General features: G+C 48.4%; 178 protein-coding genes. 86 read left to right on the top strand and 92 right to left on the bottom strand.

What is annotated here, in order from left to right:
- Positions 1–136: 136 nt before the first annotated feature.
- Positions 137–466 carry a hypothetical protein gene (locus ACJJIM_RS17780; RefSeq protein ID WP_444911623.1) on the bottom strand — a complete coding sequence of 110 codons (330 nt, stop codon included), beginning with the start codon at positions 464–466 and terminating at the stop codon, positions 137–139.
- A gap of 249 nt (positions 467–715) precedes the next feature.
- On the opposite strand from ACJJIM_RS17780, the gene ACJJIM_RS17775 reads away from it, so the two are divergent.
- Positions 716–874: an ADP-ribosylglycohydrolase family protein gene (locus ACJJIM_RS17775; RefSeq protein ID WP_444907129.1), complete on the top strand. Its 159-nt coding sequence runs from the start codon at positions 716–718 to the stop codon at positions 872–874.
- 898 nt (positions 875–1,772) lie between these two features.
- On the top strand, positions 1,773–4,325 hold the full coding sequence (locus ACJJIM_RS17770) for an alpha amylase C-terminal domain-containing protein (RefSeq protein ID WP_444911622.1): 2,553 nt from the start codon (positions 1,773–1,775) through the stop codon (positions 4,323–4,325).
- A gap of 47 nt (positions 4,326–4,372) precedes the next feature.
- Here the strand turns inward: ACJJIM_RS17770 and ACJJIM_RS17765 are convergent, their stop codons facing one another.
- The 3 genes from ACJJIM_RS17765 to ACJJIM_RS17755 form a co-directional block, all read right to left on the bottom strand.
- On the bottom strand, positions 4,373–5,011 hold the full coding sequence (locus ACJJIM_RS17765; protein ID WP_444911621.1) for a hypothetical protein: 639 nt from the start codon (positions 5,009–5,011) through the stop codon (positions 4,373–4,375).
- A gap of 215 nt (positions 5,012–5,226) precedes the next feature.
- The gene (locus ACJJIM_RS17760; RefSeq protein ID WP_444911620.1) at positions 5,227–7,140 is read right to left on the bottom strand and encodes an alpha-amylase family glycosyl hydrolase; all 1,914 of its coding nucleotides are present in this window, start codon (positions 7,138–7,140) and stop codon (positions 5,227–5,229) included.
- 51 nt (positions 7,141–7,191) lie between these two features.
- Complete coding sequence (locus ACJJIM_RS17755) at positions 7,192–9,633, bottom strand: TIM-barrel domain-containing protein (protein ID WP_444911619.1); 2,442 nt, start codon at positions 9,631–9,633, stop codon at positions 7,192–7,194.
- 186 nt (positions 9,634–9,819) lie between these two features.
- Here ACJJIM_RS17755 and ACJJIM_RS17750 point away from each other — a divergent pair, with 186 nt between their 5' ends.
- Together ACJJIM_RS17750 and ACJJIM_RS17745 are read left to right on the top strand one after the other, a co-directional pair.
- Entirely contained in the window at positions 9,820–11,337 is a 1,518-nt protein-coding gene (locus ACJJIM_RS17750; RefSeq protein WP_413663498.1) for an MFS transporter, read from the top strand.
- A gap of 177 nt (positions 11,338–11,514) precedes the next feature.
- Positions 11,515–12,918 carry an alanine/glycine:cation symporter family protein gene (locus ACJJIM_RS17745; RefSeq protein ID WP_413663497.1) on the top strand — a complete coding sequence of 468 codons (1,404 nt, stop codon included), beginning with the start codon at positions 11,515–11,517 and terminating at the stop codon, positions 12,916–12,918.
- A gap of 67 nt (positions 12,919–12,985) precedes the next feature.
- Here ACJJIM_RS17745 and ACJJIM_RS17740 read toward each other — a convergent pair whose 3' ends face one another.
- Complete coding sequence (locus ACJJIM_RS17740) at positions 12,986–13,432, bottom strand: L,D-transpeptidase family protein (protein ID WP_413663496.1); 447 nt, start codon at positions 13,430–13,432, stop codon at positions 12,986–12,988.
- A complete protein-coding gene (locus tag ACJJIM_RS17735; protein ID WP_413663495.1) occupies positions 13,390–13,662 on the bottom strand; it encodes a hypothetical protein in 273 nt (90 codons plus the stop codon). The genes ACJJIM_RS17740 and ACJJIM_RS17735 overlap by 43 nt, the downstream gene beginning before the upstream one ends.
- A gap of 861 nt (positions 13,663–14,523) precedes the next feature.
- On the opposite strand from ACJJIM_RS17735, the gene ACJJIM_RS17730 reads away from it, so the two are divergent.
- Positions 14,524–15,993, top strand: coding sequence for an aryl-sulfate sulfotransferase (locus ACJJIM_RS17730; protein ID WP_444911618.1), 1,470 nt, complete (start codon positions 14,524–14,526; stop codon positions 15,991–15,993).
- An 80-nt stretch (positions 15,994–16,073) separates the two neighbouring features.
- Here ACJJIM_RS17730 and ACJJIM_RS17725 read toward each other — a convergent pair whose 3' ends face one another.
- Positions 16,074–17,132, bottom strand: coding sequence for a hypothetical protein (locus tag ACJJIM_RS17725; RefSeq protein WP_444911617.1), 1,059 nt, complete (start codon positions 17,130–17,132; stop codon positions 16,074–16,076).
- Between the two features lie 298 nt (positions 17,133–17,430).
- On the opposite strand from ACJJIM_RS17725, the gene ACJJIM_RS17720 reads away from it, so the two are divergent.
- Complete coding sequence (locus tag ACJJIM_RS17720) at positions 17,431–17,745, top strand: cupin domain-containing protein (RefSeq protein ID WP_413663492.1); 315 nt, start codon at positions 17,431–17,433, stop codon at positions 17,743–17,745.
- Between the two features lie 806 nt (positions 17,746–18,551).
- Here the strand turns inward: ACJJIM_RS17720 and ACJJIM_RS17715 are convergent.
- The 9 genes from ACJJIM_RS17715 to ACJJIM_RS17675 all read right to left on the bottom strand — a co-directional run bounded on the left by ACJJIM_RS17715 (position 18,552) and on the right by ACJJIM_RS17675 (position 27,254).
- Complete coding sequence (locus tag ACJJIM_RS17715) at positions 18,552–19,382, bottom strand: polyphosphate kinase 2 family protein (RefSeq protein WP_444911616.1); 831 nt, start codon at positions 19,380–19,382, stop codon at positions 18,552–18,554.
- 39 nt (positions 19,383–19,421) lie between these two features.
- Positions 19,422–21,947: a plasma-membrane proton-efflux P-type ATPase gene (locus ACJJIM_RS17710; protein WP_444911615.1), complete on the bottom strand. Its 2,526-nt coding sequence runs from the start codon at positions 21,945–21,947 to the stop codon at positions 19,422–19,424.
- 1,324 nt (positions 21,948–23,271) lie between these two features.
- Positions 23,272–23,919: an outer membrane beta-barrel protein gene (locus ACJJIM_RS17705; RefSeq protein ID WP_444911614.1), complete on the bottom strand. Its 648-nt coding sequence runs from the start codon at positions 23,917–23,919 to the stop codon at positions 23,272–23,274.
- 640 nt (positions 23,920–24,559) lie between these two features.
- Entirely contained in the window at positions 24,560–24,922 is a 363-nt protein-coding gene (locus tag ACJJIM_RS17700; RefSeq protein ID WP_444911613.1) for a hypothetical protein, read from the bottom strand.
- 240 nt (positions 24,923–25,162) lie between these two features.
- Entirely contained in the window at positions 25,163–25,381 is a 219-nt protein-coding gene (locus ACJJIM_RS17695) for a hypothetical protein (protein WP_413663487.1), read from the bottom strand.
- A gap of 81 nt (positions 25,382–25,462) precedes the next feature.
- Complete coding sequence (locus ACJJIM_RS17690; protein ID WP_413663486.1) at positions 25,463–25,747, bottom strand: hypothetical protein; 285 nt, start codon at positions 25,745–25,747, stop codon at positions 25,463–25,465.
- A 75-nt stretch (positions 25,748–25,822) separates the two neighbouring features.
- Positions 25,823–26,308 carry a hypothetical protein gene (locus ACJJIM_RS17685; protein ID WP_413663485.1) on the bottom strand — a complete coding sequence of 162 codons (486 nt, stop codon included), beginning with the start codon at positions 26,306–26,308 and terminating at the stop codon, positions 25,823–25,825.
- Positions 26,309–26,384: 76 nt separating this feature from the next.
- Positions 26,385–26,768, bottom strand: coding sequence for a hypothetical protein (locus ACJJIM_RS17680; protein WP_413663484.1), 384 nt, complete (start codon positions 26,766–26,768; stop codon positions 26,385–26,387).
- Between the two features lie 84 nt (positions 26,769–26,852).
- On the bottom strand, positions 26,853–27,254 hold the full coding sequence (locus ACJJIM_RS17675) for a hypothetical protein (protein WP_444911612.1): 402 nt from the start codon (positions 27,252–27,254) through the stop codon (positions 26,853–26,855).
- 663 nt (positions 27,255–27,917) lie between these two features.
- Here ACJJIM_RS17675 and ltrA point away from each other — a divergent pair.
- A complete protein-coding gene (gene ltrA / locus ACJJIM_RS17670) occupies positions 27,918–29,189 on the top strand; it encodes a group II intron reverse transcriptase/maturase (protein WP_444911611.1) in 1,272 nt (423 codons plus the stop codon).
- 56 nt (positions 29,190–29,245) lie between these two features.
- Here the strand turns inward: ltrA and ACJJIM_RS17665 are convergent, their stop codons facing one another.
- From ACJJIM_RS17665 to malT, 5 genes are all read right to left on the bottom strand, one after another.
- On the bottom strand, positions 29,246–29,584 hold the full coding sequence (locus ACJJIM_RS17665) for a hypothetical protein (protein ID WP_444911610.1): 339 nt from the start codon (positions 29,582–29,584) through the stop codon (positions 29,246–29,248).
- 129 nt (positions 29,585–29,713) lie between these two features.
- Complete coding sequence (locus ACJJIM_RS17660) at positions 29,714–30,022, bottom strand: immunity protein TriTu family protein (protein ID WP_444911335.1); 309 nt, start codon at positions 30,020–30,022, stop codon at positions 29,714–29,716.
- Between the two features lie 120 nt (positions 30,023–30,142).
- Positions 30,143–30,481: a hypothetical protein gene (locus ACJJIM_RS17655; protein WP_444911325.1), complete on the bottom strand. Its 339-nt coding sequence runs from the start codon at positions 30,479–30,481 to the stop codon at positions 30,143–30,145.
- Positions 30,482–31,457: 976 nt separating this feature from the next.
- The gene (locus ACJJIM_RS17650; RefSeq protein WP_444911609.1) at positions 31,458–33,101 is read right to left on the bottom strand and encodes an alpha-amylase family glycosyl hydrolase; all 1,644 of its coding nucleotides are present in this window, start codon (positions 33,099–33,101) and stop codon (positions 31,458–31,460) included.
- Positions 33,102–33,311: 210 nt separating this feature from the next.
- A complete protein-coding gene (gene malT, locus ACJJIM_RS17645) occupies positions 33,312–36,026 on the bottom strand; it encodes an HTH-type transcriptional regulator MalT (protein WP_444911608.1) in 2,715 nt (904 codons plus the stop codon).
- A gap of 433 nt (positions 36,027–36,459) precedes the next feature.
- Here malT and ACJJIM_RS17640 point away from each other — a divergent pair, with 433 nt between their 5' ends.
- The 9 genes from ACJJIM_RS17640 to ACJJIM_RS17600 all read left to right on the top strand — a co-directional run bounded on the left by ACJJIM_RS17640 (position 36,460) and on the right by ACJJIM_RS17600 (position 43,195).
- The gene (locus ACJJIM_RS17640; RefSeq protein WP_444911607.1) at positions 36,460–37,353 is read left to right on the top strand and encodes a hypothetical protein; all 894 of its coding nucleotides are present in this window, start codon (positions 36,460–36,462) and stop codon (positions 37,351–37,353) included.
- Positions 37,354–37,403: 50 nt separating this feature from the next.
- Positions 37,404–38,054 carry an MBL fold metallo-hydrolase gene (locus ACJJIM_RS17635; protein ID WP_413663462.1) on the top strand — a complete coding sequence of 217 codons (651 nt, stop codon included), beginning with the start codon at positions 37,404–37,406 and terminating at the stop codon, positions 38,052–38,054.
- Positions 38,055–38,109: 55 nt separating this feature from the next.
- Positions 38,110–38,724: a DUF2799 domain-containing protein gene (locus ACJJIM_RS17630; protein WP_108734663.1), complete on the top strand. Its 615-nt coding sequence runs from the start codon at positions 38,110–38,112 to the stop codon at positions 38,722–38,724.
- 83 nt (positions 38,725–38,807) lie between these two features.
- A complete protein-coding gene (locus ACJJIM_RS17625; RefSeq protein WP_444892114.1) occupies positions 38,808–39,236 on the top strand; it encodes a hotdog fold thioesterase in 429 nt (142 codons plus the stop codon).
- Positions 39,237–39,269: 33 nt separating this feature from the next.
- Entirely contained in the window at positions 39,270–39,977 is a 708-nt protein-coding gene (locus ACJJIM_RS17620; protein ID WP_413663460.1) for a M48 family metallopeptidase, read from the top strand.
- Between the two features lie 43 nt (positions 39,978–40,020).
- Positions 40,021–41,382 (top strand): 23S rRNA (uracil(1939)-C(5))-methyltransferase RlmD, encoded by a 1,362-nt coding sequence (gene rlmD, locus ACJJIM_RS17615; RefSeq protein WP_413663459.1) that lies wholly within the window; start codon positions 40,021–40,023, stop codon positions 41,380–41,382.
- Positions 41,383–41,443: 61 nt separating this feature from the next.
- A complete protein-coding gene (locus ACJJIM_RS17610) occupies positions 41,444–41,812 on the top strand; it encodes a DUF2750 domain-containing protein (protein ID WP_413663458.1) in 369 nt (122 codons plus the stop codon).
- Positions 41,813–41,867: 55 nt separating this feature from the next.
- Positions 41,868–42,242 carry a VOC family protein gene (locus ACJJIM_RS17605; RefSeq protein WP_108734658.1) on the top strand — a complete coding sequence of 125 codons (375 nt, stop codon included), beginning with the start codon at positions 41,868–41,870 and terminating at the stop codon, positions 42,240–42,242.
- Between the two features lie 23 nt (positions 42,243–42,265).
- On the top strand, positions 42,266–43,195 hold the full coding sequence (locus ACJJIM_RS17600) for an SDR family oxidoreductase (protein WP_413663457.1): 930 nt from the start codon (positions 42,266–42,268) through the stop codon (positions 43,193–43,195).
- Positions 43,196–43,201: 6 nt separating this feature from the next.
- On the opposite strand, the gene mnmH is transcribed toward ACJJIM_RS17600, so the two are convergent.
- Positions 43,202–44,305: a tRNA 2-selenouridine(34) synthase MnmH gene (gene mnmH / locus ACJJIM_RS17595; RefSeq protein WP_413663456.1), complete on the bottom strand. Its 1,104-nt coding sequence runs from the start codon at positions 44,303–44,305 to the stop codon at positions 43,202–43,204.
- Between the two features lie 351 nt (positions 44,306–44,656).
- On the opposite strand from mnmH, the gene ACJJIM_RS17590 reads away from it, so the two are divergent.
- Together ACJJIM_RS17590 and ACJJIM_RS17585 are read left to right on the top strand one after the other, a co-directional pair.
- Complete coding sequence (locus ACJJIM_RS17590) at positions 44,657–45,247, top strand: hypothetical protein (RefSeq protein ID WP_413663455.1); 591 nt, start codon at positions 44,657–44,659, stop codon at positions 45,245–45,247.
- 128 nt (positions 45,248–45,375) lie between these two features.
- Complete coding sequence (locus tag ACJJIM_RS17585) at positions 45,376–47,217, top strand: SLC13 family permease (protein ID WP_444911606.1); 1,842 nt, start codon at positions 45,376–45,378, stop codon at positions 47,215–47,217.
- 11 nt (positions 47,218–47,228) lie between these two features.
- Here the strand turns inward: ACJJIM_RS17585 and ACJJIM_RS17580 are convergent, their stop codons facing one another.
- Positions 47,229–47,675: a CBS domain-containing protein gene (locus tag ACJJIM_RS17580; RefSeq protein ID WP_444911605.1), complete on the bottom strand. Its 447-nt coding sequence runs from the start codon at positions 47,673–47,675 to the stop codon at positions 47,229–47,231.
- Positions 47,676–48,225: 550 nt separating this feature from the next.
- Here ACJJIM_RS17580 and ACJJIM_RS17575 point away from each other — a divergent pair.
- Both ACJJIM_RS17575 and ACJJIM_RS17570 read left to right on the top strand, forming a co-directional pair.
- Positions 48,226–48,702, top strand: a complete 477-nt coding sequence (locus ACJJIM_RS17575; RefSeq protein WP_282931121.1) for a DNA binding protein — start codon at positions 48,226–48,228, stop codon at positions 48,700–48,702.
- Positions 48,703–48,871: 169 nt separating this feature from the next.
- The gene (locus ACJJIM_RS17570) at positions 48,872–49,435 is read left to right on the top strand and encodes a SixA phosphatase family protein (protein WP_444911604.1); all 564 of its coding nucleotides are present in this window, start codon (positions 48,872–48,874) and stop codon (positions 49,433–49,435) included.
- Here the strand turns inward: ACJJIM_RS17570 and cobB are convergent.
- From cobB to selD, 3 genes are all read right to left on the bottom strand, one after another.
- Entirely contained in the window at positions 49,432–50,142 is a 711-nt protein-coding gene (gene cobB, locus ACJJIM_RS17565) for a Sir2 family NAD+-dependent deacetylase (protein WP_444911603.1), read from the bottom strand. The genes ACJJIM_RS17570 and cobB overlap by 4 nt on opposite strands.
- A gap of 196 nt (positions 50,143–50,338) precedes the next feature.
- The gene (locus ACJJIM_RS17560; protein WP_444911602.1) at positions 50,339–51,646 is read right to left on the bottom strand and encodes an NAD(P)/FAD-dependent oxidoreductase; all 1,308 of its coding nucleotides are present in this window, start codon (positions 51,644–51,646) and stop codon (positions 50,339–50,341) included.
- 207 nt (positions 51,647–51,853) lie between these two features.
- Positions 51,854–54,136 carry a selenide, water dikinase SelD gene (gene selD / locus ACJJIM_RS17555; RefSeq protein WP_444911601.1) on the bottom strand — a complete coding sequence of 761 codons (2,283 nt, stop codon included), beginning with the start codon at positions 54,134–54,136 and terminating at the stop codon, positions 51,854–51,856.
- A 258-nt stretch (positions 54,137–54,394) separates the two neighbouring features.
- Between selD and ACJJIM_RS17550 the strand changes: the two genes are divergently transcribed.
- From ACJJIM_RS17550 to ACJJIM_RS17540, 3 genes are all read left to right on the top strand, one after another.
- Positions 54,395–59,593 (top strand): DUF748 domain-containing protein, encoded by a 5,199-nt coding sequence (locus ACJJIM_RS17550; RefSeq protein WP_444911600.1) that lies wholly within the window; start codon positions 54,395–54,397, stop codon positions 59,591–59,593.
- Between the two features lie 390 nt (positions 59,594–59,983).
- Positions 59,984–60,391: a GFA family protein gene (locus tag ACJJIM_RS17545; protein WP_444911599.1), complete on the top strand. Its 408-nt coding sequence runs from the start codon at positions 59,984–59,986 to the stop codon at positions 60,389–60,391.
- Positions 60,392–60,683: 292 nt separating this feature from the next.
- Positions 60,684–60,989: a hypothetical protein gene (locus ACJJIM_RS17540; protein WP_282931129.1), complete on the top strand. Its 306-nt coding sequence runs from the start codon at positions 60,684–60,686 to the stop codon at positions 60,987–60,989.
- Positions 60,990–61,059: 70 nt separating this feature from the next.
- Here the strand turns inward: ACJJIM_RS17540 and ACJJIM_RS17535 are convergent, their stop codons facing one another.
- Positions 61,060–61,860: an ABC transporter permease gene (locus ACJJIM_RS17535; RefSeq protein WP_444911598.1), complete on the bottom strand. Its 801-nt coding sequence runs from the start codon at positions 61,858–61,860 to the stop codon at positions 61,060–61,062.
- Positions 61,857–62,462, bottom strand: coding sequence for an ABC transporter ATP-binding protein (locus ACJJIM_RS17530; RefSeq protein WP_444911597.1), 606 nt, complete (start codon positions 62,460–62,462; stop codon positions 61,857–61,859). The genes ACJJIM_RS17535 and ACJJIM_RS17530 overlap by 4 nt, the downstream gene beginning before the upstream one ends.
- 696 nt (positions 62,463–63,158) lie before the next feature.
- Between ACJJIM_RS17530 and ACJJIM_RS17525 the strand changes: the two genes are divergently transcribed.
- From ACJJIM_RS17525 to ACJJIM_RS17505, 5 genes are all read left to right on the top strand, one after another.
- Positions 63,159–66,206 (top strand): hypothetical protein, encoded by a 3,048-nt coding sequence (locus tag ACJJIM_RS17525; RefSeq protein ID WP_444911596.1) that lies wholly within the window; start codon positions 63,159–63,161, stop codon positions 66,204–66,206.
- A gap of 122 nt (positions 66,207–66,328) precedes the next feature.
- The gene (locus ACJJIM_RS17520; protein ID WP_444896001.1) at positions 66,329–66,865 is read left to right on the top strand and encodes a hypothetical protein; all 537 of its coding nucleotides are present in this window, start codon (positions 66,329–66,331) and stop codon (positions 66,863–66,865) included.
- Between the two features lie 376 nt (positions 66,866–67,241).
- Positions 67,242–69,491 carry a DNA topoisomerase IV subunit A gene (parC, locus tag ACJJIM_RS17515; RefSeq protein ID WP_444911595.1) on the top strand — a complete coding sequence of 750 codons (2,250 nt, stop codon included), beginning with the start codon at positions 67,242–67,244 and terminating at the stop codon, positions 69,489–69,491.
- A gap of 137 nt (positions 69,492–69,628) precedes the next feature.
- The gene (locus tag ACJJIM_RS17510) at positions 69,629–70,078 is read left to right on the top strand and encodes a MarR family winged helix-turn-helix transcriptional regulator (RefSeq protein WP_444911594.1); all 450 of its coding nucleotides are present in this window, start codon (positions 69,629–69,631) and stop codon (positions 70,076–70,078) included.
- Positions 70,071–71,150, top strand: coding sequence for an HlyD family secretion protein (locus ACJJIM_RS17505; RefSeq protein WP_282931136.1), 1,080 nt, complete (start codon positions 70,071–70,073; stop codon positions 71,148–71,150). The genes ACJJIM_RS17510 and ACJJIM_RS17505 overlap by 8 nt, the downstream gene beginning before the upstream one ends.
- A gap of 62 nt (positions 71,151–71,212) precedes the next feature.
- Here the strand turns inward: ACJJIM_RS17505 and ACJJIM_RS17500 are convergent, their stop codons facing one another.
- The 3 genes from ACJJIM_RS17500 to ACJJIM_RS17490 all read right to left on the bottom strand — a co-directional run bounded on the left by ACJJIM_RS17500 (position 71,213) and on the right by ACJJIM_RS17490 (position 74,827).
- On the bottom strand, positions 71,213–71,632 hold the full coding sequence (locus ACJJIM_RS17500) for a DUF2147 domain-containing protein (protein ID WP_108734638.1): 420 nt from the start codon (positions 71,630–71,632) through the stop codon (positions 71,213–71,215).
- A 183-nt stretch (positions 71,633–71,815) separates the two neighbouring features.
- Positions 71,816–73,339, bottom strand: coding sequence for a protein adenylyltransferase SelO (locus ACJJIM_RS17495; RefSeq protein WP_444911593.1), 1,524 nt, complete (start codon positions 73,337–73,339; stop codon positions 71,816–71,818).
- A 15-nt stretch (positions 73,340–73,354) separates the two neighbouring features.
- Positions 73,355–74,827 carry a Ppx/GppA phosphatase family protein gene (locus ACJJIM_RS17490; protein WP_444911592.1) on the bottom strand — a complete coding sequence of 491 codons (1,473 nt, stop codon included), beginning with the start codon at positions 74,825–74,827 and terminating at the stop codon, positions 73,355–73,357.
- 385 nt (positions 74,828–75,212) lie between these two features.
- On the opposite strand from ACJJIM_RS17490, the gene ppk1 (ACJJIM_RS17485) reads away from it, so the two are divergent.
- Together ppk1 (ACJJIM_RS17485) and ppk1 (ACJJIM_RS17480) are read left to right on the top strand one after the other, a co-directional pair.
- Positions 75,213–77,261 carry a polyphosphate kinase 1 gene (ppk1, locus tag ACJJIM_RS17485; RefSeq protein WP_444911591.1) on the top strand — a complete coding sequence of 683 codons (2,049 nt, stop codon included), beginning with the start codon at positions 75,213–75,215 and terminating at the stop codon, positions 77,259–77,261.
- Between the two features lie 359 nt (positions 77,262–77,620).
- The gene (ppk1, locus tag ACJJIM_RS17480; RefSeq protein ID WP_444911590.1) at positions 77,621–79,672 is read left to right on the top strand and encodes a polyphosphate kinase 1; all 2,052 of its coding nucleotides are present in this window, start codon (positions 77,621–77,623) and stop codon (positions 79,670–79,672) included.
- A gap of 89 nt (positions 79,673–79,761) precedes the next feature.
- On the opposite strand, the gene ACJJIM_RS17475 is transcribed toward ppk1 (ACJJIM_RS17480), so the two are convergent.
- Positions 79,762–80,271, bottom strand: a complete 510-nt coding sequence (locus tag ACJJIM_RS17475) for a hypothetical protein (RefSeq protein WP_444907179.1) — start codon at positions 80,269–80,271, stop codon at positions 79,762–79,764.
- Positions 80,272–80,327: 56 nt separating this feature from the next.
- Positions 80,328–82,082, bottom strand: a complete 1,755-nt coding sequence (gene aceK / locus ACJJIM_RS17470; RefSeq protein WP_444911589.1) for a bifunctional isocitrate dehydrogenase kinase/phosphatase — start codon at positions 82,080–82,082, stop codon at positions 80,328–80,330.
- A gap of 156 nt (positions 82,083–82,238) precedes the next feature.
- Here aceK and ACJJIM_RS17465 point away from each other — a divergent pair, with 156 nt between their 5' ends.
- Positions 82,239–82,847 (top strand): MarC family protein, encoded by a 609-nt coding sequence (locus ACJJIM_RS17465; protein ID WP_413663436.1) that lies wholly within the window; start codon positions 82,239–82,241, stop codon positions 82,845–82,847.
- Positions 82,848–82,996: 149 nt separating this feature from the next.
- On the top strand, positions 82,997–83,731 hold the full coding sequence (locus ACJJIM_RS17460) for a sulfite exporter TauE/SafE family protein (RefSeq protein WP_444911588.1): 735 nt from the start codon (positions 82,997–82,999) through the stop codon (positions 83,729–83,731).
- A gap of 394 nt (positions 83,732–84,125) precedes the next feature.
- Here the strand turns inward: ACJJIM_RS17460 and ACJJIM_RS17455 are convergent, their stop codons facing one another.
- Entirely contained in the window at positions 84,126–84,485 is a 360-nt protein-coding gene (locus ACJJIM_RS17455; protein WP_444911587.1) for a putative quinol monooxygenase, read from the bottom strand.
- Between the two features lie 928 nt (positions 84,486–85,413).
- Between ACJJIM_RS17455 and ACJJIM_RS17450 the strand changes: the two genes are divergently transcribed.
- The gene (locus tag ACJJIM_RS17450) at positions 85,414–87,276 is read left to right on the top strand and encodes a sensor domain-containing diguanylate cyclase (protein WP_444911586.1); all 1,863 of its coding nucleotides are present in this window, start codon (positions 85,414–85,416) and stop codon (positions 87,274–87,276) included.
- 1 nt (position 87,277) lies between these two features.
- Here ACJJIM_RS17450 and pstS read toward each other — a convergent pair whose 3' ends face one another.
- Entirely contained in the window at positions 87,278–88,360 is a 1,083-nt protein-coding gene (gene pstS / locus ACJJIM_RS17445; protein ID WP_444911585.1) for a phosphate ABC transporter substrate-binding protein PstS, read from the bottom strand.
- Between the two features lie 111 nt (positions 88,361–88,471).
- Positions 88,472–90,394: a PhoX family protein gene (locus tag ACJJIM_RS17440; protein ID WP_444911584.1), complete on the bottom strand. Its 1,923-nt coding sequence runs from the start codon at positions 90,392–90,394 to the stop codon at positions 88,472–88,474.
- Between the two features lie 229 nt (positions 90,395–90,623).
- On the opposite strand from ACJJIM_RS17440, the gene ACJJIM_RS17435 reads away from it, so the two are divergent.
- Both ACJJIM_RS17435 and ACJJIM_RS17430 read left to right on the top strand, forming a co-directional pair.
- The gene (locus tag ACJJIM_RS17435) at positions 90,624–93,227 is read left to right on the top strand and encodes a TonB-dependent receptor (protein ID WP_444911583.1); all 2,604 of its coding nucleotides are present in this window, start codon (positions 90,624–90,626) and stop codon (positions 93,225–93,227) included.
- A gap of 131 nt (positions 93,228–93,358) precedes the next feature.
- Positions 93,359–95,239: a phytase gene (locus ACJJIM_RS17430; RefSeq protein ID WP_444911582.1), complete on the top strand. Its 1,881-nt coding sequence runs from the start codon at positions 93,359–93,361 to the stop codon at positions 95,237–95,239.
- On the opposite strand, the gene ACJJIM_RS17425 is transcribed toward ACJJIM_RS17430, so the two are convergent.
- From ACJJIM_RS17425 to ACJJIM_RS17405, 5 genes are all read right to left on the bottom strand, one after another.
- Positions 95,217–95,654 (bottom strand): VanZ family protein, encoded by a 438-nt coding sequence (locus ACJJIM_RS17425; RefSeq protein ID WP_444911581.1) that lies wholly within the window; start codon positions 95,652–95,654, stop codon positions 95,217–95,219. The two genes, ACJJIM_RS17430 and ACJJIM_RS17425, sit on opposite strands and share 23 nt — an antisense overlap.
- Positions 95,655–96,245: 591 nt before the next feature.
- A complete protein-coding gene (locus ACJJIM_RS17420) occupies positions 96,246–96,956 on the bottom strand; it encodes an outer membrane beta-barrel protein (protein WP_444911580.1) in 711 nt (236 codons plus the stop codon).
- A gap of 219 nt (positions 96,957–97,175) precedes the next feature.
- On the bottom strand, positions 97,176–97,886 hold the full coding sequence (locus ACJJIM_RS17415; RefSeq protein ID WP_444911579.1) for an outer membrane beta-barrel protein: 711 nt from the start codon (positions 97,884–97,886) through the stop codon (positions 97,176–97,178).
- A gap of 142 nt (positions 97,887–98,028) precedes the next feature.
- Entirely contained in the window at positions 98,029–98,694 is a 666-nt protein-coding gene (locus ACJJIM_RS17410) for a replication protein P (protein WP_444911578.1), read from the bottom strand.
- On the bottom strand, positions 98,606–99,913 hold the full coding sequence (locus ACJJIM_RS17405) for a DnaT-like ssDNA-binding domain-containing protein (protein WP_444911577.1): 1,308 nt from the start codon (positions 99,911–99,913) through the stop codon (positions 98,606–98,608). The genes ACJJIM_RS17410 and ACJJIM_RS17405 overlap by 89 nt, the downstream gene beginning before the upstream one ends.
- 200 nt (positions 99,914–100,113) lie before the next feature.
- Between ACJJIM_RS17405 and ACJJIM_RS17400 the strand changes: the two genes are divergently transcribed.
- From ACJJIM_RS17400 to gbpA, 4 genes are all read left to right on the top strand, one after another.
- Entirely contained in the window at positions 100,114–102,357 is a 2,244-nt protein-coding gene (locus tag ACJJIM_RS17400; protein WP_444911576.1) for a heavy metal translocating P-type ATPase, read from the top strand.
- The gene (locus tag ACJJIM_RS17395; RefSeq protein ID WP_413663423.1) at positions 102,358–102,726 is read left to right on the top strand and encodes a cupredoxin domain-containing protein; all 369 of its coding nucleotides are present in this window, start codon (positions 102,358–102,360) and stop codon (positions 102,724–102,726) included.
- Positions 102,727–102,881: 155 nt separating this feature from the next.
- On the top strand, positions 102,882–103,709 hold the full coding sequence (locus ACJJIM_RS17390) for a DUF417 family protein (RefSeq protein WP_413663422.1): 828 nt from the start codon (positions 102,882–102,884) through the stop codon (positions 103,707–103,709).
- Positions 103,710–104,494: 785 nt separating this feature from the next.
- The gene (gene gbpA, locus ACJJIM_RS17385) at positions 104,495–106,147 is read left to right on the top strand and encodes an N-acetylglucosamine-binding protein GbpA (protein WP_413663421.1); all 1,653 of its coding nucleotides are present in this window, start codon (positions 104,495–104,497) and stop codon (positions 106,145–106,147) included.
- Positions 106,148–106,236: 89 nt separating this feature from the next.
- Here the strand turns inward: gbpA and ACJJIM_RS17380 are convergent, their stop codons facing one another.
- Positions 106,237–106,848: a TetR/AcrR family transcriptional regulator gene (locus tag ACJJIM_RS17380; protein ID WP_413663420.1), complete on the bottom strand. Its 612-nt coding sequence runs from the start codon at positions 106,846–106,848 to the stop codon at positions 106,237–106,239.
- Positions 106,849–106,982: 134 nt separating this feature from the next.
- Between ACJJIM_RS17380 and ACJJIM_RS17375 the strand changes: the two genes are divergently transcribed.
- Positions 106,983–108,053 carry an MBL fold metallo-hydrolase gene (locus ACJJIM_RS17375; RefSeq protein WP_413663419.1) on the top strand — a complete coding sequence of 357 codons (1,071 nt, stop codon included), beginning with the start codon at positions 106,983–106,985 and terminating at the stop codon, positions 108,051–108,053.
- Positions 108,054–108,167: 114 nt separating this feature from the next.
- Here ACJJIM_RS17375 and ACJJIM_RS17370 read toward each other — a convergent pair whose 3' ends face one another.
- The 8 genes from ACJJIM_RS17370 to ACJJIM_RS17335 all read right to left on the bottom strand — a co-directional run bounded on the left by ACJJIM_RS17370 (position 108,168) and on the right by ACJJIM_RS17335 (position 114,967).
- Entirely contained in the window at positions 108,168–108,677 is a 510-nt protein-coding gene (locus tag ACJJIM_RS17370; protein ID WP_413663418.1) for a DinB family protein, read from the bottom strand.
- Between the two features lie 49 nt (positions 108,678–108,726).
- A complete protein-coding gene (locus tag ACJJIM_RS17365) occupies positions 108,727–109,998 on the bottom strand; it encodes an alpha/beta hydrolase-fold protein (RefSeq protein WP_413663417.1) in 1,272 nt (423 codons plus the stop codon).
- Between the two features lie 146 nt (positions 109,999–110,144).
- On the bottom strand, positions 110,145–110,891 hold the full coding sequence (locus ACJJIM_RS17360) for a copper resistance protein B (RefSeq protein WP_413663416.1): 747 nt from the start codon (positions 110,889–110,891) through the stop codon (positions 110,145–110,147).
- Complete coding sequence (locus ACJJIM_RS17355; RefSeq protein ID WP_444911575.1) at positions 110,884–112,674, bottom strand: copper resistance system multicopper oxidase; 1,791 nt, start codon at positions 112,672–112,674, stop codon at positions 110,884–110,886. The genes ACJJIM_RS17360 and ACJJIM_RS17355 overlap by 8 nt, the downstream gene beginning before the upstream one ends.
- Before the next feature lie 11 nt (positions 112,675–112,685).
- A complete protein-coding gene (locus ACJJIM_RS17350) occupies positions 112,686–113,174 on the bottom strand; it encodes a DUF411 domain-containing protein (RefSeq protein WP_444896027.1) in 489 nt (162 codons plus the stop codon).
- A 108-nt stretch (positions 113,175–113,282) separates the two neighbouring features.
- Complete coding sequence (locus ACJJIM_RS17345) at positions 113,283–113,630, bottom strand: hypothetical protein (RefSeq protein ID WP_444911574.1); 348 nt, start codon at positions 113,628–113,630, stop codon at positions 113,283–113,285.
- A gap of 82 nt (positions 113,631–113,712) precedes the next feature.
- Positions 113,713–114,510, bottom strand: coding sequence for an MBL fold metallo-hydrolase (locus tag ACJJIM_RS17340; RefSeq protein ID WP_444911573.1), 798 nt, complete (start codon positions 114,508–114,510; stop codon positions 113,713–113,715).
- 13 nt (positions 114,511–114,523) lie between these two features.
- Positions 114,524–114,967, bottom strand: coding sequence for a pseudoazurin (locus ACJJIM_RS17335; protein ID WP_413663411.1), 444 nt, complete (start codon positions 114,965–114,967; stop codon positions 114,524–114,526).
- A gap of 261 nt (positions 114,968–115,228) precedes the next feature.
- Here ACJJIM_RS17335 and radA point away from each other — a divergent pair, with 261 nt between their 5' ends.
- Positions 115,229–116,623, top strand: a complete 1,395-nt coding sequence (radA, locus tag ACJJIM_RS17330; protein WP_444896030.1) for a DNA repair protein RadA — start codon at positions 115,229–115,231, stop codon at positions 116,621–116,623.
- 83 nt (positions 116,624–116,706) lie between these two features.
- On the opposite strand, the gene ACJJIM_RS17325 is transcribed toward radA, so the two are convergent.
- The 4 genes from ACJJIM_RS17325 to ACJJIM_RS17310 form a co-directional block, all read right to left on the bottom strand.
- Positions 116,707–117,813, bottom strand: coding sequence for a YHYH protein (locus tag ACJJIM_RS17325; protein WP_444911572.1), 1,107 nt, complete (start codon positions 117,811–117,813; stop codon positions 116,707–116,709).
- 52 nt (positions 117,814–117,865) lie between these two features.
- Positions 117,866–118,120, bottom strand: coding sequence for a hypothetical protein (locus tag ACJJIM_RS17320; RefSeq protein ID WP_413663408.1), 255 nt, complete (start codon positions 118,118–118,120; stop codon positions 117,866–117,868).
- Between the two features lie 396 nt (positions 118,121–118,516).
- The gene (locus tag ACJJIM_RS17315; RefSeq protein ID WP_413663407.1) at positions 118,517–119,575 is read right to left on the bottom strand and encodes an AraC family transcriptional regulator; all 1,059 of its coding nucleotides are present in this window, start codon (positions 119,573–119,575) and stop codon (positions 118,517–118,519) included.
- A gap of 736 nt (positions 119,576–120,311) precedes the next feature.
- Entirely contained in the window at positions 120,312–121,913 is a 1,602-nt protein-coding gene (locus tag ACJJIM_RS17310; protein WP_444911571.1) for an AbgT family transporter, read from the bottom strand.
- Between the two features lie 315 nt (positions 121,914–122,228).
- Between ACJJIM_RS17310 and ACJJIM_RS17305 the strand changes: the two genes are divergently transcribed.
- Positions 122,229–122,930 (top strand): glutamine amidotransferase-related protein, encoded by a 702-nt coding sequence (locus ACJJIM_RS17305; RefSeq protein ID WP_444911570.1) that lies wholly within the window; start codon positions 122,229–122,231, stop codon positions 122,928–122,930.
- A gap of 572 nt (positions 122,931–123,502) precedes the next feature.
- A complete protein-coding gene (locus ACJJIM_RS17300) occupies positions 123,503–126,490 on the top strand; it encodes a TonB-dependent receptor (protein WP_444911569.1) in 2,988 nt (995 codons plus the stop codon).
- A gap of 90 nt (positions 126,491–126,580) precedes the next feature.
- Here the strand turns inward: ACJJIM_RS17300 and ACJJIM_RS17295 are convergent, their stop codons facing one another.
- Together ACJJIM_RS17295 and ACJJIM_RS17290 are read right to left on the bottom strand one after the other, a co-directional pair.
- Complete coding sequence (locus tag ACJJIM_RS17295; protein ID WP_413663403.1) at positions 126,581–126,898, bottom strand: hypothetical protein; 318 nt, start codon at positions 126,896–126,898, stop codon at positions 126,581–126,583.
- Complete coding sequence (locus ACJJIM_RS17290; protein WP_444911568.1) at positions 126,885–127,244, bottom strand: hypothetical protein; 360 nt, start codon at positions 127,242–127,244, stop codon at positions 126,885–126,887. The genes ACJJIM_RS17295 and ACJJIM_RS17290 overlap by 14 nt, the downstream gene beginning before the upstream one ends.
- Before the next feature lie 1,330 nt (positions 127,245–128,574).
- Between ACJJIM_RS17290 and ACJJIM_RS17285 the strand changes: the two genes are divergently transcribed.
- Genes ACJJIM_RS17285 through ACJJIM_RS17275 form a run of 3 tightly spaced genes read left to right on the top strand, consistent with a single transcriptional unit; the run spans position 128,575 to position 134,460 of the window.
- Entirely contained in the window at positions 128,575–129,618 is a 1,044-nt protein-coding gene (locus ACJJIM_RS17285; protein WP_413663402.1) for an HlyD family secretion protein, read from the top strand.
- 2 nt (positions 129,619–129,620) lie between these two features.
- Positions 129,621–132,353 (top strand): ATP-binding cassette domain-containing protein, encoded by a 2,733-nt coding sequence (locus tag ACJJIM_RS17280; protein ID WP_444911567.1) that lies wholly within the window; start codon positions 129,621–129,623, stop codon positions 132,351–132,353.
- Positions 132,343–134,460 carry an ATP-binding cassette domain-containing protein gene (locus ACJJIM_RS17275; RefSeq protein WP_444911566.1) on the top strand — a complete coding sequence of 706 codons (2,118 nt, stop codon included), beginning with the start codon at positions 132,343–132,345 and terminating at the stop codon, positions 134,458–134,460. The genes ACJJIM_RS17280 and ACJJIM_RS17275 overlap by 11 nt, the downstream gene beginning before the upstream one ends.
- Positions 134,461–137,811: 3,351 nt before the next feature.
- Here the strand turns inward: ACJJIM_RS17275 and ettA are convergent.
- Entirely contained in the window at positions 137,812–139,476 is a 1,665-nt protein-coding gene (gene ettA, locus ACJJIM_RS17270) for an energy-dependent translational throttle protein EttA (protein ID WP_444911565.1), read from the bottom strand.
- Positions 139,477–139,656: 180 nt separating this feature from the next.
- Between ettA and ACJJIM_RS17265 the strand changes: the two genes are divergently transcribed.
- The 5 genes from ACJJIM_RS17265 to fnr (ACJJIM_RS17245) all read left to right on the top strand — a co-directional run bounded on the left by ACJJIM_RS17265 (position 139,657) and on the right by fnr (ACJJIM_RS17245) (position 145,142).
- Entirely contained in the window at positions 139,657–140,763 is a 1,107-nt protein-coding gene (locus tag ACJJIM_RS17265) for an enoyl-CoA hydratase/isomerase family protein (protein ID WP_444911564.1), read from the top strand.
- Positions 140,764–140,835: 72 nt separating this feature from the next.
- Positions 140,836–141,741: a 3-hydroxyisobutyrate dehydrogenase gene (mmsB, locus tag ACJJIM_RS17260; protein WP_444911563.1), complete on the top strand. Its 906-nt coding sequence runs from the start codon at positions 140,836–140,838 to the stop codon at positions 141,739–141,741.
- 397 nt (positions 141,742–142,138) lie between these two features.
- Positions 142,139–142,837 carry an OmpW/AlkL family protein gene (locus ACJJIM_RS17255; RefSeq protein ID WP_444907211.1) on the top strand — a complete coding sequence of 233 codons (699 nt, stop codon included), beginning with the start codon at positions 142,139–142,141 and terminating at the stop codon, positions 142,835–142,837.
- 123 nt (positions 142,838–142,960) lie between these two features.
- On the top strand, positions 142,961–144,343 hold the full coding sequence (gene hemN, locus ACJJIM_RS17250; protein WP_444911562.1) for an oxygen-independent coproporphyrinogen III oxidase: 1,383 nt from the start codon (positions 142,961–142,963) through the stop codon (positions 144,341–144,343).
- Between the two features lie 70 nt (positions 144,344–144,413).
- Positions 144,414–145,142 (top strand): fumarate/nitrate reduction transcriptional regulator Fnr, encoded by a 729-nt coding sequence (gene fnr, locus ACJJIM_RS17245; protein ID WP_108734587.1) that lies wholly within the window; start codon positions 144,414–144,416, stop codon positions 145,140–145,142.
- Positions 145,143–145,194: 52 nt separating this feature from the next.
- Here the strand turns inward: fnr (ACJJIM_RS17245) and ACJJIM_RS17240 are convergent, their stop codons facing one another.
- Positions 145,195–146,217, bottom strand: a complete 1,023-nt coding sequence (locus ACJJIM_RS17240) for an adenosine deaminase (protein WP_444911561.1) — start codon at positions 146,215–146,217, stop codon at positions 145,195–145,197.
- A gap of 302 nt (positions 146,218–146,519) precedes the next feature.
- On the opposite strand from ACJJIM_RS17240, the gene ACJJIM_RS17235 reads away from it, so the two are divergent.
- The 4 genes from ACJJIM_RS17235 (at position 146,520) to ACJJIM_RS17220 (ending at position 150,460) form a co-directional block, all read left to right on the top strand.
- The gene (locus ACJJIM_RS17235) at positions 146,520–147,386 is read left to right on the top strand and encodes an SDR family oxidoreductase (protein WP_444911560.1); all 867 of its coding nucleotides are present in this window, start codon (positions 146,520–146,522) and stop codon (positions 147,384–147,386) included.
- A gap of 217 nt (positions 147,387–147,603) precedes the next feature.
- The gene (fnr, locus tag ACJJIM_RS17230) at positions 147,604–148,326 is read left to right on the top strand and encodes a fumarate/nitrate reduction transcriptional regulator Fnr (RefSeq protein WP_444911559.1); all 723 of its coding nucleotides are present in this window, start codon (positions 147,604–147,606) and stop codon (positions 148,324–148,326) included.
- A gap of 400 nt (positions 148,327–148,726) precedes the next feature.
- Positions 148,727–149,389, top strand: coding sequence for a putative adhesin (locus ACJJIM_RS17225; protein WP_444907215.1), 663 nt, complete (start codon positions 148,727–148,729; stop codon positions 149,387–149,389).
- A gap of 369 nt (positions 149,390–149,758) precedes the next feature.
- Positions 149,759–150,460, top strand: a complete 702-nt coding sequence (locus tag ACJJIM_RS17220) for a putative adhesin (protein WP_444911558.1) — start codon at positions 149,759–149,761, stop codon at positions 150,458–150,460.
- Between the two features lie 70 nt (positions 150,461–150,530).
- Here ACJJIM_RS17220 and ACJJIM_RS17215 read toward each other — a convergent pair whose 3' ends face one another.
- Entirely contained in the window at positions 150,531–150,974 is a 444-nt protein-coding gene (locus tag ACJJIM_RS17215; protein ID WP_282931190.1) for a SpoIIAA family protein, read from the bottom strand.
- Between the two features lie 29 nt (positions 150,975–151,003).
- Complete coding sequence (locus ACJJIM_RS17210) at positions 151,004–151,579, bottom strand: hemerythrin domain-containing protein (RefSeq protein WP_444896049.1); 576 nt, start codon at positions 151,577–151,579, stop codon at positions 151,004–151,006.
- Positions 151,580–152,059: 480 nt separating this feature from the next.
- Between ACJJIM_RS17210 and ACJJIM_RS17205 the strand changes: the two genes are divergently transcribed.
- The 13 genes from ACJJIM_RS17205 to ribA all read left to right on the top strand — a co-directional run bounded on the left by ACJJIM_RS17205 (position 152,060) and on the right by ribA (position 162,141).
- On the top strand, positions 152,060–152,548 hold the full coding sequence (locus tag ACJJIM_RS17205; RefSeq protein WP_444911557.1) for an outer membrane beta-barrel protein: 489 nt from the start codon (positions 152,060–152,062) through the stop codon (positions 152,546–152,548).
- Between the two features lie 152 nt (positions 152,549–152,700).
- Positions 152,701–153,195 carry a porin family protein gene (locus ACJJIM_RS17200; protein WP_444911556.1) on the top strand — a complete coding sequence of 165 codons (495 nt, stop codon included), beginning with the start codon at positions 152,701–152,703 and terminating at the stop codon, positions 153,193–153,195.
- A gap of 219 nt (positions 153,196–153,414) precedes the next feature.
- On the top strand, positions 153,415–154,683 hold the full coding sequence (glyA, locus tag ACJJIM_RS17195) for a serine hydroxymethyltransferase (RefSeq protein WP_108734578.1): 1,269 nt from the start codon (positions 153,415–153,417) through the stop codon (positions 154,681–154,683).
- 153 nt (positions 154,684–154,836) lie between these two features.
- Positions 154,837–155,304, top strand: a complete 468-nt coding sequence (gene nrdR, locus ACJJIM_RS17190; RefSeq protein WP_108734577.1) for a transcriptional regulator NrdR — start codon at positions 154,837–154,839, stop codon at positions 155,302–155,304.
- Positions 155,301–156,446 (top strand): bifunctional diaminohydroxyphosphoribosylaminopyrimidine deaminase/5-amino-6-(5-phosphoribosylamino)uracil reductase RibD, encoded by a 1,146-nt coding sequence (gene ribD, locus ACJJIM_RS17185; RefSeq protein WP_444892065.1) that lies wholly within the window; start codon positions 155,301–155,303, stop codon positions 156,444–156,446. Before nrdR ends, ribD begins: the two co-directional genes overlap by 4 nt.
- Positions 156,446–157,108, top strand: a complete 663-nt coding sequence (locus ACJJIM_RS17180) for a riboflavin synthase (protein ID WP_108734575.1) — start codon at positions 156,446–156,448, stop codon at positions 157,106–157,108. The genes ribD and ACJJIM_RS17180 overlap by 1 nt, the downstream gene beginning before the upstream one ends.
- A gap of 78 nt (positions 157,109–157,186) precedes the next feature.
- Positions 157,187–158,308 (top strand): bifunctional 3,4-dihydroxy-2-butanone-4-phosphate synthase/GTP cyclohydrolase II, encoded by a 1,122-nt coding sequence (ribBA, locus tag ACJJIM_RS17175; protein WP_413663385.1) that lies wholly within the window; start codon positions 157,187–157,189, stop codon positions 158,306–158,308.
- A 77-nt stretch (positions 158,309–158,385) separates the two neighbouring features.
- A complete protein-coding gene (gene ribH, locus ACJJIM_RS17170) occupies positions 158,386–158,856 on the top strand; it encodes a 6,7-dimethyl-8-ribityllumazine synthase (RefSeq protein ID WP_108735355.1) in 471 nt (156 codons plus the stop codon).
- A gap of 69 nt (positions 158,857–158,925) precedes the next feature.
- Complete coding sequence (gene nusB / locus ACJJIM_RS17165) at positions 158,926–159,369, top strand: transcription antitermination factor NusB (RefSeq protein ID WP_282931196.1); 444 nt, start codon at positions 158,926–158,928, stop codon at positions 159,367–159,369.
- A gap of 10 nt (positions 159,370–159,379) precedes the next feature.
- Positions 159,380–160,321 carry a thiamine-phosphate kinase gene (gene thiL, locus ACJJIM_RS17160; protein ID WP_413663384.1) on the top strand — a complete coding sequence of 314 codons (942 nt, stop codon included), beginning with the start codon at positions 159,380–159,382 and terminating at the stop codon, positions 160,319–160,321.
- Positions 160,322–160,363: 42 nt separating this feature from the next.
- Complete coding sequence (locus ACJJIM_RS17155) at positions 160,364–160,852, top strand: phosphatidylglycerophosphatase A family protein (RefSeq protein WP_413663383.1); 489 nt, start codon at positions 160,364–160,366, stop codon at positions 160,850–160,852.
- A gap of 18 nt (positions 160,853–160,870) precedes the next feature.
- Positions 160,871–161,506, top strand: a complete 636-nt coding sequence (locus ACJJIM_RS17150) for a retropepsin-like aspartic protease family protein (RefSeq protein WP_413663382.1) — start codon at positions 160,871–160,873, stop codon at positions 161,504–161,506.
- 17 nt (positions 161,507–161,523) lie between these two features.
- Positions 161,524–162,141: a GTP cyclohydrolase II gene (gene ribA, locus ACJJIM_RS17145; RefSeq protein ID WP_108734569.1), complete on the top strand. Its 618-nt coding sequence runs from the start codon at positions 161,524–161,526 to the stop codon at positions 162,139–162,141.
- Positions 162,142–162,266: 125 nt separating this feature from the next.
- Here the strand turns inward: ribA and ACJJIM_RS17140 are convergent, their stop codons facing one another.
- Together ACJJIM_RS17140 and pulA are read right to left on the bottom strand one after the other, a co-directional pair.
- Entirely contained in the window at positions 162,267–163,541 is a 1,275-nt protein-coding gene (locus ACJJIM_RS17140; protein WP_413663381.1) for an amidohydrolase family protein, read from the bottom strand.
- 152 nt (positions 163,542–163,693) lie between these two features.
- Positions 163,694–167,020: a pullulanase-type alpha-1,6-glucosidase gene (gene pulA / locus ACJJIM_RS17135; RefSeq protein ID WP_444911555.1), complete on the bottom strand. Its 3,327-nt coding sequence runs from the start codon at positions 167,018–167,020 to the stop codon at positions 163,694–163,696.
- Between the two features lie 589 nt (positions 167,021–167,609).
- Here pulA and rsgA point away from each other — a divergent pair.
- Positions 167,610–168,728: a ribosome small subunit-dependent GTPase A gene (rsgA, locus tag ACJJIM_RS17130; RefSeq protein WP_413663379.1), complete on the top strand. Its 1,119-nt coding sequence runs from the start codon at positions 167,610–167,612 to the stop codon at positions 168,726–168,728.
- A gap of 39 nt (positions 168,729–168,767) precedes the next feature.
- Here rsgA and ACJJIM_RS17125 read toward each other — a convergent pair whose 3' ends face one another.
- The gene (locus ACJJIM_RS17125; protein ID WP_108734565.1) at positions 168,768–169,085 is read right to left on the bottom strand and encodes a DMT family transporter; all 318 of its coding nucleotides are present in this window, start codon (positions 169,083–169,085) and stop codon (positions 168,768–168,770) included.
- A 475-nt stretch (positions 169,086–169,560) separates the two neighbouring features.
- Between ACJJIM_RS17125 and ACJJIM_RS17120 the strand changes: the two genes are divergently transcribed.
- Together ACJJIM_RS17120 and ACJJIM_RS17115 are read left to right on the top strand one after the other, a co-directional pair.
- Entirely contained in the window at positions 169,561–170,595 is a 1,035-nt protein-coding gene (locus ACJJIM_RS17120) for an agmatine deiminase family protein (protein ID WP_413663378.1), read from the top strand.
- A 58-nt stretch (positions 170,596–170,653) separates the two neighbouring features.
- On the top strand, positions 170,654–171,541 hold the full coding sequence (locus ACJJIM_RS17115) for a carbon-nitrogen hydrolase (protein WP_413663377.1): 888 nt from the start codon (positions 170,654–170,656) through the stop codon (positions 171,539–171,541).
- Between the two features lie 53 nt (positions 171,542–171,594).
- On the opposite strand, the gene ACJJIM_RS17110 is transcribed toward ACJJIM_RS17115, so the two are convergent.
- The 6 genes from ACJJIM_RS17110 to ACJJIM_RS17085 all read right to left on the bottom strand — a co-directional run bounded on the left by ACJJIM_RS17110 (position 171,595) and on the right by ACJJIM_RS17085 (position 180,406).
- Positions 171,595–172,443 (bottom strand): sugar phosphate isomerase/epimerase family protein, encoded by an 849-nt coding sequence (locus tag ACJJIM_RS17110; RefSeq protein ID WP_444911554.1) that lies wholly within the window; start codon positions 172,441–172,443, stop codon positions 171,595–171,597.
- A complete protein-coding gene (locus ACJJIM_RS17105; RefSeq protein ID WP_413663375.1) occupies positions 172,440–173,816 on the bottom strand; it encodes a DUF6005 family protein in 1,377 nt (458 codons plus the stop codon). The genes ACJJIM_RS17110 and ACJJIM_RS17105 overlap by 4 nt, the downstream gene beginning before the upstream one ends.
- Positions 173,817–173,859: 43 nt before the next feature.
- Positions 173,860–175,167 (bottom strand): AMP-binding protein, encoded by a 1,308-nt coding sequence (locus ACJJIM_RS17100; RefSeq protein ID WP_444911553.1) that lies wholly within the window; start codon positions 175,165–175,167, stop codon positions 173,860–173,862.
- Complete coding sequence (locus tag ACJJIM_RS17095; RefSeq protein ID WP_444911552.1) at positions 175,151–177,070, bottom strand: IucA/IucC family protein; 1,920 nt, start codon at positions 177,068–177,070, stop codon at positions 175,151–175,153. Before ACJJIM_RS17095 ends, ACJJIM_RS17100 begins: the two co-directional genes overlap by 17 nt.
- Positions 177,057–178,898 carry an IucA/IucC family protein gene (locus tag ACJJIM_RS17090; RefSeq protein ID WP_444911551.1) on the bottom strand — a complete coding sequence of 614 codons (1,842 nt, stop codon included), beginning with the start codon at positions 178,896–178,898 and terminating at the stop codon, positions 177,057–177,059. The genes ACJJIM_RS17095 and ACJJIM_RS17090 overlap by 14 nt, the downstream gene beginning before the upstream one ends.
- 125 nt (positions 178,899–179,023) lie before the next feature.
- Positions 179,024–180,406 carry an MATE family efflux transporter gene (locus ACJJIM_RS17085; RefSeq protein WP_444911550.1) on the bottom strand — a complete coding sequence of 461 codons (1,383 nt, stop codon included), beginning with the start codon at positions 180,404–180,406 and terminating at the stop codon, positions 179,024–179,026.
- Between the two features lie 476 nt (positions 180,407–180,882).
- On the opposite strand from ACJJIM_RS17085, the gene ACJJIM_RS17080 reads away from it, so the two are divergent.
- From ACJJIM_RS17080 to ACJJIM_RS17065, 4 genes are all read left to right on the top strand, one after another.
- The gene (locus ACJJIM_RS17080; protein WP_413663370.1) at positions 180,883–181,566 is read left to right on the top strand and encodes a response regulator transcription factor; all 684 of its coding nucleotides are present in this window, start codon (positions 180,883–180,885) and stop codon (positions 181,564–181,566) included.
- 331 nt (positions 181,567–181,897) lie between these two features.
- The gene (locus ACJJIM_RS17075) at positions 181,898–182,227 is read left to right on the top strand and encodes a DUF2218 domain-containing protein (protein ID WP_413663369.1); all 330 of its coding nucleotides are present in this window, start codon (positions 181,898–181,900) and stop codon (positions 182,225–182,227) included.
- Between the two features lie 10 nt (positions 182,228–182,237).
- On the top strand, positions 182,238–184,172 hold the full coding sequence (gene speA, locus ACJJIM_RS17070) for a biosynthetic arginine decarboxylase (protein ID WP_444911549.1): 1,935 nt from the start codon (positions 182,238–182,240) through the stop codon (positions 184,170–184,172).
- A gap of 584 nt (positions 184,173–184,756) precedes the next feature.
- Positions 184,757–186,835, top strand: coding sequence for a TonB-dependent receptor (locus tag ACJJIM_RS17065; RefSeq protein ID WP_444911548.1), 2,079 nt, complete (start codon positions 184,757–184,759; stop codon positions 186,833–186,835).
- A gap of 18 nt (positions 186,836–186,853) precedes the next feature.
- Here ACJJIM_RS17065 and tcuB read toward each other — a convergent pair whose 3' ends face one another.
- From tcuB to ACJJIM_RS17030, 7 genes are all read right to left on the bottom strand, one after another.
- Positions 186,854–187,921 carry a tricarballylate utilization 4Fe-4S protein TcuB gene (gene tcuB / locus ACJJIM_RS17060; RefSeq protein ID WP_444911547.1) on the bottom strand — a complete coding sequence of 356 codons (1,068 nt, stop codon included), beginning with the start codon at positions 187,919–187,921 and terminating at the stop codon, positions 186,854–186,856.
- Complete coding sequence (tcuA, locus tag ACJJIM_RS17055; RefSeq protein WP_444911546.1) at positions 187,908–189,296, bottom strand: FAD-dependent tricarballylate dehydrogenase TcuA; 1,389 nt, start codon at positions 189,294–189,296, stop codon at positions 187,908–187,910. The genes tcuB and tcuA overlap by 14 nt, the downstream gene beginning before the upstream one ends.
- Positions 189,297–189,396: 100 nt before the next feature.
- Complete coding sequence (locus ACJJIM_RS17050) at positions 189,397–191,247, bottom strand: DUF885 domain-containing protein (protein WP_444911545.1); 1,851 nt, start codon at positions 191,245–191,247, stop codon at positions 189,397–189,399.
- A gap of 140 nt (positions 191,248–191,387) precedes the next feature.
- Positions 191,388–193,304, bottom strand: coding sequence for a 1-deoxy-D-xylulose-5-phosphate synthase (dxs, locus tag ACJJIM_RS17045; RefSeq protein WP_444911544.1), 1,917 nt, complete (start codon positions 193,302–193,304; stop codon positions 191,388–191,390).
- A 95-nt stretch (positions 193,305–193,399) separates the two neighbouring features.
- Complete coding sequence (locus ACJJIM_RS17040) at positions 193,400–194,293, bottom strand: polyprenyl synthetase family protein (protein ID WP_444913400.1); 894 nt, start codon at positions 194,291–194,293, stop codon at positions 193,400–193,402.
- 15 nt (positions 194,294–194,308) lie between these two features.
- A complete protein-coding gene (locus ACJJIM_RS17035) occupies positions 194,309–194,623 on the bottom strand; it encodes an exodeoxyribonuclease VII small subunit (protein ID WP_413663362.1) in 315 nt (104 codons plus the stop codon).
- 50 nt (positions 194,624–194,673) lie between these two features.
- Positions 194,674–196,161, bottom strand: coding sequence for a PQQ-dependent sugar dehydrogenase (locus ACJJIM_RS17030; protein ID WP_444911543.1), 1,488 nt, complete (start codon positions 196,159–196,161; stop codon positions 194,674–194,676).
- Between the two features lie 796 nt (positions 196,162–196,957).
- Between ACJJIM_RS17030 and ACJJIM_RS17025 the strand changes: the two genes are divergently transcribed.
- On the top strand, positions 196,958–197,527 hold the full coding sequence (locus ACJJIM_RS17025) for an HNH endonuclease (protein ID WP_282931208.1): 570 nt from the start codon (positions 196,958–196,960) through the stop codon (positions 197,525–197,527).
- 52 nt (positions 197,528–197,579) lie between these two features.
- Here the strand turns inward: ACJJIM_RS17025 and ACJJIM_RS17020 are convergent, their stop codons facing one another.
- The 6 genes from ACJJIM_RS17020 to ACJJIM_RS16995 all read right to left on the bottom strand — a co-directional run bounded on the left by ACJJIM_RS17020 (position 197,580) and on the right by ACJJIM_RS16995 (position 204,904).
- Positions 197,580–198,590 (bottom strand): D-alanine--D-alanine ligase, encoded by a 1,011-nt coding sequence (locus ACJJIM_RS17020; RefSeq protein WP_444911542.1) that lies wholly within the window; start codon positions 198,588–198,590, stop codon positions 197,580–197,582.
- Positions 198,591–198,594: 4 nt separating this feature from the next.
- The gene (gene mepA / locus ACJJIM_RS17015; protein ID WP_444911541.1) at positions 198,595–199,536 is read right to left on the bottom strand and encodes a penicillin-insensitive murein endopeptidase; all 942 of its coding nucleotides are present in this window, start codon (positions 199,534–199,536) and stop codon (positions 198,595–198,597) included.
- Positions 199,537–199,612: 76 nt separating this feature from the next.
- Positions 199,613–200,686: a histidinol-phosphate transaminase gene (gene hisC, locus ACJJIM_RS17010; protein WP_444911540.1), complete on the bottom strand. Its 1,074-nt coding sequence runs from the start codon at positions 200,684–200,686 to the stop codon at positions 199,613–199,615.
- Positions 200,683–201,723, bottom strand: coding sequence for an FHA domain-containing protein (locus tag ACJJIM_RS17005; RefSeq protein WP_444907242.1), 1,041 nt, complete (start codon positions 201,721–201,723; stop codon positions 200,683–200,685). Before ACJJIM_RS17005 ends, hisC begins: the two co-directional genes overlap by 4 nt.
- Positions 201,714–203,012, bottom strand: coding sequence for a S1C family serine protease (locus tag ACJJIM_RS17000; protein WP_413663356.1), 1,299 nt, complete (start codon positions 203,010–203,012; stop codon positions 201,714–201,716). The genes ACJJIM_RS17005 and ACJJIM_RS17000 overlap by 10 nt, the downstream gene beginning before the upstream one ends.
- Before the next feature lie 110 nt (positions 203,013–203,122).
- Positions 203,123–204,904, bottom strand: a complete 1,782-nt coding sequence (locus ACJJIM_RS16995) for a trans-sulfuration enzyme family protein (RefSeq protein WP_444907244.1) — start codon at positions 204,902–204,904, stop codon at positions 203,123–203,125.
- A 1,227-nt stretch (positions 204,905–206,131) separates the two neighbouring features.
- Between ACJJIM_RS16995 and ACJJIM_RS16990 the strand changes: the two genes are divergently transcribed.
- Positions 206,132–206,671: a hypothetical protein gene (locus ACJJIM_RS16990; protein ID WP_444911539.1), complete on the top strand. Its 540-nt coding sequence runs from the start codon at positions 206,132–206,134 to the stop codon at positions 206,669–206,671.
- Here the strand turns inward: ACJJIM_RS16990 and ACJJIM_RS16985 are convergent.
- From ACJJIM_RS16985 to ACJJIM_RS16975, 3 genes are all read right to left on the bottom strand, one after another.
- Positions 206,668–209,229: a protein kinase domain-containing protein gene (locus tag ACJJIM_RS16985; protein WP_444911538.1), complete on the bottom strand. Its 2,562-nt coding sequence runs from the start codon at positions 209,227–209,229 to the stop codon at positions 206,668–206,670. The genes ACJJIM_RS16990 and ACJJIM_RS16985 overlap by 4 nt on opposite strands.
- Before the next feature lie 126 nt (positions 209,230–209,355).
- Positions 209,356–211,938, bottom strand: a complete 2,583-nt coding sequence (locus ACJJIM_RS16980; protein ID WP_444911537.1) for a protein kinase domain-containing protein — start codon at positions 211,936–211,938, stop codon at positions 209,356–209,358.
- A 107-nt stretch (positions 211,939–212,045) separates the two neighbouring features.
- Complete coding sequence (locus ACJJIM_RS16975) at positions 212,046–213,020, bottom strand: FHA domain-containing protein (RefSeq protein WP_444911536.1); 975 nt, start codon at positions 213,018–213,020, stop codon at positions 212,046–212,048.
- 715 nt (positions 213,021–213,735) lie between these two features.
- On the opposite strand from ACJJIM_RS16975, the gene ACJJIM_RS16970 reads away from it, so the two are divergent.
- Positions 213,736–215,130 carry a cytosine permease gene (locus ACJJIM_RS16970; RefSeq protein ID WP_444911535.1) on the top strand — a complete coding sequence of 465 codons (1,395 nt, stop codon included), beginning with the start codon at positions 213,736–213,738 and terminating at the stop codon, positions 215,128–215,130.
- A gap of 49 nt (positions 215,131–215,179) precedes the next feature.
- Here ACJJIM_RS16970 and ACJJIM_RS16965 read toward each other — a convergent pair whose 3' ends face one another.
- From ACJJIM_RS16965 to ACJJIM_RS16955, 3 genes are all read right to left on the bottom strand, one after another.
- Positions 215,180–215,743, bottom strand: a complete 564-nt coding sequence (locus ACJJIM_RS16965; RefSeq protein ID WP_108734532.1) for a YceI family protein — start codon at positions 215,741–215,743, stop codon at positions 215,180–215,182.
- A 12-nt stretch (positions 215,744–215,755) separates the two neighbouring features.
- Entirely contained in the window at positions 215,756–216,361 is a 606-nt protein-coding gene (locus ACJJIM_RS16960; RefSeq protein WP_413663349.1) for a cytochrome b, read from the bottom strand.
- Between the two features lie 134 nt (positions 216,362–216,495).
- On the bottom strand, positions 216,496–217,164 hold the full coding sequence (locus ACJJIM_RS16955; RefSeq protein WP_413663348.1) for a hypothetical protein: 669 nt from the start codon (positions 217,162–217,164) through the stop codon (positions 216,496–216,498).
- Between the two features lie 570 nt (positions 217,165–217,734).
- Here ACJJIM_RS16955 and ACJJIM_RS16950 point away from each other — a divergent pair.
- Complete coding sequence (locus tag ACJJIM_RS16950) at positions 217,735–218,637, top strand: acyltransferase (RefSeq protein ID WP_413663347.1); 903 nt, start codon at positions 217,735–217,737, stop codon at positions 218,635–218,637.
- A 52-nt stretch (positions 218,638–218,689) separates the two neighbouring features.
- On the opposite strand, the gene ACJJIM_RS16945 is transcribed toward ACJJIM_RS16950, so the two are convergent.
- On the bottom strand, positions 218,690–219,127 hold the full coding sequence (locus ACJJIM_RS16945; RefSeq protein ID WP_413663346.1) for a host attachment protein: 438 nt from the start codon (positions 219,125–219,127) through the stop codon (positions 218,690–218,692).
- A gap of 316 nt (positions 219,128–219,443) precedes the next feature.
- Between ACJJIM_RS16945 and ACJJIM_RS16940 the strand changes: the two genes are divergently transcribed.
- The 3 genes from ACJJIM_RS16940 (at position 219,444) to ACJJIM_RS16930 (ending at position 221,211) form a co-directional block, all read left to right on the top strand.
- Positions 219,444–219,872: an Hsp20/alpha crystallin family protein gene (locus tag ACJJIM_RS16940; protein ID WP_282931225.1), complete on the top strand. Its 429-nt coding sequence runs from the start codon at positions 219,444–219,446 to the stop codon at positions 219,870–219,872.
- 74 nt (positions 219,873–219,946) lie between these two features.
- On the top strand, positions 219,947–220,363 hold the full coding sequence (locus ACJJIM_RS16935; protein WP_108734525.1) for a CBS domain-containing protein: 417 nt from the start codon (positions 219,947–219,949) through the stop codon (positions 220,361–220,363).
- A gap of 272 nt (positions 220,364–220,635) precedes the next feature.
- Complete coding sequence (locus ACJJIM_RS16930) at positions 220,636–221,211, top strand: PhnA domain-containing protein (RefSeq protein WP_444911534.1); 576 nt, start codon at positions 220,636–220,638, stop codon at positions 221,209–221,211.
- A gap of 145 nt (positions 221,212–221,356) precedes the next feature.
- On the opposite strand, the gene ACJJIM_RS16925 is transcribed toward ACJJIM_RS16930, so the two are convergent.
- Positions 221,357–221,599 carry a DUF6868 family protein gene (locus ACJJIM_RS16925; RefSeq protein WP_444911533.1) on the bottom strand — a complete coding sequence of 81 codons (243 nt, stop codon included), beginning with the start codon at positions 221,597–221,599 and terminating at the stop codon, positions 221,357–221,359.
- A gap of 233 nt (positions 221,600–221,832) precedes the next feature.
- On the opposite strand from ACJJIM_RS16925, the gene ACJJIM_RS16920 reads away from it, so the two are divergent.
- The 3 genes from ACJJIM_RS16920 to fghA all read left to right on the top strand — a co-directional run bounded on the left by ACJJIM_RS16920 (position 221,833) and on the right by fghA (position 225,026).
- Complete coding sequence (locus ACJJIM_RS16920) at positions 221,833–222,846, top strand: AraC family transcriptional regulator (RefSeq protein WP_413663343.1); 1,014 nt, start codon at positions 221,833–221,835, stop codon at positions 222,844–222,846.
- A 174-nt stretch (positions 222,847–223,020) separates the two neighbouring features.
- Entirely contained in the window at positions 223,021–224,154 is a 1,134-nt protein-coding gene (locus ACJJIM_RS16915; protein ID WP_413663342.1) for an S-(hydroxymethyl)glutathione dehydrogenase/class III alcohol dehydrogenase, read from the top strand.
- 14 nt (positions 224,155–224,168) lie between these two features.
- The gene (fghA, locus tag ACJJIM_RS16910; protein ID WP_413663341.1) at positions 224,169–225,026 is read left to right on the top strand and encodes an S-formylglutathione hydrolase; all 858 of its coding nucleotides are present in this window, start codon (positions 224,169–224,171) and stop codon (positions 225,024–225,026) included.
- Positions 225,027–225,163: 137 nt separating this feature from the next.
- Here fghA and ACJJIM_RS16905 read toward each other — a convergent pair whose 3' ends face one another.
- Complete coding sequence (locus ACJJIM_RS16905) at positions 225,164–225,595, bottom strand: hypothetical protein (RefSeq protein WP_444911532.1); 432 nt, start codon at positions 225,593–225,595, stop codon at positions 225,164–225,166.
- Between the two features lie 412 nt (positions 225,596–226,007).
- Between ACJJIM_RS16905 and ACJJIM_RS16900 the strand changes: the two genes are divergently transcribed.
- Positions 226,008–228,215: a DPP IV N-terminal domain-containing protein gene (locus ACJJIM_RS16900; RefSeq protein WP_444911531.1), complete on the top strand. Its 2,208-nt coding sequence runs from the start codon at positions 226,008–226,010 to the stop codon at positions 228,213–228,215.
- Positions 228,216–228,286: 71 nt separating this feature from the next.
- Here the strand turns inward: ACJJIM_RS16900 and katG are convergent, their stop codons facing one another.
- A complete protein-coding gene (katG, locus tag ACJJIM_RS16895; RefSeq protein WP_444911530.1) occupies positions 228,287–230,560 on the bottom strand; it encodes a catalase/peroxidase HPI in 2,274 nt (757 codons plus the stop codon).
- Positions 230,561–230,686: the final 126 nt, after the last annotated feature.

The following is a 230,686-nucleotide window of genomic DNA, read 5'->3' as shown; positions in this document are numbered from 1 at the left end:
AGTTATATGCTATTTATCAATTAGCAATTTCTTTATTCATTCTACTTGGCTCATAACGCGCTATAAAAGGTTTAAGCGTTACAGAGAAACTGCGAAGTGAAGCTCCAGCCCTGTCGGAGTGACTTTCATTAATTTATTATGAATTTTCGATATTCCAGTTGTCTACGACATTTGAGTAGATTAATTCTCTAATGCTAATTATTAACGTCGATATACCCAGGGCTAGCGCACCTATACCCAGTTTGAAAGTGTAGTCGCATAGCGAACTAGATAACTCGGCTAGCCGGAAGCAGTTTAACTTTTCGCTTAGCACCATTTCATCTTGTGCAACAGTAAATACGCCTTTGCAAAAATCTTTAATATCAAAATGAGCACAAGAAGATGCAGCACCGAGTGCGTACCATGCAACAAATCCAGATAATAAGGCAAGTGAAAGAAAAGTTACTTGCCGCTTGCTAAATTTCAATTACTGCCTCCATTTACACTTTTCGAACAGTCGAGTAATTTCTTGTAAGCCCAGCGCACATAATGCAGGATTATGTCGATTTTCTCGATATCCTGGATGCAATATTACTCTAGACTACGGTAAATAAGGCATTACTACAGCTATAACGGAGCTGTGTAAACATCCAAGTCATATGGAGACGCTATAGCTATAGAGTTGGCTGAAGAGCTTGCTCGTGGAGATAGACCTTGAGGTCGGGCGATTGAACAGGTGGGGGAAGGTTGGGTGGCTGAAGAGGCTCTTGTTATTTCAGTTTACTGTGCCCTTAAAGCTCCAAGCTTCAAAGAAGCGTTGCTGATGGCTGTTAATCACGATGGCGATTTAGATTCTACAGGCTCTATTAGCGGAATCCTGATTGGTGCCAATTAGGGTGTGGGTGCAATTCTTGCAAACTGGTTGGCTCAACTTGAGCTATCTGATGAGATATCAGAAATAGGTCAGGATCTACTGGAGTTTCGAGATTGGCCTGTAAGTGAGTTTGATGAACACTGCGATTATGCTCATGGAATAACTAAGAAATATCTGGGGTATTAATTTCTATCTATCTAGAGTCATCGCTAAGAAGTGCTCACATACCGTCATTACTTCAAGCATTTAAAGCTAGAGTTGTGAGTGATTCTGTTTTCCCGTCTGTTTAAATTTTGGTCTTAAAAGCCAAATTATCTTCGCTATTTAGACCTGTAGCACAAATATCTACTACGCCCCCTATAGGGAGGATGTGCTCTCAAGCACTGATTATTAGCCTTCCAAATGCCCGAATAGTTGTAATTTCGGGTTTGCAGTAGCACAGGAGGTGCATATTACCGCTGCTGTTCGGTATCTATTCACACACTACCGGCTTATTGATGCCTTTGGTGGTCTGTGGATATCTCAGGATGAGTGATCAATTGGCCGGGTATTGAAATCCAGCAGTTTAGATACTGCATAGTTGGGGTTTCCAAATATCTGGCTTGAATTGCAAAAAATAATAAATGGTCACCTGTGATGATAAGCCTGAACTTTTCTTCGCCGCTTTCGGTGCTTCCCACAAATTCTTTTCTTGAGCGAATGCCTATTGGTTGTGTCGCCTGAGGAGAATATTTCTAGCTCCTACTGTGGGGCGAATGCAATCCAAGTATTTGCAAGTGCCTGGGAAAAGGCGTGCTTATAGGTTGACCCTATTTATGTAGAAATGGAGAGCCATTAATCATTGGTGGGCAACTGCTCCTGGGGTTCTCCTTATACAAAAAAGATAACGACTAAAGATGAGAGAAAAAGGAAAGCTAAAATGAAAAAACAATTTCCACTAAAAGGGCTTCTGGGAGGCGCGAGTATCGTACTCGGAGCCATGTCCAGTACCCATGCCAGCGCAGGCACGGCCTTTGTACACCTGTTCGAATGGAGCTGGAATGATATCGCCAGTGAATGTGAGGAGTTCCTAGGGCCGAAAGGTTTTGACGCGGTACAGATCTCCCCGCCCCATGAACATATCAGCCACTCCACCTGGTGGGCGCGCTACCAGCCGGTTTCCTACACTAACCTGACCAGCCGCAGCGGTACCGAGGCTGAGTTACAGAGCATGATCAGCCGCTGTAATGCGGTGGGTGTAAAAGTCTACGCAGATGTAGTCATCAACCATACGGCGGCCTGGAATGGTGGAGGCACGGGTTGGGGCGGTACTGAGTGGACACTGTTGAATCACCCCGGTGAGTTTTCCTCTTGGGATTATCACTCCGATTGCACTATTGATAACTATAGCGATGCGAATAATGTCTGGAATTGCCGCTTGAGTGGACTTCCAGATTTGGATACTGGTTCCAGTTATGTTCAGCAGACCCTGGCCGATTACCTAAATAAATTACAGGGTATGGGCGTTGATGGTTTCCGTGTAGATGCGGTTAAGCATATGTCTCCCAGCGATATGTACAGCATCATGAGTAAAGCTGGTAATCCCTGGATCTTTTCTGAAGTTATCGGCGCAGCTGGCGAAGCCTCTGAAATCCAGCCATCAAATTATACATTCCTGGGCCGTGTGACTGAATTCAAGTACGGCACTGATGTAGCGAGTAATTTTAACGGACAAATTAAAAACCTCGCCAGTATTGGCGAGAGTTGGGGACTTTTATCTTCCAGCGATGCAGTTCACTTTATTGACAACCACGATCGTGAACGTGGCCACGGTGGCGGCGGTAACCTGACCTATCACGATGGCTACAAGTACAACCTGGCCAACGTTTTTATGCTGGCACACCCCTATGGCTACCCGAAGGTAATGTCGGGTTATGACTTTACCGATACGGATATAGGTCCCCCCAGCACTGGACCGGAAAGCTGTGAAAACAATGAATGGGTATGTCAGCACCGATGGGGCAATATTGCCAATATGGTGGGTTTCCGTAACTACACCGATGGCACCAGTATGGAAAATTGGTGGGATAACGGAGATAACCAGATTGCCTTTGGACGCGGTGATAAAGGCTATGTCGTTATCAATAACGAGGGTAATTCTTTCAGCCAGACACTGTATACAGGCCTTCCTGAAGGGGACTACTGCAATGTCCTGGCGGGAGATGATGAGTGCAGTGGCGATGTTATTTCCGTAGGCAGCAATGGCTATGCCACTTTCAATGTTGCAGCTTATTCCGCTGCTGCCATTCACGGTGGGCAGCTATCTGGTGCCTGTGGTGATGAATGTTCTGGTGCAGGTTTCCCTAGCCTTTATTTCCGTGGCACAGCAAATAATTGGGAAGCAACGGCTTTTGAATTGGTAGCAGATAATACCTGGCAATTGGTGGTCAATTTTGATGGCCAGGCAGACCAACGCTTTAAGTTGGATGTCTACGGTGACTGGGCCGAAAACTACGGTGACGATGGTGCTGATGGCACGCTGGATCAAACCGGAGAAGATATTTATACCTCTGTAACCGGTAACTACTTGATTGAAGTAAATGATGAGACTCTGGCCTATTCGATCACCGAGGTCTCTTCCCAGCAGGTACCCACTGCAAGTGTGACTCCAGTATCCAGCACAGTAGAGGTCAATCAGAGTGTCACCCTGGATGCCAGCAGCTCTACTGATAGCGACGGTAGTGTGATTTCCTATAGCTGGAGCAGTGGCGGTAGTTCTTCCTCGACGACTTTGAGCTTCGCCAGTGCGGGCACTTATACCGAGACAGTCACTGTTACTGACAACGATGGCTTAACCGATAGTGCTACGGCAACCATTACCGTGACTGATCCCAATGCTGGTTATGCTCAAAACTTTACGGCATTAAATTTCCGCGGTACGCCCAATAGCTGGGGCACTCAGGCGATGACCCTGGTTGCAGATAATACCTGGCGTGCCACTGTGGTGTTTGATGGCAGCAGTAACCAGCGCTTTAAGTTTGATGTCAGCAGTGACTGGGCTGAAAACTACGGGGATAACAATGCGGACGGCTCTCTGGAGCAGGGTGGGGATGATATCTACACCGATGTATCAGGGACTTATATTGTTGAGGTTAATGATGAAAACCTGAGCTACAGCCTAACCTGTGCAGACTGTGGTAGTTACGCATCCAACTTTTCCTCACTTTATTTCCGTGGCACACCAAATAGTTGGGGTGCTGACGCTATGGAATTAGTAGCCGACAATACCTGGGAAATCCAGGTAAATTTTGATGGTCAATCGCAGCAGCGTTTCAAGTTCGATGTTAATGCTGACTGGACTGAAAACTACGGTGATAGCGACTCCGATGGTGACTTGGAGCAGGGTGGGTCTGATATCTACACTTCTGTAAGCGGAAGCTACAAGGTGCAGGTGAATGATCAAACCATGATTTATAGTGTGGTTGCACTGTAATTGATAAGAGCCTGCAGGCCAGGAAGTTGGTCTGCAGGCTTCTTTAGTTATTTATTTTCTTTTTCTTTAGCCAGCAGAGCTTGTTGTAGCGCCTGCAATTTTGCAATCTCTTCTTGATTTAACTTTGGGTTCGATTCACAACGAGGATCGGTTTTTTGCAGCAAGGCCAGTATTTCTTTTGTTAATGGTATGGGTTCACAGCCGTGTCCGGTCTCGCAAATTAAATCCCACTGCGGTTTGGCCTGGACATGACAGGCAAAGCAGTTACCTCCAAAACGGTTAACTACATCAACAAAACCTCGCTTACGGATTTTGCTGCCCTCCTCAGAAACATCCAGTTCAAAAAACTCCCAATCTTTAGTGGCGGGGTTAAAGCCTTTTTGGTGTTTGATCATCACTTCCCCGGGTACTAACTGGACCACTGATCCAGGAGGATAAACACCTCCAGTGCTGGAGTTTGCGACCTCTAGAGTCCCATCCAGATCTCCCAGTAAATTATCCACATAAAACCCCCGCACCTTGGTCATATCTCGGATGCAGTTAAAAGTCTCGTCTGTTACCTGGATAGGTGCTTCGCTCTGTTCAGCCTTGTTAGTTTCAGCCATTGTAGGAAGTGCTACTGATGCTAAAAGTGCAGCCAAAATTAGGTTTAGTGGTGAAAAATAGCGGCTATGTTGTCGGTTCATAATGTCCCCTTGCATATCAATTTCGGCTTTTATTTAAATTGTGTGCAATATAATTGTGAGCAATATACATGGAGTAGTGTTTATGTCAAGCGAGTTACCTGATGAGTATGGTTAGGGATTGTCGGGAATATGTTGTGAGAAAGGGGATAAGGTGGGTATAAATTGCTGTGCTTAAGCGTTCTTGGAGGGGAGTAGTCCCCTCCAGGGCTGAGTGGCTATTTCTGGGGAACAGCGGATATTGCAAAGATATGGCTTTCGTAGGGTGCCAACTGGATCTTTGTGGAGGCTTGGTCTTTTTCCAAGATAAGGTTTGCCACCTTATTGGATATCTGGCTTTCAGCCAGGTAGCTGCCCGGTTGTAGTTTCCAGGCCTCTAGAAGTGCTGTAGGCAACTGAAAATTAAACTCCACTGCCCTGTTATCGAAGTTGGCGATTACCAACAATTTTTCATGTTCGCTCCAGCGGGCAAAGGAAAATTGTTTTTCACCATAGCCAGAGTTTTGCTTGCGGTTGTAGCTGTGCAAGTCCAGGTAATCGCCAAGTAAGGCCGGGCTCTGTTTGGAGAAATTAAGCAGGCGCTGGTAGAAGCTGCGCAGCTCTTTTTCTTCTTTTGTCAGCAGTGCAGTGTCAAAAGCGCCCTCATTGTTCCAGCGGCGCACACTGGGTACTGACCAGTAGTCGAAAATGGTGGTGCGGCTGGCTTTGCCGAAGCCGGTTTCTTTGTTGGCGGGTTCTCCTAACTCCTGGCCAAAGTAAACCAAGGTAGGGGCTGGAGAGAGCGTGGCAGACACCAGCATTGCAGGTTTGCCTGCCTCTGGGTTGCCAGAAAATTGTGCGCTGGCAATACGCTGCTCGTCGTGGTTCTCCATAAAGCGCAACATATGAGAGGAAATATCTACCAGGCTTGCCTGTACCTCTGCGATTTTATCTGCGCTGCCCTTGTTCTCCATGACCGCACGAATAGCGTCGTAAGTACCGACTTTATCGTAGAGATAATCCATTTTGCCCAGATGCAGATAATCCCGATAGCGCTCTGGAGTATAGATTTCGGCAAGTAGCAGTGTGTTGGGGTTGCGCATTTTGATGGAGGAATTCAGGTAGCTCCAGAATTCTACCGGCACCATACCGGCCATATCATAGCGGAATCCGTCCACGCCAAAGTCCAGCCAGTAGTGGGCGATATCGCGGAATTTTTTCCAGGTATCCGGGACTTTCTTGTCTGCCCAAAACTGGGCGTGGGCCCGGTAGTCGCGCTCGGCATACTCCTGGGGTAGCTCAGAAAAGTTCTTGCTGTTATCGGGGCGAACGCCAAAATTAATTTTGACGGTTTCATACCAGTCGTGCATGGCAGGTTGTGCACTGCGCGCGCCATTACCGGTCCATTTAGCTGGACTCTCTACAAACTGCCCATCGACAAGATCATTGGCTTCGCCATTGAGTGGCTGATAACTGTCTTCTGCAACGGGCACGCGGAAGTCTTCGCCCACCACATAGTAGAAATTGTTGTTGCGGGCGTAGGTGACCTGGGTGTTGTCGCCAGCTCCAAAATCCTGCACGCCTTGGGGTTTATCGAGAGAATGATAGGCGCGGGCTACATGGTTAGGCACTATATCGATAATTACTTTCAGGCCGGCCGCGTGGCTGCGTTCCACCAGTGCGCGGAATTCCTGTAATCGCTCTGCTGGGTTATTGGCCAGGTCTGGGTTTACGCTGTAGTAATCCTTGATGGCATAGGGAGAGCCGGCGCGGCCTTTGACCACATCTGGATCATCGTTACTGATACCGTATTCCGTATAGTCGCCAACGAGTGCGTGGTGCAGGGCGCCGGTGTACCAGATATGGGTGGCGCCCAGCGCGTGGATTTCATTCAGTGCTTTTGGGGTAAAGTCAGCGAACTTACCCACACCATTCTCTTCGAGTGTGCCCCAGGGTTTGTTGGTACTGTTAGTGTTGCCAAATAAGCGCGGTAGCACTTGGTAGATAACGGCTTTTTTCTCCGCAACTTTTTCAGCGGGCTGTATTTCTTCCGGGCTGCTCTCCTGGCTGCAGCCGGCGGTGCCGAATAGAGCAGCGCCCAGTAGGGAAGCCGAAAGGAGTTTGGCAATAAACAGGGAATGTAACTTCTTCATTGTTTCCTGATGACTTTAAATTTTTTTGTCAGTGAACAGCGGTTTGCTGAATTATTGATTTTTGAGCACTAAATCCAGCGGTTCTTTGTGCCAGTCAAATTTAACCAGCAGTTGCTGCTTGCGCTTGTTGTACCAGGCCCCACGGGGTGCCTGAGCAAAGTCTTTTTCACTGTCGAAAATAGGCAGGGATTCGCCGGTAACATCGAGCTGCGCAGGCACTTGTTGCCAGTTGTGGATCTTTAAATTGACCTTGCGGGATTCCGGCATACCGGTATAACCGTCTCCTTCACGCTTAAAGGCGAAGGTTAAACCCTGCTGTTTGTTTTCCGCTGAGAAATGCAGCTTCTCGTATTTGCCTTTTTCAAAAGCCTGCGCGGTAGCGCCATCATCTTCATAAACATAGCGCTCGGACTTTGCTGCTGATGGGTGCGCGTAGTAGTCCAGGATCAGGTTTTTACTGGAGTAATCGCGGCTGCTGTGAATATCGTCAATGGTGGGAATAATGGCGCCGGCCCGCACCAGTACAGGAATCGTTTTCAGGTTCACCTCTACCAGGGCCTGATCGCCAGAATATTGTTCATCAGTCCAGTAATCGAACCAGGTGCCGCCGGGCAGTTTTACCGCGACCTCATCCACATCTTCTTCCACGACCGGGGCAACGAGGAAGTCCTGGCCCCACAGGTAGGCATCCTTGTAGTCCAGGAAAGATAGGTCACTTTCGTTTTCGAAAAACAGCGGGCGCATCAGTGGCATGCCGGTCTGGCTGTTTTCGAAGGCGAGGGTGTAGTTGTAGGGCAGCAGGCGATAGCGCAGTTTTACATATTCGCGCAGGATATCGCGGGTGCGGCGATCGTGGAAAACCGGTTCGGAAGCAATATGCTCCTGGGCGTGCGGGCGGTAAACCGGCTGGAATACGCCGTACTGTAACCAGCGGATATAGAGTTCGCGGTCAAATTTCTCACCGCCGGCAAAGCCACCCAGGTCTGAATGGGTGTAGCCAAAGCCCAGCAAGCCCATACTCAGAGCCAATTCCACCTGGGGCTGTAAGCCACCCCATTCCCGAGCGACGTCGCCGGTCCAGGGAATCATGCCGTAGCGCTGGGAGCCGGCAAAACCGGCGCGCATCATAATAAAGGGGCGGCGCTCAGGGTGTTTTGCAGTTTGGCGTTCATGCAGTAATTGCGCCCAGGCGTGGCCGAAGGCGTTGTGGATTTCATCGGCCATACCGATTGCGTGAACGGTATCGGAGGGGTGAACTTCCGGTTCACCCAGGTCGCCCCACCAGCCGGCTACGCCCTGTTCCAATAACCCATCGTAAATATTCCAGAACCAGTCGCGGCCATCTTTAGCGAAGACATCGATCAGGCCGGTATTGCCGAAATAGAAATTAAAACGCTTAGGCTCTCCGGCCAGGTTTTTGGCCAGGGCATTATTCGCCACGGCTTCCTGCCAGCGCTCGGAGGTGGAGAGGACAAAAGGCTCGGTCACCAGGATGGTATTGATGCCGCGTTTTTTAAGGTCGGCCATCATCTTTTCTGGTTCGGGAAAGGCTTCTTTGTCCCAGGCAAGATTGCCCATATGACCTTTTATATCCGGGCCAAACCAGTAGAGGTCCAACACCAGGGCGTCCAGGGGGAAATCTTCTTCGGCAAACTTATCCACGGTTGCGCGGACTTCAGCTTCGCTGTGATAGCCAAAGCGGGAGGCGAAGTTACCCAGGGCCCAACGGGGGGGCAGGGGCTGTTTGCCGGTGGTGGATACATAATTTTCCAGCAACTGTGGATAAGTCTCACCGGCAACCACGATGTAAGCGGTGCGCCCGGCTACAGCTTCAAATTGCAGGATATCTTCTTCGTTTGCGCCCAGATCCAGGGTGCCGGTGGCAGAGTTGTCGAACAGCAGAATGTATTTGTTGCTGGACAGTACCGCTGGCAGGGAAAAATACATCTGGTTGGATTCGGTGGTGTATCCGTAATGGGCACGGTTATATAGAGGCAGGCGTTGACCGCGACGGTCCATCCCCATAACCCGCTCTCCGCCACCCAGCAGTTTTTCCTCTGGCGACAGTGCGAAACGGAATCCGCGCATCGTCTCGGTGGCAAAGAAACCACTCTCTTCACTCAGGATTTGTTCGCTACCGCGCAAGTACTCGATTCGGAAGGGAGACTTGTGGATGACTGCAGTAAGCGAGCCAGTGCGGTAAACGAGCTTGTCCCCTTGTTGCTCCAGCATCGCCTCGGGTCGGCCAGCAGAATTGGTGGCCAACGCAAATGAGGGCAACTGCTTCAGGCCTTCGCGGCGATAGTGCACCGATAGCGCTGACGGACCAACCGGGGTAAGGGTGACCTCGCCCTCACTCGTCTGTACAGTTAGTGAGTCTTCGCTCATGGTGTGATCGCGGTAGTTGCGCTGTTCAGCGGCCAGGGATTGAGCGCTCAGGCAGAGTGTAGCTGCGAGACACACCAGGCGCAGGAGTGGGAGTTTTAGGATCATCGCGCGGGACTTCAGTTGCTTGATTAGGATTCACAGTTTCGTGTTGGCCCGGCGTATACGCATGGGCCTGAGTTTATCCTAAAGCGAAGGATCTGGCCCGCATCCTCCCCTATGGGGGAGGATGGATGCTCCGGGAGTGCGTGTGAGAATGGCAGAATAAGCATAACTAGTGATGCGGTGACCTCTATGACCCAATCAGCAAGCAGCGCCGTTGCGCCGCAAGCCCAGCAACCGCGCTTGCCCTTTTGGCAAGTGTGGAATGTCAGTCTCGGTTTTCTCGGGGTGCAATTTGGCTTTTCTCTGCAAAATGCCAATGCCAGTAGAATCTTGTCTGATCTGGGGGCGGACCTTCATTCTCTATCCCTGTTCTGGATAGTAGCGCCGCTCATGGGACTTATCGTACAGCCGATCGTGGGTTCGGCCTCGGACCGGACCTGGAGTCGCTTCGGTCGCCGCAACCCCTTTATCCTTTTTGGTGCCATCGCCGCAGCCCTGGGGATGGCGTTTATGCCCAATGCCGGGATTGTGGTGGCGATAGTGGCCCCAATTATTTTCGGCGGCGTTATGTTGGCCCTGATGGACGCGGCCTTTAACGTGACCATGCAGCCTTTCCGCGCCCTGGTGTCCGACATGGTGCCATCAGAGCAGCGCACCCTGGGGTACTCGATACAGTCTTTGCTGATTAACATTGGTGCCATCTTCGGCTCCATGTTGCCATTTATTCTGACTAATGTGATTGGTCTGGAGAATACCGCTCGTGCGGGAGAGGTAGCGCCCTCCGTTATATGGGCTTTCTATATCGGCGCCACAGTGCTGCTGGGCAGTGTGTTGTGGACTGTGCTGCGCACCAAGGAGTATCCGCCGGAGCAGTACAATGCCTATAAAGGTCTCGACTCCGCGCAACTGGAGCAGGAGCGACAGCAAAAAGCTCCACTGGCAAAGCGCTTGATTGGTTTTTTCCAACTGCTAATTAAAATGCCGCGCACCATGCGCCAGCTGGCCCTGGTGCAATTCTTCTCCTGGTTTGCCCTGTTTATTATGTGGGTTTACACCACGCCCGCGATCACTCAGCACGTTTGGGGAGTGGAAGCCAAGTGGTTTGATCCCGCCTATCTGGAAAGCGTCAAAGAAATTCCCGCACATATCGCTGCCGCTAAGGGTGCTGCCGGTGACTGGGTAGGAATTATTTTTGCTGCTTACTCCCTGTTCGCAGCGATCTTCTCTATTGTCCTGGCCCGTTTGTCTCAGGTGCTGGGGCGTAAGCTCACTTATTCCCTATCGCTGGCACTGGGCGGTTTGGGATACATCAGCTTCCTGTTCTTCCAGGGGGGCGATCCCACACAGGTGAATCTGTTGATTACAGAAGTTTCCGTACCCAGTGGCGCCCTGGGATTATTGCTACCGATGGTGGGTGTGGGCATTGCCTGGGCCGCTATTCTGGCTATGCCCTATGCGATCCTCTCCGACTCGCTGCCGGCGGATAAGACTGGTGTTTATATGGGGATTTTTAATTTCACTATCGCAGCCCCGCAGATTGTTTCCGCCCTGGTAGCTGGCTTGATATTGAAAACAGTTTTCGAAAACCAGGCAATTTACATCATTGTTTTGGCGGGGGTGTGTATGTTGCTTGGCGCTATATCGGTGGCGCTTGTGAGGGAGAGTTCTGAACCCGAGCCCGCATTAAAGGCAACTACTACAGCTTGATAAAAAGTTGTAAAAGATTGTTAGAAAAGCCCCTGTTAGGGGCTTTTTTATTGCCGGGATTCCAGGTTTTCCCAAAGTTTTCGCATTTATGGGGCTACGGAGTTTTATGGTGGCATTTTGACAGTCTGGTGTGAGCGTACCTAGACTGGGCGGATCTCACCGGAAATGAATTAAATTATGTCGATATTCCCTGCAATTGATCAGGCATTAGAGGCTTTTGCCAGTTTTGTCTGGGGTCCCCCCTTATTAGTGCTACTCGTTGGTGGCGGCCTCGCGCTATTAATCTATTCTCGTGGCCGTCCCTACCGTCATCTTGGGCACAGTATTGGGCTTTTAAGTGGCCGATATGATGACCCCAATGACCCTGGTCAAGTGAATCATAGCCAAGCGCTTTCCACAGCGCTGTCGGGAACCCTGGGGCTTGGCAATATTTCCGGGGTTGCTATCGCAATTACGATTGGTGGGCCTGGGGCGATTTTCTGGATGTGGGTAACCGCCCTGGTGGGGGTGGCTACCAAGTTTTATACAGCGACGCTGGCGGTGATGTTTCGCGGTCGTGATACCTCCGGGGAACTGCAAGGTGGCCCCATGTATGTTATTCGCGAGGGGTTGGGCCGACGCTGGATGCCGCTCGCGGTACTGTTTGCCGTGGCGGGACTCTGCGGTATGTTGCCGGTGTTTCAGTCCAATCAAACCACGCAGCTACTGCGCGAGTCTTTTGCTGAGCCCTTGGGTTGGGTTGCGCCCGGAGGCTCACTCACTTTTGATTTTGTTATTGGCTTATTAATTGCTGTTGCATCGGCTTACGTTATAGCCGGTCGTATCCAGCGTATCGGTAAATTCTCCGCAAGAGTAGTGCCGGGCATGGTGCTGTTTTATCTGGGCATGACCCTTGTGGTAATTGCCAGCTTCTGGGAGCAGGTACCGGCAGCATTTGCGTTAATTTTCTCGGATGCTTTCAGCGGTCAAGCTATTGCTGGAGGTACTCTGGGTTCGGTCATCACAGTAGGGGTGAGCCGGGGCGCATTTTCTAATGAGGCGGGTATAGGTACAGAGTCTTTGGCCCATGGTGCAGCTAAAACCCGTGAGCCCGTTCGAGAAGGCGTGGTTGCCATGCTGGGCCCCATTGTAGACACACTGGTTATCTGCACTTGTACTGCCCTGGTGATACTACTGACTGGCGCTTGGCAGCAGGAAGGGGATATTGCTGGCGTCACCCTGACTGCACAGGCATTTTCTCAGGTGTTTGGGCAGTTCGGCCCAATTTTGCTACTGCTAATGGTCCTTCCGCTGGCTTTCAGCACTATCGTTACCTGCTGGTATTACGGTATGAAGTGCTATGTTTTTCTTTTCGGTGGCCGCTGGCAGAGTCTTTATACCGGACTCTACATGGTGCTGATTATATTGGGTGCGGTGGCTTCTTTAAGTGCGGTAAACAGCATCATCATCGGGATGTATGCGGTAATGGCGATTCCAACAATGGTGTCTACTTTATTGCTGGCAAGGCATGTTAATCGAGCGGCTCACGATTATTTTACCCGTATGGATTTAACAAAGAGAAAAGAGGCCGAGGCTTCCTAATTAAAAAAGGCGGACTAAATAGTCCGCCTTTTTTATGCTTGGTAAAAATTTACCTGTTACTTCCAACTTAAGGCACCACGGACACCTTGGTACCAACCTTGGCGTGGGCATAAAAAATCTTAGCCATATGCCAGGGGATACGAATACAGCCATGAGAGGCGGGATATCCCGGGACGTGGCCGGCATGCATGGTAACGGGGCCATTGATACGCATCATGTAATCCATAGATGCCCCGCGGAATCGAGAACCCGCAGGTTTGCGGTGGCGGCGCACATCCACATTGCTGCGCATTACATAGCCCCGTGGGCTGATGTAGTGACCGTACAGATTTGATCGATGGCTGTATTTCTTCTGTGAAATACGGAAGTTACCGGTAGGTGTGCGGTGTCCGGCTTTGCCGGTAGATACCGGGGACATACCGGCCAGGCGCCCACCCTTATAGAAGTATGCCATCTGATCACTGAGGTCGATCACAATACGCGGTGTTCCCTGGATATTGGATTTAAACCACATATGGCGGCTATGCCGTGGATTCGCCGCGTATCTGGAATGTGTTCCGTATCTGGAGTGAGCCCGATAATTCCTGTTGTATCGGGAATGCGCCCTGTAATTTCTGTTGTATCGGGGGTGTGCTCTGTAGTCCCGGTTGTGCCTTGAGTGCGATCTGTAATTCCTGCTATGCCGTGAATTTGCTCGGTAGTCCCTGCTATACCTGGAGTGTGCTCCGTAGTTTCCATGTCCATGTTGAGCGCTGTATCTCGAGTTATAGCGGGAATTGGAATAATCCACGGCATAGGTCAGTGGGGCAAGAATTGCAGATCCCACAATCACTACGGCAGCGGCGAATGATGATTTTTTGCGTAGAGATCCCTTCTGTTTCGTGGAAATGGATTGATGATTTTGCAGCGAAGATCGGCTATGCATTACACACCTCTCTACTACCAGTGGGCCGTGTAAACAACCGTGGATTTTGAATCCAGCTACAGTTTGTCTAAGGGCAAGTATTTCTGCCCTTCTACAGGGACAAGTCCATAGCTGGTGATTTCCCCAAAGCAGATAACCGTATACTCGGCCTCGGCTGCGGGTTGGTACTGCGGCGGTATGAACCACTACAAGTCCAAGGGATGGTAAGGTGGGTCTTAAGGGCTGGTGACAACAAAAAGGAATATACTGAGGTTCTCTTAGAGGATGCTCTTCTAGTTGTTGGTGATTTTTAGGAATTTTGTCTTAGTTGCTAAGGTTTTATGAGTTATCTACCGTAACTTACGAGTCAATTAACAGCGTTCTTGAATCACACTAGAATAATAGAAATAGCTTTCAAAAGTTATTGTTATTTATTTCATCTTAGTAAGTGTCGCAACTATACCGTTATCCACATTTATCCCATTTCTCATATTTGTTGTGCAGGCCTTTGCGCATTAGAAAATTTAATAAAGAAATTTTCTTTTCGGGATCGCCCAAAATATTTCTTTCTGGTTTGAAAGCCAGGTAAACGAATCCACCCTTTTTGCGTTATGTGATAGCTGATTATTGGAAGCTCCCCTGAAAATGAAATACCAGGGTAGGGATGATTACTTTTAATATTTATTAAATAGGATTTGGCTATGACTGGAAGATCGACGTTACCCATATTTTTTCTAGTATTTATTGTAATGCTTTACAGCAATCCGGGCGTGAGTGTTGAGGTAGAGCAAGCGAATGAAACTCTGCTTATTTTGGAAGACGAAGTAGAATTAACCCTTTCGATGCATCCACTAAATAGTTTAATGGTTAATGCACAAGTATCGACTAGCAGTGAGTCGCGAGTGGCGATCAGGATCAATTCGGCGGTAACCGACCGTCGGCGAACAAATTATACCGATTGGGGCACAGAGCATGATATGACCCTAGTAGGTTTAAGAGCCGATACCACTTACCGTTTTACTGCACTGGCAATGCTGGAAAGTGGAGACGTTGTGCAGAGCTCGACTATTTCTTTCAAGACTGGTTCGTTACCTGAAGGCGCTCCCCCAGTTGAGGTAACTACATTTACAGAGCAAAGCGAAGGAGGTGTAACTATTTTTTCACCTTCAGGTGACAGGGATAATACCTTTTGGGGATTCGATGAAGAGGGTGAGGTTGTTTGGTACCTCCACGGAGACACTCCTCTCACCGGAGCACCGGTAGTGCGCAATTTACAGGATGGCAATTTAATGTTGCTGTTGGATCAGGAAGCAAGAATTATCTCCTTTGCTGGTGAAACGCTGCAATCATTTGAGCTGCCAGCCTATCACCACGATGCAATTCTTCTTGAAAATGGAAACTTACTGGTATTAACAAACGCCTATGAAACAATTGATGGTCAATTGATAAAAGGAGATGCGATTTTTGAAGTGGATGGGCAGGGCAATACTGTATGGGAATGGTCTGCATTCGATCATCTCGATACTCAGCGTTTCCCCGGTGAGTTAGCCCGTCGGGAATCGAGCAATGGTGCGCTGGATTGGACTCACTCTAACTCATTACACTATATTTCTGAGGATAATTCGATTTTACTGTCAAGTCGCTCTCAAAGCTGGGTGGTCAATATTGATCATAATAGTGGCGAAGTAAACTGGATTATGGGTAGGGATTTGGATACTTCCGAGGGATTTCTTGAGAAATTATTTTCATTGCAAGCTGGCACCTGGATGGCTTCTCAGCATGCAGCTATGCTTGCTTCAGACGGAGATATTCTGATTTACGATAATAGGAATGAGTCCGAATACAGTGGTGAGATCTATAATAGCCGCGCAGTGAAATTCTCTTTGAACACAGAGGAAATGGTGGCAGTGCAGACTTGGGAGTACGTTGCACCAAAGTACACGAATTCTTTAGGGGATGTAGATGAACTTTCCGGAGGGAATATTCTACTTTGCGCGGGCGGCCCATCCAGTGCTAGTACCGGCAACAATAGAGATGCATATATTGTTGAAGTCGCCGGCGATCAGACTGCAGAGACGGTTTGGGAGATGGTAGTCAATGATACGAGTGTATATCGTGCTGAGCGTTTTTCTTGGAATGATATATCAGCGGTAAGTGATTTATCACTTTAGATCCTCTAAATAGTTAGGCGCCAGCAGCATACTTTGTTGCTGGCGATTCTTTTTAAAGGACTTCTAACCAGATTTGGCAATCAGTGCTCTATAGCATTGATTATGTTTCTAAAGCGGTATTCCCCCAGTAACTGTTTAATATCACTAGATAGGGCTTGAAGTGTTTTAATTAAATATGGCTGTAGTGTGATAATGTTAGCCTTTTTTTGGGGAGATGTATGGTTTGACGGAAAAAGCTCTTTACCTCCATTGAGGAATTCATCGTTTATTTTTTTGTTTTCCTGTGAATATCGATCTAAAAAATTAGCTCTATCTTCATCAGAGTTCCATAGGTGTGATGATCTTGGTAGTGTTCGCTTGATTATGTTTTGCGTACTGCCAGATTTTATCCATTTTAATAGTTTTATATTTTCAGCTTTTGAGTGTATTTGCTGGTTCAATATTTGCTTTAAAACGGCCTCTTCATTGGAGAGACTCTCCCTTATGATCTTGTTAGAGTTTGGTAAGCCGGAAACCCCTAGCGAGCGGAAAAAATTAACTGGTAGGTCGCCATTACATAGCTGCTCGTAAATGAGTATTTGTATATTGGGGAAGAATTTTTTGAATGCTGCTATATTTTTATAAAAGTTCAGGGTTCTCCCTTCTATCTTTGATAGGAACTCCTTAAATGACAGTTTCGCTAGTGGAGATACTCCTTTCATAATATGTTCTTTGTAGAGAGACTGGGCAAAATTATCTTGTCTGCGCAAGGTTAAGATGATTTTGGTTTGCTCTGGGGGTATTGTATTGGAGAGTTGTTTTAAATAATGGTGCCGAGCCTCAATCCAGGAGCAATCTTTTGTTTTGTAAGTATGTCGACAAATAGGCTCTGCACTAATTAATAGATCAAGGTTATTTTTCTGCGATTTTGACTTCCAATCATATGCTAGCAACTTTCCTATGGATATAGGCGGGCTCTCAGGGTGATCGGAAAATGAGTGTGCAAAAAGATGGTGACCCTTATCTATGCTAATTAAATTTCGATGAATAATGGGATATAAAATACCTTTACTTCTTAATAGCTTTCTATATTTATAGGCGTAGCATTGTATTGCTGTGGTGCCTGTTTTATGTAGCCCTGAATGTAAATATATAGTCATTATATGTTCTTTGTGTTTTATAGGTCGTGATCTGGTATCTGCTGCTTTTTAATAGGTGCTCATATCTATTTCGAATGATCTATTTTATATTTTATGTGAGTGTTGTGTTTTTGGGGGCGTCAAAGAGCCAATATTGAAGGTTTAGTAAAAGATATTCTATTTTCTGGTCTCGGGCTCATTTTGATTTCGGTTGGCGTATGTTTTTCTATCTTAATCCCATTTGTAGAGTCTATTGATTTTAGTATAGTTGTATTTTTGTAAATTGTTTTTTCATGCCGATTTAATGTTAGGGGAGACTATGGGTAATTTTTTCACTCAACTACCAGGTGATCACTCTAAGGAGCATTTTGAGAATTTACTAGAGGGGAAAAGCTGCAGGATTGAGCGGATTATATCTTACGGGCAGTCCTCGCCGGAAACAGGGTGGTATGATCAAGATGAGCATGAGTGGGTGTTAGTACTTTCCGGTTATGGTGTTATAGAAATGGAAAATGGTGAGAGGCACCACCTTGGGAAGGGGGATAACTTGTTGATTAGGGCAAATCAAAGGCACCGGGTGGTGGAGACAGCTGCAGATGAGGCAACTATATGGTTAGCAGTTTTCTTTCAGTGAAGCAGTTATCTTTTAAGATATAAATCTTATGAGCTCTTATCGAGAGTTCTTTATCTATTAATGTAAATCGGATCTAAAGTCCACTGACGAGTTAATATCGTTATTATTAAAAGTAGAGAGACCGCTGACTAGCAGGTCAGCCTGTGCATATCTCCATATACCGTAGAGGTCTGTTAAAATTTTCGGCGCTTTGGTTAAATTGAACGGCTTTAATTTGGTCTGATCGTTTGATACCAAGTCAAATCCTTCTCTGCCAGGTAGTGTATGCTACCTGGTTTTTTATTTTCGCCTTACGTCAAGCAGTGATATCTGCATAGATTTTATAAAATTTTTATTTTTGGTTATCTATAATCAGACCAACGGCTGGATTATCTAGCGGTTATACCCTATGTATGTCTATTCGAGAGGTCTTTTTTATGGGCTAGGCCTTGGGGTGAATTTTTTATAGAAAACTATGTTGCAGTATATTTAGTACTAGGACGAAAAGCTTCAATAGTTATGGGTGGATAGATTCTGCGATAGAAGATAATTTCATTATCCCTGATTATGAATTTGGGTGAACGATATACAGTTATTTGCTACTGATAACAATTGAGTGCTTATTTGGGATCAGTAGCCAGAGGAAAATGATACTTCAGCTGATTTCGTATTGAGGCAGAGTGACTTTGTATAATTTATTGAGAATGACGGCGAGCTGCCCAGCGCATTCACTTTAATTCTTCTGATAGAAATCTATGATTAAAAGATAACTTATTTATTAAATGTTTAAGGAATAATAGAACCCTAATTTTTTAGCTTTTAATTTGTTAAGAATTCTTAAGTTGATGATATTTGGTTTTTATCTCTTCCAGGTTGACAGTGGGGGCAGGGAACTGGGGATTTAATTTTTTTAATGCTTCAGAAATAATCGAGGCTACGGCCAAGTCCCGGAACCATTTGTGGTTTGAGGGGATAACAAACCAGGGCGCGTATTCGGTGCTGCATTGATTTAGCATATCTTCAAAAGCACATATATACTCATCCCAATATTTTGCCTCAGTATAATCACTTTCGCTGATTTTCCACTGTTTGGCGGGATCATCAATACGTTGCTTGAATCTCTCCAACTGCTCATCCTGACTGATATATAGGAAAAATTTCAGTATTATTGTGTTACTTTCAGAGAGTAATTTCTCAAAGTTATTAATTTGATCATAGCGTTCACTCCAAATGTCCATTGGGACCAGGCTATGCACTCGTTCAATCAGTACGCCCTCATACTGAGAGCGGTTGAAGATTGATATATGCCCTCGGGCAGGGGTTACTTTGTGATATCGCCATAAGAAATCATGCTCGCTCTCTTCTTTTGAAGGTTCCTTAAAGGAAATCGCTCTACACATTTGTGGATTTGTTGCGCCTAATACGTGCTTGATGGTGCCATCTTTCCCCGAGGCATCTATTCCCTGCAAGCAGATAAGTAGAGATGTTTTACGCTCAGCGTAAAGCTTGTAAGTGAATGAACGTATCTGCTCATCTATACGCTGGGTATCTGGGAGTGCCTCTTCACGACTTTCGTAACAATGTTTGAAACCCGGATCTATATCGGAGAGCTTTATCTTGCTGTCAGGCTTTACCCTGAAATCTTCGAAACAATTCATAGTTCGACTGCCTACCTTTTTTAGGCTTTTGTAGATGACTCAGATATCACTTAATCTTCGATAAAGAAGTTTCTTGACCAAGTCTAGGAAAAACATCCAGATAATCATGTATAGCCATACCAGACCGATTATAGTCCAGGGTATTGCCGGCACCAGCCAGCCGAATCCACACATCAGTACGGTAAATGCTTGGGTGCCAACAATTGCGATAAACAGAGGGAAAGCGGGTAGTGGTTTGGAAAAGAAAGCTGTACGAGAGCGCACAACGAATAACAGTAGATGTCCACCCGCTACGATCTGTAAAAATACGATAGTTTGAATTTGCTCTCTATTTAATGCGATCCAGGATTGCCAGTTGGTGTTATTGAGCCATTCCATTCCAATAAAGAGAATACCCATTGTTTGAGCAATAGAAAAAAGGCCGATAATGCTGGAGCCCAGTAATAGGTCTCGCATTTGCCAATGCACAGGTTCCTTGGGAAGCAGAGTATTATCGTAGGCAATGGTCATAATGGGGATGTCATCAAGAAGAGCCACTAGTACGATCATAACCGGGGTTAGGGGCGAGAAGCCGAACATTATGGTAGCAAAGACAACCACCACCATAATATCTAGAGTCATGGATACCCGGAAAAGTACGTAGTTAATAATGCGTTCAAATATTTTTCGGGCTTCATCGATGGCATCGACGATGGTAGATAGTCCGGGAGAGGTCAGGATAATGGCTGCAGCCGCGCGTGCGGCGTCGGTTGCTCCGCTAACGGCGATACCGCAGTCAGCTTGCTTAAGGGCCGGCGCATCGTTCACACCATCGCCAGTCATGGCAACTTGGTGACCTCTGCCTTGCAATGCTTTCACAATGGCATATTTATGTTCGGGAAAAACCCGCCCAAACCCATCTGCACGTTCAACGGTGTCGACGATAGTAGATGGCAGGTGGTCCATATCCTGGGACTTTGTAAACACACTACTGGCAGCGAAAATATTTGTTCCAATACCGACTTGGGTGGCGATTTCCTTGCCGATAGCCACATCGTCACCCGTAATCATTTTTACTTGAAGCCCGTGTTCCCGTGCGCGCTGAATAGTGTCTTTGGAGTCATCCCGAGGTGGGTCTTCAAGAGACAGAATACCCAGGAATTGCCACGGTGAGCCGTTTGCCTTCTGCGCAACGCCCAGGGAGCGCAGTCCCCTGGAGGCCTGTTGTTGCACACAAGCAGCGGCTTTGTCGGCCTTCGCACCACTCAAGTTACATAAGTCGACAATAGCCTGGGGGGCCCCTTTGCTGAAATATAGGGTTTGCCCATCCTGATTCTGAACCTTGACTTCAGTGCGTTTGCTCACCGGATCAAAGGGAGTGAATTCCTCAACCTTATATTTCTTCAGTTCTTCCTTATTTTTCAGGCCGGCAAAAACTGCTTGATCAATTGGATCACTGGCGCCTGCTTCAGATGCGATAGCGGCGGCAAGAATTAACTGGTCGTTGTTTTCCGCGCTGAATAAGGTAGGTTCTTCGAGGCACAATTGGTTCTTGGTGAGGGTGCCGGTTTTGTCTGAGCAGAGGATATCAACACCAGCCAACTCTTCGATGGACTCCAGCCGCGAGACGATCGCTTTTTTACGGGATAGCGCCAGGGCACCGAGAGCATTGGTCACTGTGATGACCGAAGGCATGGCAACGGGAATCGATGCGATCAGCAACACCAGTACAGTGCGAAGAATATTGATGATATCTGACCAGTGCCATGTTTCGGCGACCACGATATCGCGGTATAACTCTGTGCCCACCAGAATAACGGCCAGCACCAAACACAGCACTATGAGGAAGTCACCGATATGGGTGACGGCTTTCTGCGAATGTGAGGCACTTTGCCCTGCGCCGGCAACAAGTTGGGCGGTGCGCCCAAAGAATGTATTGTGCCCGGTACCAATGACCACAGCGGTCATCTCCCCGCGTTTGGCGATACTGCTGGAATAGCCAATATCACCGATGCCCTTACTGACCGGTAGGGATTCCCCGGTAAGGGCAGCCTGATCAATACTGATGGATTTCCCTTCGGTAAAGCGCACATCAGCAGGCACGACTTGCCCTAGCTTGATTCGCACTATATCGCCTGGGACCACCATCGCCGCATCGATAGATTGATACTCCCCATCTCTTAATACATTGGCTTTGGGGGCCATGCTGGCCTTCAGTGCTGCCAGCGCATTGGCAGCTTTGTGTTCCTGCCAAAACCCGGCAATCGCGTTGTACAACAGCAGGGCCATAATGATGGCGAAATCGGGCCAGTGGCCAATTAATGCAGAGAGCAATGCGGCCGCTTCAATCATCCAGGGAATGGGGCCCCAGAAAAATCGCAAAAACTTAGCGAGTGCGCTTTGCTCCTTCTCCTGAATGGCATTGGGACCATATTTTTGCAGGCGGGTGCTGGCTTCATTTTTGGTGAGGCCGGCGGGTGATGTGTTTAGTTCAGTGTAAACTGCATCAATATCAGCGTTCTGCAAATCCAGCGATTGCTGATCGCTGTTGTTTTGATTATTTGGCGATGATTCTTGACCTTGCACTTTGGGTTTCCCAATGACAAAGGTTTACCTGTGGAGTCTGTTCCAGCACTAGATAACTCAATCTAGCAGTTTGCGCCATTCGCTATGTGGACATTGGTGACGGTGGTAAGAGAAATTTGAAGGTGTAGAGTTAAAGATAAAATAGCCGGCATTAAGCTGGCGTGAAAAACCATTATTCCTGCGGGCTATTGAAAGGGATATATCCGTGACAACTGATTAAGCCGCAGGGGCAGCCTATCTTGATAACGTCGCGGTTTTTCTACGGGGTTTCGAATAGCAATCCGTACTGTAGCCCTTGGCCAACAGGCCTAAGGTATAGACTACATGAGGGTGCTTTCCGGATATTCCTTAGTTCTCGTTAGCTTATAGTGGATTTTATAACTATATAGGGTACCTACTAAACGTGGATAGGTCTTGGGTATAACGCCCGCGGTATGGACTAAATTGAAGCGCAACGGAAATTTAGTCCTGCGTACCTGCGTTTGTTAAAAAGATCCATCGAGATATGACTGAAACCAGAAATGGGACAACAAGTATAGCTATCATGGTAGATATTTGATTTAGCGCAAGAATCCAAACCTTCACGATAGGTAGATAATAAAAAGTTACTACGAAGACAATAGCGAGCGAATAAATAAGAGATAGACACCAGTTCCTCATATTCATTTTGCAGTTAAGTGTATATGTCAACAATGAAGCAATTAAAACGCAACTTAAAAAGGTAGTTAAGTCAAGAATCTTGCTCCATTCTGAGAAATTTAAACCCATAGGGAATTGATGATTCATTAAGATCTCTAGGTGCCTGGGAACACGTGGATCATACAACTTTCCATCGATTATTAACGAATTAAATAAGTCGATGTAGGAAGAGAGTCCAAGAAGTAATGAAAGAATCGCTGGGTAAATAAATCCGACCCCTATAGAGAATATAAGTTGGGAATGAAAGTCTTTGAATTTACCGATTTTCATGATTAATAATATTTTTTATGACCTGATCTGCGAAGTAGTGACGGCCCGATGAAACCCTAGTGCTGAGATGAATAGCATTAATTTGCTAAATACCTACCTCTTAAGAGAAACATTAAACCAATGATACCACGCACCAATCTCTGCTGCTTGAGCCATTGCTGTTAAGTGAGGACTCATAGCGATGGCGGTGAACACTTAGATTGTCATGTAGCGCCTAATTTTTCTAGAGTTGTTATCATACCACTTGGTCTATCCGTGAGAATTGATCTAGATAGAGATGTATCAAGGGTCTGATACTATTTTAATAACAGCGCGGCCCTCCATGAGGCCGCTTTTGAATCTGCAAACCGATGATTCAGAAATTATAGCTAAGGGCTAATGCAGCGAAAGAAGGGGTTTCGTTATCCATCTTATAGATTGTGTGTTCCAGGCTTATTGCCCAATTCTGATAATTCCAACCTGCTGATATCCCATAGTACCAATCGTAACCATCGTTACGCCATTTGCTTGATTCTGAGTACTCAACAGGTCCCCCAGTACCTGGAGCACCAATAACAGTTGGGGCCGCAAGGTACTCCAAATACTCCCCTTTGAATTTATATTTAACATCCCAGCGCTGATATCCAAATCGAAGCCCTGTATATAATGCTTTTTTCGTATCAGTAGAAATAGATAAGCCTAGTGTCTTTAACTTAATCTCTGAGCTGAGGTTTTCTGTAATGCTAAAGTTAGTATCTGTACTTGAGTAGTGGTACATTCCACTAGATTTTCCTAAATCGCTAAATCCACCTTCTAAAGCGAGAAACCTATTGATCCGGTAACCGGCTGAAAAGCTCCAGCCTTCTGAATCTGACAGTGAATAATCATAACTATCTATAACTTCTTGGGCTTCAATATCTGTGTCAACGCTGCCATAAGATATTCTTAAGTAGTAATTGTCTTCCTGAGCGATGGTATTACTTGTGGCAAATAGAGCGAATAAAAAAAAGGTTGTTTTTTTCAAGAGTTTCTCCGTAAGTAACGCTTCGCACAAAGACAGTCAAATAGCGTAGCGTTTTGACTGTCTTTGAGATCAAAGAGAGCGATTGCTGCGACTTGTATGGTTGTTCTTAATCGATTCTGATGTTGAAAATCCTTTTCGCTAACGGGTAAATTGAGATCCACCTTCTGCGGCCACCGAAGGCCTTGTTTGTCACAGTTCGTTGCTGCGCCGGTTTATAAAACAAGTAGGAACGTGACAGACACTCACTAGGCATAACTTGAATAGTCATGTGGGCCTCTAGCCCGGATAGCAAGGCGGAGATAGCTTATCTTATGGAACCTCAAGAGATCAATGTCAGTATCGATACCGGTAGCAAACAACTGGATATTTATGTGAGACCTACTGATTAATTCTTTAGTTTTACCAGTGATAAAAATGGTATTAAGGATACCATTAAACAACTACAAACTCTTCGCCATACAATATGACCCCATACTAAAGCCGATGTATAAGCGATTAGTCGACTCTGGCAAACCTAAAAAGGTGGCTCTGATTTTCTGCATGAGAAAGCAGATTACGACCCTGAATATGATGGTAAAAAACAACACCTATTGGAATGAAAGTATGGCTTAAAAGCTTGATGAGCGACCATAGTCACTTATTATGAGCTACTGTACTCTCGGCTAAAATCTATACCTCCGCGTAATTTGTAATTCAAAGCTTTCCTACTCTGTAAAATTGGTGCTGTACGAACGTACATTTTGAAACCAGTAGCGCTTATTTTAAATTTCCCTTCCTGGTAGTCAAAACGAAAATCATGCTCATCGAAGCGACCATTCTTTGTTTTTCTCTCATTCACCATATGCAGATCGGCGACTTCTAGCTCACCTTGCCTGGATTCAATGTCAAGTAAAATATCGTAAGCATTTTCAAATACCATCGTAACGGGAGCAACCCAGAACTTAAAATATGCTTCCCCTTTTCTTGGATGAATCCATTGAAAAATGTAATCGAGATCTATCATAAACTCGAAATTCTCCGTATCAGCCAGGAAACCCCATATTTTGGAGTCGTGCCCCCCATTAGGGAGAAGTCTTTCTCAGACCAAATGTTCTTTTCAAGTTCGTAGGTATACACTCTTATGTCTCATAACGCCCGCAGTATGCGAGGCTTTAAAATCAAGGCAAGGCCGAAATGGAAAAGCTGTCGATGTGCCTATCTCTCCATCAGCTTATAACCTTGGTAAGATTTCGAGTTGTCATCACTAACTATTGTCTAAAGTTCTCGATTTACCATAAACCATCCCCAAGTAAGCTACCGGCCAAACGAGGGGGCCAACAATGTATCCCTTCAAAATGAGCGAGTAGTTGGTTTTTTCCCTTATCCAATCACCAAATAGGGCAAAGAACATCGCAATCGCCATAACACTTAAAAAATACATCAGGAAAGCTTTTACTACTGGATGTACCAATTTAATCTGCATCGAAAGACCCTAGAACATAACATTCCAAAAAATGGCGGAGGTCCAGCAAATATGTAGTATTTGCGATCATGCCTGCGCTTGTCATATTTGATTACGATTAGCTTTAACTTCATTCATGACAACATGAATAAAGCCTCGTGCGAATACTACGATAGCAAAGACCAAAATTGAAATACCTAAAGCAGCACTATCGCCAACTATACCTACACCATAAATCGGATCACTTTCACGCTCCGTTTGCAAGAAAAAGATAAGCCACAATAAAAACCATACGGCAGTACAATAAATCAGTAGTTTTTCACCCCAAGGCAATACTAATGGGGAAAATACTGTCACCGAAAGAATGCCCAATATGAAAAGTGTCATAAAGTCCCTTTACACATGACGCAAAGTGAAGGAGGGAGAGCGTAGCTCTGTGTCCCGCTTGCATGGATTGTTAGCTCATTCGCAAGCATCGGCTTTAGGCCGCGTTAATCCAAGGGGTGACGTAACTGTTATTTGCTCCACCTCAAGGATGATTGAACCACTTATGCTATCGGAGTGATACTCCAATCGGTAGCTAGGGCCATCCATTATAATGATCTCTGACTCAGCCGGCTTTTTAATGCCAACAAATATCTCTGTTGTTTCAAATATGGCACGTTTAATTTCTTTGATGCCAATTTCTATTTGAGGACAGTCTGAAACTTTGATAATGCGCTTGTCGAGGCCAACTTCCGGAGTATAAGCAATATAGAGCACACCATCATTTATGTGGTAACCGTACTCAGATCCAGGTGCATACCAAGGCCCTGTTAGGAAGGTGATGCCACCAAAGTAATCAAGGTCATCCCCGTATGCGGACTGCAATACATCCTCTTTATTCTCTTGTGACGTACAAGAAGACAAGATCATCGGTATCAGAAATGTAAATACTCGAATCTTCATAGAGAGCTAACGTTACCAGCTGGGGCCGAAAAACCAGAGCGAAGCGGCGGTTTTTGGCCGCCTCTGGCGGACTTAGTTATGTTTGTACTTGTTTATATGCATAATACTTGAACAGCATTGCTTGAATTAACGCAAAAGAACCATAAATTATTGCCGTCTCTGCTACACCTGAGAAAATATATATAACGACAGTAAAAACCACTGCCGCGCCGAAATATAGAAAATAACTTCCATTGCCGTACCTGCAAATTAACCAATGAACAGGAAAACCAAATAATAGCCAGCCAACGATTGAGAATAGTAAGTAAACCCCCAGAAAAATTAATGAGAACAACCCAAAGCCCGCCCAACTATATAGATCTTGAGGAAGTCCAATTTCATACAATGTATAGATGAGAACAAGGAACGCGGGGAAAAACACGCTCTTTAAAATTGCTGAATCCCACCTTCCTAAGTTCATCGGATGCACCCAAAAATAAAACGTCTTGCCTACAGGCTGACCGTCAGGGCGGTCCAGCCCGGAGGGCGACTGTGCGGCAACTGGTTATGTTTTGATTGTAGTATAGTCATCTATGCTTTGGACTTTAAAAACTTTGTTATTTGAGAACTTAAACTCTATTTGCGCACCACCAGTTATGCGGTTTGCTGAAACTGATTTTATAACTGTACCTTCAATACCTAACGTTTTGCCCCAATCTATTAACGGGTAGCCAAAATCTGTTTCTCTACTGGCTTTAGGGTCTTCTAGGCCATTGTTACCTGAGCGCCAAAATAAAATTTCATAATCAAAGTAAACTCTGATCCAATCACCTGAAACTTTTATATAAAGGATATTGGCTTGATCTTCTCTTTTATTCTTACACCAAAATTCTTGAGCGATCAGCTTCTCAAGTTCTTTGTTTTCTATTTCTGGCCAATCGCCATTAATTGAAATTTTATCCATCACTTATAGAGCATAAGCCGTGCTAAACGGCGCGCGCCTTTCGCGCGTCCAGTGGAGGCCGTTTTTCGGTCGGAACGGTGTTTGAGTACCTTGGTACGCCCAGCATGGGCGTGAATTAATGGGGTGAAAGTCCCCTGTAGGAGGATCACCGTTTAATGGATTGCATTAAATGCTAACTACTAGCGAATGGCAACTGCAATACCGCGAGGTCTTGTGGGGAGGAAGCCGCTAGCAAAGCTACGAGCTGACGGACAGAAACATCATATAAGGCTTAGCCTGGAGGCGAGGTGGCCAAGGACACCGAAGCCATGTGGTCTAACGGGTAGAGTAAATGATGCAGTTGTGTAGTGAAAGTTCACGTTCTTATCTGGGGAGATCTGTTCAACCTGCTGCTGTAAAGCTGTCAGCTTGGCCGCTGACTCATAAGTAGGCTCAGCCCGCTAGCCACCATCGCGGGAGTAAACAAAATTGGTGGAACACAGCAGCGCCTCGGTCAGTAATGGCCAAGGTGATTGAACAGAAGTCAGCCGACGGCATAGTAGCCTAGTGCCAAGATTAACACCTTGGATACGGTGAAGGCCTGAACCCAAAATCCACGAGTTAAAAGACAGGGCTAGCCTACTGATATGTTGCCAGCCGGATATAAAATTGACGTAGCGCACTGCCATGACACTCAACTCAAATGAAAATCTGCTTGAAGCCATCCTCAGCAAAGAAAATCTTAATGCTGCATGGAAACACGTGCGAAGCAACAAAGGTGCCGCAGGCATTGACGGGATTACTGTCGATAATTTTGTGCAGCACTTCAAGGCAGTTGGCGACGACCTCATCGAGACCATTCGACAGGGTCATTACCAGCCGCTTCCCGTCAGGCGCGTCTACATTCGCAAGCCAGATGGTGGCCAGCGTGGTCTCGGGATACCTACGGTCTTTGATCGTGTTATTCAGCAGGCTATCGCCCAAATCATCGGTCCCAGTTTCGATAAAACCTTTTCGAAGTTCAGCTATGGGTTCCGCCCAAAGCGATCGCAGCATCATGCGGTGAAAAAGCTGCGAAAGTATATCGAGGGAGGGAAACGAATAGCCGTAGATGTCGATTTATCTAAATTCTTCGATCGGGTAAATCATAATTTCCTCATGAGTTTACTTGGCCAAAGAATCAGCGATAAGCGTTTACTCAAGTTGATCGCAAGTTACTTGCGTGCAGGAAGTGTAGAAGATGGATGCTGGAAAGCCTGTCATGAGGGGGTTCCACAAGGGGGCCCTTTATCGCCGCTGCTCTCCAACATTGTACTCGACCTGCTCGATAAAGAGCTGGAAAAACGCCGACATGATTTTGTTCGCTATGCGGATGATTTTGTGATTGTTGTTGCTTCCAAGCGCGCGGGTGAACGGGTAATGGCGAGTATTAAACGCTTTGTTGAGCGCAAGCTTAAGCTCAAAGTTAACGATACTAAAAGCCAAGTAGTCCCCGTTAGTCGTTGTAAGTTTCTGGGTTTTTCTTTCCGTGGAGCAAAGCTTGTCTGGCATGATAAGTCACTGCGCCAATTTAAATACCGCGTCCGCCAGATTACAGGGCGATCTCGTGGTATCTCTATGGAAAAGAAACTGAAAGAACTTACCGTATACCTCCGTGGTTGGATCAACTACTTTGGGATAGCGCAAGGCTATCAAAAATGTATAGATCTTGACTGCTGGATACGGCGGCGATTAAGAATGAGCTATTGGAAGAATTGGCGCAGAGTGAGAACGAAAGTTCGAAATTTACTGCGTATGGGTGTGAGAGGGTCGCTGGCAGTTACCTGCGGCTCGTCCGGTAAAAGTTACTGGCGAAGCGCAAAAACTGAGGGTATTCATATTGCGCTCAATAATGAGTTCTTCGAAGAGATGGGTTTGATTTCATTGCGAGATCGTTGGGTAGAGATTCATTACGGATAGGGAACCGCCCATTGCGGACCCGCACGATGGGTGGTGTGGGGGCCGGTAGCTAGAAACTACCGGCTACCCGATTTAGTGTGCTTAATTCCAAGCCCCACCCAAAACTCTGGAGGGTACTGAAGTTCAGGCTTTCCGACCCACCCATTAGTAACGGATAAAGTATAACCGCCTTTAACTCTGCCATACTTTACCGACTGCAAAGCAATTTGATCCCAGTCTCCAATGAACTGGATATCGTTTAATGTTTCTGGATACGAACCAGTACGTATATTATGAAGCTCGATTAAAGAAATCGCTGTTTTAAAGTGTTGATCTCCAAATTTTTGGTTTGCTTCTTTTTGGATTTCACAACCCGTAAACATGACTATACAAAAAGCTATTATTAATCTATTCATTTTAAAACCATAATTAACATTCTGTGCTGCACACTAACGCCGCCAACACGGGCCGAAATGGAGCTGCGAAGCAGCGGAATGTAGGTCCAGCCAGCTTTGCTGGCGGCCGTGCTTGGCTTTGTTATGTTTTTAAGCTTCATACGTAACCACCTCACTTAGCCACCAATTTAGTTTGTCATCTAGCTGCCATTGCTCAGGTGTTTCAAATGACTTTTGAAAAACTTGGTTCTCTGACTCAATATCGATTGCCTCAACTACCAAGCTACCACTTTTCCAAAGTGTTGCTCTTGCTAGAAGGCCGTTTCCATCGATTTCGATGTATCGAAATTTGACCGTATTCCCCAATTCCTCGGTGATAGAGACGGCATAGTCCCCAGCCTCAAATATTTTTAATTTGGAGGTTTTCCATTGCTCTAAATATGCTAACAACTCATTCATGGTGAAACATAACGCTCAGCGCAGGCGCAGCCAGCGCGGAGCGCAATTTGTGTTAATGTTTGAGCGCCAGCGAGTAACACAAAAGGTGCGTAGCGTTGGCTGTCGCTCTGCCGCTGCTTGTTATGTGTTGACTGAGTTATCATTTAAATACGCTTCTACTTCTAGGCTGATTAGCCCCGGACATCCAGCTTTTAACCAATTCTCGAACTCTTGGTAGCGTGGTGCGTATATTTTACCATTATCATTTACCACGCTTTGTACGAAACCATAGCTGATGACGAATCGCAAATGATCGATAGCACATCCACGCAACTCTTTTTCTTCTAACGTCAGCCTTGTTTCATCACCATCATAATCCCTCAAAGGAATCGTGTATTGGGATTCCTCTAGCAATAGATCAAGAAGGTCCTGTCTTCTTTCACTTTCGTACAAGGCTTTAATTTGGTTCGAATCGATCATGGGTGACCTTACACATAACAGTTAATTCAAAAGAAGCGTCTTTATATCACCCTTCTATATATTTCTGCTGCAGTCATCCAAGATTAACCAAAAAATATAACAATATCAGTAGGTTAGAGGCTCTGACGCAGTCCTCAACAGGTAGATATATAACAGCGACTATATATCTACCTGCTTTTCTTGCTCGTGACAATAGTGTCACCCCCTTTAAAGTCAATGACTTAGCTCGCTCTATCCAGAAATAGGAGAAGCTTCTCTTTAATTCTGATATTGAAAGTAGAACAAGATATGAAATGCTGTATATAAGACAGTTTGAATAGCAATGTTATGGAAGATATTCGCGGTTGAGTACCAAGTAAGACTGAATGCTTCACGGGAGTCTCCTGGTAGCATATTTGAAATTAAGTACGATTGTTTTAGAAAGAAGAGGTAAACTTATACTCACTGGGAGAAGCAATTCATATATTTTGTTAAGGAAACCAGTCTCACTGATAGGGTGGGAAGGTTGCGAGAAACCTCTCTCACCTTGTACTTCAAGGAAGGACTTTCCCATTTCGAAGTAGCTAAAACATAAGTCCTATTATCGGTTTTATATAAATGTTTTGAATTTCTCAATTTTTAATTTGAAAAATCATATGACGTGACTCTCCAGTGGTAGTGCTTTAAATTGAGATTGAAGGATTCTTAACTCGATGAGTTGGTATTTTTCATTAGTTGATGATTTTGGCCTTGCATTTTGTTATTTCCAATAGCGAAGACTTACCTTGAGAGGGGAGCCACACCGGATATCTTTATCTGTTTTTTTTATTTTGCAGGATATAGATGATGAAGTGCTGGAGTTAAACAGAAAAAAGCCGGCATTGTGCCGGCGGGAAAGCAGACGTCGAAAGGAAGAGACGTTGCAGAGAGACTGTAATTCATACTCGATGCCCAGGCTCGAATATGAGCTGGGCATCTTTTAAATTTTGCTAATCAATCAGGCTTTTTTACGCAGTAACACACAGGCATCTGCGGCAGCGAGCTTTAAGCTACTTCCTTCCGCATTGCCAGCAAACAATGCCGGGGTAATATTGTGCGCACCGGAGAATACTGCAGGTAATTCCAGGGTGCCATTGGTTTGCCCAAGGTTGAGAACAACCAGCATTTCTTCGCTGTCGCTGCGCCTTACAAAAGCAAATAAATCACTGCCGGTGTCGATCACTTCCTGCTCTGCTGTCGCCAACGACTGTGGTAGTTCCCGGTGCCAATCGATCAGTGCGCGGAAACGGTTGAGCATGGAGCGCTGGGCGTCCTGCTGAACCTCTACCGCCCGTTGCTGGTGCTCCCCAGAAACGGGTAGCCAGGATTTTGCTGTGGAAAAGCCCGCGTTGTCGTCACTGGTATTGGTCCAGGGCATCGGTGTGCGGCAGCCGTCGCGGCCTTTGAATTCCGGCCACAGATTAATGCCGTAGGGGTCTACCAGGTCTTCATAGGCAATTTCCGCTTCCGGCAGGCCCAGTTCTTCCCCTTGGTAGAGGCAGACACTGCCGCGTAGTGCCAATTGCATCAGCAGGAATAATGGGGCCCTGGCATCGGCTTGGTCGTCGCTAAAGCCTTTGTTCCAGCGGGTTATTGAGCGGGGTACATCGTGATTGCTGATCGACCAGCAGGGCCAGCCCTTCTCGATTACGTCGCGGTTTTTTTCCAGGGTTTCGCGCAGGAAGTCGGCACTGCAATCCTCGGTTAATAGATCGAAGGAATAGGCCATGTGAAGGCGTTTTTCCGTGGTGTACTCGGCCATGATTTTATGGGTATTGTCGTCGCCAACTTCACCTACAGTCACAGTGCCGGGATATTGATCCATTAACTGTCTTACCCGCTGGAGAAACACCAGGTTTTCCGGCTGGGATTTATCATTCTGGTGCCACTGGTAGTCGTAGTGATTGACTGGCGGCAGGCCTTTCTCGTCGAGCTTGAGCGGGCGCGCCGGGTTATTGGCCAGGGCCTGCTGATGGAAAATAAAGTTGACCGCATCTAGTCGGAAACCATCTACACCCCGATCGAGCCAGAACTTCATATCGGCGAGCAACTGCTCCTGGACTTCCGGGTTGTGCACATTCAGGTCCGGCTGCTCTTTGAGGAAGTTGGCCAAATAGTACTGGCGGCGGCGGGTACACCAGCGCCAGGAGCCTCCTCCGAATACGGAGACCCAATTGTTGGGAGGGGTGCCATCTTCTTGAGGATCAACCCAGACATACCAGTCCGCTTTGGGGTTGTCGCGGTTGGCGCGGCTCTCCTGGAACCAGGGGTGCTGGTCTGAGGTGTGGCTGAGGATTTGGTCGATAATCACTTTCAGGCCGCGCTCGTGGGCCGCTTCGATCATCCGGTCGAAATCTTCCAGGTTGCCAAAAATAGGGTCTACATCGCGGTAGTCGGCAACGTCATAGCCAAAATCCACCATCGGCGATTTAAAAAAGGGTGAGATCCAGATGGCGTCTACGCCGAGGGATTTTACATAATCCAATTTTTGCGTAATTCCGGGAATATCACCGATGCCATCTCCGTTGGCGTCGCAGAAGCTGCGTGGGTAAATCTGATAAATAACGCTATTGCGCCACCACTCATAGCTGTTGCCGCTCATGGATTACTGCCTTGTTTCATTATTTGAAATGTGGAGATAGTCCACCTTTAAAGGATAGGGTGAGTATGGAGCAGTCATTGGCGGGCTTCCTCCTCCCCGGCGAGGGGGGAGAGGGGGGTAAAGGGTGACCGGCCTGGGGTGGCTTGGTATCGGCGGGCGGGGGATGAGGAGCATAGTGGGCACGTCCCTGTGCCGCTGGAGCAGGACTGTTTAAGGCTTGTCCTGGACCGAGCGAAGCATTTGCTCGGCCAGGGCGATGGCCTCCTGGCGATCCTTGACGTCCAGCTTTTGGTAGAGGCTGCGAATATGGGTCTTGATGGTGCTCGGTGCCACCTTAAAGTGACGGGCGATTTTCTCGTTCGACAGCCCCGAGTGAATTGCATTCAGTACCTGCCATTCCCTTGGGGTGAGTGGGGAGTGGCGCAGGAAGTCCGGCACCGCATCGCTGGCCAGTATCTCGCGGATAATGGTGTCATCCAGCTCGATGCGAATACCACCGTCCAGCTCTGGCTGCTGCTGTGCCGCTTTGATCAGTTGTTGGGCTTTGCTGGACTCCGCATCTCCCAGGCCATTTTCCAGGGCGGCTTTCAGGATAACGATTAAAGGTTTGCCGATCTGCAGGAAGCTGGCGCGAAAATCTCGTTCGTGGGAGAGAAGCAGGGCTTCACTAATAGCCTCTACAGATTGGGGGTATTGCTCCCTCAGCCACAGCAGGTGGGATTCCAGCACCCGGTTACGCAGGCGATCTGTTTCCAGGCCGCACTCGTTGGCGACTTGTTTCAGGCGGCTCAATAGGCGATTGGCATCGGACCAGTGGTGCAGCTCAATCATCGCGCGCACATGGTTGCGCCCGTGGCACTGCTCAAAGTGATTGCTGGGCCTGTCAGCGACGGGAGTAGCCTGTTCCAACCAGCTGGCGATGGCCTGCTGATTGCCCAGGGCGCGCCAGGTGCGGATGCGGGTGGCATCGGCGTTGGCGATCCAGTCCCGGTGGTAGCGCCCGTCTGCGAGCAGCCGCTCGATACGCTCAAGCCACTCCAGGGAATCTTCTTTCTCTCCTCGGGCCTGGGCGATTTTTAACAGCAGGGTGTACTCCGGCAGCAACCAGTGCTCGCCGACCCGGCGGTTGATTTGCATACCTCGGCGAGCGGATTGCTCGGCACCTTCCAGATCGCCGGACTCCCATTGCAGCTGGCCGCGCAGCCGGCACACAAATTCCGAGATGGGTAGTGTGGACAGGTGATTTTTCTGCACCAGGGTCTGCACCTTCTCCTGCAGCGTGGACGCTTTTTTCAGCAGGCCCTGGGCAAAGGCGATTTCTGTCTGTTGGCAGATGGCCCAGGCGGCGCTGGGGATATCCCGTTCGGCGATCGCCAGGGCTTCAACTTCCTGCATATAGCGGTTGGCCTCTTGCAAGGCACCCAGGCAGAAGCTGGTCTCACCGGTGACCAGCAGAGCAGAGATTCTCTCGCCCAGCTGGTCTGCGCGGAGTAGGGCCAAAGCTTCTTCGGCATACTCCTTGGCTTGCAGTGTCTGCCCTCGGGCAATGGCCACCTGGGCGCGCATGGTGGCAAAGGCGCCCTCAAAGTCGCGCCACTGTGCCGGGTCCTCCCGCTGCAGCCAGCTTTCGGAGGCCGCCAGGTTTTTCTCGCACAGGTCGTATTCAAAATTCTCCCGCGCCATTTTGGCGGACAGGAGGGTAAAGCGGGCGCTGTGTTGCAGGGCTTCGTCACCGAGCCAGTCGAGGCAGTCCCGCAGCAGGCGCGACTGCCCCGCGCGCAGAAGCTGTTCCCCCCGATCGTTGAGCAGTTGCTTTAACCGCTCGCGGTCGCCGCCGGCCAGGGCGTGGCGCAGGGCCTCCACTGGCTGGTCTAATTCTTGCCAGGTATCACAGGCAGTGCTGTGCAGTTGCAGCAAGTGTTCGCGGTCATTAATTTGCCGCTGCAGGAAGCGGGCGAAGACCGGGTGGAAGCGGAACCACTGGCGGCTTGAATCCTGCGCCTGCAGGAATAACCCGCGGCGCGCGGCCTCTTCCAGCAACTGCTGACCATCTTGCCGACCGGTAAGGCGCTCCGCCAGTTGGGCATTCACCCGGGTGAGGATGGATGTGCAGGAAAGGAGCTGGCGCAGTTGGGGTTCCAGCCGTTCCAGCACTTCCTCAGCCAGGTAATCGAGAATATGACTGTGGCCCTGCTCCAGCTCTGCCAGATAGCGATCCACTTCGTTGCTGTCGCGCACCGATAAAGTGAATAGCTGTACGGCGGGAGGCCAGCCCTCACTGAGGTGATGCAGTTGGGCTGCGCGGTCGCCGTCGAGATTAAACGGCAGGCGCTGCTTGAGCAGGGTGGCGATTTCCTCAATGTTGAGGGCCAGCTCATTACTGCCCAATTCCAGTAATCGCCCTTGAACCCGTAGGGTGGCCAGGCCCAAAGGCGGTTGGCTGCGACTGGTGAGAACAATACCGACACCGGCGGGGGCGTGGCGCAACAAAAAGCGGGTAGTGTCGTGCACCTGCTGGTTGTCGATCTGATGGTAGTCATCCAGCACGATGCGCAGTTCGCTGGGCAGGCCCCGCAGTTCCGACAGCAGGTGGCTCACCAGAGTTGAGGGGTCCGGGCGCTGGGGCGCGGACAATAACTGGTGAGTCTGGGGGATACCATTGCCGGTCGCCCTGTGCACACTTTCCACCAGGTAGCGGCAGAATTGGCTCGGTTCATTATCACTGGCATCCAGCGTATACCAGGCGACCGGGTTGCCCTGCTGTGAGGCCCAGGAGGTAACCAGCGTGGTCTTGCCGTATCCCGCAGGAGCCGTCACCAACAGCAGTTGATCGCTGTGGCATTGGTTCAAAACCGACAGCAGGCGCGGGCGCGATAGGGCGTGCTCGGGGCAATCCGGCAGGCTGTATTTGGAAGTTAAAAGCATCGCTGCGGGAGGGATTGTTATAAATGTTTGATTTTTGTACAGCCACTATTATGCACCAGGACCCGGGTATTGTTACAGCACTGTAATAGGCCAGCTTTCTGGTGATTCCGCCTCTTGGGTGGCAAATTGGAGTGGCGCCGGTTTAGCTTTGGGCAGTATATTACTATTCGGGTTAAATCGGTCATCTCAACCCGTCGCAATGCAGTTTCTGCGGCTCATTAGTGGGTACGTTAGTTCATATTTACTGTGATGTATCCACACCGGCTCGTAAAGGGATGCATTATTGTGCAGCTTCCCCTCGCGCCACTTTCAGTATTTTTCGATTTTTATTTGGCAGTGAGAATGCCCGTCGTGCGGGTTTTCATCAATGTTCATTCATTTAAAAAAGCCGAGCGCTGCGAAGGCGCCGATAGAATAATAAGAAGAGGAAGCCATGGCGGATATCGTAATCCTTGCTGCTGCGGGTATGGGGGCTGTGGATAACACGTTTGCAAAGCCACTGTTTGCGGCATTGGAAGCCGAATTTGGGGAGGAGTGGTCGCGTCTCTACTGCGCTGAATTACCCGGCCTGGAGCACTTCCAGAGCAACATCGAACGCACCTTTGAGAGTATGCAGAAACGCGAACTGGACTTCCTGCGTGCACGAAAATATTTACTCCTGGGGATGTCGCAGACAGCGGCACAGTCTGGCAATGTGGATCGCCGGGATAGCAACTACGAAAAGACCCAGCGCGAGATCTATGCGGCGCTGGCCAAGGCCGCTGATCAGGTTGATGAGCGGGCTCCGGTGATATTGATCAGCCATTCGGTGGGTTGTATCAACCTGTCTAATTACCTCTGGGATGCCCAGCGCCCCAATGTCAGTTGCGGTGTTTGGCGTGATGGTGGTCCCGCAGGCGTTCACAAAGGGTCGGCGCGTGAGAGGTTTTTGCGCCTCAAGACCCTGAGCCATTGGTACACCCTGGGGCCGACAATGCCCCTCTGGTGCGCCGATCGACCCCGGGAGCAAATTCAGGCGGTCACCTCCAATTCCCGGGGATACAATTTTCGCTGGAAGAATTTTTATCACCCCAATGACCTGTTTGGCTGGCCCCTCAAACCCCTGAGCCCCTCCTATAACCAGGCGGTGTGCCGTGATTATGAGACTTGTTCATTCAGCGACCACGGCGCCTTGAGTTCAGTGGCTTTTCCCTCACCCCCTGAGGATTACTGGCGGAATCCGATAGTTGTTGAGCAGCTGATAGAGGATGTGCGCTCCCTGCTCAAGACAGTGAATAAGCCCGCTCATCGGCATCCACAACCCTCTCAGCAGGCTCTCGCGGTATAATCCCCAATTACCTCAACAGTCTCCTGTAAAAGATGAAGGGCCGCTTTCTTATGTCGCTGCAATATCACCTGATTCCGGTTACTCCTTTCCAGCAAAACTGCTCGTTGCTGTGGTGTGAAGACAGTAAGCGCGCGGCTGTTGTCGACCCCGGTGGCGATCTCGATAAGATTCTGGCGGCGGTGGAGGAGCGCGGTCTCAAGCTGGAGAAAATCCTGCTGACCCACGGCCACCTGGACCATGTAGGCGGCACTGCGGCGTTGTCCAAGCAGCTCCAGCTGCCGATAGAAGGGCCGCATAAAGGCGATGATTTCTGGATTCAGCAGTTGCCCATGCAGGCGCAGATGTTTGGTTTCCCCGCTGTCGAAGTATTTACTCCAGACCGCTGGTTGGAGCAGGGAGATACGGTTACTGTAGGGGATCAGGAACTGGAGGTGCACCACTGCCCGGGCCATACCCCCGGCCATGTGATTTTCTTCCACCGCCCCAGCCAGTTGGCTCTGGTGGGAGATGTTTTGTTTGCCGGTTCGATCGGGCGCACAGATTTCCCCCAGGGAGACCACGATACCCTGATTCGCTCTATCAAAGAGCGCCTATGGCCGCTGGGTGATGAGGTTCAATTTGTACCGGGGCATGGCCCCATGTCCACTTTTGGCCAGGAGCGCCAAACCAATCCTTTTGTCGCCGACAAGCGCTTTGGTTAAGTGATACCTGGATTCCAATAACAGGCGGGAAGTACAGCGCCGGGAGTCCCATTTTATGTTTGCAGGAAAAATACGTCTTTTTCTCGTTTTGCTGGTGCTGGGGTTAAGCGGCTGCGCAGTAATTTCCGAAGAGGAGTGCCGCGCGGGGCTCTGGTATGAGCGGGGCCTGCAAGACGGCGCTCGCGGTCGCTCACAGTCGCTGGTGTACGATATTGCCCAAGAGTGTGACAGCTACGACATGCATGTGGATAGCGATGCATGGCTGCAGGGCCATGAAGAGGGTATAGAGACTTACTGCACTGCGGAAAATGGCTATCACCAGGGGCGTAGGGGACGTAATTACCAAGGAGTTTGCACTGGCCCTACTGCTGATTTGTTTTTACAGAATTACGAGCGCGGTCTCGCCGAATACCGCATAGAGCAGCATTACCAGCGCCTTTTGTGGCGCCGGGATAATTTAGAGCGCGAGTTGCTCTCCCTGCATTACGCCTATCGGAACACTGATAGTGAAGCCCAGGCCCAGGCATTGTACTTGCAGCGCAGCCGCCTTCGCTGGGAGCTGCGGATGTTGGATATGGAGTTGTTTCGTTATGGCTTGTTTGGCCCCACGCATTTAACGCCCGGCTATTATCCCCCCGGATTTTTTTCTGCCAGATTATTTTATTGGTAAGTAGAAAAATTTATTGGTCCTGAATGTAAGTAAAGAAGTCCGGGTTAATGCTCCGGTATCACACGCACAAGAGATTTATTGTAATGGCAATTTGGCATTTAGATCCTTCACTGGAAGAACTGAACCAGGGAATATCCCAATGCATGCCCGGCTACCTGGGAATGGAAATTACGGAAATTGGCGATGATTATCTGGAAGGGACCCTACCCGTAGACCATCGCACTCGCCAGCCCTTCGGTATTTTGCATGGTGGTGCTAATGTCGTATTGTCGGAGACGCTGGGTTCCATAGGTGCCAACCTATTAGTGGATACCGATAAATTTTATTGTGTCGGTCAGGAAGTTAATGCTAATCATCTGCGCCCTGTCCCCGAGGGGGAGGTTCGCGGCCGTGCAAAACCCGTGCATATTGGGCGCAGCAGCCAGGTGTGGGAAATTCTGATCTATGCACCCAATGGGAAACTCAGTTGTATTTCTCGCATTACCATGGCTGTTGTAGCTCATGGTGCCTAGTATTATCTCTTGGGTTGCGTGTGGAGATCCCGCTTGAAACAGGCCCAGGATTTTATTTTTGAAGATATTCCCTATCGCTTGGTACGTTCGAGCCGGCGAAAGCGTCTGGGGCTGGTACTGTCTTCCGGTGGTGTGGAAGTGCGAATTCCACAGCGTTGCGCAGCCCGCTACGGGCATGAATTCCTGCAGGAAAATATCCAGTGGGTGAGAGCGCAGTTACTCGCAGCCGACCGGCGCGCTGCGCAGGTGCCGCAATATCGGTACGCTTTTGGTGAGAGTTTTCCCTGGCTGGGACAGCAGCTTCCCTTACAGCGTGCGACAAGCAGTAAAAGTGCCGGTATTGGCGATGGTGCTATCGGGCTTTATACCCGCTATCGCGAGCCTGATGACACGCAGCTGCAAACTGCTTTACAACGCCTTTACCAGCGGGAAGCATTGGCATTGTTAACGCAAAAATCCCATGTGTTGGCCGAGCAGCTGGGGTTAAGTATTTCATCAGTAAAAGTCCGTCGTACCAAAAGCAAGTGGGGTCACTGTAGTATTCGCGGTGAGCTGCAGTTTAACTGGCTTGTTTGTCTCGCTCCTGAACCTATAGTGGATTACCTGGTGGCTCACGAAGTCTGCCATTTGCAACACCATAACCACAGCCGCGCTTTCTGGGATTTGGTCCAAAGTGTGTGCCCCAGATTTAAAGAGTTGCGCCGCTGGTTGCGCGATAACGGCCACCGCCTGACCCTGTAACTTTTTTCTATTCTTTAGTTGTACTGAATTCTCCCAATTAATTATGAGTAAGAAGCCCCGTTTTATTACTGGCCGCAAGCCGGTTAAAAAAAACTTGCCGAGCCGCGCTGAAGCGACAATAGAAAAATTTAGTCACGATATGCGTGGTATTGCCCGGGTAGGTGGCAAAACGGTGTTTATTGATAGTGCCTTACCGGGAGAGCAGGTTAAATTCCGCTATACCGCACGGCGCGGCCGTTTTGATGAGGGAATTGTTGAGGACGTCATATCGGCTTCAGCGGATCGGTGCGCGCCGCAGTGTGCCTATGTAGATTCATGTGGAGGCTGTTCGGTTCAACACCTGCAGCCATCGGCACAAATTATTGAAAAGCAAAAAGTTCTTTTGGATCAGTTGTTGCGTTTTGGCGGTATTGAACCCGAAGAAATACTGCCGCCGTTAACTGCTGATGCCTATGGTTATCGGCGCAAGGCCCGTATCGGCATTCGCAAATTAAAAAAGTCCCAGGGTGGCGAGCTGCTTTTTGGTTTTCGAAAAAAGCACAGCAATGATTTGGTAGATGTTGATGAGTGCCCGGTACTACATACAAAAATTGCCGAACATTTAGGGTCGCTAAAAAAACTTGTTGGCGAAAGTGAAGGCCGGGCAAACTTTTCTCATCTGGAAGTGGCGGTTGGAGATGATGTGACAGCTCTGGTGCTCCGCCATTTAAAGCCCCTGTCAGATAAGGACTTGGCGCTCTGGTTAGCATTTGCTAAAAGCACTGGTATACACCTGTATATACAAGGTGGCAGTGATGCTTCCCTGGAGAGAATCTGGCCGACAGAAGGAGCCGCTTATCTAAGTTATCAGTTGCCGGAATTTGACCTGACGCTGAGGTTTAAACCGCAGGATTTTGTGCAGGTTAATTTTGCGATGAATCGGCAGATGGTGAGTCGAGCCGTTGAGTTACTCGATCCGCAACCCTCCGAGCGCGTATTGGATTTATTTTGTGGATTGGGGAATTTTACCCTGCCATTGGCGCGTCGTGCAGCGGAAGTGATCGGGGTCGAAGGTGTCGGTGCTTTAACTCAACGGGGTGTGGACAATGCCGCTTTGAACCAATTACAAAATGTGCACTTCTATTCTGCCGACCTGAACGAAAAAATGGCAGGTGCGCCTTGGGCTGAAGCAGGTTTCGATAAAATCCTGTTGGACCCACCGAGGGATGGCGCTCTGGAGGCTGTGCGCGGGTTGGCGCGATTTTCTGCCAGTAGGATCGTCTACGTCTCCTGTAACCCGGCCACCCTGGCCCGGGATGCCGGTGAATTGGTGAAGTTGGGGTACCGGTTGAGTAAGGTGGGTGTCATGGATATGTTTCCCCATACCGATCATGTTGAGTCGATGGCAGTATTCGACAGAATTTAGGGCCTATTGAGGCCGGGAAAACTAACGTAAACTGCGGTAAAACCGTTTAAGCGAAGTTGTTATGCAAAGCGAAACCCTAACCGATAATTTTGAAGATAATTGCGCGCGCTTTTTGCCTGAAGCTGTAGGCCAGGGCTGCGTCTGGGCCCTGCAGGGTGAGGAGGGCTTTGCACTTTGTGAGTCTGAAAAGCGGGCCGATACCGACGTTATGCCCTTTTGGTCGCAAAGAGAATTTGCACAAGACCACTGCGAAGGAGACTGGGCTGACTATGAGGCAGTGGCAATTGACCTGGAAGAATTTATGGATGACTGGCTTACCGGCATGCATGAAGATGTCTTATTGGTGGGGATAAACTGGAACGCCGAACTGGAAGGGGTTGAGATGGAACCCCTGGACCTACTGGAGCAGTTGGAGCAAGAGCTGCAATAAACTGCGCCATAGTGCCCCACCCAGTGGATAAAAATTACTCAACGGGGTGTCTCAAATGGGGCAGATTCTTGGCTTGCGCAAAACAGTCTACGGAGTTGCCAACATTACCGAGGCTGTGGCCTGGTATACGCAGGTACTCGAACAGAAACCCAGCTATGAAAGCGATAGCTATGCGGCATTTAGTATTGGTGATTGCGAGCTCGGATTAAATGCCGATGCGCGCAGTGCGATCAGCCGGGCCGATGGTGTAGTTGCTTACTGGCAGGTTTTGGATTTGGCCGCGCAGATTGAGCGACTCGGTACTATGGGGGTGCGGCAGCACACGGATATAGAGGAAGTTTCTGGACGTGTGCTGATGGCGAGCTTTCTCGACCCCTATGGCAATGTTTTTGGATTGATTGAGTACCTGCAAACGCCCATTGAGAGATAGGACCATTAAACGGAGCAGTTCCTGTGGATAAGCCGCCCATTTCCAGATTTCGTTCCCCCAATCGAAGTTTTGCTGCGGAAAGCCTTGCGCAAATTGGGCGGGGTTATGTGGTTCCGGATCGAGTGGCTTTAATTACCGGCTGCTCAAGCGGTATTGGGCGGGAGCTGGCTTTGGCGCTACATCGCCGGGGAACCATAGTGATTGCCACAGCGCGCCGCCCAGAAAGTTTACAAGAGCTGGCGGACCTGGGAATTGCCACAGAGGCCTTGGATGTGAATTCCCAGGCGGATATCAATCGAGTGGTTCACGCAGTAAAAGCGGCATACGGGCGGCTCGATATTTTGGTCAATAACGCCGGTTACGGTCAGATGGGGCCGCTGCTGGAACTGGACACGCGAGCACTGGAAAAGCAGTTCCGAACCAATGTATTTGCCCCTCTCGCTTTGATTAGAGCCTGTGTACCTTTAATGCGTTCGGAGCAGGGCGGAATTGTGTGTAATATCGGCTCGGTTTCCGGGGTAATGCCCACACCTTTCTCTGGTGCCTATTGTGCTTCTAAAGCGGCCCTACACTCCATTTCTGATGTTTTGCGACTTGAACTAAAACCCTTTGGCATTCGGGTAATGACGGTGCAACCCGGCGCGATCGCATCGGAATTTGGTCGCCACGCTGAGACATCCCTGCGCGGTCTTTTGCCGCCGGACTCCCTGTATAAACGGCAGGAAGAGGCGGTTAGGGCCCGTGCCCAGGAGTCCCAACAGAATGCTACATTGGCAAGCACACTGGCTAAAAAATTGGTGCGTGAGCTGCTGCGAAAACGCGCTCGTCCTTTGGTGCGTATTGGCAACCGCAGCAGCCTGTTGCCCTGGATGGCCCGCTGGCTGCCGCGCAGTTTTAGGGACTGGTTTTTAATGCGGAGATTTAAATTAAATCGCCTAGCTCACAAAAGCTGAGGATTGTTATTCTGGTTTTTGCAGTGAGTGGTTGGACTCCTTCAACCACTGTTGTACTTCGTTGTAGTTGCCTCGATACAGAATTTTCTGTTCCGATTTCTTCATAAGATGGTCGTAGCTGCCGTCATAGTATTCCCGCAACAGTGACACCACGATAGGGATGTACACATCACTATTATTCGTTCTCAGTAATTCTTGGTTAGCTGAAGCTAAGGCTTCGTTGAGCTGCTTGTAGCGCAGCCCTCCCAGGCGTTTACTGATTTTATTGAGGTTGAGATGTAATTCTTCCCCCAAAGATTCAGCTGCTGATTTTTCACTGCTTTTAAAGCGCTCTAAGCCCTCGTGAACATAATCTTGCACAATGCGCTGTGCCCGTGTTTCCAATGGCTCCTCGACAAGAACCCGGGGAGCGGCCTTCATGGCGGTTTGCAATACTGGAGGAAGTGCGCAGCGTCCAATTAGACGGCTTTCATCTTCAATCGCAATAGCACCTGCCTGCTGGGAAAGCTTCAGCAGGTCGATACTGATCTGATTTTCAAAATCGATTTGTGAAGGTTGGCTACTACTGGTGCGTCCAAAGCTAGAACCTCGATGTTTTGCGATCCCCTCAAGGTCGATATACCGCCGCGCAGCCTGGATTAATTCTGTTTTGCCACTGCCGGTGTGACCAGCAACAACGATAAAGGGCAGCTGGGTACAATGCTTTTCCAGCTTGTTTAACAGGAACTGCCGCATGGCTTTATAGCCACCCTCTACTATCGGGTATTCAATATTATTCGAGCGTAGCAGTTTTTGTGTCATTCGGGAGCGCAAACCGCCTCGGAAACAGTAGAGGTAACCTTGGGGTTGTTTACGTATAAATGCGCTCCATTGTGAAAGACATAAGCTTCGAACTTCATCTGTTGCTAAACGCCAGCCAAGGTCAATTGCTGCTTGCTGGCCTTTGTTCTTGTACTCAGTCCCGATCAGTTCACGTTGGTGATTGTCAAGCAGGGGGTGATTTCTTGCGGAAGGGAAAGCGCCGCGAACAAACTCAACTGGGGCGCGTACGTCCATCAGCGGAATATCATTCAGGAAGATGTCCGTGTAATTCGCAGTATCGGTCCGCAAGGTAGCACTCCTGCTTATTTAGGAAATAGGTGGTATTTGATTGTATCTCCATTTTCTTTCCAGGCCTATGGCAACTGAAGAAGCTACTTGTATATGCAATATATGATGTGCTTAGCGTTAGATGACAGCTTGATATTTACACCGGAAATTAATGCTCAGTATGAGAGAATACTTTTTTAATTTATTGCTCGATAGCTCAGTGTTTACATTTACTTTTTGAACCTAATGCGATTTCAGGTCACAGAAGGTAAATCTTAGCTTCCCTGAATTATTGCAGCGGATTTAAAAATCCTGGAAGCATTTGGATTACATAATGGGCGGGTTGCTCCTGCATGTATAGAGGATAAAAACGTGGCTAAAAAATATATCTATATCCCGATAAATAGTGATGAAATGCAGGAATATGCGGAGGGGTTGGCGAAAGCCTGGGGCATACCGGTGAATCAAATCCTGGCCAATAAAGTAACCTCCGGTTTTGGAAAAGCCATGTATCGGTGGGTGAACCAGTGTTTAAGTAAGCTGAACCCTGCCGATACCCTCTACATCGTAACCCATGGCACGGGTGCCGGGGATGGACAATTCATTGGTGCTGAGCGCTCCACGAGTAACAACAAGCAGAAAAAAGTATATGTAAACGGCATGCCTAATTGGCAAGGAGGAGAGTGGAAAACCTACACGCCTCGACAGCTAGCAGATACCTTGGTTAAAGAGGGGCTTCCTGCTAATTTCGTTAATTTACATGTTTGTGCCTGTGGTTCCGGCTACGATGGAGAAAAGTTAAGACCTTGGGCTCAACGCTTGCGCCAGGCGATGGTTGGCACCTATAGAAATATTCAGGTCACTGGATATAGAGGTTGGTTCTCCTGCAGTACTGCCAGGGTTTGTATTAAAGTAGGTACTCAGTTTTATCCATTGGAAGAGCGGGCAGTTACTTTCTCCTGAATTTTGTACCCCTAATGTAGCTGGGGTTATGGCGTAGAAGTGCGCTCCATGTAGTTTCCCGGGTATACCCTGAATAGATAGCTGAACAGAAATCTGAGCAGCTTTTATATTCAGGGATATCTTTCTTCATGACTGTTGACCAGTTACTAATCCTGATTATTTTAAGTGTCACTATAACCCTGTTTATATGGGGGCGGTGGCGCCACGATATGGTTGCTATAGCAGCCTTATTGACTTGTGTCTTTACCGGTCTGATTCCCCCGGAAAATGCTTTTATTGGTTTTGGCCATCCAGCGGTCGTGACTGTAGCTTGTGTGTTAATCCTGAGTCGTGGCTTACAAAATACCGGCGCAATGGATGCACTTGCACAACGAGTTGTCCGCAAAAGCGGGAGTATCTCAGTATCCATATTGTTACTCATTGGGCTCGGCGCGTTTTTATCTAGCTTTATGAATAATGTCGGCGCGTTGGCTTTATTAATGCCCGTGGCTGTGGATATGGCCGAGAAACAGAAAGTGGCACTGGGGAGGGTTTTAATGCCCCTGTCTTTTGCAACGATTCTGGGGGGAATGACCACACTGATAGGTACACCGCCAAACTTGGTCGTTTCCGGTTTTCGGGCGGATTCTGGCGCCGGTAGCTACGGTATGTTTGATTTCACCCCGGTGGGTCTGGCAGTTGCGATAGCCGGAGTTTTGTTTATTGCATTTGTTGGGTGGCGCTTGGTGCCTGCACGCAACCGAACGGGGGCCTCCTCCTTTGAAACTGGCACATATTTAACAGAAGCACTTGTTGAGGAAAAAAGTGTTGCTGCCGGTAAGAATCTACGTGAAATTTCCAAAATGCTGGGAACAGAAGATGCCCAAGTTGTGGGTGTCGTACACAATGATGCCAGGGTCTCTCCCGCGACTCCCTGGCATAAAGTAAATAGCGGTGACATTTTGGTCATTGAGGCGGAGCCGGAGAGCCTTGCTACCTGCTTGTCCAATCTCAGTTTGAAAACAGTGGGAGCCCTTGGGGCAGATTCATCGGGTAAGGCTCGACAATCGGGTAGCAATAACACCGAGAGTGATTCTCAGAATAAGACCCCAATAAAAGCACTGGCGGATCGTACCGAAATGCAGCTGCGGGAGTTGGTTGTCATGCCAGATTCCCCTTTAGTGGGACGCCCTATGAGGTTTTCACGCCTCGCAGCGAGATACCAGATTCACTTGCTAGCACTCTCGCGCCAGGGGCGCCGCTCGGTACGCCGGTTGCGTTCGACACCATTACTGGCCGGTGATGCTCTGTTAATGATGGGAGCCGATGAAAACCTAAACAGCTTTGCTAGGGAAAAGGGCTGTGTGCCTTTGGCCTCAAGGGATATTAGCATCCCTAACAAGGAGAAGGCGGCCATTGCCCTATTGGCTATGGTGCTTGGTGTCGCCGGTGCAGCGTTCGGCCTATTGCCGGCAGCAATCTCGTTTGCCACTTGTGTATTGGCTTTTATGGCGTTGAAGATAGTGCCGCTGCGAAATGTTTATGACTCTATCGACGGGTCCGTAGTCGTGCTATTGGGGACTTTGATTGCTGTTGCTGATGTGATGGAGTCAACAGGAGCTGCAGACTTGGTCGCTCAGGTTTTGTTGGATATCCTGGCTCAGGGCAGCGCTGTTTTGGCCCTGGGGCTGATCCTGGTGGTTACCATGACGCTGTCTGATTTTATGAATAATGTCGCCACTGCGGCTGTGATGTGTTCAATTGCCATGAGTACTGCAGAACAGCTGGCGGTGAATCCAGATAGCTTCCTGATGGCTGTCGCAATTGGAGCCTCTTGCGCATTTCTAACACCGGTTGGGCACCAAAATAACACCCTAATTCTGGGGCCGGGAGGGTTTGAATTTGGTGATTACTGGAAAATGGGGCTGCCACTAGAATTGTTGGTACTCGTTGTGAGTATCCCCATGTTGCTTTGGGTTTGGCCCCTGTAATCGCAGTGAGTTCAAGCAATAGAATCGTCTACCGGCTGGGCCAACTCCGCCATAAACCTGCTACAAAAGCGCAAAATATCAGTCACAGTTACAATTCCAACCAGCTCGCCTTCCCGCATAACCAGTACCGAACCAATACTGGTATCTGCCATAGCTAAGAGAATTTTATCTAACGGGTCGTGGATATCTGCAATAAAGGGACGTCTGGCACATAGGTCATGTACATAAAGTTGCTGCTCTTCTAAACGGTGTCCCGGTGCATTGGCTCTTTCGATATCCCCTCGGGAAATGACTGTCTCCAAGTCGCCTGCACGTGTTACCGGCAGGTGGCGTACTTTGTGCTCCTCCATCATTGCCAGAGCATCCTCTACCGTGGCATTGATATCGATATGGTAGGGAAATGGCGTCATCAGAGCGGCCAAAGTCGGTATATGGTGGATATTATTGTGAGTGGACATAGTATGATCTGGGTATCCAATTGTATTTGGCAATATGCTCGATTACCGTTACACAGCGACTAATTTGCAATTGACGACTGCAGCTACAATATAGCTAATTGCGCTCCCTAGGGATATCCTTTTAAGATTGCAGATATGGCCGCCTTTGTTACACTTTTTAGCCCTTATTTTGAATTATTCCTATTATATTCAAAGGTAGGGACACAAATGGTTGATATTTGCCGGTGAAAGATTATTATTCGCGACCTCAGTCGAAAAATATAATCAGTGATTCGGAGTGTTTGCCGAACCGAGCTGAAATCGGCTAGTTTTTAATAATGTATTTGCCGAATATACCTAACACCAGAACTACACGATGTGTAGTGGTATCTACTCATGTATATCAGGCAATTCATAATATGCCGGACTAAACATCACTAAATTGCTTGCCATTGGCCAGCCATGATGTTTGTTGATTTTTTACACGGTATATCCGAAATAACAATCTGTGTCGCCCAGCGCCACAGATATATCTCTGTGTTTTTTAATAACCGTCGTTGAGGTTTATTGAATGTTTCAGGAATACGAACAACTTGAACAACAAATCGCCGAACATCAGGCAAGAATCGAAGAGTTACAAGAGCAAATGGCTCAGGCTGAACGCAAGAAAGATGGCGTAATTGCCTATGATAAAGCACTGGTAAACCTTGCTGCTGAATACCACATGGATGAAGAGGAGTTCTTCGTTGCCCGTGGCCAGCAAATCGTTGAGTGGTTGGTAGCACAGCTGGGTGATGAAGATCCTGCAGACTACGTACAAACCCTGAAGGCTCGCGTTGCCCGTCACCTCAAGAAGGAAGGTGATAGCCCCCGTCGCGGCCGTCGTGCAGCACCGGCAGCAAAGGCAGCAGAGCCCAAGCTGGAAACTGGTCACTATCGCAACCCGTATACCGGCGCTACTGTTGAAAAGAAAAAGCGTAATCCTAAGGCCCTGAGCCAGTGGATTGATGAGTACGGTCTGGACACCGTAAAAGAGTGGAAAATCTAATTCTGGATGACCACTAATTTGATGCCGGATATCCGGCATCAAATATTTTTTCAAAAATCGTTCGATTTTAATTCATCGCATTATTTGGCATTTTCGCCGCATCCTCTCTTTACTTACCTTATTATATTCAGCATATGTCTGCCCCGTTATTTACCTGGGAGTTTATACTGTGCTTTCAAGACTTAAGCCGTTTATTTTCTGTACACTTTTTGTTCTGGTTGGGGCTTCAAATTGGGTTTTAGCCGACTCTTCTGAGTCTCAGGTGATTTACTTAATACGCCATGCAGAAAAAGAGAAAGGGCCCGGGGTGGGTCGCGACCCTCATTTGACTGAGGCGGGCCAGCAGCGTGCACGGCAACTCGCCTATATTCTTGGGGGAGTGGGCATAGATGCTATCTATAGCACTGACTACAACCGCACCCGGGAAACGGTTGAGCCTCTGTCAAAAGAGCTGGGGCTTGAAGTGGAAATTTATAACCCCAGAGATTTAAAAGAATTTGCTAACTCTTTGCAGCAGGGGGGAAATCGGATTTTAGTGGTTGGACACAGCAATACCACTCCAAAACTGGCGGAATTGCTCGGCGGTGAAAAAGGGCGACCCATTCGAGAGGCCAGTGAGTTTGACCGACTCTATATCCTGGTGCGTGATAATGAGGGGGTAACCACTTTGATACAGCGCTATGGCCCGATGAAATCCTCGCAGACTGAAAATGCAGTTTCAGAGTCATCTTAATTAATAATTTCTTTTATAAAAGTATCGACTACCTGTGACGCCAGTCCGTGGCGGTGTTCCTTGAAGGCATCGCCGACACTACTGCGCTCCAGGTTCAACTCTATGGTGTGAGCTCCAGCCTGATTGGCACATTCGACAAATCCCGCTGCTGGGTAGACTTTTCCAGATGTGCCAATGCTGATAAATAGGTCGCAATCGGACAACGCATGATAGATAGTCTCCATTTCCAGAGGCATTTCTCCAAACCAGACCACATGGGGGCGAAGGTTTCCCGCCTGCTGACAACAACTACAGGTATCAGTTATCGAAAGGTCCGAATCGAGGGGATATAGTTTTCCGCTCCTACGGCATCGTGCTTTTAGTAGCTCTCCATGCATATGAATCAGCTGCTCACTGCCCGCGCGCTCATGCAGGTTGTCAATATTTTGAGTAACCAGTAAGTAATCCCCTTGGAATTTCTGTTCCAGTTCGGCCAGGGCGAAATGGGCGGGGTTGGGATGGATATCTGCAGATAGCAGCTGCTGGCGGCGTTCATTGTAAAATCTATGTACCAGTGCCGGATTGCGATCAAATGCCTCTGGCGTTGCGACATCTTCCAGGCGATGGTTTTCCCACAGGCCATCGGCACCGCGAAAAGTACCTATGCCGGATTCAGCTGAAATTCCTGCGCCGGTAAGTACAACGATTTTTTGATACTGTTTTTTCATTTTATATTTTCACACAAGGGCATTGCCTGGATCTTCAGAGGAGCTCGCATCCAGCACAGAGGTCTTAATTGATGGGCTGGTGTGACTCACAATGTTACCGCCCTGGCACTTCCATGTGCAGGGTTTTATTGGTAGTGCTATTAGTTAGTTTTGCACTAACTGTCTAATATCCCCTTAGCTCCATGGGATCGATACTTTAGTGCATCTTTAGCTTCGGCTTCACAAACCGGTTCGCCTGTCCGATTAGGTAGAGCAGCATAGCTCTCGGCCAGCCGTGGATTGCCGCCAAGTGCATACGGTAGAGTGAGCGATAGGCAAGGCCAGCAAGGCGTCCTTCTACGGTAAGACTGCCTTTAACCAACGCCCCCATCAGGTTGCCAACGGCAGTGTATTGACTGAGGGATACCAGAGAGCCTCGATCGCGATAATAAAAATGGTGCAAAGGTTTATCTTCAAATAGGGCAATAATATTATCGCCAACCAGGGTAGCCATTTGCTGTGCTGCCTGGGCGCGCGGAGGCACTCGCTGGTGATTGCCGTCAATGCAACTGGCGCAGTCCCCCATGGCAAAAATCTTTGCGTCAGTTTGGGTCTGCAAGGTAGTTTCCACTTCGATTTGATTGAGTCGGTTGGTACTGAGGCCATCCAGTTGAGCGAGAAATTTCGGAGCCTTGACGCCGGCAGCCCACACTCGGATAGCGGCTGGAACTTCCTTGCCACAAGACGTGGTGAGTCCGCTCTCTGTTGCAGCTGAAATATGATGGCCGGTAAGAATATTAACCCCCATCTTGGCCAGCTCGCGTTCAGCATTATTTCCAATTCGTTTTGGTAGTGCGGGGAGTAGGTGCTCACCCCCTTCTATCAGGGTGATTTCCATTGCATTGGGACGAATGCGTCCATAGTTGCCAACCAGCTTTACAGCATCCACTAGTTCTGCCGAGAGTTCTACACCTGTTGCCCCGCCACCAACGATCGCCACTTGCAATTTATCGTCAACACGGGTTTCTAAACGCAGGAAACGATTGAGAAGGTTTTGGTGAAATTTTTGTGCTTCATAACTGCTATCCAGGAAAATACAATTTTCCCTGACGCCGGGAATATGAAAGTCGTTACTATGCCCGCCGATACACAGCACCAAATAATCGTATTCCAATTCCCTCGCGGGTACTAACTCGCTACCGTCCTCATCATTAACGGGTCCGAGTTCAACTACCTGTCGTTGACGATCCAGAGACTGCAGGCTACCCAACTGAAATTCATAGCCGTGAATGCGGGCGTGCACCTGATAATTCAGTGCATCCATATTGGCATCCAATGCGCCGGAGGCAACTTGGTGTAGCAGTGGTTTCCAGAGGTGGGTGCGATTTCGATCGACCAGAGTAACTTGTGCAGCTGGGGACTTGCGGCGGCGCTTAAAGAAAGGGGTAAAAGAAAAATATTGACCGAGCCGCGTAGCCAAATGCAGGCCGCTGGCACCGCCGCCAATAATGACGATCTTTTTCATAGGGGTCTTCCTGTCGATTGCTAAAAGCCGACTCCCCAATCTGTGAAGACCTTTTTTGGTATCGGGAAATATGTCACCGATGTTTTTTCTAACGCCAGTATGTCGCGCTGAAAGACAGATGACAAGTTAATAAAGTCGGTGAAGGCCTCTTTCAATAGAAATCATACAAAGCTCATAACCGGCTGTTGTTCCGGTTTCGCAAAATCCTTAAACCTGGCCTGGTACTGTCTCGTTGTCCTGTGAAATTAGCGCTCGCCAGTCTGCAGACTTGCGCAAGTGTACGCTTACTTCTGGATTCTGTGAGTCTGTTACTACACCGATAATTGACGCCTGGGTGTAACCGCGTTCTAGCAGTGCGCCCACGCAGGCTTCGGCTTGGTCAATAGGAACAGCAGCGAGGAGCCCCCCGCAAGTCTGTGGATCGGTAATCAATGACCACTGTGGCAATGGCTGCCACTCCTGGGGGTTTTCGACAAAGGCGTAGGCATTGGCATTTTGCGGTTGCAGGCTGGATAGCCATCCGCGCTCGATACAAGTGGCGGCGCCGGAGATTAGCGGTAGATTCTCAGCGATTAGTGTCGCGCTTAACCCTTCAGGGCCGAGCATTTCCAATAGGTGGCCCAGCAGGCCAAAGCCCGTGACATCCGTCAGCGCATTGGCGTTATGGCGGGCAAATATCTCTGCGGCGTCGGCATTGCTATGCAACATGGTTTCCAGCGCCTGCTGCAACCATAGGCCTTTAGCCTCTCCCGCGCCCTCTGCTGCCAGGATAGTGCCTACTCCCAATGGCTTGCTCAGAATCAAGCAGTCTCCCCCGTAGGCACCTGTTTTTTCCAGGAGTTGCTCCCGCTCGGAAAATCCATTGACGGTTAAGCCCATTAGCATTTCAGAACCTTCGGCGGTATGCCCGCCAGATAGGACACAGTGGTGCCGGTTCAGCTCGTGGATGGCTCCTGCAAGCAACTGCTGTAGGTCTCGCCGGGTAATTTCCTCTGCAGCCGTAGGCAGGGTTGCAAGGATTTGTGCGGTGGCGGGTCGAGCATTCATAGCAAATAGGTCGGATAGGGCGTGCAGAGCCGCCAGGCGACCAAATATCCATGGATCATCTACAGGTGCACGCAATTGGTCGGAGCTCTGCACTAATAAATGATTAGCTGGTAGATCCATAACTGCGGCATCATCACCGACGCCCTTTAACAGGTATTCCGAATGCTGATCCGGAAGGGTCGCCAGCGTGCGGCGCAGGATGTCGGCTCCAACTTTTGCGCCACAGCCATTACAGCGCATAGGAGATAGAGAAGAGCCTGAGCGCTGGTCGACGATGTCTTTGGTTTTGGCAGTGTGATCAGCCATGTCCATTGGCAGCTCACTGAAGCGTCGCATAAATGTGCGGTCGATAGAGTCTTTCCATCGCCACATCAGACCGCTTGCAGCGGCGAAGCCATTTCGAACTGCCACAGCCCGCTTGCCACCACAGGAGAGCAGGCTGAGAAAATCTTTTTGTGGCCGGTATTGTTTTAAGCGGCGTCCGGTCAGGGAGGCGCGCAGATTGTGAAATAGAACTGGCCCCTGGCGAACGGCGTAAACTCCGGCCTTGGGTAGAGGCTCTGGGGCGAAACTGGCCACATCACCAGCTGCAAAAACGTCTTCTCGCCCCTGGGCACGAAGTGTTTGATCCACCACCACAAAGCCTTTGTCATCAAGGGACAGGCCCGAGTTGGCCAGCCAGGGGGGAGCACAGGCATTGGTGGTGAGTATTACCTGATCGAGGGGCAGGCAGTCACCGCTCCCATTAACGACACCCTGTTCGGTAATTTCATTAACGTTCCAGTTATGGTGTAACTGAACCCCTAGCTCTTGCATCTCCTTTGAGACTAATTTGCGTGCTCTGACTGGATAGCCCTGGGGAATTGCTGCGGCGCCATGAATCAGGTGAACCTCTACCTGCTTTTTCTTAACGGCACCTTGTAAAGCGTGAGCCATTGCCATCGACAGCTCGCAACCTCCGGCACCGCCGCCGACAACTCCTAAGCGAAAAGGTGAGGTGTTTTCACCAACCTGTTTTTGCAGCTTTTGCCAGAAACGGTAGAAATGCCCGATAGGCTTTACCGGGATTGCCAATTCGGAGCCCGGTAACTCGCGGGCGGGAGTCGCGCCGACATCCAAAGAGAGCAGGTCGTACTCTATGGGAGGTCTACCCAATAGGGATACGGTGCGATTATCGATGTCAATTTCGTGTGCACAGGCCTGTATAAAGCGGGCACCAGCGGCCCGGCAGAGCCTGGCAAGATCTATATGAGTGTCTTCCAGGGAGTAATGGCCTGCAACCATTCCGGGCAACATACCGGAGTAGGCGGTTTGCACTTGGGGAGAGACCAGGGTCAGACGCGCGCCTGGCAGAGGGTTCATGGCCCACATTTGCAGCACAATAGCATGGCTATGGCCGCCGCCGACCAAAAGGATGTCCTGGTAGTTTGGATGCTCCTGCATGTCTACTCACTGGCTGGGTAACAGAAAAAATGAGAGGCGGTAAGGATACTGGCTTCCCAAACTTCCGCGCCGCGCAAATACACCCCTGGATAAATAGTAGACAGTTCGCATTTGACTGCGAGCGAATGGACGACGCAGCTGCTTATTATCGCGAATAGCAGCGCCAAGGCAAAAAAATCCCCAGGTGCTGGTCTTTACTGTATGGGCCTAATTGCAGTTGTAATCTGCATAAAATTCATTTTCTGGCGCTTAATTCTAATGCCCCCAGAGCCCGCTTCTCAGAGTGCCTTTTTCCGCCGCTTAATCTGGTGGCTGCTAGCTGGGCTATTGCTGGTGGAAGTTCTTCACTGGTGGGCAGCAAACTGGGTGCGGGTAAAAGCTGGCGACTGGATGGAGGAGCGAGGCCTTGAATTCCATGTGGATCATTTGCGCGTATCGCTGCTGGACCTAAGTGTTATAGCGATTGATGTTAAAGCTGAGAATCGCGAAGGGCGGGGATTCTCTGCTCATGAGGTAATGCTCGATTACAGCTGGTGGCAATTGTTATGGGGGCGAGCTCATTTACCCAAGGCATCGGTGAGCGGTGCCTATATGGACTTGCAATCTTACCCGGGTGAACTGTACCGGGAGTGGGAGGTGGGTGGCTGGAATCTTGGAGGCGGAGCGCGACAGGATCGCGATTTCAGGCTGCTTATCGGTCGCGCCCAGATACGAGACAGCGAACTTTGCTACCTGCACAAGCCTATTTGGAGCCAAGCCACCTGCGCAGCCATCGGCAAACTCCAAACCGATAAATTCACGCTGGCATTATGGCGTAAAGGTGATGTTCCCCTGAACGTAGATATTGCTATTGGGGATTTACAGGTCGGTGATTTATTGGCCTGGGAGAGAGGTAAATCACGATACAACACGGTGATAGGCAGCTTGAAAGGAACTCAGGTCAATTTTTCCTGGCCGAGCCTCAATACAGATCTTAACAAGTTTACTGCGGAATACTTTATAGGATGCCCGCCACAGCGTTGGGCCGATGCAATAACAGGGCTGCAAAGCCTGATTGGACATTGCGCCTCCGCCCGCCGGCTTGCCGCAGCAGGTGATATGAAATTCGGGTTTGGCCGCAAAGCTCGTGCCCAGTGGCGGCAGCTCAATGGTGAGAGTGTTGTACTGAGGCACAGTGATCGCCTTTGGCAGGATTGGCGGGCCGGGGTTATTAGTATCAGTGAGTTTAATTTTGAGCGCCCGAAAAAGCGCTTGGGATGGAGGCGAGGCTTTGCCCAGGCATTTGATTGGTGTCCACGACATCTGCGTAACGCTAATTCCCACCTGTGTCTGCGAGCGGCTAATTTAGACCTGCCGGAAAAAACGGTTTTCGACTGGAACGATCGCTTAAAAATAAATACAGGGGCCAGTTCAATTAATCGGGGCTACCTCTTGGATATGGCTCGATCTACCAGCCATCCCATCAGGGCTAATAATGGCGTATTTGGTCCTCTTCAGTTTTATGCCAAAACGCGAATATTATCTTTTGCCCACCTCGCGATTGAAACAGCCAATGGGTGTGTACCGGGTGGTCTGTGGCAGAAACCCGATCACTGTGTCTCTATGGTTGGTCTCAAAAGTACAGAGGTGTTTGCCTTTCAGTTCGGTTCCGCTGAACACAATATTGATTGGGGGCTTTCCAGCGGTCCTCTGCAATTGGCTCAATTTTCAATAGGTGCCAGAGGTCGTCCCAGAGCTAAACTACAGGACCTACGCTGGCGGGCCATTGATACAATAGGTAGTAACGGCCCGCTATCTGCTCAGGACTTTTTTATCCAGTCACTATCCGGGTGTTTGCCGCAGGACTTTCTCCCCTCGGATTGGCAGCCTTTGTGCGCACGTTTAAACAGCTTTTCAGGGCAGGGACATTTTGCCTGGCAGGGAGGTGAAGATGGCTATGCCATTTTGGGAAAATTGCGCCTTCACCGATTACTTCTAAATGATTCCGCGGGTGCAGGAAATGGCTTACTGATACAGCAGTTTGAAAGTGGCGATAGCTTATTTAAAAGAAAGGTTACAAATAATCCTTGGATGGCGACCAGTCAGTTACCGGGTATTCCTCAAGGAGTTGGTGATGATAACTACGGCACCGAAAAAGGAAGACTGGATCAACAAAATATTGATACGGATAAAAATCCTGACGACTTAGAACTGGCCACCATAGAAAACCCAAACCTAGAAATAAAAAACCTTGTTTTGAAGAAACTGGCTGGCTGTCTCACTGAAGGTTGGAAAAGGTTATTTTATCGCGCCAACAAAAGCCACGAAAATCTGCCAGTTTGCTTTGATATCCGCTCATTAGAGCAAGGGGAGCCGCTCTTTATATCTTGGCAGCAGGGGATAGATCTCTCTGTAAAAAAAATCTCCGTGGTTAGTGCTGAAGCGAAGACAAAGGGAGGCTGGAAATTATTTGACTTAAAAAAGATAGAGCTACCCCTTGCCAGACTAAGGCATAGACGTAAACCAGACTCTGAATCTTATGTCGCTTTGCCCGGTGCAAATGCTGAGCAGGTGAGTGGCTGCTTTCCAGGCGGTAGACAAGTGAGTTCACTAAATATTCACTGTGTAGAAGTTGAGCGCCTTTCATTGGGAGATTACTCCTACGTTTATTTCAGCCAACGCAATCTAATTGCCAATATGGATGATTCAGCAATTCAATCCGTGCAGCTGAAAAACCTGTCTGGCGAGAATATTTTTGACCTTGGGGGTGTACTTATACCAAAGCTAGAGTTGCTATGGTCCCGGGAAAAACCTACCCAGTCAAAAATTGCATTGCAGGATGTTGCTGCTGACAGAGTAACCTTGTGTCTTCCCTGGCTAGCAGAGGCGTATAAATCGATACCGACCTGTGTATTTGGGCAAGATATCCATTCGGTAGGGAAAAGCGGTTGGTCGATCGAAGAAGTGGAATTAAAGGAGGACTTTGAAACTGTACCCATGTTGCAACTGGGGCGAGTATTCACGAAGAGAACGTCTTTTTCCTCCAATACTCTCGATTTTTATGGGCTCAATATCGATGATGTTCTGCTTTGTGGGTTGAGATCTTATTCTTCTGAAAATAATGAAGATATGGGTCTTGCCGATTGCATTGAGACCCCACAAATAAGCTTTAGTGATTCCTGGGCAAAATTGGGTATAGATTCCGACGCCCCCCGCTTGGATTTAGGACCGTTAAAGAGTAAGCCTATCGCGTTTTGGCAAAAGGGTAGCGGCTATTTAGAAGCCGGTGTGCAGAGCTTGAGTTGGAGTCGATTTATCTGGGATAGCGGTGCAGAGTTCTCAGTGTCGAATCTAAGCTTGCAGAATATCCGGGTGTGTACGCGGGATACGGGGCTTGCAGTAACTGTGGATAAGCTGAGTCGGGCCAGGGCAGGTGACTCCCACCATTGTTTTGGGGTTGATAAATTATCCATGCCGGGATTACAGAAAATCAAATTGTCACACCCCTGGTCAGTTCAAGGTTCTGTAGAATTGGTTGGGTTATCAATACCCAGGAAAAATTTGGGCCCTCTGAAAATACCAAAATTTGAAATTGATAATATCTCCTTGCAAGGGGAATCTTTGGCGAAAGCCTCTGGTGCGAGGGGATGTATGCCAGGGGGACTATTAAAAGACGAAAAGATTGCGCCCTGTTATGAATTTGGGGCCTTTAGTATTGGCAAGGCAGAAGGTATTAATGGCTCTAGCGGTAGGCAGCTTATCCTTTCTGGGATAAAAATAAGTAATGTACAGTTGCATGAGCAGAATTTTCCACAGGAATTGCCACTTAAACTTTTATCCGTATCCGGTATGGGGGCCGGGCACTTAAATATCAGTCGGCAGGGAGTTGACTTCAAGGATTTACAGTTTAAGGAAATTGCAGGATGTTTTCCCAGTGGTTATCTGGATCAGGGAGATCATTGCTTCAGCTTCTCGAGTTTAATGCTGGAGGGAAACTACCGCCGTGGTCAGGGGGCAGAACTTGCTGTTGTGAGGGTCAATGGCATCACTTTACTTTCACCCTCTGGGGAAGAGTTAGTGCACGGTGAGAGCATAATCTTGTCGCATTTGCTCTTTACCGATACCGAGTGGCGCTTTGCCAGTGGTGAGGCAATTCACTTTCATTTTTTTGAGAGAAACCCGGATAGTTTGGATTTTGATCGCCATAGATGGATGGCTGATTTTAAGTCCCTGTGGGTTGAAGGTTTGAGCTACTACCGCCCTAAGAAAACACTCACTGTTGGTTTTATCGACTTTCTGCGCCCTCGATTTATTCTCTTAAGGGATTTATCGGGGAAGTTTCCGGTAGCCCGAAAAATTAATGAACTGCGAGGATTTGGTGGTATTGACACATTTGCTTTCAGGGAGGAAGGCAGCCCACCGCTACTATATCATCTCGGTGACCTATATCTAAAACACGGCACTTTTAGTTGGGTAGACTATCAAGATGAATTCAGGGCCCGCTTACCGGTCCGGGATATCAACTTTAATCTCAGTGATTTAAGTAACTTAGCCAAACACCCCCCTGCGGTGATTGTTGTTAATGGAAGGCCTGGCGGATTTGGTGAGGTTCAGATAGGGGGAACTGTAGATTACTTGGGAGATAAAAAGTGGAATGCTGATCTTACCGGATATCTCACCAGCGTAAATTTGATACCTGCTACGCCTTATATGGCCAAGTTGTTAGGTTACAAAATCCTTCAGGGGCAGGGAGATGCGGTAGTTAATATTCGGGTATTTGAAAATGAACTCGATGGCTTTGCCGATATACGACTGGAAAAACTAAAAGTTCGCCGGGTGCGGAAAGATGATCAGCTACCGGTGAAGTCCACGCTGATTCCCTTGAATATTGCTCTATGGTTGCTAAAAGACGGGCGGGGGGATATCAAGTTTGGCATGCCTGTTAGCGGCAATATTCGCGATCCCAAGTTCTCCTTTAGTTTTGTATTTAGTGAGTTGCTACAAAAGGCAATTATAGATGCCTTGATAAGCTATTTGACCCCCTATGGCGTATATTTGTTGGCACGTTATGCCTGGGGACGTTTCAGGGCGAAATCATTTGCGTCTATTGACTTTGAGCCTGGAAGTGCAAAGTTAACTAATTTAGCACTGACACAACTACAGCGTATGGTCTTTGTTTTACTTAAGAACCCTGACGCACGACCAGGAGTATGCGGCATCTCTAATGCCCGGGACTGGCAAGCCCTGTACCCCTATTCCATGGCAGGTATGAGCAGAAGCGGAAGAGCTCAAGTTGCTTTTTACCAAAACCCATCTCTGGAACTTCGTGAGGAACTTGAAAATTTGGCAATGGAGCGAAGCCGAAATGTCGAAAAGTATTTGATTGATGCGGGAATAGAGGCTTCAGAATTAATCCCTTGCGCACCTGACTATATTGGTAAGGATTTTGGTGATCCAAGGGTGGAATTTTCGAATTAGAGTTTATTTAAAATAATTCAAATAATGTCTGATTGCTGAGTGGATTCTCTCTGGGAATATATAAGTTGGCCTGAATCTCCGTAAATAATCGTTAATGTTGCTTGATAAGCTGCACATATTTAGCGTCTTGAAAAAATCATAGGATTTTCATTAACTTTTTAGATGTTAGGATGAGTTTAGTGCGGTGAGCTGAATAAGCAGTGATTTATTGTTTATTGGCTGTTTATTGCGGAGTGATTATTTCTTGGGAGGTTTGTGCACTATTTCACATTGCGATATGAAGCTTATGATATTGCTGATTTTGATCAATAGCTGATTAGTTTTCTATGGTAGATTCCACTCCCGATTTTGATATTGATTTTCTGAAGTAAGAAATACTTAGGTAAAAAAATGACTCAAGTACACGGAAGTTGCCTCTGTGGTTCAGTGACAATTAGCGCATCTTTGCCCTCTTCAAATCTGGGGGTTTGTCACTGCGGTATGTGCAAAAAATGGGGAGGTGGTCCTCTGTTGGCGGTGGATTGTCAAACCAGTGTTGATATCACCGGTGAGGAACATGTCAGTGTATTTGATTCATCAATTTGGGCTGAACGGGGTTTTTGTTCAAAGTGCGGTTCGCACCTCTTTTATCGCTTAAAGGAAACTTCCCAGTACTCAGTGCCTGCGGGGATCTTTGATCTTCCGGCCGAGACAACAATGACCCATCAAATCTTTATCGATGAAAAGCCGGATTACTACGAATTTGCCAACGATACCCAGAACATCACGGGGCTGGAGATAGTAACTGAGTACTCATGATAGTGAGTGCTCGCTATCTCTATGGGTATCTTTTAGTCAAGACGGAATATGCGCTCGGGATTCACTTTAGGGTTACTATAGCGTCCTAGGGCTGGATCGCCGCTTCCCTCAATGGTGATTTCAGCTTAGATGGGTACCAAAAGGGTCATCTGCATGGGTTTCGCTCACTGCGGCGGCTCTTTTAGCATCTTTGCGTTGGTATCCGGATGTCTCGTTCTGGAAGCACCTAATCTTTTAAGGTGCCGAGAGCATTAAGATGTAATCGGAAGGTAATACGGACTGGCGAAATTCCATGACTGAAACCCAAATTGTAGAAATTTTCCTGGCCAACCAATGGTGGTCCATCCTGGCGTTGGTGGTAATTGTAATTGGCGTAACTTTATGCTGGTTTGGTGGCCTGATGGCTGCGTTGACGGCCTTGGGTAACAAGCGCTGGGTTTGGGGGATTGTAACGATCGTCCTCGGGCCGATTACCGGCATTCCCTATGCATTGCGTTACAAAGAGGCGGAATATGCCCGATCGCTGATGCTGCGGGGTGTATGGGCCTTACTGGTAGGTCTGATTATCGCCGGGGCTATCTTATTCTTTGGCCGTTAAAGGTTAATAGAGCGCTGGTTCTCAGGTGTCCAGCGCTCCTTCCTTCGATCGAATCATCTCTCCACAGACTTTAGGCATTTTTAATCAGGCGATCAGTGCGCAGGCGCTCCCGCTTATCAAAGAGCTGCCTTGAGGCCAGGGCAACGGCGAGAAAAGTGCCGAAACCGGTGCCTGATGCAATCGCAAAAAGAATCAGGATTTGATATTTGACGGCAATTGTAGGGGAGGTGCCTGAGAGAATCTGCCCTGTCATCATTCCCGGCAAAAATACTATCCCAGCGGCAGCCATGGAATTAATTGTCGGCATCAATCCTGCACGCATCGCATCCCGCCGAAACTCCAAGCTGGCTTGTTGCCAGGTATGCCCCAGCATCAAGCGATTCTCAATAATATCCCTGGAGCGGTGCATACTTTCTGTTAGACGGTCCAGGCTTAGGGCAACACCAGTCATTGTATTACCCAGCAACATACCTAAAAGTGGAATGGAATACTGGGGTTGGTACCAGGGAGTAGGGCCAATCAGTACGGCCAAACTTAATATGGTGATACTGAAAGCGGATACCAGCATTGATAAGGTGCCTACGGCAAAGCTCCAGCCACCGAGCAGACGATACTTTTGTCGGGCTGCCACTTGCTGCCCGGCAAATAGCAGCATTGCCAAGGCCAGTAGTCCCACCCAAAGTAGGGTGCCAACTGCAAAAAGGGTTTCCAGTACCAGTCCTACCAGGGTGAGCTGAATAGCCGTGCGTAGAGCGGCAACAATTAACGATCTACTTAGTTGTAGTCGTGCTACATGAGTGCATACAGCTAGAGCCAGTACCAACCCCGCAGCCAAAGACAACTGCCACCAGGATAGGTCGATTACACTCATCGATGGATCTCCTGTTCTTTCAGTTGATTATCAACAATGGCCAGGTGGCGGTGAGCTACCCTTCGAATCTGCTCCTGGCTATGAGCTACCCAAATCGTAGGCAGCTCGTGCTCCTCAATGAGACCTGTCAGCCATTGCTCTACCTCTTGCGCGGATCTGCCGTCTAGGTTGGCCGTAGGCTCATCTAGAAGAAGGGCTTGAGGTTTGTAGGATATTGCGCGAATAAGAGCCAGGCGCTGCTTTTCTCCCGAAGAGAGTCGATTTACTTGCCACTTTACTGCATTTTCAGGAAAGCCGAGAAGTTTAAGTGCATCATTCATAGGGGTTGCGAAGTGATCGCCGACAGTTTCTTCCCACCAGGCAGTCTGTGCAGGAACTAACATCACTTGTTTTCTCCACTGGTGTGCCGGGTAAGAATTTTGAGATCTACCAGCCAGGAATATATCACCTTCGTGAGATTCGAGATCCGCTATGGCTCTAAGCAATCGGCTTTTACCTGAACCAGATGGCCCAGATATGCAGGTAATTAGGCCGGGTTCCAGGGTAAAACTTGCGCCCTGTAAGGTGCCGATAGAAAGATCTTTGATTTTAAGGTCCGGCATGGATAGCCCTATAGATATTGGACACCAATAATTATCTCCGCATTGGTGCTCTGAGTGAAGTATTTATAGCTCTATTGAATGTTTATAATTTCTGCGTGGATAAGAAACCTTCATTTGGTTCTATCGTTTAAAAAATATCAATATAAGAAATTGTATTTCTTGCTTAATAAGGAACCATGTTGAGAAAATTAATTATTTTTCTGATGTTTTCCTATAGAGTTGTGACCAAAATATGATTATTCCTTATAGGTACTACTTTTAGTTGTTCAACATAGCTGAATCGAAAATTTTATGTTCTAAGACTATCCATTATAGACTTTATGAAAATCATATTTATAGTCAGGATAATATAGATTTTTATGTGGTGAGTTGTTTAGCATTAAATTAAGTTTGTGGGTTGTGCGATATAAGTTATAGATTTTGCATTTTTCTTAATGATGTTTCTCGGGCTATACGCGAGCCCTTCTATAAATATATTTAACATGTATATCTGCCTCTGTTATATGCGAATTTATTTAATTAATAAATTTGGTGGTAATGCGGATTGGTGGAAAATTTTTGTTGTTGAATTAAATTAATTGCCATGTTAGAAAGCGTGCGAATTTTATCCTGTTGTATTGTTTTATTGCGGTGAACGTATGTGGATGGATGTAGCAGGCTAAAGGGATAAATTATAAGAATATAGGAAGGGAATAAATGAAATACTCGTCGAAATCGACAGCAGTTATGGGACTGGCACTAGTTGCTGGGCTGTCGTTGCACTCTCCTGCTAGAGGCGAATCTGGAGTCACAGATAAGTTGTCTGGCAGTGAATTGATAGTTGCATCAAAACTAGATGGAGCTAATGCACTGGAGTTTTCTACTGGAATTGGTACTCAAGTAGAAAGTCAGCTGCTAGTAGATGCTATTCGTAAGCAGCTTTATTATAACGAAGCTGATTCAGTAAGTGCTGAGGCAGAGGATCCGCAAGGTGGGGTTTATTCTCGCGATAATGCAGCATTCCGTTATTTAGATTTAATGTATAGCTTGGATGGTAAATCTGAAGAGGTCATTAATAGCTATCTTAGCAGTGTCTCTCCCAAAGAGTTTTCTGATTTATATGGCGATCCTGAGCGTGCACGTATTTCTGTTGCTGAAGCTCTGATTTATGAACAGTTAGAGTTATACCCCACGAATTTAGACCTGCAACAGTCGTTGCTGGATCTTTATTACGATCGAGCGGTCGCAGAAATTGTTCACGCCAATATTGCTCTGGATAAGGCGCTGTCCAGTCGTTTGAATGGAGAGCTGGCTACTATTGAAATTGAGCATGTCGGGAATGCCTTTACCCTGCTCAATAGTGCTTTCGTTGAGTATGTGGCTCTTGTAGAGAATACGCCCACTTATCTGCAGCAATTGACCAGTTCTCGGGGGCAAGTTAGCCCTCGATATTATGATTCGGTAACAAATACCCAAAACGATGTCGCCCCAGCCGGTGTTCTGCCCGGCGAGTACAAAGATATCACCTTGCTGTACCGGTTAATGGGTAATCTCGCGGCTGTAAAAGTACAGCAGGCAGGTTTATTGATAGAGTCAGACCAACTTAACTCTTCCTTGTCTACTCAAATGATCGATGAGATTTTATCTCTGCAGAATACTCTGGTAGCCAAGGAAGCTGAGTTACGCACTCTATTCTCCGACACTGATTTTACTGAAGTCTCTTCGCATTCCGGTTTACCTCAGGCGGTAGAGCAGTGGCATTTTCAACTTGATCAGCTGGAAAATGCTATGTCCTGGCTTACCGGTGATACCAACTTCCTCGGTATGTCGAAGTTAGCTGTGCCACATGGCTTTAGCAGCGATACACATTTTGATTCTTTCAATATATTGAGTCAGTTCCTCGATGGGGAAGACACAGGTTTTATTGTGCAGGCGGACAGTAGTCTTGCTTCTGCCAAGTTGGATTATGATAACTACCTCCATAATACCCAGGCATTAACAGAGGCCTATTCAGGGCGCCACCAACTATTATCTAATCGTATATATAGCCTGTTGGGTGCCACATTTATCGATAACTGCTATGAAAAGAGCTGTGTGTATGTAACTGATGATACCCGGAATAGCAGTGAAGTAGCCTCTTGGTCGCGAAATGTAGCGAATATCCAAGCTTCAATGAAGCTAAGTCTTCAGCGACTAAATAACCGTTTGGAAACAATCCAATCGGAAGTGGAGCGCTTAGCACTGGATGCCGGTGTTGAAGATGGCTTTGAGCAAATAGTTCTGGATTATCGTTCGCAACAGGACTCGCTTGGCCTTCAAATAAGTCGCCTTCGCGAGAGGCAAGATGCGCTCGAATCCCGTACCGTATTGTTTGAATCTTTGTCTACAGCCGCCCAGGATTATATGGATGGTAGCTGGGATGCTGTTAGTGACTTCGCAGATCATGTGAATACGCTTAACAGCACCATTGATGCTTTGGGTGATTTTATTTTGCTAGAGGATGCGAATACTGCCCTGGCAGCTGAGCACCGTGTAAAACTCTACGATAGCAGCGGTAAAATTTTAGAAGCTGGTAGTCGTTATAGATTGGAAAGCCTATGGTTTGAAGTAAATGCCATTGTTCTGGAACTTGCACAAAGTGAGGCGACATTGGTGCAGGAATCCAAGCGTCTACCTATGATTCTGAATCAAGCTAATCGCATGGTTGCAGATATAATCAATGATGCTCCAGAATTAGCTCAGCGCTATTTTGCGGACCTGATTCATTCACGTCGAGTCCCAAAAGAGGTCTTGAAAGCGGCCAACGATTTCGATCAAGCACAAAAATGGCTTCTTTATACTGCTGAGGCCCTTGAGTACAAATGGCAAAGACCATTTGTTATTCGCAATTTAGATATTAGTAAAGAGTCTGTATTCCATCTGCGTAATGCTGAGGATATGTGGGATCTTTACGGTATCATGATGGATTTTGATTGGCCTGGTACAGCCGCTTTGGACCAATTAACTGATACCTTTTCGATAAAAGAAGAGGTATTTGGTTACATCGATAATGTTAATGGTATTGCGCAAACCTACCTGCACCCAGATCCAAATCAACAAAGTGGTCCCCGCTTAAGTGCCCGGGAGGCTTTCCAAGAGCAGCTGAAATTACTGGCGCGCACTTTCGGGTCAGACACCTGGGTAACAATCGAGTTCAGCACAGTGAAAGAACCGGTTGGTAGTAACTTCTTTACTGGTCCGATGTTCCTTGAGGAGGGTGGATCGAGCTGTTTACTTGTTGGTGGGTCCTATATGGATAAGATTGAAACAATAGGCCTCAATATCCCCACCCTGTATAGCATCAGTGGTGAATCACAAACGCCTGCATACCTCACTTATGGCGGTGCCAGTGTTGTGCGGGACCGGTTCCCTGGTTATGAAATAACCAGGGATGACGGCGCTGCTGGTGTTGAGGGAGAGTTCAATACTTACAGTGCATTATTCTGGGATACTGCAGGGCTTTCCCAGCTGGCCGCTGTTAACAATAGCTATCGTGTATCTATGAGTGCAGCTTTGGATGTATTTGGATCTGGAGCAGGCTCTATCAATACAGTTACGGATTTATTCAAAGAGCGCAGTGTTGCGGCAACAGGCTGGCGTTTATCCTTCTTATTAGAAGATATTTACGGTCCACTGGTAGATGTTGAAGCAATCAAGGATATCGAGCTGATTTTTGCGCATCGTCTCAGGTCTCGCAATTACTCTACCTGTACGACCCCTCTGTAAAAGTCCTATTTCTTTGAGGGTACGTAAATATGAAAGGGGGATTGCGCAATTGCCGCAATCCCTTTTTTTAATTTAGTTCCCAATTTTAATTGTTTGAGTTTTTTGTGTAGGGGCGGCCAGCAATGAAGCAGTTTAAGTATAAAGAAATTCCTTTAGGTTCAACTCTACATCTTACAAAATATTTAAGAATTATTCGTAATAGTAGGAGTTGGAATTGGGGTTATTACGCTTGTATAGATCATAAAGTGATTTCCCCAATATATGATAAGTGGCTTTGCTTTCCTCAGGGCCGATATAACCCGGATTATCCAAAGCTAATTGAAGTCGGCTTGTATTCAGATGAGCTTATAGATGCAAAGTATCGTATTGGATGCTCATTTGATGGTGAGGTAGCACAATTGGCTTATACATTGGCTGAAGATTTACTTTCTAAAATTGAATCTTACTCAGATTTTAAAAAAATAGTAAATGATAGAGATGAAGATATCTTTTTTAGAAGTATTGATACACAGATTTTTTTGAGGAGTTTCCTGATGCATGTAGAAAATGGAATGCCTATGGATGGAGCCTTGGCTGAGTCAGAAAAATATTTTGGCAAAGAGGTTATGAAAAGAGATTTCTTCAAGACATATTTTGAACAGAATGTAAATGATTATTAAAGGTAATAGCTAATATAAATTGAGACACTTAAGCTGTTGGGTCAACTAATTCTTACTGTAATCAAGTGGTTTACAGCAGGGCTTCGCTGGAAGTAATCCGTTATTTAAAGCTTCTTCTTGAGTAAATCATCGTGGTTCTGTTTTATCGTCTGATGTTAATGTTCTGCAAAATGGTCCCTGGCGATAAAGATACCCGTTGGGCTGCATGGCAGCCTTTGGCTCTATATGATGCTCTCTAACTGGCTCATATGGGCCAAACACAGGCGACAAATTTCGAATCGAGCCAATGATATAGCCCTTTACCGTCAGCTCCCTTTGAACCTCCCGCCTCAGTCCGCCATAATCCGCCCCTTCCGAACAAAATAACGAGTGCTGTATGACCGACACCTCTGTTTATGAGGCCACAGAGCGCCTGCCGTTAAAGGAGTACACCGAAAAGGCGTACCTGGATTACTCCATGTATGTGATCCTGGACCGCGCCCTGCCGAATATCGGTGACGGCCTTAAGCCTGTACAGCGGCGTATCGTGTACGCCATGAGTGAGCTGGGCCTGAAGAATACTGCCAAGTATAAGAAGTCCGCGCGCACCGTTGGTGATGTGATCGGTAAGTACCACCCCCACGGCGATAGCGCAGTGTACGAGGCGATGGTACTGATGGCGCAGCCGTTTAGTTATCGCTACCCCCTGATTGATGGCCAGGGCAACTGGGGCTCGCCGGATGATCCCAAGTCCTTTGCCGCGATGCGTTACACCGAGTCGCGCATGGGGAAATATTCGGAAGTGCTGCTGTCGGAGCTGGGTCAGGGCACTGTGGACTGGCAGCCCAACTTTGACGGCACCATGGATGAGCCCTGCGTTCTGCCTGCGCGGGTGCCCAATATTCTATTGAACGGTACCACCGGTATTGCCGTGGGTATGGCTACGGATATTCCCCCGCATAACTTGCGCGAAGTGGTCAACGCGACTGTAGAGCTGCTGGAAAATCCCAAGGCCACAGTGGAAGAGCTGTGTGAGCATATTCTCGGCCCGGATATGCCCACTGAGGCAGAGATTATTACGCCGCGGGATGATATCCGTAAGATTTACACCTCCGGTCGCGGTTCTATCAAGATGCGCGCCCTGTGGAGCAAGGAAGACGGTGATATTGTCATTACCGCGCTGCCCCATCAGGTGAGCGGTGCCAAGGTGTTGGAACAGATTGCCCAGCAGATGCAGGCGAAGAAGCTGCCCATGGTGAGCGACCTGCGCGATGAGTCGGATCACGAAAACCCGACGCGCTTGGTAATTGTGCCGAAATCCAATCGGGTGGATATGGAATCGGTGATGAATCACCTGTTTGCCACTACCGATCTTGAGCGCAACTACCGCGTCAATATGAATATGATCGGTATCGACGGGCGCCCGCAGGTGAAGTCCCTCGATAAAATCCTGCGGGAGTGGCTGACTTTCCGCGCCACTACCACCCGCCGTCGTCTCCAGTTCCGTCTGGATAAAGTTGAGAAGCGCCTGCACCTGTTGGCAGGTTTACTGGTTGCCTTCCTCAATATTGATGAAGTGATCGAAATTATCCGTACCTGTGACGAGCCCAAGCAGGAGCTGATGGATCGCTTTGAGCTCACGGATATCCAAGCGGACTACATTCTCGATACCAAGCTGCGCCAGTTGGCACGCCTCGAAGAGATGAAGATTCGCGGCGAGCAGGCGGAGCTGGAAAAAGAGCGAGATACCCTCACCAAGACTCTGAATAGCGAGCGTCGCCTTAAGACCCTGATCAAGAAAGAGCTTCTGGCCGCAGCCAAAGAGTTTGGCGACGATCGCCGTTCCCCGATTGTGGCTCGTGAAGAGGCCAAGGCGTTTAGTGAATCCGAGCTGCTGTCTTCAGATCCCATCACCGTTATCGTTTCTGAAAAAGGCTGGATTCGCGCGGCCAAAGGCCATGAAATTGATGCGGCAGCGCTCAGTTATAAGGCGGGGGACAGTCTCGGTTTTGCCGCGCGTGGCAAGAGTAACCAGCCCGCGCTACTACTCGATAGTACCGGTCGCAGTTACTCCATTGCCTCCCACACTTTGCCTTCGGCACGAGGGCAGGGCGAACCCCTTAGTGGGCGTATCAATCCCCCCTCCGGTGCAACCTTTGAGGGCTTGTTGATGGGCCCTGATGAGCAGCGAGTGTTACTGGCTTCCGATGCGGGCTATGGCTTTATCGCCAAGCTCTCTGATTTGCAGTCGCGCAATAAGGCGGGTAAAGCCATGCTGACCCTGCCCAAGGGGGCTCAGGTACTTGCACCTCAATTGCTGGAGAGTCTCGATGACGTTCTGCTGGCAGCGGTGACCACTGAAGGGCGCATGTTGGTATTCCCGGTGACTGAGTTGCCGGAATTGTCCAAAGGCAAGGGCAATAAGATTATCAATATCACTTCGGCCCGAGCTGCGGCCCGCGAAGAGGTGGTCATTGGTGTTGCTGTATTGAAGGGCAGGGACCAGCTGGTCGTTCACGCCGGTAAGCGCCATACCAAGATCAAGATCTCGGAGATGGATCACTATCGCGGTGAGCGTGGCCGGCGTGGCAATAAGCTGCCCCGGGGCTTCCAGAAGGTCGATAAGATCGAGGTTCTGGAGAAATAGGCCCATCCCGGACGCAGGTCGAAAGGGCGGTCCTAGTGACCGCCTTTTTTAATGGGGTTTTGGGATATTGATAACTCGCACATTGATGAAATAATAAGCAGGCTTATAATGAGCGGCCTTAGATAGGGAGAGCAGATATGTCCAGGGAAGATGCCGTTACTGAAATGAGTTTTGAACTACACAGTGCAGCACGGCTGCTGCGGCGAAACTTCGACCGCAGAGCCAAGAACCACGGGCTGAGTGGATCCCGCTGGCAGGTGCTTTGGCATCTATTGCGTGAGGAGGGCCTCAAGCAGGCAGAGTTGGCCGAGCGCCTGGACCTAGCGCCGATCAGTCTGGCGCGCCAGCTGGATAACCTCCAGCAGGAGGGGCTGGTGGAGCGGAAGCCCGATCCCGAGGACCGGCGCTGTTTCCGTATTTATCTGACGGGGCAGGCAATGCCGGCCCTTGAGTTACTGGGCGGTGTAGCCCAGCAGACCCGCAGTGAGGCACTTGCGGGCTTTTCCGCCGCAGAGGTGGATCAATTGCAGTCGCTGCTATTGCGGTTGCGCAAGAATTTGACACGTGAAGAGATTGAATGTGACTGAAAAGCTGTCCATTAAGCTAGACCGCGCCGGACAACGAGAGTTCGCACTCTCCTTTTTCCTGGTATTGGCCGTCCTGATAGGGGGATGGAACCTGTTGCGCGGCAGCGATATTGTCGAGACAGAGAACGCTTACGTGAAAGCGGACAAGATTTCCCTGGCGCCTGAGGTTAGTGGTGTTGTCACCCAGGTACTGGTGAGTGCCAACCAGGTCGTGGAGAAGGGGCAATTATTGATTCAGATCGACCGCACGGCCTTCGAACTGGCGGTGACTGAGGCGGAGGCGCGCCTGGCCCAGGTGCGCAACGAATTGCTCGCTCGCCGTTCAGAATATGCTGAAGCAGACGCAGCGTTGCAGCAGGCACGCAAAGATGCGGACTTTTACCGCCGCCAATTGGAGCGCAATGAAAAACTGAGCAAGGTGGCGTTTTCCGAGGCGGAGCTGGACAGCGCCCGCCAGCAGCTGGAGCGCGCTCGTGCCCAGATCACCATTAATGCTGAGAAGCTCTCCAGCTTGCGCGCTGAATTGGGGGGCGACCCGAGCATTGCCCTGGAAGAGCAAGCAGATTTAAAAGTGGCTCAAGCGCAACTGGATACGGCCCGCTACCAGTTATCGCGCACACGTATTATTGCTCCCGTGGATGGCACTATCGCCAATACCGTACCCAAGGTGGGGGAGATGGCCACCCTGGGCATTAACCTGCTGCAAATGATTGGCTCCACTGGCCTTTGGGTGGAGGCCAACCTGAAAGAGACCGAGCTGGGTCGCGTGCGCACGGGCCAACAGGCGGAAGTGACCCTGGATGCCTACCCAGATTTTGAGTGGCAAGCCCAGGTGGACAGTATGAGCCCCGCTAGTGGCAGTGAGTTTGCTTCTACACCGCCGCAGAATGCCAGTGGCAAGTGGGAGAAAGTAGTGCAACGGGTGCCAGTGCGCCTGCGTCTATACCCTCTCAAGGATTCTCCGCCTCTGCGCGCAGGTATGAGCGCCAAGGTACGAATTGATACCAGTGAAGATGATAAAGTGGTGTCGGCCCGTGCAACGAGCGGTGAAAGCGGCAGGGTGGTGCTTTAACTGGGTTTGAGAGAGAGGGTTCTGGGCCCGATAGGACTCGGGCCCGAGCTGCACCTAGTTGCTTATTGAACTCGGTGCCAAGTTTGGGTGCGGTAGAGGAAGCCCAGGTAGCCGCGCAGCTTAAGGGTGTTGTCATCCTCCAGCCAGACTTTCAGGTCGTAAACCTTGCCTTTTACCGGGTCGAGAATTTCCCCGTCCTCGTATTTTTTCCCTTTCTTTTCCAGCCCGCTGATGACATCCATGCCGACAATGGGCTTACCTTTCAGGTCGCCTGGGCACTTGTCGCAAACGGTGTCGTTAGGCTTCATCAGAAGATCCACTACCTTGCCGTAATACTTCCCATCCTTTTCATAGATGTTGACGATGGACTTTGTCTCTCCGGTCTCGTCATCGATAGTGCGCCAGTTGCCCAGGATATCTGCAGCACTGGCCTGCAGGGCGAACAGCAGGCCAAAGGTGGCCAGAAGCAGGTTTCTAATCATCACTTATTTTCCTATGTAAAGTAGGGTGACCCGGATATTACATCAAGTCACCTGCGAGGGCAGTGGGCTAGTCGTCATCAGGTAAAATCTAACAGTCAAAAAGTAGCATTTGGCCACATATCCCTGCCTTTTCTCTCTATTTGTCCCAATTTCGGGACCTTTGTGTGTTACCCAAAGGCACCTTTAAGAGGAACAGCTCAAGGGGATACGCTTGCCGGATTCTGGCGGTGCACTGGCCCAGACTTCTCGCTCCGGGTGCTCGGCGAAAGGGGATTGCAGTAACTGGCGCAGAGTCCGCAAAGGATGATAGTCGCCATCTTCAGCAGCCTCGATGACCTTCTGTGCCAAATAGTTGCGCAGAATGTATTTCGGGTTGACTGACAGCATGGCTAGATTGCGCTCCCGGGAGTTATTTGCCTCCCGGGTGAGGCGGCGATCGTAGTGCTCCAGCCATTGATCCAGGGCGCTGTGGTGAGTGGGTTTGAGTAACTCGTGCAAAGCGCTGGCCGGACGCTCCCCCCGGTAGTGGGCCAGGGCTCGGAAAAACAGGCTGTAGTCGGCTTGGCCGTGTTGAAGCAACTTCAGCAGTTCCGAGCAGAGGGCCTGGTCGCCATCTTCTTCTTTTTCCAGCCCCAGTTTGGCTCGCATACGTTGCGCATAGGCTTCGCTTACCACCGGCTGGAATTGCTCCAGGCATTCGCGCAGAGCGTCTACACCGACAAAGGCCGACAGTGCATGGGCGAGAGCATTCAGGTTCCACAGCACGACACCGGGCTGTTGCTCAAAGGCGTAGCGGCCGGTGTGGTCGGAGTGATTGCAGATAAAAGTGGGGTCGTAGTCGTCCAGGAAGGCGTAGGGTCCGTAGTCAAAGGTGTCGCCAATAATCGACATGTTGTCGGTGTTGAGCACGCCGTGGGCAAAGCCTACGGACTGCCAGGCTGCAACTAGCTCTGCACTGCGGCGGGTGGTAAAGCGCAGCAATGCTTCAGCTTGGTCGCCCACTGCCATACCCTCTGTACCCGGTATAAAGCGTCGGCAAATAACCCCGATCAACTCCTGCAGGGCCTCCAGTTGTTTGGTGTAAAACAGGTATTCAAAGTGACCGAAACGCACGTGGCTCTCTGCCACTCGGATCAGCATGGCCCCGGTTTCGATTTTCTCACGGGTGACAGGTTCGTCGCTTCCGACAATGCACAGTGCCCGGGTGCTGGGAATACCGAGGCCGTAGAGTGCCTCACTGGCGAGGTACTCCCGTATGGTGGAGCGCAATACTGCGCGGCCATCACCAAAGCGGGAGTAGGGCGTTTGTCCTGCACCCTTTAAATGCAGTTCCCAGCGCCGGCCTTCACTCTCGATTTCACCCAACAGCAGTGCTCGCCCATCCCCCAGGTCAGGGTTGTAGACCCCGAACTGGTGACCGGTGTATTTCATCGCAAATGGGCGGCTTCCCTTAAACAGGCGGGCGCCGCAGCCCAGCTCGGCCCAGGCGGGGTCAGATTTCTCATTGGGATCTATTCCCAATAGTTGCAGCACTGAAGGGTTGGTATCGATTACCTTGGGGTGGCGAAAAGGAGTGGGTGCTATGGGGGTGCCAAAGGCTTCCCCCATATCCGCATAGTGGTGTTTGAGAGTGACTTCGCTCAGTTTCATAGCTTTTGATTGTAGGGTGAATATTCGAGTAAAACGCCAGTGTTCAGAGTGGCTCACAAGGGCCCCTGGCTCTTATACCGCCGTTATCTGTAGGGGCCGATTCTGTGAGCGCCAGTGTTGCTCTTCCTGCTCCAACAATTCTGCAATTGCCGGGCTATCCTCCAGCCACTGTTGATCGGCTTCCAGGTGATAGGCGTCTCCCTGGTCATATAGCTTTAAGCCGTCCAGGCTGCGTTCGGTGCGGTCCCGGTGAATAATACATCCGAGGCGCAGGCATAACAGAAGGTCTGGGCTGGGGTGGAAGCCATAGTGCTCCCGTGGCGGTTTGATTCTTCCCCGTTGGTTGTGCACCAGATAGGCCAGGTGCTCCTGTTCACTTTTGGCAAATCCGGCCATATCGGCGTGTTTAACCATATAGGCCCCCAGCTTGCGGAAGCTACTGTGGGTTAGGGCCAGGCCGGTTTCGTGCAACTGGATAGCCCAGTGCAGTCGCACCTTGCCTTCTGGTGGGTACTGGGGGCGCAACTGCTGCAGGAGCTTGAGTGAGGTGGAACTGACACGTTTAGCCTGGTTGGTATCTACCTGCCAGCGCTCTACCATGGCGGCAATCGTATCTGCACGTCGATCCCCGCCGTGCAAGCGCCCGGCCAAGTCGTGCACTATGCCCTCGCGGATTGCATAGGGGGAGACTTCCATACGCATAATGTCGAGTTCGCAGAATATTGCATGCAGTATCGCTAAGCCGGCAGCGAATACCGGGCGACGCTCTTCATCCAGGTAGGGCAAATCCAGGTCCGCGATATGTTTGGCGGAGGAAACCCGGTGCGCAAGCTGATCGATATCCCCGCGCTTGATCGCCTTTACTTCACCATCATTGCAAATCCTGGCAACCGCTTTGATAGTCCCGGAGCAACCGGTAACTTCCGCGCCTTCGGCAATATGCTGTAGCTCCTGCAATTCGGCCCGCGCCGCTCGCCGCGCGCGCTGGAAGTGGTTTACGGTATTGCGGCTGATCAGGCCATCAGCAAAGAAACGTTTACTGTAGGAAACACAACCTATATCCAGGCTTTCCAGTTGCTGTGGAGTATCACCACCGCGAACCAGCTCCGTGGAGCCACCGCCAATATCAATAATGCAGCGCAAGCGAGGGGGGCCATTGGCGGCGGCGAGAACCCCGGTGAAGATCAGGCGGGCCTCCTCGATACCGCTGATAATTTCCACCGGCACTCCGAGTATTGATTCCACTTCTTCCAAAAAACCATCGGCATTGGCCGCAGCCATGCGAAGTGTATTTGTACCCACAACACGCACATGGTCGAGGGGCAGTTTATCCATCACAGGTTGAAAGCGCTGCAGAGCGGCCAGGGCCCGTTCGGTTACTGTCGGGTTCAAGTGGTGGTTAATATCCAGCCCCTCGGCCAGGCGCACCATGGCTCTGTCTGTGTGCAGGCGTACCATGCGCTGATCGCGAAATTCTGCCAGGAGCAGATGAAAACTGTTTGAGCCCAAATCTAGGGCGGCATAGCGTTCGTTTGGAGCTTGCATCAATATCCCGTTGAAAGCGCTAATGTATGGAGTCGGACGCTCTATTATTCATTTTGCCACTTTTCAGTCCAATAGTGGGTGCAGTCAATTTACAGCGCACCAAAAAGGCGCCACCTATAAAAGTGTTACAAAATTATTAAATATCTTTTATAAATAAAAGATATTTTTTATTTATTTGTGCCAATTTATGGACTGAAACAGTGTGGCAGAAAACTGTGAAGCCATACTAGATCGTTATATTGCTATAGGCGCTTGCTCACAGCCACATTTCAGTGGCATATTTCTTTACTTAATCTTGACCCTCAGCCCCGTGTTAAGGCTGCTTCCAGAATAATCTGGATTTTTAAACTGCCGTCAGATACTGGGTGCGTTTTATGGTTTTGCAATGTCTAACGATGTGCCTCTATTTCCCAAAGAGTTGAGCTGGCTTTCATTTAACGAGCGTGTTTTACAGGAGGTGGAAGATGAAAGTGTGCCTGTTATTGAGCGCGTACATTTTTTGGGAATCTTCTCTAATAACCTGGATGAGTTTTTCCGTGTGCATGTTGCAGCGGTACGTCGTTTAGCAGCATTTTCCGTTGGCGGAGAAAAGAAGGAATACTACAGTAATCTATTGCAATCGATTAACAATCGAGTGTTGAGGTTACAGTTGCGCTATGCGAAGGCCTATAACAAAGCTTTAAAGGATCTGGCAAAGCATGATATCCATGTGGTTAGGGAGACTTCGCTTAGCGATAACCAGCGCCAGTTTGTAGAAAGTTACTTTCACCGGGAAGTGCTGCCAGAGTTGGAGCCATTCTTTATCGATGGGCGCAAGCCCATGCCTTTGATTAATGAAACCAGTATCTATTTTGCGATAGCACTTGAGTTGGATGATGGTACCGAGCGCTATGTGGCAATGGAGATTCCTACGGATACACTTCCCCGCTTTGTGGAGATTCCTCCACGGGAGGGGAAGCGGGAGAAAGTCTACATCGTTCTCGATAATATTATCCGGGGATGCCTTAAAGAAATATTTCGCCATGTGGTGCCTATCGCTAAAGCCAGCGCCTATACCTTTAAGATCAGTCGCGATGCTGAGTTGGAGTTAAGTGAAGAGGTAACCCAGAATATTCTCGACCGAATGGAGCGCTCACTAAAAAAGAGAAAGCGCGCAGATCCGGTGCGTATGGCATACGATGGTGATATGCCTGAGGCTCTACTGGAGTTGGTGAAGAAGAAACTGAAAATGGGTCGTTATGATACCTATACCCCCGGTGGGCGTTATCACAACTCCAAAGATCTGATGAAATTCCCGGGAGAATCCGCCCGACTTCGCTATAAGCGCCTCACACCACTGCCAGCCTTACCGAAAAATGAAAGTGTATTTTCACAGCTATGCGCAGGGGATCGGCTTTATTATTATCCCTATTATGATTTCCATGCGATTGTCAATTTCCTGGCCTCTGCCGCACTAGACCCTCAAGTTAAAGAAATTCGGATTAATCTCTACCGGGTAGCAAAGAACTCCCGTGTAGTTGCGGCTCTGGTTAATGCGGTTCGCAATAACAAAAAAGTGACTGCGGTGGTGGAGTTGCGGGCGCGCTTTGATGAAAAGGCCAATATCCATTGGTCCCATGAGTTGAGCGATGCCGGGGTGAATGTAGTGTATGGCATGCCCAACCTCAAAGTACATTGCAAGTTAATTTCTGTGCTTCGCCGCGAGGATGGCAAAGACCGTTTCTACAGCCATCTAGGCACCGGTAACTTTAATGAGAATACAGCGAAGGTCTATTGTGATTTTAGCTTATTGACCAATAACCAGGAGCTGGGTCGGGACGTTTACAATGTATTTGAGTTTATGCAGGCACCGCGTAAGCGTCCTTCTTTTAAACGTATTATCACTTCACCATTTTTCTATCGGGATGCGATTACTGCGGCGATAGATCGTGAAATTGATGCCGCCCAGGCAGGGAAGGAAGCGGCGCTATTTTTCAAGTGTAATAACCTTGTGGATAGTCAGATTATTGAGCAACTGTATCGTGCCAGTGCCGCAGGTGTAAAAATTCGTATTATCGTTCGTGGGATGTGTGCATTGGTTTGTGAGACTCCGGGCGTATCAGACAATATTCGTATTATCAGTTTGGTAGATAAGTACCTGGAGCATGCCAGAGTCTATATTTTTCACAATGGTGGTGATGAGCTGATGTGGTTGTCTTCGGCGGACCTGATGAAACGAAACCTGGATCAGCGAGTTGAAGTCACTTTCCCGCTTATGAATCCGGAGCACCAGGCTACAGTTCGCAAAATTATGGAATTGCAGTGGAGTGATAATCAGAAAGCACGGCTGATTGATGCCAAGCAAACAAATTCCAAGTTGGCTAATGAGGGACGAAAAGGTTGTCGATCCCAGGATGCCATCTATCGCTTTTTAAAGCAGCGTGAGGCGGAGTAGTATAGATCGCCAATAATGGGCTGCAGACCTTCCCTAGATTAAAAGGTGACCCTTCAGTTTGTCTGTGGGGTCACAAATACCATTTGCACAGCTAACATCACTATTCTACCCAGTGTAGGCTTCACTCTTGACAGAGTGCATCTTTCCTTTATTTATTGACCCCGCTGCCAGGATAGAAACTCTACTGTAGGTTTTAGAGCCGATATCACAAGGAGTGAATCCAAAAATACGCTGTCACCTTGTTCTATTATTTTATAGTTAGCCAGATTTTAAGCTCTGTACCAGTAGGGCGGATTTGGGGAGGCTGGTATCTAGATTTTGGTGATCAATAGTAGAAGCGTTGGTGAAGTGCTCTAACTATGCTGAATGATATACCTCTATTTCCCAGCGAATTAAGCTGGCTATCTTTTAATGAGCGAGTACTACAGGAAGCGGAGGATGAAACAGTCCCGGCTATCGAACGGGTACACTTTCTCGGAATTTTCTCCCAGAATATGGATGAGTTTTTCCGCATTAAGGTGGCTGGTGTGCGGAGGTTGGCGAGTATTGATTCTGGTGTGGGGCAGAGGGAGCACTTTTCCCAGCTATTGAAAACTATTAATGATCGTATTTTGATACTTGAAAAGCGCTATGCCGAAGCTTATGTCAAAGTGTTATCGGGATTAAAAAAACATAGTATTTATCTTGTTCGTGAGGATAGCTTAAATAGCCATCAGTTGGGATTTGTAAAAAATTATTTCCATAGCCTGGTTTTACCGGAGTTAGAGCCTTTTTTTATCGATGGCAGATCAGCAATGCCACTGCTGAGTGACAACAATATCTATTTCGCTATTACTTTGAATTTAAAAGGGGAGCCAAGCAGATATGCAGTTATGGAGATTCCCACTGCTATTCTTCCCCGGTTCCTGGAAATCCCATCGCGCCAAGGCAGGAAAGAGAAAGTTTACATCGTTCTGGATAATATTATTCGAGTGTGCCTGGAAGAAGTCTTCCGCAATGTTCTGCCTATTCTTTCTGCCAAGGCATATATGTTCAAGATAAGTCGGGATGCAGATATTGAGCTGGGGGAGTATGTCAACCGGGATATTCTTGAACGTGTTGAACGGTCGCTCAAACAGCGTAAGCGTGCAGAGCCGGTACGTCTTGCTTACGACATGGAAATGCCTAATACACTGTTGGAGCTGATTAAGAAAAAGCTGAAGATGGGGTCCAGGGATAGTTATACCCCAGGTGGGCGTTATCACAACTCCAAAGATCTTATGGGCTTTGCCCCGGACTCCAAAAGTTGTCGGTATAGGAGGCCGGCACCGCTCTTGGCTTTATCCACCAGTGAAAATATTTTTGACCAATTGCAAGACGATGATGGATTGTTCTGTTATCCGTATCATGATTTTTGGGCAATAACAAATTTCCTTGCTTCGGCCTCTATTGACCCGCAGGTAAAAGAGATACGTATTACCTTGTATCGAATGGCGAAAAACTCAAGAGTGATCGCGGCGTTAATTAATGCGGCTAGAAATAATAAAAAAGTAATTGCGGTTGTTGAATTGCGGGCGAGTTTTGATGAAAAAGCCAATATTTATTGGTCCCGTAAATTAATAGAAGCAGGAGTGTTAGTTGTTTACGGTGTTCCTGAAATGGAGGTTCATGCGAAGTTAATTTCTGTAGTTCGCCGTGAGCAGGGAAAGAATCGCTTTTATACCCAATTGGGAACAGGGAATTTTAATGAGAGTACTGCCCGTGTCTACTGTGATTTCAGTGTATTGACTAATGATCAGGGAGTGGGTCGCGACATCTATAACTTGTTTGAATTTATGCGATTCCCCAATACAAAACAGGTTTTCAAGCATATTATTGTCTCTCCTTTCTCATTGAGAAGTTCCTTTGAGCAGGCCATAAATCGGGAGATAGAGGCTGCCCTCGCTGGGCGTAAAGCTGGCATATTCTTTAAGTGCAACAGCCTGATAGACAGCAAACTGATTGCCCACCTTTATCGGGCGAGCGCTGCGGGAGTAGAGATTCGATTACTCGTTCGCGGTGAGTGCTCTTTGGTATGCGACACCCCTGGATTATCCGACAATATTAAGGTGATCAGTTTGGTGGATAAGTTTCTGGAGCACGCAAGGATTTATGTGTTTCATAATGGTGGCGATGAACTGATGTGGATGTCCTCTGCAAACCTGAAAAACCGCTGTCTGGATCAACGGATCGAAGTTACTTATCCGGTAACCAATTCTCGACACCTCCGAACCATTAAGAAGATCATGGAATTACAGTGGCATGATAATCAGAAAGCCCGCTTAATTGATGCCGGTCAAACCAATACTAGATTGGCTAATGAAGGGAGTAGGGGCTGTCGGGCCCAGGACGCTATTTACCGCTATTTAAAGAAGCATTCTCAGAGGTACTAAAAAAGGCAGAAGGGAAATTGTACGGTGCCCAAGAGGCCTAACTGGGTGTCTCAACTAAGGTCTATTTACGCTAGAGGCAACTCTTTTCTTTAGTTGGGGCTAAATCCCACCAGTTGTCCATCACTAAATGAAAAACGATAGCCCTGGCCCACCTTCAGCCGCTGGCCGCAGGGGGATTGAATCGTAATACGGGGATATTGTGGTGTTGAGATCCAGGTCGCAAAGTCGCCTCTGGGTCCTCGTCCCAGCAGCTGGTAATAATCTCCGTAGTTACAGAAGGCTGCTGGCGTACACCTTTCCGCGCCCCAGACATAGGCAATCACGTCGAACTGTTGGGGGAGGCCGTATGACTCTACGAATGGTTGTCGCGGATTTTCGGTAAAAGTAAACACTTCATCAAAGGACAGGGTTGGAAACCCCCGAGCGGGGGTTGCGCAGCTAACCACATGGGGTTTTCCTGTGATTCGTGCGTAAGGTGGTGGGCGCTTTGCCGGCGGAAGCTTACCGGGGATGGACATCTCGCTGGGGAAATAGCCGCAACCGCTGGTCGTCAGCAGGGAAACAGTTGCGGCAACTAGAGCCCAGCGAAAAATATGCACGGATTATCCGCTCCCTTGGAAAAGTCCTCCTACCAATATAGTCATAGATTGGTCGTCTACTTTTGTTGTGCACGGTTATGGGAACGGCGCGGGAAACGCCACTTGCGTCGATAGGGGAAAGCACTCTCCACATGTCCGGCGCGAATACGATCTTGTAAGAGTTTCCAGAAGCGATAGTTGTATAAATCGCCGTGCTGCTTTTCGAATGCAGCGCGCGCGGTGGGATTGCCAGAGAAGAACAGGCGGAATTCTTCCGGGAAGACGTCGGCTTCTGCGACGGTATACCAGGGCTTGTCGGCCAGCTCCTGCTCAGAGGTATGAGCTTCGGGAATCTTGCGGAAGTTACATTCCGTCAATGGGCAGAGTTCATCGTAATCGTAGAAGACTACCCGCCCGTGACGGGTAACCCCAAAGTTTTTCAGCAACATGTCGCCTGGGAAGATATTTGCGGCTGCCAGCTGTTTGATGGCATTGCCATATTCTTCCATGGCTTCTCTAGTTTGCTCTTCATTGGCGTGTTGCAGGTAGAGGTTAAGCGGTTCCATACGCCGCTCTACATATAGATGTTTGATGATGACCCGCTTCTCATCAATGATCAGTTTTGATGGTGCCACTTCCTGCAGTTCTTTGATCAGCTCTTCACTGAAGCGATTGCGGTAGAAAATAAAGTAAGAGTACTCCTGGGTGTCAGCCATACGGCCGACCCGGTCAGAGCGGGATACGAACTTGTACTTTTCTTTTACGATCTTCTCGGTGACAGTTTTCGGCTGGTCGAACTCATCTTTAATGACTTTAAATACCACCGGGTAGGAGGGCAATGTGAATACACTCATCACCATCCCTTTAATGCCTGGTGCAATAACAAACTTGTCGTTACTGACCTTCATATGGGCGAGGATATGGCGGTAGAACTCGGTCTTACCGTGTTTGTGGAAGCCGATAGAGTTGTAAAGCTCAGACTTCTCCTTGAGCGGGATAATGGTGGACAGGAAGCGCACAAAGCGGGAGGGGATTGGCGCATCCACCATAAAGTAGGAACGGGTAAAGCTGAAAATGATACTGGCGGAGTCGTTATTGTAGATAAGGGTGTCCACAAAAATACCGCCGCGCCCGTTGTTTAGGCAGGGCAGGATCATGGGGATAACTTCGCCGTTCAGGATTATGCGCCCCACCAGATAGGCCGCTTTGTTACGGTAGAAAACCGACTCCAGCATGTCCACTCGCAAGTGTTTCTCGTTGTCCACATTGGCCAGAGGTGCACTGCGCAGGGATTCGCAGATATGGGCAATGTCGCGCTCCATATTCTCCCAGGGCGTGGAGAAGCTGAAATCCTTGAGAATATCTTCGATCATACACTCGAGGCCGTGGCGGCCGCTGTAACTGATATAGATGCTGTAATCCCGTAGCGGCTTGTCTTCCGGTGCTCGGGACGGCTTGACGAAGATATTGCTGTCGTGAATGTTGGTGTGGTGAAACTGGCTGCAAAACACCGAGTTAAAAAAGGTCTCGGCGATCTCATAATTGCTGTGATTGGCAATCAGCTGTGCATAAGTGGCGCGGGCATCACGCCACAGCTCCAGCTGGCTGGTGTCCTTGCTGGTTACCGAATGGACCAGATCCACCACTTGGGTGACCTTGGTTTTGTACAGATCGATCCGGGCTTTATTGGCCTCGTGTGCCGCTTGCCAGGAGGCGGTTTCAAAACGGGCCTTGGCGCCCAAAGTGATGTTCTGATAGTCTGCGAAATAGGCGTCAAAACCATTGAGGATGGTTTTAGCGATGCGTCGGGCGGTCGGTGAGTGATTCGTCATGCACTAGACTTTTTTTCTAAGTTACAAGTTACGCTTGCGCCAGCAGTTACCGTAGATAACGGCGTTGGACCCCCTAAGCACACCTCGCTCCGGTCCTGCCCATACTGCCTGGGGCTCTAATTAAGCGGATAGTAGCACGGCACGTCGGAGTCCCAATTGAACGATTGGATCAGTAGCTTTGTCTTTTTCTTTGCTGTGATTGACCCGGTGGGTACTCTGCCAGTGTTTATCGCAGTCACTTCACGACATGCAGAGTGGCAAAAGCGCAGGATAGCCTGGCTGGCAGTACTCGTCGCAACCGGGATCTTGTTGTTCTTTTTGGTCGCAGGGCAATTCTTCCTCGAGGCGATTGGCGTGCCCCTTTCTGCATTTCAGGTAGCCGGAGGCGTCGTCCTGTTCCTGTTTGCCTTAACCATGATATTTGGTGAGAGCAAGCCAGAGCAGGAGATAGAAATCATCCGTGAGGGGCATGAGACAGCGATTTTCCCTCTTGCGGTGCCCTCCATTGCCTCACCCGGAGCCATGCTCGCGGCTGTGGTACTCACAGATAACCATCGATTTGATGTGGTTCATCAGCTGAGTACAGCATCTGCCATGGTAGCGGTGTTGGCGATAGTGATATTGCTGCTGCTAACTGCCAACTGGATATATCGATTTATTGGTGATGCCGGGGCCAGTATCGTGAGTCGAGTTATGGGGCTGATCCTGGCCTCAGTGGCCACAACCAATGTACTTGTTGGGATTCAGCAGTTCTTTTCAATTTAGCTACTGGCATTTGGTTTTGTACTGGTTGAGCTAAGGCTGCGTTTCTTCTAGTGAAGAGAGTATTGGATTGCCGGTTAGTGTTGGAGTTGCGTCCAAGCCTGAATTTCTACTTTATTCACTGTGATTTTGGTGACTTCTGAAGCGGTAAAATGATAGAGCTATTGCTGCTGTTTTTTGGCGTCTTGATTTGGTATATCAGCACGCTTGCGGCCGGGGGCGGGGCACTGCTCCTTGTTCCAGTGATTAGTTTTATCGTTGGCCCACACCTGGTTGCACCAACGGTAACCATTGCCAAGTGCCTGGCTTCGCCCTACCGGGCACTGGTTTTCTGGTCCTATATTGATTGGCGGGTAGTACGCTGGCTTACTCCGGGAAGCTTAGTCGGGGCATTGCTAGGTGCATATTCCTATACACAGATGTCCCCAGAGTGGATACAAATAGTGGTTGGGCTTTTTTTAATGTCCACGATACTTCAGTATCGCTTTGGCCATAGGGAAAGATCTTTTCCCATGTCACTTCCCTATTTTTTACCTCTGGGATTGGTGACCGCTTTTGCTTCCGGTCTTATTGGGGCAATGGGTCCCCTTAAGAACCCTTTCTTGCTGAATTATGGTCTCGAGAAAGAATCCCTGATAGCCACTAAGGCCTTTAATGGGCTGTTAATGCAGCTTGTAAAGCTGGGAACTTATATTACATTCTCGGCGGTATCCCTAGAGTTGGCATTCTATGGTGTGGCGGCTGGGCTTGGGGGGATTATTGGTGTAACCCTCGCTAAAAGGAGATTGAATCAGATCAGCTTTAAAAAATTTAGGAAATACACTCTATTGGTAATGTTTTTGTGTGGCTTGGTATTAGTGATAAAAGCGCTTTATGACATGGTTTAGATTTATAGGGATAGTATTTATAATTTATTGCTAGAACTAACCGTTTGAAAAGCAGCGAATTAAAATTTGCTCTCCTAATTACAATACTATCATCATAAGAATTGGGGAGCCTCTGAATAACTCCGTGATACCTCTGGCATGCAGAGCGGTTCACAATCAAGGCGCGGCTTCGCAGGAATGTCTAGACCTTTCAAGAAGTCGCAACGCGGAGTGTGAATCGCTCTGCAAGCCCCGAAGGGCGGGCCTTGAAGGCCACAGCTGCTGCGTTGCAGCTCTTGCCAAGGGCTACGGCCATTCGCGGCGAGCTGCGCCTAACATCTGCAGCCTTCAAGACCCGCAGAGGCATTACGGAGTTATTCAGAGGCTCCTTAGTACAATTTTTATATCCAGTTTATTAATGGCTGCGTTCGAATCCTGCATAGGTGTGATACTGCTGGGGGGTTAGGCCTGCATGGCGTGCCTGAAGATCTTTGGGAAGATCGCCTAAATAGATGACGCGAGTGGGTTCTGCCGTCTTGAGCCAGCGCTCTGAATAATTCTCCCAGGTATCCACATGTTTATGCGCGGCACTTACATCTTTGAAATGCTCGTATACAATAATTTCTCCACTATCAGAAATATAGTACTGGTAATTCAATGTCCCCGCTTCTTTCTGCGAGACTACCTCTACCATTTCATCAACAATTGACCTAAAGGCCTGCTCCTGTCCGTTCTTTATTTTCGCCTCCACAAGCCAGCCAACATTATTAAACATAAGTATCTCCAATACGGTTTGAGAGGCTTTGATATAAGTGGTAGAGCAACAATTTTTAGGTCCTGGGAGCATGCTGACTGATAAGCAGCCTGTCGCTAAATACCAGAGGGTGAGTAATTGCTCTATTCAGGAAGAAGATCAAGCGATGATCCTAGATATTGTAGACGACATCGTGGCGTCTAGTTTGGTAAGGCTAGCTATTTGATAGCTCTCCAGTTGCACTGAACTTCACCGGGCTCCTTACATCAGAAACCTGCTTCACGAATGACTATTGGTTCATTGTTTGGCCTAAGGGAGGGTTCAATACTTGTGCTGTGAGATAAGCCCAATTGTATTCAGCTGTTCTTTAGAGGCTCCTTAATATCTAAGAGTGGCATATTTTCTATATGTACTGATTGGTAAACAACGATGAGATCCCCGGATCAGCAACAATTTCTAAATTTAGCGTTCTAGGGACAATATTTAAATTTGATGTGGGTAGTCAAATGTAATCGTTAACAGGAATTTTCTCTTTGGCGCATTTAAGATTTTGTATTCTTTGTCTCTCCTAATTAATACTTGATTTTAAGGCTTAGTCCCAAGGTGTAAGACGGCGTAACAGCCTGTGTACCCTTATTCCAAGCTAAAAGGCATAAAACACATTACTTAAGCGCTTGATAAATGAAGAGTGAAACTGCCAAATAGGGGGAGTAGAAAAAAGTTGTACCTGATAATTTAAAGTCCTTGCTAGTGTGTTTTTTGTACAGGTGCAGACTTGTAGAATTCATACATAGCTATTTTTTGTAAGTATGAATTGATGACTTTCTTGTATGGAAGCTATTTCTCTGAAATACAACAAACATTATCAATTCACTTTGGAAGTCAGTATCCATTATGGCTGATTTGGTCTTTGTGAAGACGGAAATTGTTGCGCATCTACATAGTAAGAATGAAAAAAACAATTGGTGAATTTGAACTGTGGACTCAAAAGGGTGGCCCTAAATGGCACTACCGTTTGGTTTGTTGTGCAGTGCTGATGTTTGCCATACTTCTTTCTATGCCCAGCTACCCCCATACGGTTGTGGATATCACCTCGTTGGAGGGAGGAAGTAAACCGAGTGGCTTAAATGCAATTTGGCATGATCCAGCGGGATTTGGAAATATTGTTGAAGCTGAAAAAGCTTACAAAAATAAACTTTTTCTTCCCTTGGGAACTGCCGGATCTACCGGACTTAAATCCGGAGCCTTCTGGTCTCACTTCATATTAAAAAATTCCAGTAGTGAAACAGTTTATGTCTCAATTGAATATGTGGATAACCAGCTCGATGGGCTGACGGCCTTTTCTAGGATTCAGGGTGGCGGTCAGCCTTACACGGAGCTGGCAAGTCTGTCTTCGAATCAGCTGTTTTCCAGTCGAAAAATCAAGCATCATCGCTTTGCTTTCCCATTGGAAATCCCCCCCTTCGCATCAAAGGAAATGATGGTTAAATTTGATGTTGGAGTTTTAGGTGTTGCCTTCCCCAGTATGCGTATCTGGCGACCTGAACAACTTGAAGAGAGGAGTAAGGCTGAGGCCATTTTAACATCATTTCTTTTTGGTGGTTATTTTTTGATGGCCATTCTTGCGCTGATTGGCGCTATTACTGCGCGTAAGAATATCCTGTATCTATACTCGTTATATTCCGTAACGAAAATTTGGGTGTGGGGATCTTTACTGGGATATACCCATCAATATTTGCTCCAAGAACAATTTGATTGGCGCTATCAATCGATTAGTAGTGCTGTGGCGATTCTGACCGGAATTCTTTTTTCCCGATATTTTCTTGAAACGGCAAAGTACACTCCAAGACTGGATTACTTTTTAAAGTTAATTTTACTCAATGGTTTGTTCCTGGTTATTTGCGTTGTGCTGCAGTGGGAAGCTCTGGCGCACATTTCCATGATGCTTGCTCTGTTTTTCTATCCTGGTGTTGTTGTTGTCGCATTGGTGCGTTGGCGGCAGGGGGATACTTCTGCAGCCGTTTTTGCTTTAGCCTGGAGCGTTTTGGTGTTGGGGCTTTTGGTGCAGGCGATGAGGGATCTCGGTTATGTGGTGCACAATCCAATTAATTACTATTGGCCCCCGGTTGCCTCTTTTGTTGAGATGTTGGCAATAATGATAGCTATCGGATTACTGGTAAAACGTTTAAGGCAACAAAAAGAGACTGCAGAAAAAAGGTATCTACTACACCTGGAAGCCTCGAGAACCGAGCTGGAGCAACAGGTAAAACTTCGCACACAGGAATTGGAGTACGCTAAAGCCAAGGCTGAAGAGGAGGCGCGCACAGACCCGCTAACAGGTATTTTTAATCGCCGCTGCTTTTTCGAAGAGGCCAGTAATCTGGTGGCTGTGGCAATTAATAACCAAATGCCATTGTGTGTATTAATGCTGGATATCGACAATTTTAAATCTGTTAATGATATTCATGGCCACTTAATCGGCGATCAGGCACTCTGTGCGACTGCCCGAGTAATTTCTCAACACGTGCGGGATGTGGATATCTTCGGGCGTATTGGTGGGGAGGAATTCGCGCTAGTACTCAGCTCCAATGTCGAAGGAGCTATGAAGGTTGCCAATCGTATACACCGGGATATCGCTAAAATCGTGATTAAAAGTGCAGTTGGGCAAGCCCAGTTTACCGCAAGTATTGGCATAGCCCGTCTTCAGGGGCGAGAAGATATCCTGGAGCTAATGCGACGGGCAGACTCTGCGTTGTATCAGGCCAAACGCGCTGGACGTAATCGTATTGTGGAGTGCGCTGAAGCTACGTAAATTAGCGTACGTAGGTAACGGCATTGAGTACTTTTTGACGTATATTCTCCGGAAGGGGCACCAGGCCCAAGCTTCCGGCCTGGCTTTGGGATGCGTTGCTCAACATAAAGACCAGCATTTGCCGCAATGCTTGTGCTTTTTGATCATCTTGGTCTGCGTAGAGTAACAGCCAGGAAAAGCTGGTAATGGGATAGGCGGTTTCTCCCTTGGGGTCCCAGATCCAGGCGATAAGGTTGGGAGCACCACTAATTGGCAGTGATGCTTTTGGAAATTCAACCTCTGATAGTGCCTCTGCTCCGCTCTTGGGCCCGGCAGCAATATAATTGCCCGCTCGGTTTTCCAGTGAAGCCACAGGTAGGTTTACCAGTTGAGCAAATCCGTGCTCCACATAGCCAATGGCCCCAACTTTCTTTCTTACTTTAGCGGCTACGCCTTGATTGCCCGGCGCTCTTTTAAATCTGGGCAGTTTTGGCCAACTGGGTGTTCTGTCCAAACCAATTTTTTCGCGAAACTCTTGACTCACACTGCTCATATGCCCAGAAAAAATATAGGAGGTACCCGAACTTTCAGAACGGGTAACAACGGTGATCTCATCCCTTGGCAACTTGATATCGGGATTTACAGCTGCAATCTTGGGATCATCCCAGTGGGTGATTTCCCCCAGAAAAATCCCCACATAAGCTTCCCTGGACAGTTTTAGATTATCGATCCCGGGGAGGTTAAATACCAGTACCACTTCCCCAGCAGTAACCGGCAGTACCACGCCACCACCTTTTAGGTTGCGTAACTCATCGATCTCAATAGCAGCATCTGAGGCGGCAAAATCGACTGTGTGACCGAGAAAGTCTCTGATGCCATCACCGCTACTGCTCATCTCGTAGAAAATAAATATATTGTTTTCCCGATGGGTGAACTGCCGAAACCACTCTACATAGATTGGGTAGGGGAAACTGGCGCCACTGCCCCGGAGATTGACCGGATTTTCCGGTACCTGGGCAGATCCCGGTGTGGCGGCAAGGATAAAACTGGCAGTTGCCAGCACGGCGGTAAGGCGGCGTAAAAGGGTTGCACACCTCGATATCATAGGGACCTCGGCTTATAGGCCTCTGGCAACCTGCCTATAGGCGGGATGAGAGGCCGAAAACTGCTTTAGATTAAAATTTTAGCAGGGTCCCTGGTTCGTCATATCAATTGCCTAGCTACCGACTATTTGGTCGTCCTCGCGGTAGATGGCCAGTACCGACGGCCGAGGTGGTAACTGGGGATTATTATCTGGCCACCGGTGCAGGGGATTGTCATAAGTTGAGTTGCGTGAATCGGCGGGGTGCTGCACAGCAATAAATAGTGTTTTTCCGTCGGGGGTAAATTCCGGCCCGCATACCTCAGCCCCTTGCGGGCAACCAAAGAAGTGCTTGGGTGCCGCTCGCAGGGGCCCCTCGGTAGCCATGGCCCAAAGACCATCGTGGAAACCAAAACTCTCACAGCCATCGGTAGCAATCCACATGTTACCTCTGGGGTCGAAAGCAACGTTGTCAGGATTGGCGAACCAGCCGTGCGCAGAAATATCATAGGGAGACTGCTGTCCGTAGGCGCCTCGCTCAGCGGGGTTCTCAGCGTTGGGGTTCCCGCCAAGTAGAAATTGCTGCCATTGAAATTGGGAGCTGGTGTGGTCGCGATTTCCCTTTTCCCCGGGGGGCACTATTTCCAATACATGCCCGGCAGTATTGCGGGCGCGAGGGTTGGCGGTATCGGTATCACTGCGCTTCTTGTTTTTGGTCAGCATTACATAGGTGCAGTCATTGTAGGGATTCGTTTCTACATCTTCTGGCCGATCCATTGGTGTGGCCCCGAGTAGTGCGGCCGCGCGGCGCGCATCAATCATGACGTCCGCCTGGTTGCGAAAACCGTTCTCCGCGGTCAGTGGGCCCTGGCCATATATCAGCGGCAGCCATTCGCCACCGCCATCGTCGGCAAATCGCGCGGCATAGAGCGTGCCATTAACGAGTAGCTTTCGGTTTGTATCGGGATCTTCGGGCTGATAGTTATCTTGGGATACATAGCGATAGACAAATTGATGTTCATCATCATCGCCGCCGTAAGCAACGATCGGTTGTCCCGGTTTACAGACCAGGGTAAAGCCTTCGTGCTCAAAACGCCCCAAACTGGTCAGCTTGCGCGGTTTTGATTGGGGGTTATAGGGGTCAAACTCCACCATCCAGCCGAATCGGTTGGGCTCTTTGGGTTCTACCTGAATATCAAATCGACGGTCGTGGTCACCCCAGTTGCGATTTTCTGGTTTTATACCAAAAAGTTGATGGTTTTCGATCTCCCGGGAATCTTCGAGCTTTTTTGGGTCTCCCTGAAAAGCGCCGCCAAACCCCTCTTCGGCAATTAATACGGTTCCCCATGGAGTTTTTCCTCCTGCACAGTTACCTATGGTGCCGAGGACCTGGGTTCCGCTGGGATCTTGGCGGGTCTTCAAACGTTCGTCGCCTGCGGCGGGGCCAGTGATTTCCATTGGCGTCGTAGAAGTTATCCGCCGGTTATAGGGACTGTCAGCCACTACTTTCCAGCCCTGTTTACTTCTTCGAATTTCCACGATGGAGTGTCCGCAGGCGGCCTGTTCAATGGCCACATGCTCGGCACTCACTCCTCGGGTGGCACTGTATTCGTCGTTATAACCCGAGAACATCAGATGGGGCTGAGTGTATTCGTGATTGACACATAAAAGCCCGCGATCACTATTTTTACTTTGTATATGCAGGTACCCCAGGGTGGAACTGGTCCCCGCTGCCAAGGGCATAAATGCAATAAAATCGTTGTTGTAACCGAATCGCTGTTCCTGGCTACTGGCGCTAAGTTCTTCAGGCTGAAAAGATGTTTCCTCTTTATGTAAAGGGTCTCCCCACCTCAGCAGAACCGTGGATTTATAGCCCTCTGGTAGATGGTGTTGGTAATCCAGTCTATGGGGGATTTCTTTAAAGGTGAGGGAGTTGCGTGTGGGATTTTCACTCCCACTACAGCCGGGTAGTAAGCTGCTTACAGCACCGGTGGCGGTTACACCACCCAGGACTTTAAATAGAGAGCGGCGTGCTGGATTTTTGGGGCTTTCGTTCATGACTGCTCCATATTTGGTTTCAGTATATGACGCTTTTTACTGTTAATTGCCTTGATGGTTCCTTTTAAGGCGATTGATATCTGTGTAAATAGCAGGGCTTACATCTATCGTCGCAGTACTAATTGACTATGTGATGACAAGCTTAAAAAAAATGTCACGTAAAGTTCATAGCGGCCTTCTAGTCTGCGTTCAATTCAATTAACCACCGGCAAAGTGGGAGTGGGACGCAATGAAATACAGAACTTCAGGCTTGCGGTTACTGGGAATGCCATTGGCGGCTCTGGCGACAGCCATCATTAGCGCAAATGCTATCGCAGAAAATGAGCAGGTAATGGAAACTGTGACGGTTACCGCCCAGGCAAGTAATGCGCGCAGCGACTTGGATCGACAGCGGGACGCCAATAAGGTCGTAGCGGTGCAAACTTCTGATGCGATTGGTGAACTCCCCGATGCCAATGTCACAGAAGCGTTACAGCGAATGCCCGGTGTATTTATTGCGAGAGATCAGGGTGAGGGGCGTTTTGTTGGTGTGCGGGGTATAGACCCAAATTTGAATGCGGCAACAATTAATGGTGTGAGCCTGCCTGCACCGGAAACAAACACCCGAGCGGTAGCCCTGGATGTTATTCCATCGGACTTATTGGCGAGTTTGGAGGTATTTAAAACTCTTACGCCGGATATGAGCGCAGACTCTATTGGTGGTGCCATTGAGATAAAAAGTCTGAATGCCCTGGATTATGACAGCAATCGCTACAAGTTCAGCGTAGAGAATAGTTACAGCGAGCTTCAGGAAGAGTACAGCCCCAAAGTGGCTGCGACCATGACCAATATTTTTGAACTTGATGGAGAGCGCCGTCTCGGGGTGGCCTTAGCGCTAAGTCACCAGGAGCGGGATTTTGGCTCAGATAATATTGAGACTGATGGTAGCTGGGAAGAACTGACCGCTGAAGATGGCTCTGTAGCTAAGGGCGCGACCGAAATAGAACATCGCGATTACAGTATTACCCGGGAGCGCACAGGTCTTGCTGCCAACTTCGACCTGGACCTGGGCAGTGACTCAAGCATCTATCTCCACAGCTTGTACTCCGATTTTTCTGATCAGGAAATCCGCCAGCGCAATTCCTGGAAGCTCGATGATGAACGCGATGAGCCGGAGACTATTTCGGCCAACTCGGCAGAGTGGGAAGAGGCAGCACTGGAGAAGTCCCTGAAGGACCGCCTGGAAGAACAGGAAATTATTTCTGCGGTATTTGGCGGAGAGCATAATTTTGAGCAATGGGGATTGTCCTATGCCTTGGGATATTCCCATGCAGAGGAATCTGAACCCAATCGACGCGATACCGATTTTGTCTTGGACTCCCTGCGTTTGGGGTATGTTGAAGCTGGTGATACTCCCCGTATGGCGGTGGGAAGTGAGGATGTTGAAGCAGTATTGGACCCGGCCAGTTATCAACTCGATGAGTTGGTCATTGAAGATAACTTTACTGAAGATGAAGAAATCAGCTTCCGTATTGATATCAGTAGAGAAATTGATTGGGCTGGCAATCCTTCAGTAGTTAAATTCGGATTACATGAGCGTCAGCGAGAAAAGGCTGGTGACTTAAATGCGACTGTATATGAAGGGTTTGGTGGGGATTACACTCTGGCGGACTTTTCTCGCAATAGTATCGATTATGGTTTGGATGCATTTGGACCTGGCGTCAATGTTGGAAGCCTGAATAGTTTTATCAATGCTAACCTCAGTGATTTTGACATAGATGAGACTGAGACCGCTTTGGCATCCGCCCGTGACTACGCAATGAATGAAGACATCACGGCCTTGTATGTGATGAATTCTATTGAGTTGGACCGCTCCCAGCTGGTTTTTGGGGTTCGCTATGAGCGCACCGAATTTAATGCTGAAGGCGTGAATGTGGCAGAGTCGGAAGAGCCCCTGCCGGGTGCCGATTTAATTGCAGAGGAGGTTTATGCCACTGAGGTTAACTACGAGCGGGACTACGACAACTTCTTCCCCAGTATTAATTACAAATTTGATTACAACGATAATGTTGTTCTCCGTGCAGCCTATTCGGAGTCCTTATCGCGTCCATCATTTGGTTATTTGAACCCCTCTCCGGCCAAAATTGAATACGATGATGGGGAACTGGAGGTTGAATCTGGAAATCCAGAGTTAGACCCCTATGAATCCCGCAATATCGACCTCTCTGCCGAATACTATGCGGATGATCTGGGTATGTTCTCTGTGGGACTTTTCCATAAGAGTATCGATAACTTTATTGTCATGTCTGAAGTTTCCAGTAATACCGATTTTACCCGTTTTGTAGGGAATTTAGCGGTTGATGATGCTGAAGTATGGCAACCGATTAACGGAGACAACGCCCGTATCAGCGGTGCCGAACTGGCCTGGACCCAAGGTTTTGAAAATGGGTTCTTACTCAGGGCCAATGCAACATTTACCGATTCAGAAGCTGATCTGGGTCTCAATAGCAGTGATCGCAGTGACAAAATATCTATGCCTTCCCAGGCGGATTTTGTCGGCAACTTTATTGTAGGCTATGAGCGCGATGCCTTTAGTATGCGCCTGTCAGCAGCTTTTCGCAGTGAACGCCTGCTGGAAGTAGACCTTGAAAATGAGGCTAATGATCGCTACGAAGAAGACCATTTGCAATTGGATTTGTCGGCCCGCTACCGCTTTGATAATGGCCTTCAACTTACTTTTACTGGGGTTAACCTCACGGATGAACCTTACTATGTTCACACGTCTGGGTTTAATGGTCAGTACGAAGAATACGGTCCGACCTATGCGATTGGGCTGAGCTATAGCACTTTCTAGAATTTACACTGGAATTTTTGGATTAGTGCAATTTTTTACCCTGATAAAGCCCCTGCAATATTGTGGGGGCTTTGTTTTTGTAAAAATAATATTTTCTGTCAGTTACCGGTAAGTCCTAAGCAGGTTTTATTATGCGTTTTTCAATAGTGGGTGTTTTGTCCTGCCTTATATTACTCGGATGTGATCTTGAAAAGGATAGTCAAAGATTATCTTCACAAAAGATCATCTCTTTAAAGGGGCTGATAGCTGAACAGATTCAGCTGGTCAGTTTCCCTAAGCAGCAATACTTGTTGCTATCCAGTAAAGATAAGGGGCTAGTGCTTGTAGATGAGTCCGCAGAAATACAAGTTCAAAAGGATGGCAGAGTAGAGGCACTTGCCATTCAGCCAAGGGAAGGTGGTAGCTACCTGGTGGCGGCTTACGAAGAGCAGGAAGCGCAATTACAGCTATATCAATTATTTACTGATCTAAACGATGATTTGCAGCTTCAACTTTTAGGAAAGCTTGAGAGTGCCAAGCCTGTGAGCGCACTCTGTTTTTCACTACAAGCAGGAAGAGATCACCTGTTTGCCATTGGAGAGGACGGACGGGGGTTTGAGTACCTGCTTTCTCCCAGTGATGAGCACTGGGACTTTACCGAGATACGCCCAATATATTTGGGGGAAGAGGTTAATAGTTGTAGTGTGGATAACCGTCGGGGGCGATTACTGGTATCACAGCCGCCTGTAGGGATATTGGCATTGAATGCCGATGCAGAGCGAGATGAGGAGCGTGAGCTTTTAATCTCGGCGAAACAGCTCGGTGATGATTTCGGCAGCTTGCGACTGGGTTATCAGCAGGACCAAACCTGGATTGCAGTGGAACAGGGAGTACAGGCTTTCGACTTGTCAGGAAGTGGTAGGTCCGACCAGTCTTGGACATTGCCTGCAGAAAGCCCTGCCTCTATAGCAGTTTTTGATGATAGGTTGGCCGTATTAAATGATAATCAGAGTGAAATAACCTATTTCCCGATAAATACCAAGCTGACCAGCGTTACAGATAGTCCGCTTGAGATTATTCCCACTGTTGCCGCCAGGGGACAAACTGACCCCGTTCACTCTTATGGGGATGCTGCCGATGATCCCGCTATTTGGGTGAACTCTCATTCGCCGGAAAACAGCCTGATTTTTGCTACAGATAAAAAAAAGGGGCTCAATATCTATCATCTATCAGGCGGCTTAAAACAGCACTTTCCGGTAGGCAGGGTTAATAATGTTGATATCCGTAAAATTTCCCACCCTAATATTGATGCGATTGCCGTTGCCTCTAATCGTACTAACCCCGGTTTGGATCTATTTACTATTAGTACAACGGGCGAGGTGGGGTATCTTGGATACCGGGGTATAGGGCTTCGTGATCCCTATGGCTTGTGCCTGCAACAGGACGATAGTGGACTTTATGCCTGGGTTTCTGACAAGGAGGCCAGCTTGCATCAGCTCAAAATCAATGTCTATGAGTCCTCCAATGAGTTTGAGATTGAGCAGGGTATCCAGTTTGATGACTATGGACAGGTTGAAGGCTGTGTTGTGGATGACCAGTTCGGAACCCTGTTTTTTGCTGAGGAAGACCGGGGGATTTGGCGGCTGGACCTAAAGTCCTTATCAGAGGCCTCTCCAGAGTTGGTGGCAGAAGTGGATGGTGAAAAGCTGGTGGCAGATATAGAGGGATTGGCACTTTATCAGGATGGCGATAAGGGCTATCTAGTGATATCCAGTCAAGGTAATGATAGCTATGCACTATTCAGCCGTAGTGGGAATGAATTTATTACCCATTTTCGGGTTGGTATGAATCCCCAGCTAGGTGTGGATGGCAGTTCGGAGACCGATGGTTTGGCCGTTACCAGTTCAGCTTTGGGTACGGAATATCCTCGAGGTTTGTTAGTTGTCCAGGATGGGCGCAACCGAATGCCCAGCGCAGCCCAGAATTTTAAATTGGTTGATTGGAGAGATATCAATCGTCTGTTGTCTCACTAGCGGTATCGGGGGTTTCAGGCTGGCTTAAATTGTTAATATTGCGGGCTCTCTGAACCAGGTAAGCCAGAGAGCTCGCAAGTATCACTCCAACGATATCGGCGGCCAGATCAAGTAAGTCAAAAGTCCTTGAGCGAACAAATGCCTGGCTTATCTCTTCAATCAGGGCAAAGCCAAGCACTGCGATAGCACCATAGTAAATTCTAATAAAGCCGAGCTTAAAATAAGTGGCGCGGGTGGCAGGTATCAGGATAAGGCCAAAAGTACCAAACAAGGCGATATGGCCTAGTTTATCGCCATAGGGCATAGCACGGACAAGGTCAAAAAATATACTATTCGATCCGGTATTGGCTAGATAGATAATCCAAAGAATAAAGAGAAAAAATAGTAAGGCTGAAGCCTTGAGAAATCTTGACATAATACTTATTGATACAGTTTTGTTTAATCTTGTGAAGTCTAGATGTTGATTTTATCTATATCTTATGAGAGGGGAAAGAGAGGCCTTAAAAAACTGTGAGTTAACCAGATTGTGATGGCTCAGTATCAATTATTTTCGACTTACAGTCCCTACATAGGTAGGCGATACCATTAATATCTAGTGATTTACTTTTAGATTGAAACTCATAGGGCTCCATGTTTTTCTTACAGTCGGTGCAAATAGGTGGGTTTTCAAGTTTTTCTTGCTTTAGCTGTTTTTTTGTTCCGAATATTAACAGCACAAACACTATAAGAATGGTCCATTGAAAATTGTCTAGCTGCCTAGAGCTTCTCGAAACGAAGATTGAGTAAATTAATAGTATAGAAACTATTGTAATGTATATAATTGAATGAGTTTTTTTGGTTTCTTTTAGCGTGTTTTCATAATCTATTTTCGCTCGATAGTCTTCTTGGTATTCCTCCAGATCTTTTTGATTCAGTATTTTATTATTTTTGTTGTTCATTTTATAATGTATTAGTTAATGGCTGTTTATAGAGAGGAGTTCTATCAGTATTTAACAGAGTTTTATCATTAAAAATGCATACTCCACCCCATGCTGATAGCTTCACTATCTATTTCATCCAGAAACGTATCGCCCCCAATTTTTGAAAACTTTTCCCACTCTATCCGCAGGCTCCATTTGCCCCTATAGCTATAGTTAACACCTGCACTATATGCCCAGTGGAATCCATTGCTGCTATCAGTTAATTCACCTCTGACTGGAGTTAATTTTTCTATTAAACTTCCATCTTCAAGCTGGTATAGGATAAAAACTTCACCCTTCTGAATCTCATTGGTTTCCGCGTACCAGATGCCGGTGCCAAGTTTCCCGAATAAGCTAAATGACTCTCCCAGGGGAAGATACGCCAGGGAAAATATATTGAAAAGTTGGCTATCAAAATCAGAGAAATAGTTTAAATATTCACCATCCCCATATGAGATATGGGTATCCAGCTGGTACTTATTGAAATTTTGATAGTTGGCTTCAATTGCCAGGTAAGGTGTCCATCGAATTCCTGCAAATAGTTTCCAGGCGTTATTTTTATCATCACACCGACTGAGATCCACTTGATCTAAGCTGGCGCTAATTTGTTGAACCCGCTTTTCTGCTTCACTACACAAGTTATTGGCATGCTGGTTACCGAAAGAGATACCAGCATATTTATGTGAGTAGAAATCAGCGCAAGTAAGGGCAGGTAAGGAAAGTAGAAAAATAATGAATAGGGGGCTAAAGCGGTTCATGGCTTGACCTTGTTTAGCTTATATGGGGGGGACCGATGAAGCTGATTTTAGAGTGAAATTTGATTAAGGCAACCACCAAAATAATAACGTCTTTTAGATTGGTCGAAGGTAGGTTCTACTCTATTAACTGGATTTGGCGCCTAAAGCTAGAGTTCCCAGTAATAGTTCGCGGGAACTCTATTTAATTTGTAAAAAGTTATAGGTGTCAATTTACAAAACTCAAAAAAGCCGACCTAAACCTAGTGATAGTGTTTCTGCATTGAAGTCTACACCAGTGGGCTCCAGTTTCTCCCACTCCAGTCTCCAAACCCAGTGATTCCTATAGACATAATTCATCCCGACCCCAATTCCCCAGTGAGGGCCTTTGTGGTTTTGGGACTTGTCTTTATCGAACGTCTGAAGTTGTGCCGTGAATTGTCCATCGGATAATTGCTGGGGGATATAAAATTGAGCGGATTGTTGCTCTGATAATTTCCCTCTCCAAGCTCCGCCCCCGACTCTGGCAAACATATTTATGTTGGAGTTAATAGGATAAAAACCCAATAAAAAGGCGGTCAATAAATGTGTTTTAACCTGGTATGCAGCCTTTGCATACTCTCCATTTTCATTATTGGTATAAAAGCTGCTTTGCGCAGCTGAAGGTTTTAGATAGCTGATTTCAAGGGCGAGGTATCTGTTCCAGCGCAAGCCGCCATAAAACTTAATCGTACTGCCGCTACTATTGCAATGAAAACGTCCGTCTGTAGATCCTTGAGGAATCTGTGATTTTATCCGGGGGTTTGCAGATGAGCAAAATTGAGGATAAGAGGTTTCACCGAGGGTAGCCCCAATATATTTCCTGTTGGCAAAGTCAGCGCTGGTATTTGTAGCGAAAGTGAATATAAGGCTGGAAAACAAGCTTGTTTTTAAGGTGGTCTTAAAATTATTCATGATCTGTCCTGTGCTTTGTTTATTTTTATTTCAAGCACAGTAAAGCTAGATCAGGGCTTTTACTTAACAAGTCATTGGCGTGAGGGCCTTTAGGTATCAGGCCCTGTATTCAAAGTCTGAGTAAGCAGTTGGCTGTTAATTTCTAAATGCCAAGCTTTGCTCGCATCTCCGAGAGTCTTTTCGAATTTTCTTCCTTGGAAAGTGGTGAGCCGGGGTTTTCCTCCAGCTTTAATTGCTCTGGAGCAGTTAGTTTTTCTCCCCCCAGGACTCGTTCACATATTTTTCGATAGTGCTCGGCAAAGACCGGGTAGGCGATAGACTCAGGGTTATTGGCAAGAAAAAACCAGTTGGATTCCCGCCCAGCGTGATAGATCGCTAAGTGGCTCCAGTTGTAATTGGTTTTGGGGCTTGGGGCATTGCAGGCCTCGCGATAGGCGGCGCGAGCTTCCGGTAAACCATTCTCCCCAGCGGCGCACAGCTGCAGCATTTTATGTACGGTGGGCAGGTACTCGCTTTGCAGGATCGCTCGCTTGGCACCCTGCATAATATCCTGGGGAGCGAAAGCAAGCAGAGCCTCCAGCCAGAGGCGCTTGGCATGGTGAAGGGTTTCAGTGTCTGGAAACGCTGCGCTGAACTGGTTGTGATAATTCAGTTTAAATAGCGCAAATACTTCATTGATTGCGCGCTTCTTTTCGTTCAGCAGTTCCTGGCTCTGTTCACTACCAGTTTGTGTCTGTGAGTATGTCGCCGATTGACCGGTCGCGGGTGCGCTGGTTGGTGTTGTTGTGGGAGTCTTGTGGATTGCCATAAGAGTTTCCTATTGCCAGTTTGTTGCGCTCCGCCCACTGGTGGCGCGCGTGACGCACAAATACGGCGTCCCAGCTTTTACGTGCGGCATTTTGACCGCGCCAGTAAATAATAAATTCCGGAACCAGGGATAGAGCAAAGTCGCGATCTATCTCGCATTGGTTCATCAAATGACTCAGGCAGTCACCACTGGGCTGCCAGTTGCGGGAGATAGGTTTGGCCACCGGGTTTTTCTCAATACCCTGGCAGTAATAGGCCCACTCTTCCCGCGCATACTCGATAAACAGTTCACCCCAGCGGGCACTGTGGCCACCGCGCTCGGTCCATTTATAAATAAATTCCGGTAGCAATTCGGCGGCAAAGCGCGGATTGATTGCCAGGCGCTGCAACTGCTCCCAGGTGTGCTCGCTGGGCTGCCAGTCGCGGGACATAGCAGTGGGCTTGCGCTTTTCGATAAATGGCGTGTCCTGCTTCTCCCAGTCTTCCATGATCCAGTCATTGAATTCCAAATCCCAGGAAATGGACTGCTTGCCACTGGAGCGGTGGTAATCGAGAAAGCGCTGTAGGCCGCGGCCGACAAAAGTGCTGGGGACTCCCTCGTCCGCCAGCTTGCGCAGGGTGTCATCGCTGGGTTGCCAGCCGCTGGGCAGTGGCTGCTTGCGCTGAGCAGTTGCTCGAAAAGCCTCCCACTTGCTTTTAACCTGGCGCAGGAACAGGGAGCCAAAGGAGTGGCGGGGCTCGGCGCGCTCGCGCCAGTAAGTGACAAACTCTGGCAGTTGCTCCCTTACAAAGTGCTCGGGAATACCCAGCTGGGCGATACGCGCCATGGTTTCACTATCCGGCTGCCAACTGGGGGCAATGGTGTTGGCATTGCGGTTGGACGGGGTAGGGGGTGTTGCCACCGGGCGCTTGTACTCACCGGGCAGGGCGAACTTCAGAATCTCGCTACTGCCGAATGGTGCCGCCCCCAGCAGAAGGGCACCCTGGTTGCGCAAGCTGGTGGCTACCCGCTGGATATCCGCCGCCTGCCAGAAGGGCAGCAGCAGATATAGCTGCTCCCCCTCGGCGGTATACCAATCCCGACCTCCGTAGGGCTCCAGGGGAAGGAATGGAGCCAGGTCGCCAAGTGCAGTGAGCAGCACAGCTTCCTCCAGGCCGACAGTGGCAGCCAGAGAAGGAGAGATACTCAGGGGTCTTTCGGGAAGCAGGGGATGTGTCATGGCGCGATAATAACATTCCGTCGCATCGCATGCGCGATCATTGGCGAATCCTCAGCCTTTTCCTGCCCCTGGTGCCAACCACTAAGCTGAAGGATGAATTGACTGCGAAATTTCGGCAGACGGTGCGCTGCCAACTGTTGCCTTCCCCTAGCGGTAAGGTTGTAACTTTGTCGCTGTAATTGGTGTTGCGGGAGAGCAAGATGACGAAGGAGCAACAATCTGCGCCAACGGTGTTCCGTTTGAGTGGAGTCAATTGTGCCGGTTGTATTAACAAAATTGAGACTGCGGTTAAGGCCGTAGCCGGGGTGACTGATGCCCGGGTAAACCTGTCCGATAAAATCCTGTCGGTATACGGCCCGGCAGAGGCTGAATCCTGTATCGAAGCCGTCCGAGGTGCGGGCTACGGCGCTGAACTCTTGCGAAGTAGTGAACGAGAGCAGCGCGCGGAACAGCGGGAGCAGACACAGCGGCACTACCGCCAGCAGTTGTGGCGTTCGGCATTTGCTCTGGGCGTGGGCGTGCCAATGATGGCCTGGGGGCTGATCACCGACAAGGTATCGGTGAATACCCCTGCGGAGCAGCTGGCCTGGGGTGTCATGGGGCTGATTACCCTGGCGGTGCTGGTCTTCTGTGGCGGCAACTTCTTCAGTGGTGCCTGGAAGGCACTGCGTCACCACAATGCCACTATGGATACGCTGGTGGCCCTGGGCACGGGAACGGCCTGGCTCTTTTCCATGATCGTGGTATTGGTTCCCCATCTCTTACCGGAAGCGGCACGACATGTGTACTTCGAGGCCAGTGCCATGATTATTGGCCTGATCAGCCTCGGCCAGGCACTGGAGATTCGGGCGCGCGGGCGCACCAGTGCCGCAGTGGAGAAGCTGTTGGAGCTCCAGGATACATCCGCGCGGGTATTGAGAGACGGCCGAGAGGTGGATCTCCCTATCGAGCAGGTGCAGCAGGGAGACCAGCTGCGCGTCCGCCCCGGCGAGAAAATTCCGGTGGATGGCACTGTGCTTGAAGGGCGCAGCCTGGTAGATGAATCCATGCTCACTGGGGAACCAGTGCCGGTGAAAAAGGCGGAGGGTGACAGCCTCGCCGCCGGCACCCTGAATAAAAATGGCAGCCTGTTGTTTCGCGCAGATAAAGTGGGTTCCGACACCCGTCTCGCGCAGATTATCGAGATGGTAAAGAATGCCCAGAGCTCCCGGGTACCTATCGCGCGTTTGGCGGACAAGATTTCCGGCATCTTTGTGCCAGTGGTGATGATTATTGCCCTGGTGGCCGCACTGGTTTGGTTCAACTTGGGCCCCGATCCTCGGGTTGCCCATATGTTAGTAGTACTGACTTCGGTGCTGATTATCGCCTGTCCCTGTGCCTTGGGTTTGGCGACTCCCATGTCGGTTATGGTGGGGGTCGGCAAAGGTGCCGAGTACGGTGTACTGGTGCGCAACGGCAAGGCCCTGCAACAATCCTGTACTCTGGATGTCCTGGTTGTGGATAAAACCGGGACTCTCACCGAGGGTTCTCCGCGTCTAACAGATATCGATAGTGATGGCGACAGCGATGAACTGCTGCGTTTAGTGGCGAGCCTGGAGCAGGGCTCAGAGCACCCCTTGGCCGAAGCCATAGTGACGGCCGCTCACGATAAAAACCTTGAATTGCAGTCTCCAGCCAACTTTGAAGCCATCACAGCTCACGGTGTGAGTGGTGATATCGGTGGCAGTCGCGTGCTGTTGGGGAATACCAAGTTAATGCAAAAGGAGGCTGTTTCCCTGGATGCCTGGAGTGAGCGGGCAGCCAAATTGGCCGAGGTGGGGCGCACGGTGATGTACGCCGCCGTGGACGGCAAGTTGCGGGGGATTATTGCTGTAGCCGATCCGATTCGCGCTGATGCGCAAGCTGCAATCGAGCGACTGAACAAACTGGGTTTACGCATTGAAATGCTTACCGGGGACAATCACGGCAGTGCCGAAGCGGTTGCCCGGCAACTGGGCATCGACCGAGTTCACGCAGAACTATTGCCGGAAGATAAAGAGGGGATCGTCGCTGAATTGCAAAAAAAAGGCGAGCGAGTGGGTATGGTGGGTGACGGGATTAACGATGCCCCGGCCCTGGCGCGGGCCGATGTGGGCTTTGCGATAGGTGCCGGTACCGATGTTGCTATTGAGAGCGCCGATGTCACCCTAATGCGTTCCTCCCTGCACGGGGTCGCTAATGCCGTGGAGTTGTCCCGGGCCACTTTGCACAACATCAAGCAAAACCTGTTTGGAGCTTTTATTTATAACACTCTGGGTATTCCCATCGCCGCCGGTGTCCTCTACCCGATTACGGGTATGTTACTGAGCCCCATTGTTGCCGGTGGTGCTATGGCGCTTTCCTCCCTGACAGTGGTCAGTAATGCCAACCGCCTGCGCTTCTTTAAACCATCGGAGGCTCGCTAAATGGCTGAAGTTCTCGTAAATATCGTCGGTGTGCTGATGATTCTGGCTGTTATCTGGTGGTTTTGGTTGGGGCCAAAAAGAGGTGCCAGTAAGGCGACGCCGAGCACGGATAATTTACAGATTCTGGTTAAGGATGGAGTTTACGAACCGGATCTTATCCGCCTGCCCGCCGGTCGCACAGCGACTTTGCATTTTCACCGGGAGGACCCAAGCCCCTGCTCCGAGTGGGTATTGTTTCCAGACTTGGAAGTCAGCGCTCAGCTTGCCCTGAATCAGGATACCTTGGTGGAAATACCAAAAGCCGAGCCGGGCGAATACCCGTTCAACTGCCAGATGCAAATGTATCGGGGCACATTGATACTGGAGTAACAGTAAATGTGATTCTCTATGGGGGTGTAATAATTCCCCGGGCCAAGACGACATAGATTTAACCAATACCCCAGAGCCGCCTTTCACCTGTATGGAGAAAGGGGCTCTGGTCAGGATGGTGACTAAGCTCTAATTTGTTAAGAGGTCGTCAACAAATGTCATTTCTTCTTCGAAAACTTCCCTTCGCCCTGGTGGCCATCGCCTTTGCGCTTATTACGGTGGCGCTTTTTTCCGGCCAATGGGGTGGTATCAAGCGCGTATTTGAATTCTACGGTGTCACTAATGAGGAGGTGCTTTCCTCTATACGTTTAATGACCGCCATTATTTTTTCAGTCGCCGCTATTTTGGGGGCACTCGCCCTTCGCTTTGAGCGGGTTGTTAAGCCCCTGGCAATCCTTCTGATTTTAATATCGCTAGTGCCCCTACTGAGTCTTCTTGGCAGCGGCCATTGGATCGACTCCCTGGGCGGCTTTCCGGCAATTGGCTCAGGACAGGGGATAATTAAGTACTTTGCCCTGTTAACCTTGGGTATTACCTGGTTGTATAGGGATTCGTTGAGTCCACTAAAGCTGATATGGCTCAATTATTTCCCTGTCGGCTTGGTATTACTCTGGATTGGAGGGATGAAATTCACAGCGCTTGAGGCTGAGGGGATTGAAGGCCTGGTAAGCACTTCGCCACTGATGTCGTGGTTATACAGTCTATTTAGCGTGCAGGTGGCCTCAAATCTTATCGGTATATATGACTTGATTGCGCTGGCTATCCTCGCCTTGGGTATTTATATCCGGCAGCTGTTTTGGCCGGGACTATTGCTTTGTGCCGCAGTATTTATAACAACCCAGACCTTCCTCTACTCCTATCCAGGCAGTTGGGTAGCTCCCTGGCAACTTAGCTCCAGCGGTATTTTTATTATTAAAGATCTGTGGTTTATCGCAAACCTGATATTAATCTTGGGCTTTAGAAACTCCATGATTAAATCTTAAAACTGATGGGGTCAAAGAGTTGCTCTGAGGCCCCCAAAATGCCAGCTTTGATACATTGGGAATACTATTTGTAAGTTATCGAAAGGTGGCATTTTCTGTGGACTCAGGGATATCTGGCCGGCGTGAATTCAGTGAAGTGAAAGCTTTAAAAAACTAATATTTTTAATTTTCATTGGAAAACCCTCTGCCCGATTAGTTACAGAAGAAGTATTGGCCGTTGTTTTCTAGGTTTTTTCTGTTTCTATTTTGTCGTGGGCGCACCGTGTTTTTTTGCCGGTAAGCGATAGGTGGAGTTAGTTAGGGTTTCATTTTGAGTTTCGGGAAGACTTAAGTGTGAAATTCATAGTTCTTCCATATTTTGTTTTTATATTTTTATAAGCGGTATATTCGGATTTGTACCTGACTGCCCTTGCTGGAATAAAATACCACTAAATGTCGCTTTTATTGATGTTATGTTGCATTAATTACCCGAAATTATGGGCTTATTTTTTGTTTTAGGTCGTCATTTTTCTATTTTGTAAGAAATTATTTTGTCATTATTTATGTTTTTATTTTTGTGTTTGTATGGAACTTTTAATGGGATGGTATTTATTAAAAATTAGACTTATCTTTCGGCGACACGCTGAAAGTTGTTTGTTTAAATTATAAAAACAATAGGAACCGTGCCAATTAGTGGTGGTCCATAACTCTGTCGCTAGCGTTGCAGGATTTACATCCTCTAAAAGTAAAAATTTGTGTTCAGCTGGGGAAGGAAGTTGAGCGCAAAGTAATAAATGGGCAGAGATATGATTCTACGTAAGAAAAAATTAGCATCCGTATTTAAACAACCGATAGTCAATCGCACATTAATGGCAGTGGTATTAGCCGGTGCCAGTTCTAATGCTTTCAGTCATGGTTATGTTGAGGCCGCTGACGGTGGTGTAGCTTCTGCGCGTGGTACCCTGTGTAAATACGCATTAGATACCGGTGAAATGAATTTGAATTGCGGCGCAGTTCAGTGGGAGCCACAGAGTATTGAAGGTCCTGAAGGCTTTCCCGATAGCGGCCCTGCCGATGGGCAAATTGCCAGTGGAGGAAGCAGTGCCTGGTCTGAGCTTAATGAACAGACATCTGATCGCTGGGTAAAAAATTATATTAGCTCCGGTTGGCAAACCTTCAAATGGTACTTCACCGCCAACCATGTAACTCGTGATTGGAAATACTATATTACTAAAGAAGATTGGAATCCGAATTCAGTCTTGACTCGCGATCAATTTGATCTCGACCCATTCTGTGAGATAGATGGCAATTATGAACAGCCAAATGTAAATACAACTCATGAGTGTCAGGTGCCAGATCGCGAGGGCTATCATGTAATTCTGGCTGTTTGGGATGTGGGTGATACGGTTAACGCTTTCTACAATGTTATCGATGTGGAGTTCGATGGCGATAATGTCACTAATACCGAGTGGAGCGCTGCGGGTACCATCAATCCGACTCAGGACTTGAACGTTGGCGATAAAGTGTATACCCGCGTATTTGATGGCTCAGGTGAAAACTCATCTTACAGCACTGTTTTGGAAATTGCCTCCGAAGAGCAGGGCATCGCTGAAAACTGGTCACACGATTTGGCTGAGTTGATTAATGCAGAGCAAACCGATATCCGCGCCGGTGATTTCGATGGTGATAATAGCTTTGAGCCTCTGTACGGTATCAACCGCATTTATCTAAAAGATGGCAGTGGCCTGGAAAATGTCGAGATCGGTTACGAGTTGAGCGAAGAAGAGCCCAACTATGAAGTAACGGTAAGTGGTCTTGAAAGTGAATACACAATTACAGGCGGTGCTATTTCTCTAGACTTGGCTCTCAGTGCTACGGGAGATGTCAGCGTTGAGGTTACAGTGGTAAATCATGGCGGTGATACTCTAGCAAGCTATAGCAATAACATTGATGATGGTGATACTGCCAGTACTAGCTTGACTCTCTCAGAGACTGTAGCAGGGCACCATATGGTTGTAGTGGTGGTAAAAGACCGCGATGGCAACATGGTTGATCAAAACACTCTGAACTTCTACCTGGTTGAAGACACCTCTGGTGATGATGACTCCTCGAATGGGGATGATGACTCCTCGAACGGCGATGACGACGCTTCTAATGGCGACGACGATAGCTCCAACGGCGATGACGACACCTCCAATGGAGACGATGATACTTCGAACGGAGATGATGATAACTCCAATGACGATGACCAATCTTCAAGTGATCAGGATTATGATTATGTCTTCCCTAGAGGTCATAGAAACTATGCTGCGGGCACCAAAGTCCTGGGCCGTGACGGTAATGTCTACGAGTGTAAGGACTCTGCTTACTCCCACTACTGTAAGGAAGTAAAAAGAGGTGCAATACAGTTCGAGCCAGGTGTTGGTGGGAACTGGGAGATACTTTGGGAAAGACTTTAATTTATTCCCGATAAAATAAAAAAGGCCCCTTTTGGGGCCTTTTTTGTTGGTAAATTAGTAGGTGAAAAATGGCCTCTTAGGGCAGCGATTCAAGCCTGGTAATAACTTAAAAACATCGCAGCGGTGCGCTCGGCCAGTGCCTCTTGCTCGGCGGAGTTCGGTGGGCCAGAGAGTTGAAGTAACTGAGGCCAGTAGCAACCGCCCTTAATCAGGTTGTGAATCTGCCCATTGGCGACCTCTATGTCGAGAGACTTTAGTCGCCCATCAGCTACGGCAGATTTGATCCAGCGCTGCACCCCGGTTTCATGGGCCTTATATTTTTCCATTTCCTTCTGTAGTGCTTCCGGCTGGTGGAAGAAGTAGTCGAAGGCCATGCGGTTAAGCTCAATATACTGCGGGTTGCAGATCGTTTTTATTTCCTGCTCTAACAGTGTGCGGAGTTGTGATTGCATATCACTATCCGGGTTGTAGTCACAACCGGAGGGCTGGGTGGCCTGCTGCCAGAGTTCACCGATCAAATACATTACCAGGGCTTCTTTGCTGGAGAAGTGGTTGTACACGGTGCGTTTTGATACCTGTGCTCGGGCTGCCAGCTCGTCCATACTCGTGCCCTGCACTCCCAGCTCCTGAAAAGCCTGCTTGGCAGCATCAATAATAGCTTGGCGTTTCAGCTCACTTCTGGTTGGTTTCTTTTCAGTCATGGGTATCTCTGTGAAATCTGGGCCGGGGGATTCCATTGCCGGCGAGTTACTTCTTACGCAAATTTTACACTATATAGTTTACTTTCATATAGTTAGTTTATACACTGCACTGTATAGTTTACATGGTAAGTGAAATGAAGAAGCGCTGGTGGATTCTGGCAGGAGTGATTGTTATGTCGGTAGGTCTCTTTGGTAGCTGTACAAATCAACCCGAGAAGTTCCGCAACAGTGATACGGACTACAAAGTCAGTAGTGGCGGTATAGTTGAGATGATCGGCGCCTACATCAAGGCGGATCGTGCAGCCCCCGCACCGGTGAAGCCTATTCCATTGCGACAGATTCCCGCTGCAGAGCTGGCTGCCCCAGTCGCTGAGAGTGCCGTATATCGCCTCGGGCACTCCACAGTACTGATTCGAATGGATGATCAGTATGTTTTGACAGATCCGGTATTTAGCAAGCGGGCATCCCCGGTTCAGTGGATGGGCCCGAAGCGCTTTCATCCATTGCCCATAGAGATTCGAGACTTGCCTTCGATTAAAGCGGTCGTTATCAGCCATGACCACTACGATCATTTGGACAAAAATAGTATTCGCTCACTCAAGAATAAAGTAGAGCAATTTATCGTTCCTACCGGGGTGGGAAGTCGTTTGCGTAACTGGGGAATTGCGGCCGAAAAAATTGAGGAGTTGGCCTGGTGGGAATCGTTTGCCTTGGGCAGTTTGCACTTTACCGCGACCCCGGCTCAACATTTTTCCGGGCGTGGACTAACGGATAAAGACTCAACATTGTGGGCCAGCTGGGTAATTGAAGGGCGCGAGGGCCGTATATTCTTTAGCGGTGACAGTGGCTATTTTAGTGGCTTTCGTGAAATTGGTGAGCGATTTGGTCCGTTCGACCTGACACTGATGGAAACGGGTGCTTACAACAAGCTTTGGAGTTCGGTTCATATGATGCCTGAAGAGAGTGTACAGGCACATCTCGATCTCGGAGGGAGAGCAATGTTACCTATCCACAACAGTACTTTTGACCTTGCCCTACACGATTGGTATGAACCTCTGGAGCGCGCACAGACGGCAGCCAAAGATCAAGGTGTCACTTTGGTAACGCCTATCATTGGAGAGGCTGTTCGCCTGCAATCTCCCACCACAACAAAGGCCTGGTGGAAAGATGAGATGGCTACGGATTTACGCCTGGTGAGTGAGTAGAGAGGTTCTGTGAATTTGCTATTAGTAGCTGGGTGCTGCTGGATTTAGATATCGATATGTTTTCTGTGGGCGAGCTGGAAATTAAAGCCGGCTCGCTTTAGTGCATAGCGTTTTTTACTCGGTAATAGCAGCTGCCATCCGTCTCTCAGGCTCAACTTCATGTAGAAAGCGGGTAAAAGTATCTTTTGGCCTTTCCAGGCCTTTCGAAGATAACGTTCGCGATGCCATTCCTCGATGATTGCTGCCATGGGTCAATAAATGCACGAAAATTTCGTAGATTGATAGTTGCCCAGAATCCCCGTCCGTAAATTGAAAATTAATTACTCTCTCAAGATCGGATAAAGTTGCTGTTTGAGAGAAGTTGATTAGCCAGGAATCATTGTTATTCATTCTATCTCTTAGTTCTGGAATCGTAGGTGTCTCAATGGTGTTATCTGAAGAAAACAGCTCCTGTGTTTCGGTAATGCGGCTTATAAATAGGCTGTCGACCACCGCAGTATGATTGAGTATACGGATAAAGAAGCTCGCATCTTCCTTGGGTAGAAGATGAAGTTGCTTTTCGCCAGCTGATAATAGCTCTAAGTTGGCCCATTTTTTATATTGAAAAGCACTGGTGAAATCCATATATATTTATCTCATTTTATTTTAAGTAAATACAATTTTTAATCGTATTCTAATTGAGCTTGAGTTCAGCTATTTGCCGATTTATCGCCGCCGTTTTACTTTTATCCTGATTGCGAGAAATTTCTAGTGCTTTCTTCAAAACATCAGAAGCTTCTGAAATTTCATCATTCTGTTGTAACGCCTGGGCCAAACTTTGGTGGGCGTCAATAGAATTTGGCCGATATTCCACCCATCGCCTTGCGACATTGATGGCTTCTTGGATACGACCATCCTTTAGTAACAACTTGGTGATATGGCTTAATTTGTTAACATTTCTCCAACGTGTAGCCCTGGATAAAATAGGAAAGCCATATTTCTGTGAGAGTGATTGATAGAAATGATCGATATTTTGCAAGGCGTCACCAGGTTGGGATATCAATTCTCGATAATTTGCGGACCATTCTTCGTGGGGATAATTAAGCTCAATAGCCGTTAGCGCGGCTTTTATAAAGGCACCGTAGTGGTTTTCATTGTTAAGAACTTCTATTTTTAATTTGAGATTCTCTTTTACGTAAGGCGATAGTTTGGTATTAATTTGACTTAAGATTTTATCATAGCGCTTATCTTTACGCATATCACTGTCGGCCATGGCGAAATAAAAAGCACTGATCTTGTTTGATGAGGTCTGCATACTTGTAGTTATTTCATCAATAAAAGTACTCTCTGAAGTGGGTCCCATACCAAATATATCGGCCGCAGATAAAAAGAAGTAAGACTGAAACAATCCAGGTTTGTTAGTTAGGGCGTAGAGAGGAAAGATGCTGCTAGTTGAAACACCAATAATCATTCGATTGTTGAGTGCGCGGTAATTACTTTCTAAATATGGGAATAGTTCTTCAGTTAGAAATTTACTATAGGCCTCAGGGTCTCCCTGGGCGCTAAATTTCTCCTCTGTGGTATGTGTCCACATTCCATGTAGGTAGGTTTCCGGTTCATCACCACCATCATTAAGGCTGATTACAATACTTTCCGGCATACGTTCTACGCTACTTAGATGCTTTACTGCCCCGGTTAAGGCGTGGAAAAATTCTTTGCCGTGAGTGCCATTAATAAAGATAACCGGGTATCTATGCTGCTTTGATGCTTGATGGAACGTTTGCGGTAAATATATGTTGATTGGTATTTCACGACTCAAGATTCTGGATGAGAAAAGAATTTCATCGCCATAACTCAGGTGTTTGATCGTGTTAACAGAAGAGTGGCTCTTTGGGCTTTCAGGTTCTGCTGATAGTCCCACACACAGTAGAGAAACTGCGATTAACAGTATTCGGGGGGAAATCATATCACCGGCATCCTTGCTGAATTTAAAATTTTTTTAAAAGGCGATTAAGATCTATTAGATGCTATGACAGATTGAGGAGGCGGTAAAGTTGGTTACAGCTGATGCGAAGTGGTACAACTTGTATAGATATAAAAATTTGGATTTTGTCAAAACCAAGCTCTAAACCCCAGTACCCATACGGTTGAGTCCACATCCTCACCTTCTTCACGGGCGAAATCAGCGGCATTGCCCACTTCCCGTTCATAGTGGACGCCAATATAGGGTGAGAATTTCCTGGTGACTTCATACATGAGCCGAAAGCCGACTTCCGCTTCCGATAAGCCGGAACCGCTACCTCGGGCCTCATCGTTCTGCCCAAAAAAGTTCAGCTCGATACGTGGGACCAGATTCCAGTCCTGTGCCAACTTTATTTCATACTCGCCTTCCAGGCGAAATGCAGTACTGCCATGTTCTCCATAGAAAAATACCGCATCCATTTCGAATTTGTAGGGAGACTCTCCAGTAATACCCACAGCAGCCCAATTCCGGCTGCTAGTCTCCAGATTAAAATCGTGGCGAATTCCAATTAGGAAATTCCAGTTTGCTGAAATTGCCCGGCTATAGAGTGCCCAGAGTTCATTTTTTTCAATTTCCCCACTGCTACGCTCATAGTCGACTTCGGCAACAAACTTATTTTGCTCTCCGCCATAACTGAAGTCTCCCTCGATTTCCCCGCCGTTATCACCTCGCAGTTCCACATAGTCGAGGCTGACTTCAGCCATGGGTTCTCCTTCGTTATCCTCGCCAGAGGACTGGTAGCTGTGGTGCTGATGCTGAGGTTCTGCCTGCCCATAGCTGGCCTGGGCAGCAAGTAGCCATAGTGTTGCTGCTATCCCTGCAACATTCTTAAACAATGCGCACCTCCCGATACATACCGGCCCTCTGGTAAAGCATTTGACTGTGTAGAGCCCAGCGGCCATAGGTGTCGGCGCTGATTAAGTAACTGATGCTTGATCCGGGTTGCGCGATCACCGTGTGCTTGCGGGGTAAATACTCTCCGTCACCGGTTTCCAGCTCACTCCAAAAACCGTGTAAGTGCATGGGCTGGGGAAGCGTGGTGTCATTGACCAGGGTAATGCGCAGGCGTTCCTGGTGCCGAAATAATAATGGGCTGGCATCGCGAAATTTTTCACCATTTATTGACCAGAGATAGCGCTCATAATTGCCGGTCAGGTGTAACTGTAATTCCCGCTGTGGCTCCCGTTCGTCCTGGGTGGGTTCACTGCTGTGCAAGTCGCTGTAAGACAGTACACGGCGGTTATAGCGATGTTTATGGTTTCTGAGTCCTACACCGGGGTCAGAGATGCCGTTTGCTGGTGTCAGCGCGCGGTGATCCACCCTGAAGCCGGATTCACTTGGCTGGTGAATGATAGGACTATTACTACCGAGCCCTGCTGCAGCGAGGTTTCCGTAAAACCATCCCCCCTCAGTTGCATCGGGCAAATCGGAATGTTTTTCGGTGTGAGCAGTCTGGGCTGTTTTAAAGTGGCTGTTTGTCTCTTCGGTTTTTCTCGCCAGACCCAGATCTTGTAGGGTGAGCACTGGGCGGTGATCCATCTCGGGAATTTCTGTGCTCAGACGTATATCACTTGTCAGTGTGCCTCGCGCATAGCCACTGCGGTCCATGGACTGCGCAAATATATTGTAGGCCTGTTCACTCTCTGGCTCGACAATTACGTCATAGGTTTCGCCGCTGCCAAGACGAATTTCATCGACGCTAACGGGCTCGACATTTTGTCCATCGGCCGCCACCACCTTCATTTTCAGGCCGGGGATACGCAGGTCGAATAAGGTCATCGAAGCTGCGTTAATTAATCGCAGGCGAACCCTCTCACCAGGTTTAAATAATGCAGTCCAATTGGTATCGGGTGTATGCCCGTTAATCAGGTAGGTGTAAGTCTCGCCTGTGACCTGGGAGATACTGCGGTCGGAAAGCTGTTTCCAGTTCCATTGATGCCGGTCCCGCCAGGTTTGTGCGACACCTTTTGTGCGCACCTCACGCCATAAATCTGTAGCCGTGCGCTGTTGCCGGTTGTAGTAGTCCGGGTCTTTTTTTAGATGGGTATAAATAGTTTGGGGAGATTCATCGCTCCAATCGGATAGGACAACAACATAATCCCGCTCGTAAGAAAATGGTTCTGGAGATATCGGATCAATGACTATTGCCCCAATTAGCCCCCGCTGTTGTTGAAACCCGGATTGGCTGTGATACCAATAAGTACCACTTTGGCGCACAGGGAATCGGTAGCGAAATGTTTGCCCGGGTTGAATGCCGTTAAAGCTCAACCCCGGTTCGCCGTCCATATCGCTGGGTACCCTAACACCGTGCCAGTGTAGGGAGGATTTGTCGGGTAATTGGTTGTGGACATTCAGGGTGACGGTTTCCCCTTCCCGCCAGCGCAAAATGGGGCCCGGTAGACTGCCATTAATGGTAAGGGCTTGTCGTTCGCGCCCGGTAAGATTTACCTGGCGGTAACTGATGGATAAATCAAAGTGGTTACCGCGCAGGGTTGTTGCCGAAGCTGTAGGCGAGTTTGGGCGTGAACTGTAGGGTAACCCCAGCAGCAGGGCTCCCGCTCCGAGACCTGTGACGAAAGTACGCCTCGATACGGCGTCGGTGCGGAAGCTCTCTGTCATCGATGTCCCTTTTAAAACTGCTCCTGTGCCGTATTGATTTCGGCGTAAATTTCGCTGCTGCCGTCTTTGTTAAGCAGCATTACCTGATAGGGCGTAAAACGGTCGCCCACTTCCATACCGGGGCTGCCCAGGGGCATACCTGGCACTGCGAGACCAATGGCATTTTGCGGTGGGTTCTGCAAGAAATGCTGTATCAGCTTTGCCGGTACATGCCCTTCAAAAACATAGCCCTGTTCTGACACTGTGGTGTGGCAGGATTGGTAGCGCGGAGAGATATGGTGCTGCTTTTTCACGCCGTTAAGGTCTTCGACATCCTTTGCTACGACGTCAAAGCCACTTTGTTGGGCATGCTCAACCCAAATTTTGCAGCAGCCGCAGGTGGCGGATTTGTAAGTGGTCAGGCTCACAGATTCCTTTTTGGGGTCTGGAGATTCGGCACAGGCACTTAATGCCAGGGTTGTGAGTAGCGCAGCAATAGCGATCAAAATTGAACGGTTCATATGAACTCCGATGATGAGATTTAGGACGCACACAGGCGTGCGAGTATTTATAAAAAATATTTGGAGTAAAACTGGGGAGTGCGCGTATGCCTAGGCATACGGGGCCCGTTAAGTGCGGAATATGGGTGGGCGCAGTGCCATTTCCGGATCTGGAGAGGAATTAAATTCCCGGTAGGCAGTTACAAGTAGATTGCGGTTGTATACAAGGATTTTATATTGAGTGTTTACCGCAGAACTGGTGCCTGGCCCTGCACAGCAGCTGCATTCAGCAGTGCAACTGGCGGGATGGCTGTCGCTGCAGTTTTCAAGGGTTGCCCCGTCGCAGTGGGCTTTTTCTTCTGCAGCGATGGGTGCCGCTGGGGATTCGTGTGTTTCCGCACAGGATGACGCAACTGCTTGGCCGCCGAAGGCCAGTAACAGTGTGAGCAAAAATAGGCGAAAGATCCCGGTGTGCATGGCGGTATTCAGAAAACAAGCCAGCCCGCAGTGTATGGGCTGGCCTCTGCCGGTGCAACTTTCCCGATTGCGGGATGGCGGGTTAAGAGCGGCCCAGGGGTAGGCGGAAGTCCTGGTGTCGCAACAGGTCCGGTCCACATTCGAGGCGCTCGAGCCAGCCCAGGAAACGCTCTTTGATATCGTCGGAGGCAAAGTAACCGCCGTGCTGGGGCACAATCATTGCGGGGTTGAGTTCCCGAATCATCTTAGCCCAGAGACGACAGGTCCAGTTCCCGCCCATATAGCGGCGGTGGAACCCTTCCATCGACGGCAGATGTTCATCGAAATCTTTGACTTCGCCCTCTTCTCCACCGAGTGAGGCACCGATATCGCCGGAAAATAATATGCGGCTGACCGGATCATAAAAACTGAAGTTGCCACAGGAGTGCATAAAGTGCGCTGGCAGCGCCCAGATCTCACTGTCGCTGAAGGGGATAATTTCTCCCTTATCGTCCAGAGGCATGATGCGTTCCTGCCAGCGCTCAGCACCGGCACGCGAGGCGACAAAGCCGGAAACCAGGTGTGGCAAAAACCGCGACCACAGTTTCGACACCGCTACCTTACAGCGTGAATGCAGCATCCAGCGCGGCAGCGAGGCGATAATATCCGGATCCTGATGCGAGGCCAGGATCAGGTCCAGTTCGCTCAGGTTCAAATGGCGGCTGAGCTCAATGGTGAGGTGTGTGTAAGTCAGATCGCCGCCGGGATCGATAAGCGCCCCTTTGGTGCCGCGGCGAATAACAAATTGATTGGCCTGTACCCCATCGCTGCCATTCTGCTCTTTAACCAAATCGCCGAACCGCGCAACCAGGTGGTGACCTTTTTCAAATAGGATGTCCACGCCGCGACTCCTCTTATTGGACTTGGCCGAGGTATTGAGTGAGCCTCTCCTTATTCATAGCAATACCGGCATTCATGCCTTCGGCATGCTTCTTGGCTTCTTCCAAGTTGGTTGCCTTACCTACCTGAATTACCCCAACCATACCCAGCGGCAGATGTGGGTCGCACTGGTATACGTAGACACCTTCCTGGTTCAAAGTGACAGTCACCTTTTCTCCCATGCTGCCATTCCAGGTAGCGCCCTCGGCAGGGGACAAAACTGAGTGAGTGTTGTGGGCCGCATCAGTGGGCAGGAAGGTGACAGAATCGCCCGGCGCTACCGCGAGAAATGCCGGTTCAAAAGTCATCATGCCGTCCTTGCCCTGGTTCAGCATCTTAACTTCGTGATCCGCAGCCAGGGCGGAGGTCGAGGCCATGGCGAGCGCCAGAATCGCGCCGCGAAGAGTAATAGACGACATACTTACTTCCTGTTCGATGGTTAGTCAGTGTTGTTCAGCGCCTCCCCATTAGTGGGTAGAGGCAGCGGCGGATGTTATCTCGGAGGGGGCTGGGTGAATTGATCTAGATCAATCGCGCAGATAGACCAATTAGAAGGAGAAGATGCCAATAGAAGGGATCCGTGTAGGAGAGTCATTTTTGACCGCTGAGCACCACCCGCCTCGGCCGGATAAGGGGTAAACTGTGCGCCGATCAATTCTGTGACTTTTCGGGAGAGTGCTTTGGCCACAAAACGTAAAACTGCCTACGTGTGTAATGAATGCGGCGCTGACTACACCAAATGGGCAGGGCAGTGTAGTGCTTGTGGCACTTGGAATAGCCTATCGGAAGTACGCCTGGGACCGGATCACAAGGACAGCCGCGCCGCGAATTTTACCGATGCACAAAGTGGTTACGCCGGTTCCGCCGGTGCTGGCAAAGTGCAAAAACTATCGGAAATCGATCTCAGTGAATTGCCGCGTATTCCCACTACGGCCTCGGAACTGGATCGAGTGCTGGGCGGCGGGCTGGTGCCGGGCTCCGTTGTATTGATCGGCGGCCACCCCGGTGCCGGGAAATCCACTGTTTTACTCCAGACCCTATGCCATCTCGCCACATCAATGCCGGCGCTTTATATCACCGGCGAGGAATCTCTCCAGCAGGTTGCTATGCGCGCTAAGCGCTTGGGGCTGCCCACGGATTCCCTGCAATTGCTCAGCGAAACCGATGTGGAGCGTATTTGCCTGGCAGCCAAAGAAGTGAACCCTCGGGTTATGGTCGTGGACTCGATCCAGGTAATGCATATGAGCGATGTGCAATCGGCACCGGGCTCTGTGGCACAGGTGCGCGAGAGTGCGGCCTACCTGACTCGCTTTGCCAAGCAGACCGGCACGGCGCTGATTCTGGTGGGGCATGTCACCAAAGATGGCAGTCTCGCGGGCCCCAAGGTGCTGGAACATATTATCGACTGCTCCATTCTCCTCGAGGGCACTCACGACTCCCGCTTCCGCACACTGCGGGCCCATAAAAATCGCTTTGGGGCCGTTAATGAACTCGGCGTGTTTGCGATGACAGAGCAGGGCCTGAAAGAGGTATCCAATCCCTCGGCCATTTTCCTGCAAAGGGCTGAGGAGATCGCAGCCGGTTCTGTGGTGACCTCGGTGTGGGAGGGCACCCGGCCGCTGTTAGTGGAGTTGCAGGCCCTGGTGGACGATAGCAGTCTCGGCAACCCCCGCCGGGTAGCGGTGGGCCTCGACCAGAACCGCTTGAACATGCTGCTCGCTGTGTTGCATCGCCACGGTGGGGTCTTGGTGGGGGACCAGGATGTCTTTATCAATGTGGTCGGCGGGGTAAAGGTGATGGAAACCAGCGCCGACCTGACACTGTTATTGGCGGTAGTCTCCAGTTTCCGCAACCGTGTCCTGCCCCGGGATCTGGTGGTATTCGGGGAAGTGGGGCTGTCAGGCGAGATTCGCCCGGTGCCCTCGGGCCAGGAGCGTTTGCGCGAGGCGGCCAAACACGGTTTCCGCAAAGCCATTGTGCCTGCAGCCAATCGCCTGAAGAACGATATCGAGGGAATGGAAATGCACTCGGTCAAGACCTTGGCGGAAGCGCTGGCGGTAATTGATATGAGCTGACAGTCCAGCCGGGGACGGCTGTTTTGGCAGAGGAATACCTGGCGGTATTCCTCTGGGGAAGTAAGCTTTCAGAGCCTCCTGCGCTAGGGGCGTCTAGTTGCTCCCTTGCGCTGGTTGTTACCGGGGCCCCGACGAAAATCCTCTGACGGAGTGCCCTTGTAACAGCGTGGGATAATGGGCCAGTCCTCTGTTAGAAAATAGGCATAGGTGCCCTTGGGGAATTCCGGGGTGCTTACCATTCTGCCGTTGCACTCATCCAATGTGCCGGAGCCAGCCACATAGTGGTAATCATCCACAAAGGTACCATCGTAGTAACCACCGGGTTCTCTACTGCCCTTGGGGCGTTTCCCGGGTTTCACCTGATAGCTTGAAGTCATTGCCGCAATCCCGGATTTCGGTTCCCAACCATCGGCATAGGCGTACAGGGCATAAATGGGGAATCCATCGGCAGCCCAGCCAATCAGCGGCGAATGCCTTTCCTTAGATACCCCCAGGCGCTGTAATAAACCGGTGGGAATTCCGTGATAGTGATAGGCACCATTGGGCTGAACATGGGCGTAGTTATCGTCTACACCCAGCTGAATCGCGCCGGATAGGGCTTCGTAGCGCCAGCGTCCACGATTGCCCAAGTACCATTCCGCAGCACTGGGGTCGAAAGGCACTCCGTTCAGTCCGATACCAAAATTCTGCAACGGAACCGGTGTAGGTTGAGCGGCAACTTGGGGGATAGCCGGAACTCGGAAACGATAGCGCTGCACCTCGATTTCATGGGGATTGCCGCGATTGGGGAAGGTACCAGTCTTGTGCTCGGAAATACCGTTGGCCTCAATAACGCGCCAGGGTCCCTGGATACTGATACTCACTTCACTAAAGGTAATCGGCGCTTCGGTAGCGGGAACAGTGTGCTGCAGACCATCGGATTGCACCACTGTGTGTTTGCGAGCGGTGTGGCGTCCACCAGTGGCGCCCCCTCCTGTAGAGCGCGCAGTCGGTTTGCGCTCGGGAACACAAGCTAGGCCATGTGATTGGGGGTGGTTGCGGCAGCGACCACTGACTCGGCCATTGGGCAGTTCCATTGAGCAGCTGGCGCCACTGGACAGGTTTCGACAAGCCTCCAGGGCGCTATCGGGTACGTGAGCCAGCGAGAGAGGCGCAATACTGCAAAGCCCCACAAATAACCACTTCTTCATAATGACATCTCAAGATTTACAGTACCGCTGGCCGGTTGCGATTTATTGGGAGTTACTGTTCTTCATCTTCCATGGGGCGAGGGCCGCCTTTACCCTTGCCGCCGGCAGGTACACAGACCAGCTGCTCAATCTGCGGGGGCATACGGCAGGTGCCCTCCAATGTGCCTCTGGGTGTCTCGACAGTGCAGGCGTCTCCTTCAGCCAAGCTGCTGCAGGCATCAATCGCTTCCTGCGGAGGCTGGCGCGGCTGTGCAGATACATTTGTGGCCAGTAAGAGGGCTGCTACTGGGATAAATATTTTTTTCATCGTGTTCTCCTGTCGTAGGCACTTTGAGGGGAGTCCCTGGAGCCTCAACTTTGCTCATTGGGTTTTGACAGAGGTTATTGCTGTCGCCCGAAACTATAGACTCGGGAAATGGCGATTACCGCTCAGCGAAGGGCTGGCTTCTCGAATTGGCCTGGGACTGCCATCGAAAGTAGTCGAGGAATGAGTAAGTAATGTGGATAACTTGTAAAGAAGTGTGGGGCTGGAGAGCTCACTTTACGACTAATGATCCAGAGAGCTGACAGGCTCTAATTGATCAGTGGTGGAGGTGGGAATTAGGGGCTGAGCAAGCAGGAAAGGCTGGGTATTTAATCAGTCGTGACACAAGCTAAAATCTGGCGTGTGTTACGACTGATCCTGTATTTTTCTGAAGGGACTTTAACTTTCAGTTTCCAGTGCAGCTTTCGCCGCAGCTTCACTCAACAACCTGCGGCGAACTTTCATTGGAGTGGTACCAAACCAGCGGTCGCAGGCGCGGTTAAATGAGCTCTGCTCCCGATACCCCAGCATATTGGAAATCTGGGCCATAGGTGGCAACTTTCTACTGAGGTAATGCTCTGCGCGTTCGCGGCGAATACGGTCGAGAATATCCTCAAACACCAATTCCCGATCTCGCAACCTGCGCTGCAGTGTGCGCTTGTGCATCCCCAGCTGATTGGCGACTTCCTGCAAACTGCAGCGCTTTAGCGGCATCAGGCAATAGATCAGCTGTTCTACTTGGTGAATCAGGTTTGACTCACCTTGCTCCAGTACTTTGTCGATATAAGACTTTAATAGAGGCCTTAAAACCGGGTTGCACTTCTCGGTCGGTTGGGCCAGCTGGCCGCTACTTAGAATCAAGGTGTCGCTATTTTGTGAAAACTGTACATTTGTACCAAAAAAGTTTTCATATTGGTCGTGGAGGGGCTGTTTGGACTTTAAATGAACCGCCTCCAGATTGAACTTTTCACCACATAATATTTGTAGTGCGACAACAGAAACCCCAAGGAGAAATTCCCGGAATAGCTCGAGAGGCAATGGAGAGTCCGAAGGTATATAACTTTCTAAATCATTTAAACAATGAAAAGTTATAAACGTTTGGAGCCCTTTAACTTCCAATTCAACTCGCAGGTTATAAGGAGGGGCGGCGAATTGCTTTACGGCAGCATTGAGGAATTCCCCGAGGGTCAACGACTGCAATACTGCTGCTCCAAGAGAACTGAGGGCGGCAGCCCCCTGGCTTTTTGCCAGTCTCAATCCGAAATCCGCGCAATTGAGTTGTCGTGCGGCCTTTTCAACAAGGTCAGTCACTTTACTCAACGGGAGATACCCCTCGAGTTTTTCAACCTGCTCGGGGTTAATACCGGCGCTATTAAGCAGTGTTTCCGGGCAGCCGTTTAGCTGGGATACTTGGTCATAAAAGCCGGTTAACAGCTTAGCTCTTATTTGTTGGGTCAATTTCTTCCAAATCCTTCCAAGAACCCAGCCTGATTTAATTATTAGGCGTGCCGGGTCGCAACTTCTATTTGAGCGAAAATATTCAACTGATAGGCGCGCCCGATAATTTTAGGAATCTACAAATAAATGCAAATTCCAGGATTACACATTCCTGGGCATTGTCTGACGGATTTGCAAAACCGTCATATTGGCGAATGCCTGTTTTATTTCGAATTCCTGATATGTATTGTGCGCTATGGATAACTGTTACTGCACTAACTACCACAAAGTGCACACGACTCATCCTGAGAAAATAATATATGAGATTAAAACAAGGCAGCCGAAACTGGCGTAATCCGCCTATCAGTCTCCGCTAAGTATTATTTCAAGGCCTATATTACTTGTTTTTTTTTGTGGATTCGAAGGGCTTTTGGCTTTTGCTTATAATCAAAATGTCACCTAATGAAAAAAAATACCAATTAAAGTTAATACATTGAAACTTTATTCCCTTATGACAGCAAAAAAATTTTTTTGTTTTATGGTGACTCCATATCTGGGAATAATAATTTTTTCTTAATTTATCCACTTTTTTACCCTTGCCTAAAGCTATCTTGAATGACTGGTGATTTCAGGAACGCTTTAACACTTTTTGGGTAGTTACCAGCGGATATAAATGACCATTTCAAAGGTATGGTCATTTTGGGGAGACAAAAAAGCCCGCATAAGCGGGCTCTAGGATTACTGATTAATCAGTGGATTAGCCACCATAGTAAGTAGCTGCACCGGGGCCGACGGGCAGTCCCAGGGCAAAAACCCAGATGAAGAACAGGGCTGTCCATCCGATAAAGAAGAAGATGGAATAGGGAATCATAGTGGCGATCAATGTACCCATGCCCAAGTCTTTCTTATAGCGCGCAGCAAAAGTAATGATCAGGCCAAAGTAACTCATCATCGGCGTGATAACGTTGGTCACAGAGTCACCGATACGGTAGGCCGCCTGGATTACTTCCGGGGCGTAGCCCAGCAGCATCAGCATGGGTACAAAGATGGGAGCTGTCACCGCCCACTGAGCAGAGGCACTGCCCAACATCAAGTTCACAAAGCCACACATCATGATGAAGAACAGGAACAGTAGTGGTCCAGTGAGGCCGATGCTTTGTAGCGCATCAGCACCTAAAACGGCAAAAATGGTGCCCAGGTTGGTGATCTTAAAGAAGGCGACAAACTGTGCAGCAAAGAACACCAGGACAATGTACATCCCCATACTGTTCATGCTCCTGGCCATGGCATCAATGACATCTCGGTCATTCTTCATGGTGCCGACAACCTTACCGTAAACAAATCCCGGGATAGCGAAGAACACCAGGATCAGTGAGACGATACCCTTAAGGAACGGAGAGCCCGCGACCAAGCCTGTCTCGGGGTTACGTAAAACGCCCCACTCAGGCACCACCGTCAAAGCGAGTACTGCAGATACGCCCAAAACAGCCAAACCTGCGTACTTAAGGCCGCGCTTCTCGGCGTCGGTCAAGGTGCCAACTTTGTCTTGAGTCAGGTCGACAGACGCTTCACTGGGATCATACTTGCCCAGCTTGGGTTCTACGATCTTCATGGTCACCCAGCTACCAACTCCGGTGATCAGGAAGGTACTGACAATCATAAAGAACCAGTTTACTTCCGGGCCCACGGAGTAGGTCGGGTCGATCATATGGGCTGCTGATTCTGTGATCCCCGATAGCAGCGGGTCCACCGTTCCCAGCAGCAAGTTAGCACTGTAGCCGCCAGAGACACCGGCAAACGCGGCGGCCAGGCCAGCGATAGGGTGTCGACCGAGAGAGTGGAAAATCATTGCGGCTAATGGGATCAGTACCACGTAGCCCAATTCAGAGGCGGTATTAGAGATGATGCCGGCAAAAACCACTATGACAGTGACTGTGCGTTTGGAGGCCTGGAGTACCAGACCGCGAACAGCGGCACTTAACAGGCCGGAGTGCTCGGCAATCGCAACCCCCAATAGGGCCACTAAAACTGTCCCCAGCGGAGCAAATCCGGTGAAATTTTTAACCAGACTGGTAACGATCATCCTGAGTCCATCGCCACTCATAAGGTTGAAGACCTCAATGACGCCATCTGGCGCTCGGCCAGCAGCGCCAACCGGGCGGGGGTCGGGGACAGACAGGCCAAAGTAAGAAGCGATACCACTAATGACTATCACGCTAACGGCGAATAGTGCGAACAGTGTGATTGGGTGGGGGAGAAGGTTGCCGAGCCATTCCACTGCATCTAAGAAGCGGATAAAGGCTGTCTTGCGCCCTGGGGGACTGTCCTGCCGATCGCTCGGGGAGGTTGTTGTGGTCATTGTTGGTCCTCAGTCGTTACTGCAAGCGACCCTAATTGCCTCTGGGCCGCCTTGTAGCCGAAGGGTTGGCTGAAAAATGTGCTAAAGCCGAGATCATACACAAAACTACTTCAGCTAAGAATGCCCAGAGAGAAATGTTGCTCCTAGGCAGTGGGCCAAAGAGCTATCAGGCGACCCGGATAGGTAAAAGATCTATGATGAAAGATGTGCTGTTATGGCGCTTGTCATATCAGGGTAAATCTTTCTGATAGCGGTCTCTGATGACTGGATATGCCATAATCCCAATACTATGTAGTCAATTCAGCGGTGAAAATAATGAAGATTGGAATTTTAAAAACCGATGATGTGCGCAAAGAGCTTGTTGGTGAATTTGGGGAGTACCCGGAGATGTTTGCCGACTTGTTGCGCGACCAGGACTCCAATTTGGAGTTTAACACCTACGAAGTCCAGCACGGCCAGTATCCCGACCATATAGATGAAGTAGACGCTTACCTGATTACCGGTAGCAAGACAGGTGTTTATGACGACAAACCCTGGATTGCGCCCTTAATGGATTTTGTACGCAAGTTACATGGTGAGAAAAAGCCGACCATAGGTATTTGCTTTGGTCACCAGTTAATTGCCCAGGCACTGGGGGGCCGGGCCCGTAAGTCAGATAAGGGCTGGGGGCTGGGGGTGCACACCTATGAAATGCAGGAGACGCCTAGTTGGATGTCTGAACCCGCCCCCAACTTTAGTCTCTTAGTAACGCATCAGGATCAGGTGGATCAGCTGCCGCTTGGTGGGCGAGTACTGGCTTCCAGTGAGTTCTGCCCTATGGCAATGGTGCAGGTGGATGATCATATGCTTAGCTTCCAGGCGCATCCGGAATTCACTAAGCCCTACTCGAATAGCTTAATGGAGCTTCGACGGCAGGCTTTTGGTGAAGCTGTGGTTGATAAAGGGCAGGAGTCTCTTAAGAACGATATCCATGAAAATGCAGTTGCCAGATGGATGTTGGAGTTTTTACGGCAGTAAATTTTCCCCATTGAAGAAAATAGGAAACCTTTATTTAGCTATTTTCTCTTTCTCATTCCAATGGTATCTGACCTTTTGAAACCCCACTTATAAGTGGGGTTTATGCTCATACATGTATTAAATTGCATCGTTATTCACCTTTGTTCTATATGTCTTAAAGGGCATATAAACTTCTTATAGGGTTGTATTTTTTAATTTTATTTGAATATAACGATTTAACTACCAAAATATAATTTTCTCCGGTAACTGGCAGTTATTTTTGCACTCATGTTTATGTTTGTCACTATCTCTAGATTTATATGTCGGTAATATGGACTTTTAAGGTTGTTTTAAAAAGTAGTGGGTGTTTAATATGGAGCTGTTCATTTAAAGGTTCTTGTTTAGGGTGGGTATTCAATTAAATAACATGCTTGTGCCAGTTTTATTTTTCTGGGGGCGTGTATGTATTCTAGTTGATTTAAATGGAGGTCTTGGGTGTTCGCAACTCGATCGGGGAGGATGGATTAATAATTAACACAGCCTCTTAATCTAAAAAAATCTATAAATATTTCTATAAGCAAAAGGATAGGTTTATGAAATTATTTAAAATGGCAGTATTGGCCAGTGCCATTGGCTTGTCAGTAGCTAGCACTAATGTACTTGCGGCTGGAAATGTAAATGGGGGAATTGACGGAAGACTTATTGGGGCAGATGGTAGTGAAATTCCTAACGTAACCATTTTTATTGAAAATGAAGAAAATGGCTTCAAAAGGACTATCTCAACCGGTGACGATGGGGATTTCAAGGTCAAGTTACCCAGTGGAGTTTATAAAATAACCGCGCAGAAATCAGGGTACCAACCGGCAGTAATCGAATCGGTACTAGTGTCTATCGGTAGCACAGGTAAATTAAGTATCCCTTTGAGCCAAGGCGATATGGAAGAGGTTTTGGTTGTAGCTGAGGCCTTACCACAAATACGTACTGGAACAGCTGAATCTGCTCTCAATATCAGTTTAGAGGATATTGAGATGTTGCCTGTAGGGAGAAATATAGAATCTGTTGCCTTGCTTGCTCCGGGAACTGTGTTGGGGGATAACGCATTCGGAGAGGATAAAGATCTTATTTCATTTGGCGGAGCCTCTGTTGGTGAAAATGCTTACTACATTGATGGCTTGAATGTTACCAATTTTCGCAATGGCTTAGGTGGCTCTTCTGTACCCTTTGAATTTTATGATCAGTTTCAAATTAAAACTGGTGGATATAGTGCAGAGTTTGGGCGGTCTTTAGGTGGCGTTTTAAATGCTGTTACAAAGCGTGGAACCAATGATTTTAAATATGGTGTAGTTACTTATTTTGAGCCTGGATCATTAAGGGAAACAAGCCCGGATACATTATCCACAGATGGAACGCTCTATGATCTCAATTCTGAGAATGAACAGTCTAGATATACTACGGATTATTATATAAGTGGTCCGATTGTGCCGGACAAATTATTTTTCTATGCGCTCTATGAGCAACAGGAAACTGTTGAAGAATATAACACTCTCCAGGCCCCTGATACCTTTAATAATAGGGAAGTGGCTGATGACTTTTGGGGAGTTAACTTAACTTGGAATGTGACCGATGATCACATCTTAAGTTATGTTCATTTTTCCGATGAGCGCATCCGAGAAAATAGGCAGTCAAATTATGATTATTACAATAAGAATAAGCTCGATTACAAGGGGACGATCAGTGATTATCGGGGTGGAGAAAACTGGCTGTTACGCTATGATGGCCAATTAACAGATAACCTCAGTATGTCTTTGTTACATGGGCAAAATGAATATGAGCTCACTACTATCGGCACAACAGATGTTGAATGCCCATATGTAGTTGATACAAGTGATGGAGCTCTACCAGGAAACTCTTCGTTATATCCAGGATGCGATACGAATTATAGGGTTCAGACTGGAGGTGATGAGCGCGAAGCAAATCGAATCGACTTTGATTGGGTGCTTGGAGACCATACTGTTCGTTTTGGATATGATCGAGAAGATAATTCCTCCTCTTCCTCTGAGACTTATGCCGGCACGGGATTGCGGGATGGGAAAGGTGTTTATTATCGTTATTACACCGCTCTTCCTGGGGCGGAGCTTACGAATGGGGGAATAGTTCCTAATGCTAATGGGGATGGAAGTCCGGTTCATCTAGTGCGCTATCGAGTAGGGGATGTTTCTGGTTCATTCAAGGTTGAATCAGAGGCTTTCTACATTGAGGATACATGGGATATCACCGATAATTTTACTGTAAGTGCCGGGCTTAGAAACGAAACTTTCTCTAACTACAATGGAGAGGGTGATGTATTTATTGAAATTGATGACCAGTGGGCGCCACGTCTGAGTTTCTCTTGGGATCTCACTGGAGATGGAGAGTCACGGATTTTTGGTAATTGGGGCAGATACCATATGCCCGTCGCAGCCAATACAAATGTTCGATTATCCGGTGGAGAGCTTGGATTCGAGCGTTATTTTATCTTTAATGGCGACTATGATTCGGTTAGTTATATTCCTTTAGATATTGGGGCTGAAGGTGTCCCGACCACCCAAGAAGTAGGTACAGTAAATATTACTTCTAGCGGAGAGGTTCCCGATAGTCGACAATTATCCGATCGGGATTTGGAGGCGATGTACCAGGATGAATATATTCTTGGTTATGAGAAGGTTCTCAATGATAGTTGGAGTGTGGGTGTTAAAGCGACATATCGCGACCTGAAATCTCATATAGATGATATCAGTATAGACCATGCAGTTGACGCGCTAGGCTATGCTCATACAGGGGATGCTCATGGTTATGTTCTTGCTAATCCTGGAAGTGATGTGACTATTCCTTATGATAGGTATGGTACTGGTGAGTTGGAAATGACAACTTTCTCGGCTGAATTGCTGGGATATCCTGAAGCTAAGCGGACCTATAAAGAGCTAGAGTTTTCTGTAGATAAAGCTTTTGATGGCGTTTGGGGTTTAACAGCCAGTTATGTTTGGTCTGAAAGTAAAGGAAATACAGAAGGGTATGTCAAATCTGATAATGGTCAGGATGATGCTGGGATCACTCAAGACTTTGATTTCCCTGAAATTATGGATGGTGCCAATGGCTATCTGCCAAATGATCGTACCCATAAATTTAAAATCTATGGGAATTATCAAGTTATGGAAAACCTATTATTAGGGGCTAACTTTCTCCTTCAGTCAGGACGGCCAATTAACTCTTTTGGAGCAGGCCATCCAAATGGAACACCCTCCTACGGAGATACTTATTACTTAACCGACCCAGATGGGAATTTGGTAAGAACGGAGCGTGGTAGTCGAGGTAGAACGAGCTGGGTTAATCAAATTGATCTGTCGCTAGTATATAGTACTCAAGTTGGTTTGGCTGATGTGGAGTTAAGAGCAGATGTCTTTAATTTATTAAATGCAGATGCTGAAACAGAAGTTGATGAGTTTGCGGAAATTAGTCCCGGAATAGCTGATCCTAACTGGGGGGTTAATCAGTACTACCAGACACCTAGATACTTTAGACTGGGTGCTAGTGCACGCTTTTAATTTTAATCTGAAAGAGGGTCGCCAATTGGCGGCCCTAATTTCAATACACATTTAAAGTAATTAAAATTAACACTTTTGATGGCTGGAGGATTAATTGACCCCATATACAGAATCTTCCTCGATCTGAATAATTCTTACCCGGATAGGGTCTTCAATCTGAAAATATCGCCTCGCGCTTTCATCAAGTTGAATGGCCAAAGCTTGAAGTTTTTGGTGTGTTCGATCTGGTCTCTTTAAGCAGGATACTTCAATATAGCACTCATCGGGTGTAATTTTCTGGGCTGTAATAAAAGTTATATTTGGGTCTTCTTCAGTTTCAAGTTCTTTGATAATTAATTTTTGAAAAAACGCTGGGGTTGAGTCCGGAGCTAATTTAAGTGAGCTTAAAAAAATCTTACAGCTGATCATGTATTGATTCCTGGTTAATACAGATGGATATGTTTATTCCATTAATGAAATCTTCTTCATAAATTATCATTCTTACTTTGATTGGATCTTCGATCTGAAAATAGCTTCGCGCCCGTTCATCGAGTTGAATAGCCAAAACTTGTAATTTTTTGTGTGTCAGGTCTGGCTGTTTCGAACAAAATAGCTCTATATAGCTCTCATCAGGAAACATTTGAATAGTGCTGATAATGGATATATTGGGGTCCTCCTCGGTGTCTAATTTTTTGATAGCAAGTTCTTGCAATAATTTAGATGCTGAATCTGGTGCCAGCTTTAGAGGGCTTAAATAGATTTTGCAGCTAATCATAGGGAAGTCCCATTTCAAGGTGGTGTTATAGACCACTTTTAGGAACGTAGCAAAAGGTTAAGCATTTCTTCCTGTTTCTGTATTTAGAGATTAGCTAAGGTAAAATGATGGTGCAAAGTTTTAGGTTTCCTTCTGGTTCTTTAGTGGCGTTATAACTTTTTGTAATTTCTAGTGTTTTATTTCCTTGTTTTAAAGCTTTGTTCTGCTTCATATGTGTTTGTATATCTGGGTATAATTATACATCTTGCGCTTTATGTGGTTGATGGTGAATTGTAATTTTTTATATTGTTTAAGTTGTGTGTGTATAGCCAAAAGATGGTATTTTTCTACTTAGACATATGTTGTTTTGAGTGAGAAAAATGTTTTTTATTGAGGCTTATTAGTAATCTAACAAGAATATAAGTGATCAATTATCCCTAATTAAACTAGTCCCTTGTTTGTTAAGTCGCATTATGGCTAGCTGTAAATTCTGTATTTAAACCGCAAAAGGCAAGCTTCTAATCGGGGATGGTCGTTTGAATGAAAATTCAGATGAGAAGGTTGGATTGCCACCAGATAAATACTTATAGTTTTATATTTATAAAACCACAAATTGCTGGTGATTTTGCTTTATTGTCAGTTAGACGCTGGAAGGTTCCTAAGTGTGCCTTCTGGTGATTTAAGCTAATTGAAGGTGAGGTGTTACCTGAGTAATTTTAAGATTAAACGCTGGGATTTGTAATAAATGTAACATTCCCGATTTCTGTTGCTAATATCGTACCCCTATTCAAAGTTTTGCCAATCGATGGGTGCGGCTGTTGTGTGGGTATTCAATAGAATCTAATTGCGTCGCAATGTAAGTTTATACTTACTTACGTTTTATGTTTGAATGTCAATTTTGCTGATGTGAACTCTTCAAAGATATAGAGCTTCATTTTTAGAGAATAATCTCAGATCAAAAAATTTTAGCTGAAACACCACTGGAACCTTAGTGCATAGCTACCTCTCTGTATTATAACTAGGGCTCAGAATGTGAATTGCTAGTTGTTGTACCAGTGAAATTAGGTATAGATTCTAATTGACTCCTAAATCGGGGAAATTTAAATTTGGGTACTGCGGATTTTTTTGGAAGAAAACTTCAAGAAAATCGAGGGAAGAAAGTTAAGTTTCGCTTCGTTCCTGTGCGATAACAGTTAGTAGGTTTTTCATATTGTCAACGCCTTTTTTTCACACTACACGCGCCATTGTTTCAGATTCTATCCGTACCTTGGTTATAGCAACTGCTCTCGGTGTCCTGCTTCTGGCTGTTTGGGCTATTTGGTTTTTTACAGTAGAAATTACAACATATAGCGTGAGTGATGACGCTAGGTTGGAGCAGGAGCACAATACTGTTCATGTCAGTACCCAGCGAGTTGGACGTGTTGTTCAAATTGAGGCAGAGCTCGGGGATACCTTAGAGCAGGGCGATGTGCTAATTCGTCTTGATACGTCCGTACTTGATTTGAGCCTGCGGGGGGATAGCAAGATATCTGGAAGCTTACGCGATCAACTTGAATCAGTTGAAAGAGAACGAGAGCTGCTGGATAAGAAATTTGGCGAAGATGAGAAGGCACTCAGTGATCAATTGAAGCTATTGGAGCAACAGTACCAGCTTCAAGTCAGTAATCAGAAAATTCAAGCGGATGTTGCCGATCGTTATGAACGGCTGTTACAAAAACAGCAGAGTTCAGAATTGGATTACCTTGCCGCAAAACGGACGTACCAACAAATGGCGATGGAAACCTTGAAAGTGCAGGCGGATATTCGCGCTTTGAAGGATCGTCGAGCACAGCTAATAAGTGAATATCAGCTTGAAGTGAGTGCTTTAAAGCAGCGGCATCAGGATATTGATGGGAAGATTGCGGAAGTTGACACCCGTATTCAGCAAAGCCACCTTGCTGTTAGCGAACAGAACCTGCGTGCCCCAATTACCGGGGTATTGGCCTCGCTGGCAAAAATACGGGAAGGCGAAGTATTGGTCGCTGGGCAGCAAGTTGCGACCATTCAAGCAGAAGGTGTTATTTCTATACAGGCATTTTTTCCACCCGCATTAGCTTTGGGGCATATTCAGCCTGGGCAGAATGCCCATGTAAAACTGGATGGATTTTCCTGGGCCCGTTATGGGCAATTGGAGGCCCGAGTAGAACGGGTCGCTAGTGCCGTCCAGCAAGGCAAAGTTCTTGTACAGCTATCCTTACAAGGTGAAGCACCACCCCATCTCCCTTTACTGCATGATTTACCGGCCAGGGTAGAAATTGCCACAGGCAAGAAAACACCATACCAACTGCTTCTACAAAGGACGGGTGAGATACTTTCGGCCAAAGCTCCCACAGAGACCGTGGAAGAGGGAGCGTAACAGTGGAAAGCAAAAGACGCTGGTTAGTTCCAGAGGTAGTTCAGACCTCTAATATGGACTGTGGTCCGGCTTCCCTGAAGTGCTTGCTCGAAGGTTTTGGTGTAAATACACACTACGGCCATTTGCGCGATGCCTGCCAGACTGATGTAGATGGTACTTCGATAAATACCCTGGAAAAGATTGCGGTAGAGCTTGGGCTTGAAGCTGCCCAGATGGTGGTTCCCGTGGACCATCTCTTATTGAGTTCCACTGGCTACTTGCCAGGATTGGTTGTGGTGCGACTACCAAACGGTAACACTCATTTTGTCGTGGCCTGGGAAAATCATCGCGGTATTGTGCAGGTGATGGACCCCGCCAGTGGTAGGCGCTGGCCCAGCGCGCGTCGTTTTTTGGATGAGTTGCATGTTCATACCGCACGGGTGCCCCCTCAGGGCTGGAGAAACTGGGCAGGTGGCGATGATTTTATTGCCCCGCTGAAAGAGCGTATTGCACAGTTAAAGGTTGGCAATACAGTGGCCACCGCGATCTGTGAAAAAGCGCTTAAGGATGAGAGTTGGCTTTCGCTGGCATTTCTCGACGCATCCGTTCGAATGCTCACCTCATTGGTTACGTCCGGGGCGATAAAGCGCGGAACTGAAGTCAGTGGTATGTTGCAGCGGCTGTCCGTTGAATTTTCTACAGATATCAGCCAAGCATTTTCTTTAGTACCAGAGAATTACTGGTGCGCCCGGCCGTCCCGTCTCCGAGGAAGTGAGCCTGCAGAGACAATTGAACTGTCGCCAGAGCAGTTGGAGTTTAGTGGCGCGGTCATTGTGAGCGTAAAAGGGGTTCGCGATGTCAGTGAAGTAAAACCAAAATCGGAAGCGCTATCCAGGGCTTTGCGGGAGCCACCGGTTCAACCTCTAAGGCAACTCTGGGGGTTGATGCGCGAAGATGGATTGATTGCGCCACTCACTATATTTATTGCTATGCTCGGAGCGGTACTGGGGCTGATGTTCGAAGCTTTGCTTTTCCGTGGCCTGATTGATATCCACAGTGAGTTAGCGACAGAGATACAGCGAGCAGGCACGATTGCATTATTGTTGGTCTTTATGATCACATTAATGCTATTGCAGTTTCCCGCCGCAAAAGTCCAAATGGTGGTCGGGCGCCGTTTGGAGAATCGTTTCCGCATACGGTTTTTAGCCGCTCTACCCCAAATACCCGATCACTTCTTTCAGAGCCGCCCCACCTCTGATACCGCCGAACGCTCACATCGTATTGCCGCCTTGAGAGGTTTGCCTGTTCTCGGAACGAGCCTAATTTTTAGAGTTTTCTCCCTGCTTGCTACTGCACTGGGAATAATCTGGCTTGCTCCCGCTGCTGCCCCTCTGGTGCTAATCATGTCGGTATTACAAGTTGCTGTACCCTTGATGTTCCATCCGGTACTCGCTGATTACAGTATGAGAGTACAAACTCATGCGGGAGCCCTGGCTCGCTTCTATATGGATGCGCTGCTGGGAGTTATTCCAATCCGCACGCACGGCGCCGGCGAGTCTGTACGGCGTGAGCATGAAAACCTGCTCACCGAATGGATAAGGGCTGGATACTCATCACTGAGTTTTCAACTCAATAGCCAGGCGGTACAGCTGTTGATTAATTGTACCCTCAGTAGCATATTGGTGATTTATTGTGTTAATGCACGAGGGGCAAGTCCCGATCTGCTTTTATTGATTTATTGGGTGTTGGCACTGCCGCCGCTGGGTGAAGAAATTGCGGGACTGATGCGAAGTTATCCACGGCAACGGAATTTTTTACTGAGAGCCCTCGAACCGCTGCAAGCAGTCACCGAAACAGACACAGATAAAAGTTCCGCTGATAGTGTGGAATTTTCCCCGGCAAAACCGGTGGGTATCAAGTTTGAGAATGTCACCGTTAATGCCAGTGGCCGCACTATTCTCGACAGGGTAAATCTGGAAATCAGCCCCGGTGAGCAAATTGCTGTGGTCGGAGCATCCGGCGCTGGCAAGTCGAGCCTTGCCGGGTTATTGCTGGGGTGGCACAAACCGGCCAGTGGCCGTGTAATACTCAATGGAGGAGAACTGAAGGGAGAATTACTGCACCGTTTCCGACTTCACTGTGCTTGGGTAGATCCCGCAATTCAGCTTTGGAATAGCAGCCTTTTAGAGAACTTGAGTTACGGCAATAAGCCGGGAGCTCCCCTTTACCCCATTTTACAGCAAGCGGATTTACTTAAGCTGGTAGCAGCGCTACCGGAGGGGCTCCAAAGCCCGCTGGGCGAAAGTGGTGCCCTGGTCAGTGGTGGTGAAGGGCAGCGTGTACGTCTGGGGCGCGCACTTGGCCGTGAGGAAACTGCTTGTGTGATTCTGGATGAGCCGTTCAGGGGGCTTGATCGCCAACAGCGGCAGCGTCTGATGAGCCGGGTGCGGGAGGTTTGGCAGGGGGTTACCCTGATTTGTATTACCCACGACATCAGCGAAACCCGGGACTTTCCTCGTGTTTTGGTCATGGACGATGGTTGCATTATTGAAGATGGTAAGCCCAGTGAGCTTCAAGCCCAAGGCAACACTCGCTATGCGCAGCTACTGGCGGCTGAAAGCACCCTTTGGCAAGAGTGTTGGCAGAGTAGCAGCTGGCGTCACTTACGCATGGCCGGCGGTCAATTGACAGAAGTGCAAGGAGTTCCCGGGGCGATACCGGCCTCCCGGTTTACAGAGGTGGCCAGTGAGCTGTAAAGAATTAATGCCCCATTGCTGGCCTGTGTCGCAGCTGGAGGCCGCCTTACAAGCCTTGGCAAAATACAGTGGCTTGGAACCTGAGGTAGCGGAGCACAAATCCCTGGGAAGCGCCTTGGAGTTGAATGCCAGGTTGCAGGCAGGTGCTGAAACTTTGGACTTGCAAGTGGAGCAGGTGAGTTGCAGCTATCCAGAGCTGGAAACCATGCTGTTGGGAGCCGCCCCGGCACTGTTGCGGGTTCGCTTTCCCGAGGGGGAATATTTTATCGCACTGTGTGGTGGCAGGGGGCATAAGTTACGGCTGCTCACACCGGCACTGCAAGTGGAGAAAGTTTGCCTAGAGCTGGTTATTCAGCAGTTGGCTTGCGAGCTTGAGGGGCCCCAGCGCGAGCGTATCGAACAATTGCTGGATAGCGCACACATTCAAGGGCGTCGTCGCAAGAAAGCCACGACGGCTCTACTGCGGGAAAATCTTGCCAGCGTACGCTTGGATGATTTCTGGTTGTTGCGTCAATCCTCTCATCGGTCTTTCCGCTTACAGCTTCGCCAGCGTGGGCTGTATTGGCGCTTTGCCGCCATGCTTGCCTGTCACAGTGCCCAGATGGCTATTTTTCTGTGCAGTTGGTGGGTGATAGGTAGGGCTGTGCTCGAGGGCCATATTGATACCGGCTGGCTATCTGCCTGGGTGTTGTTGTTGGTGACTCAGGTTCCCCTATCCCTGCTCACAGCCCGGCTGCGCGGTGTGGTCTCCGTTGAGACCGGCGCACTTCTGAAACAGCGATTGCTCGCCAGCGCGCTGCGCGTCATTCCCAGTCGTATTCGCCATATGGGTTCGGGTCAGGTATTGGGCAGGGTTTACGATGCGGAGAATATAGAAGCCAGTGCATTACAGGGTGCCTTTTTATTATTGCTCGGTGTTGTAGAACTGTTAATTGCAGCCTCAATTTTACTGATGGGAGCTGGTGGTCTTATCTATGCAGCAATTTTGCCCCTATTTTTAGCGGTTGCATTTTTCCTGGGGCGGGCACAGTACTACGGCCGCAAAGAGTGGACAGCACAGCGTCTGTCTATGACCCATCGTTTGATTGAGAAAATGATCGGCCACCGCACCCGGCTCGCGCAGCAGGCTCCCGGCGAGTGGCACCAGGGTGAAGACAGTGAGTTAAATGACTACCTGGAGAGTTCCTCTCACATGGATAACACCATGGCGCGTTTACAGGCTTTTTTGCCACGCCTATGGTTACTTTTAGGGATCGTGGGGCTGGCCCCAATATTTATTAGCGACAGTGCCAGTAGCACCCAACTCGCAATTGCCTTCGGAGGAATGTTGTTGGGGTATCGCGCAGTTTTAAAGTGTATGAATGGTTTTACCAGCGCCTTAAGTGCGGCAATTTCCTGGGAAAAAGTACGTGAACTGTTTTCCCTTGAAGATCGCCACTTAAGGGGCAGTGCGGGTTTGGCAATGGCCGCGTCGGCCGGCCAGCAGGATTCCTCGCAGCCGCTGTGTTATTTACGCGATATCCGTTTCACCTACGAGGGAAAAGATCAAGCAGTGTTGGCGGGATGCAACCTCAGCATTTATCCCGGCGACCGGCTTTTACTGCAGGGCACTTCTGGTTCAGGGAAATCTACTCTGGCGAATGTTCTCACCGGCATCCAGAAACCGGATGATGGCCTGTTGCTGCTCAATGGCTACGACCGCGCAAGTATCGGTGCTGAACCTTGGCGCAGGATGGTCGCATCAGCTCCCCAGTTTCATGAAAATCATGTGTTGGGAGATTCATTTCTTTTTAATTTATTAATGGGAGACCAGTGGCCACCTCGCCAGGAGAGCCTGCGCAAGGCTTATGCAATTTGTGATGAGTTGGGGCTGACCCCGCTATTGAAAAAAATGCCGGCGGGGATTTTACAAACAGTTGGCGAGATGGGGTGGCGGTTGTCCCATGGTGAGATGAGCCGTTTATTTATCGCTCGTGCGCTTTTGCAAAATGCTGAGTTAGTGGTTCTGGATGAGAGTTTTGCGGCACTTGATCCGGAGAACCTGCAGATGGCGGTAGCCTGTGTGCAGAAAAATGCAAAAACCCTGATGGTGATTGCCCACCCATGAGACAGTGAATTTTTAATTGGGAGCATTCTCTCTTCGGTTTACATAAGCAGCAAGAGGAAGGATAAGCTCTATGTGGCTTAAGATTGATGTTAAAGCGAGCTTCAAAGTAGTAATCAACTCAGGCGCATCTAACGGGGCGGTGAGGGAAATTCTGAAGGTGAAAAACAATTAGAGATCTAGAGTTGTTGCAAAGTGTTTTTTTAGTTCTCCAGAATTAACTTTACTAATTTGTTTCAGTAAAAAGGGGCGAATGCGATATGAGCTTTGAAGCTGATATTCAGGCAGGATCCGAAACTGAATTAAATGCGGCTCAAAAATAATTGTTACTTTATGTCAATTGAAAATGATTGAAAGGGGGTATGGTATCTATTTCGGAGCAGAAATTCAGGCCTGTCCTGATCTGATAGTGAGCCTTATTCCTGAGTCATAATTGATTCGATGTTGGGTTTGGTAGTCGTCAACCTGGATAGAACTTTGGCAGACTGTGTTGCAGTACACAGTGAGTTGAATCTTCATTCTGCATAATAAATCTCGTAACGAGATCTGAAATGTACGGTAATTCATATATTCAGGTAGTTTCTGACTTGGAAATATCTCCAACCCTGTGATTGGGTTGGGTGGTGTGGCGCACTCAAGTTTAATGATTCTTGCTTGAGTGATAAATGAAAGAAAGGAGATGCGATATGTATATTGAAACTGATATTCAATCTGGTCCGGATGCTCAGGTAGATCCGGTTCCTGAGTAACCCCAGCTCCAATCTGATTGGAGTTTGATTAAATAGGTTTTGCTTAAGTTGTGGTTTTCCGTACTTGAGTACTATTAACGTAGGAAGGAAATAAATTATGTATATTGAAACTGATATTCAAGCTGGTCCAGACGCTCAGGTAGACCCGGTTCCCGAGTAGCTCCAGTTCCAACCTGATTGAAGAGCCATCGCTCAAGTATAGTTATGCGTTCTACTTGGGGTTTAAGTAACTTGAGGGGACGACCTATACTCTTTGAAATGGGCTTCATGCTGCAATTAGCCTAATGCCCCCGGTGCTCGATGAGTAACCTGAGCTCGCCAGCTCGAGCTCAGGTATGTTCCAAAAGGCGGCATTAGGTGTGCATAAAACTGAAAGTCAGACGATTCCTCGCGCTGCCTTAACTACAGAGCCATAAGTGAGGAACGCAAGAGCCATAAGTGAGGAACGCATTGGGATATTTACATTGCGCTTGTATAAACTTACGTGCCGTAACCTCCGCTCATCGAATAAATTGACTCGGAGCCTGGAAAGCTTTCATAAAGTTATAATGGTTTAATCTTTGTGTGCAGTCTTTATGAATTTTATTTTTATTTACTATGTGTGTATGAATGAGATGGATTCCTCGGCTCAACATATTATCTCTAAGTAGTACCAAGTCCTCGCTTTGTCACACCTAAGGTGAAGAGTCTTATACACAGGGTCAAGTAGTTGCCTTACCTCTGCCGGTGAGAGTGATGTAAGGCTTCACCAAATTAAATACCCTGTCCGTTAATCACTGCTTTTATGAACTCTTGCCTCACCTGGATTTCCCGTATCACAGTGAGTGTAAAGTTGCCAACGGAAAGGCCTTCCTTGGTGCTCGATGAAAGATGGTGTGTAGAAAGGCCTTTCTAGCACTTTTGGGGCGTAAAGCCCTCGGAATGCCACCTTATCAACAATGGGCTTGGGGCTTCCTTTCCTCGCTTGAGCCGGATAGATGGAATTCAATCAATTTCTCTTGAATGTTGATTAACTTATCTTTGAATCAGCTGATTTGTGTGAGTTTTTTCTATATGGTTGCTAGGGCGCCGTCTTCATTATGGTGAAGTGGTGTCGATTCAGGAGGAATTCTGATTGCGTACGGCCGTACCATGCTAAAGAAGATGTTTTTACTCTTTTGACTTTAACTGTACCTTCGAGGATGAATTTGCCGTTTGCTCTTTTTTAGTTTAGTGGTATTTGTTTGGGGTTTATAATTTTATTTGGTCGCTCCGTTTCATTTGGTTCGAAAACCATTTGTTTTTTAACTGAGCTCTTTTATAAAATACCGCCAGGAAAAAGTATTTGTTGACTTTTCATTATCATCACAGCAAATTATCTATTGCAGAGCCTGTTCACTGAATTTTCAGATTCTCAATGAGGATCCTTTTTAGTGTCCGGTAGCTAAGTGAGGATAATACTGGTGAGGTGTACTATACGGCTTGAAACTGATATCAAAGCTGGTCCGCAAGCAGTTGTAGATGCTGATCCGGAAGTTGCTAGCAATGATAATATTAGTAATTAATCCAACAGTGACAGATCGAACTGGTTAAAGTTGTGATGGAGGCTTTTTGCTTGAAAAAGCTTTTTACAGGCAAATGTTCCTATCCTGAGCTATAAAAGTGTATTTTTCAGCTTGCTAAGCCATGATTATATCTGTGCAATGAATATCCCTGTAGGTGATGATCTATATGTTGAGTGATCTTTTTCTATTCTATCAATAATATTTCAGCAGATAATAGTGTGACTTTTTTCTATTAGGGTGGATTTTCCTCAGGTGTCTTAATTTTATTTTGGCTAAAAAGTACATGCTTAACTTGTACCATGGTGCGGTTATAGGGCTTGTTTCGAGTTATTTTGGTTGAAAATATTTTCTGCAAAATTTGCTTGAGAGCAATGATCATTTTTTTGTGATCTTTTCCTCAAAAAATTTGAGTATTATTGGTGTGATACAATGTAATCGCGTTAAGCTATATTGTGTTTGACAGCGAGTAAGTTGCAGCAAACACTTAAGAGATTGAAATGATAATGGAGACGCATAATGCATACTGAAACTGATATCCAGGCTGGCCCCCAAGCTGTTGTTGATGTTCCGCCGCCAGCTTAACTGCTACGATGCAGGCTAATTTAGTTTGGCCTACCAGTATCATCATTTTGATGATACTGTGAGCCGGGGAAGGATACGGAATAACTTTCTTGCACCTCTCTGGCTCAGTTTCCCTGTTTTTAGTTACCCTGAGTATTGTTTTCATTTATTTGATTGATTAAGGTCATATCTAAATATTACCTTTTCGCGTAAGGCTGTTGTGTGGCTTTTAACAACACTGCTCTTCGGGTTTACTTATTTGATAGTTTGGTTAGGGCGATAGTCTTTTTTCAATATTTTCTAGCAATGAATGCGGGAGTTAATCCCATTTCTCTTTAAGAAATGTGCTGCGAGTCAGTCGTGGAGCTGTAGGTGGGGGTTGATGATTTAACTTCAATCAGGTGCTTTGTGACGGTACTGTATGTCGATTTTATATAATAAGATTATATTGAGTGAGAGATAATAAAAAGCCCGCATATGCGGGCTTTTTATTATTTATATCAGGTTTTAAGCTTCTTATAATGCATGCGATGGGGTGTTGCATCTTCACCTTTGCGCTGCACAAAGTCCTCGTGGTACTCGGTGTAGTTACCCTCAAAGAATACCGCTTCACTCTCACCCTCATAGGCGAGGATATGGGTGGCAACGCGGTCCAGGAACCAGCGATCGTGCGAGATTACCAGGGCACAGCCGGGGAAGTTGAGCAGGGCTTCTTCCAGGGCACGCAGGGTTTCGATATCCAGATCGTTGGAGGGTTCGTCCAGCAGCAGTACATTGGCGCCCTGCTTGAGGGTATAGGCTAGGTGCAGGCGTCCGCGTTCACCGCCGGACAGTTCGCCTACGCGCTTCTGTTGGTCACTGCCCTTGAAGTTAAAGCGGCCAACATAGTTGCGCGAGCCCACTTCGTAGTTGTTGATCTTGAGCATATCGTGGCCGTCTGAGATGGCTTCCCATACGGTCTTACTGTCATCCAGATTTTCACGGCCCTGTTCAACGTAGGCGACCTTAACGGTTTCACCCATCTTGATCTCGCCGGAGTCCGGCTGCTCGGTGCCGCTGATCATACGGAACAGGGTGGACTTACCGGCACCGTTACCGCCGACGATACCTACAATTGCGCCCTTGGGCACGCGGAAAGATAGGTTGTCGATCAGCAGGCGCTCGCCGAAGCCTTTGCTCACACCTTTAAACTCAATCACATTGTCGCCGAGACGCTCGCCGGGCGGAATGTAGATTTCGTTGGTTTCATTGCGGGCCTGGAAGTCCTGGGACTGCATTTCTTCCAGGCGGGACAAACGGGCCTTGTTTTTGGACTGACGGCCTTTGGGGTTTTGGCGGGCCCACTCGAGTTCCTTTTGCATGGCTTTGGCGCGGGCCTGTTCGCCGCGCTGCTCTTGCTCCAGGCGCTTTTCTTTTTGTTCCAGCCAAGTGGTGTAGTTGCCTTCCCAGGGGATGCCGTGGCCGCGGTCCAGTTCCAGAATCCAGCCGGCAACATTGTCGAGGAAGTAGCGATCGTGGGTGATGGCAACCACAGTGCCAGTGAAATCGTGTAGGAAGCGCTCCAGCCAGAATACGGATTCCGCATCCAGGTGGTTGGTGGGTTCGTCGAGAAGCAGCATATCCGGGCGGGACAGCAGCAGGCGGCAAAGGGCCACACGGCGCTTTTCACCGCCGGACAGATTGGTTACGTCCGCATCCCAGGGGGGCAGGCGCAGGGCGTCTGCGGCAACTTCCAGGCGGTGCTCCAGGTTGTGGGCGTCCCAGGCCTGGATAATGTCTTCGAACTGTTGCTGTTTCTTGGCCAGGGCATCGAAGTCTGCGTCGGGCTCGGCGTAATCGGCGTAGACCTGTTCCAGGCCGGCAAGGGCGTCGATGGCTTCGCGTACACCGTCCTCTACGTTGCCGCGCACGGTCTTGCTGGCATCGAGTTGCGGTTCCTGGGGCAGGTAGCCGACCTTGATGCCGGGCATTGCGCGGGCTTCGCCGTTAAAGTCCTGGTCGACCCCGGCCATGATGCGCAGCAGGGTGGATTTACCTGCGCCGTTGAGGCCGAGTACGCCGATCTTGGCGCCGGGGAAGAAGGAGAGGGAGATGTCCTTGAGGATCTCGCGCTTGGGGGGCACTACTTTGCCCACCCGGTTCATGGTGTATACGTATTCGGCCATTTGGGGTTCCGTAATGGGTGTTGGAATCGGTCAGATTTTGCGCGCAACTTATCAGTTTGCGTAAAAAGTGCAACCGGGCATGTCTGTGGTAGCCCGCTGTACTCGCGTGTGGCTGACGTCAAATGTGATCTGTGTTTAACTGCGACACTATCTAGTACAAGAGCTATAAGACGAATAAAAATGGATCAGGATTCCCCGGTGTTGTTTTCCCGGCGCGGCGCCCTGGCGGTCGCGACACTAAACCTCCCTAAGGCTCTCAATGCCTTAAATTCATCCATGATCGATCTGTTGTCGGCCCAGTTGGACCGCTGGGCTGAAGACACTGAAGTCGCAGCAGTCTGGATCGATGGCAGTGGCGACAAGGCGCTATGCGCTGGCGGCGATGTGGTGGCGCTGTATCGGGAGTCCGCCGCCTATGGTGAGACACCGGACTACGGCTTCACCACCGATTTCTTCTCCCGCGAATATCGCCTGGACTACCAGATTCACACTTACGCCAAGCCCGTCGTGGTGTGGGGCGGTGGCTTCGTGATGGGAGGCGGTATCGGCATTATGGCGGGAGCCAGCCACCGGATTGTGACCGAAACCACTCGCATGGCAATGCCGGAGATTACGATTGGTTTGTTTCCCGATGTGGGGGGCAGCTGGTTCCTGAATCGTATGCCCGGGCGCCTCGGGCTTTTCCTGGGGCTGACCGGTGCGCAGTTTAATGGTGCCGATGCCCTGTTTACCGGTATGGCGGACCGCATGATAGGCCAGGATCAGCGGGAATCAGTCTTGTCTGCGTTAGCGGAGCTCAGTTTCGGTGAAAACCTGGAAGCCAATCACCAGTTAATTAGCAATTACCTTAAATCCCAGGAGCTGCCCCTTCTGGAGCGGCCTGAGTCTGCTCTGCGAGAGCATTATGACCAAATCCAGCAGCTTACCGATTTTGCCACCTTGCCAGAGGTTTGTGCCGCCATCAGTGCATACCAGGGTGTGGATAAGTGGTTGCAGCGGGCAGCTGCCACTTTGGCAGGTGGCTCTCCGCTGACCCCCTGGATTGTGTGGGAGCAATTACAGCGGGCTCGACACCTGTCCTTGGCGGATATCTACCGCATGGAGTTGGCACTCGCGGTAAACCTCTGTGCCAGTGGCCACTTCAAGGAAGGGGTGCGCGCGCTGTTGATTAATAAAGACCGCGAGCCCCAGTGGCAACCTGACAGCTTGGAACAGATTACACCTGCGCAGGTGGAAAGCTGCTTTGTAGGCCCTTGGGGTGGTGAGCACCCGCTGGCCGACCTGTAGATATCGTATTTACCGAGCGTCCCGGGCTGTTAATCGCCAGGGATACCAACAACAAAATAGGGAGTGGCTTTTATGGAAAAGATAGCCTTTTTTGGTTTGGGTAATATGGGTGGCCCCATGGCTGCCAACTTGGCGAAGGCCGGCTATATCGTAGCGGCATTTGATTTGAGCCCTGTTGCTCTGGAGCAGGCACAGCGTGACGGCTGCCTGCCCTGTGACAGTGCCCAGCAGGCCGTTGAGGGCGCGGATATCGTAATTTCCATGCTGCCCAGTGGCGACGCGGTGAAAGGGCTCTACCTGGGAGAGGCTGGGTTGTTGCAGCAACTCCCGGCCGATACCCTGATTATCGACTGTTCGACTATCTCCGCAGAGGATGCCTGCCTGGTCAGCCAGGCTGCCCGGGAGCATGGGTTGAGAGCGATAGATGCTCCGGTATCCGGTGGTACAGCTGCGGCACAGGCGGGGACGCTTTGCTTTATGTGCGGCGGGGATGAAGCGGCATTCGATGCAGCGCGGGCCCCGCTGCAGGTGATGGGCAGCAAGATATTCCTCGCGGGTGCTGCCGGTGCCGGGCAGGTGGCAAAGATCTGCAACAATCTGTTGCTCGCGATCCATATGACCGGTACCGCAGAAGCTTTACAGCTGGGAGTGGATAAGGGGCTGGATGCCAAGGTACTGAGCGATATTATGCGGGAAAGTTCGGGTAATAATTGGTCCCTGGCTAACTACAATCCCTACCCGGGCACTATGGAGAGCGTGCCTTCGGCAAAGGGCTATGCCGGCGGTTTCAGTGTGGCATTGATGCTCAAGGACCTGGGACTGGCTATGGATGCCGCATCAACCAGTGCATCCTCTACTCCGATGGGAGCCCTGGCGAAAAATCTTTTCCAGCTGCATGGCGCCAGTGAGGAAAACCAGCAACTGGATTTCTCCAGTATTCAGAATATGTTCCGGCGCCCGGCGGGCAGCCTTACTTAGTGCCTGTTTAAAGGCCTTGCACCACAGTCTGGCAATGTCGGCAGTGGTGCAGTTTTTGCCTGTTTTGTTTGCCCTCAACCCTGTCGTCTAAAGAAAAAATTTGCGGTAGTTCTCAATTTGGCAAGATCGTATCAAATACCATTGAGTGCTCGGTTCCCTCGGACTTTCTGAGCCGCTATCTTCCCCGCCCCTTCCCGGAAACGGGTCTCCCTTAAACAGCGCAATTATCTTGCTGCTGCACATTCCAATGGATTTTTTTCCAGGTAATTCGGCAGCTTGATTTGGATCAAGCAGCCTCAGGCAGTCAGCGAGTAACCTGTCCGCGACTTGTGATTGTGCCTGGAGGGGGGCCCTTCCTGAGTCGGGAAAAATGCCTAATCGCTTTATGGAGAAGTTAATGAATCGTATAACTGCTTGTGCGACAGCCGCTTTGACCGCCGTACTTTCTGCACCCGCACTGGCCTATGAACAAGGCAGTTTAATTCTGCGCGGTGGCATGGCCACTGTAGCACCCGATGCTAATTCCAGCGTACTTTCCTTGAATGGAACCGGCATCAACCAAACCGGTGTTGATGTGGATAACGGTTCCGCACTGGGCCTGACCGGCGTCTATATGTTCCGCGATCACTGGGGTTTGGAACTGGTTGCCGCAACGCCGTTCAGCCACGATATCGAAGTTGTTGGCGAGGGCCTGGGCAGTTTCAACCTGGGGGAAACCAAGCACCTGCCGCCGACTCTGTTGGTTCAATGGTATCCGATGGAGCCACAGTCCAACATTCAGCCGTATGTTGGCCTGGGTGTGAACTATACCGCTTTCTTTGATGAAGAAATCAGCAGCACCGCCGATAGCGCTTTCGAAAGCCTTGGCGCTACCGGTGATGCAGAACTGTCCCTGGACAATTCATTTGGCCTGGCAGCAGAAGCCGGTATCGATTTTACCTTCGGTGCCGATCAACGCTGGCTGTTCAATATGTCTGTGTTCTGGATGGACATCGAGACCGACGCCAAAGTCAAAGTACCTGGCCTGGGTGAAGTGACTGCCAATGTGGATATTGATCCGCTGGTTTACATGGCTGGTCTGGGCTACCGCTTCTAAAAGGTAGCAATAAATAGGTCTGGGGTAGAGCAGTCACTGTGGTTTTCTGGTCGAAGACCCGGTGGCTGCTTTTTTGTTTGTGTCGGATTTCCAAGCAAACTACCGAACGAGGTGTGAATTAATATGAAGCAAGAGATTAAAAGCCCCGTGGGAGGGTTGTCTGAAGAACTCTTATCCCGTTATAGCGGACCCTGCCCGCGCTACACCTCATATCCTACCGCCGATCGTTTTCACACATTAAATGGAATTGAGCCCTGGGCAGCGCTGCAGGATATTCGCAGTTTGTCCCTTTATGTTCATATTCCTTTTTGCCGTTCTCTCTGTTACTTCTGCGCTTGTAATAAAGTAATCACTCACCAGTATGGACTGGCTTCCAGTTATCTGGATCACTTGCTACAGGAAGCCCAGTGGTACCGGGATAAGGTGGCTGATGTCCCCGTTACCCAATTGCACTTGGGCGGTGGTACGCCGACATTCTTGAGTGATAGTGATATGCGTCGCTTAATGGGAGGGCTGGCTGAAGTTTTTGATTTGCGCCCTGGCGACGGGGTTGAATACAGTATTGAGGCCGATCCACGTACCCTTGAGTTAGAGACCCTGGATACCCTGCGAGAACTGGGTTTTAACCGCTTGAGCCTGGGGGTGCAGGATTTCGATATCGAAGTTCAGCGTTCAATCAATCGTATCTGCAGTGCCGACCAAGTCACGGAGTTGACCGTAGCGGCGCGTGAGCGCGGGTTTGAGTCCATTTCCTACGACCTGATTTACGGACTACCCAAGCAGGGGCTGAGCAGCCTGCACCGCACTTTGGATAAAGTGCTGGAGCTGCAACCGGACCGCATCGCTCTCTATCACTATGCACACCTGCCACACCGATTTAAGGCCCAGCGCCTGATTGATACGGATTTAATCCCTTCTGCCGCAGAAAAAGTGGCGATGCAGCTGGCGGCTGTAGAGCACCTGGGTAAGGCGGGGTATGAATTTTTGGGGATGGATCACTTTGCCCGTCCTGGGGATGAACTGGCTAAGGCAGCCCATGCCGGTATGCTGCAGCGCAATTTCCAGGGTTACACCCTAATGCCGGCAGATGCTTTGGTCGGTCTGGGGGCATCGGCGATCAGCTACAGTCGCGATGGCTACTGGCAAAATTTACATCGCTTAAAAGAATATACACAGGCGATTGGGGAAGGAAAATCTGCAGCCTGCCGCGGCTGGTTAATGGATGATGAAGATCGTTTGCGCCAGTGGATTATTAGTGAATTAATGTGTCGTTTGCGCCTGGATAAAAATCTTGTTGAACAGCGTATAGGTGCTTCCTTTGAGGAGTATTTCTCTGAGGAATTAACGCGCTTACAGCCTATGTTTGACGATGGTCTAATTTATCAGGATAACGAAAATATTATTGTTACCGAGGAAGGTCGCTGGTTCGTGAGAAATGTTGCCGCTGCATTTGATATGTATTTGCACAGTCAAGAAACAGATGCGAAATATTCACGTGTTCTATAGCTACCGGCAGGAGACTAACGGCTCGACAGCCGTTACAATTGCGGCAAATTAGTTTACCGACCGGTTTAGTATGATGGATTCCTCTACAGCTGTTAGTTGCGGCAACTGTTCAGTCAGGCGTTTGTGCTTGCCAGCTGGTTTGTGTCAGTCTGATATTGATCGGCTAGAGCAGATCACGCGTCGAAAGAAAATAATTAAAGCGGGGGAGACCCTTTACCGAGCTGGCGATCCATTTGCCAATCTCTATGCAATTCGCTCAGGCAGTTTTAAAACTGTGGTGATTGCTGCAGATGGTGACACTCAGGTCACCCACTTCGCTTTACCTGGGGAACTGCTCGGTCTGGATGCCTACAGTACTCGGGTACATCCGAGTTATGCGGAAGCATTGGAAGACAGCAGTGTTTGCCTGCTGCCTTTTACTCAACTGGAAATTTTGGCCCAGCAGGTGACAGCCCTGCAGCAGCAGATTTACAGCATTTTTTCTGAAGAGTTGCGCCAGGAAAACGATATTTTAATGTTGTTGGGCAAGCGCTCTGCCGATACTCGTTTGGCGGCTCTTCTGATTAATATTTCCAGCCGTTACGCTCGCCGTGGATACTCTCACAGTGCGTTTGTTTTATCGATGCCGCGCACTGATATCGCCAATTATTTGGGTTTGACAGCGGAAACTGTCAGCCGGCTTTTCTCGCGTTTTCAGCGAGAAAAATTAATTAAGGTGAGTGGTCGATCAGTTGAGATTATTAATTTAATTGAACTCAGTGAGCTAGCGGGTACTCACTGTGGTTATGATGAAGACTGAATTTTTAAATAGTGTCCTGGCTTTATAGTCAGTCAGGACACTACCCAATCCTCTAAACTTCAGCAACCGTTTCGACTGCTGATATTGCCTCCGCCCACTTTTCTTTATCTGCCTCTGAAATGTAGCTCGCTTTAAAACTATTCAGGGCCAGTTTTTTCGCCTGCTCTTTAGTCATGCCCAGACTTTCGCTAAGGGCCAGATAATTTTTATTAACGTAACCGCCAAAGTAAGCGGGATCATCTGCATTAACAGTGACACACAGGCCGCGCTCGAGGAGTGACAAAATGGGGTGTTGGTCCATATTGTCGTAGACACAGAGTGCGGTATTGGAGAGCGGGCAAACGGTCAGGGGGATATTTTCCGCTTTCAGGCGCTCAATTAGTGCTTCGTCCTCAACGCAGCGAACCCCATGGTCGATACGGCTCACGTCCAGAAGATCGAGAGCCTCTACGATATAATCGGCAGGCCCCTCTTCACCAGCGTGGGCAACTCTCTCAAGCCCTAGCTCTTTGGCCATAGCAAAAACGTTTTCAAATTTGCTGGGTGGATGACCCAGCTCAGAAGAGTCCAGTCCTACACCTTTTATTAAGTTGAGGTATGGTTTTGCCGCTTCCAAGGTGGCAATTGCTTCCTCTTCACTCAGGTGGCGTAAGAAGCACAAAATAAGGTGACTACTTATTCCCCACTCATTTCTTGCATCATCAAGAGCGCTGTTAATGCCCTTGATAACCACACCGATATCAATGCCCCTCTCTGTATGGGTTTGGGGGTCAAAGAAGATCTCTGTGTGGACAACATTGTCTTCACGACAGCGCTTGAGATAAGCCATGGTCAGATCATAAAAATCCTGCTCATGGATCAGGACCGAAGCGCCTTGATAATAAATATCGAGGAAGGACTGTAAATTATGAAATTTATAGGCTGCTTTAATTTCCTCAATACTGGAAAAGGGAATTTCAATATTGTTGCGCTTGCTCAACTCGAACATTAGCTCCGGTTCCAGTGAACCCTCGATATGGAGATGAAGCTCGGCTTTTGGCAGTGCTTTCAAAAAGTTCAAATCGGCAATGGACATAGAAATACCTTGTTGCGGGACTACCTGTGAACGTGAATGCGCCGGAGACTATCCAACATTCCGACTCACAGAAACTGTCTGGGCTATAAAAGGGCGCTAATGGTATCAGGTTACGTCCTCTGAGAATAAAGCTGGCGGAGCTTATTTTACGGCTTATTCTGACTCGCCAGCCCTATTGTTTAGCAGCAGCCAGGTACATTGCCAAAAAATACACCGATCGGTTTACTTGCTGCTGTTCATGTGTATACTGCACTGAGTAGTTTACATTTTGAGATTGATTAACTAATACTGAGGAGAGAGCAATGAGTAAGGTTGCCTTGATTACCGGGACTTCCACAGGGCTGGGGCAGAGTCTGGCGCTGCAAATGGCCAAGCAGGGGTTTAGGGTCTTTGCCACCATGCGAGATCTCTCCAAGGCCGACCAGCTGAAAAATGCCGCTCCTCAGGGGGCGGCTCTCGAAGTGATGGAATTGGATGTAACAGATTCTGACAGTATCCAGAAATGCGTCGATACCATTATCCGGGATGCTGGGCGTATCGATTTGTTGATCAACAATGCTGGCGCTGGTTTTGTAAAGACCACTGAACACGCCAGCGAAGAAGAGATACGCTGGGTGACGGATGTGAATTACCTCGGTGTAGTTCGCTGCACTAAAGCAGTCTTACCCCATATGCGCGAAGCTCGTAGTGGATACGTTATCAATATTTCATCAGTGGGTGGGCTAGTTGGGCAGCCGTTCAATGAGCTGTATTGTGCGGCAAAGTTTGCTGTTGAGGGTTATACAGAGGCCCTGGCAAGTTATATAACCCCTGCCTTTAATATTAATTTTACCGCTGTCGAGCCTGGTGGTATCCACTCAGAGTTTGCCAATAATGTGCTTTCGCAGTTGGAGCGGAGCCAGGGGTATCCCGAAGATGAATACCAGGGGGTCTTCAATCAGTATATTGGTGGTATGAGGTCGCGAAGCCCAGAGCAGACAGCTGAGATATACCAGACATCTGACCAAGTAGCCGACGTGGTTTTACAAGTGGTACAGGCTGAGGAGCCACCTATTCGGGTCAGAACATCCAATTGGGCCAATGAACTTTGCAATTTTAAGAGCGGCTTGGATCAGGATGGCAAAAAACAGCAACGAATGGTAATCGAAAACTTTTTACCTGAGTTTTAATCTTTTAACTTTTAAAGAAATATAAAAGTTGTTTTTAATATGAAACTATCTTTTAACTTTACGAATTTAGCACATAGGGCAAGTTACTAACTACCATGTGTGTCGCTTAGTATTATGGAGTGTGTTTACCAGGACAAGCCGGTTACGAAAAAGTCAAAAAGCTGATTCATGGCCGGTAATAGTATTACTGTCAGTAAAAGAATTTGGTTGCCTAGCTATGACCAAGTCAGCGCAGGCCGTAAGTTGTAGTAACTGTTCAGTCAGGCGTTTGTGCTTGCCTGCAGGGCTGGTGCAGGCAGATATTGACCGGCTTGAACGTGTTACCCGCAAGAAAAAGGTAATTAAAGCGGGTGAATCCTTGTATCGAGCAGGTGACCCTTTCCAAAATCTCTATGCGATTCGCTCTGGAAGTGTCAAAACGGTAGTCATTGGTGTAGATGGGAATATCCAGGTAACACATTTCGCCCTTCCTGGTGAGCTGTTGGGGCTCGATGCTTATAGTAGTCGGGTTCACCCCAGTTATGCGGAGGCACTGGAAGATAGCAGTGTGTGCTTGTTGCCATTTGACCAACTGGAAACCTTAGCTCAGGAAGTTCCAGCACTGCAGCAGCAAATCTATAGTATTTTTTCCGAAGAGTTGCGGCAGGAAAATGAAATCTTAATGTTGTTGGGAAAGCGTGCTGCTGATGCTCGCTTAGCGGCATTGTTGATTAATATTTCCAGTCGCTATGCATGTCGTGGTTACTCCCCCCGTGAATTTGTACTCTCTATGCCGAGAACGGACATCGCCAATTACTTGGGGTTAACAGCGGAGACGGTGAGCCGTTTATTTTCGCGTTTTCAGCGAGATGGACTGGTGAATGTTAGTGGTCGAATGGTTGAAATCCTTGACTTGTTGGCGTTGAGTGAACTGGCCGGAACCCATTGCGGCTACGACTGATATCGGTAAAGGTTTTTCACTTTTCCAATTGATTTTCTGGAACCTATCGCTTCTTTTTTATATCGGCTATTGAGCATATTGGCGCATAAAGCCTCCTAATTTTAATTTTTATTCCTTGTCTATTTCGGCAGTATCTGGGTCATTTTAGCCAGAATAGCTGCGAATACTGCCGCCCCAAAAGGGTACGATGGTTCTAATTGGGTGCCGCTATTTTAGAAGTGTTTTCTTTTCTCCTTTGTTTAAGAGGGTTTGGCTGTATAGCTTGGATATTTATAGTTCTCTTGCCTGGTATTTTTTGTATTTCACACCTCTAGCAAATATCCAATAAGCCATAGTAGCCTTTGTCACAGAGCGCTAGTCAGTAAGCCTCAGAAAAATAAGAAGTGAGAGGAAGGGAAGTATGCCTGTCAGAGAATTTGATCTAGTTAAGATTTTTGCAGCGGAAGGAACACAAGTGGGAGATGCTCCCAATCTGGTAATTTCTGCTCACGGTGCAACAACCAAGCAAATTTTTTATCCCAAAGGGCATGGAGGGGATAACCTCTTTTTCTTTTCTCCCCATGGTTACTCTCTAAATGATCCAGGTATTGGTAGCGTCTTGAGTGGCAATGCCAAATATCATGAGTGGGTTGGTAAGGGAAAGGTTTGTCATAACTATACCCTGAGCAAATATCAGGGGTATCACGGGTCAACAACCGGTCAGATTCTAGGCCGCGTTACTCGCCATTTTATTAAAGGTGAGAGCTATGCCGATGTGCAAAAGGCTGTAGATAATGCCCATGAGCACAATGAGAGGGTGCGAAATCTGGATCCCAATAATCCCATGCATCAACCTTATATTAAGAAAGGGGTTAAGCCGGTAATGTCGGCGGACTTATTGACTATTCGCAATAGAGTAAAAATGGATAACCCCACCTTAGTGGATGTTCTAAACATTCTGCATAGAAATAATCTGCACTATGAAAATATCTATTGTTCTTTTTGTCGAAGCGAAGTGAGTTTTAGCAATATCCTTATTGGAACTCCATCCTGGGACAGCAAAATGCAGCGACCAACCACCTAAACGGTGTCTTTTAACTTCGTATTCAATTCTTAAGTAGAGAGAAGATGGTGCCCGTTAAGCTAGAAATGTGAATGCATTTTTATTATGGGTCACCATCTACCAATTTGTTACGGCTCACTTTTTTGAGCTTTGAGCTTGCCAGGCCTGTACTGCTTTCCTCAATTCCTCCTTATTTTTGTCATATTTATTTCGCACCCCACTTACTTGACTAATGCTTAGTCCAAAAAATTTTCCTCTTCGTGACTAATGTCAAAAATCATGCAATAAAACTTGAGTGTGGATGGTTGGTCATAGTAGGTTGTTAGTACGGTTGTTTTGTTTGGAGGGGTGACCCTCTTATTTCTGTACTCGACGTTAGATAGGTGTCATATGCCTGTTCGTGAATTTGATTTAGTCAAAATTTTTGCACCGGAAGGTACCAATGTTGGGGATGCGCCGTCCCTGGTGATTTCTGCCCACGGTGCCGCAACCAAGCAGGTTTTTTATAATAAAGGCCACGGTGGCGATAACCTGCTTTTCTTTGCACCTCACGGTTACACGTTGGAAGATCCTGGACTACAAGATGTTGTAGATGGGAAAGCAAAAGTTCATGAGCATATTGGCAAGGGTAAGATATGCCGTAACTATATGTTGAAAAAATTCCAGGGGTACCACGGCAGTACAGCCGGACAGATTTTTGGTCGCCTATCGCGCCGATTTATTAATGATGGTGAGAGTTACGCTCAGATTCAGAATGTTGTGGATGAAGCCCATAATCACAATGTGAAAGCTATTCGGAATCAGGCAAGACTGCAGCAATATGACTTAAATGATCCCTTTCAAAAGTCTCTGTATGACGCAAAGGTTGGTGCTTCTTTGTACACCACAAAGATGGAAGCTAACTTCTTGACGATTCGAAATAGGCACAATCAAAAGAGTCCAACCCTGGCTGACGTGCTTAATATTCTGCATCGGAACAACTTACACTATGAGAATATTTACTGTTCTTTTTGCCGTAACGAGTTGAGCGTAGGTAATCTTATATTGGGAACGCCTTCCTGGGACAGTAAAAAGAGGAAGGTGAATACTTAGAAATAAGTAACTGAGTAATTTTCGGGCAAAAAAAAAGGGGGGCGTAAACGCCCCCTTAATCCACTACTTATCAGGAGTGTGTGGAGAAAGCTAATTCCTTTTCAGATTCCTTGTGACCAATACCCGTCTTCCTTGTTTCCTGTAGCCAATCCATGGCCTCTTGTTGCTGTTTGAAATAGCGGACTTCACCGCTAACAAACCAGCTCCCGACTTTTGTGGCTATTTGCTGCCACTCCTCATCCCCAAGTACAGCGACATGCGAGAATTCATTGCCGTGCTTTAAGGCCAGCTTGAACTCATCCCAGATCGCGTGCATCCCCCAGCCCTCGAAATCCCGGAGATCAATCAGCAATTGAACCTGAGGTTTTTTTACCCCTTCCAGAGCATATTCTAATAGTGGTGTTATATGCTCATAATCCTCATGGGTTAATTCACCAATTGCCTTTATGTAAAGGAAAAATTCATCATTTATGCGTTCCATGCCAATGGATATGCCGTGGCGTTTAAACTGCATTAATATTTCCTCCCTGCTGTTTTAGTGACCTAAGCTAATGCCTGCGCGGGCATTTGATGTTGTGTCAGATCTTCGTGCAGGGACTCGTAAATTTTTCTGGTTGCCCTGTCGAAATATCTGCAGCTTAATTCACTGACCTGTTTCTGAATATAAATCCAGTCGGTAGTCCCCAGGTACTGTTCGATCTGTGGGAAAATAGATTTATTTTCCAAGTCCATATGCTTGCGTTGCAGCTTCAGGTAGGTGTTGCAAGCTCCTTGCAGCACTCTCCGTTCAACGGTTGCATCATTGGCAATAGCGTAAAATAAAGCGCACATGTGTTTTGTCGCTGCGGCTATATTTTCATGCTGCATTTGCGCTTCGTAAATTGATTCCCTGTCATGTACTGGCTTAGTCAACAGTCGGGAAAATATTAAGTCTTCAACTGGGTGGTGATACCTATCCGGGTATGCCGATAAATAATCCAAAGCATCAAGGATCAGTGACAAGGTGTTTGGATCGCGGTCGCCGCAGCCAAAAAGATCCAGGAGTAATTGCTCAAAGGCATTGAGCAACTCTTGCATATGTTTATGGTCACAGCACAGTTGTCGGTAGATGGCATTCATCCCAGACCTCCGCGATTTGTCGATGGGTCTATTGTTGCCATATGTACCAATCCAAAGTTGATTTGGATCAAGTGAGGGGGACTTAGTGGGACTCAAGGTGGAATTTACCGCTACCTACTCAGGGTAGGGCTGGGGTTATCAATAGGTATGAGGCTGACCATGCCGCTGAATTCCTTGGGTCAACTCTTGTCTGTGCTTCGTTGTATTTGACCACAAGATAAATTAAACCTATTTTCGAGTAGCCCTTTCTTCAGTTTTTTCCACAAGTACGCTCTTCTGTCGGACCTAGATAAGGGTGTGTCTGATCCTTCATATTTTAATAATTTCTAATGACGTGGTGTTGCACATTTAAGCATGCTGCGATGTTTCCCGTTGTTCAATAAATTTATTGGTGTTGAAGTCGTAGGTTGTCATCGAATTATTCCGCAGCGCTCTATTTGTGTGTCACGACAAAGTTAATGCAACAGGATGGGAGTGTTAATGAAAATAGTTAAGGCTGGTATAGGTGTGCTGGCACTCGTTGTTTCAGCGGGCGCAATTGCCGAGGGCGCCTACTGGGGGGGCGTGGCCGGAATAGCTGATTTTGATTTCAAAGGGGTCGATAATCCTCTGAATTTGGGACTGCGAGCAGGTTATGTGCGTGCCTCGGGTTTTGGGGTGGAAGGTGAATATACCAGTTCACTATTAAGTGGTGAGACTGAGGCTTATGGTCGGAATGTGGATGTAGACATACGCACTCTTGCTACTTATGCGACTTACAGAACAGAGGGGGACTGGTACCTGAAAGGGCGCCTGGGCCTTCTCTATGAAGACGTTTCTGTTGGCAGCGAAAGAAGTGATGACTTGGGTGTCAGCTTAGGGGCTGGAATTGGTTATAGCCTGAATGAAATTTATCACCTGGAGCTTGAGTACACCGTATTAGAGACGGATGTCAGTTATTGGTCAGGCGGGTTTAGCCTGAGATTTTAATTGTCCCTTTCCTAAATTTAACTAATGGAGACATCTCTTTTTAGAAGCTCCCAGGTTACATACTTACTTGTCTAAGTGAACACTTGTGCCAATTGATCATGTCCCTATAATCCCTGCCCTTTGATCAGACTTCGAGATTTAAGGGGAAGATGGTGGGCTTTAATCTCAAGGCAATGGCTGCAGTTACCGCTCTGTTGTGTTCCGCTACCGCTTATGGGCAGGGTGCGTATATCGGCGGCGTTTTCGGTGTTTTGGATGTTGATGCCAGGGGGGAGAGTCCTTTAAATGGGGGGATTCGAGCCGGTTATACCTGGGGTTCTGGCTGGGGATTCGAGGCAGAAGTCACCGACTCTGTCATTGATGGTGAGTTCGACTACTACTGGTACGATTACAACTACTCTCTGGCAACACAAGCTGTTTATGCCACCTATCGCAGCCCGGGCAACATTTATCTGAAAGGTCGTATCGGCTACCTCCATGAGGAGTTGGAGATAGATAATTGGGAGAAAGAGTACTCGGATTACGGGGCATCTGCCGGGCTCGGGGCTGGTTTCAAACTGACCGACGAGGCGACCCTGGAACTGGATTACACCATCATTGAGTCCGACGTGAATTACTGGTCTGGCTCTGTGGTGTACAAATTCTGACCGTCTTCATAAGGTGGACGGGTTGGTCCCGCCACGTCTCTGCATTTGCGCATTCATGCTGCCCTTGGTGTACAATGCGCGCCTTTCTAAAATGCCCAGAATGCATTGAGCAGTAGGGCCATCCCACGCTGGGAGCCTTTGGTCCTACTCATAAGTCTGGGCGCTGTGGTATCGAGTTTTACAAGCCTCTACTCAAGCCCGCTTTACCGAGGGAACACCATGTTTGATTCATCTGTCACTTTAGCTTCTTACGACCCGGAAATTTGGGAAGCCATCCAGGAGGAAGACTCTCGTCAGGAAGACCATATCGAGTTAATCGCCTCTGAGAACTACACCAGCCCAATGGTAATGGAAGCTCAGGGCAGCAGCCTGACTAACAAGTATGCCGAGGGCTATCCAGGCAAGCGTTATTACGGCGGTTGTGAGTACGTGGACAAAGTGGAAACCCTGGCCATTGAGCGCGCCAAGGAGCTGTTTGGTGCTGACTACGCGAATGTGCAGCCGCACTCTGGATCACAGGCTAATGCGGCTGTTTACCAGGCGCTCTGTGCCCCAGGTGACACTGTACTGGGCATGAGTCTGGCCCACGGTGGCCACCTTACCCACGGTGCCCGCGTTAACTTTTCCGGCAAGATCTACAATGCAGTGCAGTACGGTCTGAACCCGGAAACTGGCGAAGTGGATTACGAGGAAGTTGAGCGCCTGGCGCTTGAGCACAAGCCGAAGATGATCGTGGCTGGTTTCTCTGCCTATAGCCGAGTGATGGATTGGGCGCGTTTCCGCGAGATCGCTGACAAAGTGGGTGCTTACCTGTTTGTGGATATGGCTCACATTGCAGGTCTGGTTGCCGCTGGTGAGTATCCCTCCCCAATCTCCCACGCCGATGTTGTGACTTCTACTACTCACAAAACCCTGCGCGGCCCGCGCGGCGGTATCATCCTGGCGCGCGCCAACGAAGAAATTGAGAAGAAGCTCAACTCCGCCGTATTCCCCGGTGGCCAGGGTGGCCCGCTGATGCATGTGATCGCGGCGAAAGCGGTTTCTTTCAAAGAGGCCATGACCCCCGAATACAAGGCCTACCAGAAGAAGGTTGTGGAAAATGCCCGCGCAATGGCGGAGACCTTCCTCGATCGCGGTATCAACATTGTATCCGGTGGGACCGATGATCACCTGATGCTGGTTGACCTGATTGGTAAAGAGTACACCGGTAAAGATGCGGATGAAGCCCTGGGTAATGCCAACATCACCGTTAATAAGAACGCGGTACCTAACGACCCGCGCTCTCCTTTCATTACCAGCGGCCTGCGTGTTGGTACCCCGGCAATTACCACTCGCGGCTTTGGTGTAAAGGAAACCCAGCAGCTTACTCACTGGATCTGCGACGTGCTGGACGCACTGGAGAAAGGTGATGTTGAAGCCACTATCGCCGATGTGAAGCAGAAGGTTCTGGGTATTTGCGCAGAGTTTCCTGTGTATAAAAAAGGCTGATCAGCATTGCTGACAAAAAAGCGGCTCATAGAGCCGCTTTTTTTATGTGTCCCTGTTGAATTTGCGATGCACTGTGTCTGTGCGTGCCGCGGTCACACAGTGCAACGGCTGTGGTAAACTGCGGCCCATTTTCCATTCCGGGGATAATCCCACATGCACTGTCCGTTCTGCAGCGCAGAAGAAACAAAAGTAGTCGATTCCCGATTGGTGGCTGAGGGCGACCAAGTACGCCGCCGGCGCGAGTGCCTGGAGTGCCACGAGAGGTTTACCACATTTGAAACTGCGGAGCTGCTGCTGCCGCGAGTGATCAAGCAAAACGGCCAGCGCGAGCCGTTTAATGAAGACAAGTTGCGCGCGGGTATTCAGCGCGCTGTGGAAAAGCGCCCGGTGAGTATCGAGCGGGTGGAGTCGGCGGTATCTCAAATAAAACACGCCCTGCAGGCGACCGGAGAACGGGAGTTGCCGGCGCGTGCTATTGGTGAATTGGTGATGGAGCAGCTGCGTGAGCTGGACCAGGTGGCCTATGTGCGCTTTGCTTCTGTCTATCGCCGTTTTGAGGATGTTAGCGAGTTTAGAGAAGAGATTGAGCGACTGACTAGTAAGGGATCGAAGACAGAATGAGTCAAACGGTTGTACACAGTGCGGAAGCACTGATGGCCCGCGCTATTCAGTTGGCAGAGCGCGGTCTCTACACCACTATGCCAAATCCGCGAGTGGGCTGTGTGATTACTGACGGGGATGGCAATGTTGTCGGCGAAGGCTGGCACAAGCGGGCCGGCGAACCCCACGCTGAGATCGAAGCCTTGAGTGATGCCGGCGACCTGGCTCAGGGGGCTACGGTTTATGTCACTCTTGAGCCCTGCAGCCATACCGGCCGAACAGGTCCCTGTGCCGAGGCGTTGGTAAAGGCCGGCGTGGCCCGGGTTATTTACGGAATGCAGGATCCGAATCCGAATGTCAGCGGTGCCGGATTGCAAATATTGCGCGATGCTGGGATCGAAGTGGAAGGCCCCATCCTGGAAGAGAGGTGTCGCGCTCTAAACCCCGGCTTTATCAAGCGTATGACCCTGGGACTGCCCCTGGTGCGAAGCAAATCCGCCATGAGCCTGGATGGGCGCACCGCTATGGCCAGTGGGGAGTCAAAGTGGGTATCGGGCCCTGCGGCTCGCGCCGATGTACAGCGCCTGCGCGCTCGCAGTTGTGCAGTGATCACAGGGGTTGAGACGGTGCGTTTCGACAATCCCAATCTCAATGTGCGCGCCGATGAAATGGCACTGGAAATGCTGGCCGCAGAGCGAGCCGCCGAAGTGCAGCCGCTGCGGGTAATTGTTGACAGCCAGCTGCGCACCCCAGCGAGAGCCTTTATTTTGCAGGGGGATGCCCCCACATTGGTGTGCACGACAGAGCGCGCGGAGGCCGAGCGCCGCGAGCGTATTGAGAAAACGGGTGCGGAAGTCGTGGTTTTACCCCACGACAAAGAGGGCCGCGTAGACCTGCTCGCCCTGCTCAAGGAGTTGGCGCGACGCCAGTGCAATGAAGTTTTGGTAGAGAGCGGTGCGACCCTCTCTGGTGAGTTTCTCTACCGGGGCCATGTCGACGAAATAATTGTTTATATGGCGCCAAAACTGCTGGGTAGCACCGGGCGGCCGCTGTTTGAACTGCCTATCGAGCGTATGGGCTCGATGCTGCCGATTACGATTACCGATATGCGCGCAGTTGGTCACGACTGGCGCATTACTGCAACAACCGATATCGAGCGCTGATGTTTACCGGAATTATTGAAGCCTTAGGCGAGATTGCAGAGTTAAAACCCCAGGGCGGCGACCTGCGTGTGCGTGTGCGCAGCGGTAAGCTGGATCTGGGTGATGTGCAACTGGGGGACAGTATCGCCACCAATGGTGTTTGCCTCACGGTTGTTGACCTACCCGGTGATGGTTACTGGGCGGATGTCTCTGCGGAAACCCTGGATGTGACAACGGTGGGCCGCTGGAAAAAAGGCGACCGGGTCAATCTGGAAAAAGCACTGACACCCCAGACCCGCCTGGGTGGACACATTGTCAGCGGCCATGTGGATGGTATTGGCGAGGTGGTATGGCGCAAGTCCGAGGCTCGCGCCGAGCGGTTCCGCCTGCGCGCACCGGAAAATCTGGCTCGCTATATTGCCCATAAAGGGTCTATCACCGTCGACGGCACCAGCCTCACGGTCAATGCCGTGGATGGGGCTGAGTTTGAACTCACCATAGTGCCACACACGTTGCAGGAAACGATTATGGCCGGCTATACCGCCGGTACTCGGGTCAACCTGGAAGTGGACCTGATTGCGCGCTACTTGGAGCGGCTACTCCTCGGTGATGAGGCAGCCAAGCCTAGTGGTGGGGGCATGACCCTCGAATTTTTGGCCCAGAACGGGTTTTACAAGCGCTAAAGATGGGCCGTGCACCACGGCGAAAACAGCAGCGATAGCCGCTCTATTTGCAATTGATAAATTTATCCAGAGTTAACCATGGAACTAAATACGGTTGAAGAACTGATCGACGATATCCGCCAGGGCAAAATGGTAATCCTGATGGATGATGAAGATCGCGAGAACGAGGGCGACCTGGTGATGGCTGCGGAGCAGATTCGCGCTGAAGACATCAACTTTATGGCCACTCATGCCCGTGGCCTGATTTGTATGCCCATGTCCAAAGAGCGCTGTGAGCAGTTGGACCTGCCGCTGATGTCGCGGGACAACGGAGCCCAGTTCAGCACCAACTTCACCGTATCCATTGAGGCGGCAGAGGGTGTCACCACCGGTATTTCCGCCGCCGATCGCGCGCGCACGGTTCGCGCCGCTGTGGCCAGAAATGCCAAGCCCAGCGATATTGTACAGCCCGGCCATATTTTCCCCATTATGGCCCAGCCCGGCGGTGTATTAAGCCGCGCAGGCCACACCGAAGCCGGTTGCGACCTGGCCCGCCTGGCGGGTTTTGAGGCGGCTGCGGTGATTGTTGAGATTATGAATGAAGACGGCACCATGTCCCGCCGCCCGGACCTGGAAAAGTTCGCGAAAGAGCACAACCTGAAGATCGGCACTATCGCCGACCTGATTACCTATCGCGCCCTGAATGAGAAAACCGTTGAGTGCGTTAATGAGCGCAAGGTGCGCACCGAGTTCGGTGAGTTCAAGCTGCGCACTTATCTCGATAAGGCCCGCCGCGAGCGCCACTTTGCCTTTGTTAAAGGCGACCCCACCCCAGAAGAGCCGACCCTGGTTCGTGTGCATGTGGGAAATACTCTGCGCGATGTGCTTACGATTCAGCGCGGCGATGAAAAATTCACCCCGTGGACCTTCCGTCGCGCGATGCAGCGTATTGAAGAAGAGGGCAAGGGTGTTGTGGTACTGATCTGCCACAACGAAACCACCGAAGAAATCGAAGAGAGTATTGATTGGCTGATCAGCGGCAAGCAACAGCGCCCCAGCCAGGACCTGGTGTACAAGCAGGTAGGTACCGGTTCGCAAATTCTGCGGGATCTCAAGGTGCGCAAAATGCGCCTGATGAGCGCACCGTTCAAGTTCAGTGCTATTTCCGGGTTTGATCTCGAAGTAGAGGAATACCTGAACGTAGAGGCGCCGCAACCCTAATAAAAGAGTAACAATACTGAAGCGCCGCTACTGTCCTGATAGCGGCGGCGATGGACAAGAAATACGGATTGAAAATTATGAGCAATATTCAAGTGATCGAAGGGGACTTTGTCGGCAGTACGGGCAAATACGCACTGTTGGTGAGCCGCTGGAACAGCTTTGTGGTTGAAAGCCTAAAGGATGGTGCACTGGACACCCTGCGCCGCAAGGGTATCAAGGATGAAGATATCACTATCTACTACGCCCCGGGCGCATTCGAATTTCCCCTGGCGGCACAGAAGTTGGCTGAGACTAAAAAGTTCGATGCCATTATTGCCCTGGGTGCGGTTATCCGTGGTGGCACCCCGCACTTTGAGTATGTGGCTGGCGAGTGCACCAAAGGCCTGGCTCAGGTATCCATGAATACTGGTATTCCCGTCACTTTTGGCGTGCTGACAGTGGACTCCATTGAGCAGGCTATCGAACGCTCAGGCACCAAGGCTGGTAACAAAGGTTGTGAAGCTGCCGAAACCGCCCTGGAAATGGTTTCCCTACTCGGCAAGATTTAATTGCCGGCGCGCCGGCACAAAAGGTGTGCCGGTGCAGCCCATTCTGTGAAGTATCTACCGGAAAAGACAATGACCGTAACTGCATCCGCCCGCCGTAAGGCACGTCACTACGCCATGCAGGCGCTCTATCAGTGGCAGATGGCCGGCGCCAGCCTCAATTCCATTGAGGCCGAGTTTCACGCCGATAATGATATGAGCAAAACCGACGTGGAATATTTTCGCGATATTTTCCACGGCGTAGCGAAAAACCTTGATGAGGTAGAGGGCGCTTACACGTCGCACCTGGATCGCAAAGTGGAGGACCTGGACCCTGTATCCCGCGCGCTGTTGCGCATGGCCACTTACGAGCTGAAAAACCGTATCGATGTACCTTACAAGGTTGTCATTAATGAGGCGGTGGCCCTGGCGAAAAAATTTGGTCCCACCGATGCCTTCAAGTTTATCAACGGCATTTTGGATAAGACCGCTGCGGACCTGCGCTCGGCAGAGGTAGCCGCAGACAAGAAGGGCTGAGCCAGCAATTATGTCTAAAGCGCCGGGGGAGTTTGAGATCATCCGCGATTACTTCGCCCGCGCTCCCCAGGGCGAAGGTGTAGCCCTGGGGATTGGCGATGACTGCGCGCTATTGCAAGCACCTGTCAGCGGGCAGTTGGCCACTTCTATGGACACCCTGGTAGCAGGCCGTCACTTCCCCGCAGGTGCTGACCCATTCATGGTTGCGTGTCGTGCACTGCGTGTGAATATCAGTGATCTGGCGGCAATGAATGCCCGCCCCCTCTGGTTTACCCTTGCCCTGACCTTACCCGATAGCGACTCCGTTTGGCTGGAGAAATTCGCCAGTGGCCTACTGGAAACTGCTGGCAAGTTTGGGGTTTCCCTTGTGGGTGGCGACACTACCGCTGGCCCCTTGTCCATTACGATTCAGGTGATCGGCCATACCGAAAAGCCCCTCCGGCGGGACGGCGCTTCTGTCGGCGACAATATTTATGTGAGCGGCCCACTGGGCGCTGCCGCAGCAGCCCTGCCCGTTATTTTGGCAGAGCGGAATGTGACTGAGTCAGTGCGGCGGGAGGCGGAGCAGGCTTTCTATTTTCCCGAGCCGCAATTAGAAACCGCCAGCGCGATTGCAGGCATTGCTACCAGTGCGTTGGATATTTCCGACGGATTATTGGGGGATCTGGGCCATATCTGCAAAGCGAGCGGTGTGGCAGCAGAAATAAACCTGGAATCTCTGCCCATAGCACCCCTGGCCAATCGATTGGCAGCTGATACCGCCGTAGAGCTGGCGGCCTGTGGAGGGGATGACTATCAGCTCTGTTTTACTGCACCGGCAGCCGCTGTTGATCAAGTTCGTCAGCTGGGTTTCACACCCATAGGGAAACTCGTTGAGGGGGAGCCGCAGGTACGCTGCTCCTATCACGGGAACCCCTGGGTTGCTCAATCGCCAGGCTATAGGCACTTTTAAGTCATTGTGTAGACCATAGTGCCTTTGTGAGAATTCAATAACATGAGCATTAACAACCCGACATTTTCCCAGCTGTTGCGCGATCCCACCCTACTGTTGGCATTTGGGTTCGGCTCCGGGCTGGCACCCAAAGCGCCGGGTACGTTTGGTACCCTGGCAGCGATTCCTTTTTGGTGGTTGATGAAGGATTTGCCTCCATTCTGGTATCTGGCCATTGTGTTTGTTACTGGTGTGGTAGGTTGCTATCTATGTGGTGCAGCTGCTAAGAAAATGGGAGTTCACGATCACGGCGGTATTGTTTGGGATGAAATGGTGGGCTACTGGCTCACCATGTTTATGGCTCCTGCAGGTTGGGCTTGGGCACTGTACGGCTTTGTCCTCTTCCGGATATTTGATATTGCCAAGCCCCCGCCCATTGGTTGGGCTGATCGCAAGGTGCAAGGTGGCGTTGGAATTATGCTCGACGATATACTGGCCGCCGTTTACGCGTCACTGGTGCTGCAATTAACCGCATGGGTACTGGGTGTCTAGGTTGGATAGGGAAGATCAATGCGCAGCTATTTTGCATTTGTAGTTAGCTTTTTATTTGCACTGAATGTCAATGCTCAGCAGGTGCAGCTAAAAGGTCTGTTTGGCGATAGCGCCATGCTGGAGATTGATGGCCGCCAGAAAATCCTTAAGGCGGGACAAAAATCCCCAGAGGGCGTCACCCTGTTGGAAGCGACTACTCGTTATGCACGGATCAGTGTTGCTGGGCAGGAGCAAAAGCTGACCTTGGCAGCTCCTATCGCAACCAGTTTTGCCAAGGCGGCAAAAGCTGAAGTACGGCTTTCCGCTGATAGCCGGGGTCATTACATGACGGATGCCTGGGTTAATGGTTTGAGAGTGCCGATGATGGTGGATACCGGTGCTACCAGCATTGCCTTCAATTATCCCACCGCTCGCCGTCTCGGTTTGAATTTGGATACTGCACAAGAAATACGGGTTTCCACTGCCAATGGAGTTACCAGGGCTTACAAAGTGAGCTTGAACAGTGTAACCATTGGCGGAATCAAGCTTCACAATGTTGATGCGACTGTACACTCCGATGATTTTCCCAGCGTAGTGCTTCTCGGCAATAGTTTTCTCAGTCGGGTTGATATGGAACAGCAGGGCGGCGTGCTGCTACTGCGCGCTCGACACTGATTTAAAGAGGTATTAAGTTGACCATTCGTTTTGTGGAATCCTCAAAATTGCCCACCTCTTGGGGTATGTTTGAGATGCACGGTTTCGAGGAAGTGGAAACCGGAAAAGAGCACGTGGTACTCACCATGGGTGACTTCGATACCGAAGAGCCTCTGTTGGCCCGTATTCATTCTGAGTGCCTGACCGGAGATGCACTTTTCTCCCTGCGCTGTGATTGTGGTGCCCAGCTACAACATGCGATGCATCGCATAGCGATGGAGGGGCGTGGAGCTATTTTCTATCTCCGCCAGGAGGGCCGAGGTATCGGTCTGTTAAATAAGATTCGCGCTTACCACTTGCAGGATTGTGGTGCGGATACGGTGGAAGCCAATGAGCAGTTGGGCTTTGGCGCCGATATGCGGGATTACTCGATTCTGAAAGCAATGATCGAACACCTGGGTATCCATGCCATTCGCTTGATGACCAATAACCCGCGCAAAGTTAAAGCGCTGGAGGACTTGGGCATCAATGTGACTGAGCGCCTGCCGCACCAGTCCGGACGCAATCCCCACAATGCCAAGTATTTGTCCACCAAAAAAGGCAAACTTGGTCACTTGATCGAAAATGAGGATGAAGAAGGAAAAGAGGAAAACTAACTTTCACTTTTCTTGAAGCACCCCAATAAAAAAGGCCGGAGTTATCCGGCCTTTTTTATTTTGTAGAAATTAATTAAAACTGGGTTCGAATATTTTAATTTCGCTATTAAACTTTTCAGAAGCTTTTAATTCTTAAAGACCTTGCCCCCTTTCATCACAAAATCCACATCTAAAAGTTCATCGATATTATCCAGTGGCGAGCCATCGGTGGCGATAATATCGGCGTACTTACCGGACTCAATGGTGCCCAGTGAATCGCTCATATCGATCAGGTCGGCGGCGTTAACGGTAGCGGATTGCAGGATGGCCATATTGTCCATACCGGCTTCACTCATCAGTACCGCCTCGCGGGCATTGATGCCGTGCTTGGATACACCTGAGTCGGTACCGAAAGCAATTTTTACTCCGGCATTGACCGCTTTACGGAAATTGCCGCGCATGTCTGTGCCAACACGAATGGCTTTTTCCTTCTGAGCCTCAGATAAGACATCGGTATTTTTTGCCAGCTGTACCACAGTATCGCCGGCGAGAAGTGTCGGAACCAGATAAGCGCCGGTTTCTTTAAATAACTTATGGGCGCGGGGACCTGCGTAGGTGCCGTGCTCAATACTGTCTACACCAGCCTCGAGTGCGGCGATAATGCCTTCTTCCTGATGCGCATGACTGGCCACCTTGCGGCCCATACGTTTGGCTGCAAGGACCACCTCTTTTAACTCATCCATTTCCATCTGCTGACCAGTTCCGGTAGCGCGATCGGTGAGCACACCACCGGTAGAGGTAATCTTGATAAAGTCAGCACCATATTTGATCGCATGGCGGGTCGCGCGTCGGCACTCGTAGGGGCCGTCGCATACAGTTTTGGTCTTGTCATCATGCAGCTCCATTAGCTCTGGACTGACCCCGCTGATATCTGCGTGGCCACCAGTTATTCCCACCCTGCCGGCTGCAACAATTCGCGGGCCATCTACCCAACCTTTATTGATCGCATCGCGCATCGCATACATTTCTTCACCACTGTTACCAGCATCGCGCACAGTGGTAAAACCAGACTCCAGGGTTCGCATGGCAAACATTTGCGAGCGCATCTGGGTCAGCGGCATGGACATCTTGAGAGCCTCGGTATCATTTTTAGGGCCCAGCTCACCTTGTAAATGCACGTGCATATCCATTAAGCCCGGCATTACGAAACTATTCTTAAGATCAATGACTTCAGCGTTATCCGGGCTTACATAACCGGATCTGACAGCACTGATCTTGCCGTCCTCGATAATTACACTTTGCTCTTGCAAAGGTTTCTCACCGGGAACGGCGAGGAGTGTGCCTGCATGGATAACAGTAGTTTTTGCCAGTGTCGCGGATGAGAGAAGAGTTGCGATGCCGCAGAGAAGGAGACGCTTCATGATTTGTACACCTATTTATTATTTAGGTACACGCTAAATCAATCTGCGGAATATGACAATTGCGAGCTGATTACTTGGTGAGAGCCGGGAAATTAGTTTCTAAAAAATGAAAAAAAGGCCGGAAAATCCGGCCTTTTAAAATTTATAAAGAATTAATATCTACGGCGTGGCTGCACAAATACTGTGGTAGTTCGGCCGGGCAGAGTAAAGGTGCCGCTGCTCTTATCAAATTTTACTTTGTGCAGGCGTGAGTCTACTGATCGGCGCTGACGTGGGTGCTTGAATAGGTACTCACCAATAAGGTTTTCGCTGGTAAATTCCAATGATTCGTCATCGCCATTAAATAGCACCACAATACGTTCAAAGCGGCGATCGATGTTGCCATTGGAATCGGATAACTCCATCACAATCAGCCCAGGAATCTGGTCGGGTCCGGTGTTGAGGAAATTAAGGTGTGCCTCTACGGACTCTGCATCAGACAAGCGGAACAGGGGAGAGCTGTTGCGAATCGCCAGTTGCTCGCGGAATAGAGCAGAACTCCACAAGCGGTGCCGGCGCTCGGGAGCCAGTTCCGGGTTTGCCAGTAAAGGTTGCATCAGGGACCAGTTATCTTCGTTTTTATCTGCGATAGGTAAACCCGCACCCCAATTATCGGTGGCGAGGCTGAAGTCCAGTGCATTAAACCAGTCACCGGAGTTGTAACTGTCGCGATCCATCGACTTTGAGCGCAGGAAATCCTGGCCTGCGTGGATAAACGGCACTCCCTGGGCGAACAGAACCAGGGAATTACTGAATGCCTGGATACGCACTCGTTCAGCCAAGTCGGCGCTGTCGCTGGCTTTGATCTGTACTCCGTCGAACAACGTCTCGTTGTCGTGGGCGGCAATATAATTAATGGATTCCTGCGGGTCGGCAGTATAGCCGGTGGGCTGGCCGTTATAGACCAGCTCGCTGCCGGTAATGATATTGCCGTTGGCATCTTCAAAAGGATAATCCGCCAGGTTGCCGGCGAGGGAAACGCGGACTTTATCTGCCAGGGTAAGCAGTGTGGCACGCTCATCTTCTCCCTCAAACTTACCGTTGCTGTCGGTGAACAGACCGGTACCAAAGCCCTGCTCCTCAAAGCCTCCGAAGGGGTTGCCACCACGCACGGAATCGCGCAGGCGATCGTTAAAGGTGCCGATACCGCTGCCGGCCATATTGCCCTGGCGGGCCTGTACAAAGCGAGCATCGTCAGCCACCTCGCCAAAATTCCAGCCCTCGCCGTACAGATAGATAGCGCTGCCATCGACACCATCGGCTGCCGGGGTCAGTGATTGCAGTGCCGCTTGCGCTTTGAGGATATTGTCGAGGCTGTGATGTCCCATCAGATCGAAACGGAAGCTGTCCACCTTATAGGCCCGGGCCCAGGTGACCAGGGAATCGATCATCAGCTTTTCCATCATGGCGTGCTCACTGGCGGTATTGGCGCAGCAGCTGCTCATTTCCACACCGCCTTCCAGATTGCGGCGGTGATAATAGCCGGGGACGATTTTATCGAGTACGGAGTTGTCGTATTGGCCATAGGAGCTGGTGTGGTTGTAAACCACGTCCATCACCAGTCGCAGGCCGGAGTGAGATAACCCTTGCACCATTTGACGGAATTCGCGAATGCGCGCAGGTCCATCGGGAGCGCTGCTATAGCTGCCTTCGGGGACCGTGTAGTGCAATGGATCGTAGCCCCAGTTAAAGCCATCGGTATCGCGAATCGCATCTACCTGGGCCTGCTGCTCGCTGCTGTCCGATGCGTAGTCTGAGAGGTCCGGGGTTTGCTGCTGCTGCGTGCGATCCTCATTGACTGTGGCAAAGTCAAAGGCCGGCAGCAGGTGGATATGGGTGAGGCCGGCGCGGGCCAGTTTATTGAGGTGGCGCATGCCGTCGCTGTGCTTGCGGGTGAGAGCCTTGAAGGTGCCGCGCTCTGCTTCGGGGACAGTTTGATCCGCAATACTGAAATCGCGTACGTGCAGCTCGTAGACACTGATATCTTCTGGCTGGGTTAACTTGGGCTTGCGCAGGCGGTCCCAACCGCGCGGCATCAGGTCCCGGTCATTCAGGTTAATGATCTGGCTTTTGCCGCTATTGATGGAGAGACTCAGGGAGTAGGGGTCGGTGACCAGGTTGGTTTCAATCTGACGGCTGAAGTAGGAATACACCTCGACCTCATAGAGGTAAAAGCTGCGGTCCCACTGCTTGTCGATATCGGCACTCCAAACCCCGGTAGATTCATCGCGCAGCATGGATACCACCTGATCGGCGCTATCGCTGCTGGAGTCTGTAAACAGGTGCAGCTTTACTGCCCGTGCGGTGGGAGCCCAAAGATCGAGCTGGATATTCTCCTCGCCGACACGGGCACCGAGTTCACCGTCGTAGTAGAAGCGATCATCGAGCGCGCCTGCCATCTGCACACCAGTCGCATCCAGTAACGTGCCCTCCGCATCGTAAGCGGCGAGGGCGAGTTGCTGGGTGACCAGATCACCAGTGGAAGCCTGCCCCGGCAATTGCCAGGCACTGAAACTGGCCAGGTGCGGGAATTTTTGTTGGGCGCTGTCGGGCAGGGTGGCGAGAGGGGTGAGATCGATGGTGCCATCGGAACGGATATCACCGTCCTCCAGTTTTAGCTCGGCGGTGTTGCTGTAGTGCAATTTAACCTTGGTGCCTTCCTGCACCTGGATATCCCAGGCAAAGCTGCTGCTATCCACCCAGTGAGCTTTATCGCTGCTCAGGTCACCCTTGGCGAAGCCATCACTGCTGACGGTGACTTCTTTACTATTCGAGTCAAAAGCAAAGTAGATTTCATCGTAATCGGCAGCCACGGTAAAGCTGACGTTGGCTCCATTGTTGCCGTAGCTCTCCTCCCAGCCTTCGTGCAGGGCTACCTTGAATTCATAGGAGCCGGCAGGAAGCGCTGAGGTGATAAAGGTGTAGGTGCTATCTCCATCGGCATCCTGCATCCAGCTGCGCAGGCAACCGGGTTGCCAGTCTCCCGGGCACCCCAGCAGGGATTGGAAGTTGCCGGCTACAGTGGCGACCACGCTATTGTGGTTGTCGGTGATCCAGTGACTCTCGTGGTCGTAGATAAATTTAACTTCGCGGGCCTCATCCAGGCTAAGGGGAATATTACCGCCGTCCCGCTGGCCGCCCCAGCCATAATTTTCATCCCAGCTGTTGTTGAGAGCGGCTTTGTACTCCCAGTTGCCGGCGGGTATCCAAAAGTTGCCTTGCCATTTGTCGTCTTCGCTGTCATAGCTGAGCAGGGTGGCGACACAACCTGGTTGCCAGTCGCCATCGCAGCCCAGTTGGCTTTGTAGGTTGCCGGGAATATTGACCTCTGTGGGGTCTGGTGTGTCAGATGCCCACACCGGTATTTGGATGGAGCAGAAGACTGCCCCCAGAATCAGCCCGGCCTTTGTGCCGGGCCCTGTGAATTTTGTTGTTGGCATAGCGCTTCCCATTTTTTTTGTACTTGTTGCGGTTCTCTCAGTTGGTATTGAATCGTAGTCACGCATTGACGGCCTCCCACCCCGAGGAGGTGGAGGTCTGGGGGAGGTGGTTGGGGGTGTCATAAAACCTTTATAAATTCGTCACTTGGTGGAAACACCCGCAGGAGAAGATGCTTCTCGAGTAAACGCGATGGCGAAAGAAAAAGCCGGATCTATACTCAACTGATCGGGTTATGGTGAGTCGAGAAAGGTGATGCACTCGCTGTAATCGGATTCGAAGGCCGGCTTTTGCCGGCTTTGCTTTTTGTGGCGGGGCAATTACTAAGAGGCTTCCCGGGATTATCCTTGCTCCTATCCCCGGGTAGTGCTAATTTGCCCATAGCCCGCCAGGTACTTTGGCGGAATCCAGAACTCAATGACTGCGGAGGATGATTGATGATTGTTACAACCCTCCGTCGGGTCCAGTAGCAGCCTCCAGCTGCCCACGCCCGGCGATAGATTCCTAGACGTCGGGCTTTCCCTGAGAAAGCTCTGTTGGCCGCGTATCTGCGGTCGCTTGGTGCTTTGTTGCGCCCAGAGGGTTTCAATCTTGAGTAAATCTCACTTTACCCGCCGGTCTGTTAATAGATTCGGCACTAATTCCCTATCTATCAAAATTGAGCGGGAAGCTTCTCCGCTACAAAAACTCGGTTGGAAGTCTTTTTTCCAACAGCAGCTGACGCTCGAAGAACTCGAGCAGTGTTTGCCGCTGCGGATTATGGCTGTACACCGCAGTCGCCTGGAATTGGCCGGCGAGCAGGGGGCTGTGTCCCTTCCGCTAACCGGGAGTCTTGTGGCTAATTTGCCCGCGGTGGGGGATTGGCTGTTGTTAGAGAAGAGCAGTGGATATTTCGTGCGTTTGTTGAGCCGCAGCAGCCAGTTTGAGCGCATGGCACCTGGGGGGCATCAGGTGCAGATGATCGCCGCCAATGTCGATAGTGTTTTTATTGTTTCGTCTCTGAATGATGACTTTAACCTCTCACGTATCGAGCGCTATTTGGCTCTGGCTCGGGAGTCTGGTTGCAGCCCACACCTGATACTGACTAAGACCGATCTGTGTGAAGATACAGCCCCTTTTCTTCAGGCATTGCGTCCATTCGGCGAATTACCCGCTGCAATGGTAAATAGCCTGGATCGAGAAAGCGTGGCACAGCTGCGCCAGTGGTGCTTACCTGGGGAAACTATCGCGCTGTTAGGTTCTTCTGGAGTGGGTAAATCCACTTTGCTAAATGCGCTGTATGGCGAACCCCTGGCTGAGACTGGGACCATTCGCGAAGCCGATAGTAAAGGACGTCACACTACACGGAAACGCTCTCTTCACTCCCTGAGTTGGGGAGCGCTGTTACTCGATAGCCCTGGAATGCGGGAGCTAGGATTGGTGCATGTTGAAGATGGCGTGGCGGAGACTTTTTCTGATATCGAGGCCTTGTCCAGAGAGTGTCGCTTTTCTGACTGCCAGCACCAGTCAGAGCCAGGCTGTGCGGTACAAGAGGCAATAACGGGCGATTCGCTGGATGATCGGCGCTTGCGCAATTGGCAAAAACTGCAACAGGAACTAAGCCGTAACGGTCAAACTCTCGCGCAGAAACGGGCAGGGGAGAGAGCGCTATCCCAGATGTATCGATCTGTACAAAACCAGGCGCGTAAACACAAATATTCAGAGGATTAATAGAACTGGCGCCCGGGAATTTTCCCGGGTGCTTCTCAATTAATGAGAAAGTTTTAACGTGACAACGCCTAAGATAATGAGCAAAACCCCCAGGTAGCGTCCAAGGCTGGTGGAGTCTCCAAAGAACAGCACCCCTACCGCAAAGGCTCCGGCGGCACCAATTCCTGTCCAGACCGCATAGGAAGTACCAATAGGTATCTCCCGCTGCGCCAGCCACAAAAGAAATCCACTGACCCCAATAAATACCACAGCCATAACCACACCCAGAAGGCGGGTGTTACTGCCCTGTGAAATTTTCAGTCCCAGCACCCAACCAATTTCGCATAGTCCGGCGAGTATTAAGTAGAACCAGGCCATGATATTCCTTTAAAGAGACTCGGCGATTTGCTTCTAGCGGAGAAATCAATGTTGACATGTCAGTAAACAAGTCTTTCCCGTATTAGAACAGATATAGTTGAGAATAGCTGAGATGGCTTTATTGAAAGTCAGGTGGAGAGCTGTGCCTCGCTCCCATCCAGTAATTAATCTCAAAGTGCAGCCGGACCTGTTTCAGCTCTTAAAACGCTATCTATTAGTTACATTGCCAAGTGCATTGTTTCGGAGGAAGTTAGAGCATGCTAAATAAATAAAATCTTTACTGAGAGGGCTTTGCATTGTTTTCCAGATGAAATCTGGAAAACGATAAAACTGTGCGAAAGTCTATTTAAATCAGAGCCCAAACTTGCGCGAAATGAATTTTTCTATATCATTGTAATGATAATTATTATCATTTGGTGCTGGTTCAATACCCCTGTAAATTTAAAATAACTATCAGATAAAGTAATTAAAACTTATGTCAAATAGATTGCCACCTGAATGGGCCAAGCAAGATGCAATAATGCTCACTTGGCCCCATGCGGATACTGATTGGAAACCGATACTAAGCGAAGTAGAAGCGGTTTATGTTTCTATTTGCGAAGCTATAACTGCTCGGCAAAAACTGGTAGTCGTTTGTCATGATGAGGTTTTAAAAATACATATTAGCCAGTTATTACATGGGGCTAATGTAATAATTCAGAATATTCAGTTTGTTATTGTTGCCACAAATGATAGTTGGGCGAGAGATCATGGCCCAATTTCAGTAGTGAACAGCCAAGGAGAAGTTGTTGCTCTCGATTTTACGTTTAATGGATGGGGAAGCAAATACCCGGCTGATTTAGACAATCAGATTAACCAGGAAATGTTTAAGCAATTGGGTATCTGTAATTGGCGGAAAATTGACGTCGTTCTTGAAGGTGGAGCAATAGATATTGATGAAAAGGGCAACCTTTTAACGACTGAGCGCTGTCTGCTAAATAAAAATCGTAACCACCGCATGACAAGAGCGGATATCGAGGGACTGCTAAAAACTGAGTTAGGTGCAAAGAATATTCTATGGCTGGATCATGGCGCATTAGAGGGCGATGATACAGATAGTCATATCGACACTCTTGCACGGTTCGCACCTGGCCAAACTATTGTCTATCAGGGCTGTAATGAAAGTGGTTATCGTTTTTTTGATGAACTTGAGAAAATGAAGCAGAGTTTAGTACAAATGCGCTCGCTTGATGGGAAACCATTTAATTTGCTGGAATTACCATGGCCTAGCGGACAAGCAAATGCAAGTGGCGAGCGTTTACCTGCCACTTATGCCAACTTTCTAATTATCAATGATGCGGTACTAGCTCCTGTATATGATGTTGAAGAAGATACTGAGGCGTTACAAACTCTCCAGATGGCATTTCCGGAGCATCAGATAGTTGCGGTTAATTGCCGGCCCATTATCGAACAGTTCGGTAGTTTGCATTGTTTAACTATGCAGCTGCCGAAAAACCTCTTGGCTAATTAGGCGTTAAAAAAAATTTTTTGCATCTAATCTAAAATTAAACAATCTAGCGAATTTATTAATGAGTAACATAGTTAAAGTGGCACTTGTTCAGCAAGATAACACTGTTGATTGCCAACAAAATATTGATAGGTCAACTCAGGGAATACGTGCCGCAGCGAGTGAAGGTGCTGATTTGGTAGTGCTGCAGGAGTTGCATCGTAGTCTGTATTTTTGTCAGTCAGAAGATGTGAGTTTATTCGATTTAGCTGAGACGATCCCTGGACCCAGTACGGATTATTTTGGAAGGCTTGCAAAAGAACTCGGCGTGGTCATAGTGACCTCTTTATTTGAAAAGCGTGCTGCAGGTATTTATCACAATACTGCAGTGGTATTGGATAAAAATGGCTCTATTGCCGGAAAGTATCGAAAAATGCATATTCCGGACGATCCGGGATTTTACGAAAAATTTTATTTCACGCCTGGTGATTTGGGCTTTGAAGTTATAGATACGAGCATTGGCAAGTTGGGCATATTGGTTTGTTGGGATCAATGGTTTCCTGAAGCTGCCCGACTGATGGCAATGGCTGGAGCAGAATTACTGATTTACCCAACCGCAATTGGGTGGGACCCGCGCGATGATGCGGCTGAGCAGCAACGGCAACTTGAAGCCTGGAAAATTGTACAAAGGTCCCACGCGGTAGCGAATGGCGTACCAGTTATTAGTTGTAATCGTGTGGGCCATGAAAGTGATTCCAGTGGAAGTTCTGCCGGCATTGATTTCTGGGGTAATAGCTTTATCTGTGGTCCACAGGGCGAGCTACTTGCCTGTGCAAGTGAAAGTGATGGTGAGATACTAATTGCGAATATAGATATGGAGAAAAGTGAACAAGTACGTCGTATTTGGCCATACTTGCGAGATAGACGTGTCGATCATTACCAAGACTTAACGAAAATTTACCGTGATTAAGAGTTGATAGTTTGGGTCTGCCAGATTTCCTAGAAATTAGCAGACCCAATTTACTAAATGGCTAGTGGTTCGCGACACTGCTGAAGTTGTTGAATTAGGTATCTATCTCTAGCTAGTGTTTCTTTACAGTCATCACCAAACCATTCCAGTGAAGCTTCAATGTTGCGGACTCTCTTGTCTGGATGTTGACTAATATGACTTACGAATTCCTGATAGTTAACAGCGCCATCAAACAGCGGGACAATACCTTCCCGCGAGCCAGAAGCAGAATATACATTAGCAGGCGAGAACACATTCAGGAATTCTGCAGAACTTACATTTTTTAAGTGGATATGATTAATATTATCTTTTAAAGCCTCAAAAGCTGGGATCACTTCAGTTTTTGATTCCCAGACATGGAGTACGTCAAAATTGATTTGAAGGTTGTCACAAGCAACGCTCTGTAATAAATGCTTTGTTGCTGGGACGGAATCCGCATATGTATTGGGATGTGTTTCAATAATCAAGTTGAGATCATGTCGGGACATCCATTGACAGACCTTGCGCAACGTCTTTGTTAATCGTGCAAAGCCATGCTCAGATGTGTTTGCGCTTGCCTCGGAGCCGGCAAAAGTCCTAATTTTCTTAGCACCCCAATGTTTTGCTAAGTAACATAAATGTTCTACTTGTTTATGTAACTCAGCTTCAGTGGCATATAGTGCTAAATAATCACTTAACATCGTGATTTTTAGGCCGTAGTCCGCCAACCAATCTTTATTATATTCTGGTTGAGAGGCGAGGTTTTTTGCGTGAGTTCCCCACAATTCAATACCCTGAAAATGATTATGCTTCGCCCACTTTGCCAAATGATCAATTGAAACCAGTTGATGGCGAAAAGAGATTGTACAGATAGATAAAATCATATGCACACCTCATTGGAACGTTCTTTGTTAGTAATAGCTACATGGTTTTGCCATTGTTGAAATAATGTATGTAGCTGACCTTTGATTTTAAATTCTCGCTGATCTTGTTGATCCAGTAGCTGCATGATTTCTGTTTTAATATCTGTCGATGATTCGGATGGATAGTTTCCTTCAGTAGCGTAATTCGCGATTTTCATAGAACGAAATTGAATCTGCTTATAAGTGGAAACTAACTCTTCAATAATGTCGCACCATGTTTCAAATTCATCAAAATCCAAATTTAGCTGCAACATAAAATATGCTAAGCCATGTTCGTAGGCATACTTTCGAATAGCCAATACGGGAAGCTGAGTGAGAGCACGGCTTAAATTAGAGGGGCTTAGCTGACTTTCAGGAGCCAAATGTGCCTTGACAATTTTTCGCACAGCATCCGTCATCGGATTATTGTTTAAGTTCAAACAGGTAGTAAAATAGTCATGGATTGCCTGATTGGAGCTTGGTTTAATTTGGCTGCTATCAAAGATATAACCGCCAGCAACAGCATCCGACTCAATTGCGTGTAATACTTGTTTTTTATTTTGCTCTCCTTCCCAGCGAAAATCAGGATCCCACATAAATAACATTTCTGGATTTTGGCTATTTTCCAGCATTACGTAGTGAGGGAATGGATTCTGGTTAAACTTATTTTCGCGTTCTGGCAACCTATACATATCTAGCATTACCATTATGTTCTGACTGGCAGATTTATTGTCTAGTAATGTTAGTAAGGTGTTAATATTGTCGCTTTTGGATAAGCCTTGGTTGTACCAGGACTTTACCTCGACACCATAAATTTTCTCGAACCAGTTTCGAAAGAAGTCATGGTTCAAATTCTCAGCGTGATAGTTGATACAATAATCATTATCAACTACAACATCGGCGTCCCATACACCAAAATAAAATGGTCTATGGTCAACATGATCATTTGCTTTGATACACTCGCATAGACAACTCACAAAACAATGTACTTTAATATCCTCAAACTCTTCTGTCTGCTCTTCAGCTTGTTCTGCTGGAGCTATTTCGACTCCTGATTTCTCTTGAGGATCGGTATGTTTGGGAGAAGCGCCATTCTCGCTCTTATAGTTAACCCGGCCTAATATAAACTCACTAAAGCTATCGACTGTATCAAAATCCTTCAAGTTCAAGGCTTCATCGGGTATATCAATTCCCAGCTTTAATTCCAAGCTAATAAGTACTTGCAGGATCAGTACGGAATCAAGGTATAAATCTTCATTTAGCTTGGAGTGAAGCTGAACATCTTCTATATGTGTTAGATTCAACTCATTAGTAAGTATGCTCTGAATCGAATCTACTATTTCAGTCTTTTGCATAATTAATATATTGTTTGTTTGCTCAATAGATAGCCCCTACTTACTAGTTGGCTCTTTCAGCTTGTTTTCCTTCACTACTTTTATTTGTTCTGGTTAGTATGTTCTGTTGATAGTTCAGCGCAATCTGCTTACGGTTCACTTTACTGTTAGCCATTCGCATTATCTCATCGACCGGCTGTAATATTTGCGGTACTTGAAATAGTGCTAAGTGTTGACTGCACCATTGGCGTAGTTCGGAGGGGTCTATTGCTGGGGAAGCGACATACTGTAGGCAAACTCGTTGGCCCGCAAATTGATCATCTATCTTAAATACCACTACATCATTAACTTGCGGGTGTTCAAGTATGATATCTTCTACTTCTGCAGGATATACATTTAGCCCTGATACGATGATTGTGTCATCCATTCGTGCAAGAAAATGCAGCCGACCATTTTCACTCAAATAGCCGACATCCTGTGTTTTAACAGTTTTAATTCCTGATGCAGTTTTTACATAAGCAACTATCTCTTGCTGTTTATTGTCGAGATTACCACAGGTAATTTCGACATGAGGTAATGGCTTTCCTTGATCGTTAGCAGCAGATAAATCCTGTCCTATACTAATACAGCCCGCTTCAGAGCATCCATACTGTTGATATAAGTTTTCTACACGTGCCTGAATCTGCTCAAATACCTGTTGTGGCATAGTGGAACCTGAAGTCATAGCAGCAAATAGTTTGCTATTGGCCGGCCATAAACGTAATAATCCCTGCAACATTACCGGAGAAGAATACAAAAGCGGACGCTGACAACTCTGCAGCTTCTTGATAAGGTATTTAGGATTGATATTGCTAATTATCAGTGGTGACTGACCCCGATTCAGAGCAACCATTACGCCACAAATTAATCCATATGAATGGGTAACGGGACAAGCGACAACTGGAGTCATGCTGTCCGGGTCGCTGAAAGCCTGGCAATAACTCTTTACCTCAATATCAATATCCGCCCAGCTTCGCAATATGCATTTTGGCTCACCTGTGGTGCCGGAGCTCATTTGAATAATACCTGCTTCAGATTTATTCAAATTAGTTGCCGGTAGCTCAATTAATCCTGCTAAGTCACCATAAATCAGCAATTCGCAGCCAGCTTTTTCTGCCATACGCTTTGCAGTATCCTTTGGAACACTGGGGTGGATAGGCATGGCAGATATTTTCTTTGACTTTAAGTAATAACATAGAGTCAACCAAATAAAATTATCTTCAACACATACCGCAACAGCGTTACTCTCATTAATAGTATTTATTGAGACATAGGACTGCTGTTGCTCGTTAAAGTCTTCTTTACTATAAAACTTATCATTTATTGTAAGCATAGGATTTTCCTGGTACTGCTGGCACTGATATTGATGTCTTGGAGGTTTCCTTTTGGGTATCATGTAAAGCAGCGTCTGCTAACGGATTTCTTATGTGATGATGAAATTCTGTTTCACGATTCCCGCGAAATTTCTTATCCAATAGTGATTCGGTTTTAATTTCCGGTTGGAATAAATCGATTTGGGCTATGCGCTTTTGATCAGTTAAGTTTGATTGCTGATATTTTCTAAAGCTGTGATAAACTGATTTCCAGAATTCACTTTCTGGAAATTGGTAGTAATCTTCAAGTAATACGGCCAAGTCAGATAAATTAAAAACCAATAAGGTATCTACTAAAAGTTCGCGCAAAGCTTCGACACTTTCCATCCAATAATATTGGTTTGGCCCGCCAAAACTATATTCTTCCTCGAAGTCAGTAAAAGTAGGCGCTAATTCCGGTTGTGCTAAGTAATTGTGAACGTACTCCATGCTTTCATGAAAATCGCGCACTATAACTTTTTCAGGCCAACCATCTTTATGTTGCAATAAGATATTTTGCCCGTGCGCCTCAATTGCAATACCGTGATGAACTAGTAAGTGCCATATGGGAATAATCACCTTTTCGAGCAGGTTCTCCAGCCAACTATGACAACCATATTCGGCAATCCAGGGCTCGATAAAAGGGCTGCCATCTTGTTCTATTATACTTAGGGCTACAAAAGGTATTACAGTTTTCTCATCACAGTATGAGTGCAGGCTCTGTCGAAAAATTACACCCAATTGACCATCGAGATTCTCAATCCATTCCTGATGTTCAGTGCCATCATTTGTAGGCCTTATTCCGGCGTACTCCGCCAGCAAAATCATATTTTGCTTCAGGTAGTTATCCGACTCCAGAATTTGTATTAACCAGTTTGATATAGCAGGTGCAGTACAAATGGTGTGACTTTCTATAGTGCGTAGTGAAGAAGTATTAATTATATTCAGAGGTAGTTTTATATTAGCTTTTTCAGGATGGCTAATATTTAATAATGTACGAATAGAAATGCTGGCTTGATATTGATCGCCAGCCTCTCCAAGGTAAAATACTTGTCCATCAGCAATAGCGGGCTCAAGTTTATCTTTTAAAAACTTCCACTGCCATGGATGGATAGGCATCAATGAAAATGCAGTACTATCGGAAGTTAGATTTTTAATTTGTGTATTTAACTGCTGGTAACATTGTTCACCAAGCTCAGTTTCCCAAAATATTTTTTCAGTTACAGAGTTAAATCGACGCTTCAAATAGCATCGTCTAATCGCCAACCAATGTAGTTGAAAATTATTGCCAAACTCTGGACCATAAAGTTTATGATCAAGCTCACTAAACCCAGTTCGTGCCTTGAAGCATGGATGATAAGGGTGCCCTTCATCAATTGCAGACTCTAACTGGGTATATGTTAATTCACGACGGCTTATATGGCGGTTTAAATGCTTATTGTTCCACTGGCAAAGTTTAACAGTTTGTTCGAGCTCAATCGCTAGCTTTTTCTTTACTGCTACAGAAGCAGGCAAGTCCTCAATGAGGGCATTTAGTGTTATTGGTTGCCAATCAATACTTTGAGATTTATCTTTTATCCATTGTGCCTGAAATTTTGTATCTACATGCATTTCATCTCTTTGAGAAAAAAACATTTCTTCTGCATTGATTCTAATTCGACTAAAACCAGAAATTCTTCCTGAGGCACGATAAAAAGATCTTCCTAATGTAAAATAGAAAAAACCATCATGATAAGAGTAATCACAAAGATGCTCGAACAACAATGCTTCCAAGAGCTGGCGAATCACTCTTTTTTCTTCAGCTAAGTGGCTGTCAGAATTTTTATAAGGAGAGATTTCTAAGTCTTGTTGAGATAAATGCTGCTGTGGGTTAACTGTGAGCAAGAGTCACCTCGTTAACTTGCTTATGGGTAGTCAAGCTTTCTTGATGCAGGTCGAAGAAAGGATTTCGTATATTAGTGTAAACAGCTAATTCTTTTTCCGCTTCCAGCTCATCAACATCTTCAACGCGAGTTAGAAGGTTTCCCTTGCAGGGAATACTAGAATTATTAAATAATCTATCTGTAAAGTTTTTGCCGACGCTTGTCAGTACCCTAGAATTTAGAAAATTAAGCTTGCTGTAACTTAATTGTAATAGTTTATTCTCATCAATAAGGTCATCTTGTCCCATACGGCCAATAATTGAGAATAACTGATTGACAAAAAGATAGTATCCAAACCGGTCTGCAATCATATTGTCAGGATAAAATAAGTCAGGATTATTCCTCAACTCAGGTACAGCTTCGAGCAACTTATCCTGCATTTTTTCTGACAAGTAGAAACCTTGATTGTCTCGGTAGTAGTATCTAATTGGACAGTCATCATAAATAGTTAATAGAGAATTTTGTTGATGAGCTTCTAAACCAATACCCTGACTATCGTAAAGTCTAATTGTTGGTTCAATTGCACATTGCCAATAACAATTAAACCATTTTAACGCTGCTTCCTCTACGCTAATGCCCTGCTTGGAAGCCAAGCTTAAAACTTGCTGCGCTAATTTAGACTGAGTTCCGGATAAGATAGGGTCTTGTACCAATGCAGCGATTGAAACTGTGGGTAGTTCTAGACTGTTTGTATCTCTACTGAATGGATTTTGCCGTATAATAGTTTCAAAGCCTGTTTCCTGCATATTAGGTAATTTAACAGTAATAAAGGCAGGATCTTCAATTAAAACAAACTGTGGAAATTTTTGCTTGAAGTTGCTTAATGAGAACAACTTTCCAACATTTAATCCCGGATCTAATTCGTGAGCCATATTTTTTCTTAGCGAATTAGTTATTTTTACAGGGATCGAGAGCTTAATCATATAATTCAGCTCACTGCAGTACAAAGTGCGGACAGAAGAAGTGGGCGTAAACATCTTACCCATAAGACCTAAGTCGACAATTAATCCGTCACGTTGTAAATGCTGAACATAGTCCTGGTGTAACAGCCACTGTGCTTGTAGGGGATGTACAGGTATTAGTTGTTTATCGATATCAATATCGATATCGGCCCCTAATATATTATTGATAATTTCCTCAACGCTCTCGTCGAGTAAAGAATCTTGCTCCAGAAGATCTTTTGACACGGCAAAAAAGTGTAATTGAAATTTAGATTTCAATTCCGGCGTATACTTTTCATGTTGCCAAGAGTGAATGCCTTGGCGTGACTTGGGTGTTGGATGAAGCCAATGTCCAAATAACAGAGACTGTTCAGAACAAATATAATCGGAGCTATTAAGTGTAGGATCATCTAGTCGCTTAGTAAGATAATCCTGCATGATTTGAAGACTTTCTAAAGTGCGATTTAATAGTTCTATTTTGTTGGCTGGAGTATTTGGCTTATTGTTTTGGTTATTATCTTTTGCATAAATGTTATCTATTAACATCATAATCGCAGAAGTAAAATCTATGGGTTGCCAATTCCATTGATTTGCTAATTTGCGATAGCTTTTAGTAAATACATGTCGGCCGACAATTGAACGATAAGAAGCCTCTAAAGCAAGTGTAACTCCAGTTCCGTTCAAATAAAGTTCTAGTGCATAACCATTTTCTTCTTCAAGGGCCACACCAGTTTGTAATTGCCAATCAGAGCTTGTATGCCAAACACCGGGGTCAACTTCTCTTATATATGCATTAGCAAATGCTTGAAAAGAAGCCTTTTCCGCCAGCTCTTTTGCGGTGAATGGCATGACGATATTCTCCTGGAGATACTAAGTAAAAGAACTTACCCAGATGATAATGATACACATTCTCACCAGCAAGTAAGTTTACAATTGTTACTATTGTTTTAGAGCTGTATCTCACTTGGCGTTACTTAGACTGAAGTTTGATTTACTTTCAGCTTCGTAGGCCTGTATTGGTAGCAAAAATAGGCGGCCAACAAAAAGGTGCACCATTCTGCTAATGGCAGTGCAACAATAAATGATAAATCACTTATTGCTGCTGGTAATAAGTGCCAGCTGGGCAACATATAATAAAAGGCAATCAAAAATACGGCGGGGAATAATAAGCTGCGGTTAATAGCAACTAAAGCTGAAGGTTTTGGTTTGTGTATTGCTGTTAAGTAACAGGTTAAGACGATGTTAGTCCCATTAATTAAAAATAGTGGAAGCAACAATGGCAGCAATTGCATGCTGACTCGGGATATTTCCTGATCTTGTTCATTGGTAAACCAACTCAGAACAGTTTCTGGCCAAAAAACGAGCAGCGCAACGATTATGATACCCAGGCAGATGGTACTTAATATTGCAATTGACAAAAAAGATTTCACTCTAGTTAAGTGCCGAGCGCCAAAATTTTGACTGACAACGATATGAAGTGCATCAGCTAAACCATAACTAAGCATGACACTTAAGAAAATGAAGTAATTGACCAGAGTAAATGCCGCTACACCATCTACGCCTAGCCGCATTATCATTAAAGTATTTAGAATGAAAAAAATAATACCAACAGATATCTCGTTTATAAACTCTGATATACCGTTATAAGCTGAGTTAAGAAGTAGTTTCCAGTTTCTTTGTTGTAATTCGAACTTAAGTGTTCTTTTCTTGCTAAAAAAATAACGGCTCAATACTAAAAATTGTATAACTTGTGCTATTGCAGTTGCATAAGCAGCCCCAGCTAATCCGAATTCCAAGTACACGATAAACCAGGCATCGAGAATAATATTGAGAACAGCGCCGATTACTAATGCACATGTGGCTAATATCGGATGGCCATCAGCACGTACAAAATAATACAGCACCATTGTGGTTAACTGTAAAATGAACACCCAGCGAATGACGTCGAAATATTCCCTTGCTAATACAGCAACCTGGGCTGAAATATTGAGTATTTCAAAAAGTAAATCGTTGAAGGCTAAGCTGCCCAGCGCTAACAGAGTGTTAATAACCACAGCGGCAATAAGGGATTGGCTGAAGATGGCGTTTGCTGTTTTCGGATCTTTCTCACCTATGGCTTTACCTACGCTCACAGCCCCGCCTATTGCCAGCATGATGGCAATAGCTATCAACAAGGTGAAGTACGGGATCATTAGAGTGATTGCAGCGAGAGCGTCTGTACCTATGGTGTTGCCGACAAAAAAGCCATCAATCAGGTTGGCGCTTGTTATTGCAACTAAGCCGACTATTGAAGGTAGTACATAGTAAAAAAAAGTCTTGACGATACGACCGGAAAGCGCTGGATTTTGGGCTGACATTAAAGTGTCTCAAATCATGAGAAAATAGGTTCTGAGGCAGTATTATATATTCCACTTGTTGCAAATGATAGTGATTATCATTAATATCGGTGAATTTAGGTTGATACATAAAGCTGCATCGTGAAGTTTTGATGTTCTAAATGTGAACAGATTTGTGTTATAGCCAATGCAATATTGTGTTGGGCACTAAGCATGCTAGTGGCGTGTCCCGGGCAATGGTTGTACAGGAAGTGCGCAGCAGTATTGATGTTTTGCAGTGCTAAATGTCCTGGTAAGTCATATGTGTATCCATTGAAAATAGTTTAGAAAATGTACTATTAAAATTACTGTCAGACGTCAAAAGTAAGAGCTATGTGTAGGTTCCAGTCGGGTTCCCCCATATTAAGGTCGTCGGTGGGCGAGAGTATTTTTGCGCTATGAATAATTTTGGATTCAAAAAATTCAAGTTTTAATTTGGTTGTGGATAAGAGGCTGTTGTGGCAACTGCGCATATTTTAATATTGGAAAGTGATACTAAAATAAGCAGACAATTGAGCGGCACTTTGCAAAAACAAGGATTTAATGTCACTCAATGTCAAGATGTTAGTGAAGGGTTGATGGTAATGCCCGCAGACTATTTTGATCTTATTTTAGTTAATGCGTTTTTGCCCACCAATGATGATTTATCACCTTTACAGGCTATACGTAGCTGGGGGCAAACGCCTGTAATTGTTCTCTCTTCAATTAATACAACGGCAAAAAGGATAGAGAGCTTTCGGCAGGGGGCTGATGATTTTATATCCAAACCGATTGATTCCACCGAGGTAGTGCTGCGTGTAAACGCAATACTGCGTAGAACTCACAAGGGGGAAAGTAACATTGAGGGTGAGATTGATATCGATCATTTAAGGTTATTAAAATCAAAGCAGCAGGTTTTTTATAGGGGAGATAATTTAGCGTTTACACCTATTCAGTTTCGACTACTTTGGATACTCGCTGAGAACCGATTCAAGGTAGTTAGTAAGCAATTTTTATATCGTGCGGTACTCAACAGGCAATTTTCCCGTTATGATCGAAGCCTTGAGATGCATCTTAGTCGTATCAGGAAAAAGTTTATTGAAGTTGGTATATCGGCTGACCGCTTTGCTACGATTCATGGCAAAGGGTATAGATTTTCATAATAAAAGACTAGCTTAAGTTAAACGGTAAATTTAGGTGTACTAAGTATCGGTTTAGGCATTATTCAAGTATTTTCTCCTTTCTAAAATTCTAATCAGGCTTGTTTAACATTAGCAAGCTTAAAGCTGTCTTTGAGTTCAAAATGTTTTAATTATTGACGGTTTTTATTAGCTGTTATGCTGTCGTAACAATTGTAAAAGTGGTTTTTTTCGGGCATAAAAGCAATTAACATCTTTGATAATGATTATCATTACCAAAGATGTTAATTGCTGAATACATCTTTTCGCTTGAAAGTTGGCTCGGCATAAAGTGAATTAATTAAGAAGTGGGGATATGAGCACTATTAATAAAGTTGAGGCTGAGCATGATAGCCAATTTTTAGCTTTTTCAACGGTAATTCACATTGACAGCGAGAGGATGATTAGGCGTTTATGTAAGCACTTCGCTCATAAAGTTAATGCCCACTGGAGCAGCGAGTGCGGCCATATTGAATTTGATATGGGTTTCTGTGATATGAACGGAAGTGGAGATCAATTGGATTTGCGTTGTGGTGCTAACTCTGATGCGGAGTTAAAAGAGGTCATAGATTGCATCGATTCCCACTTCTTACGATTTGCGAAAGGTGTGGAATGTTCACTTCAATGGAATCTAATGAATTCTTAATGGTAAAAAGATGTTAGAGAAAGATAAACTAGAGAGTGAAGTTAATACTCAGTGGAATATAGCTGAGGCAGGTAATATTTATGGTGTGAACCAGTGGGGCAATGGTTATTTCGATATAGATTCACAGGGTAATGTTGTCATAAAAAATCCTAGTGATGATGGGGCAGACGCTGTTCCCTTGATGCAAATTGTAGAGGGTATGCGGGACCGCGATTTACACATGCCTGTTTTACTGCGTGTCGAGAATATTCTTGATAAAAGTATTAGCTCACTTAATGAAACTTTCCGTCAGATAATCGAAAAACTGGATTACCAGAATAAATACCAAGGTGTTTATCCAATTAAAGTAAACCAGCAGGCCCAAATTGTCGATGAAGTAGCTCAATTTGGTTCTCGCTATCAACATGGATTTGAAGTTGGTAGTAAAGCCGAAATGATTGCAGCTTTATCCACCATCGAAGAACTTGATAGCCTAATTATTTGTAATGGCTATAAGGACCAAGAATTTATAGAATTGGGGTTAGAGGCAACAAAACTTGGATTGAAATGTATCTTTGTTATTGAAACCTTAACCGAACTGCCGATTATTGTAGAGCGAAGTCAAGCGTTAGATATTTTCCCTCATATTGGCGTGCGCGTTAAAATGACGACTCAAGTGAGTGGGCATTGGAGTGCTACCAGTGGTGAGAGAAGTGTATTCGGACTGTCATCAAGCCAACTTATACATGTGGTTGATTACTTAAAAGAGCATCAAATGCTCAATTGCCTTGAGTTACTACATTGCCATTTGGGCTCTCAGATTCCGAATATCCGCGATATCCGCGGTGGTGTACTAGAAGCCTGTCGCTATTACTCCGATTTATGTAAAGAGGGCGCGGCATTAAAGTATATTGATTTAGGTGGTGGTTTAGCAGTTGACTACACCGGTAGACAGTCAAGTACCGGGCAAAGCCGCAATTATTCACTTGAGGAATACTGCGAAGATATTATTGATACAATTAAGAGTACATTAGATAGCAAGAACTTACCCCACCCGATAATTGTTACGGAGTCTGGTCGTGCTACTGTAGCCTACACATCAATTTTGCTCTTTAATATCCTTGATGTTGTAAGTTTCGACTCAGAAGAGCTAAAAGAAGCTGAGGAAGATGAGCATCAATTGCTTCAAAATATGCGTGAAATTCTGACTTATTTGAAGCCTCAAAGATTGCAAGAGTGCTTCAATGATGCGCAGTTTTATCGGGACGAAGTTCGCGAACTATTTAAGCGTGGCCAAATAGATCTTCGTGTTCGTTCTGTATCAGAGACAATTTATTATAATGTTTTGCATCGTATAAAAGAGACTCTTTCAGAAATGGAGCGAATACCTGAAGATCTGGAAGGCTTGGCAGATTCATTAGCTGATATCTATTATGGTAATTTTAGTTTATTTCAGTCTTTACCTGATAGCTGGGCTATTGATCAGTTATTTCCTGTTATGCCTATTCATCGACTAAATGAGACTCCAAGTCGGCGTGCTATCTTGGCCGACATTACCTGTGATTGTGATGGAAAAATTGAGAGATTCGTGGTCAACCAGGAAGTCGAAAGAACCTTACCTCTGCATTCAATAAAGCACGGCGAGGAGTATTACCTCGGTGTTTTCCTAGTGGGCGCTTATCAGGAAACTCTAGGTGATCTGCATAATTTATTTGGTGATACGAATGTTGTCAGTGTGAGACTGAATTCAGATGCCAGCTTTGAGTTTGTGAAAGAGGTTCATGGGGATACTATTGAGGATGTTTTAAGTTATGTCGAGTATCAGCCGCATGAAGTAAAGACGCGTTTTCGTAATAAGGTTGAAGCGGCTGTTCGCAGTGGGCGTATTAGCGCTCGTGAACGTCAGCAAATAATTAAGACCTTCAATGCAAGTATGCAAGGTTATACCTATTATGAAAGAGATTAGAATAGAGCAGAAAACAGTGAGAGGCATGACCTGTTTAAATCTTTATCTGTATATATGAAGGCTTAAATCTAAGTATGTCGACCATGCCAGATCTTCGATCTGGCTAAAATATTTAAGCCCTGCTCTGTGAAGCTAGCTCCTGACCACGTTAATAAATTCTTTGTTTTTATATGGTTATGCTGTTAGCACCTATCCTGATTTATTGTTTTAGGTTTATATTGGTTACTTTAGTGCCAGCTAATTTCCTGTGGTGATAGTATATACAATTATATAGAATCTATTCTTCTTTATGGCTAGTGTAGAACTCTGAATATACTTACTTTTATACTTTAGTGTGCTTGTACTCGAAAGATAACCTCTCTGTAAAAATTGTTAAGAGTTTTGATCTTTCTTGTTTCTTTGTCTGATTGTTACTTGCATTTTTTATTGCGTAAAAAGTAACGAGAATTAAAATGTTAAATTTTACGCCATTTAGTAAGGAAGCTAGGGTTAGCTAATATTCATAAGGATCATGAATATGATTTTCTGATATTATCTGGTCACAACATAAGATATTCTATCTTTTAAAGAATAGGGATGTGGACTTGAGGATCATAAATAAGATCACTTTGGGTTATATTGCACTGGCTCTGCTTCCGATCAGTTTTTCACATAGCAGTGAAACTCAGATTGAAACTATCGTTGTGACTGCGGGTAGATATGAACAGGATATTTCACAGCGGGTGGAGAGTATTTCTGTTGTAAATAATGATGTACTCAGAAAAAGTGGTAATACCCATATTCAACAAAGCCTGGTGAGTGTACCTGGAGCAAACCTAGCAAGAGGGAATGGACAGGAATACCTGCCAGCCCTACGTTCCCCGGTACTGACTGGTGCGGGAGCCTGTGGTGGTTTGTTGACAGCAGAGGATGGGATTCCACTGAGAGCAAATGGATTTTGTAATATCAATGAGTTATTTGAATCCTTCAGCGAGACAGCTCGGCATGTCGAAGTTGTTAGAGGGCCTGCTGGTACCCTCTATGGCTCTAATGCAATGCATGGATTGATCAATGTTATCAGCCGCGATCCTGTAGAAGGAAAGAATGGATCTCTCAACACTGAAGCGGGGCCCCACGATTACTATCGATTGGGTGTATCAGCAGATCATCGCCTCAGTAGTGAAGGTGATGTGATCAGTGCAGATTTGTATTTGATGACTGATGGAGGATATAGGGATCAGTCAGGATTGGACCAGCAAAAGGCTAGCATCCAGTATACCCACCAGGTCGGTGATAGCAGAGTTCGAACTCGTCTAGTAGCGACAAGCTTAAATCAGGAGACGGCTGGTTACTTCGAGGGTGACGGAGTTTACCGCAATCGTCGATTGAGTCGTACCAACCCTAATCCAGAGGCGTTTCGAGATGCCAATTCTCTCAGATTTTACTCTCTGATTGATATACCTATGAATCAAACTAGTCAATTACATTTGGCTCCTTACCTCCGTAAAACTGACATGCGTTTTCTGCAGCATTATTTACCGGGGCAACCAATGGAGGAAAATGGCCAGGAGAGTGTTGGGATAAGAAGCGGTTATTATCTGGAGCTGGGTGAAAAGCTTAATCTGCTAACCGGTATTGATACTGAATTAAGTAAAGGATATCTCTTGGAAGCCCAAGAGAGTGTTACCGAGGGCTCTGAATTTCTGCAGGCAACCATACCAGAGGGAAAGCACTACGATTATGAAATCGTAGCCTGGAATATCGCCCCCTATGCATCGGCAACCTGGAAGGTTAATGATCAATTAGAAGTCACTGGTGGAGTCAGGATTGAATCTGCACACTATGACTACGACAATCAAATGCTTCCCGGGCGCACAGATGAAAATGGATTACCCTGTGACTTTGGAGGCTGTCGGTTTAGCCGGCCAAATGACCGAAAAGATAGCTTTAAAAATATATCCCCCAAGTTGGGAGCGCTATTATGGTTAAGTAATGAACTACAACTCTTTACTCAATTGGCCCAGGGTTATCGTGTACCCCAAGCGACAGAGTTATATCGATTACAGCGAGAGCAGACGGTAGTAGAGCTGGATCCAGAGGAAATTAATAGCTTTGAAGTAGGGCTGAGGAAAATAGGCGACTCTTTGTCATATGAGTGGGTGGCTTATACGATGAAAAAGGAGAATGTAATATTTCGTGATGCCGACTATTTTAACCAGTCCAATGGCAAAACCCGGCACTGGGGAGTTGAGTTGGCTGTCGATTATGAATTCACTGAAAGCTTACGGCTAGAGGTGAGTACCAGCTATGCAGAACATCGCTATGCAGATCAAAGGGAGTTGCAAGGTGTAGAACTGGATGGAAAGCTTGTAGATTCTGCGCCAAAGACCTTTGGTAGCTATCGACTTCACTGGTCCCCGAATTCTTTGGTATCAGCGGAGCTTGAATGGTTACATCAGGGTAGCTATTTTACAGATCCTCAAAATGCTCATCGGTATCCAGGACATGACTTACTGAACCTCCATTTGGCCTGGCAGTGGAAACAATATGAAATTTCTACTCGAATACTGAATATTACCGATAAAGCCTACGCTGAGCGCGCGGATTACAGTAGTTTTAGTGGTAGCCGCTATTTCCCCGGAGAGCCTCGCTCAATTTACTTCGGAATTAATTTTGATTGGTAATGTAGTAAGGGCTTGCTTTTAATTTTCAGGTTTCATTTGAGCATCACGAATCAAAGCTGCCATCCGATAAAAACCATGAGCCATTTTGGTGTAGGGCGTAAGTAAAAAAAAAGCGAGAACTGCACCCAAGTGTAAATCCAATAGTAGGGGGAGTGCAGCTGTTCCCCCCAGGGCAAATAGTAGGAGACCACTGAGTGCGATAAATAACAGTAGCCCAATAAACCCCATCTCCCCACTCCAAACTCTTGCCGAGCCCAGTTCTGGATCAGCCTTGAGCTTTAGTTGGATAAGTTTGCTACCCCCTACTAATATGAGTAAACCACCGGGAATACCAAGTAATTTGGGTATCGAAAAAATTGGGTATGGCCCTGGCATGTGTAGAAAGTAATACATGACAGTACCCGAGCAGGTAGCGGCAAAGCACAATAAAAAACCGTATAAAACAGCTTGGTGTGCGTATCTTCGCTGGTTGCTGAATCGGTCTTCCTCCTCGAAGTTACATCCGTCCCCGTGGCCCCCGGATAGATTCTTTAGTTTCCCTGCAGAGATTAATGCTCTTCTAAAGTGATCCCAGGAAATTTTTTCCCCGCCGACCTTCCTCCAGTAGCGACGTAAACTGATCCCTAGACTAAACAATGGGTATAGAAAAGCGGGTAGAAAAATTCCGGTCATAGTGGCGTGGGAAATAACTGCGTAGAAGCCCTCGCCACCACTGGGTTTCAGTGCTCTTATCACATAAAAGATAACGGCAAATCCGATGATAGTGACCATGGCGATCAGACTGCCGCGTTTTTGGAAAATTCTGGCGATACCTCCGGGCCAGGCAAAAGACTCCCAGCTTTTCTGTCGTGCTTCAGCCATGACTTGGGGAATATTGATGTTGAATTCGTGGGGAGCGGTATACTGGCAGGCGTAGTAACAGCCTCGACAGTTGTGGCAAAGGTTGGCCAACTGGGTGATGGTTCCCTCTGAGAAAGAGCGGTGTAGTTGAAGTGCTGGAAAAACGGCACAGTAGCCCTCGCAATAGCGACAAGCATTACAAATTTCTGCTTGCCGCTGTGCCTCTTCCAAATTATCCAATTGCATAGTTAGCGGCTTCCCTGCCAGCGATACGTCCAAAAACGGTGCCGATCATCATACCCAGGCCGGCTAGATATCCCTGACTGAGAATTGACCCGGCCATGGTTTCCCCAGCAGCCCACAGATTTTTTACCAGCCCTGTGGCAGTGCTGCACTGGGCATTCTCATCAACCTTGAGCGCCAGGTAGGTAAAGGTAACCCCGGTGCGCAAGCTATAGCAGTAAAATGGTGGCTCGTTGATAGGACGGGCCCAATTGGTCTTTTCTGGTGTCAGACCGGTGGTGGTGAGACCATCTAACTCAGTGGGATGAAAAGTTTCACTACTGCTACAGGCAGCGTTGAAGGTCGCTATTGTGTCGATCAGTTTTTCAGAGGGTAAACCGGTTTTTTCCGCGATTTCCTCCAAGGTACTAGCCTCGGTAGGAGGGAATGCTGACGGCATGAACATTTTTAAAGACTTGGAGTCGATAATTGCAAAAGCCACCTGGTCTGGCTGTTGTGCGACAAGGCGGCCCCAGATGGCATAGCGTTTGGGCCAAATATCCTCTCCCTCGTCATAAAAGCGCCGAGCTTGTTTGTTAACGACGATGGAAAAGGGCACGCAATCGAGGCGCGTTACTATGCCGCCATCAAACTTCGGCGCTCGCCCGTCAATTGCCACTGCATGGCACTGGGTGGGATCTCCGACGGACAGTACGCCTTGCTCCAGTAAATCCTCCAACACCACACCCCGGTTATAAGGTGTTCCGCGTATCAGGAAATTTTCGGCAGCTGGCCCCCAGGCTTTTTCCAGCCACTCCAGATTGGCTTCAAATCCGCCGGAGGCAACTACAACTGAGCTGGGTTCAATTTGGTATTGCTGCCCCTCGTAAACATAGTCGACACGAGTAACATGATTGCCCTCCAGCTGCAAGTGCTTAACGTGTGCCCGATACAGCACATCAACACCTAATTTGCCTGCAGTTCGGTAATAGGCGTTAACCAGGGACTTACCGCCGCCAAGGAAAAAAGCATTTGTGCGCGTGAGGGATAGTGTGCCGGACAGAGGAGCTTGGAAGTGGACTCCGTGTTTTTGCATCCAGGGAAGTGCGCTTTCCGAAGAGCGTATCACCAACCGAGCTAACTGCTCATTGGTTTTACCCCCGGTAACCTTTAATAGATCTTCGTAGTACTCGTCTTCACTGTAGTCACTTTCCAGTGGGCCTAGGGGACCTCGGTGCATACAGCGTATATCCCTGGTGTGACGGGAATTACCGCCTCGATAGGGTTTGGGCGCAGTTTCTAGAATAATCACCTTGGCCCCGAGTTCGGCAGCAGTTATCGCTGCGCACAGAGCGGCATTGCCACCCCCAATTACGGCGAGGTCGTAGTGATTGTTCACCGATAGAAAACCCTTTTGCAATGGACTTGTGTCTCATTGCAAAAGGTAGGTGAAAATAGAGAATAAATAGGCGGGCAGGTAATTCCTGCCGCAAAAATCGTCAGCTGGTGGCGGGTTGTTCAGCTTGCTGCATGTCGATATGAACAGATACAGAGGCCTGGCTTTCCAGCCAGTTGTCCATGCGCTCTTCAAGAATATTCAGTGGCAGTGCTCCAGATCCCAACAGAGCGTCATGGAAACTGCGAATGTCGAAATTGCTGTCCAGGGTTTCCTCCGCTTCCGCACGCAGCTCTTTAATTTTGAGTTGTCCCAGTTTGTAGGCCAGGGCCTGGCCCGGCCAAACCAGATAGCGGTCGATCTCGACGGTCACATCGTGGAGTGGCTTGGCGCTGTTTTCCATAAAGTACTCGATCGCTTCCTCGCGGCTCCAGCCCAGCTGGTGCATACCGGTATCCACTACCAAACGCACAGCACGCCACATATCGTAAGTGAGTGCACCGAACTCGCTGTAGGGGTTTTTATACAGGCCCAGGTCGTAACCGAGGCTTTCGGAGTAAAGGCCCCAACCCTCTACAAATGCTGTATAGAGAGTCATACGGCGCAGTGGGTGAATATCAGTTTGCTCTTGTGCCAGGGCAATCTGCAGGTGGTGACCCGGCATCGCCTCGTGCACTGTGAGCGCCTCCATTTCCCATTTCGGGCGGCTGGGCAGGTTGTAGGTATTGGCAAAGAAGATACCTGCACGGCCAGCTTCGTTGGAGCCGGGCAGATAATAAGCTGTGGTTTGGGATTGTTCTGAATAACTGGGTATCGGTTTCACGCCATAGGGTAGGCGTGGCAAGGTGCCGAACAGAGCGGGCAGCTCTGCATCAATGCGCTTGGCAATATCGCGGTAATCCCGTAGTAACCCCTCCCGGCTGGTGTGGTAAAAGCGCGGGTCGGTACGCAGAAACTCGGTGAATGCTTTGAAGTCTCCCTGGAAGCCTGTCTTCTGGATAACTCTATCCATCTCCCCACGAATTCGCTTCACTTCCGCAAGCCCAATGCGGTGAATCTCCTCGGGGCTGAGGTCGGTGGTGGTATTCTCTTCCACTTTATGGGCGTACCAGCGCAGGCCGTCGGGGCGGCTGGTTAAAGCCGTATCCACCTGGGCCTCGGGAATATATTTTCGCTCAACAAATTCAGCCATACCCTGCCAGGCCGGTACCAGTTGTTTACTGTAAATGGCATAGGCGCGTTGCTGCAGGCTTTTCCGCTTAGTTGCTGGAATGGCCTCAGGCATTTGATTAAATGCAGTCAGCAATGGACTTTGCTCCGGCGCGGCAGGTACCAGTGCGCGTATTTGACGCGGTAGGTCGCGCAAGGTGATTTGTGGTGGTGTGACTCCTTTGCGCAGGCCCCGGCGCATCAGCCCCTGGGTTTGTTCAATCAGAATTGGCAACCTTTCCAGACGGCTGATTATTGTTTCGTAATCGGTTGCAGTGCGCTTGGGCATGCTGTTGATCACTTCCGGTATACTGCGTTGGATGCCGCTCATATGGGTAAGCGGTTGCAGGTGATCCGGGAACTGGAAGCCTTTTACTTCCCCCAACAAATCCTGGTAGAGCAGTTGGTAATCCAATTGCTGTTCGGCTGGCAGATCGCTTTGATCGATATTACGTGCAGCCCCTAAAAGGATTCTGGTCTGCTTTTGACGCAGTTCCACAGACTTAAGAGAGTTATCCACCCAGCGATGATTTTGCCCGGGATAGCCCTCGTAGGTTGCCTGGCTGGGATAACTCTCCATGATCCAGCGATAGCGTAAATCCTGCAGGGCAATGAGGCGCTCGGAGGCGCTGCTCTCAGGAAGGGATTTGTAAGCTTTTCGGAAGGTGTCCTGGTCCATCGCTGAGGCATTGAGGCTCACAACAAGTCCCAGGGATGTAAATAGGGCTTTTCTGATAAACGACATAATCCCCTCAAGTGAAAACGTGTGGCCCCAATAGTGGCCGGATTTAGTCAATGGGTGGTTTGTTACCACTGCCGGCAATTTATTGCCGGGCATTTGAAGAGCAGCCAGCCGCATTAGCTGGCTGCCAAAGGCGGGCTGGGTCAGTTGGCTGCCGCTGTGCGACTGCCAAACTCCTGGTGATTGATCAGTTGCAAGCGCCTGCGAATCTGTTCCTCAATACCGGAGGCATTGAGGCCGATGGCCGCCAGCAGGTCTTTGTGCTTGCCGTGCTCAATAATTTGATCTGGAAGCCCCAGTTGCAACACCGGTACCGACCGCGCAGTGCTATTGAGGTATTCGAGTACGGCACTGCCAGCACCACCAGCAATGGTGTTCTCTTCGATGGTAACTAAGAGTTGGTGACTCTCGGCAAGTTCATCGATCATTGTCTCGTCCAGGGGTTTTACCCAGCGCATATCGGCTACGGAGGCCCCCAGCTGCTCTGCAGCGGCCATAGCGGGGCCGAGTAAGGTTCCGAAGCTAAGGATGGCTACACCACTGCCCTGGCGCAACAAGCGCCCCTTGCCGATCGGTAGCTCTGTCATTTCCTTGTTGATGGCGGTACCCATACCGGTTCCGCGCGGATAGCGCACAGCAGTGGGGCCGTTGTGTTTGTAGGCGGTATAGAGCAGCTGGCGGCATTCGTTTTCGTCACTGGGCGCGGCGATAGCCAGGTAGGGCAGGCAGCGCATAAATGTGAGGTCAAAACTACCCGCGTGCGTGGGGCCGTCTTCCCCAACCAGGCCGGCGCGGTCGATGGCGAAAGTGACATCCAGGTTTTGGATTGCCACATCGTGCACCATTTGGTCGTAGCCGCGCTGTAAAAATGTCGAATAAATAGCAACTACCGGCTTCTGGTCTTCACAGGCGAGGCCCGCAGCGAGAGTGACGGCGTGCTGTTCGGCAATGGCTACGTCGTGGAAGCGGTCCGGGAAGCGCTTGGAGAACTCCACCATACCGGAGCCCTCACACATGGCCGGGGTAATAGCGACCAGGCGCTCGTCCTGTTCTGCGGCATCGCACAGCCACTGGCCAAAAATATCCTGGTACTTGGGCAGTTTCTTCTTGCCGGGTACGGCTACTTGCACCTTGGCTTCCGGCTCCAGCTTGTTCAGCGCGTGGTAGCCCACCGGATCTTCTTCAGCAGGGCCGAAGCCTTTGCCCTTGGTGGTGGCAATATGCAGGAGTTGCGGGCCCGGCTGGCTACGCAAGTTGCGCAGGGTGTGGACCAGGTCGTGCATGTTGTGGCCATCCAGGGGGCCTACGTAGTTAAAACCCAGTTCTTCGAACAGGGTGCCCGGCGTGATCATACCTTTGACGTGCTCTTCGGTACGTCGCGCCAATTGCCAGGCTTTGGGGATGGCAGACAGTATTTTACGGCTGCCCTCGCGCATGTTCAGGTAGGTTTTACTGGCCAGAATCTTGGCGAAATAGGTAGCCAGACCGCCGACATTTTTTGAGATAGACATACTGTTGTCATTGAGAACAACCAACATGTCCTTGCCAGTATGGGAGGCGTGGTTCAGGGCTTCGAAAGCCATTCCCGCCGTCATGGCGCCATCGCCAATCACCGCCACTACCTTGCGATCGTCAGGGGAGCCCAGGGCCATACCCAGGGCGGCGCTGATCGAAGTGCTGGAGTGACCGACACCAAAGGTATCGTAGGGGCTCTCGCTGCGCTTGGGGAAGCCGGACAGGCCCCCTTGCTGGCGCATGGACAGCATCTGCTCGCGGCGACCGGTGAGGATTTTATGGGGGTAGGTCTGGTGGCCCACATCCCAAACCAGCCGGTCCTCCGGGGTATTGAATATGTAATGCAGGGCGATGGTCAGTTCCACCACACCGAGACCGGCGCCAAAGTGCCCGCCGGTCTGGCCGACACAATACAGCAGGTACTCGCGCAATTGGCTGGCGAGTTCCGGCAATTGGCGTTCATCGAGGGCGCGCAGCTGCGCCGGGTCGTCGATCGAGTCGAGAAGCGGTGTCTGCGGACGTGTGCGTGGAATTTCTTCGAGCATCAAATGTATCAGTTGCAACAGATGGTGATATTGAGGGGGATTGTATGCCCGTGGCGGGCATATTGCATCCCAAACCCCACAGGCAAGGGTGTGACTTAGTGTCCGCGCTGCACGATATAGTCTGCGAGCTGCTGCAGTAGCAGGGTATCGCCATCGAGACTTTGCAGTGCCTGGGAGGCCTGGGCGTGCAGTTTTGCCAGCTTGTCCCGGGCGCCGTCGACGCCGAGCAGAGAGACATAAGTGGGTTTGTTGCGCAGGGCATCGGCGCCCTGGGTTTTGCCCAGAACTGCGGTTTCAGCAGTGATATCGAGAACATCGTCCTGAACCTGGAATGCCAGGCCAATGGCTTGGGCGTAGCGGGTAATAACCTCCAGCTCCCTCTCGCTGGCACCCCCCAGCAGTGCGCCCATACGTGCGCTGGCACAAATCAGAGCCCCGGTCTTGAGGCGGTGCATGGGCTCCAGCTGATCCAGGGTGAGGGTTTGGTCAACGGAGTCCAGGTCGATAGCCTGGCCGGCGACCATACCTCGGGCCCCCGCCGCAGTGGCGAGCTCACGCATAAGGTGTAACTGCAATTGAGGGGCAAGCGGTTCTGCGAGAAGTAACTCGAAAGCTTGGGTTTGCAGTGCGTCGCCAGCGAGAATGGCTGTGGCTTCGTCATAGGCGATATGACAGGTGGGGCGACCTCGACGAAGGTCGTCGTCATCCATTGCCGGCAGGTCGTCATGGACCAGGGAGTAGGCGTGAATGCACTCCAGGGCCGCCGCTGTGCTATCGCAATAGGCCAGGTCAAAATCGACACCCCGAAAAACCTGGGCACAGGCGTAGACAAGAGCGGGGCGCAGGCGTTTGCCGGGGCCCAGTGCGGCATAGCGCATTGCTTCGAACAGCTTTTCTGAGCCGTCGATCGGGGTGTTGAGCGCCTGCTGGATTCGGCTTTCGACGCGTGTGGAGGAGGCCTGTAGAAAGGCTTTCAGCTCCTCTGGCAGGTTTGCGGAACTCACTTAAACTGGGTCCCCGGAGTTGTCGTCGGCATCAAAGGGGAGCTCGCGGATATTGCCGCTCTCTTCAATTAACAGCTTCACTTTCTGCTCGGCTTTGGCGAGCTTCTGTTGGCACTCCCGGGTGAGTTTCACTCCCTTTTCGAAATCAGCGAGAGCCTCCTCCAATGGGAGATCTCCGCCTTCGAGTCGCTCAACCAGCTGTTCCAACGCCTCGAGACTCTCTTCAAAAGTTGCTGTTTTTTTCTTTGCCGCCATAGCATCGCCTCTTAATTGCGGGGCAACCTTAGCGGCTGGCGCTGCGGGGGTCAATTCCATGGCCCCCTCATCCGGGAGCCTCTTCTCAGTGTCGTTTAGGCGTGCAATTCCTAGAGGCTTGACTCCCGAGATAAAAGATAGTGCGCCAGGGCTTTTTTCTGCACCGCCGTAAAGTTGTAGTTAGGCATTGGTGGTGTTGGGGCATCGAAGTAGTCAGCCAGAGTCTGCGCTGTGTATTTAGCGGACAGGTTGCGCAGGGGAAACTGGGCCTGATGGCAGTGGGCACAATCGTTAGACCGATAGAGCTGCGCGCCCAGTTGAACCACCTCGGCATCTATTGAAAGCGCGTTGGCCGTGGATGTTTTTTGCAGTTGTGGCTGCTGTGTTGTCAATACAGCTTGGCGAGGGGCCCCTTGGCTCACACGATAAACTGCACCGGCGTAGTCATCGGAAATATAGATATTGCCCAGTTTATCCTCGGCGATGGCGACAGGGCGGCCGTAAACCGTTTGGCGGTCATTACTGAGAAATCCCCACAGGAAATCCCTCTGTTGAATTTCCCCGTCGTCACTCCAGTGTAGGGAGACAACTTTATAGCCATCTTTCACGCTGCGATTCCACGAGCCGTGCAGGGCGACCAGCGCTGCATGGCGATAATCCTTAGGCTGTTCCACACTGCGCAAAAATTTAATCCCGAGTGGCGCGTTGTGAGCGCGAAATTCGTACACAGGAGGAATTGAGTCAGCAATCTTTTGCTGGATTTCAGGGCTTGCATCCACCCCAAGATCCGGATCGGGAACCCGGTCACCGTAGGCGTAGGGCCATCCGTAGAATTGGTCTTTGCGAATCAGGTTGAGCTCATCTGGCGGCAGGTTGTCGCCGAGCCAATCGCGGCCATTATCTGTTGCGTAAAGTCCGCCATCTTTTGGAGACCAATCGAACCCCACACTATTACGCAGGCCGGTGGCGTATATTTCAAAATTATCTCCGTTTGGTTTCATTCTCATGATGGTTGCGCGGCGAGGATCCTTTTCAATACAAACGTTGCAGCTGGAACCACTGCTGAGAAAAAGCCATCCATCGGGACTCATATCAATAGTTTTTGTCCAGTGTCCATCGTCCTCAAGATTTTCAATAATTCTCTGGTAGCGCCCAGCGAGTCGCCCATCGGAATGATCAAAGGGAACCCGTCCAACTGCGTCACTTTCGGCAATATATAACCAGCCGTCGTGTAGCAATAATCCGTGGGGCCGTTGAAGATTATCAATTAGGGTCTTTTGCCCGTCACTGCGGCCGTCGCCGTCTTTATCTTGTAATAAAAGTGAAACTTTGCCATGTTTAGGCTGGGAGACGATGATGTCTCCATTGCGGGTCACTGTGAGCCAGCGTGCGCCGGGAACATCCCCTGCGAATAACTGGACCGAGTATCCATCTGCTGCGGTCAGCCGGCCTGTCACTTCTTTTTCTGTTGTTTTGACACCACCGACCAGTTGGCGCCAAGGCACGCTGACGCTGGATTTAAAGGTGGCTAAGGCGGTAGAAAGCACCGCGCCGAGGGCGATAAAAAATATTAGCGTATATTTCAACGTTTTCTTCATGGTATCGATTGAACTTGAAATAAAGATGTTTATAGTTGCCGCGCTTATCTATTTACCCCTATAGTTAACACGGGATTAATTTCCTGTCTTCCCTCCCTTTTGTAACAGGTAACTCAGTTTGTGAGATATCTCTTACACAAAATTCAGCAGATTTCCCCTACTTTTTTCTCCCTTGATGTCCATAATTAACTTGCAAGGACGCGAAAGGGACTGCACTACTGCGGCAATGGATAAATGGATTGCGCCGCTCGCCCTAGGGATATGGGCACCATCCTGTGAGACGCACCGCCCGGGCCGGATTGCCTGGGCGGTGTTTTACATTCTGCTTTAACCTGCCTGTTGCTGCCTGCAACGCTTTCCACAATTTACACCTTTCTTTTGTAATTTGCTGTTATTCCATCAGCGGCATGTCGCTGTCTGGAATTTGTAATAGTTATCCGCTTTAATGTTGATAGGCCGGCCAAATTATCCATGGGCCGGCGGAGGGTGGCGCATTCAGTAATCTACCAGCAGAAGTGCCCGTATTACCCAAGGCAAAACTACGCCTGTGGGCATCTGTATTTTCGTTGGTAAAAAAGCTTTCAGACTCCTCCATCTTGTCTGGGAGCAAGCTTTTACTTTCGAAGGTGGCAGTTTTTTCTAATGCTGCGAATCGCGCCAGCTTCTGTCATCGTCATCCAGTCCCTTCGATCTGTCACTCCAAAACTTCTTTTTTCTTCTTTATAAAAACCGTTGTGATTACACGGAAACAGTTCCGGGGCTGCCTTGTTCTATTCGACTGTGGGGAGGCGAGGTTATGCACGCGAGAATATTGCGTTTAAACCTGGCGGGACAACCGCTGGAATGGCTGAGTTGGCAAGAGGCATCCTGTCTGTACGTGCGGGAGCTGGTTACATGGTCGCTGGGAGGTGTTGTCCAGCGGGTGAGAGGAGGCTTTAATCGCAATGGCGATCGTTCCAGCCTTGATCTGGCCGCTATTATCGCCTGTGGCGGTGCACGTATGGCCCGTCCGCGCCGGCGCCCACCTCTAACAAATCGAGCACTGTTTTTTCGCGATTCCCATACTTGTCTTTATTGCGGTAATTTCTTTAAAAGTGTGGATTTGACACGGGACCATGTTATTCCTGTTTCCAAAGGCGGAGTTGATTCCTGGGAAAATGTGGTTGCGGCCTGCAGGCGCTGTAACCAGCATAAGGGCAATCAATTATTGGAAAATATCGACATGGAGTTGTTGGCCTTGCCCTTCTGCCCCAATGCAGCTGAATACCTTGCCCTGATTAACAGTGAGCGGATTCGCGGCGATCAGATGGAGTTTCTGCGCGGCCAGTTTTCACGGCGGCGTCAACAGGGGTGGTTGTTGCACTAGCCGTCGGATCAAAATGAGCAAAAAAGAAAAGGGGCCAACAGGCCCCTTTTAATTATGCCTTGTCGTTAGTTGAAGATACCGCAGAGCGGATCAGGCCGGCCAGGTATTCGGTGAAATTGTGCCCGTGGTTTTCCATCATTTTGGGGAACATGGAGTTTGGCGTCATACCGGGAAAAGTATTGACCTCATTGAGGTAGAGTTCGCCGGTCTCTGTCAGGAAAAAGTCTATGCGGGACAAATCCTTCAGCTTTAGGGCTTTAAAAGTGCGCAGGGATACTTCGGCTATCCATTGAAGCTGTTCTTCGTGAAGGTCAGCAGCTTCGATAAAGGTGACCGCGCGGCTGCCCTCGGCATACTTTTCCTTATAAGTGTAAAAAGTATCTGTTGGGGCGCGTACTTCTCCCGGGCGGGTTGCGATGACATCATCGTTGTAGTGGTAAACCGCAACTTCCAGTTCTCTGGCTTTCAATGCTTTTTCTATCAGCACATAAGGGGAGAGCTTAAAGGCGTCCTCGATCGCGGCCTCTAAGCCCTCTTTGTCACGGACCTTAAAGCAACCTACGGAAGATCCCTGATTGGAGGCTTTAACAAATACTTCACCCCAGTTCTCCAGGGCATCATGAGCTTTTTGTAGTTCCTCGGCTTCAGTGCTGTGCAAAAACTCGTAAGGTGTGTTTTCAATACCCAGAGCGCTGAGCCACATCTTGGTTTTAATTTTGTTAAAGCAGATTTTGCTGGGCTCAGGTGCAGAGCCGAAATAGGGGATGCCGAACATATCCAGTTGCGACTGCAAATCGCCGGTCTCTCCCGGGTAGCCATGAATTGCAGGAATTACGTAGTCCACATCCCAGGAGTTACCTTCTTCATCGCGAATTTTGCGATCGTAAAAGATATGGTAAACCCGGCCCTGGCTGTCGGTAAGGCAGCCACTGTTATCCATTTCCACCCGCAATAGGGCGATGTCCTCTGCCGCTGACAACTTGTCCTCGATAAAATCAGCAGTTCTGAGGGATACGTCGTGCTCGCTGCCGCCACCGCCGCAGATAAGCAAGGTGTTAATCATAAAATTATTCCGTCGTAGTGCCTGCCGAAGGTGCGGTTAATACCTGTTCGCACTGTTGAGGCAAGGTCTTTGGTTTCGGCTTTTTCTGTTTCGGCTGGGGTTTAGTGCCATTGAGAATTGCATAGAAGTCATCGCTAAACCACCAATCCAAGTCACTGCCACAGGCTGCAGTGGTCACCGGAGCCTGGGGCTTACAGTTGGTGCTTCCCTCTGGGCACGCCAGGCGTACATGAAAATGGTAATTGTGCCCCCACCAGGGGCGCACTTTGCGCAGCCACTCGTTATCTTCGCCGGATATTTCGCACAGGTGGCGCTTGATGGTCGGGTGTACAAAAATTCGTTCGACCCGCTGGTCCTCTGAGGCCAAGCGCAGGATTTTGGGAACCCGGTCGTCCCAGTTTTCAGGGATTAGGCGGTGTTTGCGCTCATCAGCCAAGGCAACAGCAGAAATATTATCACGCTCCCACGGGGTGAGGGGACGCTCTGCGGCTCGCCGATCCTGGGAATACCAGATGTCTACGTCCAGGCCGGTTTGGTGGCTGTTGTGCCCACCACTGCCGAAAGGGCCCCCTCGAGCCATAGACATGTCACCGATCTGGATTCTGCCCAGATCTTTCTGCGCCACGCTCTGGGAAAACTCCTTCAGGAAGTTAATGGTCTGGGGGTGGGCAAAATGTCGGTCGCGGCCAGTCCTCACCAACTGATAGCCCTCTCCCCTCAATGGCAGGGTTTCCCCGCCACTCAGGCAGCCATTGGTATAGGTGCCAATACTCGATGGTGTCTGTGCACTGGGCCCTTCGACCTTATCCCAGTCGTTGGCACTTGCGGCGCCGCTCGCCAGGGCCGAGGCGAGAATCAGGGAGTGGGTTAGTTGCCGTAAAAATCCCGCTTTAAAGGGGCTAACGGCCTCGGTAGTGGATACTGAATTTTGAGCTTTCGGGTGCATAGGTCCCTGGATACCAATAAGTCACAGTTGTCGGGCCACCTCTAGTGGCGCCCGACGAGTATAGACAGACAGAGTGCTAGCTCTGTGACGCAAGTATCTCTTTGCAGTTCCGTATCAACTGCTCCATTTCCTCATCGGTGCCAATAGAGATACGCAAGTACTCACTGATCCGGGGCTTGTTGAAGTAACGTACGAGAATATTACGCTCCCGCAGTGCCAGATACAGGGCTTCTGCGCCGGGCTCCGGTGGTTTGGCCAGAAGGAAATTGGCTTGGGAGGGAATCACTTCGAACCCCAGGTATGTAAGCGCCCGCTCACAGCGCTCGCGGGTGGCGATGACCTTGCCGCAATTGTCGCTGTGCCAGGCGGTATCGCGGATCGCTGCGGTGGCCACACGCTGGGCAATGGCATCAATGGGGTAGGAGTTAAAGGAGTTCTTGGCTCTCAGCAACCCTTCAATCAAGTGCTTTTGCCCCATGGCAAAGCCGAGGCGAAGCCCTGCGAGGGCATAGGATTTTGACAGTGTGTGTATCACCAACAGGTTGGGGTAGCGATCGATGAGTGTTGCTGCACTCTGTCCGCCAAAATCGATATAGGCTTCATCAATAACCACCACTCTCTCAGGCTGTGAGCGCAATAGCTGCTCAATCTGCTCTAGCGGCAGGTACCGTCCCGTGGGTGCATTGGGGTTGGGAATAATTACACCGGCTGCGGGAGCGGCATAGTCCTCAAGCTGGATAGAGAAATCAGCGTGCAGGGGAACAGTGCGGCTTTTGATATTGAAGAGCTGGCAATATACCGGGTAAAAACTGTAGGTGATATCCGGAAATAGCAGGGGCTCGCTGCGGCGGAAAAAACTGTAAAAGCTCAGAGCCAGCACTTCATCGGAGCCATTGCCCACAAATACCTGTTCGGCAGAGAGATTGTGCTTATCGGCAATAGCGCGGCGCAATTCACAGGACTCCGGGTCGGGATAGCGGCGCAATGCATCGGCAAAGTCGTGCTGCTCCAGGAGCCTTAAAGCTTCGGGGGAGGCAGGGTAGGGGTTCTCATTGGTATTGAGCTTTATCAGGGTTTCACTCTTGGGCTGCTCCCCAGGTGTATAGGGTTCCAGCTGGTCGAGCCCTGGGCTCCAATAAATCTTGCTCATGATTCCACCTCTGCGGTACTACTTTGATTGTCGCTGGAAGAGCCTTCAGCGCCTTCTTTAGTTTCTTTTTTCTTGATGGGGATATCAAACAGGTCGGCCGAATTTCCAATAAATTCCTGCATGGGAACAGGGTTGCGGAATAGCATATTATCGTATTTCAGCTCTGTGGATATCGGTGGAACCTCGCTGAATTCGTCCATGTTGTTAACGCTTTCAGCTAAGCCCAGGCCGAGGAATGCCAGTGGCAGTGTCAGTGCCACTGTCCAGCGCCAGCCCCTGGCGAGGTTGGTGGCCAGATAGCAGGCGGACCAGAGCATTGCCGGTAATATGATGGCGAGTACCAGGAAGTCCAGGACCTGAATAGTAGTGCCGATGGCAAAATTGAAATTGATTAGCCCCCTCAGCCATTCCCAAAAGGTGTAAGTAAGTGCACCTATGGCGGCAATGGATAGATGGGTGAAAAAGTGCGTTTCATGCCTGACTACCCTGCCGATAAATGCCCAGACTCCGGCGTAAATCACCATACCAATTATGGCCGTGGCAAGAATGTTGACGGCAATAGTCCATTGATAGTTTCGGGCGTATCCGAGGTAGCTCATCAGTACGCTGGCGAAGCCAAAACACAACAGCAGCAGTATTGCTCCCAGGGGGTGGGACAAGCTGGAAAACAGGTTTTCCAGTGAATGGAGAGGGGTAGCTTCAGGTACCGGGTCATCCGTATGGAAAACCCGGAAGCGTGACTTCCCACACTGCAGCAAGTCACCGGAGGAGATCCTGTGTTGAGCGATGGTATCGGGTTTAACGGACTTGTCTTTCAGGTTTCCCAAAAGCTGGCAGCCGTTGATCGAATTGAGGTCGTGTAAGACGTACTGGCCGTCCTCTCCCCGCTTGATTTCGGCATGGTGGGCATCGGAGTGGATGTCCTCCAGAATTGCATCATTGTCGTAAGCGCGGCCCAGGGTAAATTTATCCCCGTCCATTCGGTAGCGCAGCTGCACCCGGTGGGCGCGATTGAGTTCTTCAATAATCAGGGCCATTGGATCTCGCTCGTAAACTTCTGGGTAAAGGCGTCGGCGGACTCCTGGGTAAAGCCGGACAAGGTAAAGTGGCTGACCAGTGCGCGATTTTTCTGATCCACACTTAGGCTCAGGAAGAAAATATCGTAGAGGTCTGGGAAGTCCTTGTAGCGCCTGACGCAGTAGCTGGTGCGCGCGATCAGGGGCTCGCGATTGCGATCCGGCTTGGACACCGAGGTTTCATTGCCGCGCTCCTGAGAGGTAAATCCTTGCTGGCAGCGGAAATTGGTTACATCTTCTTCTCCAGCGCTATTGCCTGGGTAAAAGGAGTCCATCTGCCCTTCGTACTCGGCATAAAAGCGCGCGGGCAGAAGATCCTCGGCTTGCAGCCAGAAAAATTCGTACTCTACCCGCCCGGTGTTGAAGTCGTCGGACAGGAAAATAACATCTTGTCCGGTGCAGCCTTTATCAATTCGCTTGATCGGATTGGTTTCGCTCTCTTGGGTGTTTCCCCAGCATTTAATGGCTGGAATTATTTCACCGACAACCTGGGCCTCACCGAGGGCGCGACGCTGCCAGTCGGCCCTGAGTATTGAGTCGATAATTTTTTGCTGGTTATCCAAAAGCTGTTGATAAGTTACTTGCTTAAGGTTGAGAGTGCCGCCCTCGGCGCGATAGTGCTTTAAAAGCGACGACAGTTTATCCACTGGTACAAGGAAGCTAACCTGGTTGCCTGCAGTCGCCACATTAATGCCCACTACCTGCCCTTGGGTATTGATCGCTGGCCCGCCGCTCATTCCCGGATTAATAGATCCGGCAAAGTGAATACGATCGTAGAAGCTACCGCCGGCAATACCGTTATAGGTCCCGGGAATCAAGGTCATGCCCAGGTCCAATGGGTTGCCCAGGGAGACAATGGTTTCCCCTTTTTTGGGGGTGTCTGTCGCCAATTCCAGGTATTCGTCTCCCGGTTTCTCCTGGCGCAGCAGCGCCAGGTCATTGACCACATCAATATCCAGTAGAGTTAATTTTCCCCGGGTGCCATTAACTGCAAGATATTCCAGGGAATATTCGTCCGGCTCACTAACCGCTTGAGCCACTACGTGGTAGTTGGTGGCGATCAATCCATCGGGGGAGATTTGAAAGCCTGACCCCAGGCCGGCTTTTGAATTGGAGGATTTTTCGATAAGTCGAATTTGATAGAGGCTGCCGCGATAATCACTGTAGAGCTTTTCATAGCCTTGCGCCATTGCAACAGTGGATAAGCAGCACAGAATCCAGGCGAAGAGCCACGTGGAAAGTTTCGGCATTTTGAATTGATTAAATTGTGGACAGGAAGCGTGATACTACGGGATATAGGATAGTGCAACAAGCGCCCATCACCGGCGCTATCTACCGGTGATGGATTTGTTTTGGATGGTTAGAGATAGTCCACAATTTTTGGCTGTGTCTCTATCACTTTCTGGTGCGACTCGAGATAAAAGCGACTGAAGAGTTTGTCGGCTTCTTCCGGGGCGATAAAGCCCTCGCTAAAACCAGGGCTAACAGGATCGAGATGCAGGCGCGCGCAGTTGATCACATGGGCGGCCATCTGCGCCATATTTTCATCCCCAACAGAAATTCGGATAGTGGTTGGGAATATACCCGCCGCTTCCATCGCTTCAGGTGATAACTCTGAGTGAGATGTCAGGGCAGGGCACAGCACCATAGTATTTGTCTGGCCCAAGCTCACCATCTGCCCGAAAGCGGGCTCCAGCGCGTCAAAGAAACTTTTAAAGGCTTCGGTGGGAATTTGCGCAGCTTCCATGTCAATGCTGAATAATGGTGTGGGGAACTGGTAGCGCATCAGCGATTCTCGCAGCCCGGAATTGGGGTGGGTTTCCACTGCATGGCTGTTGACACGGATCTTGCTGTGACTGGCGAAGAAATGGCTGAGGCTCAAAGTATTAATGCACTTGGTGAGCATGCGCATTTCCAGGGTGCGCATACCGCAATGCACTTCCCAGGCCTTATCTGCATCCAGGAAAGCCCCTTTGATGTAATAAACATCCCAGAACATGCACTGATCCCAATTAAGGCCTTTTGCGCTGTCGCCTTTAGGGATAAACATGCGGTGGTTTTCGCCGATAACCACACCGGCAGTGGCGGCACCGGTGCCACCGATATCCTTGGTGTAGGAGTGAACAACAAAATCCGGTCTCTCTTCCCTATCTTTGCGGCGTAGTGGCTGATATAGGAAAGGGGTTGCCAAGGTGGCATCCAGGCTTACCAGGATATTTTCCCGGTGAGCGGTTTTACAAATAGCCGGTACATCCAGCATGATCCCGTGGGGATTGCATGGCGATTCAATATAGACATGTATTTTTGCTCCGGCACTGATTGCGTCTGCGTATGCTTGCTGGGTATCAGCCAGTAGCTTTTCGAACTCTTCACCGGTAGTGCCATCAAACCAGGCCAGATTGATAGACAGTTTATCTTTGCGGGCGTAGAAATCCTGTAATAGCTGGTGAGTGCCGCCATAGATATTCCTGGAAACAATTAAGATATCCCCGTGGCGCAATTGATTTGATAGGAGTGCATCAATTGCAGCCATACCGGAATTAAAGTTCCAGGCCATATATTCACTGGCTTCAGGTCCGCATTCCAAATCGACAATAGCATTGGCCAGGGAAATGGAAGTGGGGTTGAGTAAACGTGAATAAATATCGTGGCTCGGTTCACGCCCACGGAAAGCATCGTCCACCCACTCGGTGCAGGCATAAATGTAAGTTGCCGTGCGGGCAATTACCGGGGTTGCAGAAAAAATAGCGGGAATATTATCGAACAGGGGGTAACCGCCCCGTGTGGTGATATTAAAGTCGTCCCCCTGCAGGCTTTGAAAGCTGGCTCGCAACGGATTTTGTAAGGTGTCCAATAATTTTGCCAGCTGGAAACTCATAAAGCGCTTGGCATTGAAATAGGCAATCTTGTCAGACTTGTCCAAGCGTTGGAGTGTGTCCGTTACCTGGCTCCACAGCTGGCTTAGATTACCCTGTGCCTGGTAGAGCAGGGTTGCGGTCTGTTCTAACAGTTTTCCATGTTCTGATTCACTATCAATACAAAAGTGCTGCAATTGCTCTTTTGCCAGTTCATCAATATTTTTTGCCTCGGTGCTGTTGCGGCGGGGAGAGAGAATTTTTACATCTTCTAGGTTCGCTTCCATTGTGTCCTCACTACGTGATGCTTTTTGTTATATGGCGACTCTAACAGTCCTGTGCGGCGTATAAAACACTTGGCGAGTAATTAGTGTGTAATTTGCTGTGTTTGGGCGTGATCGATCTGTAATTTGGAAATCTGTACAGTAGCTTCCAGTTGAGGGGGTCGGTGGCTGTGGTAATGGTTGCTTCGCCATGGAAAGGCAGCCCCCACAATTTTTCGAAAGGATTTAATTTCCTCGGTCCCTCAGGTGACGTGAGGAAATAAAGGGATTCAGCGCAAGCTGAACGGTCAAGCTGGAATCGACGGGTGTAGAGTCTTAGTCGATTCTCTTGGATGAGCTTGTCCGGGCATGGATGCCAAATTTTGCTCTTGATAGTGTTGTTGTAACCGTCGATGGTTGGGACCATCATTTCGGGCCGGCAGTTTTATTACTGCCGGCTTTTTTTTAATTTGGACTCCATTTTGAGAGCTATTACCTATAAAGTATTTTCCATTCTTTAAGCCTATCGAGTAATACCCAATAATCTTTTGTGACGCAATTCAAGTTAGATTAAATTGGCGAATGGGATCATCGATTGATTTCAACAAGCTCCAAGAATAGTTTTATATTTATTTAAGAAACATGGCCTTATTTTGGTCTCGGCGCCACCATTGTGGAAAAGGAATAATCCTTCCGCTCTAACTTCTGCTTAAATTAAGCGCTTAGCAACTATCTTTTTGGCGTATGATGACTTTGTGCGCTCTATGTCCCCTTTTAAATATTTAGTGTGTGCTTCCCTGTAATGAGGCGTGATCGACCTGTAGTCCTTAAGTCTGTACATTCAGGCCCAGTTGAGGGAGTAATGTGATTGTGGGAACAGTTACCTCGCCATGGAAGGGCAGCTCCCACAATAAAATTTCGGATGGATTTAATTCCCCTATCGCCCTCTGCGCGTTAGGGAGTAAAGGGATTCAGCGCAAGCTGAGCGGTCAAGCTGGAATCGGCAGGTGCAGAGCCTTGGTCGATTCAACTGGATATGCTTGTTCGGGCACGGATGCCGAATTTTGCTCTTGATAATGTTGTTGTAACCGTCGATGGTTGGGACCATCATTTCGGGTCGGCAGTTTTATTACCGCCGGCTTTTTTTAGGGGATGAGCCGGTTGTGATGATACAGTCGCGGACGTATTTTATATCAATTAAAATGTCCGTTGATGACACCAAATAACAATTTTTTTGGAGGGGGATGAATAATGGGCGAGTGTGATAAAAAGCTCCCGTTGGACCTTGAGGTGCCTAAAGAGGGGATGACTTTAGATCTGGTTTTGCGGCCCCAGGAGCAGAAAAATAATGAGCCGGTATACTGGCCATTACATATTGAGGGGACTCCTGGAGAAGAGTTTGGCAATATGCATTTCAAAATTCACCGTAAGGCCGAACTGATCTTGCGAGTGAAGCTGGACTTGTCAGATGTGCCAGGACGTGAGCTTGAGTTTGTACGATACCGCCAGGGTCATAAGCTGGATGGTCTCATTGCATTGACCCCGGATTTCCGTCACCAGTTCCGCGCTCGCGCACGTGAAGTGGATGGGGATTACACCCAGCTTATTATCCGCATCAAGGATAGAGCTGACATCCAGGATCGCTTTAATTTCCTGTGGATGTGTGTCGACCCTGAAACCGGTATGCACTTTGTATCGGGTGACCCTCAGGCTGTTGTTGATCCGTTTCCCATTAATGAAGGTAGTGGCGGTAGTGGCGGTAGTGATTCAGGCTCAGAGGGCAGCACTTAATTACTAGCTTTGCATACTATCTGAAGCACCTTTTTTGAGGTCTGGGGCTGAGCGCATAACTTCTGGAAAGCCGGTAGGGCAAACCACTCTGTGCTCATCCCCTTATTTAGTAATTGTTCAAGGTAATAATTAGCTGACTGCCATTCGCCAGCCATAGCATAGACTTGAGTAGCGGTATGCCTGATATATGTATCTTCAGGAGACTCTCGTAGCAACTCCATTACAAGAGCGACTGATGCCGCTGTTTGCTCAAGATTGGCTAGGGCTATTGCACGGTATTGTTTCGTCCGTAAGTCGGATTTTTCACTAGTGACATTTAGAAGTTTGCCGAAGTATTCATTAGCTTTAGTTCGGTTTCCCAGCATTAGGTAGGTTTCTGCGATTTGATTGAGTACTACTAAGTTCTCTGGGGACCTCTTAAGTAGCTCAAAGTAAATCGCCTGTGCATCCTTGTATTTTCCACGTAAAAGTAAAATTGTTCCCAAGTTGCTTTTCATTCCCCAGCTGTGGAATTCTTTGGGGATAGTGGTGAGCGTTTTTTCTGCTTCAGCCAAGTTACCTTGTTCGAGCTGTATTGCACCCAATACAGCATAACTAGACCAATAATCAGGCTCCTTTTGTATTAGCTTGTTAAGGATTTTTTTAGCCGGTTCGTAGTCTCCGACGGCAAATTGGTTTAGAGCTAGTATATAATTGGTGCGAGTGGATGGGTTTAGATCAATAGCTTGAAGGGCATATTTTACCCCTTGTTCATAATTGCCTTGAATATAATTAAATCGAGCAAACTCTGCTAATAAATGGGCAGAGGGGTGGCCTTTTGATTGGAGTTTATTAAGAGTTGATTCAAAGCCTTTTTTATCTGCTCCAATAGATTTAATTTGAAGCTTGGCTTCTAATAGGGTTACTTCGTCAGCGCCTGAATCATCTCCATTTATCAGTACAGCAAGCGCTGATGTAAGTACCTTATTATCATTTGTATGAGAAAAAACCCTTACTGCTGCATCAGAATATGCAGTGTAAAGGTTTGTGTTTCTTGGGTATTTACTGATCAGCCTTTCTAATTCTTCCATTGACTCTTCAAGTGATTTTACAGTTGTGTTTCTAATTCTTGATGCAACTGTCAAATAACTGGAATAATCTTCTGGGGTCATTCGAATTTCTGAGGTTGATTCCTCTCTATAAGCTTGGGCAAACAGTTCTACAGCTATATTACTAATGGAGAATTGAGCTTCCTGCCTCTGGTTGCTAAGAAATACCAAATTCTCCCGTTGTTTTACTTCGCTGCTTGCTGGATTAATGCGCTGAAGTTCGATATTGCAGCGACTCTCCAAACACTCGAGGTGTGCAAAAAGGGCATCTGTGATGCCTTTGTTGCGTAATTCGTTTAATTGTTCATCGGTGCTTGAGCCTGAGTTTGGGTTAAAGCTCACAAGTGTGCTTGATTTTAATTGAGTTGGAGTGCTCATTAAGGCCTGTCGAACCATTGTGGATACCAATACTTCAGACTCTTTACCGCCATTTAAGCTTCCATTGATCTTTACTGGCAAAACCGCAATATACTGCGGCGGAAGCTGCATAAAAGTATGCCACACCCAAAAACCTATTCCGCTAATGGCGGCTAAGCCCGCTACTGCCCAGCCAATCCGGCGGCGTTGCTTTTTGGGTTTAATCAGTAACTGCGTAACCGTTTCCGAGTACTGCTGAGTATCCTCATTGATACCGTGCTTGTGCACCAGCTCTAGGGCCTCAAAAACCTGTTGGGCGCTATCGGGGCGCTGTTCTGGCCGTTTGGCCAACAAGCGATCGAGAAGGGCGATTAGAGGTCTGGGGATCTCCGGCCAAGTCTTTTGCGGCGGTGTATGGGGCTTGGTGGTTATTTGTTGGGCGAAGGCGAGTGCGCCCATCTCTCCGCGCTCAAAGGGTTTTTCGTTGCAAAGCAACTCGTAGGCGATGCTTCCAAGGCTAAAGAGATCACTACGAGCGTCCAGCTTTGCCCCTTGTAATTGCTCTGGAGACATGGCCTGAACACTACCGGCAATATGGTCTTCACGGGTAAGCTGTTGATCACAATCCAGGGCTTTGGCAATACCAAAATCAGTAATTTTAGCAATACCATCATCGGTAACAAGGATGTTCTCTGGCTTTAGGTCGCGATGGATGATTCCCAGGCAGTGAGCCTTCCCTAGGCCCTGGCAAATTTGCATCAGCAGGTCTAACTTTTCCGCCAGGGTTGGGGAGGTCTCTCGCATCCACTCCTTAAGGGTTACCCCCTCAACCAACTCCATTACCAGGGCAATATTGTGCTTCTCTTCAAGAACATCGTACAGACGGACAATGTTGGGGTGGTTGAGCCTGGCGAGAAGTTGAGCCTCACTGCGAAAACGGGCCTCAGCAGAGTTTCCGGTCATATCTGACCGCAATTGCTTGATAGCTACTTTGCGCCCGAGCTTGACGTCCTCGGCAAGGTAAACAACGCCCATTCCCCCGGCACCGAGGGTACGCTCAACCCTGTAACGGCCCTGATATTCCTCAGTTTTTTCTAGCGCAACTACGTCCATTGTAATCTGTTCTTCTCGGATGGATGGGGGATTTTACCTGATAGTACAATTTCGTGAAGGCATCTGTCCCCTCCTAAAGGGAAATGGTTCACGTTATTCCATTCTGTTCGACTTGCTTTTGACTGTTTAGCTGTCAATCCTGTCAGAACATAGTATTGGATAACTGATGCGCAAATCATCAAAACTTGCCAGAGTGCAAATAGATTGAAAGCCAACAGTTGTGAACCACACTGGAGCCATACCTAACTCTAAAGTCTTTTTTATGTAGGCTTTAGCGGACAGTATATCGCCGCTGGCCATGTAAACCTGGGCGCGGCTGTAATTGACAAATAGGCCGTCTGGAGCGGTGTTATCCATCTTTAATAGTGTCTCAATAGCTTCCTCACCCTGGCCCAGTTCAGAATAGGCCCTTGCCCGCAGTAACAATCCAAGCCAGTCCTCCTGCTCTTGTGCCAAGGTCAGAGCTCGCAGGGCAAAGCCTTGTGATTGCAGCTGTCTATTTTCCAGGCGGGCAATCTCTGCCAGCAGCAGATATACATGGGGATCGTTAGGGGCTCGTTCAGCAACATGGCTCAGGCAGTTTTTTGTATCCTGCAGCTGCTGTTCGATGTAATAGGACAAGCATAGGTTGAAGGTATCCCGGTCCCCTAAATGCTCTAAGCCCACCTCACTAAGGAGCCGGATAGACTCTTTGGGGCGGCCTGAATCCAATTCATTGGCTGCAAGTAGGGAGATAGCATCAATATATTGATTGTTGAGACGGATCGCATGTAAAAGGTAGGGCCTCGCTTTTTCCATTTGCCCCATCAGGGTCAAGGTCAAAGCCTTTTGGCGAAGATAAAGAGGGCTGGTACGAATGTTAAGCGCTTGGTTAATGACTTCCAGCGCACGGTTGTAATTCCCCCTTCGCTGGTGGGCTTTCGCGCGTAGGAAGTAATAGAGAGCCTGATCAGGCAATCGCAGCTTTAGTTTTGCAAGTAAGGCCTCTGTGAGCTCTGTATCTGCCAGGAAGATGGCAATACGTACCTTAGTGACCAACACCGTTGGGTGGTTGGAAATCTTTGTTGGTATGTTTTTGAGAAGCCCTGTGAGTCGGCCGCGTATTTTGGTATCCCGCGAGTGATATAGGTGGGTGGCTAATAGATCCGCTAACAGTTCATAGTAGGAGGGGAAGTAGGGGTTCCTTTTTAGCAGAGCCTCAACTTTGGTAATTGCCCTGGCAACATTAGCTTCATTATTGCGCTGTTCGAAGATCTCGAGGTATTGCTGGTAATCTTCAGGGCTAAGGTTGAACTGAGCTCCTTGACTTCCTGTAGGGTAGTTGGGGAGTAGGTAGTGCAGCTGTTGCAAGACGCGTGCGCGGCTCTCCAGTGGTGCATCCAGGTTCAGCATGGCGCTACGGTTGGCAGTTTCAGCGAACCCCTCAGTTTCTATGAGGGCAAATGAAGCTTCACAGGCGGTGGCTTCACAGTTTAGGGCAAATTGGAGCAGCAGCTGTGCGTTGAGCGCTTTCGCTTGCTCGCGTAAAGGCTTGCCTTTTAGTTGCTGGGACTCCGAATAGGGTACCAGTAGTAGTGCTGGTTGATCGGAAAGCCCCTGCTTGATGGAGCTGAGAAGGTTATTGGCTAGTAGCCTTTCCTCTCGGCTGCGCAGGTTAGATAAATCTGGCTCAATAATCGCAATGTACTTTGCTGAGGGTTCTTTACTTCCCCATAGAGACAGTTCAGGAAAAACAGCGGCGGTTAAGCCGAGTAACATCGCACCGGATACCAGGAGTATGCCGGCTAGAAGTTTGCGTCCTTTGTTTTTACGTCGATGTTGTACATGAAAGTCTTCAGTGGTGATCGTGATGTCATGGTCATCGGCGGTTTCCTGGTCCGATATTAATTGACTCAATATCATATCCAAGTCGGTGGCTACAACGGCAGCACTGACAGGGCGTTTGTCCGGGCTTTTGGCCAGCAGCTTATCCAGTAATTTGCAAAGCGCCGTAGGAAGTCCGGGGTTTATGGTCCCTGCGGGTGGGTGCGGGTTGTTGATGATCCGATCGATAATAACGTATGGGCTTCCATGCTTGCCGAAGGGAGGCTGATCACAAAGTAAGTGGTAGGCGAGCATTCCCAGGGCAAATAAGTCACAGCGGTTATCCAGCTTCTCACCGAGGGCCTGCTCCGGGGACATTGCATACCAGCTTCCGGCTATATGCTGCTCGCGAGTGATTTCTTTCGTCTCCTGCCAGCTCCGGGCAATACCAAAATCAGCGATTTTTGCGATGTTATTGCTGTCAATAAGGATGTTGTCAGCTTTTAAGTCGCGGTGAACAATTCCGGCAGCATGGGCACGCGCAAGACCGGCAGTGATTTGCTTGAGTAGCTGGATTTTCTGGCGGAGGCTGGGGTTAAACTCCCGTGCCCAATAGGTGAGTGGGCGGCCATCAACATACTCCATAACCAGGGCTACATCGTTCTGCTCCTCCACAACATCATAAATTTGTACGATATGGTTGTGGTTTAGTTGTGCGAGCAGTAATGCTTCCTGGCGAATTCGTTGTGAGGCAGATTCGTCTTCAGGGTTGTTGAGCAATCGCTTGATAGCGACCTCTCGGTTAAGTCGCTCATCTTTAGCGAGGTACACAACTCCCATTCCCCCGGCTCCAAGCTGCCTGATGATCTTGTACCGGCCGATATAAGAGGGTGGTTGCGCTGACATTGTAATTCTTGCCGAGGGATAAGAGATTCAGCTCCGCCACCCTGGCAAATAATTACTGAATAGGTAATGAAGGGGCCTAGCCTTAAGCCCCCTTTCTGGAGATGAAGCTATACCGCTTCCGGCTCTGTTTTTGCCTCGAGTTGGTTGCCTTTATAAATTTCGAATTGTGGGCAACCAATACGGATTTCCCAGGATCGACGCTCTACCAGGCTCGAAGTATCTACTGCATCAGGTAGTGATTCAGAGATTTGTTTGCGGGCGCGGAAGATTTGGGTGTTCAAGTGGTTAACAGTGATACCCAGCTCGTGAGTGGCTACCTGAATAGAAACCCAGCCCTGGGAGTCAGTATCCATGCCGCTCTGCATATCTTTGTGGCGGGCACGAGCAAGGTACAACAAGAGATAGTTGTGGATTCTTGCTGGTAAGGATTGCTTCATACCCTCCCGCTGCAGTTGTAACTGTACATGCTCTTCGTGGGAGCTCACAGAGAACTTCAGCTCAAAGTCGACAATAGACAGTTGCTGCAGAGACAACTCTTTCGTTGCCCCTTGGTTGTCCGCAAGAAAGAGCTGCCAGCTATGCAGGCCGCAATCGATACGATCGCCATGATTTATCAGGGTCTTATCGCCGTCTTCAGCTGATGGACCTGTGAACTCGTATAGCCACTGCCCTGTTAAGGGGCTGTACTGAAGGCTGGCGAGGGGCTCGTTCTCATCGGGCAGCAGGTGGTATTGTTCCAGCGGTTGTGCCTCGCCAGAGTGAATATCGATCAGCAAATTCTCGGGAGCATCGAGGTTTTCGACGATCCAAGCTGGGTTATTCGCCCGCCCAAAAGCGATCTTATCACCGGTATGGAGTGGGTAGCTTTTAGCGGGTACCAACTGCTGGCCATTTAGCCAGGTGCCATTGCGACTCAGGTCGCGAATATTCCAATGTGTACCGGTCCACTGCACTGCTGCATGGATGCCTGATATTTCAGCACTTGTGATTCTTGTGTCTACTGCACCCTGCCGGCGCCCAATGGTGTGGTGTGCCATTAAGTAAACTGGTTGTTCCCTATCTGGATGCTGTAAGCAAGCCATATTCCTACCCTTCTGCCGTGGCCAACTCAAGTTGTGGCCTGATTGCGACAAAGTTCATTCATACTGGTGGATGCCCGCTGTGCTTGTCCTGCGAATACCTCAGCAGTACGGAGTCTTGGCTTACCATCTGCGGCGATTATTTCCCTTGAGCTGAGATACTACTTGTTGTGATGGGCGCTGCTCTGCGCCGCTGTCTCACTGCTAGTCTCGGAGAGGATTGCCCCAGTTCTGAATGATTTAGTCACTACGATTTTTGGAAATTGTTCTATTTTTGCGCTCCCTTGATAATTGTCTCTAGAGGAAGTGCAATAATTGTCAGTAATTGCTTCCATTTTCGCTGAAAAGTTGTGCCGCCGTCAAAAATCTTAAAGACCTTTTCGTACTTTTACTTGTGACTTGGTTAATGTTCTCCAAATACACGGCTGCACACTAGTTTAATGGATACTTGCCTGTATCTTTGTCGACCGGATCTTCTTTAATCGATGGCTACACAATATATTTCACAGTTGTGCGCCAGTGCTAGCGGCATTACTGCTAATTTGGTAAATGGATACCACTTTTACTGTTATTGAAAATAAGTCTCAATTGTAAAAGAGAATATATATTATTAACCGTTAAATTTGGCACTTTTAACGGCTAGTATGTCATTGTTGAAAAGGTTGATTTGAAGTAGCTGCTTTGGCGCGTTATTAATCAAATGCACTTAGGTGACACTTTGCAGCTAAAGAATGAAAATTTAGCGGTGGTGAAGCCCGAAGCAAAACGCTGGGGCACTCTGACGATATTTAACCTTTGGGCCAACGCTGCACAAAGTCTCGCTGGCTATACCCTGGCGGCAACTCTATTCCTCGGTCCCAATACGAATACTTGGCTGGTTCTCGCTGGGATCGCTATTGCAGCAATTTTAATTATCATTCTGTTGAATTTAATCGGTGAACCGAGTGTTAAATACGGTATACCGTTTCCCGTATTGGCCAGGGCGAGCATGGGGATCCGAGGTGCTAACGTCCCTGCGCTGCTTCGGGGGAGCGTGGCAATATTTTGGTACGGTGCGCAGACTTGGTTTGCTGCCCATGCCATGTCTTTGTTGCTGAGAGAGTGGTGGCCACAAGCTGTCGGAGGGCAGTGGCTGGCAATGGACCGGATCGATTGGGCTTCCCTCGTACTTGTCTCCTTATTTCAGGCTCTTCTATTTTTCAAAGGTATCAATACGATCCGTTGGTTTATCAACCTGGCTGCACCCTGTGTCTATGGAGTGATGCTCGCGCTGTTGTGGATGCTAGTGGTTCGCAGTGACGGACAGTTTGCATTTGCAGTTGCTACTTTCTTTGATCGGTCTATAGCATCCTGGGGCGATGGCTTGGTCCAGCTCATCAAAGTCACAGGTACTATGTTGGCTCTCTATGCGCCGATAATCCTAAGTTACGGAGATTTTGCTCGTTTCTGTAAGAACGAGTCTGTTATGCGAAGGGGAAATTGGCTGGGAATCACTATGAACATGACTGGCTTTGCCATAATTGTTCTGTTCACCACTATCGCCGCCCAGTCAGTTTTCCACCAGAACCTGGCGAATCCCACTGATATCGTGCAGAAGCTTGGGAATCTGGAACTGTCACTGATCGCTGCAGTTGTTTTTTTTACAGCAACGGCCGGTATCAATGTGGTGGCGAACTTTGTGGCTCCAGTTAACGATATTTCAAATCTTCTGCCAAAGTACCTGGGGTTTCGCAGGGCGGCATTGATAACGCTGTTTCTGGCCTTTCTGATTAGTGCTTTGTGGCCCGCTGTTATCAAACAAATCGGTTTAGTGGCGTTCGTAAACTGGGTGGGGGTTTTTCTGGCGCCTGCCTATGGTGTCATATTGTCTCACTACTACTTAGTAGAGAAGCGCCAGATGGATGTAGGGCAGTTGTATTACAGCGAAAGTGATGGGCGTTATTACTATTTCTGTGGCTGGAACCCGCGAGCACTGCTGACTTTATTGGGGACATGTATTGTCATCACAATGCTAGCTTTTTTCTTACCGAGAGGGTTGATGGCAGGCGTCGACTGGCTATTGGCTGCAGCTGCTGCTTGCGTTGTTTATTGGAGTGTTGCGAAGCGCAGTTAGGGGGGAGCCCGGAGGAATTTCCGGGCTCAGGGGGTGTACTTTTTTGTTGTTAGATACGGATACCTTCGATATCCAGGATCATCTCAACTTTCTGCGAGGCTGGGCCTAGGGATTTGATACCGAATTCTTTCAGCTCGAACTCAGTGGTTCCACTGAAGCCCTGGCGGTAGCCGCCCCAAGGGTCTTTACCGCCACCGATATTGGTAACGTCAATTGTGATTGGCTTAGTGATACCGCGGAGGGTCAGTTCGCCATTTAGACGGGCTTTGCCGTCTTCCAAAGGTTCAAAGCTAGTGCTCTTGAAAGTAGCAGTGGGGAATTTTGCGGTATCGAGGAAGTCATCACTGCGCAGGTGCTTGTCTCGCTCAGCGTGATTGCTGTTGAGGCTAGTTACATCGATGTCGACATTGATAGAAGATTTTTCTGGTTGCTTTTCATCGTAAAAGAAGGAGCCGTTGAAGTCATCGAAACGGCCGTACAGCCAGCTGTATCCAAGGTGCTTGATACGAAACTGCACAAAAGCGTGAGCCCCTTTGGTGTCGATTTTGTATTCCGCTGCTTGAGCTACAGTCCCCATCAGAGCTGCAATAAGAAATACAGAGAGCTTCTTCATGTCATTTTTTCCTTATTTGGTGGTTGAGAGTGTTGTTTGTACGTGTGAGTGATCGTCTGTAGAACCCTTTACACGGATGCCAAGGATTCTGCGCAGTGTGCCGTCACGGTCAATAAAGTGATGCTTGAGGGCTGCCAAGACATGTGCTGCTACGAGTCCAATCAGGCCCCAGGCAAGGATTTCGTGGATAGATCCCGCAATGTCTTCCTGATTGGGAATCCCTTGTAAGGTTGCAGGGATACTCACTATGCCGAAGACATCGATAGGACGGCCATCGGCGGTAGAAATCAGATAGCCGGAAACCATGATTGCCAGTAGTAACAGGTAAATCAGTCCATGAGTGGCGGTGGCGGCAAACTTCTGCCAGCTGGGTGTTTGGGGGTTGCTCGCCGGAGATGGGTTGGCAAAGCGCCAAGCCAGCCTGAAGAGTAGAAACACAAGCAGGATGATGCCCACCCCTTTGTGAATTTCAGGGGCTCGTTGATACCAGGGATCGTAGTAGGATAGCTGGCGCATCCACCAACCGAGAATAAAAGTCCCTATGATCGCAGGGGCCATTATCCAGTGGAGGGCGATGGCTACCCAGCCGTAGCTGGAGGAGCTGTTTTTGGCCTGCACTTCTCTCTCCTATTGGTAGTACGTCACACTTAGATTTGCTAAGTGCCACTAGGGTACAGCCTTTGGGCTCTACCACCAATGGGGAGTTCCTGAGTATGGGAAAGGAGTCAAAGGTGTTAGTAGGAAATGCCGTGCTATATCGAGCGCCCCGGAGAGCTTTCGCGCTCGGCCGCCTGAAGGATGCGCTCACAAGATAGCCGATCCAGCGCGGAAGAGCGTTGTGCCAGTTGGTCTGCCAGCCAGCTGGTGGAGTGCTCTTCATCCCCAAGGGCTAGCTGTTCCAGTTGCCAGATAACATTCAGTAGGGTCTCACGCTCAAACCCGGTCTCAACCGCCTGGCTGGTAAACAGATGGGGTTCCAGTTGTTCCAAATCGTTGCGCTTGAGCACTAACTCCGCATAGGTAGGGTACCAGCGGCTGCTAAACGGTTCTGGCCGCTGGTGGTAGTCGAAGGTGATTCGCAGCCGGTTTCCGTCGGCATCTTCCAGAAGCGGGGTGTCATGTTCGTAGGCGGGCAGCGCTGGATTGTTCCGCAAGATATCCACGATGGCGTGCCAGTCACTGGCATTTTCGTAACAGAGCCTGACGGGCTCTACCAGTTCACGGGTCCCCTTGTGATCTTCCAAAGACAGTTTTTGGCCAGGACGGTACCAGTACAGGTTAAGAAGCTGCTCATCGGCCAGGTCTGCAAGATGCGCACTGGTTAGTGGCTCTTCAGACAGTGCACTCAGGTGGTCAACGGCTTGCTGTACGCTGAGCCATTGCTTGCGGTGGAAGTGTTGCTTATTACCTGTAATTCCCATTCTATTCTCCCGGCGCAATTCTACGACCTGGAGCCCCAAGTTTAGCAGGGTGCAACGCTGCTCCAGTTACTATCGTGCCTTTGCGGCGTGGGAAGATAAAAGTTGCTAATCCACGGTTATAGAAAGAGTACAATGGCGTCTTTTCATATCCTGGGCATGCTAAAAAAATGAGGCCGCTCGCCGGGCTGCTGCCACTGGTTTCATCCGTGCAGTTTGCGCTGATGTATCGCTGATAGCTTCAGACTATTCAGTCAAAAAATATGGGGTTGAAATGCGTGTTACTCTCCCAGAGTTGCTGCGGTTTGATATTGCCACTAGCGCGGCTAAATCCTAGGCGCTCGGCGCATGAATTGATTGCAGTGGAGCAGTTTCCCATGAGCCATAAATATACACAGCCATGTTAATTGCGATAGGCAGCCTGTAGCCCGGATTATGTAAATACACTGATGAGAGCAGAGTCCGCTTAGTTTGTGATAAGTGGATTTCAAGATATTAAAAAAGAAACGGGTAACCTGTGAATATGGCGTGACAGCCTGACCTGTAAACCCGGAAAATTAAAAGAGCCTTTAGATGTTTAACTTTCTCCCCTCGTTTTTACTGTTGGTCATATCTTCGGTGTTGCTGGCCGTTAGCACATTGGTTTGTGCAGCCCCCATACTCTTGTTTTCAGTTTTTAGGTTCATTTTCCCTTTTGCCTTTCTGCAAAAACTTTTCATGGGTTTTTTTATTTCTTGGGCAGAAATGTGGATAACCCTAAATAAAGGCTGGATGAAGCTGACCCAAAGAACCCAGGTGGATGTACAGGGGATAGAGCATCTCGATAAACATGGATGGTATCTGGTCACAGCGAACCATCAAAGCTGGGTTGATATCTTTATTATGCAGTCGATTTTTAATCGAAGAATTCCATTCCTGAAATTTTTTGTGAAGCAAGAGTTGATCAAAGTTCCTGTGATTGGAATGTGCTGGTGGGCACTCGACTTTCCATTTATGAAGCGTTACAGCAAAGAGTTTTTGAAAAAACATCCGGAGATGCGCGGTAAGGATCTTGAAGCGACGAAAAAATCTTGCGAAAAATTTAAGCTAATACCCACCAGTATTATGAACTTCCTTGAAGGAACAAGGTTTAGTAAAGAGAAGCATCAAAGACAGCAATCGCCCTTCAAACACCTTCTAAAGCCCAAGTCCGGAGGGATTGCCTTTGCAATGCACTGTATGGGTGAGCAGCTGAACCAGCTACTGAATGTCACCATTGTTTACCCGGATGGTATACCTACCTTTAAAGATTTCCTTTCCGGTAAGTTAAAGAAAGTGATTGTTCGCATTGAGAAAGTCCAGTTGCCGAGCCGGTTTTTTGAGAGAGACTACGCAACCGATCAGGAGTTTCGGGTGGAGTTTAATCAGTGGGTAAATGAGTTATGGACTGAAAAGGATGCCCTGATTGATAAGCTTTTAATGGAAAGCAGGGCTTGAGCGGGGTTCGTAGAGAGGTTCACTCGTGACCCTCTCTACTGGCCGAATGTTACTATAGCCAAATAGGAAGCTGAGCCCGGATCTCCTCGGGTTCACAAGCCACCAGATTTTTTCCTGTTTCTCCCGCTATTGTTGCGCGGGTTGGAGTTTTCAAGGCATCCCTCAAGCTGCCAACCATATAGGGTTCTGCGACAATATACAGTTTTTCGTACTGGCCCTCCTGTCTTCCCCTCTCCAGGGTATGTGCAATTTCTCTGGCAAAATTCTCACCTTCACGGCGATGTAATCCTGCAGAATTACCTACTGAGTGCCTTCCTTGACCATAGCTGTCGAAAGTGCGTCCGGGCGCATCACTCTCTTGGTCTCTGCCAGAGAGCCGTGATTCTGGATGGAGAAGTGCCTGGATTTCATTGAGATTTCCCGCGCGTTTGTTGGCTTCAAAAATTCGCGCTTGGGACTGGTTAGCCACAAGGACCCATGCTAAGGCCATGAACATATCCTCGTTTAACTGCCTTATTTAATCCTAGTAAATAGCCATATTGGCCACGAGCCCTGGTTGCTTATTGATGGATATGGAGGTGGAAATTCTCTTTAAGTGCACTTGGAAAGGAAGTTTTTAATATTTATATGTACAAAAGAAATATACGACAGCTCTCATATTCAATTTGTAATGGCTTTTATCGGCACTTAATCCCTTCGTTTGTCGCAGTATTTCCTAGACTGTACTCAAGATGTAACAGGCGCAAGACGGACTCTAGAGTTTTTCTGGCGTCTTTTGCGGCTTAGCGTAAAAAGAGGTTGTAGATATGAGTCTGATCCCCAGAGGGTCCCTATTGGACCTTGATAATATGTTTGAACAAATGCTCTCACCGACCCGTGCAATCGGCTCTGAACGCGAGGGATTTTTTTCTCCGCGTATTGATGTGAGTGAGCGCAAGAATATGTATGAAATCAGCGCTGAGCTGCCGGGAGTGGGTAAGGACGATATCAGTGTAACCCTAGAAAATGGGGTTTTGACCCTTGAAGCTGAGGTGCACCGCGAGGTTAAGGAGAAGAAGGATGGCCGCGTGCTTCGTCAGGAGCGACGTTACGGCAAGTTCTTGCGCAGCTTCAATCTTGGTGAAGATGTTCGCGAAAGTGAGATTGATGCAAATTTCAAAGATGGGATTCTCACGCTCACGGTACCAAAACATGAGGGGCATCCCCCGCAAAGAAAGCGGATTGAAGTGCACTGATCTATAGGGGTTAAGGGTGATGGGTTTTACCCGTCACTCTCTTTGGCATTTGTCTAAAGAGCTTTGAGGTACCTATGAAAGTTAAACACGCAATGCATGAGGGGGCTACCTGGTGTACCCCGGATACTCCATTACAGGAGTTGGCAAAAATTTTACGAGATGAAGATATTGGTGCTGTGCCGATCGGAGAAAATGACAGGCTTGTAGGAATAGTGACTGATAGAGATATTGTATGTCGCGGTGTGGTTCAGGGGGGTAATCTCAGCTCTCTGTCCGCCCGAGATGTTATGACAGAGGGGATTGAATGGTGCTGGGAAGAGGATGATCTGCTGTCTGCTGTCCACAAAATGGAGCAACAGTTGTTACGACGAATGCCGGTACTCAATAGTGAAAAGCGTATGGTCGGTATTCTCAGTTTAGGGGATATTACCAGTGCCATCGCCAGCAAGCAGGGTGGGCAGTTCGCAGCAGCGGTCTCCTCGCACCACTGAGTGTGGTACTTAACGCATAATGCTCTTTACAGTCGTCAATCTATATTGGCGGCTGTTGGAAGTTTTAGTGCTCTAGAGTGTCTTGTCTGAAGCCTGTGAATCCCTCGGCAACCTAATAGCTCCATCTACTACTGGGCTGTTGATAGTCTTATTTACTTCCTGCCTGAGCTTGATCATGTTCACGGTCGACCCCGATGTCCGTTAAATGTGATTATTTGGGAGGCGTGCAGGAAGAATCAGTCGTATAATCCCTACTTTTTTTGAGGTTACTTATGGCTGTGACTCAGGAGCAGTTGGCACAACGCAGTGGAAATCAGTGCGAGCTCTGTAAAGCAGAAAATGGCTTGGCGGTTTATGACGTACCCCAGTCAGAGGGCTATCCAGATGCGGCAGTACTATTGTGTCAAACCTGTAGGGACCAGCTGGAAAATCCTGCACAGCTGGAAAGTGCGCACTGGCAGTGTCTGTCGGAGTCTATGTGGAGTACCGAGCCGGCAATTCAAGTGTTGGCATGGCGTATTCTAAAGCGCTTATCTGGCGAGACCTGGGCCCAAGACTTGTTTGACATGTTGTATTTGGATGGCGATTTGCTGGCCTGGGCAGAGGCCGGGGCAATACCAGAGGCTGGTGAGTTGGTGATTCATCTGGATAGTAATGGTGCCCAGTTACAAGCTGGAGATAATGTAGTTATTATCAAAGACTTGGATGTAAAAGGAAGCAGTTTGGTTGCAAAACGGGGAACGGCAGTTCGCGGTATCAGCTTAAGCGATAACCCTGAGCATATCGAAGGACGGGTCGAGGGTCAGAGAATTGTAATTCTGACAAAGTTTGTGAAAAAGAGTGGCTGATAAATATTTCAGAAATAACTTCATTTTCTGAAAAGGGTATCTGCCGGCGGACCCGAAATACTCCCCTGTCCGTCTTAATTATGAAAATAAGAAAGGTATAGTTTACCTTTCTTATTTTTTTGCAAAATATTTCCGCTTTTATCAATTAACTGATAATTTTTAGAGCAAAATACGGTGTAATATTGAAGACGATAATAGCAATTTTGTATTGTGCTAGATATTGAAAATATGCACGGCCTAAATCTTGTTCATTAAGCTCAAATATTCGTGCGTGAATCCTGGTGATCGACTTCCTCAGGCAGACAAGTCCAATAGTTGATAGCAGTAGTATCAATATGTTTATAATCGAAGCCCAGCCTAAAAATAGTGTTAGATTTTCAGTTTCCATGTGAAATTTCCTTGCAGTTCTTTCTCGTATAAACCGATAGTTTTATGAGTAGATAGTGGAAAGTGCCACAATAGTCAGGCACTAGCCTTCAAATAAGTTGCGTTTGTGGATAGGGGTAGTCCCAGTTAGTTGAAGAGCTATGTTATATGATATAGCTATTGTCCGATGCTCATTATTCCTAGACACTGTGTGATAGTGCAAATGAGAGGTTGGCAATATGGTAGCTATAAAACATGAAGCCTATCTATGAAATTCGCAGTGGTGCGCTGGCTGGGTTTAATCTATTGGTGCCACAGCTCGGTGGTCAGTCATCAGATTTTTTAGCGCAAGTGGGGCTTCCTGCGGATTGTACACGTCGTCCAAATATCTTGATCCCCATTGCAACGCTGGTGGACCTCCTTAATTTGTGTTCACGGGACTTGTCCTGTAGTGACTTTGGCTTGCGATTGGCGGGGAAGCAAGGGCTACGTATGCTGGGCGTCCTTGGTAAGCTGATACTGGAAAGTGAGAATCTATCCAGTGCTTTGACAGTAACTCATCGGTATATGGTGTTACACAACCAGGCGGACCACTGGAAAATTTACCAAACCGATGACTGCTTGATTGCAGAGAGAGTTAATCACTTCCCCGACGCAATTCCCGCGCAACAGTATACTGAACTTTCAGTAGGCGCTGCCTATCGCCTGATACAGGAGATGGTTGGCTCTAAAGTATCTCCCCGCTCTGTTTCATTTCGGCATAAGCCCCAATCTCCGCTGAGTAGTTACCAAAATTTTTTTGGCATTGAGGCTAGTTTTGAGCAAGATCGAGATCGCTTGGTTTTTGATGGATCATTGATGAACTATCCCCTCGCTAAACCCAGCAGCGGTCTTATGAGATATTTTGAGGAGTTTTCCAAGTGCTTATTGGCAGAGCACAAGGGTGATATCAGCCGACAGGTTCAAGTCTTAATCCTTCAAACTCTCGGGGCCCAGCAGCACTCCCTGGAGCAAATTTCTCGCTTACTCGGTATGCCAATGAGAACGCTTCAGCGCCGTTTAAATGAAGCGGGAACCTCCTTTAAGCAGTTGGTACAGGGGGCGCGAATGAAGACTGCTCGCTGGCATCTACGGGCCTCAAGTATTGATGTGGGATTACTATCAGCAAGTTTGGGCTACACCGATATCAGTGCTTTCTCAAAAGCATTTCGAGCCATTCATGGAAGCTCCCCACTGCAGTGGAGGAAGCGACAAGCTATTAATTGTTAATCAATTAAAGGAATTATTTTGAATAATTGTTCAGCGCTACCAATTATTACTATAAGGGTGAGCTTTTAGATTTTTCCTGATTTTACTTCAGCAGCGGCGCTTGGCTTTGCACCAATAATCTTAGGGGACTATGCTGGGCGCCACTGGAACGAATGATGAAAGGCAGAATTGAAAATGAGTGCAGAGACAATCCGTTGTAAAGCAGCTGTAGCTTGGGGGCCTGGGGAGCGTTTGGTTATTGAGGATGTCGATGTTATGCCTCCCCAACGGGGTGAAGTTCGCGTGAAATTACACGCCACCGGCGTTTGTCACACAGATGCGTTCACTTTGTCAGGAGATGATCCTGAAGGGGTATTCCCGGCAATCCTTGGTCACGAAGGTGCGGGTGTTGTTGAATCCGTTGGTGAGGGGGTGACCAGTGTCTCTGTCGGGGATCATGTAATTCCTTTGTATACCCCCGAATGTGGCGAATGTAAGTTTTGTCTCTCTGGAAAGACCAATTTGTGCCAAAAAATCAGGGGCACCCAGGGCAAAGGATTAATGCCTGACGGTTCGACACGCTTTTCGGTGAATGGGAAACCCATTTTCCATTATATGGGATGCTCTACTTTTTCTGAATACACAGTCCTTCCTGAGATATCTGTGGCCAAAATTAATCCCGAAGCCCCCTCAAATGAGGTTTGTCTGCTGGGTTGTGGTGTTACTACGGGAATGGGAGCCGTTACCAACACCGCCAAGGTTGAGCCGGGCTCCTGTGTGGCAATTTTTGGTTTGGGTGGAATTGGTTTATCCGCAGTGATCGGAGCCAAGATGGCTGGCGCCTCACGAATTATTGGTGTCGATATTAATGAGGACAAATTTGCGCTGGCGAAGAAACTGGGAGCCACTGAGTGTATTAACCCCAAGGCTTACGATAAGCCTATTCAAGAGGTTATCGTAGAGCTTACCGATGGCGGAGTGGATTATTCTTTTGAGTGTGTGGGCAATGTTAACCTGATGAGAGCTGCCTTGGAGTCTTGCCACAAAGGATGGGGGGAGTCCATTATTATTGGAGTGGCAGGTGCGGGACAGGAAATCAGTACCCGCCCATTCCAGTTGGTTACAGGGCGGGTTTGGAAGGGATCAGCATTCGGCGGTGTAAAGGGGCGCTCTGAATTGCCTTCTTTCGTAGAGCGTTACCTGGCTGGAGAATTTAAATTGAATGACTTTATTACTCACTCAATGCCCCTTGAGCAAATAAATGATGCCTTCGATTTAATGCATGAAGGTAAAAGTATTCGCAGTGTTATTCATTTCCAGCAGGCTTGATAGGACCACTTAAAATGTCGATTGAATTGGTTAGCAGTACTAAATCTTTTGACGGTTTTCAGCAGCGTTACCGACATAAATCCAGCACGCTCAACTGTTCTATGGTCTTCTCCATTTTTTTACCACAGGATGCAGAGGGGAATACACAGAGGAAATATCCTGTTGTTTATTGGCTTTCGGGCTTGACGTGCACGGATGAAAACTTCAGTCAAAAAGCTGGTGCTCAGAGAGTCGCTGCAGAGTTAGGGATTATCTTAGTGATACCCGATACCAGCCCCAGAGGAGACGATGTGGCGGATGACCCGGGTTATGATCTGGGGCAGGGGGCTGGTTTTTATGTGAACGCGACTCAAGAACCCTGGAAGCAGCATTATCAAATGTATGACTACATCGTGGATGAACTTCCAAGCCTGGTAGAACTTCATTTCCCCACCAATGGTCGACGCGGGATTTGCGGGCACTCCATGGGCGGGCACGGTGCCCTGGTCATCGGTCTGCGAAACCCCAAGCGATATCAATCAATTTCTGCTTTTAGTCCAATTTGCAATCCTATTGCTTGCCCTTGGGGAGAAAAGGCGCTGGGAACATACTTGGGAGCTGATCCCAAGAGCTGGGAGCCATATGACGCAACAGTGCTAATGGGGCGCGCTGTAGAGAAAACGCCGATTTTGGTTTCTCAGGGGGAACAGGATGAGTTTCTTGAGGAACAGCTGAGACCACATTCCCTGCAAACAGCTGCTGAAGCCAGTGATTATCCTCTTCGGATAGAGCACCATGCAGGTTACGATCACAGTTACTATTTCATCGCTTCATTTATTGAGGAGCACTTAAGGTTCCATGCAGACTCATTGTTGAGCAGGCATAGGTATTAGGCAGTGTAAATCGCGGACTAGTGAAGTTAGCCCCTCAGTTGAGGGGCTATTTAGGCAAAGGGCTTTGCGCCCTGGCAAGTTGCTATGTATAAAGCGATACGAGCAGAATACATAGAGCGAAAGTGAGAGGCGTAAGCTTATCGTGCAACCGCCCGACACTCGCCAATAATTTCAGCTCTGTTCTGGTCAAAAGTTTGTTCGATCAGGAACCAGCCATTGGGACAGAAGCCACTTTCGGCTAGCAAGAGTTCCATTCTCTGCCGGGCAACTTTCTTCACATCTCCAGAATTGGCGCCGCCGGGACCGCCACCTCCTGGGCCACCACTACCCTTACCACCGGGACCACCACCACCGGGACCACCGCCACCTGGACCTCCACCACCCGGACCACCACGCTTACCGCCTTGGCCCTTGGGGCCAGCTCCAATGGTTGCCTTGTAGGTAAAGCGACGATGGCCCAGTTCGGTGATGTCAGTGACAAACGATTCAGTGGTGGGGATCTCTGGTGTAGAGCTACAGCCAGCAGCGATCAAAATCACAGCTGCAGATGCAAAGAGATGAACCTTCATTATTCTTACCCCATATTTTGATAAAAGCTTTAGTCCGACATTAGCTAACCACAAATGTTGGTTAAGCAGAGTAAACATTTGTAAAGGGGGGCTATTGCAGCAGGATTGTTTGTGCGCAAACCCAAAACTGTAAGGTACTGCATGTCCCGGAAGGTTCCGTTGTAGAATCCTTCACCGGTTTGCTCTATCCACAATATAGCTGCATTTTTTAGAGGGTTTCCGATAAATTTGAGATACTTCTGGTGATCAGAACAAGTGCCAAAGAGAAGCTATGGCTTACCTGGATGTCATTTAGGCCGGCTCCTAGGGAAGCCGGAGATAACATGGAATTAATCAGAATTTTCTAAATAATACCCCTGCTAGCAAAGTGGTACGTGAATTGCCAACAATACTTAATATAAAGAGTTTTCCTATGAAACAAGCACTGCTTGCATTACTTGGATGTACTTTTGCAGGAATATGTTCTGCAGAGTCACTCAGCATTGAACGGTTATTCTCCGACCCGGCTCTGAGTGGTACCGCTCCCCGAGCGCTGGAATATTCACCTGATGGGCAGCGCGTAACTTTCCTCAAAGGTAGAGTTGAAGATTACAACCGTTACGATCTTTGGGAGTACAACCTGAAAGACGGTCAGTCCCGAATTTTGGTCAATTCCGATAGTCTGCACAGCGGTAGTGAAACTCTTTCGGATGAGGAAAAGGCAAGACGGGAGCGCCAGCGAATTTATGGTAGTGGAATAATGGAGTACAGCTGGTCAGAGGATGGTCGGTCTCTGTTGTTCCCTTTGGCCGGCGATATTTACTATTACGATCTCAAAGACCGTTCTTCGCGTCGACTGACTGAAACGGAAACCTTTGAAACCGATGTAAAGGTTTCTCCCGAGGGGCACTTTGTTTCGTTTATTCGCGACCAAAATATCTATATTGTCGATCTGAAAACCGGTAGGGAAAAGCAGCTAACCAGCGACGGCAAAGATCATATTAAAAATGGAATGGCTGAGTTTGTTGCCCAGGAGGAAATGGACCGGATGACCGGTTATTGGTGGTCTCCTGATGATCGGCATATTGCTTTCCTGCAAGTTGATGAGTCGCCAGTTGATCAGGTAACCCGTAGCGAAATCTATGCGGATCGTATCGAAATGATACAGCAACGTTACCCCGCTGCTGGGCGTGCGAACGCAAAAATCCGACTTGGCCTTATAGATATTGATTCGGGGGATATCCGTTGGGTCAACCTGGGAGATAATCAGGATATTTATATTCCCCGAGTAAAATGGGCCCGTGATCACCTGTTAACTTTCCAGTGGCAATCTCGAGACCAGCAAAAGTTAGAGCTTCGTGCTTACAATCTCAATACGGGAAAAACCCGAACGCTCCTTACCGAGTCCAGCGATACCTGGGTTAACCTGAGCCATGATCTCCACTTTTTGGAAGATAGCGATGCTTTTATTTGGTCATCGGAGAGGGATGGCTTCAAACACCTGTATAAATATGATTTTGGCGGCAGATTACAGGCACAATTGACTAAGGGAGATTGGGTGGTTGACGAGTTAGAAGCTGTTGATGAGCAGGCTAACCGTCTGTATTTTACCGCACGGAAAGATACTCCAATCGAGAGGCATCTCTATGCAGTCTCCCTGCAAGGGGAGAGCGACATTAAGAGAATTTCACAGCGTAGTGGTATGCACTCTATCGAATTTTCTGAGGATGCCTCTGGATATATTGATAAATTTTCCAGCGTTACCACGCCCCCTCAGGTGAGTCTGCACAGCAGCTCAGGGACCAGAATCACCTGGCTTGAGCAGAACGCTGTAAATCGTGATCACCCTCTCTATCCTTTTAAAGATCAATGGATCACTCCGGAATTTGGTAGTATTGAGGCGCCCCATGGCCAGGAGCTTTTCTACCGCTTGTACAAACCCGCTAATTTTGATGCGAAGAAAAGTTACCCGGTAATGGTGTTTGTCTATGGTGGTCCACACGCTCAGGTGGTTACCAATAGTTGGGATAAACTATTCAACCAGTATATGGCTCAACAGGGTTATATTGTTTTTTCCCTAGATAATCGTGGTTCAGCAAATCGCGGTACCACTTTTGAGAATCCTATCTTTAAGAATATGGGATCTCCTGAAGTGGAAGATCAAATTACCGGCGTTGAATTCCTGCGTACCCTGCCTTACGTTGATAAAAATAAAATAGGTATCTTCGGCCACAGCTACGGTGGTTACATGGCACTGATGAGTATGTTCAAAGCCGGAGACTACTTTAAGGCGGGGGTATCGGGTGCGCCGGTTACGGACTGGACGCTGTATGATACCCATTACACTGAGCGTTATATGGGCAATCCAACCAAGGATATGGATGCTTATGAGGCATCTTCTGTGTTTCCCTATGCGAAGGGCTTACAAGGTGATCTGCTGATTTATCATGGCATGGCGGATGACAATGTGTTGTTTACCAATACCACCAAACTCATAAAACAGTTGCAGGATAACGGCCAACAATTTGAGCTGATGACTTATCCAGGCAAGAAGCATAGTTTGCGCGGTAAGCAGACTCGCATCCACCAATACAGCATGATCAAGCGCTTTTTTGATCGGCATTTAAAGGGGCAGGATTAAAACTTAAATAATCTCCCAGAAGAAAAAACCGAGGCTAGCCTCGGTTTTTTCTTTATTGAGGTATATGATTTTTAAGACTGAGGCTGATCAACCCGATCCAAATTCATTACCTTGGTCCAGGCCTGCACAAAATCATTTACAAACTTGTCAGCGCCATCACTGGAAGCATAAACCTCTGCGACTGCCCTTAATTCAGAGTTTGAACCAAAAATCAGATCTACAGGTGTGGCTGTCCACTTTGCCTGGCTACTTTTGCGATCTTTTCCTTCATAGAGACCCTCTGATTTTGCCGACTTGGACCAGACAGTAGACATATCGAGCAGGTTCACAAAGAAATCATTCGTCAGTGTGCCGGGGCGCTGAGTAAGCACACCATTCTGTGAGGAGTCGGTATTTGCATTAAGTGCGCGCATTCCTCCAACCAGAACAGTCATTTCAGGCACACTTAGGGTTAACAGACTGGCTTTATCAACTAATAACTCTGTAGGGGTTCTTCCATAACCATCGCCAAAGTAGTTGCGGAAGCCATCGGCCAGAGGTTGTAGTACCGCAAAAGAATTAACATCTGTTTGTTCCTGGGAAGCATCGGTGCGTCCAGGCTTGAAAGGGACCTGAATTTTATGTCCGCCTTGCTCTGCAGCTTTTTCAATGGCTGCTGCGCCCCCAAGTACAATGATATCTGCCATTGAGATTTTTTTGCCCCCGGATTGGGAACTGTTAAATTCCTGCTGGACTTTTTCCAGCGATGCCAGGACTTGTGATAGTTCAGTGGGATCATTTACCGACCAGTCCTTTTGGGGTTCCAGGCGAAGACGGCCACCATTGGCGCCACCGCGAAAATCTGAACCACGGAAGGTAGAAGCAGAGGCCCAGGCAGTCCTCACCAGATCGGGAACGCTAATGCCTGCCGCCAGTATTTTTGCTTTGAGAGAATTTATATCCCGGCTGTCAATCAGAGGGTGATCAACTTTTGGGATAGGGTCTTGCCAAATTAAATCTTCTTCGGGCACCTCCGCTCCCAAATAGCGCGCGCGAGGGCCCATATCCCGATGAGTCAACTTGAACCAGGCTTTGGCAAAGGCGCGTTGAAATTCTTCCGGATTTTCCTGAAACCGCTTGGCAATTTCTTTGTAGCTGGGATCGAACTTAAGGGATAAATCCGTGGTAAACATGATGGGGGCATGGCGCTTGTTCTTGTCGAATGCATCGGGCACCAGATTTGCCGCGCTCTGATCATCGGGAATCCACTGAACGGCACCAGCTGGACTTTTTGTTTTGACCCAATTGAATTTAAACAGGTTGTCCAGATACTGCTGGCTCCAATTGATCGGGGCGGCAGACCAGGCGCCTTCCAGGCCGGATGTCATTGTGTCGTCGGCATTACCTTTCCCACACTTATTTTTCCAGCCAAGCCCCTGCTGCTCTATCGGGGCGGCGGCGGGTTCTGGGCCGAGGCAATCAGCTTTCACTGCACCGTGAGCCTTACCAAAAGTATGGCCTCCGGCAATCAAGGCTACTGTCTCTTCGTCATTCATCGCCATGCGGGCAAAGGTTTCGCGGATATCTGTGGCGGCAGCCACCGGGTCGGGATTGCCGTTGGGGCCCTCCGGGTTGACATAAATAAGTCCCATTTGCACAGCACCCAGGGGTTTGTCCAGCTCCCGATTGCCGGTGTAACGCTCATCCGCCAGCATCTTGGTTTCGGGCCCCCAATAAACCAGGTCGGGCTCCCAGTCATCCTGTCGCCCCCCGGCAAATCCGTAAGTGGGGAACCCCATGGACTCCAAGGCTACATTGCCGGTAAGCACCATAAGATCAGCCCAGGACAATTTGCGCCCATATTTTTGTTTGATGGGCCAGAGTAGACGGCGGGCTTTATCCAGGTTGGCATTATCAGGCCAGCTGTTGAGGGGATCGAAACGCTGTTGACCACCACGGGCACCACCGCGACCATCACCGATCCGGTAGGTGCCAGCGCTGTGCCAGGCCATTCGGATCATAAATGGGCCGTAATGACCGTAGTCTGCGGGCCACCAGTCCTGTGAAGTTTTGAGCTGAGTTTCGATGTCCTGTTTTACCGCTTTAAGGTCCAGGGTTTGGAATTCGGCAGCGTAATTAAAGTTGTCACCCATTGGATTGGATCTTGGAGAGTGCTGCCTGAGGGGACGCAGATCGAGCTGATCAGGCCACCAAAACCGATTGGACTTTGGCTGCCCTTCTACTGCGCCCTCAAGAATTACTGGATCAGTGACGACTTCCTCATGGGTATCTGCGACGCTAAATGGCGCGACTATAAATATTGAGATTAATAAAGCGACATAACTACGATTATATTTTATTAACATTTACAGTATCTCCGTACGATCGTTGGTACATCCTTTGGCTCATTATTTATTTGATGATGAAATACCTGACTCTATTCCTTACCGCTGATTTCTTTTGCCCTTTGGCTGAAGCGTAGTCTTGGATAT

Source organism: Microbulbifer maximicatervae (SeqCode) (genome assembly GCF_052467615.1).
Note: the sequence above shows the minus strand (reverse complement) of the source record. Positions and strands in the feature narration are given on the sequence as shown.

Bases quoted from the DNA above. Each gene is read 5' to 3' on its own strand.
- ACJJIM_RS17770 (WP_444911622.1), top strand. From the start codon at position 1,773: ATGAAAAAACAATTTCCACTAAAAGGGCTTCTGGGAGGCGCGAGTATC.
- ACJJIM_RS17765 (WP_444911621.1), bottom strand. From the start codon at position 5,011: ATGAACCGACAACATAGCCGCTATTTTTCACCACTAAACCTAATTTTG.
- ACJJIM_RS17760 (WP_444911620.1), bottom strand. From the start codon at position 7,140: ATGAAGAAGTTACATTCCCTGTTTATTGCCAAACTCCTTTCGGCTTCC.
- ACJJIM_RS17755 (WP_444911619.1), bottom strand. From the start codon at position 9,633: ATGATCCTAAAACTCCCACTCCTGCGCCTGGTGTGTCTCGCAGCTACA.
- ACJJIM_RS17750 (WP_413663498.1), top strand. From the start codon at position 9,820: ATGACCCAATCAGCAAGCAGCGCCGTTGCGCCGCAAGCCCAGCAACCG.
- ACJJIM_RS17745 (WP_413663497.1), top strand. From the start codon at position 11,515: ATGTCGATATTCCCTGCAATTGATCAGGCATTAGAGGCTTTTGCCAGT.
- ACJJIM_RS17740 (WP_413663496.1), bottom strand. From the start codon at position 13,432: ATGTGGTTTAAATCCAATATCCAGGGAACACCGCGTATTGTGATCGAC.
- ACJJIM_RS17735 (WP_413663495.1), bottom strand. From the start codon at position 13,662: ATGGACATGGAAACTACGGAGCACACTCCAGGTATAGCAGGGACTACC.
- ACJJIM_RS17730 (WP_444911618.1), top strand. From the start codon at position 14,524: ATGACTGGAAGATCGACGTTACCCATATTTTTTCTAGTATTTATTGTA.
- ACJJIM_RS17725 (WP_444911617.1), bottom strand. From the start codon at position 17,132: ATGACTATATATTTACATTCAGGGCTACATAAAACAGGCACCACAGCA.
- ACJJIM_RS17720 (WP_413663492.1), top strand. From the start codon at position 17,431: ATGGGTAATTTTTTCACTCAACTACCAGGTGATCACTCTAAGGAGCAT.
- ACJJIM_RS17715 (WP_444911616.1), bottom strand. From the start codon at position 19,382: ATGAATTGTTTCGAAGATTTCAGGGTAAAGCCTGACAGCAAGATAAAG.
- ACJJIM_RS17700 (WP_444911613.1), bottom strand. From the start codon at position 24,922: ATGATAGATCTCGATTACATTTTTCAATGGATTCATCCAAGAAAAGGG.
- ACJJIM_RS17695 (WP_413663487.1), bottom strand. From the start codon at position 25,381: ATGCAGATTAAATTGGTACATCCAGTAGTAAAAGCTTTCCTGATGTAT.
- ACJJIM_RS17690 (WP_413663486.1), bottom strand. From the start codon at position 25,747: ATGACACTTTTCATATTGGGCATTCTTTCGGTGACAGTATTTTCCCCA.
- ACJJIM_RS17685 (WP_413663485.1), bottom strand. From the start codon at position 26,308: ATGAAGATTCGAGTATTTACATTTCTGATACCGATGATCTTGTCTTCT.
- ACJJIM_RS17680 (WP_413663484.1), bottom strand. From the start codon at position 26,768: ATGAACTTAGGAAGGTGGGATTCAGCAATTTTAAAGAGCGTGTTTTTC.
- ltrA (WP_444911611.1), top strand. From the start codon at position 27,918: ATGACACTCAACTCAAATGAAAATCTGCTTGAAGCCATCCTCAGCAAA.
- ACJJIM_RS17665 (WP_444911610.1), bottom strand. From the start codon at position 29,584: ATGAATAGATTAATAATAGCTTTTTGTATAGTCATGTTTACGGGTTGT.
- ACJJIM_RS17660 (WP_444911335.1), bottom strand. From the start codon at position 30,022: ATGAATGAGTTGTTAGCATATTTAGAGCAATGGAAAACCTCCAAATTA.
- ACJJIM_RS17655 (WP_444911325.1), bottom strand. From the start codon at position 30,481: ATGATCGATTCGAACCAAATTAAAGCCTTGTACGAAAGTGAAAGAAGA.
- ACJJIM_RS17650 (WP_444911609.1), bottom strand. From the start codon at position 33,101: ATGAGCGGCAACAGCTATGAGTGGTGGCGCAATAGCGTTATTTATCAG.
- malT (WP_444911608.1), bottom strand. From the start codon at position 36,026: ATGCTTTTAACTTCCAAATACAGCCTGCCGGATTGCCCCGAGCACGCC.
- ACJJIM_RS17640 (WP_444911607.1), top strand. From the start codon at position 36,460: ATGGCGGATATCGTAATCCTTGCTGCTGCGGGTATGGGGGCTGTGGAT.
- ACJJIM_RS17635 (WP_413663462.1), top strand. From the start codon at position 37,404: ATGTCGCTGCAATATCACCTGATTCCGGTTACTCCTTTCCAGCAAAAC.
- ACJJIM_RS17630 (WP_108734663.1), top strand. From the start codon at position 38,110: ATGTTTGCAGGAAAAATACGTCTTTTTCTCGTTTTGCTGGTGCTGGGG.
- ACJJIM_RS17625 (WP_444892114.1), top strand. From the start codon at position 38,808: ATGGCAATTTGGCATTTAGATCCTTCACTGGAAGAACTGAACCAGGGA.
- rlmD (WP_413663459.1), top strand. From the start codon at position 40,021: ATGAGTAAGAAGCCCCGTTTTATTACTGGCCGCAAGCCGGTTAAAAAA.
- ACJJIM_RS17610 (WP_413663458.1), top strand. From the start codon at position 41,444: ATGCAAAGCGAAACCCTAACCGATAATTTTGAAGATAATTGCGCGCGC.
- ACJJIM_RS17605 (WP_108734658.1), top strand. From the start codon at position 41,868: ATGGGGCAGATTCTTGGCTTGCGCAAAACAGTCTACGGAGTTGCCAAC.
- ACJJIM_RS17585 (WP_444911606.1), top strand. From the start codon at position 45,376: ATGACTGTTGACCAGTTACTAATCCTGATTATTTTAAGTGTCACTATA.
- ACJJIM_RS17580 (WP_444911605.1), bottom strand. From the start codon at position 47,675: ATGTCCACTCACAATAATATCCACCATATACCGACTTTGGCCGCTCTG.
- ACJJIM_RS17575 (WP_282931121.1), top strand. From the start codon at position 48,226: ATGTTTCAGGAATACGAACAACTTGAACAACAAATCGCCGAACATCAG.
- cobB (WP_444911603.1), bottom strand. From the start codon at position 50,142: ATGAAAAAACAGTATCAAAAAATCGTTGTACTTACCGGCGCAGGAATT.
- ACJJIM_RS17560 (WP_444911602.1), bottom strand. From the start codon at position 51,646: ATGAAAAAGATCGTCATTATTGGCGGCGGTGCCAGCGGCCTGCATTTG.
- selD (WP_444911601.1), bottom strand. From the start codon at position 54,136: ATGCAGGAGCATCCAAACTACCAGGACATCCTTTTGGTCGGCGGCGGC.
- ACJJIM_RS17550 (WP_444911600.1), top strand. From the start codon at position 54,395: ATGCCCCCAGAGCCCGCTTCTCAGAGTGCCTTTTTCCGCCGCTTAATC.
- ACJJIM_RS17545 (WP_444911599.1), top strand. From the start codon at position 59,984: ATGACTCAAGTACACGGAAGTTGCCTCTGTGGTTCAGTGACAATTAGC.
- ACJJIM_RS17540 (WP_282931129.1), top strand. From the start codon at position 60,684: ATGACTGAAACCCAAATTGTAGAAATTTTCCTGGCCAACCAATGGTGG.
- ACJJIM_RS17535 (WP_444911598.1), bottom strand. From the start codon at position 61,860: ATGAGTGTAATCGACCTATCCTGGTGGCAGTTGTCTTTGGCTGCGGGG.
- ACJJIM_RS17530 (WP_444911597.1), bottom strand. From the start codon at position 62,462: ATGCCGGACCTTAAAATCAAAGATCTTTCTATCGGCACCTTACAGGGC.
- ACJJIM_RS17525 (WP_444911596.1), top strand. From the start codon at position 63,159: ATGAAATACTCGTCGAAATCGACAGCAGTTATGGGACTGGCACTAGTT.
- ACJJIM_RS17520 (WP_444896001.1), top strand. From the start codon at position 66,329: ATGAAGCAGTTTAAGTATAAAGAAATTCCTTTAGGTTCAACTCTACAT.
- parC (WP_444911595.1), top strand. From the start codon at position 67,242: ATGACCGACACCTCTGTTTATGAGGCCACAGAGCGCCTGCCGTTAAAG.
- ACJJIM_RS17510 (WP_444911594.1), top strand. From the start codon at position 69,629: ATGTCCAGGGAAGATGCCGTTACTGAAATGAGTTTTGAACTACACAGT.
- ACJJIM_RS17500 (WP_108734638.1), bottom strand. From the start codon at position 71,632: ATGATTAGAAACCTGCTTCTGGCCACCTTTGGCCTGCTGTTCGCCCTG.
- ACJJIM_RS17490 (WP_444911592.1), bottom strand. From the start codon at position 74,827: ATGCAAGCTCCAAACGAACGCTATGCCGCCCTAGATTTGGGCTCAAAC.
- ppk1 (WP_444911591.1), top strand. From the start codon at position 75,213: ATGTCTAACGATGTGCCTCTATTTCCCAAAGAGTTGAGCTGGCTTTCA.
- ppk1 (WP_444911590.1), top strand. From the start codon at position 77,621: ATGCTGAATGATATACCTCTATTTCCCAGCGAATTAAGCTGGCTATCT.
- aceK (WP_444911589.1), bottom strand. From the start codon at position 82,082: ATGACGAATCACTCACCGACCGCCCGACGCATCGCTAAAACCATCCTC.
- ACJJIM_RS17460 (WP_444911588.1), top strand. From the start codon at position 82,997: ATGATAGAGCTATTGCTGCTGTTTTTTGGCGTCTTGATTTGGTATATC.
- ACJJIM_RS17455 (WP_444911587.1), bottom strand. From the start codon at position 84,485: ATGTTTAATAATGTTGGCTGGCTTGTGGAGGCGAAAATAAAGAACGGA.
- ACJJIM_RS17450 (WP_444911586.1), top strand. From the start codon at position 85,414: ATGAAAAAAACAATTGGTGAATTTGAACTGTGGACTCAAAAGGGTGGC.
- pstS (WP_444911585.1), bottom strand. From the start codon at position 88,360: ATGATATCGAGGTGTGCAACCCTTTTACGCCGCCTTACCGCCGTGCTG.
- ACJJIM_RS17440 (WP_444911584.1), bottom strand. From the start codon at position 90,394: ATGAACGAAAGCCCCAAAAATCCAGCACGCCGCTCTCTATTTAAAGTC.
- ACJJIM_RS17435 (WP_444911583.1), top strand. From the start codon at position 90,624: ATGAAATACAGAACTTCAGGCTTGCGGTTACTGGGAATGCCATTGGCG.
- ACJJIM_RS17430 (WP_444911582.1), top strand. From the start codon at position 93,359: ATGCGTTTTTCAATAGTGGGTGTTTTGTCCTGCCTTATATTACTCGGA.
- ACJJIM_RS17425 (WP_444911581.1), bottom strand. From the start codon at position 95,654: ATGTCAAGATTTCTCAAGGCTTCAGCCTTACTATTTTTTCTCTTTATT.
- ACJJIM_RS17420 (WP_444911580.1), bottom strand. From the start codon at position 96,956: ATGAACCGCTTTAGCCCCCTATTCATTATTTTTCTACTTTCCTTACCT.
- ACJJIM_RS17415 (WP_444911579.1), bottom strand. From the start codon at position 97,886: ATGAATAATTTTAAGACCACCTTAAAAACAAGCTTGTTTTCCAGCCTT.
- ACJJIM_RS17410 (WP_444911578.1), bottom strand. From the start codon at position 98,694: ATGGCAATCCACAAGACTCCCACAACAACACCAACCAGCGCACCCGCG.
- ACJJIM_RS17405 (WP_444911577.1), bottom strand. From the start codon at position 99,913: ATGACACATCCCCTGCTTCCCGAAAGACCCCTGAGTATCTCTCCTTCT.
- ACJJIM_RS17400 (WP_444911576.1), top strand. From the start codon at position 100,114: ATGACGAAGGAGCAACAATCTGCGCCAACGGTGTTCCGTTTGAGTGGA.
- ACJJIM_RS17395 (WP_413663423.1), top strand. From the start codon at position 102,358: ATGGCTGAAGTTCTCGTAAATATCGTCGGTGTGCTGATGATTCTGGCT.
- ACJJIM_RS17390 (WP_413663422.1), top strand. From the start codon at position 102,882: ATGTCATTTCTTCTTCGAAAACTTCCCTTCGCCCTGGTGGCCATCGCC.
- gbpA (WP_413663421.1), top strand. From the start codon at position 104,495: ATGATTCTACGTAAGAAAAAATTAGCATCCGTATTTAAACAACCGATA.
- ACJJIM_RS17380 (WP_413663420.1), bottom strand. From the start codon at position 106,848: ATGACTGAAAAGAAACCAACCAGAAGTGAGCTGAAACGCCAAGCTATT.
- ACJJIM_RS17375 (WP_413663419.1), top strand. From the start codon at position 106,983: ATGAAGAAGCGCTGGTGGATTCTGGCAGGAGTGATTGTTATGTCGGTA.
- ACJJIM_RS17370 (WP_413663418.1), bottom strand. From the start codon at position 108,677: ATGGATTTCACCAGTGCTTTTCAATATAAAAAATGGGCCAACTTAGAG.
- ACJJIM_RS17365 (WP_413663417.1), bottom strand. From the start codon at position 109,998: ATGATTTCCCCCCGAATACTGTTAATCGCAGTTTCTCTACTGTGTGTG.
- ACJJIM_RS17355 (WP_444911575.1), bottom strand. From the start codon at position 112,674: ATGACAGAGAGCTTCCGCACCGACGCCGTATCGAGGCGTACTTTCGTC.
- ACJJIM_RS17350 (WP_444896027.1), bottom strand. From the start codon at position 113,174: ATGAACCGTTCAATTTTGATCGCTATTGCTGCGCTACTCACAACCCTG.
- ACJJIM_RS17345 (WP_444911574.1), bottom strand. From the start codon at position 113,630: ATGCACACCGGGATCTTTCGCCTATTTTTGCTCACACTGTTACTGGCC.
- ACJJIM_RS17335 (WP_413663411.1), bottom strand. From the start codon at position 114,967: ATGTCGTCTATTACTCTTCGCGGCGCGATTCTGGCGCTCGCCATGGCC.
- ACJJIM_RS17325 (WP_444911572.1), bottom strand. From the start codon at position 117,813: ATGAAGAAGTGGTTATTTGTGGGGCTTTGCAGTATTGCGCCTCTCTCG.
- ACJJIM_RS17320 (WP_413663408.1), bottom strand. From the start codon at position 118,120: ATGAAAAAAATATTTATCCCAGTAGCAGCCCTCTTACTGGCCACAAAT.
- ACJJIM_RS17310 (WP_444911571.1), bottom strand. From the start codon at position 121,913: ATGACCACAACAACCTCCCCGAGCGATCGGCAGGACAGTCCCCCAGGG.
- ACJJIM_RS17305 (WP_444911570.1), top strand. From the start codon at position 122,229: ATGAAGATTGGAATTTTAAAAACCGATGATGTGCGCAAAGAGCTTGTT.
- ACJJIM_RS17300 (WP_444911569.1), top strand. From the start codon at position 123,503: ATGAAATTATTTAAAATGGCAGTATTGGCCAGTGCCATTGGCTTGTCA.
- ACJJIM_RS17295 (WP_413663403.1), bottom strand. From the start codon at position 126,898: ATGATCAGCTGTAAGATTTTTTTAAGCTCACTTAAATTAGCTCCGGAC.
- ACJJIM_RS17290 (WP_444911568.1), bottom strand. From the start codon at position 127,244: ATGATTAGCTGCAAAATCTATTTAAGCCCTCTAAAGCTGGCACCAGAT.
- ettA (WP_444911565.1), bottom strand. From the start codon at position 139,476: ATGGCCGAATACGTATACACCATGAACCGGGTGGGCAAAGTAGTGCCC.
- ACJJIM_RS17265 (WP_444911564.1), top strand. From the start codon at position 139,657: ATGGATCAGGATTCCCCGGTGTTGTTTTCCCGGCGCGGCGCCCTGGCG.
- mmsB (WP_444911563.1), top strand. From the start codon at position 140,836: ATGGAAAAGATAGCCTTTTTTGGTTTGGGTAATATGGGTGGCCCCATG.
- ACJJIM_RS17255 (WP_444907211.1), top strand. From the start codon at position 142,139: ATGAATCGTATAACTGCTTGTGCGACAGCCGCTTTGACCGCCGTACTT.
- hemN (WP_444911562.1), top strand. From the start codon at position 142,961: ATGAAGCAAGAGATTAAAAGCCCCGTGGGAGGGTTGTCTGAAGAACTC.
- fnr (WP_108734587.1), top strand. From the start codon at position 144,414: ATGATGGATTCCTCTACAGCTGTTAGTTGCGGCAACTGTTCAGTCAGG.
- ACJJIM_RS17240 (WP_444911561.1), bottom strand. From the start codon at position 146,217: ATGTCCATTGCCGATTTGAACTTTTTGAAAGCACTGCCAAAAGCCGAG.
- ACJJIM_RS17235 (WP_444911560.1), top strand. From the start codon at position 146,520: ATGAGTAAGGTTGCCTTGATTACCGGGACTTCCACAGGGCTGGGGCAG.
- fnr (WP_444911559.1), top strand. From the start codon at position 147,604: ATGACCAAGTCAGCGCAGGCCGTAAGTTGTAGTAACTGTTCAGTCAGG.
- ACJJIM_RS17225 (WP_444907215.1), top strand. From the start codon at position 148,727: ATGCCTGTCAGAGAATTTGATCTAGTTAAGATTTTTGCAGCGGAAGGA.
- ACJJIM_RS17220 (WP_444911558.1), top strand. From the start codon at position 149,759: ATGCCTGTTCGTGAATTTGATTTAGTCAAAATTTTTGCACCGGAAGGT.
- ACJJIM_RS17215 (WP_282931190.1), bottom strand. From the start codon at position 150,974: ATGCAGTTTAAACGCCACGGCATATCCATTGGCATGGAACGCATAAAT.
- ACJJIM_RS17210 (WP_444896049.1), bottom strand. From the start codon at position 151,579: ATGAATGCCATCTACCGACAACTGTGCTGTGACCATAAACATATGCAA.
- ACJJIM_RS17205 (WP_444911557.1), top strand. From the start codon at position 152,060: ATGAAAATAGTTAAGGCTGGTATAGGTGTGCTGGCACTCGTTGTTTCA.
- glyA (WP_108734578.1), top strand. From the start codon at position 153,415: ATGTTTGATTCATCTGTCACTTTAGCTTCTTACGACCCGGAAATTTGG.
- nrdR (WP_108734577.1), top strand. From the start codon at position 154,837: ATGCACTGTCCGTTCTGCAGCGCAGAAGAAACAAAAGTAGTCGATTCC.
- ribD (WP_444892065.1), top strand. From the start codon at position 155,301: ATGAGTCAAACGGTTGTACACAGTGCGGAAGCACTGATGGCCCGCGCT.
- ACJJIM_RS17180 (WP_108734575.1), top strand. From the start codon at position 156,446: ATGTTTACCGGAATTATTGAAGCCTTAGGCGAGATTGCAGAGTTAAAA.
- ribBA (WP_413663385.1), top strand. From the start codon at position 157,187: ATGGAACTAAATACGGTTGAAGAACTGATCGACGATATCCGCCAGGGC.
- ribH (WP_108735355.1), top strand. From the start codon at position 158,386: ATGAGCAATATTCAAGTGATCGAAGGGGACTTTGTCGGCAGTACGGGC.
- nusB (WP_282931196.1), top strand. From the start codon at position 158,926: ATGACCGTAACTGCATCCGCCCGCCGTAAGGCACGTCACTACGCCATG.
- thiL (WP_413663384.1), top strand. From the start codon at position 159,380: ATGTCTAAAGCGCCGGGGGAGTTTGAGATCATCCGCGATTACTTCGCC.
- ACJJIM_RS17155 (WP_413663383.1), top strand. From the start codon at position 160,364: ATGAGCATTAACAACCCGACATTTTCCCAGCTGTTGCGCGATCCCACC.
- ACJJIM_RS17150 (WP_413663382.1), top strand. From the start codon at position 160,871: ATGCGCAGCTATTTTGCATTTGTAGTTAGCTTTTTATTTGCACTGAAT.
- ACJJIM_RS17140 (WP_413663381.1), bottom strand. From the start codon at position 163,541: ATGAAGCGTCTCCTTCTCTGCGGCATCGCAACTCTTCTCTCATCCGCG.
- pulA (WP_444911555.1), bottom strand. From the start codon at position 167,020: ATGCCAACAACAAAATTCACAGGGCCCGGCACAAAGGCCGGGCTGATT.
- ACJJIM_RS17125 (WP_108734565.1), bottom strand. From the start codon at position 169,085: ATGGCCTGGTTCTACTTAATACTCGCCGGACTATGCGAAATTGGTTGG.
- ACJJIM_RS17120 (WP_413663378.1), top strand. From the start codon at position 169,561: ATGTCAAATAGATTGCCACCTGAATGGGCCAAGCAAGATGCAATAATG.
- ACJJIM_RS17115 (WP_413663377.1), top strand. From the start codon at position 170,654: ATGAGTAACATAGTTAAAGTGGCACTTGTTCAGCAAGATAACACTGTT.
- ACJJIM_RS17110 (WP_444911554.1), bottom strand. From the start codon at position 172,443: ATGATTTTATCTATCTGTACAATCTCTTTTCGCCATCAACTGGTTTCA.
- ACJJIM_RS17105 (WP_413663375.1), bottom strand. From the start codon at position 173,816: ATGCAAAAGACTGAAATAGTAGATTCGATTCAGAGCATACTTACTAAT.
- ACJJIM_RS17100 (WP_444911553.1), bottom strand. From the start codon at position 175,167: ATGCTTACAATAAATGATAAGTTTTATAGTAAAGAAGACTTTAACGAG.
- ACJJIM_RS17090 (WP_444911551.1), bottom strand. From the start codon at position 178,898: ATGCCATTCACCGCAAAAGAGCTGGCGGAAAAGGCTTCTTTTCAAGCA.
- ACJJIM_RS17085 (WP_444911550.1), bottom strand. From the start codon at position 180,406: ATGTCAGCCCAAAATCCAGCGCTTTCCGGTCGTATCGTCAAGACTTTT.
- ACJJIM_RS17075 (WP_413663369.1), top strand. From the start codon at position 181,898: ATGAGCACTATTAATAAAGTTGAGGCTGAGCATGATAGCCAATTTTTA.
- speA (WP_444911549.1), top strand. From the start codon at position 182,238: ATGTTAGAGAAAGATAAACTAGAGAGTGAAGTTAATACTCAGTGGAAT.
- tcuB (WP_444911547.1), bottom strand. From the start codon at position 187,921: ATGCAATTGGATAATTTGGAAGAGGCACAGCGGCAAGCAGAAATTTGT.
- ACJJIM_RS17050 (WP_444911545.1), bottom strand. From the start codon at position 191,247: ATGTCGTTTATCAGAAAAGCCCTATTTACATCCCTGGGACTTGTTGTG.
- dxs (WP_444911544.1), bottom strand. From the start codon at position 193,304: ATGCTCGAAGAAATTCCACGCACACGTCCGCAGACACCGCTTCTCGAC.
- ACJJIM_RS17035 (WP_413663362.1), bottom strand. From the start codon at position 194,623: ATGGAATTGACCCCCGCAGCGCCAGCCGCTAAGGTTGCCCCGCAATTA.
- ACJJIM_RS17030 (WP_444911543.1), bottom strand. From the start codon at position 196,161: ATGAAGAAAACGTTGAAATATACGCTAATATTTTTTATCGCCCTCGGC.
- ACJJIM_RS17025 (WP_282931208.1), top strand. From the start codon at position 196,958: ATGCACGCGAGAATATTGCGTTTAAACCTGGCGGGACAACCGCTGGAA.
- ACJJIM_RS17020 (WP_444911542.1), bottom strand. From the start codon at position 198,590: ATGATTAACACCTTGCTTATCTGCGGCGGTGGCGGCAGCGAGCACGAC.
- mepA (WP_444911541.1), bottom strand. From the start codon at position 199,536: ATGCACCCGAAAGCTCAAAATTCAGTATCCACTACCGAGGCCGTTAGC.
- hisC (WP_444911540.1), bottom strand. From the start codon at position 200,686: ATGAGCAAGATTTATTGGAGCCCAGGGCTCGACCAGCTGGAACCCTAT.
- ACJJIM_RS17005 (WP_444907242.1), bottom strand. From the start codon at position 201,723: ATGGCCCTGATTATTGAAGAACTCAATCGCGCCCACCGGGTGCAGCTG.
- ACJJIM_RS17000 (WP_413663356.1), bottom strand. From the start codon at position 203,012: ATGCCGAAACTTTCCACGTGGCTCTTCGCCTGGATTCTGTGCTGCTTA.
- ACJJIM_RS16995 (WP_444907244.1), bottom strand. From the start codon at position 204,904: ATGGAAGCGAACCTAGAAGATGTAAAAATTCTCTCTCCCCGCCGCAAC.
- ACJJIM_RS16990 (WP_444911539.1), top strand. From the start codon at position 206,132: ATGGGCGAGTGTGATAAAAAGCTCCCGTTGGACCTTGAGGTGCCTAAA.
- ACJJIM_RS16985 (WP_444911538.1), bottom strand. From the start codon at position 209,229: ATGGACGTAGTTGCGCTAGAAAAAACTGAGGAATATCAGGGCCGTTAC.
- ACJJIM_RS16980 (WP_444911537.1), bottom strand. From the start codon at position 211,938: ATGTCAGCGCAACCACCCTCTTATATCGGCCGGTACAAGATCATCAGG.
- ACJJIM_RS16975 (WP_444911536.1), bottom strand. From the start codon at position 213,020: ATGGCTTGCTTACAGCATCCAGATAGGGAACAACCAGTTTACTTAATG.
- ACJJIM_RS16965 (WP_108734532.1), bottom strand. From the start codon at position 215,743: ATGAAGAAGCTCTCTGTATTTCTTATTGCAGCTCTGATGGGGACTGTA.
- ACJJIM_RS16955 (WP_413663348.1), bottom strand. From the start codon at position 217,164: ATGGGAATTACAGGTAATAAGCAACACTTCCACCGCAAGCAATGGCTC.
- ACJJIM_RS16950 (WP_413663347.1), top strand. From the start codon at position 217,735: ATGTTTAACTTTCTCCCCTCGTTTTTACTGTTGGTCATATCTTCGGTG.
- ACJJIM_RS16945 (WP_413663346.1), bottom strand. From the start codon at position 219,127: ATGGCCTTAGCATGGGTCCTTGTGGCTAACCAGTCCCAAGCGCGAATT.
- ACJJIM_RS16940 (WP_282931225.1), top strand. From the start codon at position 219,444: ATGAGTCTGATCCCCAGAGGGTCCCTATTGGACCTTGATAATATGTTT.
- ACJJIM_RS16935 (WP_108734525.1), top strand. From the start codon at position 219,947: ATGAAAGTTAAACACGCAATGCATGAGGGGGCTACCTGGTGTACCCCG.
- ACJJIM_RS16930 (WP_444911534.1), top strand. From the start codon at position 220,636: ATGGCTGTGACTCAGGAGCAGTTGGCACAACGCAGTGGAAATCAGTGC.
- ACJJIM_RS16925 (WP_444911533.1), bottom strand. From the start codon at position 221,599: ATGGAAACTGAAAATCTAACACTATTTTTAGGCTGGGCTTCGATTATA.
- ACJJIM_RS16920 (WP_413663343.1), top strand. From the start codon at position 221,833: ATGAAGCCTATCTATGAAATTCGCAGTGGTGCGCTGGCTGGGTTTAAT.
- ACJJIM_RS16915 (WP_413663342.1), top strand. From the start codon at position 223,021: ATGAGTGCAGAGACAATCCGTTGTAAAGCAGCTGTAGCTTGGGGGCCT.
- fghA (WP_413663341.1), top strand. From the start codon at position 224,169: ATGTCGATTGAATTGGTTAGCAGTACTAAATCTTTTGACGGTTTTCAG.
- ACJJIM_RS16905 (WP_444911532.1), bottom strand. From the start codon at position 225,595: ATGAAGGTTCATCTCTTTGCATCTGCAGCTGTGATTTTGATCGCTGCT.
- ACJJIM_RS16900 (WP_444911531.1), top strand. From the start codon at position 226,008: ATGAAACAAGCACTGCTTGCATTACTTGGATGTACTTTTGCAGGAATA.
- katG (WP_444911530.1), bottom strand. From the start codon at position 230,560: ATGTTAATAAAATATAATCGTAGTTATGTCGCTTTATTAATCTCAATA.